This window comes from Leptospira barantonii (assembly GCF_002811925.1).
GTDB lineage: Bacteria > Spirochaetota > Leptospiria > Leptospirales > Leptospiraceae > Leptospira > Leptospira barantonii.
Genome location: NZ_NPDS01000006.1, coordinates 57,672 through 288,357, shown reverse-complemented (window position 1 = coordinate 288,357; position 230,686 = coordinate 57,672). Strand labels below are relative to the sequence as shown.

The 230,686-nt window shown below is 44.7% G+C and carries 204 protein-coding genes, 1 tRNA gene and 1 pseudogene (2 of these 206 only partly in view); 98 read left to right on the top strand and 108 right to left on the bottom strand.

The window, feature by feature from the left end:
* A protein-coding gene (locus tag CH367_RS14780; RefSeq protein ID WP_100763268.1) for a radical SAM protein crosses the window boundary here: on the top strand, positions 1-582 show its end. Its footprint begins 738 nt before the window's first position; 582 of the gene's 1,320 nt are visible here — the last part of the coding sequence; its start codon lies beyond the left edge, outside the window; its stop codon occupies positions 580-582.
* Positions 583-629: 47 nt separating this feature from the next.
* Here CH367_RS14780 and CH367_RS14775 read toward each other — a convergent pair whose 3' ends face one another.
* From CH367_RS14775 to CH367_RS14755, 5 genes are all read right to left on the bottom strand, one after another.
* A complete protein-coding gene (locus CH367_RS14775; protein ID WP_100763267.1) occupies positions 630-953 on the bottom strand; it encodes a hypothetical protein in 324 nt (107 codons plus the stop codon).
* A 113-nt stretch (positions 954-1,066) separates the two neighbouring features.
* The gene (locus tag CH367_RS14770; protein ID WP_100763266.1) at positions 1,067-3,211 is read right to left on the bottom strand and encodes an adenylate/guanylate cyclase domain-containing protein; all 2,145 of its coding nucleotides are present in this window, start codon (positions 3,209-3,211) and stop codon (positions 1,067-1,069) included.
* A gap of 106 nt (positions 3,212-3,317) precedes the next feature.
* Positions 3,318-4,001: a TIGR00266 family protein gene (locus CH367_RS14765; protein ID WP_100763265.1), complete on the bottom strand. Its 684-nt coding sequence runs from the start codon at positions 3,999-4,001 to the stop codon at positions 3,318-3,320.
* Positions 4,002-4,014: 13 nt separating this feature from the next.
* Entirely contained in the window at positions 4,015-4,689 is a 675-nt protein-coding gene (locus CH367_RS14760; protein ID WP_100763264.1) for a TIGR00266 family protein, read from the bottom strand.
* A 21-nt stretch (positions 4,690-4,710) separates the two neighbouring features.
* Complete coding sequence (locus tag CH367_RS14755) at positions 4,711-5,376, bottom strand: TIGR00266 family protein (protein WP_100763263.1); 666 nt, start codon at positions 5,374-5,376, stop codon at positions 4,711-4,713.
* A gap of 87 nt (positions 5,377-5,463) precedes the next feature.
* Between CH367_RS14755 and CH367_RS14750 the strand changes: the two genes are divergently transcribed.
* The 3 genes from CH367_RS14750 (at position 5,464) to ptsP (ending at position 9,223) form a co-directional block, all read left to right on the top strand.
* Complete coding sequence (locus CH367_RS14750; RefSeq protein ID WP_100763262.1) at positions 5,464-6,132, top strand: SDR family oxidoreductase; 669 nt, start codon at positions 5,464-5,466, stop codon at positions 6,130-6,132.
* Between the two features lie 296 nt (positions 6,133-6,428).
* Positions 6,429-7,334 (top strand): UDP-3-O-acyl-N-acetylglucosamine deacetylase, encoded by a 906-nt coding sequence (lpxC, locus tag CH367_RS14745; RefSeq protein ID WP_100763261.1) that lies wholly within the window; start codon positions 6,429-6,431, stop codon positions 7,332-7,334.
* Positions 7,335-7,480: 146 nt separating this feature from the next.
* A complete protein-coding gene (ptsP, locus tag CH367_RS14740; RefSeq protein ID WP_165783302.1) occupies positions 7,481-9,223 on the top strand; it encodes a phosphoenolpyruvate--protein phosphotransferase in 1,743 nt (580 codons plus the stop codon).
* Here ptsP and CH367_RS14735 read toward each other — a convergent pair.
* The 3 genes from CH367_RS14735 to CH367_RS14725 form a co-directional block, all read right to left on the bottom strand.
* The gene (locus CH367_RS14735; protein ID WP_100763259.1) at positions 9,220-9,903 is read right to left on the bottom strand and encodes an LIC11631 family protein; all 684 of its coding nucleotides are present in this window, start codon (positions 9,901-9,903) and stop codon (positions 9,220-9,222) included. The two genes, ptsP and CH367_RS14735, sit on opposite strands and share 4 nt — an antisense overlap.
* Before the next feature lie 96 nt (positions 9,904-9,999).
* Positions 10,000-12,045: an AMP-dependent synthetase/ligase gene (locus tag CH367_RS14730; RefSeq protein ID WP_100763258.1), complete on the bottom strand. Its 2,046-nt coding sequence runs from the start codon at positions 12,043-12,045 to the stop codon at positions 10,000-10,002.
* A 163-nt stretch (positions 12,046-12,208) separates the two neighbouring features.
* Positions 12,209-12,706 carry a TlpA family protein disulfide reductase gene (locus CH367_RS14725; protein ID WP_100763327.1) on the bottom strand — a complete coding sequence of 166 codons (498 nt, stop codon included), beginning with the start codon at positions 12,704-12,706 and terminating at the stop codon, positions 12,209-12,211.
* Between the two features lie 86 nt (positions 12,707-12,792).
* On the opposite strand from CH367_RS14725, the gene CH367_RS14720 reads away from it, so the two are divergent.
* The gene (locus CH367_RS14720; RefSeq protein ID WP_100763257.1) at positions 12,793-13,218 is read left to right on the top strand and encodes a hypothetical protein; all 426 of its coding nucleotides are present in this window, start codon (positions 12,793-12,795) and stop codon (positions 13,216-13,218) included.
* Here CH367_RS14720 and CH367_RS14715 read toward each other — a convergent pair.
* The 8 genes from CH367_RS14715 to recN form a co-directional block, all read right to left on the bottom strand.
* Positions 13,193-14,368, bottom strand: coding sequence for a glycosyltransferase family 4 protein (locus tag CH367_RS14715; protein WP_100763256.1), 1,176 nt, complete (start codon positions 14,366-14,368; stop codon positions 13,193-13,195). The genes CH367_RS14720 and CH367_RS14715 overlap by 26 nt on opposite strands.
* Before the next feature lie 21 nt (positions 14,369-14,389).
* Positions 14,390-15,235 carry a 3'(2'),5'-bisphosphate nucleotidase CysQ gene (locus CH367_RS14710; RefSeq protein WP_100763255.1) on the bottom strand — a complete coding sequence of 282 codons (846 nt, stop codon included), beginning with the start codon at positions 15,233-15,235 and terminating at the stop codon, positions 14,390-14,392.
* A gap of 24 nt (positions 15,236-15,259) precedes the next feature.
* Positions 15,260-15,697 carry an LIC11625 family surface-exposed protein gene (locus tag CH367_RS14705; protein ID WP_100763254.1) on the bottom strand — a complete coding sequence of 146 codons (438 nt, stop codon included), beginning with the start codon at positions 15,695-15,697 and terminating at the stop codon, positions 15,260-15,262.
* 59 nt (positions 15,698-15,756) lie between these two features.
* Complete coding sequence (locus tag CH367_RS14700) at positions 15,757-17,952, bottom strand: ATP-dependent helicase (protein WP_100763253.1); 2,196 nt, start codon at positions 17,950-17,952, stop codon at positions 15,757-15,759.
* Positions 17,953-17,954: 2 nt separating this feature from the next.
* Positions 17,955-20,843 (bottom strand): BamA/OMP85 family outer membrane protein, encoded by a 2,889-nt coding sequence (locus CH367_RS14695; RefSeq protein WP_476737514.1) that lies wholly within the window; start codon positions 20,841-20,843, stop codon positions 17,955-17,957.
* Positions 20,844-20,903: 60 nt separating this feature from the next.
* Positions 20,904-21,353, bottom strand: a complete 450-nt coding sequence (locus CH367_RS14690) for an ExbD/TolR family protein (protein ID WP_100763251.1) — start codon at positions 21,351-21,353, stop codon at positions 20,904-20,906.
* A 5-nt stretch (positions 21,354-21,358) separates the two neighbouring features.
* Positions 21,359-21,964 (bottom strand): MotA/TolQ/ExbB proton channel family protein, encoded by a 606-nt coding sequence (locus CH367_RS14685; protein WP_100763250.1) that lies wholly within the window; start codon positions 21,962-21,964, stop codon positions 21,359-21,361.
* Positions 21,965-22,077: 113 nt separating this feature from the next.
* On the bottom strand, positions 22,078-23,784 hold the full coding sequence (gene recN / locus CH367_RS14680; RefSeq protein ID WP_100763249.1) for a DNA repair protein RecN: 1,707 nt from the start codon (positions 23,782-23,784) through the stop codon (positions 22,078-22,080).
* A gap of 596 nt (positions 23,785-24,380) precedes the next feature.
* On the opposite strand from recN, the gene CH367_RS14675 reads away from it, so the two are divergent.
* The 3 genes from CH367_RS14675 to CH367_RS14665 all read left to right on the top strand — a co-directional run bounded on the left by CH367_RS14675 (position 24,381) and on the right by CH367_RS14665 (position 26,321).
* Positions 24,381-25,085: a histidine kinase gene (locus CH367_RS14675; protein ID WP_100763248.1), complete on the top strand. Its 705-nt coding sequence runs from the start codon at positions 24,381-24,383 to the stop codon at positions 25,083-25,085.
* On the top strand, positions 25,075-25,845 hold the full coding sequence (locus tag CH367_RS14670; protein WP_100763247.1) for an SDR family oxidoreductase: 771 nt from the start codon (positions 25,075-25,077) through the stop codon (positions 25,843-25,845). Before CH367_RS14675 ends, CH367_RS14670 begins: the two co-directional genes overlap by 11 nt.
* 176 nt (positions 25,846-26,021) lie before the next feature.
* Positions 26,022-26,321: an ArsR/SmtB family transcription factor gene (locus tag CH367_RS14665; RefSeq protein WP_000031888.1), complete on the top strand. Its 300-nt coding sequence runs from the start codon at positions 26,022-26,024 to the stop codon at positions 26,319-26,321.
* 29 nt (positions 26,322-26,350) lie between these two features.
* Here CH367_RS14665 and rfaD read toward each other — a convergent pair whose 3' ends face one another.
* From rfaD to queG, 7 genes are all read right to left on the bottom strand, one after another.
* On the bottom strand, positions 26,351-27,322 hold the full coding sequence (gene rfaD / locus CH367_RS14660) for an ADP-glyceromanno-heptose 6-epimerase (protein ID WP_100763246.1): 972 nt from the start codon (positions 27,320-27,322) through the stop codon (positions 26,351-26,353).
* A 14-nt stretch (positions 27,323-27,336) separates the two neighbouring features.
* On the bottom strand, positions 27,337-29,094 hold the full coding sequence (locus tag CH367_RS14655) for a UbiD family decarboxylase (protein WP_100763245.1): 1,758 nt from the start codon (positions 29,092-29,094) through the stop codon (positions 27,337-27,339).
* On the bottom strand, positions 29,091-30,218 hold the full coding sequence (gene mutY, locus CH367_RS14650) for an A/G-specific adenine glycosylase (protein ID WP_100763244.1): 1,128 nt from the start codon (positions 30,216-30,218) through the stop codon (positions 29,091-29,093). Before mutY ends, CH367_RS14655 begins: the two co-directional genes overlap by 4 nt.
* A 140-nt stretch (positions 30,219-30,358) precedes the next feature.
* The gene (locus tag CH367_RS14645; protein WP_100763243.1) at positions 30,359-31,345 is read right to left on the bottom strand and encodes an adenylate/guanylate cyclase domain-containing protein; all 987 of its coding nucleotides are present in this window, start codon (positions 31,343-31,345) and stop codon (positions 30,359-30,361) included.
* Positions 31,342-32,169, bottom strand: coding sequence for an oxygen-binding di-iron domain-containing protein (locus tag CH367_RS14640; RefSeq protein ID WP_100763242.1), 828 nt, complete (start codon positions 32,167-32,169; stop codon positions 31,342-31,344). Before CH367_RS14640 ends, CH367_RS14645 begins: the two co-directional genes overlap by 4 nt.
* A gap of 67 nt (positions 32,170-32,236) precedes the next feature.
* Entirely contained in the window at positions 32,237-32,605 is a 369-nt protein-coding gene (locus CH367_RS14635) for a response regulator (RefSeq protein ID WP_100763241.1), read from the bottom strand.
* Between the two features lie 352 nt (positions 32,606-32,957).
* Positions 32,958-33,911, bottom strand: a complete 954-nt coding sequence (queG, locus tag CH367_RS14630) for a tRNA epoxyqueuosine(34) reductase QueG (RefSeq protein ID WP_100763240.1) — start codon at positions 33,909-33,911, stop codon at positions 32,958-32,960.
* A 20-nt stretch (positions 33,912-33,931) separates the two neighbouring features.
* Here queG and CH367_RS14625 point away from each other — a divergent pair, with 20 nt between their 5' ends.
* Positions 33,932-34,327 (top strand): LIC_11502 family protein, encoded by a 396-nt coding sequence (locus tag CH367_RS14625; protein WP_100763239.1) that lies wholly within the window; start codon positions 33,932-33,934, stop codon positions 34,325-34,327.
* Positions 34,328-34,382: 55 nt separating this feature from the next.
* Here CH367_RS14625 and CH367_RS14620 read toward each other — a convergent pair whose 3' ends face one another.
* The 4 genes from CH367_RS14620 to CH367_RS14605 form a co-directional block, all read right to left on the bottom strand.
* Positions 34,383-35,300, bottom strand: a complete 918-nt coding sequence (locus CH367_RS14620; protein ID WP_100763238.1) for a DUF350 domain-containing protein — start codon at positions 35,298-35,300, stop codon at positions 34,383-34,385.
* A gap of 9 nt (positions 35,301-35,309) precedes the next feature.
* A complete protein-coding gene (gene map, locus CH367_RS14615) occupies positions 35,310-36,068 on the bottom strand; it encodes a type I methionyl aminopeptidase (protein ID WP_100763237.1) in 759 nt (252 codons plus the stop codon).
* A gap of 6 nt (positions 36,069-36,074) precedes the next feature.
* Positions 36,075-36,269, bottom strand: coding sequence for a hypothetical protein (locus tag CH367_RS14610; protein WP_003008197.1), 195 nt, complete (start codon positions 36,267-36,269; stop codon positions 36,075-36,077).
* Positions 36,270-36,513: 244 nt separating this feature from the next.
* The gene (locus CH367_RS14605) at positions 36,514-39,942 is read right to left on the bottom strand and encodes a SpiroCoCo family coiled-coil protein (RefSeq protein ID WP_100763236.1); all 3,429 of its coding nucleotides are present in this window, start codon (positions 39,940-39,942) and stop codon (positions 36,514-36,516) included.
* A gap of 105 nt (positions 39,943-40,047) precedes the next feature.
* Between CH367_RS14605 and CH367_RS14600 the strand changes: the two genes are divergently transcribed.
* From CH367_RS14600 to lmtA, 7 genes are all read left to right on the top strand, one after another.
* A complete protein-coding gene (locus tag CH367_RS14600; RefSeq protein WP_100763235.1) occupies positions 40,048-40,809 on the top strand; it encodes a class I SAM-dependent DNA methyltransferase in 762 nt (253 codons plus the stop codon).
* Between the two features lie 73 nt (positions 40,810-40,882).
* On the top strand, positions 40,883-41,179 hold the full coding sequence (locus CH367_RS14595; RefSeq protein WP_100763234.1) for an STAS domain-containing protein: 297 nt from the start codon (positions 40,883-40,885) through the stop codon (positions 41,177-41,179).
* Positions 41,180-41,243: 64 nt separating this feature from the next.
* Positions 41,244-42,167: an ABC transporter ATP-binding protein gene (locus tag CH367_RS14590; protein WP_100763233.1), complete on the top strand. Its 924-nt coding sequence runs from the start codon at positions 41,244-41,246 to the stop codon at positions 42,165-42,167.
* A 1-nt stretch (position 42,168) separates the two neighbouring features.
* A complete protein-coding gene (locus CH367_RS14585) occupies positions 42,169-42,924 on the top strand; it encodes an ABC transporter permease (protein ID WP_100763232.1) in 756 nt (251 codons plus the stop codon).
* Positions 42,921-44,636: a GldG family protein gene (locus CH367_RS14580; RefSeq protein WP_100763231.1), complete on the top strand. Its 1,716-nt coding sequence runs from the start codon at positions 42,921-42,923 to the stop codon at positions 44,634-44,636. The genes CH367_RS14585 and CH367_RS14580 overlap by 4 nt, the downstream gene beginning before the upstream one ends.
* Positions 44,633-45,652 (top strand): DUF4340 domain-containing protein, encoded by a 1,020-nt coding sequence (locus CH367_RS14575; RefSeq protein WP_100763230.1) that lies wholly within the window; start codon positions 44,633-44,635, stop codon positions 45,650-45,652. The genes CH367_RS14580 and CH367_RS14575 overlap by 4 nt, the downstream gene beginning before the upstream one ends.
* Positions 45,653-45,747: 95 nt before the next feature.
* Positions 45,748-46,500 carry a lipid A Kdo2 1-phosphate O-methyltransferase gene (gene lmtA / locus CH367_RS14570; protein ID WP_100763229.1) on the top strand — a complete coding sequence of 251 codons (753 nt, stop codon included), beginning with the start codon at positions 45,748-45,750 and terminating at the stop codon, positions 46,498-46,500.
* Between the two features lie 289 nt (positions 46,501-46,789).
* Here the strand turns inward: lmtA and CH367_RS14565 are convergent, their stop codons facing one another.
* Positions 46,790-47,614: an LIC_11490 family protein gene (locus CH367_RS14565; RefSeq protein ID WP_100763228.1), complete on the bottom strand. Its 825-nt coding sequence runs from the start codon at positions 47,612-47,614 to the stop codon at positions 46,790-46,792.
* Between the two features lie 103 nt (positions 47,615-47,717).
* Here CH367_RS14565 and CH367_RS14560 point away from each other — a divergent pair, with 103 nt between their 5' ends.
* Positions 47,718-48,953, top strand: coding sequence for a hypothetical protein (locus CH367_RS14560; RefSeq protein ID WP_100763326.1), 1,236 nt, complete (start codon positions 47,718-47,720; stop codon positions 48,951-48,953).
* The gene (locus CH367_RS14555) at positions 48,953-49,417 is read left to right on the top strand and encodes a chemotaxis protein CheX (RefSeq protein ID WP_100763227.1); all 465 of its coding nucleotides are present in this window, start codon (positions 48,953-48,955) and stop codon (positions 49,415-49,417) included. Before CH367_RS14560 ends, CH367_RS14555 begins: the two co-directional genes overlap by 1 nt.
* 202 nt (positions 49,418-49,619) lie before the next feature.
* Here CH367_RS14555 and CH367_RS14550 read toward each other — a convergent pair whose 3' ends face one another.
* Together CH367_RS14550 and CH367_RS14545 are read right to left on the bottom strand one after the other, a co-directional pair.
* Positions 49,620-50,669 carry a tetratricopeptide repeat protein gene (locus CH367_RS14550; RefSeq protein WP_100763226.1) on the bottom strand — a complete coding sequence of 350 codons (1,050 nt, stop codon included), beginning with the start codon at positions 50,667-50,669 and terminating at the stop codon, positions 49,620-49,622.
* On the bottom strand, positions 50,666-51,283 hold the full coding sequence (locus CH367_RS14545) for an LIC_11485 family protein (protein WP_100763325.1): 618 nt from the start codon (positions 51,281-51,283) through the stop codon (positions 50,666-50,668). The genes CH367_RS14550 and CH367_RS14545 overlap by 4 nt, the downstream gene beginning before the upstream one ends.
* Positions 51,284-51,738: 455 nt before the next feature.
* Here CH367_RS14545 and ccoN point away from each other — a divergent pair, with 455 nt between their 5' ends.
* The 10 genes from ccoN to CH367_RS14490 all read left to right on the top strand — a co-directional run bounded on the left by ccoN (position 51,739) and on the right by CH367_RS14490 (position 61,650).
* The gene (gene ccoN / locus CH367_RS14535; protein WP_100763224.1) at positions 51,739-53,175 is read left to right on the top strand and encodes a cytochrome-c oxidase, cbb3-type subunit I; all 1,437 of its coding nucleotides are present in this window, start codon (positions 51,739-51,741) and stop codon (positions 53,173-53,175) included.
* Positions 53,172-53,861 carry a cbb3-type cytochrome c oxidase subunit II gene (locus CH367_RS14530; RefSeq protein ID WP_100763223.1) on the top strand — a complete coding sequence of 230 codons (690 nt, stop codon included), beginning with the start codon at positions 53,172-53,174 and terminating at the stop codon, positions 53,859-53,861. The genes ccoN and CH367_RS14530 overlap by 4 nt, the downstream gene beginning before the upstream one ends.
* 7 nt (positions 53,862-53,868) lie before the next feature.
* Positions 53,869-54,015 (top strand): CcoQ/FixQ family Cbb3-type cytochrome c oxidase assembly chaperone, encoded by a 147-nt coding sequence (locus CH367_RS14525; RefSeq protein ID WP_100763222.1) that lies wholly within the window; start codon positions 53,869-53,871, stop codon positions 54,013-54,015.
* A gap of 3 nt (positions 54,016-54,018) precedes the next feature.
* A complete protein-coding gene (locus CH367_RS14520) occupies positions 54,019-54,552 on the top strand; it encodes a cbb3-type cytochrome c oxidase N-terminal domain-containing protein (RefSeq protein WP_100763221.1) in 534 nt (177 codons plus the stop codon).
* Positions 54,553-54,638: 86 nt separating this feature from the next.
* Positions 54,639-55,973: a cytochrome c oxidase accessory protein CcoG gene (gene ccoG, locus CH367_RS14515; RefSeq protein ID WP_100763220.1), complete on the top strand. Its 1,335-nt coding sequence runs from the start codon at positions 54,639-54,641 to the stop codon at positions 55,971-55,973.
* 12 nt (positions 55,974-55,985) lie between these two features.
* Positions 55,986-56,480 (top strand): FixH family protein, encoded by a 495-nt coding sequence (locus tag CH367_RS14510; protein ID WP_100763219.1) that lies wholly within the window; start codon positions 55,986-55,988, stop codon positions 56,478-56,480.
* 5 nt (positions 56,481-56,485) lie between these two features.
* Positions 56,486-58,927: a heavy metal translocating P-type ATPase gene (locus CH367_RS14505; RefSeq protein ID WP_100763218.1), complete on the top strand. Its 2,442-nt coding sequence runs from the start codon at positions 56,486-56,488 to the stop codon at positions 58,925-58,927.
* Positions 58,924-59,124, top strand: coding sequence for a cbb3-type cytochrome oxidase assembly protein CcoS (ccoS, locus tag CH367_RS14500; RefSeq protein WP_100763217.1), 201 nt, complete (start codon positions 58,924-58,926; stop codon positions 59,122-59,124). The genes CH367_RS14505 and ccoS overlap by 4 nt, the downstream gene beginning before the upstream one ends.
* Positions 59,114-59,869: a sulfite exporter TauE/SafE family protein gene (locus CH367_RS14495; RefSeq protein ID WP_100763216.1), complete on the top strand. Its 756-nt coding sequence runs from the start codon at positions 59,114-59,116 to the stop codon at positions 59,867-59,869. Before ccoS ends, CH367_RS14495 begins: the two co-directional genes overlap by 11 nt.
* 83 nt (positions 59,870-59,952) lie before the next feature.
* A complete protein-coding gene (locus CH367_RS14490) occupies positions 59,953-61,650 on the top strand; it encodes a FapA family protein (RefSeq protein ID WP_165783301.1) in 1,698 nt (565 codons plus the stop codon).
* Between the two features lie 14 nt (positions 61,651-61,664).
* Here the strand turns inward: CH367_RS14490 and CH367_RS14485 are convergent, their stop codons facing one another.
* Entirely contained in the window at positions 61,665-62,966 is a 1,302-nt protein-coding gene (locus tag CH367_RS14485; protein WP_100763214.1) for a citrate synthase family protein, read from the bottom strand.
* Between the two features lie 73 nt (positions 62,967-63,039).
* Here CH367_RS14485 and CH367_RS14480 point away from each other — a divergent pair, with 73 nt between their 5' ends.
* Together CH367_RS14480 and CH367_RS14475 are read left to right on the top strand one after the other, a co-directional pair.
* Complete coding sequence (locus CH367_RS14480; RefSeq protein WP_100763213.1) at positions 63,040-64,170, top strand: citrate synthase/methylcitrate synthase; 1,131 nt, start codon at positions 63,040-63,042, stop codon at positions 64,168-64,170.
* Positions 64,171-64,257: 87 nt separating this feature from the next.
* Positions 64,258-64,824, top strand: a complete 567-nt coding sequence (locus CH367_RS14475; protein ID WP_125226133.1) for a hypothetical protein — start codon at positions 64,258-64,260, stop codon at positions 64,822-64,824.
* Between the two features lie 21 nt (positions 64,825-64,845).
* Here CH367_RS14475 and CH367_RS14470 read toward each other — a convergent pair whose 3' ends face one another.
* From CH367_RS14470 to xerD, 4 genes are all read right to left on the bottom strand, one after another.
* Positions 64,846-65,046 carry a hypothetical protein gene (locus CH367_RS14470; protein WP_100763211.1) on the bottom strand — a complete coding sequence of 67 codons (201 nt, stop codon included), beginning with the start codon at positions 65,044-65,046 and terminating at the stop codon, positions 64,846-64,848.
* 38 nt (positions 65,047-65,084) lie between these two features.
* Positions 65,085-65,492 carry an LA_2478/LA_2722/LA_4182 family protein gene (locus CH367_RS14465; protein WP_100763210.1) on the bottom strand — a complete coding sequence of 136 codons (408 nt, stop codon included), beginning with the start codon at positions 65,490-65,492 and terminating at the stop codon, positions 65,085-65,087.
* Positions 65,489-65,917 carry an ATP-binding protein gene (locus CH367_RS14460; RefSeq protein WP_020986288.1) on the bottom strand — a complete coding sequence of 143 codons (429 nt, stop codon included), beginning with the start codon at positions 65,915-65,917 and terminating at the stop codon, positions 65,489-65,491. The genes CH367_RS14465 and CH367_RS14460 overlap by 4 nt, the downstream gene beginning before the upstream one ends.
* Before the next feature lie 160 nt (positions 65,918-66,077).
* Positions 66,078-66,974 (bottom strand): site-specific tyrosine recombinase XerD, encoded by an 897-nt coding sequence (gene xerD, locus CH367_RS14455; RefSeq protein ID WP_100763209.1) that lies wholly within the window; start codon positions 66,972-66,974, stop codon positions 66,078-66,080.
* Between the two features lie 157 nt (positions 66,975-67,131).
* Between xerD and CH367_RS14450 the strand changes: the two are divergent.
* Both CH367_RS14450 and CH367_RS14445 read left to right on the top strand, forming a co-directional pair.
* Positions 67,132-67,683: pseudogene (locus tag CH367_RS14450) on the top strand (tetratricopeptide repeat protein); the annotation flags it as partial.
* 11 nt (positions 67,684-67,694) lie between these two features.
* Positions 67,695-68,717 carry an LA_2486 family SGNH/GDSL-type esterase gene (locus tag CH367_RS14445; RefSeq protein ID WP_100763207.1) on the top strand — a complete coding sequence of 341 codons (1,023 nt, stop codon included), beginning with the start codon at positions 67,695-67,697 and terminating at the stop codon, positions 68,715-68,717.
* A gap of 218 nt (positions 68,718-68,935) precedes the next feature.
* Here the strand turns inward: CH367_RS14445 and CH367_RS14440 are convergent, their stop codons facing one another.
* Positions 68,936-70,372, bottom strand: a complete 1,437-nt coding sequence (locus tag CH367_RS14440) for an MBOAT family O-acyltransferase (protein ID WP_100763206.1) — start codon at positions 70,370-70,372, stop codon at positions 68,936-68,938.
* Positions 70,362-71,726, bottom strand: a complete 1,365-nt coding sequence (locus tag CH367_RS14435; RefSeq protein WP_100763205.1) for an LA_2490 family SGNH/GDSL-type esterase — start codon at positions 71,724-71,726, stop codon at positions 70,362-70,364. The genes CH367_RS14440 and CH367_RS14435 overlap by 11 nt, the downstream gene beginning before the upstream one ends.
* A 194-nt stretch (positions 71,727-71,920) precedes the next feature.
* On the opposite strand from CH367_RS14435, the gene trxB reads away from it, so the two are divergent.
* Positions 71,921-72,868 (top strand): thioredoxin-disulfide reductase, encoded by a 948-nt coding sequence (trxB, locus tag CH367_RS14430; RefSeq protein WP_100763204.1) that lies wholly within the window; start codon positions 71,921-71,923, stop codon positions 72,866-72,868.
* A 159-nt stretch (positions 72,869-73,027) separates the two neighbouring features.
* Here trxB and CH367_RS14425 read toward each other — a convergent pair whose 3' ends face one another.
* Positions 73,028-73,783: a hypothetical protein gene (locus CH367_RS14425; protein ID WP_100763203.1), complete on the bottom strand. Its 756-nt coding sequence runs from the start codon at positions 73,781-73,783 to the stop codon at positions 73,028-73,030.
* A 48-nt stretch (positions 73,784-73,831) separates the two neighbouring features.
* Positions 73,832-74,740, bottom strand: a complete 909-nt coding sequence (locus CH367_RS14420) for an early set domain-containing protein (RefSeq protein WP_100763324.1) — start codon at positions 74,738-74,740, stop codon at positions 73,832-73,834.
* 155 nt (positions 74,741-74,895) lie between these two features.
* Here CH367_RS14420 and CH367_RS14415 point away from each other — a divergent pair, with 155 nt between their 5' ends.
* The gene (locus tag CH367_RS14415; protein WP_100763202.1) at positions 74,896-78,618 is read left to right on the top strand and encodes a tetratricopeptide repeat protein; all 3,723 of its coding nucleotides are present in this window, start codon (positions 74,896-74,898) and stop codon (positions 78,616-78,618) included.
* 48 nt (positions 78,619-78,666) lie between these two features.
* Here the strand turns inward: CH367_RS14415 and CH367_RS14410 are convergent, their stop codons facing one another.
* Positions 78,667-79,203, bottom strand: coding sequence for a hypothetical protein (locus CH367_RS14410; RefSeq protein WP_165783300.1), 537 nt, complete (start codon positions 79,201-79,203; stop codon positions 78,667-78,669).
* A gap of 145 nt (positions 79,204-79,348) precedes the next feature.
* Between CH367_RS14410 and serA the strand changes: the two genes are divergently transcribed.
* From serA to CH367_RS14395, 3 genes are all read left to right on the top strand, one after another.
* Positions 79,349-80,572 (top strand): phosphoglycerate dehydrogenase, encoded by a 1,224-nt coding sequence (serA, locus tag CH367_RS14405; protein ID WP_100763200.1) that lies wholly within the window; start codon positions 79,349-79,351, stop codon positions 80,570-80,572.
* Between the two features lie 134 nt (positions 80,573-80,706).
* The gene (locus tag CH367_RS14400) at positions 80,707-81,012 is read left to right on the top strand and encodes a PilZ domain-containing protein (RefSeq protein WP_100763199.1); all 306 of its coding nucleotides are present in this window, start codon (positions 80,707-80,709) and stop codon (positions 81,010-81,012) included.
* Positions 81,013-81,335: 323 nt separating this feature from the next.
* Positions 81,336-81,764 carry a PaaI family thioesterase gene (locus CH367_RS14395; protein WP_165783306.1) on the top strand — a complete coding sequence of 143 codons (429 nt, stop codon included), beginning with the start codon at positions 81,336-81,338 and terminating at the stop codon, positions 81,762-81,764.
* A gap of 80 nt (positions 81,765-81,844) precedes the next feature.
* Here the strand turns inward: CH367_RS14395 and CH367_RS14390 are convergent, their stop codons facing one another.
* The 6 genes from CH367_RS14390 to CH367_RS14365 all read right to left on the bottom strand — a co-directional run bounded on the left by CH367_RS14390 (position 81,845) and on the right by CH367_RS14365 (position 87,436).
* Positions 81,845-82,060, bottom strand: a complete 216-nt coding sequence (locus CH367_RS14390) for a hypothetical protein (RefSeq protein ID WP_100763323.1) — start codon at positions 82,058-82,060, stop codon at positions 81,845-81,847.
* Between the two features lie 86 nt (positions 82,061-82,146).
* Positions 82,147-83,460, bottom strand: coding sequence for an LIC11996 family lipoprotein (locus CH367_RS14385; protein ID WP_165783299.1), 1,314 nt, complete (start codon positions 83,458-83,460; stop codon positions 82,147-82,149).
* A gap of 10 nt (positions 83,461-83,470) precedes the next feature.
* Entirely contained in the window at positions 83,471-84,331 is an 861-nt protein-coding gene (locus CH367_RS14380; RefSeq protein WP_100763197.1) for an LA_0442/LA_0875 N-terminal domain-containing protein, read from the bottom strand.
* Positions 84,332-84,563: 232 nt separating this feature from the next.
* Positions 84,564-85,445 carry an alpha/beta fold hydrolase gene (locus CH367_RS14375; protein WP_100763196.1) on the bottom strand — a complete coding sequence of 294 codons (882 nt, stop codon included), beginning with the start codon at positions 85,443-85,445 and terminating at the stop codon, positions 84,564-84,566.
* Position 85,446: 1 nt separating this feature from the next.
* On the bottom strand, positions 85,447-85,911 hold the full coding sequence (locus CH367_RS14370) for a DUF309 domain-containing protein (protein WP_100763195.1): 465 nt from the start codon (positions 85,909-85,911) through the stop codon (positions 85,447-85,449).
* Positions 85,901-87,436, bottom strand: a complete 1,536-nt coding sequence (locus CH367_RS14365) for an aldo/keto reductase (RefSeq protein WP_100763194.1) — start codon at positions 87,434-87,436, stop codon at positions 85,901-85,903. Before CH367_RS14365 ends, CH367_RS14370 begins: the two co-directional genes overlap by 11 nt.
* 273 nt (positions 87,437-87,709) lie before the next feature.
* On the opposite strand from CH367_RS14365, the gene CH367_RS14360 reads away from it, so the two are divergent.
* The 4 genes from CH367_RS14360 (at position 87,710) to CH367_RS14345 (ending at position 91,600) form a co-directional block, all read left to right on the top strand.
* On the top strand, positions 87,710-88,390 hold the full coding sequence (locus CH367_RS14360) for a succinate:quinone oxidoreductase (protein WP_100763193.1): 681 nt from the start codon (positions 87,710-87,712) through the stop codon (positions 88,388-88,390).
* A 21-nt stretch (positions 88,391-88,411) separates the two neighbouring features.
* Positions 88,412-90,325 (top strand): fumarate reductase/succinate dehydrogenase flavoprotein subunit, encoded by a 1,914-nt coding sequence (locus tag CH367_RS14355; RefSeq protein WP_100763192.1) that lies wholly within the window; start codon positions 88,412-88,414, stop codon positions 90,323-90,325.
* Entirely contained in the window at positions 90,325-91,056 is a 732-nt protein-coding gene (locus tag CH367_RS14350) for a succinate dehydrogenase/fumarate reductase iron-sulfur subunit (RefSeq protein ID WP_100763191.1), read from the top strand. The genes CH367_RS14355 and CH367_RS14350 overlap by 1 nt, the downstream gene beginning before the upstream one ends.
* Positions 91,057-91,198: 142 nt before the next feature.
* Positions 91,199-91,600 (top strand): nuclear transport factor 2 family protein, encoded by a 402-nt coding sequence (locus tag CH367_RS14345; RefSeq protein ID WP_100763190.1) that lies wholly within the window; start codon positions 91,199-91,201, stop codon positions 91,598-91,600.
* A gap of 59 nt (positions 91,601-91,659) precedes the next feature.
* On the opposite strand, the gene CH367_RS14340 is transcribed toward CH367_RS14345, so the two are convergent.
* The 3 genes from CH367_RS14340 to CH367_RS14330 form a co-directional block, all read right to left on the bottom strand.
* On the bottom strand, positions 91,660-92,631 hold the full coding sequence (locus CH367_RS14340; protein WP_100763321.1) for a 1-aminocyclopropane-1-carboxylate deaminase: 972 nt from the start codon (positions 92,629-92,631) through the stop codon (positions 91,660-91,662).
* Between the two features lie 120 nt (positions 92,632-92,751).
* A complete protein-coding gene (gene lepA / locus CH367_RS14335) occupies positions 92,752-94,557 on the bottom strand; it encodes a translation elongation factor 4 (protein ID WP_100763189.1) in 1,806 nt (601 codons plus the stop codon).
* A 205-nt stretch (positions 94,558-94,762) separates the two neighbouring features.
* Positions 94,763-95,458 (bottom strand): DUF6989 domain-containing protein, encoded by a 696-nt coding sequence (locus CH367_RS14330; RefSeq protein WP_100763188.1) that lies wholly within the window; start codon positions 95,456-95,458, stop codon positions 94,763-94,765.
* A gap of 208 nt (positions 95,459-95,666) precedes the next feature.
* Between CH367_RS14330 and eno the strand changes: the two genes are divergently transcribed.
* Genes eno through lcpA form a run of 7 tightly spaced genes read left to right on the top strand, consistent with a single transcriptional unit; the run spans position 95,667 to position 100,586 of the window.
* On the top strand, positions 95,667-96,965 hold the full coding sequence (gene eno, locus CH367_RS14325; RefSeq protein WP_100763187.1) for a phosphopyruvate hydratase: 1,299 nt from the start codon (positions 95,667-95,669) through the stop codon (positions 96,963-96,965).
* Between the two features lie 14 nt (positions 96,966-96,979).
* Positions 96,980-97,438 carry a septum formation initiator family protein gene (locus CH367_RS14320; protein ID WP_100763186.1) on the top strand — a complete coding sequence of 153 codons (459 nt, stop codon included), beginning with the start codon at positions 96,980-96,982 and terminating at the stop codon, positions 97,436-97,438.
* Between the two features lie 15 nt (positions 97,439-97,453).
* Positions 97,454-98,047: an ATP-dependent Clp protease proteolytic subunit gene (locus CH367_RS14315; protein WP_100763185.1), complete on the top strand. Its 594-nt coding sequence runs from the start codon at positions 97,454-97,456 to the stop codon at positions 98,045-98,047.
* 12 nt (positions 98,048-98,059) lie between these two features.
* Positions 98,060-98,413, top strand: a complete 354-nt coding sequence (locus tag CH367_RS14310; RefSeq protein ID WP_100763184.1) for a hypothetical protein — start codon at positions 98,060-98,062, stop codon at positions 98,411-98,413.
* Between the two features lie 31 nt (positions 98,414-98,444).
* On the top strand, positions 98,445-99,458 hold the full coding sequence (locus CH367_RS14305) for a YheT family hydrolase (protein ID WP_100763183.1): 1,014 nt from the start codon (positions 98,445-98,447) through the stop codon (positions 99,456-99,458).
* Between the two features lie 11 nt (positions 99,459-99,469).
* Complete coding sequence (locus CH367_RS14300; RefSeq protein ID WP_100763182.1) at positions 99,470-100,027, top strand: DUF4416 family protein; 558 nt, start codon at positions 99,470-99,472, stop codon at positions 100,025-100,027.
* Entirely contained in the window at positions 100,002-100,586 is a 585-nt protein-coding gene (gene lcpA, locus CH367_RS14295; protein ID WP_100763181.1) for a complement regulator-acquiring protein LcpA, read from the top strand. The genes CH367_RS14300 and lcpA overlap by 26 nt, the downstream gene beginning before the upstream one ends.
* Before the next feature lie 173 nt (positions 100,587-100,759).
* Here lcpA and CH367_RS14290 read toward each other — a convergent pair whose 3' ends face one another.
* Both CH367_RS14290 and CH367_RS14285 read right to left on the bottom strand, forming a co-directional pair.
* Positions 100,760-101,506 (bottom strand): diacylglycerol/polyprenol kinase family protein, encoded by a 747-nt coding sequence (locus CH367_RS14290; protein WP_100763180.1) that lies wholly within the window; start codon positions 101,504-101,506, stop codon positions 100,760-100,762.
* Positions 101,507-101,513: 7 nt separating this feature from the next.
* On the bottom strand, positions 101,514-101,867 hold the full coding sequence (locus CH367_RS14285; RefSeq protein ID WP_100763179.1) for an STAS domain-containing protein: 354 nt from the start codon (positions 101,865-101,867) through the stop codon (positions 101,514-101,516).
* 44 nt (positions 101,868-101,911) lie between these two features.
* Here CH367_RS14285 and CH367_RS14280 point away from each other — a divergent pair, with 44 nt between their 5' ends.
* The 4 genes from CH367_RS14280 to CH367_RS14265 all read left to right on the top strand — a co-directional run bounded on the left by CH367_RS14280 (position 101,912) and on the right by CH367_RS14265 (position 105,170).
* Positions 101,912-102,592, top strand: coding sequence for a hypothetical protein (locus tag CH367_RS14280; RefSeq protein ID WP_100763178.1), 681 nt, complete (start codon positions 101,912-101,914; stop codon positions 102,590-102,592).
* Entirely contained in the window at positions 102,555-102,908 is a 354-nt protein-coding gene (locus tag CH367_RS14275) for a hypothetical protein (protein ID WP_100763177.1), read from the top strand. Before CH367_RS14280 ends, CH367_RS14275 begins: the two co-directional genes overlap by 38 nt.
* Before the next feature lie 18 nt (positions 102,909-102,926).
* A complete protein-coding gene (locus CH367_RS14270; protein WP_100763176.1) occupies positions 102,927-104,405 on the top strand; it encodes an LIC12015 family putative lipoprotein in 1,479 nt (492 codons plus the stop codon).
* A 357-nt stretch (positions 104,406-104,762) separates the two neighbouring features.
* Positions 104,763-105,170 carry a helix-turn-helix domain-containing protein gene (locus tag CH367_RS14265; RefSeq protein WP_100763175.1) on the top strand — a complete coding sequence of 136 codons (408 nt, stop codon included), beginning with the start codon at positions 104,763-104,765 and terminating at the stop codon, positions 105,168-105,170.
* Between the two features lie 116 nt (positions 105,171-105,286).
* On the opposite strand, the gene CH367_RS14260 is transcribed toward CH367_RS14265, so the two are convergent.
* Together CH367_RS14260 and CH367_RS14255 are read right to left on the bottom strand one after the other, a co-directional pair.
* Positions 105,287-105,775: an Lcl C-terminal domain-containing protein gene (locus CH367_RS14260; protein WP_100763174.1), complete on the bottom strand. Its 489-nt coding sequence runs from the start codon at positions 105,773-105,775 to the stop codon at positions 105,287-105,289.
* A gap of 23 nt (positions 105,776-105,798) precedes the next feature.
* Positions 105,799-107,784, bottom strand: a complete 1,986-nt coding sequence (locus tag CH367_RS14255; protein WP_165783298.1) for an Lcl domain-containing protein — start codon at positions 107,782-107,784, stop codon at positions 105,799-105,801.
* 653 nt (positions 107,785-108,437) lie between these two features.
* Here CH367_RS14255 and CH367_RS14250 point away from each other — a divergent pair.
* Positions 108,438-109,604 carry a helix-turn-helix domain-containing protein gene (locus tag CH367_RS14250; RefSeq protein WP_100763172.1) on the top strand — a complete coding sequence of 389 codons (1,167 nt, stop codon included), beginning with the start codon at positions 108,438-108,440 and terminating at the stop codon, positions 109,602-109,604.
* Between the two features lie 15 nt (positions 109,605-109,619).
* On the opposite strand, the gene clpB is transcribed toward CH367_RS14250, so the two are convergent.
* Entirely contained in the window at positions 109,620-112,199 is a 2,580-nt protein-coding gene (clpB, locus tag CH367_RS14245; protein ID WP_100763171.1) for an ATP-dependent chaperone ClpB, read from the bottom strand.
* Positions 112,200-112,486: 287 nt separating this feature from the next.
* Between clpB and CH367_RS14240 the strand changes: the two genes are divergently transcribed.
* From CH367_RS14240 to CH367_RS14230, 4 genes are read left to right on the top strand one after another with little or no spacing between them, the layout of a single operon-like run.
* Complete coding sequence (locus CH367_RS14240) at positions 112,487-114,079, top strand: sodium:neurotransmitter symporter family protein (RefSeq protein WP_100763170.1); 1,593 nt, start codon at positions 112,487-112,489, stop codon at positions 114,077-114,079.
* Positions 114,076-114,201: a hypothetical protein gene (locus CH367_RS21070; protein WP_279627432.1), complete on the top strand. Its 126-nt coding sequence runs from the start codon at positions 114,076-114,078 to the stop codon at positions 114,199-114,201. Before CH367_RS14240 ends, CH367_RS21070 begins: the two co-directional genes overlap by 4 nt.
* Positions 114,198-116,174 (top strand): ATP-dependent DNA helicase, encoded by a 1,977-nt coding sequence (locus tag CH367_RS14235; RefSeq protein ID WP_100763169.1) that lies wholly within the window; start codon positions 114,198-114,200, stop codon positions 116,172-116,174. Before CH367_RS21070 ends, CH367_RS14235 begins: the two co-directional genes overlap by 4 nt.
* Before the next feature lie 36 nt (positions 116,175-116,210).
* On the top strand, positions 116,211-117,077 hold the full coding sequence (locus CH367_RS14230; protein ID WP_100763168.1) for a hypothetical protein: 867 nt from the start codon (positions 116,211-116,213) through the stop codon (positions 117,075-117,077).
* Positions 117,078-117,290: 213 nt separating this feature from the next.
* On the opposite strand, the gene CH367_RS14225 is transcribed toward CH367_RS14230, so the two are convergent.
* The 3 genes from CH367_RS14225 to asnS form a co-directional block, all read right to left on the bottom strand.
* Positions 117,291-118,136, bottom strand: a complete 846-nt coding sequence (locus CH367_RS14225) for a DUF1176 domain-containing protein (protein WP_100763167.1) — start codon at positions 118,134-118,136, stop codon at positions 117,291-117,293.
* A 69-nt stretch (positions 118,137-118,205) separates the two neighbouring features.
* Positions 118,206-118,997, bottom strand: coding sequence for a tetratricopeptide repeat protein (locus CH367_RS14220; protein WP_100763166.1), 792 nt, complete (start codon positions 118,995-118,997; stop codon positions 118,206-118,208).
* Between the two features lie 107 nt (positions 118,998-119,104).
* Complete coding sequence (gene asnS / locus CH367_RS14215) at positions 119,105-120,412, bottom strand: asparagine--tRNA ligase (RefSeq protein WP_100763165.1); 1,308 nt, start codon at positions 120,410-120,412, stop codon at positions 119,105-119,107.
* An 81-nt stretch (positions 120,413-120,493) separates the two neighbouring features.
* Between asnS and folD the strand changes: the two genes are divergently transcribed.
* From folD to CH367_RS14190, 5 genes are all read left to right on the top strand, one after another.
* Positions 120,494-121,348: a bifunctional methylenetetrahydrofolate dehydrogenase/methenyltetrahydrofolate cyclohydrolase FolD gene (gene folD, locus CH367_RS14210; RefSeq protein ID WP_100763164.1), complete on the top strand. Its 855-nt coding sequence runs from the start codon at positions 120,494-120,496 to the stop codon at positions 121,346-121,348.
* A gap of 15 nt (positions 121,349-121,363) precedes the next feature.
* On the top strand, positions 121,364-122,329 hold the full coding sequence (locus tag CH367_RS14205) for an acetylxylan esterase (protein WP_100763163.1): 966 nt from the start codon (positions 121,364-121,366) through the stop codon (positions 122,327-122,329).
* Positions 122,326-123,741 (top strand): cysteine--tRNA ligase, encoded by a 1,416-nt coding sequence (cysS, locus tag CH367_RS14200; RefSeq protein ID WP_100763162.1) that lies wholly within the window; start codon positions 122,326-122,328, stop codon positions 123,739-123,741. Before CH367_RS14205 ends, cysS begins: the two co-directional genes overlap by 4 nt.
* On the top strand, positions 123,726-124,487 hold the full coding sequence (gene rlmB, locus CH367_RS14195; RefSeq protein WP_100763161.1) for a 23S rRNA (guanosine(2251)-2'-O)-methyltransferase RlmB: 762 nt from the start codon (positions 123,726-123,728) through the stop codon (positions 124,485-124,487). The genes cysS and rlmB overlap by 16 nt, the downstream gene beginning before the upstream one ends.
* 125 nt (positions 124,488-124,612) lie before the next feature.
* Positions 124,613-125,758 carry an esterase/lipase family protein gene (locus CH367_RS14190; protein ID WP_100763320.1) on the top strand — a complete coding sequence of 382 codons (1,146 nt, stop codon included), beginning with the start codon at positions 124,613-124,615 and terminating at the stop codon, positions 125,756-125,758.
* A gap of 196 nt (positions 125,759-125,954) precedes the next feature.
* Here CH367_RS14190 and hisF read toward each other — a convergent pair whose 3' ends face one another.
* The 10 genes from hisF to hisD are packed head-to-tail and all read right to left on the bottom strand — an operon-like array spanning position 125,955 to position 140,264.
* Entirely contained in the window at positions 125,955-126,725 is a 771-nt protein-coding gene (gene hisF, locus CH367_RS14185; RefSeq protein ID WP_100763160.1) for an imidazole glycerol phosphate synthase subunit HisF, read from the bottom strand.
* Positions 126,722-128,185 (bottom strand): Asp-tRNA(Asn)/Glu-tRNA(Gln) amidotransferase subunit GatA, encoded by a 1,464-nt coding sequence (gatA, locus tag CH367_RS14180; protein ID WP_100763159.1) that lies wholly within the window; start codon positions 128,183-128,185, stop codon positions 126,722-126,724. The genes hisF and gatA overlap by 4 nt, the downstream gene beginning before the upstream one ends.
* Positions 128,182-128,472 carry an Asp-tRNA(Asn)/Glu-tRNA(Gln) amidotransferase subunit GatC gene (gene gatC / locus CH367_RS14175; protein ID WP_100763158.1) on the bottom strand — a complete coding sequence of 97 codons (291 nt, stop codon included), beginning with the start codon at positions 128,470-128,472 and terminating at the stop codon, positions 128,182-128,184. Before gatC ends, gatA begins: the two co-directional genes overlap by 4 nt.
* Positions 128,473-128,498: 26 nt before the next feature.
* The gene (locus tag CH367_RS14170; protein ID WP_100763157.1) at positions 128,499-129,914 is read right to left on the bottom strand and encodes an undecaprenyl-phosphate glucose phosphotransferase; all 1,416 of its coding nucleotides are present in this window, start codon (positions 129,912-129,914) and stop codon (positions 128,499-128,501) included.
* Between the two features lies 1 nt (position 129,915).
* Positions 129,916-132,906 (bottom strand): LPS-assembly protein LptD, encoded by a 2,991-nt coding sequence (locus CH367_RS14165; RefSeq protein WP_100763156.1) that lies wholly within the window; start codon positions 132,904-132,906, stop codon positions 129,916-129,918.
* 39 nt (positions 132,907-132,945) lie between these two features.
* Positions 132,946-133,794 (bottom strand): undecaprenyl-diphosphate phosphatase, encoded by an 849-nt coding sequence (locus CH367_RS14160; RefSeq protein ID WP_100763155.1) that lies wholly within the window; start codon positions 133,792-133,794, stop codon positions 132,946-132,948.
* Between the two features lie 6 nt (positions 133,795-133,800).
* Positions 133,801-134,538 (bottom strand): lipoprotein LipL31, encoded by a 738-nt coding sequence (locus tag CH367_RS14155; RefSeq protein ID WP_100763154.1) that lies wholly within the window; start codon positions 134,536-134,538, stop codon positions 133,801-133,803.
* Between the two features lie 48 nt (positions 134,539-134,586).
* Positions 134,587-138,114, bottom strand: coding sequence for a transcription-repair coupling factor (gene mfd, locus CH367_RS14150; protein WP_100763153.1), 3,528 nt, complete (start codon positions 138,112-138,114; stop codon positions 134,587-134,589).
* Entirely contained in the window at positions 138,111-138,968 is an 858-nt protein-coding gene (panC, locus tag CH367_RS14145; RefSeq protein ID WP_100763152.1) for a pantoate--beta-alanine ligase, read from the bottom strand. The genes mfd and panC overlap by 4 nt, the downstream gene beginning before the upstream one ends.
* 15 nt (positions 138,969-138,983) lie before the next feature.
* Positions 138,984-140,264, bottom strand: a complete 1,281-nt coding sequence (gene hisD, locus CH367_RS14140; RefSeq protein ID WP_100763151.1) for a histidinol dehydrogenase — start codon at positions 140,262-140,264, stop codon at positions 138,984-138,986.
* Positions 140,265-140,363: 99 nt separating this feature from the next.
* Here hisD and CH367_RS14135 point away from each other — a divergent pair, with 99 nt between their 5' ends.
* Positions 140,364-141,125 (top strand): exodeoxyribonuclease III, encoded by a 762-nt coding sequence (locus tag CH367_RS14135; protein ID WP_100763150.1) that lies wholly within the window; start codon positions 140,364-140,366, stop codon positions 141,123-141,125.
* 212 nt (positions 141,126-141,337) lie between these two features.
* Here the strand turns inward: CH367_RS14135 and CH367_RS14130 are convergent, their stop codons facing one another.
* The gene (locus CH367_RS14130; RefSeq protein ID WP_100763149.1) at positions 141,338-141,739 is read right to left on the bottom strand and encodes a hypothetical protein; all 402 of its coding nucleotides are present in this window, start codon (positions 141,737-141,739) and stop codon (positions 141,338-141,340) included.
* Between the two features lie 400 nt (positions 141,740-142,139).
* Here CH367_RS14130 and CH367_RS14120 point away from each other — a divergent pair, with 400 nt between their 5' ends.
* Both CH367_RS14120 and CH367_RS14115 read left to right on the top strand, forming a co-directional pair.
* Positions 142,140-143,321: an AraC family transcriptional regulator gene (locus tag CH367_RS14120; RefSeq protein ID WP_100763147.1), complete on the top strand. Its 1,182-nt coding sequence runs from the start codon at positions 142,140-142,142 to the stop codon at positions 143,319-143,321.
* 51 nt (positions 143,322-143,372) lie between these two features.
* Positions 143,373-144,230, top strand: coding sequence for a sterol desaturase family protein (locus CH367_RS14115; protein ID WP_100763146.1), 858 nt, complete (start codon positions 143,373-143,375; stop codon positions 144,228-144,230).
* A 191-nt stretch (positions 144,231-144,421) separates the two neighbouring features.
* Here the strand turns inward: CH367_RS14115 and CH367_RS14110 are convergent, their stop codons facing one another.
* Positions 144,422-145,315 carry an alpha/beta fold hydrolase gene (locus tag CH367_RS14110; RefSeq protein WP_100763145.1) on the bottom strand — a complete coding sequence of 298 codons (894 nt, stop codon included), beginning with the start codon at positions 145,313-145,315 and terminating at the stop codon, positions 144,422-144,424.
* Between the two features lie 144 nt (positions 145,316-145,459).
* Here CH367_RS14110 and CH367_RS14105 point away from each other — a divergent pair, with 144 nt between their 5' ends.
* Positions 145,460-146,758, top strand: coding sequence for a glycerate kinase type-2 family protein (locus CH367_RS14105; protein ID WP_100763144.1), 1,299 nt, complete (start codon positions 145,460-145,462; stop codon positions 146,756-146,758).
* 14 nt (positions 146,759-146,772) lie between these two features.
* Here the strand turns inward: CH367_RS14105 and CH367_RS14100 are convergent, their stop codons facing one another.
* The gene (locus tag CH367_RS14100) at positions 146,773-147,765 is read right to left on the bottom strand and encodes a GGDEF domain-containing response regulator (RefSeq protein ID WP_100763143.1); all 993 of its coding nucleotides are present in this window, start codon (positions 147,763-147,765) and stop codon (positions 146,773-146,775) included.
* Positions 147,766-147,905: 140 nt separating this feature from the next.
* On the opposite strand from CH367_RS14100, the gene CH367_RS14095 reads away from it, so the two are divergent.
* The 3 genes from CH367_RS14095 (at position 147,906) to CH367_RS14085 (ending at position 149,300) form a co-directional block, all read left to right on the top strand.
* Positions 147,906-148,310, top strand: a complete 405-nt coding sequence (locus CH367_RS14095; protein ID WP_100763142.1) for a hypothetical protein — start codon at positions 147,906-147,908, stop codon at positions 148,308-148,310.
* A 67-nt stretch (positions 148,311-148,377) separates the two neighbouring features.
* On the top strand, positions 148,378-148,854 hold the full coding sequence (locus CH367_RS14090; RefSeq protein ID WP_100763141.1) for a four-helix bundle copper-binding protein: 477 nt from the start codon (positions 148,378-148,380) through the stop codon (positions 148,852-148,854).
* Between the two features lie 14 nt (positions 148,855-148,868).
* The gene (locus CH367_RS14085) at positions 148,869-149,300 is read left to right on the top strand and encodes an LIC13259 family plasminogen/vitronectin/complement-binding protein (RefSeq protein WP_100763140.1); all 432 of its coding nucleotides are present in this window, start codon (positions 148,869-148,871) and stop codon (positions 149,298-149,300) included.
* Here the strand turns inward: CH367_RS14085 and CH367_RS14080 are convergent.
* The 3 genes from CH367_RS14080 to CH367_RS14070 all read right to left on the bottom strand — a co-directional run bounded on the left by CH367_RS14080 (position 149,297) and on the right by CH367_RS14070 (position 152,755).
* Positions 149,297-150,733, bottom strand: a complete 1,437-nt coding sequence (locus CH367_RS14080) for a sensor histidine kinase (protein WP_100763139.1) — start codon at positions 150,731-150,733, stop codon at positions 149,297-149,299. The genes CH367_RS14085 and CH367_RS14080 overlap by 4 nt on opposite strands.
* Before the next feature lie 23 nt (positions 150,734-150,756).
* The gene (locus tag CH367_RS14075; protein WP_100763138.1) at positions 150,757-151,809 is read right to left on the bottom strand and encodes a sensor histidine kinase; all 1,053 of its coding nucleotides are present in this window, start codon (positions 151,807-151,809) and stop codon (positions 150,757-150,759) included.
* 487 nt (positions 151,810-152,296) lie between these two features.
* Positions 152,297-152,755 (bottom strand): peptidylprolyl isomerase, encoded by a 459-nt coding sequence (locus CH367_RS14070; protein ID WP_100763137.1) that lies wholly within the window; start codon positions 152,753-152,755, stop codon positions 152,297-152,299.
* A 191-nt stretch (positions 152,756-152,946) separates the two neighbouring features.
* On the opposite strand from CH367_RS14070, the gene CH367_RS14065 reads away from it, so the two are divergent.
* From CH367_RS14065 to CH367_RS14050, 4 genes are read left to right on the top strand one after another with little or no spacing between them, the layout of a single operon-like run.
* A complete protein-coding gene (locus CH367_RS14065; RefSeq protein ID WP_100763136.1) occupies positions 152,947-155,838 on the top strand; it encodes an adenylate/guanylate cyclase domain-containing protein in 2,892 nt (963 codons plus the stop codon).
* The gene (locus CH367_RS14060; protein ID WP_100763135.1) at positions 155,822-157,939 is read left to right on the top strand and encodes a FecR family protein; all 2,118 of its coding nucleotides are present in this window, start codon (positions 155,822-155,824) and stop codon (positions 157,937-157,939) included. The genes CH367_RS14065 and CH367_RS14060 overlap by 17 nt, the downstream gene beginning before the upstream one ends.
* On the top strand, positions 157,929-159,068 hold the full coding sequence (locus tag CH367_RS14055; protein WP_100763134.1) for an LIC11435 family protein: 1,140 nt from the start codon (positions 157,929-157,931) through the stop codon (positions 159,066-159,068). The genes CH367_RS14060 and CH367_RS14055 overlap by 11 nt, the downstream gene beginning before the upstream one ends.
* 36 nt (positions 159,069-159,104) lie before the next feature.
* Positions 159,105-161,474 carry a hypothetical protein gene (locus tag CH367_RS14050; protein WP_125226132.1) on the top strand — a complete coding sequence of 790 codons (2,370 nt, stop codon included), beginning with the start codon at positions 159,105-159,107 and terminating at the stop codon, positions 161,472-161,474.
* A 15-nt stretch (positions 161,475-161,489) separates the two neighbouring features.
* On the opposite strand, the gene CH367_RS14045 is transcribed toward CH367_RS14050, so the two are convergent.
* Positions 161,490-163,361, bottom strand: coding sequence for an ABC-F family ATP-binding cassette domain-containing protein (locus CH367_RS14045; RefSeq protein WP_100763132.1), 1,872 nt, complete (start codon positions 163,359-163,361; stop codon positions 161,490-161,492).
* Between the two features lie 48 nt (positions 163,362-163,409).
* Complete coding sequence (locus CH367_RS14040) at positions 163,410-164,822, bottom strand: sensor histidine kinase (RefSeq protein ID WP_100763131.1); 1,413 nt, start codon at positions 164,820-164,822, stop codon at positions 163,410-163,412.
* Between the two features lie 351 nt (positions 164,823-165,173).
* Between CH367_RS14040 and CH367_RS14035 the strand changes: the two genes are divergently transcribed.
* Complete coding sequence (locus CH367_RS14035) at positions 165,174-168,245, top strand: response regulator (RefSeq protein ID WP_100763130.1); 3,072 nt, start codon at positions 165,174-165,176, stop codon at positions 168,243-168,245.
* A gap of 1 nt (position 168,246) precedes the next feature.
* On the opposite strand, the gene CH367_RS14030 is transcribed toward CH367_RS14035, so the two are convergent.
* The 3 genes from CH367_RS14030 to CH367_RS14020 form a co-directional block, all read right to left on the bottom strand.
* A complete protein-coding gene (locus tag CH367_RS14030) occupies positions 168,247-169,188 on the bottom strand; it encodes an alpha/beta fold hydrolase (protein ID WP_100763129.1) in 942 nt (313 codons plus the stop codon).
* A gap of 72 nt (positions 169,189-169,260) precedes the next feature.
* A complete protein-coding gene (locus CH367_RS14025) occupies positions 169,261-169,737 on the bottom strand; it encodes a cyclic nucleotide-binding domain-containing protein (protein WP_100763128.1) in 477 nt (158 codons plus the stop codon).
* 89 nt (positions 169,738-169,826) lie between these two features.
* Positions 169,827-171,128 carry a sensor histidine kinase gene (locus CH367_RS14020; protein WP_100763127.1) on the bottom strand — a complete coding sequence of 434 codons (1,302 nt, stop codon included), beginning with the start codon at positions 171,126-171,128 and terminating at the stop codon, positions 169,827-169,829.
* Positions 171,129-171,347: 219 nt separating this feature from the next.
* Here CH367_RS14020 and CH367_RS14015 point away from each other — a divergent pair, with 219 nt between their 5' ends.
* The 3 genes from CH367_RS14015 to CH367_RS14005 are packed head-to-tail and all read left to right on the top strand — an operon-like array spanning position 171,348 to position 173,905.
* Positions 171,348-172,574 (top strand): DUF445 domain-containing protein, encoded by a 1,227-nt coding sequence (locus CH367_RS14015; protein WP_100763126.1) that lies wholly within the window; start codon positions 171,348-171,350, stop codon positions 172,572-172,574.
* Positions 172,575-172,589: 15 nt separating this feature from the next.
* Positions 172,590-172,895 (top strand): hypothetical protein, encoded by a 306-nt coding sequence (locus tag CH367_RS14010; protein WP_100763125.1) that lies wholly within the window; start codon positions 172,590-172,592, stop codon positions 172,893-172,895.
* The gene (locus CH367_RS14005; protein WP_100763124.1) at positions 172,892-173,905 is read left to right on the top strand and encodes an alpha/beta fold hydrolase; all 1,014 of its coding nucleotides are present in this window, start codon (positions 172,892-172,894) and stop codon (positions 173,903-173,905) included. The genes CH367_RS14010 and CH367_RS14005 overlap by 4 nt, the downstream gene beginning before the upstream one ends.
* Here the strand turns inward: CH367_RS14005 and pgsW are convergent.
* From pgsW to CH367_RS13970, 7 genes are all read right to left on the bottom strand, one after another.
* A complete protein-coding gene (pgsW, locus tag CH367_RS14000; RefSeq protein ID WP_100763319.1) occupies positions 173,902-174,987 on the bottom strand; it encodes a poly-gamma-glutamate system protein in 1,086 nt (361 codons plus the stop codon). The two genes, CH367_RS14005 and pgsW, sit on opposite strands and share 4 nt — an antisense overlap.
* Before the next feature lie 32 nt (positions 174,988-175,019).
* The gene (pgsC, locus tag CH367_RS13995) at positions 175,020-175,478 is read right to left on the bottom strand and encodes a poly-gamma-glutamate biosynthesis protein PgsC (RefSeq protein WP_100763123.1); all 459 of its coding nucleotides are present in this window, start codon (positions 175,476-175,478) and stop codon (positions 175,020-175,022) included.
* 6 nt (positions 175,479-175,484) lie between these two features.
* The gene (gene pgsB / locus CH367_RS13990; protein WP_100763122.1) at positions 175,485-176,705 is read right to left on the bottom strand and encodes a poly-gamma-glutamate synthase PgsB; all 1,221 of its coding nucleotides are present in this window, start codon (positions 176,703-176,705) and stop codon (positions 175,485-175,487) included.
* Between the two features lies 1 nt (position 176,706).
* Positions 176,707-177,969, bottom strand: coding sequence for a SpoIIE family protein phosphatase (locus CH367_RS13985; RefSeq protein ID WP_100763121.1), 1,263 nt, complete (start codon positions 177,967-177,969; stop codon positions 176,707-176,709).
* Between the two features lie 59 nt (positions 177,970-178,028).
* Positions 178,029-179,150 (bottom strand): sensor histidine kinase, encoded by a 1,122-nt coding sequence (locus tag CH367_RS13980; RefSeq protein WP_100763120.1) that lies wholly within the window; start codon positions 179,148-179,150, stop codon positions 178,029-178,031.
* A gap of 119 nt (positions 179,151-179,269) precedes the next feature.
* Positions 179,270-179,659: an FKBP-type peptidyl-prolyl cis-trans isomerase gene (locus CH367_RS13975; protein WP_100763119.1), complete on the bottom strand. Its 390-nt coding sequence runs from the start codon at positions 179,657-179,659 to the stop codon at positions 179,270-179,272.
* Positions 179,656-180,051, bottom strand: coding sequence for an RNA recognition motif domain-containing protein (locus tag CH367_RS13970; protein ID WP_100763118.1), 396 nt, complete (start codon positions 180,049-180,051; stop codon positions 179,656-179,658). Before CH367_RS13970 ends, CH367_RS13975 begins: the two co-directional genes overlap by 4 nt.
* 115 nt (positions 180,052-180,166) lie before the next feature.
* Between CH367_RS13970 and CH367_RS13965 the strand changes: the two genes are divergently transcribed.
* Together CH367_RS13965 and CH367_RS13960 are read left to right on the top strand one after the other, a co-directional pair.
* Complete coding sequence (locus CH367_RS13965; RefSeq protein WP_100763117.1) at positions 180,167-181,213, top strand: serine/threonine protein kinase; 1,047 nt, start codon at positions 180,167-180,169, stop codon at positions 181,211-181,213.
* Positions 181,214-181,377: 164 nt separating this feature from the next.
* The gene (locus tag CH367_RS13960) at positions 181,378-183,672 is read left to right on the top strand and encodes an inorganic phosphate transporter (protein ID WP_100763116.1); all 2,295 of its coding nucleotides are present in this window, start codon (positions 181,378-181,380) and stop codon (positions 183,670-183,672) included.
* 269 nt (positions 183,673-183,941) lie between these two features.
* Here the strand turns inward: CH367_RS13960 and clpX are convergent, their stop codons facing one another.
* The 5 genes from clpX to CH367_RS13935 form a co-directional block, all read right to left on the bottom strand.
* Entirely contained in the window at positions 183,942-185,207 is a 1,266-nt protein-coding gene (clpX, locus tag CH367_RS13955; protein ID WP_100763115.1) for an ATP-dependent Clp protease ATP-binding subunit ClpX, read from the bottom strand.
* Between the two features lie 14 nt (positions 185,208-185,221).
* Entirely contained in the window at positions 185,222-185,815 is a 594-nt protein-coding gene (gene clpP, locus CH367_RS13950) for an ATP-dependent Clp endopeptidase proteolytic subunit ClpP (protein ID WP_100763114.1), read from the bottom strand.
* Positions 185,812-187,167, bottom strand: a complete 1,356-nt coding sequence (tig, locus tag CH367_RS13945; RefSeq protein WP_100763113.1) for a trigger factor — start codon at positions 187,165-187,167, stop codon at positions 185,812-185,814. Before tig ends, clpP begins: the two co-directional genes overlap by 4 nt.
* 39 nt (positions 187,168-187,206) lie before the next feature.
* Positions 187,207-187,278 (bottom strand) — tRNA-Gly (locus CH367_RS13940).
* Positions 187,279-187,341: 63 nt separating this feature from the next.
* Positions 187,342-187,980, bottom strand: coding sequence for an arylesterase (locus CH367_RS13935; RefSeq protein ID WP_100763112.1), 639 nt, complete (start codon positions 187,978-187,980; stop codon positions 187,342-187,344).
* 64 nt (positions 187,981-188,044) lie between these two features.
* Between CH367_RS13935 and CH367_RS13930 the strand changes: the two genes are divergently transcribed.
* The 3 genes from CH367_RS13930 (at position 188,045) to CH367_RS13920 (ending at position 192,026) form a co-directional block, all read left to right on the top strand.
* A complete protein-coding gene (locus CH367_RS13930; protein WP_425268846.1) occupies positions 188,045-189,793 on the top strand; it encodes a glycoside hydrolase family 3 protein in 1,749 nt (582 codons plus the stop codon).
* 284 nt (positions 189,794-190,077) lie between these two features.
* On the top strand, positions 190,078-191,256 hold the full coding sequence (gene hemW, locus CH367_RS13925; RefSeq protein ID WP_100763317.1) for a radical SAM family heme chaperone HemW: 1,179 nt from the start codon (positions 190,078-190,080) through the stop codon (positions 191,254-191,256).
* Between the two features lie 359 nt (positions 191,257-191,615).
* Positions 191,616-192,026 carry an acyl-CoA thioesterase gene (locus CH367_RS13920; RefSeq protein WP_100763111.1) on the top strand — a complete coding sequence of 137 codons (411 nt, stop codon included), beginning with the start codon at positions 191,616-191,618 and terminating at the stop codon, positions 192,024-192,026.
* A gap of 51 nt (positions 192,027-192,077) precedes the next feature.
* Here the strand turns inward: CH367_RS13920 and ilvN are convergent, their stop codons facing one another.
* Both ilvN and ilvB read right to left on the bottom strand, forming a co-directional pair.
* The gene (gene ilvN / locus CH367_RS13915; RefSeq protein WP_100763110.1) at positions 192,078-192,563 is read right to left on the bottom strand and encodes an acetolactate synthase small subunit; all 486 of its coding nucleotides are present in this window, start codon (positions 192,561-192,563) and stop codon (positions 192,078-192,080) included.
* Entirely contained in the window at positions 192,560-194,269 is a 1,710-nt protein-coding gene (gene ilvB, locus CH367_RS13910; RefSeq protein ID WP_100763109.1) for a biosynthetic-type acetolactate synthase large subunit, read from the bottom strand. Before ilvB ends, ilvN begins: the two co-directional genes overlap by 4 nt.
* A 459-nt stretch (positions 194,270-194,728) precedes the next feature.
* Here ilvB and CH367_RS13905 point away from each other — a divergent pair, with 459 nt between their 5' ends.
* The 3 genes from CH367_RS13905 to CH367_RS13895 all read left to right on the top strand — a co-directional run bounded on the left by CH367_RS13905 (position 194,729) and on the right by CH367_RS13895 (position 199,144).
* Positions 194,729-195,838 (top strand): tetratricopeptide repeat protein, encoded by a 1,110-nt coding sequence (locus CH367_RS13905; protein ID WP_100736815.1) that lies wholly within the window; start codon positions 194,729-194,731, stop codon positions 195,836-195,838.
* A gap of 421 nt (positions 195,839-196,259) precedes the next feature.
* Positions 196,260-198,794, top strand: coding sequence for a methyl-accepting chemotaxis protein (locus CH367_RS13900; protein WP_100763108.1), 2,535 nt, complete (start codon positions 196,260-196,262; stop codon positions 198,792-198,794).
* 80 nt (positions 198,795-198,874) lie between these two features.
* Positions 198,875-199,144, top strand: coding sequence for a hypothetical protein (locus tag CH367_RS13895; RefSeq protein WP_002993672.1), 270 nt, complete (start codon positions 198,875-198,877; stop codon positions 199,142-199,144).
* A gap of 149 nt (positions 199,145-199,293) precedes the next feature.
* On the opposite strand, the gene CH367_RS13890 is transcribed toward CH367_RS13895, so the two are convergent.
* A complete protein-coding gene (locus tag CH367_RS13890) occupies positions 199,294-201,297 on the bottom strand; it encodes a helicase (RefSeq protein ID WP_100763107.1) in 2,004 nt (667 codons plus the stop codon).
* 169 nt (positions 201,298-201,466) lie between these two features.
* Between CH367_RS13890 and CH367_RS13885 the strand changes: the two genes are divergently transcribed.
* From CH367_RS13885 to CH367_RS13820, 13 genes are all read left to right on the top strand, one after another.
* Complete coding sequence (locus CH367_RS13885) at positions 201,467-202,768, top strand: ABC1 kinase family protein (protein WP_100763106.1); 1,302 nt, start codon at positions 201,467-201,469, stop codon at positions 202,766-202,768.
* Complete coding sequence (locus CH367_RS13880) at positions 202,765-203,016, top strand: FeoA family protein (protein ID WP_100763105.1); 252 nt, start codon at positions 202,765-202,767, stop codon at positions 203,014-203,016. The genes CH367_RS13885 and CH367_RS13880 overlap by 4 nt, the downstream gene beginning before the upstream one ends.
* Positions 203,003-205,117 (top strand): ferrous iron transport protein B, encoded by a 2,115-nt coding sequence (gene feoB, locus CH367_RS13875; RefSeq protein ID WP_100763104.1) that lies wholly within the window; start codon positions 203,003-203,005, stop codon positions 205,115-205,117. Before CH367_RS13880 ends, feoB begins: the two co-directional genes overlap by 14 nt.
* Before the next feature lie 9 nt (positions 205,118-205,126).
* Positions 205,127-207,082, top strand: coding sequence for an LTA synthase family protein (locus tag CH367_RS13870; protein ID WP_100763103.1), 1,956 nt, complete (start codon positions 205,127-205,129; stop codon positions 207,080-207,082).
* Positions 207,083-207,097: 15 nt separating this feature from the next.
* The gene (locus CH367_RS13865) at positions 207,098-208,096 is read left to right on the top strand and encodes an N-acetylneuraminate synthase family protein (protein WP_100763102.1); all 999 of its coding nucleotides are present in this window, start codon (positions 207,098-207,100) and stop codon (positions 208,094-208,096) included.
* Positions 208,089-209,231, top strand: a complete 1,143-nt coding sequence (locus tag CH367_RS13860) for a M23 family metallopeptidase (protein ID WP_100763101.1) — start codon at positions 208,089-208,091, stop codon at positions 209,229-209,231. The genes CH367_RS13865 and CH367_RS13860 overlap by 8 nt, the downstream gene beginning before the upstream one ends.
* 358 nt (positions 209,232-209,589) lie before the next feature.
* Positions 209,590-211,290 (top strand): flagellar basal-body MS-ring/collar protein FliF, encoded by a 1,701-nt coding sequence (gene fliF / locus CH367_RS13855; protein ID WP_100763100.1) that lies wholly within the window; start codon positions 209,590-209,592, stop codon positions 211,288-211,290.
* Positions 211,290-212,258, top strand: a complete 969-nt coding sequence (locus tag CH367_RS13850) for a FliG C-terminal domain-containing protein (RefSeq protein WP_100763099.1) — start codon at positions 211,290-211,292, stop codon at positions 212,256-212,258. The genes fliF and CH367_RS13850 overlap by 1 nt, the downstream gene beginning before the upstream one ends.
* A 3-nt stretch (positions 212,259-212,261) precedes the next feature.
* Positions 212,262-213,185, top strand: a complete 924-nt coding sequence (gene fliH / locus CH367_RS13845) for a flagellar assembly protein FliH (protein WP_010574499.1) — start codon at positions 212,262-212,264, stop codon at positions 213,183-213,185.
* 257 nt (positions 213,186-213,442) lie between these two features.
* Entirely contained in the window at positions 213,443-214,807 is a 1,365-nt protein-coding gene (gene fliI, locus CH367_RS13835) for a flagellar protein export ATPase FliI (RefSeq protein ID WP_100763097.1), read from the top strand.
* 3 nt (positions 214,808-214,810) lie between these two features.
* Complete coding sequence (gene fliJ / locus CH367_RS13830) at positions 214,811-215,383, top strand: flagellar export protein FliJ (RefSeq protein ID WP_100763096.1); 573 nt, start codon at positions 214,811-214,813, stop codon at positions 215,381-215,383.
* Between the two features lie 158 nt (positions 215,384-215,541).
* Positions 215,542-216,189: a periplasmic-type flagellar collar protein FlbB gene (locus CH367_RS13825; RefSeq protein WP_100763095.1), complete on the top strand. Its 648-nt coding sequence runs from the start codon at positions 215,542-215,544 to the stop codon at positions 216,187-216,189.
* Between the two features lie 15 nt (positions 216,190-216,204).
* A complete protein-coding gene (locus tag CH367_RS13820; protein WP_100763094.1) occupies positions 216,205-216,603 on the top strand; it encodes a TOBE domain-containing protein in 399 nt (132 codons plus the stop codon).
* Positions 216,604-216,789: 186 nt separating this feature from the next.
* Here the strand turns inward: CH367_RS13820 and CH367_RS13815 are convergent, their stop codons facing one another.
* The 15 genes from CH367_RS13815 to fliP form a co-directional block, all read right to left on the bottom strand.
* The gene (locus tag CH367_RS13815) at positions 216,790-217,230 is read right to left on the bottom strand and encodes a GNAT family N-acetyltransferase (protein ID WP_165783296.1); all 441 of its coding nucleotides are present in this window, start codon (positions 217,228-217,230) and stop codon (positions 216,790-216,792) included.
* Positions 217,231-217,512: 282 nt separating this feature from the next.
* Positions 217,513-218,076: a guanylate kinase gene (locus CH367_RS13810; protein ID WP_100763092.1), complete on the bottom strand. Its 564-nt coding sequence runs from the start codon at positions 218,074-218,076 to the stop codon at positions 217,513-217,515.
* The gene (locus tag CH367_RS13805) at positions 218,073-218,354 is read right to left on the bottom strand and encodes a DUF370 domain-containing protein (RefSeq protein WP_100763091.1); all 282 of its coding nucleotides are present in this window, start codon (positions 218,352-218,354) and stop codon (positions 218,073-218,075) included. Before CH367_RS13805 ends, CH367_RS13810 begins: the two co-directional genes overlap by 4 nt.
* The gene (locus tag CH367_RS13800) at positions 218,354-219,490 is read right to left on the bottom strand and encodes a hypothetical protein (protein ID WP_100763090.1); all 1,137 of its coding nucleotides are present in this window, start codon (positions 219,488-219,490) and stop codon (positions 218,354-218,356) included. Before CH367_RS13800 ends, CH367_RS13805 begins: the two co-directional genes overlap by 1 nt.
* A 46-nt stretch (positions 219,491-219,536) precedes the next feature.
* On the bottom strand, positions 219,537-219,896 hold the full coding sequence (locus CH367_RS13795; RefSeq protein WP_100763089.1) for a hypothetical protein: 360 nt from the start codon (positions 219,894-219,896) through the stop codon (positions 219,537-219,539).
* Positions 219,897-219,904: 8 nt separating this feature from the next.
* Positions 219,905-221,890, bottom strand: coding sequence for a FapA family protein (locus CH367_RS13790; protein WP_100763088.1), 1,986 nt, complete (start codon positions 221,888-221,890; stop codon positions 219,905-219,907).
* Between the two features lie 29 nt (positions 221,891-221,919).
* Complete coding sequence (whiG, locus tag CH367_RS13785) at positions 221,920-222,720, bottom strand: RNA polymerase sigma factor WhiG (RefSeq protein WP_010574489.1); 801 nt, start codon at positions 222,718-222,720, stop codon at positions 221,920-221,922.
* A 156-nt stretch (positions 222,721-222,876) separates the two neighbouring features.
* Positions 222,877-223,356 (bottom strand): hypothetical protein, encoded by a 480-nt coding sequence (locus CH367_RS13780; RefSeq protein WP_100763087.1) that lies wholly within the window; start codon positions 223,354-223,356, stop codon positions 222,877-222,879.
* Positions 223,357-223,359: 3 nt separating this feature from the next.
* The gene (locus tag CH367_RS13775; protein WP_100763086.1) at positions 223,360-224,271 is read right to left on the bottom strand and encodes a MinD/ParA family protein; all 912 of its coding nucleotides are present in this window, start codon (positions 224,269-224,271) and stop codon (positions 223,360-223,362) included.
* 27 nt (positions 224,272-224,298) lie between these two features.
* Positions 224,299-225,603 (bottom strand): flagellar biosynthesis GTPase FlhF, encoded by a 1,305-nt coding sequence (flhF, locus tag CH367_RS13770; protein WP_100763085.1) that lies wholly within the window; start codon positions 225,601-225,603, stop codon positions 224,299-224,301.
* Positions 225,604-225,654: 51 nt separating this feature from the next.
* The gene (flhA, locus tag CH367_RS13765; protein WP_100763084.1) at positions 225,655-227,778 is read right to left on the bottom strand and encodes a flagellar biosynthesis protein FlhA; all 2,124 of its coding nucleotides are present in this window, start codon (positions 227,776-227,778) and stop codon (positions 225,655-225,657) included.
* A 9-nt stretch (positions 227,779-227,787) separates the two neighbouring features.
* Entirely contained in the window at positions 227,788-228,996 is a 1,209-nt protein-coding gene (locus CH367_RS13760) for an EscU/YscU/HrcU family type III secretion system export apparatus switch protein (protein ID WP_100763316.1), read from the bottom strand.
* A 95-nt stretch (positions 228,997-229,091) separates the two neighbouring features.
* Entirely contained in the window at positions 229,092-229,871 is a 780-nt protein-coding gene (gene fliR / locus CH367_RS13755; RefSeq protein ID WP_100763083.1) for a flagellar biosynthetic protein FliR, read from the bottom strand.
* Between the two features lie 6 nt (positions 229,872-229,877).
* Positions 229,878-230,141: a flagellar biosynthesis protein FliQ gene (fliQ, locus tag CH367_RS13750; protein ID WP_010574483.1), complete on the bottom strand. Its 264-nt coding sequence runs from the start codon at positions 230,139-230,141 to the stop codon at positions 229,878-229,880.
* On the bottom strand, positions 230,138-230,686 hold the 3' portion of the coding sequence (gene fliP / locus CH367_RS13745; RefSeq protein WP_208862003.1) for a flagellar type III secretion system pore protein FliP. 249 nt of this gene lie beyond the right edge of the window; only the last 549 of its 798 coding nucleotides appear in the window; its start codon lies beyond the right edge, outside the window — the gene reads right to left on this strand; its stop codon occupies positions 230,138-230,140. Before fliP ends, fliQ begins: the two co-directional genes overlap by 4 nt.

Below are 230,686 nucleotides of genomic sequence, written 5' to 3'. Positions count from 1 at the left end.
TACGCCCAAGCGATCGAATCCAAATTTCCGGGCAGATGGATGGGCAAGATCGTTTCCCAAGCCTGGGAGATCGAAGACTGCAAAAAATTCAAAGACGCGGGAATCCAAGTCTATCATCCGAACTACGAGGTCTGGGATAAGAATTTATTTCAAAAGATTTGTCCGGGGAAAGAAGCATATATCGGAAGAGACAATTGGATCCGAAGAGTCGTAGATTCCGCGGAAGTATTCGGACCTTCTTATGTGATTCCGAACTTTGTGGGCGGTGTGGAACTTTCCAAACCTTACGGTTTTGCAACCGTAGCCGAAGCGATTCAATCCACCGGAGAGGGTTTGGATTTCTTCATGTCGAAAGGAATTATGCCGAGATTTACGGCTTGGTGCCCCGAACCGTATACGACTCTCGGAACTCAGGCCGGACCTCCTTTGGAATATTTCTGCGAGCTTTTGACCGTGTGGAAGGCTACATTCGAAAAGTATAATCTACCCGTTCCTCCGGGTTACGGCGAACCCGGTCCGGGAAAAGCGGTATTTTCAGTTTCCGCTTTTATGGATGTGATCGGTTATCAGGGAAGAAATTAATTCGAAAGGACCGCATTCAAAGTTTCTAATATTGAATCGGTCCGTTCTCAGAGTTTCCACTTAGCCGGATGACCCGCGTTGTGAAATCTTCCGGAAGGAATGTGCAGAGGGTTGTGTCGATTGCCGCCACCGCCCCCATTTCCATAATAGTAAGGATTGTTTCGATAATAAGGATAATACCCTTGGTTGCGATATCCGTAACCGCCTCCGTATCCATAGTTTGAATATCTTCCGCAGTCTCTGGAATACGAAGGACCCATGGACTGACAATCGTCGTAGTATCGATACGGTCCGGTGTAACAGCCCGTTGATAAAAGAATGAAAAGCCCTACCGATCCTAAAAAGAAGAATAGTCTTGCGTTCGCCTTCATGGAACGCCTCCTTAACGATTAGACCCGAAGTCTATACGGAAATTGTAATCGTTTTTGGAGACTTGTCTATAGGGATTCTCCCTAATGCGGGAATCCCCCATAGAAAGAATCCCTTAAGAACCCTCTAAGATGTCTCCGACAACGCCGTTTTCGAGATAAAATTTGGCGCGTTTGAGATAAATCTGAGCCGGAGTGTCGTTCGGGTTGATTTCCAGAACCTTCTCCATATACGAAATCGTTTCGGCGAAATTCCTATTCTGATACTGATCGATTCCGCGTTCGAACGGTCCTTTGCTTTGGTTCATCAGATCCACGATGAAGTCCGGTTGTCCGTCGTGCACCTCGTAGATGACGATACTTTCGGATTTGCCCTTCACTTTTACGCGATCTATATAACGATAATTGTATGCGGTAGGGTCCTTCACTTTTTTAAGAATCGTATCGCTGATCAAAATCGCCGTATCATAGACCTTCGTAAGACCCTCGATCCGGGAAGCGACGTTCACCGAATCTGCGATCACCGTTCCTTCCATTCTTTCGTATGCGCCTATGATTCCGAGCATTAGATTTCCTGAATGGATTCCGATTCCCACCTTAATCGGATCGTAATTCAGTTTCAATCGATGTTGGTTGTAGGTTCGGATTTCCCTTTGCATCTCGACGGCGGCGTTGATCGAATCCTCTACCGATTCGGGAAACAACGCCATGATCGCGTCGCCGATATATTTATCGATAAAACCGCCGTTTTTTTGGATCACGGGGCTGACCCGTCTCAAGTAGGAATTTAGAAAGTTAAAATTCTCTTTCGGAGTTAACCGTTCGCTCAAGTCCGTGAAGGAACGTATGTCCGAAAATAGAATCGTCATCTCTTTTTGGATCTGATCGCCTAACTGAATGTCTACGATGCTTCGTTTGTCCAAAAATTTCAAAAACTCGGAAGGAACAAAACGACTGTATGCCTCGTTGGTAAGACTCAAATTCCTTGAGAGATTTTTGATCGATTGAAACGCGTTTGAAAAGATCTGGGAAAGAATCAAGGATTGAAAAAAGATAAAAATAAAAACTCCGAAAGGAAGAAGATTGGAAAATCCAGTCAGATAAAACTCGTTGTAATACAAAAGATCGTTCGCGATCGTAAGAATGAACGCAAAAAATCCGATCAACGCGGAGATCGCTCCCTGTTTTTTATGGATCGCGGCTTTGATAATCACGTATAAAAGATAAAGAGAATTCAGAACTACGATTCCCTGAAACGTGCTTAAACTCAGAGAAAAAAGAATCGGCTTCGTGGAAAATACGAAAACCGTTAAGGCGAAATAGATCGGAAACAAAACGTAGATTACTTTTTTATAAAATTCTTCCGTGAAAACAAAACGGACGAACGCGGTAAAAACCGGGGCGGACAAATACAAGGTCGCATATTCAAGTCGATACATCCAGCCCCAATCGATGTCCGGAAATACGGAAGTGATCCAAACCTCTCCCACAAACAAAAGACGGGAAGCGATCAAAAAACAAAAAATTCCGAAAACGAATGCGGCGACGTCCTCCTTTCTTAAGAAGAATAAACCGAAATGATAAATGGACATGATCACCAGACTTCCCATTAGAAAAAACGTATATGTGTTTCTTTGCGAATTGAGAGCCTGTATCTTTTCTTCGCTCCCGATATAGACGGAATCGAATCGAAGACCTCCTTTTCTATGATGAAAGTTGGAAACCTGTATCGTAAGAAGAACCTCTTCCTTTTCTACGAGAAAACTTTTGGTTCTATTCACGTATTTAGGATTCATAACCTCGGCCGTATCCGCTACGGTTCCACTCGACGCTATTTCTTGATTTTCGATCCAAGCTTTGTATGCGGTTCCTGCATGAGGAAATTTGAATGTAAGAAGTTTTCCTTTTAGAGAAGGATTCAATCGAATTCGAACGAAGTAAGTCGCAAAACCCGCACCACCGACTTTTTTGGATTCTCCGGAAGGAACCCATTCGTTCCAACTTCCGGGAACATCGATCGTTTGTGTATAACCTTGCAGTAGATCGACTCGGACCTCGTCCGGAGTATGCAACGTGGACCATTGAAAGTTCCATTCTCCATCCAACCGAACGGGATCGCTTGTTTCAAAGTCGACTCCGCTTAGGTCGGCAACCCCGGCCTGAACCGGTCTTAATGAAGATTCGGGATTTGAAAATTTTTTACAAGAGATTGCAAAAAGAATCGGAACACATAGAATCGAATGGGCCCAAAAACGCAACATTGCGTCAGCATAGAACCTCTAAATTTAAAATCGCTCAAAAAAAATCCGAGGCACGGACGATAACGACCGCAACCCCGGATTTTTTAAAGAGAAATGTTAAACGAAATCAGCTGGAGGAAGAGGAACGTTCCACCCTTCTCCACTGGTTTGCCCAACCCGCAAACGCGTTTTGGTTTCTGGACTGGATATACAATTTGCCGTTGCCCGAAAAAACCGCGACCAAACCTTCACCGCTTAAAAAGAGAGATTTAAGACCGCCTACTTTTTGAATCGTATAATTCAAGGTCCCTTCGAAACCCACGATATGACCCGTGTCCACGACGTATTCACCCTTGACGTCGATCGTATGAATCGCACCGAAGCTGGAAAAGAAAAGGTCTCCGCTCCCGCTTACTTTCAAAAAGAACAATCCTTCTCCGGAAAAGAATCCTTTGAATCCTCCCCACTTACTATCGATGGCGAGCGACTCCGATCCGGCTACGTACGCGCCTCGGCTTAGAATCAATTCTTCCCCGTTCATCTTGCGGTATTCGATATCACCTTGGGTAGCGCTTGTCAAAAAGAGGGTTCCCGTGCCGCCTTCCGCTTTGAATGTGTTTTGAAAAAAAGATTCCCCGCTGAGTAACGCGCGTTTGGCAGAAGCCCAGATTCCTCCTTCGGCCTTCGTAGCCATCTTCACAGTCGGACTCATGGCGACCATCGCGCCGGATTCGGCTCGGATCGCTTCTCCATTTTCCAATTGAACTTGAACGATTGGAAAATCAGGTTTTAATAATATTTCATGTTTCACGATTCATTCTCCCTTATCTTTTGATCGGAGGCAGTTGATCACGGAACCAACTTCCCAAAGAAGGAACGTTTCTGGATTGAATCCAAACTCTTCCTCTTCCCTTAAACCGCGCGACAAATCCTTCTCCGCCGAGAAAGAAGGACTTCCAACCGCCGAACTTGGTCATCTCATAGTTCAAACCTTCGTCGAACGCGACAATATGACCCGTGTCCACGATCATTTCTCCGTCGACGTTGAGTACGTCGATTCCGCCGTAACTCGAAATCAAAAGAGGACCACTGCCTGAAAGTTTTAGAAAGAACAACGATTCTCCGCTGATAAATCCTTTGAGTCCTTGGAACTTCGTATCCATTTCGATGTTAGGCGATGAAGCCAAGAAGGAACTGGATTGAACGTAGACGGTTCCGGATAAATCGATCCGATCCACGTCGCCCGGTAAGGTCGGAGCAAGTAGAACCTCTCCGTTACCCGAGGAAGCGGTGAATGTGTTCATCCAAAACGATTCTCCGCCGAGAAACGCGGCCTTTAAACTTTTTAAAAATCCGCCCTGTTGCGCCTTGTGAGTTTGAATCGTGATTCCGGAACTCATGGACATCATGGAACCGGATTCGGCCTTGATCGATTCTCCGCCGTTCAGAAGAACCTTCGCAAAACTATAGGACGGCTTGCTAAGAATTTCAATATTCATAATATTCAATATTCCTTATACTTATTGAGGAAGCAGTCCGGTAAGCCAGGACAAAAATCCGGACGGAACTCTCGTTTGGATCAATACTTTTCCGTGACCCGTGAATTCCATCACGAGCCCTTCTCCGCCGAACAGAGTGGACTTCCAACTTCCTCCGGCCTTTGCGATTCTATACTGAAGGGTTTTATCGAATGCGACCACGTGACCCGTGTCGATCGTATACGATCCTTGAACGTCTATGGGAAGAATTCCACCGTACGCGTTTAAAAAAAGTTTTCCCTTGCCGAGAATCTCCAGTAAGAAAACACCTTCTCCCCCGAAGAAAGAACGGATTCCACCAAACTTCGGTTTCATGGTGATCGTTTCGTCGGACGCGAGATACGCTCCCGCTTCTACGATCAAACCCGTGTCCGTAAGATCGACACCGACTACGTCACCGGGAAGTTCCGGCGCGAGTCCGATCTCCGCACCCGCAGAAGGCGCTTTGAAGATATTGAAGAAGAAGGATTCTCCTCCGAAAAATCTTCTGGAGACTGCGGAAAGAAATCCGCTTCCCATTTTGGTTTCGACGTCCACTCCCGGAGTCATATAAACCATCGCACCGGCTTCGGCTTTGATCGTTTGACCCGGAGATAGTTTTACTTTAAGAAAAGAATACGAAGGTTTGTGAATGATCTCGTAATTCATAGAACCAGCAATGTAAATAAATTGACCGGAACGTCAATCGAAAAGTGTTTCCAGAACCGATCCGTATTGTTAGTTTGGAAGATGAACATGACTCATAGAAACGTTTTTATTACGGGCTCCAACCGAGGAATCGGTTTGGAATTTACCAAACAATACATGGCCAAAGGCGATCAAGTTTTCGCATTGTGTAGAAAGTCTTCGAGCGAATTAACTCGATTGAAACCGACTCGGATTTTCGAGGGAGTGGATGTTTTGAATTCGAACTCGATCCAAGACTTATCCGCAAAACTTATGGATACGAAGATCGACATTCTCATCAACAACGCGGGGATTTTGATTCCGGACAATCTCCAAAGTTTGGACGAAGAAAACGTATTCACTCAATTCTTAGTAAACGCTTTGGGCCCGCTCAAAATGGTAAAGGCCTTGTTGCCTTCTTTGAACGCGAACGCAAAGTTGATCTTCTTAACCAGTAGAATGGGTTCGATCGGCGAGAATTCTTCCGGAGCTTATTACGGTTACAGAGCATCGAAGGCGGCCTTAAACGCGATCGCGGTCAGTTTGGCCTGGGACTTAAAACCCAAAGGAATCTCGGTTGGGATCTTTCATCCCGGAATGGTCGCGACTTCGATGACGGGAGGACAAGGAATTCCTACAACCGAAAGCGTTGAGGGTCTGATGGAAAGAATCGAATCCTTGAATCTAAACAACTCGGGTAAATTCTTTCATCAGAACGGGGAAGAATTGCCTTGGTAGGTCAATGGGACCATAACCTGTGTCCGCAGGGATACACAGTTGCAAAAAAGAGACAGTTATTCAGAAATTTATTTCGAATTATGTCGGATTGGACCTTAAACCCCGATTTCAAAGCTTGAAAAAACCGATTTTCCTAAACCTTTTGGCATAGAGTTTGCTTATTAGGTGCAGTGCGACAAAGACCGGAAACCGAAAGGAAATCGGATTTTGTCCCTTGGCAAATACCAAAGCGAACTTCGAATCCTTCTCGGCCGTCTTTTGAATATGGGCCGTCGGAAAATCGAAAATTCAAAACTATGAAAGAAACGATATATAGAAGATCCATACAGGATACAGTTAGAATCAAGGGCATCGGCCTTCACTCCGGAAAAGAAGTGAACCTGATCGCTCATCCGGCCCCTTCCGGAACGGGAATCGTCTTTGAATACCGAAAAGGTTTGGAAAAAGCTTCCATTTCGGCGGAACTCAGCAACGTAGTCGATACGAGCAACGCAACCACTTTGGGTGACGGTCTTCATCGAATCCAAACTGTGGAGCACCTTTTGGCCGCGGTTTATGCGCTCGGTTTGACCGATCTCATTCTGGAAATCGACGCGGTCGAAGTCCCGATTATGGACGGTTCCTCCCTACCTTTCCTACAAGCCCTCGAATCGGCGGGAATCGTAGAATTTCCCGAAATCGTAGAACCGATCTACATTCAAAACCCTCTTTGGGTCGTAGACGGGGACAAATACCTGGTTTTACTTCCCAGCGACGAACTCAAAGTCACCTACACAATCGACTTCAACCACCCGCTTCTCAAAGGACAAAACATCACGATCTCCCTCGACCGGGAAAGAATCAAACAGGAGATTCTCCCCGCGAGAACCTTCGGATTCTTAAAGGACGTGGAAGCGCTTCAAGCGAGAGGACTTGCGATGGGCGGTTCTTTGGACAACGCGATCGTATTGACTCAGGACGGATATTTGAACCAACAACTCCGTTTCGAAAACGAATGCGTACGTCACAAGATTTTGGACTTATTCGGTGATATTTCCATCGCCGGTCGTCCGATCATCGGTCATTATCTCGCATCCAAAGCGGGACATGCCCTGGATATCTCCATGGCAAAACTCGTAATGAGCAGTGTGACCGGGGACGAAATCAGCAAATACAAAAGCCGGAGAATTCCACTTTTCAAAAGAAAAGCGGCAGTCGTCTAAAATCCGCGTTCTAACGATCCCGACACGAGCCCCAAAACTCGATTGTCGGGATTTTCGTATCTCCATCCGATAAACCAGAAAAGAATTGTCAGATTCTTCTTTTCGAGAATTCTGTAGTCGAGTTTGAACTCGGAATCACTTCAAGAATGATCCCCTCCAAACGTACAGTTTTTCCAGGAATCACAGCCTTTCCGGGGAAACTATACGGTAAGGTCCTCAAAACCGGAAAAAAAAGGAACACAATCCTCACCGGAACCTACGTCCACGAAACCGAAAAAGAAGAGGAACTCGAAAAGTTCCACATCGCTCTCGAAGAAAGTCTTCATAGTTTAAGAATTCTGATCACGTCCGTAGAAGCCTCCGGTCCCGATCACAAAGAAGTCCAAGAAATTTTAGAAACCCAGGCCATGATCTGTTCCGATCCGAGTCTTGCGACTTCGGTTCGAAAAAGAATCTCCGAATTCGGAGAGAACGCAATTCTCGCGGTTCAAAACGTAACCCATGAAATTTCCGAAAAATTCAGAGCGATGGAGAATGAATTCTTCCGTGAAAGAGTGGATCATTTCCAAGACGTTTCCAATCGATTGATCGAGTTTCTCGCGGGTAAAAAGGAAGAAGATTCTTTTCTTTCCGGTTTGAAAGAGGATCTGATTCTCGTGGCCAGAGAACTAACTCCTTCTCAGATGATTCTTATGGATAAGACAAGAATCCGCGGAATCGCAACAGATCTCGGCGGTAAAACCGGACACATGGCGATCCTCGCGAGGAACTATGGAATTCCGACCATCGTGGGTCTGAAGGATTTTTCTTCGAACGTACGGGACAACGAGTTTATCTTTTTGGATGCCGAATCCGGAAGTGCGGTTCGTTTTCCCACTTTGGAAGAAGTGAAATACTACGGATTCTCCTCTTCCTATCCGGTCGATGAAGGCGAAACCAAAAAGGTAAGAGCCGTAAGCAAGGACGGGATTCGAGTAAGAATCAAATGCAATCTGGAAACGGAACTCGACTGCGAACAGGCGATCAAGTTCGGTGCGGAAGGGGTCGGTCTTTTTAGAAGCGAGTCCTTATTCTTAAAATACCAAGACAGCAACGTTTCCGGGGAAGAACAATTCCGGGCATACAAAGCAATCGCGGAAGGAATGGAAGACAAACAGGTAACGATCCGAACATTCGATATCGGCGCGGATAAATTCTCCACCGGAGAACCGGAGGAAAATCCATTCTTAGGAAACCGAGGAATCCGTTATTCGCTTTCCAATCCGGAATGGTTCTCCGAACAACTAACAGCGATTTTGCGAGCATCCGCTTACGGAAACGTTAGTATTCTTTTACCGATGATTACGGGTCCGGCTGAAATCGTAAAAACGCGCGCGCTTTTGGAAGAATGCAAACGTAAACTCAACGCCAAAAAGGAAAAATACAACAAGAAGATCAAAATCGGAGTGATGATAGAAACTCCGGCGGCGGTTTCTTCCTTGGATCTGATCGCAAGGGAAGCCGATTTTTTTTCTGTGGGAACCAACGACCTTTTACAATACATCATGGCCGTGGATCGAAACAACATTCACGTTTCTTCGCTTTACAATCCGTATCATATCGCGTTTCTACGAGCGTTGCTCCGAATCGTGGAAGTTTCCAGAGATTACGATAAACCTCTGAGCATCTGTGGAGAACTCGCGTCGGATACGAATTTTACGATATTCTTAATCGGAATCGGCATTCGGGAACTTTCGGTTTCGATTCCGTTTTTGAATCCGATCCGAAAGATCATCCGTTCGATTTCCTTACATCAGGCAGGAACCTTGGTCAAAAAAATTCTCGAACTTTCCGAAGAGGAAAACTACGAGAACATCGAAGCGTTTTTATTCAGCAAACACTTGAGTTAAGAATTTTCGACTTCCAAAATCAAGAACACGAAAGAATTCCAAACCTTCTCCTTTTCTTGAAAGAACACCGGACCTAAACTTTCCTTTTCTTTTTTCAAACAAAGATACGAATGTTTGTCCGTTCTGAGATAGAATTTTCCGGAAGTTCCCGAAAGAACCTGGATCAAATCCTTGAGAAGTTTCGGAAGATTCTTTTCGTCTTCGGGAAGCGCCGCGCCGGCGATCAGAATTTCCTTGTTCTCGAACTTTCCTTCGATGGAAATTCCTTTCGGGTTCCATTCCTCGAACAATTCCTTTTCGTAACTGGCAAGCGCGGGATTTAAAATTTCATGGATGTTAGAACTGAGTTTCATCGGAGATTCTTTCCCGATTACTTTCGGGATGAACCCTTTTGTTTGAAACAGATCCCAGTCCTCGAAACCTTCTATTTTGGAAAGTCCTCTTACGAATCCGTGTCCAAAACCTTGAACCGATATTTTACTTTCGTTCTGGTCCGCAAGAACGGATCTCATACAAAGAAATCCAAGGTTCTCCGGAGAAAACCGACTTACGTTTGAAAAATCCCAGATCTCGTTTTCTCTGAGCGGTGAAAGATAGAGATTGTCGAGAGCGTATAAATCTCCGTGTCCCGAAGGCGAAAATACGGAGGATTTTTGGATTTGTTTCTGAATGCCGGCCATACCAATCCTATCGGTACGTGCGCAAATTCTCCGAAGAAATAAAAAAGCCGACCTAAAGGCCGGCTTTTTCGAATTCGATGAAAGTTTTGGAAAATCTTAATCTTGGTTTGTAGAATAGATTTTCTTGATCTTGTCGATGTATTTTTCGGTGATCACGTGACGTTTCATCTTCATCATGTTGTTGAGTTCTTCACCCACTTCGAAAGGTTTCGCGATGAGAATGAAAGGTGTAACCTGCTCGAAGGATTTGAACCCGTTCTTGGTGTTGTTCAGAGCTTTGATCTCTTTTCTGAAAAGATCGTAGACCTTCGGATTTTCGATCAGCTTTTCATTGCTCGGTTCGTTGACCCCGTTTTCTTTCGCCCATTCTTGGAGTTTTTCGAAATCGGGAACCACGATCGCACCTAAATTCTTCTGATCCTGTCCAATCACCATACACTGGCTGATGTAAGCGGATTCTTGAAGTTTGTTTTCGATCGGGACCGGCTCCACGTTTTCCCCGCCGAGAAGAACTACGGTGTCCTTCGCACGACCGGTCAGAGTCAGAGTCTTTTTGAAGTTGATCATCCCCATATCACCGGTGTTCATCCAACCGTCGGTGATCGCTTTGGAAGTCGCTTCTTCGTTTTTGAAATAACCCTTCATGACCTGTGGGCCCTTGATAAAAACCACACCCTTAAGTCCGAGTTTCCCCTGAGTGATGTTTCCGGTTTCGTCGATCTCGGTCAATACGCCGTTGTTATCGTTACGAATCTGAAGTCTGGTTTTCGGAACGATCACACCCACGGAACCGATGATGAGTTTTTCAAAAGTTCTTACGGAGATAACCGGCGAAGTTTCGGTCATACCGTAACCTTCGAGAACGTTGATTCCGATGTTACCGAAAAATTCGTCAACGTGTCTAGGAAGAGCTCCTCCACCGGAGATGGATGCCTTCAACTGCCCGCCCGTTGCCGCTCTGATCTTCGCAAGAACGATCTTATCCAAAGTGAAGCTGTTCAAAAGAACCGCAAGACCGGAAATCGTATAAAGCGGAGAAGTCAGAAAATAAAGTTCGGTTCCAGCGAAATAAGCGCCTAACGCACCCGCAAGAACGGTCAATGTAAACGGACCGGTCAACAGAAGTTGAACGAACATTAGAATTCCATAAAATAAGGATCCGATCGGATTTCTTCCGGTATAGTCGACTTCGATTCCCTGTAAAAAACGAACCGCTTGGTTCTTCTTGCTGGAAAAGAAATACGCGAGTTTAAAAAGACCTCTACGAAGCGCCGGAGTTTGAGCCGGATCGTTGATTCTCGTATAAATACCGTTATAGATGTTTTCCCAAAGTCTTGGAGCGGAACCCATAAACGTAGGTTTTACGGTCGCCAAATCCTGACGAAGATCGCGAACGTTCGTGTAATACGTAGCCGCTCCGAGTCCGATACAAACGTATTCCACAACTCTTTCGAACACGTGCCAAATCGGAAGAATGGAAAGAAGACGAGCGTCCGCTTTGATCTTAAGCATCGGGCTTACGTTGTTTACCTGGTGCATCATGTTGGAATGTTTCAACATAACACCTTTTGGAAGTCCGGTAGTTCCGGAAGTGTAGATCAATGTGAAAAGATCTTCCGGTTGGATTGCGGCGATTCTTTCTTCCGCTTTTTTAGATCCGCCCGCACGAAGACTTTTTCCTTTTTCGATCAGGTCCTGCATTTTCAACACACCGGGTGCCGAACTTGTAGGATCCATCATGATCAATGTCTTTACGTTATTTAACTGCGATTTGTTTCTATTAAACTTTTCGAGCATCTTATCGTTTTCGATAAAAACGACTTCGACTTCCGAGTGATTGAGAATATAAACGATTTCAGAATCCGTAATATCGGTTCCGCGAGGAACGTCAGCCGCTCCCGTGAGAATCACGCCGTAATCCGCAACGATCCATTCGATTCGGTTATCAGCCAATAAACCTACTCTTTGTTTTTGCTGAACACCCAATTCAATCAAAGCTTCCGCAAGTTGAATCCCTTGCTCATACAATTGACCGTAAGTGGTCGGGTAATAATCCTTTTTAGAATCTTTGGAAAAGAAAGCCGGTAGGTCCCGAAATTTCTCCGCAGATTCGCGAAATAGCTGCGCTAAATTCTCCGCCATGAAACTCATTTAACTCCTGATATCTTTTGTTATAACAACTTAGGAATTCCGACAAAGATCCTTGTCGGCAAGGATTCAAAGGTAAATAGGGAACCTGAGAAATAAACCCTTTTTTTCCCGACAGGTTGCAGAAGGTCCTATTTATTTCCTTTGTTATGCAATACTATGGTGCACTGAACCAATTCGAAAAACTCGCCCTGAGTTTCGGATAATCTCGTTCTCGGATTCCATATTGAATTTTCAGAAGAGTTCCCGAAGGACTGAAGACGATCAATGCCGGTTGACCTTCCACCTTGTATTGATTCACGAATGAAAAATCCTGATCCACAAAAAATGGATACGTCATTCCGAATTCCCGAGCCGCTTTGAGATGTTCTTCCTTGGTGAGTTCCGGCTCGGTATTGATTCCGAGAAGAATTCCATTCTTCCCTTCGAGATCCTTCGAAAGTTTTTCAAGAACCGGAACCGCGTCCTTACAAGGTTCGCACCAAGAAGCCCAGACATCCATAAGCAAAACCTTTCCCTTATAGTCCTTGAGAGAAACCGCATGTCCCTCCAAATCGTATAGAGAAAGTTTATAGAGAACCGATTCTTCCTTGGAAAAATTACAGGCGAATAACGAGAAAAAAACGAACGGTAAAATCGAATAAAAACGAAACATCGATCTCATGTTAATAGAAAGCGCGGGATTGTAAAAGGAAAAAATCTTTTCAGTAAAGCGGGTACGTTCAAATTGGGATCACTCCAGTGAATCCGGTCTTTTACAATTATTTTTCGGGTCGTGATGAATTCTTAACGTATCTAAAGAACGATCGTTTTTCAGGTTCGGGAATGATTTCCACTCCCGCTCAGAAAGAACCTTATTTTTCAGAAACGATTCGAAAGGCAAGGCTAGAGTTTAAGGAAGATCGCATTCAGATTCTTCTCAAAGGAAAGGAAGATTCCAAATCCTTTTCGATTCCGTTGGAAGTTGTCTCCGATTCCAAAACAAAAAACAAAACCAAACTCGAGTTTCTGCCGGACTATTTAAGTTTTCAGGAAGGTTCCGAAGGTTTTTCCGTTCGTCTTCAACCTCTCGATCGGGAAAGAATTCATCTTCAGATCGATTCCAAAATCGGTTTGGAATTTTCGGGAACTCTTACGCGACTCAGCGGCTGGAAGAAGTGGTTTTAGATTTTAACACTTCTCGAATTTGACCCGCGATCGTTTTCGCCGCAACACTTCGATAGAATTTTCGGATATCCGCTTTTTTCCCAGGATAGGGCTTTTGGGAGAATTGTAAAAGCGCGTTCGTCCAAAGACTTTCTTCCAGTTTCAGATATTGAATCTTGTCCGCGCCGATTTCACGAAAAACGGAAAGGTCCGTAACGATCGCGGGTTTTTGCAGACTCAACGCTTCCAAAAGAGGAATTCCGAATCCTTCATACAAGGACGCGAACAAAAACAGGGAACATTTTTGATACATGTGCGCGAGTTCCACGTCGCTCGGACTTTCGATCCATACGATTCCTGCGGCCTTACTTTCTTCGCTTCGAAGAGTTTCGATAAATGCTGGATCTTCCCAACCGGCCTTTCCTCCGATCACCCAGGAATATCTTTGATTCGACTTTACGGATTTTGAATATTCCAGATATGCCCTATACAAAAACTGATAGTTCTTTCTGGGTTCCACGGTGGAAACGGATAGAAAATATTTTTTCGGCAGAGAATCTACGCGCTTTCCCGGTTTTTGTTTGAGCAATCCCTTGAATTCGGAAAGCTCTATTCCCGGATAAACAACCTGCATCTTTTCCGGAGGAATTCCGAAAAAAGAAGAAACTTCGTCCGCAGTCGATTGTGAAATCGGAAGCAGTTTATTCGCGCGTCGAATCGAACGAGAAAGATAAAATTTTTGCTGAATTCTCGCGAGAGTTCGCATCGTATCCGGAAAACGATAGGCTACCAGATCGTTGTAGGTCAGCACGGTCGCCGTTTTTTTGGAAAGAAAGGGTGGAAATACCTGCTGTGTTCCCCAGAAAAGATCCAGATCCAGTTTTCTCAACTGCAACGGCAGTGCGATCGCAAAGTAAAGTCCGCCTTTCTTAGAAAGAACCCCTTCTCCCTTGATAAAACGGATTCCGGGTAACTTCAAAAGATCCGCGTAACTCGGATGTAAGTCCCTGTGCGAAAAAAGATAAAATTCGAAACTGGGGTCGTTCCCCAAATCCAAAAGGGCGCTGTGAATCATCTTTCCCACGCCGGAGACGGGCGTTGAGAACGGCCTAGCGTCCATTCCGATTTTAATTTTTTGTATGTTATTTTTTGAATATTCTTTTTTCTTCATGGATTTTACGCGTAAAAAAGATCAGTCCCAATCTCGAAGAGCGCCCTGAAAATAAGATTTCGAATTTTCCCAAACCCCGTTCAAGGAAGAAGAATGACCGGCGATCAACCCCTCTCCTCTTCCGCTCACGGTTTGAAACTCGTAAGGTTTTCCGGATCGGATTTCCAAATCGGAACCGCCGGAAGCTTTTACGAGCGCGATTCCGGCGCAGATATCCCATTCGTTTTTGGGTTTTAAAGAAAGCGACAAAGCCGCTTTTCCGGCCGCCACCAAACCGAGTTTATACGCGATCGAACCGATCGCTTTAAATTCCCAGCCGGAAGGAAGCATGGAAGAACGAAACAATCCTTCCTTTTCTTCGGTTCTTGAAATCAAAGCCTTTTTGACCGGTTCGGAAGAATTCAAAACTTTCGTTAAATTCTCCGTCGAAATCGAAAACGAATCGGGAATACGATCGAACTTTTGATAAGCGACTCCGAAGTTTTCGACACCGTATATGAGTTCGTATGTGACCGGATTGAAGATAACGCCTAACGTGGCTCGTCCGGCAACGGACAAACCGAGACTGATCGCAAACTCGGGATTTTTATGCACGAATTCTCGGGTTCCGTCGATCGGATCCAAGATCCAAGCCGCGTGGAGATTGGATATGTCCTTTCTTTCCGAATCCTCTTCGGAAAGAATCGGAATATTCAAAAAGCTTAAACGATCGGCGATATGAAGACCGGCTTTCACGTCGGCCTCGGTTACGGGGTCGTTTTTCCCCTTATCCTTGACCTTGAAATCCGAATTATAGATTTCTAATACGATTTTGCCCGCCTCGAGAACAGAGTCTACGGCGGGCTGAAGATATTGAATCGAATCCAAAAAAGAAAATGCTCGAAACGAAAATTACTTTCCGGTTTTGTCCGCGGAAGGAGTGTTTTCCTTGTGCGGATCGTCCAAATTCTCGGGACGAATGTAAAAAACCTCGTTTTCCGGAGTTTGAAGATAAACTTCAGGATCCATTTTGAAGCTGTAGAAGAAAAGATACTTCTTATACTTTACGTAAACCGTATACGTTCCTTTTTGAGGTTCGTAGAGCATACTCTCCGCGTTCAGGTCCTTCGTAATTTCCTTATATTCCAAATATCTGTGGTGAAGCGTGTATTTAACGGCGGAGAGAAGATTCTTTTCCAGAGTCGCTTTTTTAGCCGAGTCCGAAAGTTTAACGTTCTTGTTGAATTCTTCCACCTTGTTGAATTCTTCCACGACACCTTGGGATTTTCCTGCCTGAAGCCCGGCAAAGGCAATGAGAAGTAAAAGAGAGATTGCGAGTAATTTCTTCATCTGGGTTTCCTGTTTCTGCTATTAATATCGGATTGTCGAGGGCTAAACTTACCCCTTCCTTATAATTTCTCAAGCGGGGTATAGGCAACAAAAAAGTTCTTCTCAACGTTTCCGAAACGGATCGCGACCTTCGTGTTTTTTTCTTTTCCGGAAACGCTTAGAATGGTCCCGATTCCGAATTGTTTGTGTTTTACGCGGTCCCCCGGTTTGAGAAACGCGTTATCGGGCGAAGGAGCGGGTGAAAATCCGGTGTCGAATTCTTCCTCGGTTTCGCGGATCTTGGAGGCCAAGGGCGGGCCTTGAGGTCTTCTTGCGGTTCGTTCTCTTGCGCCGTAACCCCGATCTCCAAAACATTCTCTCGGAACCTCGGATAAGAATCGGGAAGGAATCCGGTCTTCGACTTTGCCGAACTTTCTCGAGGTTCTACAATAACTCATATACAAATCTTCCCGAGCGCGGGTGAGAGCTACGTAAAAAAGTCTTCTTTCTTCCTCGTCTCCGAAATGAGAATCTTCCAAGCTCATGCTGTGGGGAAAGGTTCCCTCTTCGAGCCCCGAAAGAAAAACAATTTTGAATTCGAGTCCTTTCGCGTTATGCACCGTCATTAGGTTCACGTAATCCGTGAGTTCCTTCGTGTCCTCTTCGCTCGTGAGAAGACTGATCTGATTTAGATATTCTTCCAAAGAGGGAGAATCCGAATTCTTTTCGTATTCTTCGATGGAGTTTACGAGCTCCTGTAAGTTTTCCAGACGGGCGACGGATTCTTCCGTACCTTCTTCTTTGAGATAGGACATGAGACCGGATCGATTCAAAAGTTCTAATGCGATTTCGGACGGGGAAGAACCCTTCTCCGATTTTTCGATCAGATCGCTGAAAAGATTATAGAGTTCCTTTCCCTTGGACTTCGCCGCTTTTTTCAGGGGCATTTCGTCTTGTCCGAGAGTTTCCAAAAGTGAAATTCCCTTATCGAGGGAGAATTCACGGATCTTTTCGATCCCCGAATCTCCGATTCCTCTCGGCGGATAATTTACGATCCTAAGGAGAGAAACGCTGTCGAGCGGATTGGAAACCACGTTCAAATACGCGATAAAATCCTTGATCTCCGCGCGATCGAAAAATCGAAAACCTCCGAAGATCTTATACGGAATCCCCGCGTTACGAAGCGCCTCTTCGAAGTATCTAGACTGAGAATTCGTTCTGTAGAATATTGCAATATTCTTATATTCAGTTCCTGAAGAATACGCCGAGCGAATTCTTGTGATCGTTCCGTGCGCCTCTTCCGATTCGTTTTCAAATTCGTTCAAGACAACGGGAGAACCGGAAGGGTTGTTCGTAAAAATTTCTTTTTGTTTTCGTTGTGTGTTGTTCGAAATAACCTTGGAGGCCGCGAGAATGATATTCGACGAAGAACGATAATTCTCCTCGAGTTTGATTACCGTCGAATCAGGAAAATCCTTTTCAAAGTTGAGAATGTTCCCGATGTCCGCCCCTCTCCAAGAATAAATGGACTGATCGTCGTCTCCTACCACACAAAGATTCTTTCTTTCTCCGGCGAGAAGCAGAACGAGTTCGTATTGGACCTTGTTCGTGTCCTGATACTCGTCCACCATAACGTATTCCCATTTGTGACGATACTTTGCGATCGCATCGGGCGACTTCTGAAAGAGTTGAACCGTTTTCCAAATGAGATCTCCGAAGTCGAAAGCTCGGCTTGTGTCCTTTCTTTTTTCGTATTCTTTGTAAATCGCGGAAACGGTTTTGGAAAAATCGGTCCGTCCTTCCTTTTCCAGATACGCCTCGGGGGATAACATCTTATCTTTGAGTCCGCTGATGTAATTTCCGAGCATGGAAGGTTTGTAAAATTTCGGATCGAGTGAAAGATCCTTTACGACTTGTTTGAGAAGCGATTCCTGCAAGGTCGTATCGTATACGGTGAATCCGCTGGCGAATCCGAAGAAGGAAGCTTCTCTTCTCAGAATATAAAGACAAAGGGAGTGAAAGGTTTTGATCTGAAGATTGAAAGGGATAAAAGGAACCAGACCTTTTACACGTTCCAACATTTCCGCGGCGGCCTTGTTCGTAAAAGTCACCGCGCAAATACGATCGATCCCGTGATTGACGAGAAGGTTCGCGATTCTATGTGTGATGACTCTGGTTTTACCCGAACCGGCGCCCGCAAGAATCAGCACCGGACCTGCAACTTGGAGAACCGCTTTTTTTTGTTCTTCGTTCAGACCGACAAGGAGAGGATCCACGGTTAAAACCTATAGTCTCCGATCCCGAATACAAACTGAAATGCGTTGTCCGAATCGAATTTTGTAAACGGATGATCCGCAACCCCGGAGTATTTCAACTTTTGAGCGAAGTAAATCCGAAGAGGAAGAACCGGGATCTGAATTCTAAGACCGATCCCCCAAGAGAATCGAAACTTATCCAAGGCGATGTTGTTTCCGGAAAGAATAAGGTTCGCGGGGTTGTTCAATTCCTCATAGGTATAATCCGCTTTGCGAAGCGCGCTTAAATTATAACTGTTCGTAAGAGCGTATCCGACCGGATCCTTGAGTTGCGCTTCCCTCACCCTTTGATCGTATGTCGTAAAAAGATCCCTTCGAACCCCGGTCGCACGGTTGACTTCTTCATAAAGAGCTCCCGCGTCGAAAAAGGCGACTAACCAGAGTAAGGTGGGTTCGATCGGAAACCTAAGTTCGGAACCGAAGATCATCCTGCTCGCCGCCCCGTCCCTCCATTCGGTCGGGTACTTTGCGTCGTTGTAAAACCAACCGCGCAAGGATTCGTAACCGCCTAAGAACTGTAAGTCCTGCAACTGTATATACGGGTTTTGAATCGGGTCCTGTTTACCGTAGGAAGGAACCCGTTGGAACGTAAACAAGGAAGAACTTCTAAATTCCTGAACGACCCTCCAACGTCTGAGTGCGTTGTTTCTGAAAAGACCGAAGAAACTATAGTCGAACCAAGTATGATAGTATTCCGCGAGAATTCTATACTGATCGAAGTGGGACTGACCGCCTAACAACTGGCCTACGTTGTCCATCTGAAAGAGTAAATCGTATCCTTGTGTCGGATTGAATACGTTATCCCGAATATCATACGCGATCCCGTTCGAAACTTGAGAACGGAATTGCCAACCTCTCCGCACCTCCGCAAGAACCTGATCCGATACGAGGGAAGAAGGATTTGTGGACGCATAGATACTCGGAGAATACCTATGAAAGTGAGTCCAGTTGATGAAGATTCTATGACCGATACCCACCGTAAACCCGACCCCGTCTCTGGAATAGATCGCCTGTTCCTTGATGGAAGACTGGTTGTTGTTCTCCGTAATCGAAACCGCACCGACGTTGTAAATTCTCGAGGAATAAAAAAGAGAAAGAGAAAGGGACCAAGGTTTATTGTAAAGCCAAGGTTCCGTCCAGGTGATCTGAAAGAGTCTTCGATACGGACCGAATTCAAGACGTCCCGAAATTTTTTGACCGGTTCCGTTTAAGTTGTTTTCCCCGACCTCGGTAAAGATCGAAAAACCGGTGATCGTTCCGTAACCACCCCCCATGGAAACCGTTCCGGTGGGTTGTTCGAGAACTTCGATGATCAGGTTCATCTTCGTTTGATCCGAACCCGGTCTCATGTTGAAGTTCACCTCTTTGAAGTAACCTAAGTTATAAATCCTTTCCCGAGAACGGTTTACGAGAGTGGAATTGAACAAGTCTCCTTGTTTAAAAAGTAATTCTCTTCGGATCACACGATCCTGAGTCTTCTTGTTTCCTTTGATGACCACGTTTTCGACGTAAGCCAAATTGTTTTCGCGGATGTTAAAATCCACGTGAACGAATTTTTTACCGTGTAACTCGGGTTTGGTGTTATAGAGCTGTCGAAGGCGTTTAACGTGAAGTTGTGTATATTCCGTTTCGCAGATTTTTCTTTCTTCTTCGGACTTACGACTGTAGCAATTTTCGTAATATTCTATATTCTCCCGATCGAGGGAGATCACCTTTCTACGAGGAATCACCTGAGCAAAAAGATAACCTCTCGAACTGTAGAGTTCGTTCATCGATCCGCGATCCCGCATAAAGCGGGTTTCATCGAAGATTACACCGACGTCCCCGTCGCTGTAATCCAAACTTTTTTCGATTTCCTTCGGAGCGAAAAGAGGTTTGAGTTCGTCCTTTGCGGTTTCGGGAGGATTCTTCTCCTTGTTTAAAAAGAGAGGGCGACCTTCTCCGTCTAAGGACATATCGTGATTTAAAGTATAACCGTTGAAGAAGTAAACCTGACCTTCGGAAATCTTAACGTTGACGATGATTACCCTTCGGTCTTTTTTTTCGGGATTTTCCCAATGGATTTCCCAGTTCGTTCCTTCGCGAATCAATTCGGCGTCGAGATAACCCTTACTTTTCAGATAAGCGACGATCGTGTCCTTGTCTTTTTCGAATGAGGATTCCTTAAAGTTTCCTCCTTCGAAGACGCCTTCTTCCTTCATCTCCATAACGGAAAGAATTTCGGAAGTTTCAATGGATTCGTTTCCGTATACGTTGATTTTCGAAACGGGAATTTCCTCGCCCTCGTCTATGATAAAACGAACACGCACTAAGTTTGTTTTCGGGTCGGGTTTACCCAACTCCACTTTTACGTATGCGAGGAAGAATCCTTCGTCTCTGTATTTTTGGAGAATCAAATCCCTGGACTTGGTGATCTTTTGAGGAGTGATGACTTCGTTGTCTTTGAGAGGAAGCTTATCTCTTAAGTCCGCGGGAAAAACCTCGTCGGCTCCGACGAATTCCACGTCTCGTACGCGAGGTCTTTCCTTGAGGTCGACGATAACACGAACGCCGTCTTGTAAGTCTTCCGCTTGGATATCTACGAAATAGAAAAAGCCTGAGTTAAAAAGTGTCTTAAGATCTTTATCGAGAATTTTTTTCGTGAGGGTTTTACCGACCTTCATCTCGATCATGGATTCGAGATCGCCGTCCGGTGTATTTTTATTTCCCTTGAATTTGACTTCTTTGATTACCTTTCCCAAAAAGTCGGAACGTTTGGAAAGGAGTTGAGTCAGTTCTCCTGAGTTAAATAAAAGTCCTAAAAGAATCGCGACTACGGATCCTTTCAGAGTTAGGGAGAATATTCGTTTCAACGTAAAGTCTAAAGCCACCCGATATTTGCAACCAGAACCAAAACCTTCTCAACCGGATTTCTATTTTTCCCCGGAACCTGTTTGTCGCACCATGGCTAAGTTAAATTTACTAACTCCCGCCTCGTTTACCTTATCGATGACCTTGATCACGGTTTGGTAACTCGCTGTGCCGTCGCCTCGAATGATAACTCTGTTTTTACCCGGCTCTCTTTTGTCCGCAGGTCCGAGGAAAACGTTTATCTTTTCCGTAAGTTTTTCCAATGGAATCGGATCCGTATCCTTGTCCAAGAACACCTTACCGTCCTTATTGACCGTGATCACAAGCTCGTCTTTTTTCTTTTCTTGTGCGGTCGACGACGAACGCGGAAGTTCGATCTTCATCACCGTCGATTTTTCCAAAGTCGCGTTCATCAAAAAATAAATAACGATAAAAGAAATAACGTCGATGAGGGGAGCCAATTCGATTTGGCCTCCTCTACTTGCGGAAGATCGGAACTTTCTGAATTTCATAATGATTATTTCAGATATTTGAGAGCCTGACCGGAAAGATTTTCCATTTCGGCTATCGTATCTTCCTTTTTCTTTTGAAAGTAATTGTAAGCAACGTAAGCCGGAATCGCGATCGCAAGTCCCATCGCGGTGGTGATCAAGGCCTCGCTGATACCCACTTCCGCTCCTCTCGTACCGGAACCTTCTTCAAAGGAACGAATGATTCCCAAAACCGTTCCAAGAACTCCGAGTAAGGGAGAAATCGTCGCGATCGTTCCGAGTCCGGAAAGAAATCTTTCCATTTTTAAAATCTGAGCAAAACCTGCGGAGAGCATTTCCTCTTCCGCGCCATCTGCGTTTCTCCGACTGGATTCGATACCCGCGTGAAGAACCTGCGCGGAAGGACCGTTGCTCAAACCCTTGAGATAATCGGTCGCTGTGTCCCAATTTTTTTGACGGAATAAGTCTTTGAGAGAACGCCAATCCTCTGGAGTAATCGGTTTCCACTTTGAAAAGTAGATCAATCTTTCGATGATGATTGTAAAACCGATGATGGAAACTAAAACGATAACGATCGGTACGGATTCCGGAGGAATCGCGGAAATCAGAGAATCGGATTTGGCTAAAAACATTTGAGTAAAATTCTCCCCTGAGTAGAGTTTAAAACTCTCTTGTAGTTGCCAAACAGTTTTCTAATCCGCGTACCTCCTTTTTACAGAGATTCCAAATCGGGAAATCTGCACCGTTAGACCGCCTGTTTTTTCAGCAGTTCTTTAGCGTGTTCAAGAGCGCCTTTCGATACCCTCTGACCCGAAATCATTCTCGCAAGTTCCAAAGTTCGTTCTTCTAAACTCAAGAATTCCGCCTTGGAAAAAGTGCGCCCACCTTCCACCGATTTCGAAATTTTCAGATGATCGTTTGCCGCCGACGCAATCTGCTGCAAATGTGTGATCAAAATCAACTGATGATTTCCCGCCAGATTTCTGAGTTTGCGGGCCACATCCATTGCGATCTCTCCGCCCAAGCCGGAATCGATCTCGTCGAAAATCAACACTCTCAGATTGGATTGTCCGCCTAATATCGAACGGATGGCAAGCATCACTCTGGAAACTTCTCCGCCGGAAGCGATCTTACGAAGAGGTCTCGGTTTTTCACCCGGGTTCGGACTGAAATAAAACTCGAGTTGGTCCAAACCGGATTCGTTTACGATATAACTTTTACCGGAAGCCGAAATTTCTCCTTCGGGACTCGGTTCCCAACGAAGAACCACCTGAACCGCGGCACCCGGCATTCCGAGTTGATCCAATTCCGATTTCAAAGAAGATTCGAAACGAATCAAAGATTCCCGTCTCGCCTTGGAAAGTTGAATCGAAAGAGAACCGAGTCTGGAAGTGACCTTCTCGATTTCGATCTCCATGGATTCCTTGTTCTTGGAATTTTTTTCCATCGCCTCGAGTTCTTGTTCCGCCTTGTTTTTGCAATCCAGAACTTCGCTCAAACTGGAACCGTATTTCTTTTTCATTTTAGAAATCAGATCCAAACGGGATTGAACAAACTGAAGACGATCGGGAGAAAAGAAAATTTCCTCCTTTTCATCCAACACTGAAGAATTGATTTCCTTTAATTGAATGTAAATCTCCTGTAAAGAATCCAAGGTCTTACCGAAATCGGGTTGAATCGATTTGATCTTTTCCGCCGCGCTGAGAAGTCTCGGAAACGAAGGAAGAATCGCGGATTCGCTGTCCGCCAGATGTGCGGAAAGAATTTCATAATTCTCCGCAAGAAGTTCTCCGTGAGCCAGAAGATGTTCCTCTTGCACCAAACCTTCCTCTTCTCCGTCTTTTAGATCCGCCTCTTTGATCTCCTTGATTTGAAACGTAAGAAATTCGATCCGTTTGGATTTCTCCTCTTCGTTCTTGCGAAGTTCCTCCAGACGTTTTTTCATACTTCTGTACGTGAGAAAACATTCCTTCACCTCGTTTCGAAGAGGAATCAAACCGGCGTGCAAATCGATGATGTCGAGTTGTTCGCTTCGATCCAAAAGAAGAATCTGATCGTTTTGATTGTGTACTTCCGCGAGCAATTCTCCTAAGCCGCGTAACGTGGTCGAAGAAGCCAGGGACTGATTGATTAGAATTCTGGATTTTCCATCCCGACTGCATTCTCTGTGTAAGGTCAGTTCCTTGGAATCAAACGGGAATCCTTTCTCCTTAAGCCATTCCATCGCGACCGGATTTTTGGAAAGATCGAATACTCCCTCTAACACATAACGCGGCGCTCCGGTTCGGATTTCCATAGGACTGCTCTTTCCGCCTAACAACGACGATATGGCGTCCAGGATCAGGGATTTTCCGGCCCCGGTCTCCCCAGTGATCACCGTCATTCCTTTTTGGAAGTCGATACAAGCGTCTTCAATCAGAGCAAAATCTCTTATATTCAGGGTCTTCAGCATATATACCTCGAAATACTAAACAAATTATACCCTTCATATAATTGCTATACATATGATTGCAATCACTTTTTCTTGGGACCGATTTTTTTTCTAATTCAAAGCCCAAACAAATTGGGGTCGGATGGGAGCCTGAAACCGGATTAGATTTCCTTTTAACATTAGGGAAGTGAAATGTCCTGATCGTGTTCGTTTGACACAAAATCAAATCGGATTAGAACCTAAGAATGTTATCGATTCCTTAAGAACCACAACGAAAGAACCACAACTTGCTAATTTAAGAAATTAGAAGTTCCCTTCTTATAATTATGAATCTGAGAATTTTTTCAAATTCAAATATGAAGAATTGAGAATACATTCTTTTGTGAATCTCTGAGAAAAATTTGCCGACGATAGGTTATAAAAACGACGATGCATAGAACCTTAAAAAATGAATCTTCGAATCTCCATTCTCGGGTGAGAAAGGCCTTTCGGAATTTAGAGGATTTAATCCATTTTTAGAATATCGTAATTCTGGAATTTGATTGATTCCCTCTCTTTGTGATCGAAACTGACAGGGAAATTTGTAGCGTCCGGTATAAACGGGGATTTAAAAAAATATGGCAAAAAGTTTTCAAGACCTAGATCAGAAACTGTCCGAACTCATCGAAACTCGTTCCCGAATTACAGTTCAATCCTCTCGGATGAACTCAAAACTTGAAAAATACGTCCTTAGAATCATTACGGAAATCTTAACTAAGGTCGGACAAACTCGTTATATCGAAATGTTATATACGATCACCAAAGAAATGTCCATCAACGGAGTGAAGGCCAATCAGAAAAGGGTCTTTTTCGAAGACGAAGGTTTGGACATTCGAAATCCTGAAGATTACGAAAAAGGAATCACCGCGTTTAAAGCGAAGTTCTCCGAAAAGATGGCGGATGAATATGGCAAACGATGTCTTGCTCGTGGAATTTCTGTAAAATTAAACATTACGTATACAAATGAAGGTGTCGTCGTCGAAGTCACAAACAATACTCCCGTCATAGAGGAAGAAGAAGAAAGGATGCGGGAGAAGATGAAAAAGGCGATGGGTTACAACGACATCGCCGAATTCTATATGGACAATATGGATAATACGGAAGGTGCGGGACTTGGGATCGCACTCATTATGATTCTATTAAAAAGTGAGAATATAGATCCTCACCTCTTTAGAATCATGACGAAAGAACACGAGACCATCGCACGCGTGGAGATTCCGTTCTCCGAAGAATACATCAGCATTAGAAGTAAAGAATTAAAGGAAAACAATCTTGGACATTAAAGGTAAAACAGTACTCGTTACCGGTTCCGCAGGCGGACTCGGTAAAGCCATGGCGGAGCATTTCGCCAAAAAAGGGGCAAAAATTGTTCTTTCAGACATATCTGAAGAAAAGCTGAAAGAAGCGGAAAAGGATATCAAAGCTTTAGGCGCGGAAGTTTTTTCTTTCAAAGCGGACGTATCCAAAGAAGAAGATGCAGAAAAGCTTATGCAGTCTGCGGTGAAACAATTCGGAAGTTTGGACGTTGTCGTTTTAAACGCGGGAATTTTAAGAGACGGTTTATTAGTAAAAACAGATAAAGAAACCGGTAAAGTAGTTTCGAAGATGTCACTCTCAAATTGGCAATCGGTAATAGACGTCAACTTAACCGGAGTATTCTTAACCGCAAGAGAAGCCGCTATTCAAATGATAGAAAGCAAAAGTAAAGGTGTTATCATTCCAATTGCATCCGTTGCTATGCATGGAAACCCGGGACAAACAAACTATTCCGCCGCAAAAGCCGGAGTCGCCGCAATGACAAAACTGTGGGCAAAAGAGTTAAGTAGATACGGCATTCGTGTGGCAGGTATTGCGCCCGGATTTATAAAAACAGAAATGGTTATGAAGGATATGAATCCTGAAGCATTAAAAAAATGGGAAGCGTTGATACCGATCGGTAGATTAGGAGAACCGCATGAGATTGCTCTCACTGCTGAGTTCATTGCTAACAACGATTTAGTGTCCGGAGTTATATTAGAAATTTCAGGTGGAGTAAAAATTTAATCGGAAATCGTTTTTTTAAGAAAATAACTTTACACTAAGATAAAATTATAATATAATAGACCGTAATTTACCGAATTTTGATTTACTAGATTACTAAAATTGAATAAACTAAATTTGGTATTTTGGTCTAAAAAGAAAAAGCATCTTCTTTTAGAAATATAAATAAGAGTAAAACAATGTCTAAAGAAAAATCAGCATTAAAGAAAAACCAGTTAGAATCCGCAATTCGTGGGATCAAGGGGATAGCTCACCCTGACCGTTTGCAGATTCTTTTCTTCCTATCTCAGAAAGAACACAGCGTAGGTGAACTCGTGGATTTACTGGGAATCAGCCAATCTGCGGCTTCTCAGCACCTCAGCAAAATGAAGATCAACGGAATTCTTTCCAGCAGAAAAGAATCCAACCAAGTCTTTTACTATCTGAAAGACGGAAAATACAAGGATCTGATTCGTACGATCGTTAAAATCTACGGTTAATTATCCTTAAAAATCACTTTAAAGATTAGTTATGTACCCTCTTCCTCATCGAGGAGGGTTACATACTCCCTCACCGCCTCACTCAATCGAGTAAATCCTTCTCCATAACCGGTTTTCAAGAGTTTCGCCGTATCGGCGCAGGTATAATACTGGTATTTCGCCTTTAAACTTTCCGGCATTTCAGTATACTCGATGTTTTTCGGAAGTTTCAAAGTATCGAAGATTGCGGAAACAAGATCGTTCCAAGTTTCGGCGATTCCTCTTCCAAGATTGTAAAGCCCGCCGTGTCCGCCAAACGCGAGATAGGCGGTGATCTTTGCCGCGTCTTTCGCGTATAAGAAGTCTCGTTTTTGTTCCCCGTCCTTATATTCGGGTTTATAGGATTTAAAAAGACGGATCTTTCCCTCTTTTTTGATCTGCTCGTATCCTTTTAGTACGACGCTTCTCATATCTCCCTTATGTCCTTCCCCGTATCCGAACACGTTGAAATATTTGATTCCTGTAATCCGGTTTAAAAATCCGTGTTTTTGCGCATATAGATCGAACATATGTTTCGAATATCCGTACATATTGAGAGGTTTTAAAGAATCGATCGACGCCTTATCGTCGTATCCGTGAGCCCCGTCCCCGTAGGTTGCGGCCGAGGAAGCATACACGAAACGAATTCCGTTTTTTAGGGATTCGTTCGCAAGTAATTTCGTATATTCGAAGTTGTTCTCGATCAGATACGAAGCGTCCGTTTCGGTCGTAGAGGAACAAGCCCCCAAGTGAAACAGAATATCATAATCTTTTAATAAATTAGTACGAACGGCCGCGTCCAAAAAACGGTCCTTTTCGAGATAATCGGAATATTTTTTTCCGAGTAGATTCTTCCATTTGGAAGAGGTTCCCAAATGATCCACGACCAAAATATCGTCGATCCCTTGTCGATTGAGTTCCTGAATGAGATTGGATCCGATCAGCCCGGCTCCGCCGGTAACGATACATCTTTTTTTTGTCATAGAATTCAAATTTCCTAAAGAGAGTCTATCAGTCTACCAAATCTATCGTCGACTTTACGGATGGTTTTTGCGTCCGCTTCCGTCAAAGAAGGATACCAGGTTTTCATTCTGCAATCGATCACGACGGGAGGATACAACGCCGGATGATTTCGGATTAATTTCGTGTCCGCGTAGATATCTCCGGCGGGTTCAAAACGAGTAAAGATCGACCAGATAAAATCGTGATCGCTTTTGGTTGCGTCTTCGGAGTCGTCCACGATAAATACGAACAAAAAGTCCCGGATCGATTTTTCTTTGAGAAGTTTTGCGGGAACCCCGTCCTTGATTTTATACTTCGGACCCGATACTACCAAAACTCCCGGATATGGAACCTTCGGATCTTTAAAGGAAGAATTCGTAAGTTTCCCCTGAAAACGGGTCTTGAGATCGTTTTTCTTTTTGCCCGATCCTAGGAAAACTGCCTTACTACCCTTGTTCACTTCCGGTCCAGTGTAGTCTAACGTGTCCTGGGAAATATTGGCGAAAATATGAAGATCCGTAACCGGATTCATTCTTTCCAAAACACTAATAAACGTTTCTCTAAAGTTCTTGAGTTCCACGTTTTGATCCGTAACAAGAAGAACCTTTGTGAGGGAAAGTTGTCCTTCACCCAATATACGGAGCGCTCCCGTAAACGCTTCTCCCTGATATCGTTCCTTCACCACCGCGGCGGCGAGAGAATGGACTCCCGATTCTTCGTAAGCCCAAACGCCTTTGACCGCGGGCATAACTACCGGGAACATCGGCGATAAAAGGTCCTGTAAATATTCCGCAATCCAATGATCCTCTTGCGGAGGACGACCTACCACGGTGGCGGGCCAGATCGCATCCTTACGATGATAGATGTTGTTTACTTGTACGACCGGATAGTCGTGTTTCAATGCATAATAGCCGTAATGATCTCCGAACGGCCCTTCCGGTTTTCGAATTTTGGGAGGAATGATTCCTTGTATGAGAAAGTCCGCGTCGGCTACGATCGGAAGAAAAGAAATATTTTTATCCCTTTTGACTCCGAGCTTCTCACCTAACAATAAAGAGGCGAGAATCAGTTCGCTGATCTCTTCGGGCAAAGGTGCGACCGCCGCGATCGTAAGCCCGGGAGGACCTCCGGCATAGATATGAACCGGAAGAGAATTTCCTTCCTTTTCGGCTTCGTAATAATGGTTTCCGCCACCTCTGTGGATTTGAATATGCATCCCGGTTTCCATCGGTCCGTGGATCTGAATCCGATACATTCCCAGGTTTCCCTTTCCGGTTTTAGGACTTTCCGTATATACCAAGGGTAAGGTTACGAAATTTCCTCCGTCCTTGGGCCAGGATTTGATCGTTGGAAGTTCATGCAAAGATTCTAATGTATGTTCGAGAACCGGAGCGGTTTTGACTTTTTTCAGTCCTACCCTGAGAGCCTGAAACGCGATCGTTCTTAAGTCCCAAATTTTGGACGGGGTCGGAGGAAGAAAGTGTTGGATCGTATATGCGATTTTTTGCACGAACCGAATCGGGTCTTCCCCGAAAGCGATTTTCATTCTTCTTTCGGAACCGTAGAGGTTCGTCGCGACCGAAAAACGAGAACCCTTTACGTTTTTAAAAAGAACGGCCGGTCCGCGTTTCGCGACTACCCGTCTTTGAATTTCGGCGAGTTCCAAAACCGGATCGACTTCCTCTTCGATTACGAGTAATTCTTTTTGTATTTGTAATTCTTTTACGAATTCGGAGGTGGACCTGATTTTCATTGCTTTCCTACCGGAAGTTCCGGTTGTTTTTTATTTTTATTCTTCAGTTGGATCAGTTTGCCCGAAATGGACGACGGAAATTCTTCCTTGAGATCGGATTCTTCGACCCACTTGAATTCGACATCCTTTCTTTTTTGAAGAATTTTTTCGATCCTGTTTGCGTTCGTCGTTTCCAGTTCGCTGTATTTCAATTGAATCTTATGGTTCGTGATCGAATGTCTGGTTCGCAAAGAATTCTCCCTAAGCAAAGGATCTTCGAACAATTCTTCCACCCATTCGTCCTTTTCATACGGATGTTTTCCTTCCAGTCGAAACGGCAAAGAATAGATGGTTTTAAAAAATCTTCGGCTCGGATACTTTACCACCAATACACCGTTAGGCGATTTCAAAAATAAAAAGTTGAGATCGAGCGCGACCCAATTCTCCACCGACTTTGGCGCCGGAATTTCTTTTTCCTTTCCTGCGATACGCGCCTCGCAGTGATTGGAAAGCGGACAAGAAGAACAATTCGGAACGGGAACACAAACCAAGGCTCCGAGTTCCATCATGGCTTCGTTGTGATCTCCGGGTGAATCCGGCGTTAAGAATTCTTGCGCCAAGTTTCCGAGGACTTGATTGGTCGAACTTGCAAGAGGGTCGGATGTAATTAAAAACAATCGGGATAAAACGCGCTTAACGTTTCCGTCCAAGACCGCGTGTTGTCTTCCGTATGCGATCGATAAAACCGCCGAAGCCGTATAACTTCCCACACCCGGAATCGACAAAGCGTCTTCGTATTCTTTCGGAAAAAGTCCCTTGTGTTTGTCTACGATCACCGCCGCGCCTTTTCTTAAGTTGCGCGCCCTCGAATAATAACCGAGCCCCTTCCAATATTTCATCACCTCTTCTTCCGAAGCTTCTTGTAAGGTTTGAGGATCGGGAAATCGTTTTAAGAATGTTTCATAGATCGGAAGCATGGCCGCAACCCGAGTTTGTTGAAGCATGATTTCGCTCACCCAAATTCGATACGCGTTTTTGTTGATTCGAAACGGAAGTTCTCTTTTGTTTTTATGAAACCAGGAAAGAAGATTCTTTCTGAGTTCCACAATGAGTTTTGTGTCGATGGAGTTTGTTTTGGATTCCACAGTCGTAAAGAAATGCGATTTCTTTACATGGAATGACACAGGCAAGGAAGGTAAATCCTGTTTTGTCCGCGGATCTCAATTTTCACTCGAAATCCGCGCGGCTCCAGACGGCAAAAGCCGCGTTCATCCTTAGAAACGAATCATTCTCTCGTAAGAACGGCGCGTTCGTTTCCGGATTTTGCAGGATTGGAAATATGATATTTCCCATCGGAGAACATGATATGTTTCCCCTGCTCCAAAGCCTTATACAGTTTTCTAAAATTCTCACCCGGAATTTGTGAAGACACAGGATTTCCCAAATTCTTTTTGATGGAATCGATCGTATAAAGATCGTGACTCCCCACACCTTTGAGTTCCTTCATTCCGATATACGCGCAGTCGAAGTAATCTCGAACGTCGTTGTAAACGGACTTGGACACGGTGATCTTTCCGGGTTCGCTTATGTTTTCAATCCGAGAAGCGAGGTTCACGGTATGTCCCCAGATGTCGAATGCAATCTTAGTGTGACCGACAACTCCGGCGATCAAAGTGCCCGAATGAATCGCGATTCTGAGTCCCCAAGCGTCGTCTCCTTCTTGGATCTTTTCTTTCTTTTTTCTTTCCGTGTATTCCATCATTTCCAAAGAAGCAAGAATGGAATCGAGTTTGGCCGTTCTTTTGTAACCTCCAAGTCCGCCCACGGCGAGGAACGCATCCCCGATCGTCTTTACTTTTTCGATTCTATGTTTGGTGCAGATCCTTTCAAACTCGTCGAAGTAAATCGAAAGTTCCTTAAGAAGTTCGTTCGGACTCATATAACGACTGATATCCGAGAAACCTACGAAGTCGGTAAGAATCACGACCGCGTTCTCGTGTTGGATCGGTCTTACCTTCCCTTTGAGTTTCAATTCTTCGATCATGTATTCGGGAAGAATATTTTGTAAAAGAACGTCGGCCTTCTTTTTCTCTTCGAGAATCCGGTTTCGATCGCTGTTGACCAAGTGATTCATCATCTCTCTCGTTAACGTTTCCTTGTTGCGGTAACGGACGATTCGACTCAAAGCGCGATAGTAATCCTCTTCTCTTCGGATTATATCCTCGGGGCTTCCGATCGCGATACTCTTTGCAAATTCAGCCAGCTCGTTCAACGCAGATCTCCTTTACGAGCCTTCTGAATCATATCGTCTTTGATCAGATCCAAACCGCAGGGAAGATTCCAAAGTTCGTCTATGATCGCGGGAAGTTGCTCCTTACGGATGATCTGTCCGTGTTGGGGTGCGATAACCTCCGCGTCAAAACTCTGGATACGAAGGAGCGCATAACGCAACGCAAGATTGGACGGAATGTAGGCTTGCATAAACGCCTTCATATTGTCTAAAGCCCTCGCGTCGTGATAGAGGGACCATTCATTCCCCAATCCCCCGAGAATGTCGCTGGTAAATAAAACCTTGGACTTAACGTCGTATGTAATCATCGCTCCGGGAGAATGTGCGAACGGAGTACTGATAAACTGAAGTTTTCTTCCGCTCGGAGTTTCAAAATCGGTGAGGCTATCGCCGATACGAACCACACTTCCTTTCACTCCGTAGTGTTTGATGAGATATACGGTTCTGGTTTCCGCGATCAACTGCACTTGAGTATCACCTCGCAGGTCCTCGAAGATGGGAACGTTGGCGCAAAGATCCGGATCCTGGTGTTGTAAGATGATCGTTTCGATGGAATCCGGCGCTACAAGTGAGAATATCTTTCTTGCGACGACCGGGAAGTCCGGAATCGATCCCGGATCGATCAGAATGGTGCTTTCTCCGTTTTTGATCATATACGGATTGCAGTGAAGGGATTCTCTCTCGTCATAGAAACCGATCCAGTAAACGTCTTCCGCGATTTCTACCGCGTAGTTCGTATCGATTTCCAACGTGAGTTCACGTTGAACGTTCTTGTGATTGTTGGCTTGAGCTAATTCTGCTGACAAATACCGACTCCTATTCTATTCGATCCATTGATCGTAACGTATACTAATCCGTCGGTTTACAAATATTCTATTTTTCGAATGTAAGAAGCAGTTTTCTTACATGATCCACGCTCACCGGTTTGATAAAAATTTCATTCGCACCCGCGTTGCGCGCCGCTTCTATAATTTCAGGTTCTGAGAAAGCGGTCATTGCGGCAATCGGAATATTCAAATTTTGTTCCCTAATTTTTTTTATGAGTTCAATTCCGTTTAACACGGGCATCTTGATATCCGTAATGATTACGTCCGGTTGATACTCAAGGAACATGTCCCAAGCGACTTTTCCGTTTTCTGCGGAACAGACGAACGCGGTAAAACGTTTTAAAAAACGAACCATAGTTACACGAATCAACTCTTCGTCTTCCACATACAAAAGTTTAAAAGGGATTCGTCTCATGGATTTTTTATAACCGTCACCAAACCTTATTTAAAATTAAATACGAATATTCTTTATTTGAATATGGATACACAATAAACTAAAGTAAATCTTAATATTTTAATTTTTTAAACTTTAATATTCTAATAAAAATAAATCAAACGCGCCCAGTTAAATAAAGATTCTTCCTTTGTTCTATTCGGACGAAATAAATTTCCAAAATCGTCTTCACATTCAGGCTTCGATTCTGCAAATTCTTGATTTTATCCGTAGATTGTTAGCGGTAATTTTCGTCCGCGGCCGCGCCCTCAATCCTTTGGTGAGAAACCGGGCTCAATCCTTCTTGGATTCAAAATCCGGGAGCGACGCGGGCTTAAACTTTAGGATTTTTGAAAGTATCTTTGATGTGGTTCGCGTTTCTCTGAAACATCTCGAAACTCATTCGGGATATAGCGGAATCAGAAAAATAGGTTTTGAATTCTTCCTTGTTGAAATCCAAGATAGAATCGGGATTCTCCTTAAAATAAAAGCGGGTTTTAAATTCTTCCCTTTTTGTTTGAATCCCTTTTTTACGCGCCTTTACGTGATTCCACGGACAAACATCCTGACAAACGTCGCAACCCGCGAGCCATCCTTGAGTATCCGAAATCGTTTCGGAAGAATCTTCCAATGTATGATGCGATATACATTTGCCAGCGTCGATCTTATAAGGTTCCAAGGCTCCGGTCGGACAGGAATCGATACAGGCGGTACAGGTTCCACATCGATCCTTGACGTCGATTTGTACCGTATGAACGGGCAAATCGGTTAAGATCACTGTGATAAAAAAGAACGAACCGAAGTCGGGATGAATGAGATTCGTATTCTTCGCCTTCCATCCGAGTCCGGCCATTCTCGCTAAAACCTTCTCGGGAACCGGCAGAGAATCCACACCCTGACGAAACTTATGATTCGGATATTTTGTTTTCAAAGCCTGTATTAGAGGTTTTGCAAGTCTTCGCAGAACACGATGATAGTCTTCACCGATCGCGTATCTTGAAAATCGATACGACATTTTTCGGGAGAACTCGTCGTATTCGGGATCGTTGTAAAGAGTTCCCAGAGCGATTGCGGAAACGGGATCAAAACCGAGATTCTTAAAATCCAACCGAAGATCCATGTTCTTCGGATACCATTCCATCTTTCCGTGTTTTCCTTCCTTTACCCAAGAAAGAATGTTATCTCTGTCTTCTTGTGGAATTTTTGCGTCACAAATTCCATAAAGATCAAAGCCGGAGCTTTCGATCAGAGATTTGAATTCGGAAATTATTTCTTTACTTTCGATCATAAATTTGATACAAATCGAGTATGCAAAAACAATTATCCGAAAAGAATAAATTTCCCCGCACTGAAGTTGCCTTGCTTCCGAATCATTCCGGTTTTATTTCTTATTCGGATGTTGTTTCCGCGATTCGTCTCGCCGTTTTGCCTAAGGATAAACTTTCCAAACAGATCGTGTTCGCAGCCGTAGTCGGTGCGTTGAAGGGTTTTCAGGAAAGGGATTTGAGACCGTTTCATACGAATCATAAGTACGTTTTTGCAGAACTCGGTTCTGAAGTTTTAAAAACCGTAGAAGTTTCCGGTTCGATCGAAGATTTTTCCGAAGAAGATCGAATCAAACTCCTCAAAGATTCTTTCGAATACGGAATTCGCAAAGTTTATCATCTGGAATGGAAACTTTATACTTCTAGAGAAATCTATTAATACGACTTCAGAAACTGCGAAGTCGCAACCTCTCTTAAAAGAATTCCTCTAAACCTTAAACCGCGTAAAAAAGAATTCCCGCAAAGCTGACGAGTACGGCGGCTTCCAAGATTCCCACTCCCACGTTTTGATCTCGACTGATTTCTTCCTTGAGAGTACTTCCGGGTAGAATTACGGCGTCCGTCAAAAGTCGAACCGCCGGAATTACGATCAACCCAAGTACAAAATCCAAAAAGATTTGAAATAGAGTGTGTTCCATCGAAACCGGATCTTTGTGAAGAGCTCTTGCGATGATGATTCCAAGAGCGACTAACGCACCGCTGTAGGAAATTCCGGAGGCAAGATTCTCCTTTTCCTTCAATTCCACATCCAAAGAATACGGAACGATCTTACGATACGCGAGCGTAAACAAAACCAAAGCGAATTGTCCGATCGAAAAAAACAAAACCCCGAGAATGGTTCCGTCCAAAAGTTTTTGAACCGGTTCCAAAAGACCCAAGTCCTTCCAAATCGAAAACGCAAGTCCAGAGTTATCTCCGCTTAAGGAAGCCGCGATAATGATGGAGGAAGCGATGCTACTTCCGAAAACGACCGCACCGACCGCTACGTTCTTCCCCGAATATACAAGTTCGTTAAAATCCAAACTTCTAAAGATCACCTTATCGTTGATATAGTAGGAAAGATTCAAAAGGAGAATCCCGAGAATGCCGTAGTATAAAACTTGAAAACAATCCGAGATAAAATCGGTTCCGGGTGAGGAAAGGATTACGAGCAGAATCAACGTAAGCCCGAGATAATAACCTGCTAACCCCGAAGAGACCGCGGTGTTGTTATTGACTACGATTTCGTGATCGAGATCGCCGGGTTCGATCCAATCCTTGATTTTTTTACCGATGTAAAAGAGAACAAAACTGATTAAAAAAAATACTGCGTCTCTACCTAAAGCGCTCAGATAACCAAGTACCGTTTCCATGACACCAGATTAACCCGATACGGTTAAAATTTCATAGCCTTTTTCGGTGACGAGAATCGTGTGTTCGAATTGAGCGGACCACTTGCCGTCTTTTGTAGTTACGGTCCAATGATCTTCTTTGGAGAAGTTGACTTGCCAGGTTCCGAGGTTGACCATCGGTTCGATCGTAAAGATCATACCGGGTTCGAGCTTTGCAAGTTTTCGATTCTGACGAAAGTGGGGGATCTGAGGATCTTCGTGAAAGCCTCTGCCGATTCCGTGTCCCATCAGATCGCGAACGATTCCGTATCCTTTCGGAGTCAGAAAATCGTCGATCGCATTCGCGATATCGTGCACTCGGTTGCCGGGTTTGACTTGTTCGATGCCGATATACATCGCTCTTTCCGTATCCGCGACGAGGGTTTCCACTTCCGGAATCGTCTTACCGCCTACGATGAACGTACGGGAAGAATCTCCGTGATAGCCGTCCAAAAGAGGAGTCACATCGATGTTGATGATATCCCCTTCCTTTAGAACATCCGTCGCTTTTGGAATTCCGTGACATACAACTTGATTCACGGAAGTACAGATCGATTTAGGAAATCCTTTATAACCGAGCGGAGCGGATTTTGCTCCGTGCTTCTTGGTAAATTCCTCGCAAAGATCGTTCAACTGCAATGTGGAAGCACCGGGTAGAACGTAAGCGGAAATATAATCCAAAAGTTTAGCGGCCAGTTTCCCAGCCGCTCTCATTTTTTCGATTTCGCTCTTGTTTTTGATGAAGATCAAATCGAATTAGAAATCAGTCGGGCGAACCGTACTTCTTTTGTTGGATTCAGTACGTTTCACAGCGTCATCGATCAGTTGGTGAATCTTCTCGTTCAATCCGTCAATCGCATCTCCGGAAGTCATAAATCCTTTAGACTTAATGTAAGCCTTTACTTTGCTCGTTACGATCAGGGTTTCCTTTTCGACATTCTTTCCAGCCATTGAGTTCTTCCTCTCTGTCTTAGTTTTCTTCTTTTGTGCCATCTTCAATATTGCTCCGGTTCACGGCCGTCCAGTTTGTTTTTGTTCCGTTTCGGTTTCAGTTTGCATTTTTTTCAGAAACCCGGAAAAAGAACAACCTTTTAGAACTTTCCCCTTTGCGACCTTACCTTTGTTTTAAAAAAAATGATACCATAACTTAGAAAATGAGACATAGAGCTCAAGTTAAGCGTCGTCAAGAAATATTTCATTTCTTCTTAACGGATTCGCTTTGTAGAATCGTATTCACAAGTCCCGTTTCTAAGTTTAATTTTTCGGCGATGGTTTCGGCCGGCCATTGAAAGTTATGATACAGATTCAATACCGTAGCTTTCTTTCTTTGAATCAGATGATCCTTGGAAGAATCCTTCGACTTACTCGAAGAGGGACTTCCTTCCGTAACCGCACCGACCGCGTCTAAGAAACCGGAAAGTTTTTCGAACTTATCGTCCGCTTCGCCTAAAAGACCTTCGAGGTCTTCCTTCACGACGATCGCACCGGCTTTTAAATCTTCCATACGATGTTGTAATGTGGAAATTTGTTTGTGTCTTTCGGAAAGATCGACCATAAGGTCTTCGATCTTTTCAAACTTCGCTTCCACGGAACGGATCTCTTCTTTTTTACGGAATAAGGATTCGATTCGATCGTCGGTTTTGCGAACGGTCTCGGCGATTTCCTTTTCTCTCGCTTCCAAAATTTCAACGTCGTTTTGAAGAGAATATAATTTATTCGTAAGTCCTTTGGCCGCTTCCTTATGAGCGTCCGTTTCTTCGAAAAGACCTTTGACTTCTCCGCGAACCGATTCCAGACTTTCGAGTCTTTCGGTAAGATCTCCGAAAGTTTCTTCCATCTCCAGGGCTTTTTCACCCGCTTCGAGAAGTCTAGTGAACGTATCTTCCCAATCGGAAGATCTTCTTTGCAGTTCTTCGAATTCGTTGCGAAGAGAATCCGAGGAATCCTTAATGGAAGCAAGGGAATCCAATCTGAGTTTTAAGTCTTCCGTTTCGTTCACGAGAGAATGTTTTAAGTTTTGTAGCTCGTCCAGTTTTTGTTCGAGTTCGTTTAACAAAGGAGTTCTTTCGTCGGCTCTGGACAAAAGTTCTTCCATCGTTTGGATATAAGAATCGGTTTTATCGACGACCTCGCTCGCTTTGTGGAAGAGTTCAGCCTTCTCACCGAGTTCTTCCATCTTATCCGTGATTTCTTCCACGGAAGAACGCAAGTTCTCCGATTCCTCTTGGATTTCAGCGATGAGATTTTTCTTAGCGTTCGCGATCTCTTCCAAGTCTCGTTTGAGATCGAGTTGAAGTTCTCTGTATTCTTCCATCGAACCTTTGAATTCTTCCTTACCGGAACGCAGGAATTCTTCGGAAGCGGCTTCCATCTCGCGCAATTGATTCTGAAGTTGTTTTTGAAAACCCTTCATCTGATCGTCGCTGTCCTTGCGGGAAGCTTTGAGAGAATCTTCGAGATTCTTTTTCACGTCGAGAATGTATTTGCTGATTCTTTCCTCGAGCTGACCCAACTGCAACTGTCCCTTGTCCATAAGAGAAGTAAGTTGTTTGGAAATCTTCGCGTCGATCGTTCCGTTTAAGCGGCTGATCTTCTCTTCTTGTTTTTCAAAGAAATCTTCCGCGGAATCGCGTAGACGGTCTAACACGCGTTCGGCGTCTTTGCCCGCGTTTTCCAGATTGGATTCCACGCTGTTACGGATTTTTTCCGCGTGGATTTCGAGAACCTTTTCGTTCTTTTTAACGATCTGTTCCATCTTGTCGATGGTTCCGGAAAATTCTTCCCGAAGAGTCTGGAGAATTTCGTTTCCATCCTCTTTGATATTACGAAGAGAATCGCCGAGTCTTTCGGAAACGGAATCCCCTTCTTTTTGAAAATTGGTTTTATAGCGGGAAACGAATTCTTCGATCTTGTCTTTTTGAACCGCGTATTCGTTTTTGAATTCTTCGAGAAGACCCTTGCCTTCCACATGAACGTCTCCGAGTTTTTCCTGAAGACGGCCCATCTGATCCTGAGCGTTCAAACGGATATTGCCAAGTTCTTCTTCCCAATAACGGGAAAGATTTTCGAATCTCTGATCGATCTTACGAACTTCTTCGTCCACGGTTCCGGAAAGAAGATCGATCTTCTCTTCGACCTGAGACATCAGATCGCCCGCGCTGGATTCCATCGCGGATTGAAGATCTCCGAGATAAGAATCCACGTCCTTGATGCGGCTTGAAATCTGTTTATCCAGAGTGACGATGGATTGACGAACCGCTTCCAGATCCTGTTGAATGAGAGTCGATCTTTCCGAATGAAGTTTAGAAAGTTCTAAATCGAATTCTTCTTTGAGATTGGAAATACCATGGATCGTTTTTTCTTTTGCGTCTTCTCTCGCGGAATCCAAAGCTGAATGGAATTCCCTGAGACCCATGGAAATATCTTTTTTCAGACCATCCGCGTCCGTGCGAAGATTGCTACTGATTCGGTTGAATTCTTCTTCAAAAGTGTCGATCTGACGCAGAAGTTCGGACTTACGCGCGTCTGCTTGGCGGAGAAGTTTGTTTTCCGCTTCCAGATATTTTTCCTGGAAGAACTGAATCGATTCGTTGATCGATTCCGCCTGACGTCTTGTTTCGTTCAAAATTTCGTCGCGACGGGTCATGGTTTCCAAACTCATACCTTCGATTTCTCTGCGAATCGAATCGACTTCGAGTTTGACTCCGTTGATAAAAGCTTCTTTGGAATGAGTGACCTGTTCGAGAATCCGATCCAGTTTTTCCTGAGCGGATTTTTCCGCGAGTCTCGCCATCTCTTCGAGTTTGCGATCTGCGGCTTCCGCTTTTTCTTCCACACGGGAATCCAAACGTTCGAGTTTATCGCTTATGGTTAAGAATACTGTCTGCAACTTTTCGGATCTTAGATCCAAATCTTCTTCTTTGTTACGGATGGTTTCGAATAAGGAAGAAATTTCGGAACGAAGTTGTTCGATTCTTCCCACGGAATCACGCATTAGAGAATTGGAATGTGCGTCCAAACTGTCTCTGTAGTTTGCGGCGATCGAATTCAGACCTTGATCGATCTTATCGTTTTTGATTTCTAAAAGTTCTTCCAGCTCCACGATTTTGGAAGCGAGAGATTGTAAAAGTTCGTCCGAACGAAGATTGACCTTATCGGTAAAAACTTCGAGGATCGCTTCCGCTTCGGATCTCAAGTCGAGAATCTTCTGATCCAGAAGTTGAATTTCCTTTTTACCGGACTCCATACGCAGAAGTCCCTGTTGAATCGCGTTGGATTCTTCCCGAATATCGGAGGAAAGTTGAACGACTTCCTTTAGATCACGCGCAACCGAATCTAAAAAATCGCGGTTGGTTTTGATGGAATCCAGAAGTTGTCTGGATTCTTCGTTGAGAGCGTGAACGTCGTTTGCAAGTTTGCGGGTCTGCTTGAGGCTGATCTCTAAATCGATTCCTGCGTCTTTTACGAATTGAATTTTTTCAAGAGCGATGTCGTTTAACTCGTCTTGAACTTTTCCCGTAAAACGTTTGATTTGACTGAGTTTATAGTTGGATTTGTCCAGCCTTCGAAGAAGGATTGTAATTCCTACGCTGGCTATAAACGGCAGGAGTAATTCTATTCCCATTGAATTTTGTTTACCATAGACACAATTTTTCCGGAAACATTATGTCTCATCAAATTACGATTGACTATTGGAAAGATCGTAAAAAGAGCAAGAAAAAATTAAATTATGTTTAAAAAAAAGCCCTATTCCGGCTTTTCGTCGGTTTATGATGCAGTTATGAAGGACGTCCAGTACGAACGCTGGTCGGAATTTATTCTCTCTTCCTACGCCGGTCAAGGCGGAAATATTCTCCCGGAAACCGTTTTGGATTTGGGTTGCGGCACTTGCAAACTCTGGGAAGAATTTCCCAAAAACGTTCAACTTACCGGAATCGATTCAAGTTCGGAAATGCTTGAAATCGCGAGAAAAAAGCCGATTTCAGGAGAATTGATTTATGCCGATTTTCTGGATTTCGATTTAGAAAATCGTAAATTCGATCTCATTCTTTCCACACACGATTCTTTGAATTACCTAAACGATGAGAAAGAACTGAAAAAAGTTTTTTCCAAAATTCGAACACACTTAGGCCCGGACGGACTCTTCTTTTTCGACCTAAGCAGTCTTTACAATTTTAAGAATCATTTCGACGGTCATACCTTCATCGAAAGAGTCGGAGACTATAAAATCCGATGGATCAATCGTTTCCTGGAAGAATCGAACACACTCGAGTCGACGCTCACCTTCTCTCATCGAAGATCCGAGGAAGAATTTTCGGAGGTCCACAGACACAGATACTTCCCAAGGAATACGATTCGAATTCTTTTAGAAGAATGCGGTTTGATTCTTTTGGAAGAAGGTTCCGATTATGAAGAATGGAATTTAAGAGAAGATGCGTCTCTTATAAATTATCTTTGTAGAAGTACGGAAATTAATTTACGAAATCGATGATATTTATCACCTTCTTCAGATCGTAATATATTTCGTCTACAGCGTAAGAACGCGTAATTAAGGAAAAAATCATATGTCAAAATTCAAAATAGAAGGTAAGTTCGGTAAGGTTTCGATCGATACTCCGGTAATCGACGGTTACGATAAAATTTTCGACGAGGTGACAAGGACCGCTTCCTCAGGTTCTATGTCCGAAGTGGAATTTACGGTCGAATCGGTGAAGAAAATCACTTCGAGCGGAATCGCAAAACTCTTAACCGTTAAGAACATGATGGATAACTACGGAGTGAAGATGAGAATTAAAAATCTAAGCGCCGATCTTTTAGAAGTCTTAAAAAAATTCAAAGTGGACGGTAAACTCGGTCTTTAATCTTTCCGTTTCGAAAAACGATTGCCGCTCTCGACGAGAATCGGGAACTCTGTGATTAATCCCAATGGGAACGATTTCCGTCAGTCAACTCTCCAAGTTTTATCCGGGAAAGATCGCGATTTCCGGTCTTAGTTTTGAAATTCCTCAAGGGAGAATCACGGGCCTACTCGGCCCGAACGGCGCCGGTAAAACGACAACCCTCAAACTTCTCACCGGCTCCTTACATCCGAACGAAGGAAGAATTCTCTACGACGGTCTTGATTTTTTCGAAAACAAAATCGAGATTCAAAAAAAAATCGGTTATCTTCCGGAATCCTCACCGATCTATTTCGATCTTACCGTTTACGAATATCTTTCTTTTTTAGGAAAAGCAAAGGGCGCGTCGAAGGATCTTAAGGAAAGAATCGATTTCGTATTAACATCGTTAAAGTTGGAGTCCGTCGTCTTTAGCCCCATTCATTTTCTTTCGAAAGGTTTTAAACAAAGGGTTTCCTTGGCGGGAACTCTCATTCAAGATCCTGAATATATCATCTTGGACGAACCCAGCTCCGGTCTGGATCCGCTCCAAACCGCCGAACTCAAGGATTTAATTCGTACATTAGGAAAACGGAAAACGATTCTGCTTTCTTCCCACGTTTTAAAGGAAGTAGAGGACATCTGCGATCACATTCTCGTGTTATCCGAGGGAAAATTGATCGCGGATTCGTCCATAGAATCCTTATCGAAAGGACGGGGTTGTTTGATTCTCGCGGAAACCGATTTGAATTCTTTGCAAACGTTCTTTGCGAATCGTAATCTTGAAATTCTGGAAATCACACAAAGCGGAAAGTCCGAAGATTCCTTTCTCGAATTTAGAATTCATACATCCAATACGCGCCCCGAGGAAATCTTTCAGATTCTAAGAACGGCTCCGTTTCAAATCAGATCCTTAACTCCGGAAAAGAATTCCTTGGAATCCGTTTTCGAATCCTTAACCTTACAACGATAAGATGAAACTTTCCGAATCGATCCGAAACTTTCTTTTCAACGTCCGAACGGTGTATTCGAAAGAAATTTCCGTTTATTTCAATTCTCCCGTGGGAACGATCTTCGCTTCGTTCTTCTTATTCTTAACCTCGTTTTTGTTTTTTTTCGGTTTGGGAGAAGGTTCTTTTTGGGATTTTAAATCCGCGAGTATGGAGGAATACTTTCTCTACGTTCCGGTTTTGTATGTGATCTTTATTCCGGCTCTTTCCATGCGGCTTTGGTCCGAGGAAGAACGTTCCGGAACCTTGGAAATTCTTTTCTCTCTTCCGTTGCGCGATTCGGAATTGGTTCTCGGAAAATTTTTTGCGGCTTGGAGTTTTCTAGGATTCGTTCTTTCCTTTACGTTTTTGATTCCGTGCACGATTTTTTATCTGGGCGATTTGGATTTTGGAACCGTCGTCGTAGGTTATCTTGGAATTTTTCTTTTGGGTGGAGCCAATCTCGCGGTCGGAAGTTTTGTTTCCTCTTTCACGAGAGATCAAATCGTTTCGTATCTGCTCGGTTTGATTTTCTGTCTCTTGTTTTTTCTGATCGGTTATAGACCGGTCCTTCAGTTTTTAGGAACGGGTTTAGGGAATGCCCTCGCCTTTCTTTCTCTTTCCAACCACTTCGAGCCGTTTCGATTGGGAATTCTGGACGGAAGAGAAGTTTTCTTTTACCTGAGCTTCATTCTATTTATGGTATATTCCAATGTCCTCATGTTGAGGTCAAAACGATGATTTTTCAAGCGAGAACGTTTTTAATTCGATTTAATAAAAATCCTTGGTTTTTGTTTTCCCAGGCTTTTCCCCTGTTTTTGCTTTTGAACGGAATCGTATCGAGGTTCGACTGCAAAAAAGATATCTCCGAATCGGGTCGATTTGAAATATCCCAAAGTACAAAGAACGTTTTCCAAAACCTCCATTCTCCCCTTTATATTGACGCCTATTATTCCTCTCAAATCCCGAGCGAATACAAAATCCGTTTGGATCTTACGAAAGAATTGTTAAGCGAAATGGCTTCCGTCGGAGGTTCGAACATCGTATTACGTTTTCATGATCCGGATTCCTCGGCTCAAGAACAAAAAAAGGCGAGCGAGGCGGGAATTCAACCTCAGATTTTGGAAAAGACGGAACGAGGTTCTTCTCAGATCAAACAGGTTTTTCTCGGACTCACTTTGACCCTGGGAACTCAAAAAGAAACACTCCCGGTCGCTTTTTACGCGGAAGAAATCGAATATCAAATCCTAACAACACTTCGAAAGATGATTCGAAAACCGGGCGACGCGGAAGTCGCCATTCTTTCCGTTCCCGGAAGTTTATCGCCCGTTTCTTCGGGACCGGCAATCGGAAAGGATACGATCGGAATTTTTACGAATCAGATTCTAAAAGAAGAATATGGAATTCTTCCCGAGATAAAACTCGAAGAGGAGGAAATTCCCGATTCGATTCGAACTCTGATCTGGATCGGAAGCGGGTTTCTTTCCGAAAGCACATCGTATCGGCTCGATCAGTTTTTGATGAAGGGCGGAAACCTAATTCTTCTTTATAAATCCATGGACTTTCGATTGGAATCCCCGAATCGGGAAGAAGGGCTCGGAATGGACGCGATCGGAGCCGGAATCGCCAAACCCGCTCCCGGCGTCGAGGAACAAAACAGTTTTTTTGAATATTATGGTTTTAGAATCAACACGGATCTTACATTCGACTTAAACCATTCCCTTTCGATCGGCTCCTTGATGGAAGTGGAGCCCGGAGTGATCGGAAGATACGCCTATCCTCCTTGGATCGTAGCTACGAATTCAGAAAAAATGTTAAGCGAAACGAATCCTTTTACAAAATCCTTCAAAGGTTTACTTCTTCCTTGGGTTTCAAGCGTGGATCTTTTCCCGGAAAAACAACCCAAGGTGAGAATGGAACCGATATTATTTTCTTCCGAGGAAGCGGAGATTCGTTCTTCGATCGTTGCATTAGGAGAAAAACAAATTTTTGCGACTCCGTTTCAAACAGGAACAAAAAGAATCGTTTTAGGCGCGGTTCTGGAAGGAAAATTCAAGAGCGCGTTTCCATCTGCGCCAAATCTCCCCAAAACATTCCAAAAAACGAATTTGTTTTTGAACGAAACGCCGGACGGAAAAACTTCCAGAATTCTCGCGATCGGATCCCCGTATCTCGTTTCCGATCTTTTGGTTTACCCGGAGACGAGGGAAATGTATCAGGAATCGAATATTCCGTTTTTATTAAACGCAATCGACATAAACAACGGAGATACGGACCTTATTCAGGTTCGAAGCAAAAAGTCGGCCTTTTTAAAACTAAAGCCGTTCACTCAAACGGAGAAAATCACATTCAGCTTTCTGAATCTTTTTGGAATTCCGCTTCTGATCGGATTATATACCTTTTTCAGAATCCGCCGTAGAAATTCTCCGCAAGGGGAAAGGAAAAAATCGTGAAAATTTTCGAGAGATTCTATGGCTTCTTACTCGGACTTTTTCGAGAAGAAACGGCCTTATTTTTGATTCTTTGCAATTTATTCTTAGGTGCGATTTACGTTTCCGTTTCCAATCCGTTCGGTTTTTTTCAAAAAAACTATCAAAACGCGGATCCATTCTTCCCTTTCAAAACCGAAGAAGTGGAAAGAATTCAAATCGGCAGAAAGGGACACGAAACCGTTTTACAAAGAACTGGTGAAACGTGGTCCGTTCGAATCCGAGAAACCCAAGCAAGACCGGACGTAAAAAAGATCGTGCCGTTTTTAAATTCCATATTAAGAATCCGTAAATTCACAAAAATTTCCGCTTCGTCCGACTCGTCCGATTTCGGTTTAAACGGAGAAGAATTAAAACTCGAAATCCAAAGTTCATCCGGGGAAATCGGCAGGTTGGATATCGGAGTCGGCGATCGTTCCTCAAGCGGAACCTTTGTCCGAATTCCGGAGACCGGAGAGGTTTGGCTCGTAGAAGAGGATCTCAATTTATTATCCGGAAGGGGCAACGAAAACTTTTTCTTTTCCGGCTTTCTCTTACCCGAAGAAACGAGTATTCAAGAAATTCATACTATTCTAATACAATCGACCGGCGAAAAAAACGTTCGTCTTGAAATCGAACAAGATTCACAGGGAAGATGGAGACCGATCGTAGTAAATCCTATTCTTTGTCCCGGGGAGGATTGTTCCGAAATCGTATCCAAAATTCTTTCTCTCAAAGCGGAACGAATCTTAAAAAAACCGTTTCAGGAAAAATCTATTCCGCTTTCACACAAAGATCGATTTCAAATCGAAATCCGTTTTGCCTCCGGCCGCGACGAGTCCTTGCATCTGGAATGGATCGGAAACACGAGCGGGAAGGAACCGATTTTTCGAGTCGATTCCGAACCAATCTTGTATGTGATCGATCCTAATTTTTTAAAGGATTTCGGAGACACAAGGCATCTCAGGGAATTCTTCCGCGAATCAAGCGATCCATTTTGACAAAAATCGGCTCCGAGAACCCTTTCGAATCTCTATTGACAGTTCAAGGGCCTCCAATTTCACTTCATAAGAAATCTAAAACGTAGGACGAAAGCATGGCTTTGATCGAAGAATTTGAATCTCAGGGGAATTTTCTATTTCGTTGGAGATCTTATATCCCCGGAACCATCTTGATTCTCTGCATCGGACTTTTGCCCTTCTATCAATTTCCAGGCAATTCTTATACCTATCATCTTTACTATCAGTCGATTTGTTTAGCGATCAGTCTTTTGGGACTTTTTGTTCGTTGTTTCGTGATCGGCTACGCGCCGGCGAGAACCTCGGGAAGAAATACCAAAGAACAAGTCGCGGACTTGGTGAACCAAGAAGGAATTTATTCTTTGATTCGCCATCCTCTGTATCTGGGAAATTTTCTGATGTATCTCGGAGCGGTTCTTTTCCTAAAGAACTTTTTAATCGCATCCGTTTTCATTCTTTTCTTCTGGGTATATTACGAAAGAATTATGTTCGCGGAAGAACAATTCTTGCGTAAAAAATTCGGAGAAGCTTATCTTTCCTGGGCAAACACGGTTCCCGCTTTTCTTCCGAAATTCAGCGGTTACAAAAAACCGGCTCTCGGATTTTCCATTCGCAATATCATCAAAAGAGAATATCCGAGTCTTTTCGGAATTTTAGTGATCTTCAGCGTTTTCGATCTGATCGCGGTTTATTTTAACGAGCCTGTGAGCAATCTTCTGGAAGCGATTCGTCTTCCACAGATCGTTTTGTTCGGTGGGGGTTTGGTTTTTTACGTTCTCGTGAGAATCATCGTTAAAACGACAAAACTTTTACATGTAGAGGGTCGCTAAACCTTAACTCAGTGAATGCCTCTCTACGAATCGGCATTCAGGGAGTGAAGCGGCTGAGTTTAACTGAACGACAGAAGTAGTTCGCGTTTGACTCAAAACGATCTTTAAAAGTCAAAACGAAAACGATCCATCTTGTCGGAACATTTCCGTCGAGATGGGTTTGACCTCATGCAGTTTTTCTGATATACGGAAAATGCGCGGAAAGGTTCCCACAAGGCCCACCTCCTCCACCCTAACTCGGGTGGGGGCCAGCAAGCGTTTCACTAAAAATCGTCGGTGAAAACTCTCCTCACCCCGAAAACGTCTGAGAAGAATTTTCCAAATACGATTTGAGATGATTCGTTTCTTTCGTAAAAAAAACGGGAACCGGATAGTTCGCCTTGGAAGGAATCAAAACGATCCCCTCGTCGAAAAAAAGTATCTTTTCGATTTCAGAAAAAGAATATTTATAACTGCTGTTCAACGCTTCGAAACAAAGAGAATCCCTACTCTCATTCAACTTGCCAGGCCCGACTCGTTTTAAACCCTTCAACTTGTCCGGACCCAATTCTTCTTTTTTGTTCGCGAGTCTTTCATAAGGAAGTTCTCGTCCTTGATCCAAATAAAGAATGCCTTCGATTTCAAATCGAATTTCTCTCACTTCTTCGGGACGCTTTTGTTCTCCGGCAAAGGAGAATTTAGGAGATTCTTCCAAAACCTCGATGCCAGACCCAGACTGCGATGAATGAGAGGAAATTTCCGTCTCCGAATATTCTTCCTCGATCGAAGAAACGTCTTCGTATTCGGGCGCCATAGAAAAAGACGAACTCGGTTCCGAAGAATGATTCTGTTTCGGAATTCTTCTGCCTTCCACAAAAAGACTTTCCAGATGTTTTTGTTTTTCGATTTGTTCCAGGCTCGGCGCGCGTTTGGAAGAGGCCAAAATTTCCGCACCTTTTCGGGCGTTGGGTCTTGAAATCAGATGTTCGTTTTCCGAGCCTGCGTTTCGAGGACCTCTGGAACCCGACTTAAATCCAAATCGGTCTCCGCCCGAAGAAGGATTCGGGTTCAGAGAGACATAGATAAAACAAAGAAGTCCCACGAGAATCAGTGCGATTGCGATAAAGAGCATCATTTTATGTATCTGTCGTTTGGGCGGGTTTCTGAAGCGTTTTTCTCACTTTTCTCCTTTACAGAAATATTCCTTCACAAACCCTTTCAAGTTTACAGATACAATCATGGAATTAGAAAACGTTTCTCTCAAAGACAAGATCATTCGCGCAGTCGTCGCATTCTTTCTTTTTATCCTTGTCGGTGGTTTGATCATCACCTTTCTTCCGGGAGACGCCGAAAAAAGCTTTTTCGACGTGATCTCCGGTCGTTCCAATCTCAACGCCGGACGAATCGGCGAATTCTCCATTCCGATGGACTATTATCAGGCGGCTCGAAGAGATTGTTTCTTTCAATACAGAAATATCGCCCCTTCTCTCGCGGAAGATCCTTCTACGCTTCAATCCTGTGCGTTTCAGACGATTCGCAGTTTGGTAGTAACACAGCAGATCGCGTCGGCGACCGGATTCTCCGTTTCCGAAACCGGAATTAGGGAAGAACTTTCCGACGAAGCCCGTAGAATTTACAGAGAATCCGTAAATGGCGCGGGATATTCCGACGAGGATGTTCGTAAACCGGAAGCGATTTATAAGCAGATCTTAAACTCGGCTCCGATGCAGTACAGAATCGATCGTAAGAATGCGAGCGGTTTGTATGATTCTCTTTTAAACTCGGATCTTAAAAAGACCGATGGGGAAATCGCACTTCAAAAAGAATCCACTTCTGCCCGGGTTCAGCTAAGAATCGTCACTTATACCGACGACCAACTTTCTAAACTCGCGGAAAAAGAAGCTCCGATTTCCGACGAAGTTCTTCGTGCCAAATACGAAAACGAAAAGAAAGACGGGAAACTTCCTAAAAATAAGGACGGAAAGGAAGTCAGCTTCGAGGAAAGAAAAAATTTCCTAAAAAGCAAACTCCTTTTGGAAACCCGTTCCAAATCTCAGGATGAATGGAAGGGAAAACTCCAAAACCTTCAGCAGGAGCCGGATGGACTTCAAAAGATCGCTACCCTGTTAGGTGTAACCGTTCAGGATTTCAAGGACCAATCCCTGTTGAACCTCTGGGAACTGAAGTCCGGAAACCAGAACATTCGACTCGGAAACAATACCCAGTTCCTTAAAGATTTGACAACCGTAGCATTTGGGTCTAAAAAAGTCGGCGGCCCTTACAGAGAATCCGAAAAAAATGTTTTTGTAGAATTCGCTTCCTTGGAAATCGATTCGTCTAAAATCAATAAATCCCAGGGACCCGATTTGAGAGACAATCCGAACCTGATGAATGGGTTCGTTATGGAAATCAGTCAGGCGCTTCAGGAAAAATACCCGATTGAACGAAGGATCGGTCAAAAGGCAGAAGAATAATGCAAATCCGGGCTGAACTGGTAAATCCCTTTCTCGAAGCCGCAACGATCGTTTTTAGAGACGTTTTGAAAACGGATTTAATCCGTGGGAAGATCGGAATCAAGGACAGCGCAGAAACCAATCTCGAACTTTCGATTGTGATCGGCGTGATCGGAACCTTCAACGGAGAAGTCGTGTATGGACTCAATTACGACGCGGCTTATAAGATTGCTGGGGTTCTAATGCCCGGAATGAGCGAACAGGATATCAAAAACGAGTACAAGGATATCCTGGGTGAGATCGCGAATATGACCACTGGGAATGCGATGAATATCTTCGCAAGCTCGGGTCAGTCGATCGAAATTACCGCACCGAACATCATCGATTCCAAAAACGAAACATTAAAGATTGCTAAAAAACCTTCCTTGGGAATCAGCTTGTTTTCCAGATTTGGAAAATTGGACGTAAACGTTTCTCTTACTTGAGTGAACTTGATCTTGGAACGTGACCCATAGGGGCGTTCCCTGAGTTTAGAGAGCATTCTGCTAGGTTAAGGCGATCTGCCAAATTACCCTCAACAAAAAAAGACCGGACATCTAAGTCCGGTTTTTTTATTCCATAAGAATTCTTGAATATTCCCCTTATGCAAGCGATCGCATCTTTGAAAATTTTAGAATTTAGAAATCCTCAATAATATCTGCGCTTTAAAATCCGACGAAGTTCTTTTACAAAGGGAGAATCTTCGGAAGCTTCCGGATTCATTCGATTGAGATATGCTTTCGCCCAATTTTCAGCCTCTTCGTATTTACCTTGATCTCCGTAGATTCTTGCGATCATAGTAACCGCCTTTTCAAGCTGATCCTTTTTAGGATCGAGTTCGGGTTTTTTCTGAAGCAGTTTAACCAGTTGTAAAAGATATCTTCTTCCCGAATCCTTTCGATCGGTGGAGGACAACATTTCACCCAAGGAAAGAAGAGAGATGCTCTGAAAATTCTCGGGCGCTTCGGTGATGATTTTTAGATATTGAGTTTCCGCTTCGGGAATTTTTCCGTTTCCTCGAAGAGCTCTTGCTACCTCGAAGATGGCCTTCCACTTTTCATCCTCGGAATCGATCTGTTCCGTGATCGCGTTTGAATCGTTTGAACTTTCCGCGGTCAACCTTGCGTCTTCCAATCTGGACGCGTTCGCCGACTTTCCTTGCCCGCCCGATTGATTGAATTCGGTCTTCGCATTGTTTCTCTGATTTTCTCTCAGACGTAAAAGCCCTTTTTTGTAGCCGCTTTCGGAAGGATCTTCCTTCTTTTTATCTTTTTTCTTTTTCAGACTCGACTTTTCCGAATTGGGAAGAGTGGTCTTTGTCGCGGGTTTTGCGGATTCTTGCTCCGATATTTCGGAGTTCCCCGAAGACGCAACTTCCACGGAAGAATCGGCCCCGGATTTCTCCGTAGAACCGGACTCCGCGGAACCCGAAGCAGAAACGTTAGTCGCCTTTGTTTCCGATTGGGAATTTGAATTCGGATTTGTTCCCGAGCCTTCGTTCTTTTCCGATGGAATCGAAGCGGAAGGATTTCCGCTCGCGGTTTCTTTTGTTTTCTCGTCTGCGGAAGCGCTTTCACCAAGGGGAGTTCCCAATTCTTCCGGGAACGGAAGGGGCATATCCGCAAATAAACCATTCGTAAAAACGAATGTAGAAAGAATCAAAACAAAGAAACGTTTCGAAGAATGGATCGACTTCATCTAGGTTCGAGAGTTCCTTTATTGGAATTGTTTTTCGGGGGTCGCATCAAACTAGGGCGATCCTGGTTGGACGAATTGTGATTGCCTCGATCGGGTGAAATTGTTCCCGGATCTTCCAGGTTTCGATTCGAATCGGGCGTTCTTCCTCTGTCTTCCGTCGGAAGAGCGTCGGATTCCGTAGGAAGTTTCGGCGTTCCCACCCCTTCTCTACGTCCATCTCTCAACGGATCTTTTCCTTCCGATCGATCGGATTCCGGTAGAAGTCCGCTTTTCGGTTTTTCCCTTTCATACCGATCGATTTCGAGACCGGAAGATTCTCCCGTAATGGAAAGATCCGGATCGCTGTAACGGATGGATCTGCGTTTACGATTATAATTTCTTTCTATATCTTCCAAGAACAACGCCTTACGATCCAATTCCTTCGCTTGATCGTCGAAGGCCGCGCCTTCTTTTCCTCTTTGAATTCCGATCAAAACCGCGAGTGAAACTCCCAAGACCGCCAGCGAAAGTCCCGTATACAAAAGCGTTTTTTGAACTTGAGGAGGAAGATTCCGAGACAGACTGTCTATCGACGAAAATCCGGACTGAAGTTTATCTTTAAAATTGAGATCCATCGTTTTAAGTTTCGGTCGTTTTCCCAATTCTACCGATAAAGAGAAAATTCTCGATCGGTTTTTTTGATCCTAAATTTTTTACGACTTCGGTTCTCAGGCGCCAAAATACGCATTTTAAGGGCTGGAACAAATCATAAAACGGGAAAGACACGGTATCCATTCGCTGGTTCTCATTCTGAGAAGGAATCTCAGATTGTATCGGCATCGGAGCGACCATACTCCGATCTTCCTTTTTTAACTCAACTCCAAGCGAATTCCCAAAACTTGATTTTTATCATGCTCTTGAAACGCGGAATGCCGTTCGGATTTGTTCCATTCTCAAGTCGGTTTAAATATAAGGTTAAACCGTAGACCCGATCAATATCTTATATTCAATTTTATTAAATTATAATTGGGTAATGATCCGAATCGCGGTTTAATTCAGAAGGAAAAATCGAATCAGGAGACAAAATCTCATGAGCCAAACGAACGCCAAATACAACGATTCCATCGTAAAAGGGTTCATCATATCGGCTATGGTTTGGGGAGTCGCTTCCATGTTAGTGGGAGTTCTCGCCGCTTTTCAAATGGTTTTTCCGGAGTTGAACTTCACACAGTATTTCACCTTCGGTAGAATCAGACCCTTACACACCAACGCGGCGATTTTCGGTTTCGCGTTGAGCATTATATTCGCGACAGCCTATCATCTTATCCAAAGACTTTGCCGGGTAAGAATCTGGAGCGATTCCTTAGCAAAGATCCACTTTGTTCTCTACAATTTAACGATCATTCTCGCGGCGATCACTCTTCCTCTGGGTCTCAATCAATCCAAGGAGTATGCGGAGTTGGAATGGCCTCTCGATCTTTTGATCGTGGTTTGGTTCGTGATCTTCATCGTGAACTTCTTCGCGACCATCTTTACGAGAGAGGAAAAACAACTCTACGCGGCGATCTGGTTTTATATCGCTTCCTTCGTTACGGTTCCGATTCTTTTTATCGTGAACAACCTTTCGGTTCCCGTGGGACTCGGTAAATCCTACTCGGTCTTCTCGGGAGTTTACGACGCGAACATCCAGTGGTGGTACGGTCACAACGCGGTGGCGTTCGTGTTAACGACTCCGTTTCTGGGACTGATGTATTACTACTTTCCGAAACATATCAAACAACCCATCTACAGTCATAGATTGTCGATCATCCACTTCTGGTCTTTGATCTTCATCTATATTTGGGCGGGTCCTCACCACTTGCTCAACACTCCTCTTCCGGAATGGCTTCAAACCACGGGGATGGCTTTCTCCATCATGTTGTGGATGCCTTCTTGGGGCGGAATGCTCAACGGATTCCTAACGTTGACTCAAGCGAAGGAGAAAATCAAAACCGACGCTCTTCTCAAGATGATGCTCGTGGGAATCACATTCTACGGTATGTCGACCTTCGAAGGTCCTCTTCTTTCCATTCGTTCCATCAGCGCCCTAGGTCACAACACGGATTGGATCGTGGGTCACGTTCATTCCGGAACCTTAGGTTGGGTGGGAATGATGTCCTTCGCCGCGATCTATTATCTGGTTCCGAGACTTTGGAACGCGAATTTATATTCCGAAAGATTGGCGAACGTTCACTTCTGGCTCGCGACCTTGGGAATTCTTCTTTATATCGTTTCGATGTGGGTTTCGGGAATCACCGAAGGTTCCATGTGGAGAGCGATCGATTCCAAAGGATTTCTTCAATATCCGAACTGGGTTCAGATCACCGAGGTTCTTAAACCGTTCCGTTTTGCAAGAGGGGTTGCGGGAGCGATTTATCTGAGCGGAGTTTTCGTGATGATCTATAACGTAGTGAAGACGATCCAATCCTCCGGTTCCGGATTTCAGGAAACGGATTTAAGAGTGAAAGAACAAGGAGGAAACGTATGAAATTATTCGACATTCTTCTCACTTGGTTTTCGGGCTTTACCGAAAAATGGGAAAAACAAGGAGTTAAGTTCACCGTTTATACAACGATCGCGGTTTTGATCGGAGGTATCTTCGAACTCATTCCTCCGTTTTTTATTTCGAGAACCGCGGTTCCGATTCAAGGTGTTACACCATTCTCCCCTTTGGAACTCGCAGGAAGAGACATCTATCAAAAGGAAGGTTGCAACAACTGTCATACTCAGATGATTCGCCCGTTCAAATGGGAAGTGGATCGTTTTGATCCTTCCAAATCTTTCGGAAGAGACGGTTATTCGAAAGCGGGAGAATTCGTTTACGATCATCCGTTTCTCTGGGGCTCCAAAAGAACCGGTCCGGATCTCGCTCACGAATCTCAGATTCAACCTTCGTATGCTTGGCATAAGACTCACTTAATCAATCCGAGAGACACTTCTCCCGGTTCGGTGATGCCCGCCTATCCGTGGTTATTCGACGAAGGTTCCAAGCTGAACGCGGAAGAGATCGTAAATCACATGAAAGGTCTTTCCAAAGTCGGCGTTCCTTATACGGACGCGGATTATCTTTCCGTTCCCAAGGAACTGGAAGGTAAGTCGGAAGGAGACGCACTCATCGCGTATCTTCTCAAACTCGGAAAGGACACCGCGGCTCTTTCCAAATCCATTCAGTGAGGTTCATATGGAATTAGAACTGATTCAAATCTACAAGTTCGCAAGACTTCCGATTCTTGTGATGGCGATCGCGCTCATCACCGCTTACGTCTACAATCGTAAACGAAAACAAGAGATGGAAGAACCCAAGTTTAGAATGCTCGAGGAGGACTGATCGATGACTCATGATTCAAATAAGGATTTCGACGGAATCAGACAAGAGGATAATCCCCTACCGGCATGGTGGCAATGGATCTTCGTAATCTGTATCGTCGTGGCCGTAGGGTATTCCGTTTATTTTCATAAATATTCGAATTGGCCTCAGGACCTTGCCTACGAATTGGAAGTAAAGGAACACGAAGCGAAGTTTCCAAAGGAAGTTGCGGTGACTTCGAACGACGGAAGCAATCCGTTTCGTGGAAACTCTAACGCGATTGCGGAAGGAGAAAAAACCTTCAAAACGATCTGCGCCGCGTGCCACGGACCGACCGGACAAGGTTTAGTCGGACCGAGTCTGATGGACAAAGAATGGATTCACGGTTCCAGCGATTTACAAGTTTATGAAAACATAATGAAGGGAATCGCAGTGGACAAAACGAAACTGGGAAGAGGTCCTATGCCTCCGCATGAGAATTCTCTCGGTTCAGAAAAAGTGTATCAAGTGATGGCTTGGCTTGCTTCTCAAAACGCAAGTCTCAAGGCGTCTCGTTAATCAATGATTTCGCTCCGGAAAAAATACGAGAAAAGAATCGAAAGAACTTTCCGTTTTTTTCCGGAGACCACACAAGGAGGACTTTTGTGGTCATCTCCAGACACATTTCAGGTAAGATTCGCTCCGCAAGATACCTGGTAGAAGCGGTCTTAGTTCCGTTTTATCTTTTCCTTCCCTGGTTGCGCTGGGGAGAACATCCTCTGATCCGGCTCGACATACCCGGAAGAAAATTTTATCTACTCGGCAACATATTCACGCCTCAAGAAGGTCTTTATCTACATCTTTTTTTAATCGGAATGGGTTTGTCCCTATTCTTCTTTACCACATTGATCGGAAGGGTTTGGTGCGGTTGGGCCTGTCCTCAGACGGTGTTCACCGATCTTTTCGATCTCATCGGAAGAACCGTTCTCGGATCCAAATACGGAAAAAAAGACGCTCCTCTTTGGCGTAAGATATTGGTTCATAAACTTTGGATCCTGATCAGCGTGATCGGTTCTCTCGCCTGGGTTTCCTACTTCGCGGATCCATACGAAATGATAAGCGACATTCGGTCGGCTTCGTTTTTTATATCTCCTCCGGTTTGGATCTATTTCACTCTCTTTTTTACGATGACCTTATACCTGGACATGGCATTTGTACGGGAACAATTCTGTAAATACGCCTGTCCTTACGCGAGATTTCAAACCGTGATGATGGACGGCGATTCCGTCAACGTAACCTACGACTATCAAAGAGGAGAACCCAGAAGAAAAGCCGGAACACAAGTCGGCGACTGCACGGCGTGTAATCTGTGTTTGGTGGTATGCCCGACCGGAATCGATATCCGAGAAGGTGTGAACGTGGGTTGTATCGCCTGCGGTAAGTGTGTGGACGCTTGCACAAAAACGATGGGGAAAGAAGGTAAAAAAACCTTGATCGGATATATGTCCGAGAATCAGGCGAAACAACACGGAGTTAAGGTGCGTTGGATACGTTCCAGAAGTGTAATATACGGTTTTCTGCTTTTTTGTGTGCTCGTGACTTCGACGGTCCTTCTTTACAACCGGGTTCCATTGTATGCGAACATTCTTCCCGATCGGATCATACAACCGATGGAAATCCCGGGCGGATTGGTCCGAAACTTCTACAACGCTCAACTTCTGAATCTGACATTCGAAAACAAATCCTTAAACGTCGCCGTCGAGAAGAGCACTCTCCATTCTCCGGTTCATATTCTTTTGGGAGGAACGGAAATTCCTTCCTTCTCCGTGGAAGCGAACAGCACCGAGGATTTTAGAATCATCTTGGAAACGAACGCTCAAACGGAGGATCGCACAAAAACCTCGCACCAGATCACTCTGAAAATTACGGATTCCAAAAATCCGAAATACATGATTACGAAAACGATACCGTTTCGGATTCCGATAACGGATTCGAATTAAAGGAAGAATCTTATGGCGCTACACAAAAGTATGAAACTCGCGTTCGCTTGGATTTGGATCGCGTTTATAGCTCTGATCGCGGCGACCGTCGTCACGATCCGATACGCGAACACCGGTTATACGGGACCGATCGAAAAAGAATATTACGAAAAAGGATTGAACTACGAAAAGTCGATTCTCGAACAAAGAAAAATGCTCGCGGAAGGATATTCTTACGAAAGTATTTTGTTCTCGCCAAACGACGGTTTAAAGATAGGAAAAAATCCGATTCTCATCCGGTTTCAGAAATCTGGAGTTCCGGTTTCGAACGCAAAACTGATCGTTCAAATCGAAAGATCCGCGACGGATCAATACAATCAAACCGTAACATTGGTAGAAGACCCGAAGAACCGGGGAACATACTCGGGGCTTCTTGAATTTCCGGAAAGCGGACGTTGGATTCTCAGTTTGAAAGGGGAAACGTCCGGAAGAATTCTCGAAAAAACACAGGATTTGAATATTCAATAATCTGCATGGAAACTTTGACGAAAATCGAGGCTCGTTGTTATCACTGCAACACCCCCATTCGCTCCGAAAAGGAAACGATCTACGGAGAATTGAAGGGAAATCGGGAGGCGTTTTGTTGTTCCGGTTGCAGATCGCTCGCAACCTTGCTCGTGGAAAACGGTCTGACTCGTTTTTACGATCTAAGAGGCTCCGAAACCTTGGAGCCGGTGTCCGGAAGCAAACTCGAAAGAGAGGATCTCGAAACGGAATCCGTCTATGAGGAATATGTAATCCAAAAAGAAAATGGAAATTACGAAACCTCGATCACCATCGGCAAAATTCATTGTTCCGCCTGTGTATGGTTAAACGAAAAGGTTCTTTCCGACCAGGAAGGGGTTCTGGAAACGAGAATCAACTTCGCGACGGGAAGAATGAAACTCGTCTATGACAAAAATCGAATCGATCTGAATCGGATCTTTGCGATCATCCGTCAAATCGGTTACGAACCTTCTCTATATTCTCCTTTAAAAGCGGAAAACAAGGTCAGTCTTTTTTCCAAAGACCTTTTTTTGAGAATGGCCCTCGCGGGTTTTTCTTGGGGAAACATCATGCTTTTCAGCATCGGTTTGTATGCGGGATACTTCACGGGAATCGAAATCGAATTCAAACGTTTGTTTCATTACGTTTCTTGGATATTCGCTACGCCGGTCTATCTCTATTCGGGGTATCCGTTTTACAAAGGAGCGATCGAGTCCGTCAAAAGAAGAATCTTGTCGATGGACACTCTTCTTTTTTCGGGAGTATCCCTCGCCTACTTCTACAGCGTCTACGTAACGTTAAGCGACAAGGGAGAAGTTTACTTCGACTCGGTCTGTACGATTTACTTTTTCATTCTGATCGGAAAATTTTTAGAATCCGCGATCCGCTTGAAAGCCGGAAGAAAGATCGGAGAACTTTTATCCACTCTTCCCGAAGAATATACGATCCTCCAAAACGGAACGGAAGTTTCTTTGTCTCCGAGTAAAATTAGAAAAGAAGATTCCATTCTTTTAAAAAGCGGAAACAGGGTTCCCGTAGACGGAATCTTAGAATCGGAAATTGCGTATTTCGATGAATCCTTTCTCACGGGAGAATCCAAACCGGTCACACACAAATCCGGAGATACGATCTTATCCGGTTCTCTTTGTTTGAGTTCGAACGTCCTCCTCACGGCGACCACAACCGCAAAAGAAAGTACGTTGTCGCGGATTTCCTCATTGATCGAAACGTCCTTACAAGCGAAACCGGGAATCCAAAGAACCACGGACAAATTCTCCACGTATTTTATACAAGCGGTTCTTCTCATTGCACTTTCCACTTTTTGTATATACGGTTTTTATTATGGTGATTGGGAAAAGGCAGTTCTCAATACGATCAGCGTGTTGATCGTTGCCTGCCCTTGCGCGCTCGGGCTTGCCGTTCCCGCCGCGTATGTGGTCAGCAATCTCCTCCACGGTTCCAAAGGAATTCTTGTCAAGAACCCGGATTCTCTGGAAATCCTGAGCCGTGCGGATCGTATCTATTTCGACAAAACCGGAACCTTGACCCATGGAAAATTATCGATCCAAGAAGAATGGTTCTTAAACCCGGAAGACAGATTCAAACTCTATTCGATTTTGATTTCTATGGAATCGAAATCAACACATCCGCTCGCGATCAGCCTTAAAAAAGAAATCGAAAGAAGAATGGATTCCTCGGGAGAACAAGCGACTCCGATCGTCTGGAAAGAATTGAAGGAAATCCCCGGAAACGGAATCGAGGCGACCGCGTTAGACGAAACAACAACGTATCGAATCGGAAACCGAAATTTCGTCACAAAAGGACAAAATCCCCAGGATGGAAAGATCCATCTTGGAAAAGAAGGACGGATTCTCGCGAGTTTTTCACTGGAAGATACGGTTCGACCCGAAGCCGAATCCACGATCCAAAAACTCAAAACGGCGATCCGATTTTTAGGAATTCTTTCCGGAGATTCCAAATCCAACGTGGAAAATCTCGCGCATAAAATAGACATTCAACATTCTTTATATGAATTGAAACCCGAAGAAAAGCTGAGAGTGATCCAAAAGGCGCAATCCCATGGCGAAACCGTCGTGATGGTCGGGGACGGGATCAACGATTCCGCTTGTTTGGCCGCCGCCAACCTGGGAGTTTCCATGGGAATCGCATCCGATCTCTCCATAGACAAATCGGATCTCGTATTACTTTCCAATCGTCTGGATTCTCTCGTATCGGCGGTGCAGATCTCCAAAAAAACGAGAAGGATCATATTTCAGAACATTCTAATATCCTTAACTTACAATTCCGTAATGCTCCCCTTGGCCGCGTTCGGATTTATGCTTCCGGTGATCTGCGCCGGGTTTATGACCTTGAGTTCGCTTTCCGTCGTCCTAAATTCCATCTCTTTACAATGGAGAACCAAACTATGAACGCTTTGTATCTAACGATTCCGATGGCGATGTTGATCGCACTCGGCGCACTTGTGGTATTTTTCTGGTCTTTGAAGTCCGGCCAATACGAGGATATCGAAGGACCGAAATACAGAATGTTGTTCGATGACGACGACGAGGAAAAAACTCCGCACGTTCGAGGCATTCAAGCCAAAGGAGATTCTCATGCAAACTGAACTGATATTCACGACGATTTCGGTCGCGTTCATCCACGGGATCACGAGTTCCCTGCATTGTCTCGGAATGTGCGGCCCCTTTGCGGGAACGCTCAACCTAGCGGGCGAGGATCGAAAATTCAGACTGAACCTTTTCTACAACCTAGGAAGATTCCTTTCCTATTCCGCGTTAGGCGCCATCTTCGGGTTTATCGGATCGGGTCTCAATCTCGCGGGAAGTCTTGTTTCTCTTCACGAGTTTGCCGCGGTCGTTTCCGGAATTTTTATCGTAATCTTCGGCTTAAGTCTTTTTCAAAACGCAAGCCCCGAACGATCCGGACTTTATCAAAAAATTCTTAACAAATTTGCGGGATCGCTCGTAACCTCCCTCAAACAAGGGAAAAATCTTTCCGGAGCATCTCTTGCATTCGGAATGGTCACCGGACTTTTGCCCTGCGCCGTATTGTATCCCGCGTTCAGTTTGGCGCTTGCGACCGGAAACGTTGGAACCGGTTCGCTCGTGATGTCTTCTTTCTTTTTGGGAACTTTTCCCGCGTTGTTTCTTTTCGGAATCGGGTTTAGAAAACTCGTTTTAAAACTTCCCTCGAGTTCGATCCGATTCGGGGGAATCGCGGTGATCCTGATCGGCATTTCGATGATCTTCTTTCGAATGAACCACAATCACGGAGATCACGAACATTCCTCGAATCCGGAAAAAATCGAATGGAATTCTTCCCAAAGCGGGGAACATTCTCACCATCACTGACGAAAAATCTTTCCAAACATTCAAGTTTTTCCGGGAGATTTCGATTGTAAAAAGGGACAATGATTTCTACACTGAAACCCCGGATGAGCGACTCTCTCAAGAATTTCACGGATTCCCTTTTAAAGGATCTGGAAGAAAACGAGAACGGATTCTTCAAAATCGAAAATGAAGACGGCCTCGCTTATCTTTCCGTTTTTCCCGCGGGCAAAAAAGGAAAGGCGGTCGATCCCAAAGAAATTCTAAGAAGAATCGAACTCTTTCAAATCACCGAAGCCTCTCCCACAGTCGTCAAAGAACTCGTTTCAAAATCGGACGGGCTCTCTCATCTCATCGGAAAGTGGCCGGGTAAACCCGAAAGTTCGAGAATCGAAATCGAAATTCCCGAAGATCGGATGAAAGCATTTCTGATCTTTCATCCTCCCAAATACGGAGGAAGAATTCTAAATACGGAACAGATTCAGGAATCGATTCATCTGAGAGGAATTCAATTCGGCATTCATAAGGAAGTTATAGATCGTATTTCGGAAGAGCCGGAGTACGGAAAAAAAATTCTCATCGCGGAAGGCGCTCCTCCGATTCCGGGTAAGAATGGCGACATTCGAATCTTATTCATTCATCCAGCGACTCCCCAACTCGAAGAAGACGAATACGGAAGAGTAGATTTTAAGAATATTCAAATTATTCAAAGTGTTGCGAAAGATCAAAAACTCGCCGAAAAAATTTCACCCGTACCCGGCAAGGAAGGAAAAAACGTAATGGGAGAAATTCTTCCCTACGATCCGGGCAAGGAAGCGGAATGGAAACTCGGAGCCAACGTTAGACTCTCTACGGACGGAAGTACGGTTCATTCTTTGATCAGCGGAAGACCGATTCTGGATCGTCAAGGAACGATCCGAGTCGACGAGGTTTGTCATCTCGAGAACGTGGATTTTTCCACGGGCAACGTTAGTTTTCCGGGAACCATCATCGTGGAAGGTTCGATCGCGGACGGTTTCACCTTGGAAACGGAAGGATCCATCATTGTAAAAAAATCCGTGGGAAAAGTTTTTCTCAAAGCGGGCGGCGACGTAGTTTTGTCCGGCGGTTTTATGGGAAGAAACGGAGGTCTCATCGAATCCGGCGCGGATATATACACAAGATTCGTCGAACAAGGAAGATTGATTTCCAAAAACACGATCTTTATCGAAGAAGCATCCATGCATTCCGAACTCGTCGCGGGCGAATCTGTGGTCATTCGCGGAGGAAGGGGAGAATTGATTGGAGGCAGTTGTGTCGCCGGCAAGTCCGTCATCTGCACCAAGTTAGGCGCCATCGCCGAAACAAAAACTTCGGTTTCGGTGGGAATCCGTCCCGAACTTTTGGAAGACTTGGAAAAACTCAGAGCCGAGGTCCAAAAGAATCAGGACATTCTTAAAAAGGTGGAACTCAGTCTCGTAAAACTGAACGAGGATTCCCAAAGAAGACAACTCACAACCGAAGAAAAAGAAAGCCTTCCCAAACTCTCCGCGATCAAACAGAAATATTCAGGAATTCTAAACAACCTTCTCGGTCAAGAACAGTCGATGATTATGGGATTCGAACCCGACAAAGATTCTTACGTGGAAGTGGAACAGGAGATTTTTCCCGGTGTGGATATCTATCCCGGAAAGGGAAAAAACTTCAAGGTTCGTTTGAAGGAAATCCCCGGACCTTCCTTCGTATTTTTAGGAAACGACGGTAATCCGCAGATCACAAAGGTTCGACCAAAACGTCTCGGACTTTTACAAGAAGACAACGGATAAAAAGATTCTATATTTTAATCCGACTTGGAATCGCGTTCGGACGGAAGCCCCACATAACGCGCCCTAGGACGTATCAATTGATCGGAACCGTATTGTTCCATGGAATGTGCGATCCATCCCGCGCTTCTACCGATGGCGAATAACGCAAGCCCCGCTCCTTTCGGCAATTTTAAAGTTCTGCAAACGACCGCAAGACCCGTATCGACGGTCGGATAGTCTTCCAAAAGAAGAATCGCCTCTTCCACCAGATTTTTTGCGGAAAGAAACTCCTTATTCTTTGGAAAAAAGTTTTCGCACAGCTCCATCAATTTTTTTCCTCTCGGGTCCCCGCTTTTGTAAAACGGATGACCAAAGCCCGGAATACGTTCCCCTCTTCTCAAACGATCGGTGAGAATTTCACGAGCTTCTTTCTTTTTCGAAGAAGCGCTCTCCAAAAGTTCAATCGTCTTTTCGGTGAGAAGCCCGTGTCTACTTCCCGAAAGAGCCGCCATACCCGCGATCACCGCCTGATACAAACTCGCGTCGCTCGATGCCACACAACGTACCGTGAACGACGAAACGTTCAACTCGTGGTCCGCCGAAAGGATCAAACAAGCTTCGATGAGTCGAATCGCTTTTTTATCCTCGGAAGTATGATTGGAATTTTTCTTAGGATCGATGAGAACTTTTTCGTTTCTTTTCGTATTGAAATATCCTTTCCAAGCAAACCATAACGTTTCCGCGATCGATTCTCTTCCGCGTTTCGATCTGGAAGAAAACAGGGTCAACAATCGAACGATTCTCGTTGCGGTTTTTTGCAGAGCCTCTTGAGTTTTTAAAAGAGAACCCGCGTCCTCGTATTCCGTGATTCCCAAAAGAATCCGACTCAGATCGATCAGGGGACGATCGTATAGATGAGGATAGGATTTTACACACGCGTCGTTCCAACTCGGCCATGGAGAATCGAACGCGGACGTGGATTCCCAGAGAAGATCGCAGACCGATTCGAACTTGGAACGTTCCGCCAATTCGAGAATATTCTTTCCTCTATAATACAATCGTTCGTCTTCGATGAGAGTGATCGAAGATTCAAGAACGGGTTGTCCGAAGGTCAACGCCGCGCGTGCGGTTTTACCCGGATGTAATTTTTCGTCTCTTTGCAGAAGAAGCCTTTCCACTTCTTCTCTTCTGTATCGTTTGCTTCTGTCCTTTCCGCCTCCGGGTTCCGAATGAAGAATTCCTCGGCTGACATAGGCATAGATCGTTTCGACCTCCACGCTCAATTCTCGGGCGGCCTCCAACGCGGATAAAAACGGTTTTTTTGAAGAGGATTCCATACATTGACTATGAAATCAATATTGATTCATTCTTGTCAATCCTGTAAACTCATTCTTGAAAAAGGAAATCAATATGAACACGATCAACGTATTTGAGGAAACAAAATACAGCCCGGGTCTGGAAGGAATTCCGGCGGTCAAAACGAGAATCTCAAAAGTGGACGGTCGAAACGGAAAACTTACCGTCGCCGGTTATCCGATCGAAGAATTCGCAAACCGAATCAGCTTCGAGGAAACGTTCTTTCTACTTTTACAGGATAAACTTCCGAACTCGGATGAAAAAGCGGAGATGGAACAAAATCTAATCAAGGCTCGTCGTTTTTCAAAAACACAAATCGAAATCCTGGAAGCGGCGGTTCGAGAAGGAGCTTCCATCATAGAATGTCTTCGGATCGGGGCATCCGCTATTTCTCTCGGAGATAAATTTCATTCTCCCGAAGAAGAAAGTTATGCGGTCGTTGCAAGTTTTCCATTGATCGTTGCCTGGGTTCATAGACTCAAACAAGGTTTACGTCCGATTCTTCCCCGAACCGATCTCAATCAAGCGGCGAACTTTTTATTCATGCTCGGAATCGATCCGGATCCAAAAAAAGAAAAAGCGTTAAACGCTTACTGGAACACCGTAGCCGATCACGGACTCAACGCATCGACGTTCACCGCGAGAGTGATCGTATCCACACAATCCGATTTGATCTCCGCCGCAACGGGAGCCGTGGGCGCGCTCAAAGGCCCTTTACACGGAGGCGCACCCGGACCTGCATTGGATATGGTTTTTGAAATCGGAAAAAAAGAAAACGCGGAAGAATATCTAAGAAACAAACTCGAACGCGGTGAAAGACTGATGGGATTCGGACATAGAATCTACAAGGTTCGCGATCCAAGAGCCGATGTGTTGGCCTTAGCCTCAAAAAATCTATACGAACTTCCCGATCTGAAAGAATTTTACGAACTCGCAATGGTCGTCGAAAAAACGGCGCTTCGTTTATTAAAAGAATTCAAACCGGATCGTGTTCTGCATACGAACGTAGAATTTTATACGGCTTTGCTTCTTCACGGACTTCAAATGCCGACGGAACTTTTCACTCCCGTGTTTGCGATCGGCCGTACGGCGGGATGGATGGCTCATTGTTTGGAACAAAAAAAGGAAAGAATCCTAAGACCGGACGCGATCTACATCGGACCGGAGGACAGACACTGGATCTGAGAATGAAGTCCAAAATTTTTTACGAAACGTTTGAGATCTTCGAAAAAACGTCTTTCAAAAAATGAAAATAGGATTTTGTTAAGCGAAATGAATCTGTCAAAAGCGTTGGTTTATATCTTACTGATCGAAACGGGAATCGCGATCGTTTCCTTTTCGTGGTTCGGATTTACGGAAGAAGGTCTTCAGATCCTCACCCGTACGTCCGGACGGTATTCCCTACTGACTTTTTTGACTTGGATGGTTTTTTCCAACGAGAAAGGAATCGGAAAAATTCTTTCTAAACGTCCGTTTTTCGCGTTTGCAATCGTTCACGGAATCCATCTAATATTCGTTTTTTGTTATCTACATGTTTCGGGAAAAACTCCCGTTTTTTCCCGCCTCATTATGGGAATGATTACCTATGCGATCATCTTCATCGCCCCGTTCTTCGAATCCTTTCTTATATCCGACAAAACGAAACGGGAACGTTTCGTCGGCCGAGCCTATTTTCTCTATCTCTGGGCTTTCTTTTTGATGTTTCTGATAACAAGGATCACTCGCACGGAACCGGCGCTGAGAGCGTCCATGTACGACGTATTTTTCTTCATAACGTTGATTTTGATCGCACTTCCGTTTTGGATCTTGAAAGAGCGTAAAAAAACAAGAGCGGCTTAACGGATAGTTTTAGCGAAGGAATTATTTCGAAATTTCGGAATCAAGCTGAACGATCGCTTCCGAAATTTTCAAACACGCCTCGTAAAACTTTTCGGAAACGGAAACGTCTTCCACGTCCGTCCGCATGGAATCGATCGTATCCTGTATCAATGAAAGAATCGCATACGGTTTTCTTTTTTCCTGGATCAGTTGCCCGAGCAGTTCTACGTTTGTTTCGTACATAAAGGCCTCAGAGGGTACATTCGTACATTAAAATATTCTCACTCGTCTTTGGAAGACTGGAACAATTCCTGACAGGAAGGAATACCGCCGCCTTCCATTTCCTCGCAGGGAACTTTCAGAAGATCTTCCATACAAACCTTGACCTTGGCGATCTGAGCGTCCGTCACCTTTTCGTATTCGTCTGGAAGAATGTTTTGATCCTTTTGTTCTTCCATACACTGATCCACGGAATACGCCGCGTTTTCGGAAGGTTTTTCGGATGCGGGTAAGGTTTCGAGATAACGGCTTGCACACTCCGCGGTCTTCGTACAGAGACGCGTGAAATAATCTTTACTCAGTTTTTGGACCTCTTCCCTGGATACGGAAGGGCCTTTTCTGCAAGTGAGAATGGAAAACAAGATCGAACTAAAAATTAAAAATCCTAAAAAACGACGAGATTGGTTCATTTCAATTTCGTGAGAATCAGCCTATTCCCTTCCGGCAGGGATTGATCGAGATAAAAATGATCCGTGAGTTTTTTCACGAGATAAAGACCGATTCCTTCCTCCCGATAATCATTGGGTTCATATCCTCTGATTTCGGAAAGATTTTTCTGACTTCCGAAATCGCGAATCCTAATTTCCATTCGATTGTCGAAAAGGTTGATTTCCACGAAAATCGGTAAATTTTTTTTACCGCCGTAGGAATGTTTGATGACGTTTAGCAGGCATTCGCCGACCGCGAGTTTGAGATCCGCGGAATCGCTCGTAGTGAATCCGTTTTCAAAGGCTAAATTATAAACAAGACTTCGTATGATGGAAAGATAACGGGGATGGGAAGGAATCTGCAGTCGAAACAGATTTTCGAAGTTTTTCTTTTTACCGGAATCCATTTCGAGTTTGATTCAATTTTTTGAATTCGTTTGCAGTACTGCGATCACAAAAAGAAAAAATTCTCCTGAAATTTCTTTCCATTCGAATGTTCAAACGTAAGTTCGTTCGGATTCTTTGAAAATAAATTTCGGGAGAATTCTCCTTTTACGAACGAAAAGATCATCCTCTTGGATGAAATTTCTTATGAACTTCCTTCAGAGTTTTATTGGCCATGTGCGTATAAATCTGAGTCGTAGAAATATCGATGTGACCCAAAAGTTCCTGAACCGATTTGAGGTCCGCGTGGTTTTCCAACAAGTGCGTCGCAAAGGAATGTCTCAAAGTGTGCGGAGTCACTTTTTTCGCGATATTCGTTCTTTTGATGTAATGATTGAGAAGTCTCCAAACGGATTTGCGGTTGATGTAAGAACCTTTTTTGGAAACGAAAAGGTATTCGCAATTTCTCGCCTTGAGAATGAACGGGCGACTTTGTTTGAGATAACGATTGAGAATGTCCAAGGATTTTTCGCCGAAAGGAACCAGTCTTTGACGTCCGCCCTTTCCTTCCACGGTAAGAGTCATTCCTTCAAGATCCATGTCGCTCAATCTTAGATTGCAGGCTTCCGAGATACGAAGACCGGAAGAATATAACAATTCGAAAATGCACTTGTCTCTGAGTTCGTAGAGATTGTCCTCTTTGATGCTTGCGAACAATTCTTCGATTTCCTCCTGAGTCAGATAATCCGGAATACTCCGCATCACCTCGGGGGTTTCGATTTTTTCGGTCGGGTTGGTATCGAGTTTTTTCTCGTCCTTTAAAAACTTGTAAAACTGGCGGATGGCGACGACTTCTCTGGCGATCGTCTTGGAACTGATCTTTCGATCCTTTTCCTCGTTCAAAAAACGCATGATATCGTTGGCCTGAACTTCAAGAAAATCTATGTGTTCCTTTTCCAGGAAGTTCTTAAACTTGTTCAAATCGTATCCGTAGGAGTAAATCGAATTGTCGCTTAATCCCTTTTCTACGGAGAGATATTCCTGGAAATTTTGAAGTAGGTTGTTATGTGAAGATGTCACTGTTTTTAGTCCCGTCTGAAATGTTTAACAAGTACTAAATCCTTCGGACGTTTCCCCTCAGGAGATTTAAACTTTTTTATGTTGCCTAAAGGGTTTACCGGAAAATTCTAATCGAAACCCCGGACAAAAAAGGTCTAAGCTTTCTTTTTTTCTAACGATGAGTGTAAAAACTTCTGTATTTATGAGACTAAATATCCGATACGTTTCCGCCTCTTTTTTGCTTCTTCTTTTTATCTTTTCTTGCTCCTCCAACGAGGAAATGATCTGGGAGGCGAGAGATTCTCTTTCCAGAGGAAATACCGCGGAGGCGATGCGTCTCTACGAAATGGTTCTCAAAAAGAATCCGACACATTTGGAAGCGAATCGCACTTTGGGAATGATTCTCGCGGACAGTAGCCTCGCGCTCAACTCCGCCGCGTTTTATCTCGAACGCGCGGAACTCGCGGCCCCCGGGGATCCGTTCCTTTTACTCTATCTGCTTGAAATTCATTTACAAGAAAAAGACAGGGATAAAACAAAACGAATCCTGGAAAAATTCTCCAAATCGAAAGAGAAGGAAATGGAAAGTTATGCGCTTTTTCTAAAGGATTGTCTTTTGGATAAAAAGAAAAACACTCCCGAGTTCAATCGAATCAAAGCGAGTCCGATTCCGGCCCTTCTACCTCCGGCAAGGCGTATGTTTTTGAAATGTGAACTTTCGGTTTATACTTCGCCCGCTTCATGAAATCGATTCCTTATCTTAAAATCGTCATTGTAATGATCACCTTGCTTCTGTTAGGTGAAATCGGCTTGAGAATTTTTCCTCCCGTAGGTTTGATCTATAGACTGAAAGACAAACAGGTTCACTGCATCGAAGAAAGGGAAATCCCCGAGATCATGCTTTGTCCCGATTCCGATACCATTCTTCCCCACCCGGCGGGATTCACGTTTCGAGTAAGAGTGGACGAACGCGCGGAACGAATCGTCTCCGAAGAAAAAGTGATTCCGGGTTCCAAACCGGAGGTTTGGTTGATGGGGGATTCGATCGCATACGGCTTTGGACAGAACGACGGAGACACGATCGCGTGGAAACTCCAGGAAGCTCTGAAATCTAACGGATTTCAGGTTCGAAATTTGGGAGTGGATTCACTCGGTACCGGAGGAATCCAAAGAAGAATGGAGAGAGCTTTGATTTGTAAAGATTCTTTGCAAAAAGATTGTATTTTACCAAAGGCCGTTTTTTGGATCTATCATCCTTCCGATTTACAAGACGTTCATCGGGAATACTACTTAAGAAATTCATTAAGCGGTAGATGGTTGTTTCGAGGTTCCGTGTTCTTATCCAGATATAGCGCGATCTATAACTATTCCAAAATCAGAAGTGAAAACAGAAGGCTCGAAAAACTCAGAGAAAACGGTCCCGAAGTGATCCCGGAAACGTTAGACGATCATCCAAACGATCATCCTTCTTTTAAGGAAATGAAGGTCTTCTTCGAAACTTGCAAAAAATTGAATATTCCTTTGACGGTCGTTTTATATCCGAACGGGACCCATTCTTTGACCCCTCTTCCTTCTACGCCTCTTTTGGATAAGGTGGCTGTGATCGCAAAACAAAATGGAATTCCCGTTTTGGATACGAGATCCGATTTTCTGGAAGAATACAATCGCAACAAAACCGATCTTTATCTTCAAAACGACGGACATCCGAACGCGATCTCGGCCAAGATCATCGCGAATCGAATTTTGGAAAGAGTTCCGAGATAGTTGGTGTTGAATGTTGTCGGAATTCCGACAATTTTTCAGTGAAACTAAGCGAGCCCCACCCGCGTTTAGGGTGGTGGGGAGTGGAGGCGGGAAAAAATTACGGCAAAATCCTCTTTACCGGAAAAATCCCAAAACTTCAACCCAAATTCTCAAATCCTGTCGGAACACAATAAATTATAATCCATCTTCCCTAATTTAGAATTTTCTAAAATTCTAAATTAGAACTGAAAGTAAAGAAACGGCTGACTGACCGTCACGCTGTAAAGAATAAATCCGACCAACACCATCATCGCGGCCAAGGGATAAACGACCCAAGGTTTGTTCTGGAGATTCTCCATCAAAGTTTGTTTTTTTTCCTGAAGAAAATCGGCGCCGAACAAAACGATCACGGCGAATAAAACCGCAAACGGAACCTGCAAGGTCTGACCACTTTCAAAAGAGAAACTTCGCTTAACAATCGCAAACGCGAGTTCCAAACTCGTATCGTAACCGTATTCCGGCGAAGGTTTTGCCCGAAAGAAAAACATGGAAAACGAAAATACAAAAAAAGGATAAACGTATTTGATCCATTCCGGAATTTTATCCCATCCCCGCTTTAAGATGGAGAATGAAAAGATGAATCTTTCAAATACCATCACGGACGCGTGACAAGCTCCCCAGATGATGAAGTTCCAATCGGCTCCGTGCCAAAGACCACTCACAAAGGTCGTGATAAACACGTTAAAGTAAGCGCGAAAAATGCTGACCCGATTCCCGCCTAACGAGATGTAGATGTAATCCCGAAGCCAAGAAGAGAAAGAGATATGCCATCTTCTCCAGAACTCGGTAACGGTCTGAGATAAAAACGGCCTTGTAAAGTTCTCAGGAATGGAATAACCCATAATCCTTCCCGTTCCGATCGCTACGTCCGAATAACCCGAAAAGTCGCAATAGATCTGAAAGGAAAATAAAAACGAAGTAACGAGCAAGGAAAGAGAATCATAAGCTCCGGGATTGGCAAATACCGGATCGACCGTCAATGAAATCGGATCGGCTACGAATGTCTTTTTAAAAAGTCCCCAAGCGAGTTGTCTGATTCCGGGAAGAAGATTCTCTTTTTTATAAGTATAATTCTCCAGAAACTGATGGAGCATGTCCTGCGCGCGGATGATCGGACCCGCGACCAGCTGTGGAAAAAAGGACAAGAACAATCCGAACTGAAATAGGCTCTTCGCTTGAGGAACGGTTCCCCGATAAACGTCGACCGCGTAGGAAATCGCCTGCAAGGTAAAAAACGAAATTCCCATCGGAAGCAATGCGCCCGTCAACGAAACGTAAGCCGGATCACAGGGTTGCGAATCGGTAAAAACATTCCAAGCATGGATCGAAAAGTCCATGTATTTGAACACATAAAGAAGAAGTAAATTTCCCCAGACAGCTACATTCAAAAAGAATAATTTTATAAATTTCGAATGTGCCGCTTCCATTCCCTTGACCGCGTAATATGTCAAGACGATCGAATAGATCAAAAGAAGAATGAAAGGAATCTTAAAGATTGCGTAAAAGTATAAACTCGCGACGAGAAGCCAGAGTCTTTGAAATCGAGCGGGAATCCAAAAATAAATCAGGATGACTACGGGGGCGAATATGAGATATTGAACCGAATTAAAGAGCATTCTTCGTTTCCAATTCCTTGAGCTGTTTTTCCACGGAACGTTTTGCCCAACGGTTTCCCGGTACGGTCAAATGTCCGTCTTCGGGAATGAAATAATCCCGAATCCCCGAAAACTTTTTACCCTTCGGGGTTTCCAAAACTTCACCGCACATTTCGGAGGTTTCTTTTCTAAGTCTTAGAACGGGAACACCCTTCTTTTCAAAGTAAGCGCCGGCGCGGAGCGCGTAATTCTCCAGAGGATGATAAAGCCCTCGGTTTCTACAAAAGATTTCTTCGACTTGGATCGGCATCAAAACGACAACCAAACGGATTCCGTTTGCCTTGGAGTATTCCACCATTTCATTGTATGCAGTTTGTGTAATCTGTGGAAGAGGTTCGAGAGAAGAAAGGCTCGGCTCCTTGTCCACGCAGGAAAAATAATCAGGAATCGCTTCGGGACAAAAATTCTTTTTATATTCCGACTGGGACATAAAATCGGGATTCGGAGTTAAAACTACATTCTTCTTTTCGAATGGAGTTGCGGAACCCGAATCGGAGGTCGCGGCGGCAGGATCACATTTCAATTCCGGTTTTCTAAAAAAGGAATCCTTCATATACTTTGCGGGGGTTTGATCCGCGCTTGAACTCGCGGAAAGTCCGGTGGAATTCCATTCCGATTTCAATTTGAATGCGGTGAACGCGTATTGAACCTTGAGTTGTTCGAATGCGAGTTTCAAAGCCTGAAGCGTATAAGACGCTCTGGAAAGTTCGAATTGAATTCTAAAGTTACGATTGAAGTTCGGATCTTGACTGCGAATCTCGTCGACCTCGTCGTCCGAAAGCATTCCCTTCGCTCTGAGTTCGTCGGGAATCGTAAAGTCGTTCCCCGAAACGAAAAAGAGAACCTCTTTCAGATTTTTGAGCTTGGGAGCCATGTCCTTCAGTCTTCGAACGGCGCCTAACGAGCCGTAGGCGTCCACCGCGAGATTCATCGCTTGTCGTTTTCCACCCTTGAGTTCGATTCCGTTCAACTGATGACAGAACGTGTCTTCGTCCGAAACTCCGAAACCCATCACAAGGCTGTCTCCTAAACACGCGATTTTCGGTTTTTCGGGATCGGCTTCTTCGAGTCCTCTCATCCCGAGAGAATTCGTTCTAAATCTTCCTTCCCATTTTCCCGCAAAATGACGGATATAAATGTCTTCGTTGGGCGCCAAGTCCACGTAGTAGATCGGGTTGTATCTATGGAGAATCTTCTGATCCCTATAAAATTGAAGAGAAGGAGCTTTCAGGACGTTGAGAAGAATTTCCGTTCCGATAAAAACGAGAATGAAAAATGCGAGGGTGAGCCCTGCCCGAGAGAAGAATCCTTTCATGGATACAGGAAAGGTTGGAATACAAGCCCTGTCTGGCAAGCGAATTCTCCCTACAAACCGAAGGCGTTGGAGCGTTTAAATCCGGGCGTTTCAAGAAAAACTTTCAAAATTCATTCGCAAAAAAAAGGATCTACTTTACAACCTGAGAGTCTAAAAATAGATCAAGTTTAGAATCATTCTAATTCGAGGAAACAATGGCCCACAAAATTGTCATCATAGGATCCGGCCCCGCAGGACATACCGCCGCGATCTACGCCGCAAGAGCAAACTTAAACCCGGTGATGTACGAAGGTTTTATGGCGGGCGGTATCGCCGCAGGCGGCCAGCTCACTACAACTACGGAAGTCGAAAACTTTCCCGGTTTTCCGGAAGGAATCGACGGAACCAAGTTGACCCAACTCTTCCGTGAACAGTCCGTGAAATACGGAACGACCATCCACACACAAACGATCACCAAAGTGGACTTTACCTCCAGACCGTTTAAACTTTGGTCCGACGACGAACTCATCGAAGCGGAAGCGGTGATCATCGCAACCGGAGCTACCGCAAAAAGAATGCACGTAAACGGCGAAGATACGTATTGGCAGAGAGGAATTTCGGCTTGTGCGGTTTGCGACGGAGCCTTACCGATTTATAGAAACAAAGAACTCGTAGTCGTTGGCGGAGGAGATTCCGCGGTGGAGGAAGCCTCTCACCTGACTAAGTTCGCGTCCAAGGTTTATCTCGTTCACAGAAGAGATTCGTTACGCGCATCCAAGATCATGCAAAAACGCGCGACCACACATCCTAAGATCGAAATCATCTGGAATTCTCAAGTAGAGGAAGCGAAAGGTGACGGAAAAAATCTCACCGCGTTGACCTTACAAGATACCGTGAACGGACAAAAGAAAGAACTCGCCGTGGGCGGACTTTTTTACGCGATCGGGCACAAACCGAATACGGATATCTTTGAAGGAATTTTGGATCTGGATGAAAGCGGTTATATCAAAACCGTTCCGGGTTCCACGCGCACGAGCATCGATGGTGTTTTTGCGGCGGGAGACGTTCAGGATAAGATCTATCGTCAAGCGGTTTCGGCCGCGGGCTCCGGTTGTATGGCCGCGCTCGATGCGGAACGTTGGCTTGAGTCCAGAGAAGAATAAGAATTTTAGAATATTCTAAGTTTATAAAAAAAGGGAACCTTTACGGTTCCCTTTTTTGTAGGTTCGTTCGGGATATTGAAATTGCCAACAAAACTGCAACGAAACTGAGAAAATAATTCGAAGTTCTAAGCGCCGAACAACAAATCCTGAGATCCATCGTCAAGGACGTTCGACGAGCATCCCTCTTCCGTTTCGAATATCATAAATATAGAATGTGATTTCCGGAAGTTTCGGAGCGGTCGCGACCGGCTTTTTCTTTTTCGGTTCTTCCTTTTCTTCTTCCAAAGAAACGATCATCACAAGCCTTTCTTTACCGGAAGAAGGAAGAATTTTTTCCAAAGAATACTTTCTCGGAAGGACTCCGACAAGAGACGCGCCCGTAGGATTGTAAACAAAAACCTGTTTGCGGTCCCTTTGGTTTAAGAATCCGTCCTTGTTCGTATCCTCGGTCATTCCGATCAGGATTAGATTTTTCCCGGTGGAAATCCCCGAAGATAAAACGGAATCCAATTCGGATTCTTCCGTTCCTTCCGTAGCGGAAACTTCCTTTTCCCGATCGGTACCGGTGAAATAATCCCAGATATAGACGTTTCGATTGAATAGTTTGCGAGGACTTCCGGATTCCAAATCGATGACGGTAAGATTTCTCGCGTGGTTCAAAGTTTTACGGTGACCCGCGACGGTTTCTCTGGAAAGTTCAAACGGATAAAAGAGATAACGTTCCCACAAAACAACGGAATGATTGAGCAGATCCCCGCTTCGATCGGCGGGGGTCAAAGGTTCTTCCTTAGAAGAACCGGGTTCCACGAGTTCCACACCTCGATCTAAAATGAACCAACTTTTGGAAAGTGTAAAGACGAGAATCCCGACGACGATGATCCCGAACGCGTAGACTCCCAACCGAATTTTTTCCATGAGTAGACAAAAGCCCGGGAAAAGACCAGGTCAATGAAAAAAAGGTTCTTATTTCGTTTCTAATGCGTAAGAACGTTCGGGAACCGTAAGATAAGAAGAAATCTCCCCCGTATCTTCCCGAAGTCTTGTGTTCTGATTGAACGTATCCAAGATGATCTTTCCGTCTCGAACGAAATTATAGAGATAGGTTCCGGGTTTCATCTTTTTGATGAGAGTGAATCCTTCCTTCTCCTTTTTCAAAACGTCCTCTTCCGGGTCCCAGTGATTGAAATCTCCGACAAGAGTGATCATCTCCGCATCGGGTGCGTAGATTCTAAATTCCACGGTTCTATATTCCAATTCTTCGTAAGGAGAATCTTCCAAGATGCGAGTTGTTACGAGTTTATCGGAACCGGAAGGAATCGCGATCAATCTCGAAACCAAGGAACCGTCCCCGTCTTCCACCGAATCGGGGTTAGACGGATCGTGCGTAAAAAGTCCGTCGACTCGAAACTTATATTCGAGGATTTTCAATTCTTCGCGGATCGTGTCTCTGCTTTCCGGATTGTAGACCGCGTAAAAAACTCCGTGATCGTTTTTCTTCAACGGAATACATCTCCAAAGAGAAAAGTTTCCGCAAACGGAAACTTCTTCGTTTTCGATTCCTTCAAAGCTGAAAAGAATTCCTCGGTTCAAAAGTCTTCCGGTTTCCAAGGACAAGGAAGAATCTATATAACGGATATATCTCGGAGCGACCGCACGTTTTAGTTTTTCCATCTGCCAGTAGTAGTAGATCTTTTCCTTCTCCACCGGCTCTAAAAAATCCTCGTAATCTTCGGATGAAAAGGACCCGATCCAATTGCCTGCGTCGTCGGCTCCGATGGCGACGGTGATCGTTAAAAGAAGTGCTAATAAAACTTTGGTCGTAGGGATCGATTTCATTCTGAATAAAAGTTCGATCAGTTTTCGAAAAAGCATAAGGCAAATACGGAAATTCGCTTCCAAAGAAATCAAGTGGCCCCCGATATAGGACATAAGATTTTTTTTCGGTTCCATAGCGGTTTCGTCGGTTTTCGGAAGAGTTTTTTCCTTGGAGAATCTCAAAGGATTCCGATATAATTTAGCAGGATATCATGGCAGAGGCGAATTCTACCCCACTTAGCGAAACGGAATTAGAACAGGTTCGTTCTATTCTCCAGCCTCTATCCAAGAACCCGGATATTTCGGAAGAATTGAATCCGATGCTTTCCGTTTTCCGTCAGAAGATGGGTTACGGATCGCAAATGCCTTCTCTCGACGACGAGGAAGAAACCCCATCCGACGAGCCGACCGCAGAAGCGGGTGATGACGATGGAGATTTCGATGACGAAACTCCGGAACCGACAAGGCCTCAAAAACCTCCTACAAAGGTCTTTGAAGACGACGATATCGACCTAGACGAACTCTTATCAGAACCGGGACAAACCGCGGAAGCTCCGCCTTCCGATGATTTTTCATTCGATGAAGAATCTCCCGCACCAAGCGCCGAAGCCGATCCGTTTGGCGATTTCGGAATGGATGCGGAACCGGCTCCAACTGCGTCGGATGATTCCGACCCGTTCGGAGATTTTGGACTTCCCGAAGAAACTCCGGCGCCGACCTCTTCTTCCGACGATTTCTCCTTTGACGAAGGTCCTTCCCCAGGCGCGGATGCGTCCGATCCGTTCGCGGGTTTAGACGAGATGACCGGTGGAACTCCTTCCGCCGAAGCAGATCCGTTTGCGGGAATGGGTGATACAACTTCCGACGCGGACCCGTTTGGCGGGAGCGATTTCGGAAGCGAATCAATGGACGATTTCGCGACAACTCCTTCCGCACCTTCCGGCGATTCAGATCCGTTTGCGGATATGGATTCTTTTACTTCCACTCCCGAAGCCTCGTCCGATGATTCCGATCCGTTTGCGGGGATGGGAGGAATGGAAACTTCCAGCGGCGGGGACGACTTTGGTATGTCCGCGGAACCTGCGGGCGGTGGAGATTCTTTTGACGACTTCATGTCCTCCGAACCGAGTCCATCCGGCGGTGGAGACGACGATTTTTTCAGCCAACCTATGGACTCCGGTCCTTCTTCCGCACAAACCGATCCGTTTTCGGATTTCGGCGATTTAGGTTCTCCTGCGGGACAAGATCCGTTTTCGGATCTTGCTTCTTCGGCGACCGTTTCGGAAGATCCTTTCGCGGACTTTGTTCCTTCCACGGAAGAAGACACGTTATCCGACATCCCGGCCGGAGGAGATTCTTCCTTTGATTCTTTTAGCCCGGATTTAGATTCCGATAGCGGCGGAGATTTCGATTCCGGAAGTTCCTTCGGTCTCGAAGCGGACTTACAAGGTCTTGCGAGCGAAGAAAAACAAGAAATCGACAAGGGACTCAAAGACGAAGAACTCGCAATCATTCAAAAAGAAATTCTCAGATACCCGCCTCCTCTGCGTCGCGCGGTTATCGACGCGATCGTTCAAGATCGCCTAACGCCGAGAGATCAAAAAGGTCTTTTAGAACTGATCAAGATCGAAAGTTCTCCGGAAGAAATCGCGGACTTTCTTTCGGGCGCTCTTGGTGAAACGATTTCGATTTCACAAAGAACGAGCGGATTCTCCAAAGACGGGGTTCCGATCATTTCCACCGATCCTCTTTATACAAAAGAAGGATTACAAAGACAAAAGAAAGCGATCCGAAGAACGATCATCGGAATCGCCGCGACGATCTTTCTTGTGGTCGGCGGAACCTTATTTTACAGAAACTTCATTATTCCGAATCAAGCGGCTCAGTATTACGATCAAGGTTTGACCCTGATCCGAGAAGCCGGAGCTTATCCGAAAAACAGCGAGGCTCGGAAGAAAAAATTCTTCGAAGCGGAAGAATCTTTTGCAAAGGGAGAAAACATTCTTCCGAATCATCTGAAGTATTTGAATCTCTACGGTGTGGAATACACCCGCATCGAAGAATACGATCGCGCCTTTGAAAAACTTTTCGGCAAAGTAAGCCCCGATTTCGGAGCCGGTGGAGAAGAACCCTCTTCCAACGCTTGGGACAAACGAGAAAAAGTCCCCATCATCACTCTTGCGAAAGGTCAGGTCTGGGACAACGCCAAACTTCCGTTAGCCGGTAAGGTCGGAAACGAAAACAGAATGATTCTTCTCGCCCAAGACGGGATTCAAAGAAGAATCATGAAAGCGGGCGCCTATATCGTGATGCGTTTGGAAAAACAAATCCACGACAATCCGACATACAGAAACCTGGGAAGATTTCATTCTTCCATCATGCCTTCGTTCACCGAATCCTCGTTAGGCGGCGGAAAGTATAAAAACGATCAACTCGCGATCAACTTTTACAAACAGGTTTATACGGACGGAAACGAACCTTACGACGAGGAATCCACCGCGGGAATCGCGAAGGTTTATTACAATCGAAGAGAATTCGGAAAAGCCGCGTCCTTTTACAACAAGATCGTAGAGATCGATCCTTCCAGCCCGGTCGGTCAAGGTGGACTTCTTTCCACTTATATCGAAATGTGGAAAGAGGACGGAAATCCTCAGTTCGTCATCAACCATCACAGACAGATCAAAAACGGTCTGGATATAGAAAAGAAACTTTCACTGCACGTTCTTACAAAACTCGCTTCGTTCTACACGGATCTGAATAAAAAAGAATTGAGAATTCGTTATAATATCAACCCGGTCGATCAGGTTTCCGGAATGGAAGTGAACGACAACGCGCTCGAAATTTTGGATCTGATCTATCATAAAACCGAAGAAGATCCGGTTACCGGAGTCGAAATCGACGGCGCGGATTATGCGGAAGGTTATTATCAAAGAGGAAGATACTTCGCTTCGATCAAAGAATCGATTCAGGCCAGAAGATTTTTCGAAAAGGCCGCGACCTTGGATCCGGCTCATTATCTCGCTTCCACGGAACTCGCGGAAAACGCGATTCGTCTCGCGAACTTCGGAGAAGCGGACAAATTGTTAAACGAATCCCTCAAACGTTTCGAGAACTACAAACAAAGTTACGGAGCCAGAGAAGAAGACGAAACTCTGATCCAGGGAAACGTCGGTCGTATTTATTTCGATAAGGCGAGAATTCAATATTTATCCGCGGCCGGAATTCATGAAAAGGATAAGATCACCGAATTTCCGGGACGTAAGATTTATCCGTTCCGCGCGAGAACCGCGATGGACGCAGTTGCAAAAACAAGATCCATGGAACTCAAAAATTCTTTGGACGGTTTTTCAAAAGCGGAATCGGTTCAATCCGACGAAAACGAATTTACTCTGATCCGCAGATGGAGAACCCCTCTTCCTTCCGGAATTCAAAGGGAACTTCGTTACTTCAAAGGTTGGGTGGATTATATGAGCGGAGACTTTGCCGCATCGCTCAACGAATGGTCCGGTTTCGAAGACGAGGACGAATACAATCATCCGACTCTTCTTATGGGAAAAGCGAACTCGTTTTTTTATACGGGTCAGTATAAGGCAAGTCTCGGAAATTATCTGAAGGTCCAAGACGACATGGAAGAAAAACTTCTGAACATGGGCCTGCCGAAACCCGATGATCCGTATCACCAAGAAGTCTATCAGACGTTAGTCGCCGCTTACAACAACATCGGCGCCGTTTACGAAAAACAGGGAAACACCGCAGAGGCTCTGAAACACTATTGGAAGGCGATCGAGACCGCAAGAAAGATCAACGAGGTTTCGGAAATAGCGATGTCCAACAAGGATTTGATGTTTAAGAAAGAAGCCATCGGCCAGGATCCGCTGCTCGAAGACTGGCTTTCTCCCACCTTGGACAGCGTAAAGAAGTTGGCGAGAGAATAGAATTCTCCCTCGCCAACGCCGCGACCGTCGACTTTCCGAATCAAAACATTAAAGATTCAGAATATTCAATTTTGATTGAGAATCCACTTTTTCGCGCATGGATTTTAGAAGAGCTTGAAATTTGGCGGTTTCACCCGAGGAAAAAGTCTGGTTCGTAGTTTTTTCCCGAGAAGAAAAGCTGAACGTAATTTCCTTCGCGTTCGCAATTTTGTCCGCAACGTCCGGCGGAACCAGGGAAGAAATTCTCATGGAATCTGAATAATCCGTTCCCACTTTCCGTAGATTGAACCAGGTTCCGTCCAGTTTTAAGGAAACTCCGATCGGGAAACTGACCTCGAAGGAACTCAAAAAATAATCCAAATAGAGAGTCTTTTCGGAACTCGGATTTTTGAATACTCCGCGAAAGCTCAGGGACTTCGTATCCCCGGTCGAGCAGAAAAGATGAAATCCAGGACATAAGGGATCGGAATGGAATAATACCTGTTCGAGAGCCGGTTCCGGGGTTTGTCGGATTGAATCGCCAGAACACCCGATTCCCATAAACGAAACGACACAAAGAAGAAGGGATAAAAATAAAATCTTCAAAGGCTCCCCCGAGAGAGTTTTCCCCCAGTTTTTCCAGCCTACCTTGGTTTTGAAAGAAAATTCCTTCGGATTCTTCCGCGAAGAACCGTGGAGGAAAAATTCAATTTTCAGAGAATCGCACTCTTGAAACCTTGGTTAGGTACCTATGATTTCATTTCCAAAAGATAAGATCAACGTCCTCCTTCTCGAAAACGTCCACCAAGACGCGTTCAACATGTTCAAGAAAGACGGTTTTAACGTCCGTCTTCTTCCTGCGGCTTTTTCGGAAAAAGAGCTCTTGAGTGAAATTGAAAACGTTCACGTTTTGGGAATCCGAAGCAAAACCAATATAACCGCGCCGGTTTTGGAAAAAGCGAAACGACTTCTAACCATCGGTTGTTTTTGTATCGGGACCAACCAAGTGAATCTTTTCGAATCCGAAAAAAAAGGAATTCCGGTTTTCAACGCACCTTACTCCAATACCCGTTCCGTTGCGGAACTTGTGATCTCGGAAGTCATCATGCTCGCAAGAAGGGTTCCCGATCACATTCGAAATACACATTCCGGAATCTGGAATAAAATTTCCAAAAACTGTTTCGAGGTTCGAGGAAAGACGATCGGAATCGTAGGTTACGGTCATATCGGAAGTCAGGTTTCCGTTCTTGCGGAAGCGATGGGAATGAAGGTCATCTACTTCGACGTTCAGACAGTTCTTCCTCTTGGAAACGCCACCCCCGTGGAAAGTTATCAGGAACTTTTAAGAAACTCGGACTTTATCTCGTTTCACGTTCCCGAAACTCCGCAGACTACGAATCTCTACGGAAAAAAGGAAATCGAAGTCACAAAAAAAGGCGCTTATATGATCAATCTTTCCCGAGGAAAGGTTGTCGATCTGGAAGCGCTGGCCGAGGCGATCAAGTCCGGTCATATCGCGGGCGCGGGAATCGACGTGTTTCCGGAAGAACCCGAATCCAACAACGATCCGTTCTTAACGCCGATGCAAAACCTGCCTAACGTGATCTTAACTCCGCATATCGGAGGAAGTACCGAAGAAGCTCAAAAGAATATCGGTTCCGAAGTAGCGAGCAAACTGCTCAAGTTTGTAAACAACGGTTCGACAACGTTCTCCGTAAATTTTCCGAATTTGGAAATCACACCTTTGCCATCCGGTCAGTATAGAATTTTGAACGTTCATAAAAACCAACCCGGGTTTTTGAAGGACATCAACTCCATGGTTTCCGAAATCGGAGCGAATATCAGCTCTCAGCACTTAGGTACCAGCGCGGAGATCGGTTATCTTTCGATGGTGATCGATAAATCCGTGGGAGACGAGTTGAAGGAAAAAATCGAAAAACACCCGTTTTCGATCAAAACCCGGATTCTTTACTGAACAATCTGCCCTAACGTAAAGCGATTTGCCAAAATGCAAATATAATGGAAATGTAATATAAAAAACATTGTCCTAAGAAAGAAATTTTTGAATTTTGCTTGATCGTATCGAATGGGATTCTCTATCATTGTGCCATGCACTATAGCAGAATCCCAAACACAATCACCGTCTATCTGAGCGAATTGGCCGATCAGAGTCTTCGGCTGGCTGAGAATATTCTGAAAGGTCTACTCCATAGAACGGATTCTCCCGTAGAACCGGGAACCGTTTTGGAGTTGAAACTCGGAACGATCAGTCTATCCGGAGCGATCCAGATCCCGGTCAAAGTAATCCGTTGTGAAAAAATCTCCGGCTCCGAATACGATCTCTATTTGAACTATACCGAAAGAGATTTCAACAAGGTTCAAGAGATAGAAGATTTGATCCGAGACCTTTCCTAAAAAATATAAAAAAGAACGCATAACGTTCTTCCGTAAGTGTTCCGCGGTTTCTTTCCTTGTTTCAAAAACTCGGAAAGAAACTACAACTCACAATCGAATTTTAAAAAATCAGAATCTTTTATAAGAACCGAACGTTTTGACGTGTTTCCATCTTCTTCATCCATGTTTTAAAATTTTGATGTCAAACTAATAATTTGCAGTTTGTTGCAATCCAAGTATCGTATATTCCCTTCTAAGAAGAGCTTGCTACCATTTTGAAAACCTAGGATTGACAGAAAATTCTTCGATAAAAAACTTTATCGTATATGAACCCATTCTCATCTATGCCGGAAGCGAACACGAAAGAGTTCACCGAGTATTTTCAAGCAGAAGACAGATTCTCCAGTAAGATCGGATACAAAATCATCTCCGCAAGCGGAGGGAAAAGCGAGTATGAACTTACGGTAGACGATTCCTTTTTCAATCCGGTCAAGATCGTTCACGGTGGCGCGCTTTTTGCGGCTATGGACAGTTCCGCGGGCGCGGCGATGGCTTCTTGGATTCGCGCGTCGGATTTGCAGTATAAGTTTATGGCGACCGCCGCGGCTGAAATCAAATACCTAAAAAAAGTATTGGGCGGCAGTTTGAAGGTAACCAGCGAGATTACGGATCAAAAACGTTCCGTCGTAAAGCTCGTTTCCAAGGCCTACGATGAAGAAGGCGACTTGGTGGCGGAACTTTACTCGACCTGGGTCGTTAAATTAGAGAATTAGAACATTCTAATTCTCTAATTTTTAGGAACCGTCCGTGTTTCGAAACGAAACGGTTCCTAATCGACTTCTTTGGTCGCTTTTTACGCTACGAAAAATTCCGCGCGGCTGATACTTGTGAGTTCGACCGCGCTAGAAAGGTTCTTAGAAGGGAAATAGACGATCTGTTCGCCTACCATTTTACGATTACGATCCAATTCCACACGAGAACCGTCTTTGAGATGCAGGACAATATCGATCCCGCGGTAGTTAATGTATCTTTCTAACTGACTCTTAAACTTTGCACCCTGTTCTTGCATGGAAACATCCTTAAAATTGTTGAAAGGATGTTCTAGGAGTACGTGGGAAAGTACAAGCTTTTTTTTCTTGATGAGACAAAAAAAAATTATTCGGAAGTGAGCGGAATCGATTCCTGCAGGGTCCAAGTTGCTCCGTTGTCTACGGACGCGTAACGTTTCAAACCGTCGCCTTCGATATTCACGAAGTTATGCAGTTTATCCCCGCCCGTACTCGTCGCAAAAAAACCAAGCGCGGATGTCAAACTCGGGACGGGATCCATCGGATACCCGGGCGCCGGTAAAGGAAGAAGCGTCTGACTGAGTTGGGTCCATGTGGCTCCCAAGTCGTTACTCTTAAACGCATACGGGGTACTACTTCCACCGATTCCGTTTGCGATAAACGTTAGATACGAAAAGCTTCCGTTTACAAAACCGCGAACTGGATAGATACTATCGGTGCTAGCGATCGCGGACATCGGGATCACTTGTTGATACGAGTTTCCGGGAGAATTCAAAGCTCCTAACGAAGTCAAATCTCCGAATGTGGAAGTGATTCTCAAGGTTCCGGTTCCGTGTTCGACGTAATGCGATTCGGTTCCGATCGGAGAAATAAAAAAACTGCTCAGACCCGAATTCGAATACGCACCCGATCTAAAGTTGGAAACAAGAGTAATGGAAGCTGGTCCGGCGAATGCCGCGACTCCACCGTTCGTAGAATAAAACGGATAACTGCTTCCTACGATCGCATCCAAACACCAACCCACGGAACCGTTGTTGTACACGGTCGTACAAGAGGTCGGAACCGGACCAGTGACAGTTTGTAAGTTCGTAAAATCGCTGTTCGTGTTATAACAGGTCGGAGTGCTCGCTCCCAACTTTTGACAGAAGGCAAGTTTTTCCACGGCGCCTACGTTAAACGGTCCGAAACCTACGATTGGTACACCTGCAACCGGCGCCGTAAACTTTGTAAAAGTCATAGTACTTCCTGCCGATGGAAGTGTCGAGCCGACCCAATAGTAATACTGATACACGCCCAAATCGTTCACTTCAAAAAGAATCGCGAACTTGTTGGTTGCGTTACCCGCAGTATAACCGTATCCGACCATACTGGTGATCTGTGATCCGGTCATAGGCACGTTAGTCGGAATCATCTTCGTGGCCTGTCCGTCAGCGATGATCAGATCGATTCGATTGTTGGGACTGTCCGCGCCGAAGTTTCTTTTTACGTATGAAATGTAGATATCCAATCCCGCGCCTTTAAACGAAGAATATTGATTCATCATAAAATTCGTGTAGCCGGTCGTCCCGGAAAAAAGGGTGCGAAGAATGCTGAAAGTTCCGGTCGGATCGAGAGCGCTCTCTTGAAACTTATAACAGTTCAAAAGAAGAAGTAACATTAGAATAGAATAATATCGTTTCATAAGCAATTCCTTAAAAAAACCAGTTGTAACGCGCTTCCGCTCTCCATCCCAAGGAGTTGGTCGAGTTCGGATTCATCAGGTTCGATTCCCTCATGGAATCCAGTTGAACCCCTTTCCTGAGAACGGAACCTTCCGGCGTTAAAGCGACTTCCTCCTGTTCCCAAGAGATTCCGGTAAAATAAGAATGAGTCAGTTGAATCAGATAGATCAACGCGGTTCCCGCGGCGATATTCTGATAGTCTTGGATTGATTTTTTATACTCCGTACGTTTTCCGCTTACGTAGAATTCTCCGAAGGCCAAGTTACCGGAAGCCTGAGCGATCAGAGTTGAACTTTCGTATTCGGATTTTTTTTGTCCGATCTGTTGCGAAGCAAATGCGGTGGCGACTACCCCGCCCCAAAATAAGGTCCCATACACTATAGCCGTTTTCTTTCGTTCGGCTTTGTAATGTCCCCAGCCGGGAAGAACCGCGGATCTCCAAACAAGACTCCATCGACTTCTCGTTCCGGAAATTTTCGAATCTGGTTTTTGGACGATCGCTTCCTCTTCGATTTTCTTTTTTTCTTCGGCCGATTTCGCTTCTCGAATTTTAGTCTCTTCCTCTTGACGAATTCTCTTTGCTTCCTCTTCGTTTACGTCTTTGTAGATCACCTTAAGAATACTTCTTTTTGAAATCGTCTGCACCCCGTCCGCCGTCCGAACGGTGAGAGTCTTTTCGTTTTGTCCGGTGACGTCCCCTTTGATGGAAGATCCGTTCTTCAAAAGAATGGTCTGAGCGCTCCAAAGAGGAACGGAGAAGAAAACGAGTAAGATGAGAATCGATCGAAATGAGGAAGCGGTTTTGTTCTTCAAAAAAAACTCCGTCGGAATTTTTGAAAAAAGAATCCTCGATTTTCGCGTAGAAACTTCGGGAAATTCTTTTCAACAGGATCATAACGCAATTCGATCGCCGTTATCAATAACTTTTTGTTCTCGGAGACGAATTGTAATTGAATCGACGAATGGATACGGCTAAATCCCCGTTTTTTTCGAGGTGAACCGCGTAAATACTAAGCGAACTGTTAAACGAAACCGACCGAGTTTGGAATCGGTCCGATCGGGTTTATGCTTTGGAAAGAAATCCGTGTCGTCCGTAGAATTCGCTTAACAATTCTTTTAATTTTTCGGGTTGATCGTGGTGCATATTGTGACCCGCGTTTTCCATCTCAACGTATTCCAAAAATTTAAAATGGGAAAGAATCTCCTCTCGATTCTCCGGCATCAGATGTGTTTCTTTTCCGTAGACGATCATGGTGGGAGACACGATGGATTCCCAAAGATTTCTCGTAAGATACGGAGAAAATACGAAAGGAAAACCCCTCTTGTAAAGAGGATCGTTTTTCCATTGAAAACCGGAATCGGTTTTTTTGGAAAGATATGCGGCCAAGTCGCGAACTTTCTCGAGATCCAATCTTGGATAAATCGGTTTTAGACGAAGAGTCAGTTCGTCGAGACTCGAAAAACTTTTATTCTTCCGATCCTTGGTTCCGACTTCGTTGTTCTCCAACGTATCAAGCCAAGCTTTCAGACGTTTTTTTTCAAACTCGGGAGACTGGATCGACATAAAACCTTCCAGACAAACGACGGTCTTGATTCTTTCCGGATAAATTCCGGCGAAACGAGCTCCGATTCCTCCTCCCATAGAATGACCCAGGATATGAAACTTTTCCGGTAGAAATTTCGAGATAAAGGTTTTTACGTCGACGAGAGTTTGGATGAAATGATAATTCCCTTCCCGAAGCCAATCGGAATCTCCGTGACCTCTATAATCAAATCGATATATATCGAAATGTTCCGATAGAAACGGAAACTGATAGAGAAACGTATCCGAAGCGTCCTGAAATCCGTGAAAAAGAAGAATCGCTTCCTTTTTGTCGTTCCTGTGAATCTTATAGGAAAGATTGTATCCGCCGGATTGAAAAAAACCGTTTTCGATTTCGCCCATGTCAGCCCCTGAATAATTCCCGCCAGTCTTTCGGAATCCTCGGAATTCTGAAAGCAGAAACTCTTTCGGGATGAAGTTCGTCTCCGTCGAAGAGAGTCAAAATTTCTTCCAAATCGGTAATGAGGTCTAACGTTACTTTTTTGCCGAGTCCGTTCAATGCGGACGAATGAAGAACGGTTTCCAGTTTTTCCTTCGCTTTTTCGGCCTGCATTCTCGAACCTCGTCCGTTCGGTTTAACGTAGATTTTATGAAGCGAAACCGAAAGTTGTATGAGTCCCTGCAAAAAAGTTTTTCTCGGTCCAAAATCCTTTTTCCACTGAAACTCCAAAACCTCGTGCGCTTCGAAATATTTTCCCTCGTGAAATAATCGTTCCGCGTTTTGATAAGCGAAGTCGATCGTAAGTTCGGGATCGTTCGTAGCGGATATGTGTTCGAAAAGTTCTACGATTTCCGGGTCAAACTTCAAAACGTTTCCAATCCTTCGGTTGAATCTCACTCGCCGGAGCCGCAAAGGAACGAATCGCGTCTTGAACGTATTCGATTCTTCTCATACCAAGCAGAACAACACCTTCTCCCAAGGAAGAATGGAGCAAATGCAAAGCGATCGCAGAAAGATTCCATCCCTTATACTGAGGATAGTACATTATGATTTTCTCATAGAGTTCGCTTTTGTCCTGGATGTTTTTCTGAAAGACATACTGTTCCAAAATCGGAAGGGCGCGATTCAAAACTTCTATGTATTCGGTTTGAGATTCCAAACCGCCGACTTTTTCGACCTGAGAAACGAGTTCCTGCACGATCGGAATCACGGTCCTTTCCAAAAATTGATTGAGGTGATCCTGATTTTGAAACTGATCCAAATACGGTTCGGTTACGCTTCGAAACGTATATTTGTAAGAACCTTGCGCTAAGATCGAAAGCAACGTTCGTTCCCGTTCGTAGATGGAGTTCAATTCTTCCTTGAGATGTTTGAGAACGTCCTCGCTTTTTTTCGTAGGGTCATACGCAAGCCTGCGAATACTTCCGACACCGGAGATCGCGTTTAACGGACGATTGACGAGAGGTAAAAGTCCGTTCTCTCGAATGATGGAGATCAGATTTTTTCCGTCGAACTTCGGGTCCAAAAAACCGCTCTCCAAAAGATTACCGGGAAACTGAACGACCGCAAAACCGGATTCCTTTAAACCCAATTCGTCTTGGATTTCCTTTGCGATTTTCAGAATTTTGTTAAGCGAAGTGGCGGTATATTTTTCCGGATCTTCCGGAAACGTATTGGAGGAAATTCCGTAGTAAACGATTTTACCTTCCTTTCTTTTTTGTTCCAGAAAACGAAACGCGTTCTTGATCCTTTCGTAATATTGTTCCGCGGCTTTTTCCTTAGGAACGTTATGCTTCTCACGGTCCATCAGAAAGTATTCCGGGTTGTGGAGCAGAAACACATCCACGGTTTCCAAACCCATCCGTTTGAGAGAACGTTCGAGTTGATCCTCTAAAAAAGAAGGATGAATACAATGATAACAACCTTCGGAATAGTACGTGATCTCCGGAAATTCACGGTTCTCTTTTTCGAGATCGTTTACGATCTGCATGTTTCTTCCCTGGATATAACCGGCCTTTGTAACGATAAAAACGTTTTCGCGTTTCCATTCTCCCTTACCGATTTTTTTTCGAAGAACCTTGCCGACTAAACTTTCGCTTTCTCCGTTTCCGTAATTCGAAGAAGTATCGATTACGTTGAATCCTTCGGTAAACGAAAATTCCATCGCGTTTTCGTGTTCGGGTGATTCGAGTCCGACTCTGTAACAACCGAACGCGATTCGAGAAAGTATTCTTCCTCTAAATTCGAAATACGGATTCAAATTCTTATCTTTGTCCGCGACATTTCTGCTTAAGGGAGAATTTTCCGAATATTCTTTCGTAGCTCGGACATCGGATGTTCCTTTCAGTATGTCTTTCTGATAAAGAACTTGGAATGGATCGGATTGAGTCATGATTTTATCCTTTGGATCTTACAAAAAACGCCCGTTACGCGACGCACAAAATTCTCAAGCGAGCGGGTTTTCACTTCTTGATTTTCTAATTGAGAAAGAATCTTAATAACATTCAAGTTCCGGCATCAATTTTTTCCCTACCGAATAAAAATGCTTTTCGTCCCAACTCGCTTTTTTACCCTAATTTATAGAAAGTGGGCTTTAACCCATCTTTTTCGAATCATTCTAATTTTTCGATGAATTCTTTCCACCAAACAAACAGGAGAAAATGTAATGGATTTTAAGGCTGGATATCTCCGGTCTTCCATCGGGAGAAAAACTCTCGTGGCAGGGACAGGACTCGTTTATTTCGGCTTTGTGGTTGTTCATATGTTGGGAAATCTTCAGATCTTCCTAGGACAAGAAAAAATCAACGCATACGGCCAATCACTTAGGGATATTGAACCTCTTCTCTGGGTTGCCAGAATCATTCTGATCGTAAGCTTTATCATACACGTTTACTATGCGATAAAACTCACAATCGAAAACAAACAGGCTCGCCCGGTTGCTTACGCGAAGAAGAACACGGTTCAGGCGACTCTCGCTTCCAGAACCATGGCACTAACGGGACTTTTAATTTTTTCCTTTATTGTCTATCACCTTCTCCACTTTACGTTAGGCGTCACCAATCCGGATCATTTTGCGATGACGGATTCCAAAGGTAGACACGACGTTTTTACGATGGTGATTCTCGGTTTTCAAAATCCGATTGTAGCGGGTTCTTACATCTTCGCGATGTTATTGCTTGCTTCTCATATCAGCCACGGTGTTGCCAGTGTGTTTCAAACACTCGGACTCAGCACCCCGGAACTGAGCGGAAAGATCAAAGCCGGAGCGATTTTTTTCGCCCTGATCATTTTTATCGGCAACACTTCCATCCCGCTTTCAATTTGGCTGGGATACGTTCATCCGTAATTTTTTGGAGAAACAACTTTCATGAGTTTAGATTCTAAAATTCCAAGCGGCTCGATTGAACAAAAATGGTCCAATCACAAGGCCGACATCAAGTTGGTCAACCCCGCTAACAAAAGAAAATTCAACATCATCGTAGTCGGTTCCGGTCTTGCAGGAGCTTCTGCTTCCGCGACTCTCGCAGAACTCGGTTACAATGTTAAAACATTCTGTTTTCAAGACAGCCCTCGTAGAGCGCACAGTATCGCGGCTCAAGGGGGAATCAACGCGGCTAAGAATTATCAAAACGACGGCGACTCCGTTCATAGATTGTTCTACGACACCGTTAAGGGTGGAGACTTCCGCGCAAGAGAAGCGAACGTTCATCGTCTCGCAGAAGTTTCGGTGAACATCATCGATCAGTGTGTGGCTCAAGGAGTTCCATTCGCAAGAGAATACGGCGGACATCTTTCCAACCGTTCCTTCGGCGGCGCTCAGGTTTCCAGAACTTTCTACGCAAAAGGTCAAACCGGACAACAGCTTTTACTCGGAGCGTATTCTGCTCTTTCCCGTCAGATAGGTCTCGGCGCAGTGAAGATGTATCCTAGAACGGAGATGGTGGAACTGATCGTTGTGGACGGTCACGCAAAAGGAATCGTGGTTCGCGATCTCGTAACCGGAAAACTTTCGACTCACATGGCCGATGCGGTCGTGCTCGGAACCGGCGGATACGGAAACGTATTCTTCCTTTCCACAAACGCGAAAGGTTGTAACGTAACCGCAACTTGGAAGGCCCACAAAAAAGGCGCGTTCTTCGCAAACCCATGTTATACGCAGATTCACCCGACCTGTATTCCAGTATCGGGAGATCATCAATCCAAACTCACTCTGATGTCCGAGTCTCTTCGAAACGACGGAAGAATCTGGGTTCCGAAAAAGAAAGGCGACACTCGCGGTCCTGCGGACATCCCGGAATCGGAAAGAGATTATTATCTCGAAAGAAAGTATCCGAGTTACGGAAACCTTTCTCCACGTGATATCGCATCTCGTGCGGCTAAAGAAGCCTGTGATGCGGGACTGGGCGTGGGAGAATCCGGCCAGGGTGTGTATCTAGACTTCGCGGATTCCATCAAACGTCTCGGCGAACCGAAAATCCGCGACCGTTACGAAAACCTCTTTCAGATGTACGAACAAATCACCGGTGAGAATCCTTACAAACAACCGATGAGAATTTATCCTGCGGTTCACTATACGATGGGCGGTCTTTGGGTGGATTACAACCTGATGAGCAACCTGCCCGGTCTTTTCGTAATCGGTGAAGCGAACTTCTCCGATCACGGTGCGAACCGTCTTGGAGCTTCTGCGTTGATGCAAGGACTCGCGGACGGATATTTCATTCTTCCTTATACGATCGGCAACTATCTTGCGGGTGCAGGATTCGGTTCCCGTCCGAGCGACGATCATCCGGAAGCAAAGAAGGCGCTTTCCGACGCGGAAGAAACTACGAAAAAATTTCTTTCCATCAAAGGAAAAAGAACCGTGGATTCTTTTCATAGACAACTCGGAAAACTGATGTGGGACAAATGCGGAATGGCGCGTAACGACAAGGGTCTGAAAGAAGCGTTAGCCGAAATTCCTAAGATCAGAGAAGAATTCTGGCAGAACGTAAACGTTCCCGGTAGCGGAAACGATCTCAATCAATCCCTGGAAAAAGCGGGAAGAGTCGCCGACTTCTTGGAATTCGGAGAACTTCTTTGCCTCGATGCACTCACAAGAGAAGAATCCTGCGGAGGTCACTTCCGTGAAGAATACCAAGAAGAAGGCGAAGCAAAACGGAACGACGACAAGTTCTGTCACGCGACCGCTTGGGAATTCAACGGAGTCGACAAAAAACCTACCGAACACAGAGAAAAACTCGAGTTCGAAAACGTTCACCTCGCAACAAGGAGTTATAAATAATGGATCTGAAACTCAAAGTCTGGAGACAAAAGAGCGGCGAAGACAAGGGAAAGATGGTCGATTACGACGCGAAAGACGTTTCCCCGAACATGTCATTCCTGGAAATGTTGGACGTAGTCAACGAAGAGATCATCACAAAGGGAGAAGAGCCGATCGCGTTTGAACACGATTGCCGCGAAGGAATTTGCGGATCTTGCAACCTGATGATCAACGGACAGGCTCATGGACCGCACCAAGGTGTTACTACTTGCCAACTTCACATGCGTTCCTTCAAAGACGGAGATACCGTTTATGTGGAACCGTGGAGAGCGAAAGCGTTCCCTGTTCTCAAGGACCTTGTCGTTGACAGAAGCGCGTTTGATAGAATCATCCAATCCGGAGGATTCATCAGCATCAATACCGGAGGAGCGCCGGACGCAAACGCATTACCGATTCCTAAAGTAGACGCGGACGTTTCCATGGACGCGGCGACTTGTATCGGATGCGGGGCCTGTGTTGCATCTTGTAAAAACGCGAGTGCGATGTTGTTCGTTTCCGCGAAAATCACTCACCTCGGTCTTTTACCACAAGGAAAAGTGGAACAAAAAGACCGCGTGAAAAAGATGATCAACGCGATGGACAAGGAAGGATTCGGGAATTGCACAAATCAATACGAGTGCGAGGCCGTTTGCCCTAAGTCGATCAAGAGAGATTTTATCCGTACGATGAACAAGGATTATATTCTTTCTTAAAAACTCTTCTTACTTCAAAGAAGAATCAAAAGCCGCCCCTAAAAAGGTGGCTTTTTTTATTTCCGCATTTCAATTTTATATTTCCGAAGAAGTTCAATCCGAGAAGAAGTTGCGAAATCCGGCATATTCATGACTCTAAGACATGAGCGCTTATAAACAAATCATAGAAACTTATTTGAACCTACTTTCCGATTTCGTAATCGAGCGGGAAAAATTCGAAACGATCCTTCATCCGGAAATCGAACAGACCGAATATCCGAACGCGTTGACTAAGGCGGTTACGGTAAGCGATTTCGAAAAGCTGATGCTTCGAATGCCGGCGGGAAAGAATCTTCTCAAAAAACAATCTTTCCGTGTCACGGGTTATATAGAAAAGGAAAACACCGCGATCGTGGAAGCGGACTGGGAGGCGATCGTAAAGTCGGACTTAGGGCCTTTCAAAGCCGATCAGTTTCTCAAAGCGTATTTTTGTATGATTTTTGAATTTAAGGAAAACAAAATATTCAGACAAAAAAACTACGATTGTTTTGAACCTTTTGCTTAAAGAGATAAGATCAGTTTTGGATCGATTGCGTTGACCATTCCATCGAGGCGGTTCCGCGATCAAATCCTGAAATTCAAAAGTCCACCTTGATGGATGTAGAGAATTCTTCCATTCCAGCTTCCGTCCGCGATCAACGCTTCGATCGTTTTGAGAGTTCGACCGGAATAAATCGGTTCGATTGGAATTGTATGTTTCTTTTCAAACGTTTTACAATATTCTAATATTTCCGGGTTTAGAGATCCGAATCCGGAATCATCTTCCGGCTCGTAGATACAATCCGGATCGATTTGGAGCGTTTCCAATCCGAGAATGGATTTTTCATCGTTTAACCAAGGGATCATCTTCTTTTTTGAAAGTCCGATGGAAATTCCGGAAATTAAAATGCGATTTTGGAAAAAATTCAAAGCGGATAACCAAGTTAAGCCGGAGCCGAGATCGAGCACAAGACGATCATACTTCTCAATTGGAATCTGTTTCCAAAGAGAATCCAAACCGAAAGCGGCCGCATGACAAAATCCGAATTCGGGAACGATTCCCCAAGTTTCGTCATTCTTAAATTCAAACTCCTGAATATTAGAGTTTTGAATTATATTAGAATTTCTAAAACTCAGAGCGTCCGCTTCTTGGACCGCACGTTTCCAATCGAAACGGGAAGAATACGTAGTCAAAGAATGCGAATTCTCCCGGACAAGAACGGCATTGGGTGTAGTTCGGCTCTTATCTCTGGCATAGGCAATGGATCGAACCTGATATCCGAAACGGTGAAACAAAAACGCAAATGCCGCAAGGGCGTTGCTGTGCAGTTCCCCTTGAAGAATCACGTTGTCGATCCCTCTTCTTTCCAACTCGGAATGAATGCCTAAAAATTTTCGAGATTTGGTTCCGATCCCCGTTGCAAGTCGATCGTCTCGGAGAATGGACAAAGTTGTCTGGGAACTTGTAAAAATATTCCGAATTTGGGTCGGAATGGAAAGCTGTAAAAGGAAATGATTTGCGAACTCGTTTGGAACCGAGGGTTGTCGATCGTTCATTTTGAAAAATGTGGGAACTCCTGCAAAAACCTCTTCGCCAGTGCGTCGGCCCATCCGGAAATTCGTATGAGTTCCTACAAAGATTTGTGATCTAAAGTAAAGCGAGCGTCCAGAAACGGATCAATTGCTCGTTTTCAAAACCGCCAAGAATGCTTCTTGCGGAATTTCCACGTTCCCGATTTGTTTCATTCGTTTTTTCCCTTCTTTCTGTTTCTCAAGAAGTTTTTTCTTACGAGTGATATCCCCGCCGTAACATTTTGCGGTTACGTTTTTGCGAAGCGCGGAAATACTTTCTCTCGCGAGAATTTTTCCGCCGACTGCGGCTTGGATCGGGATCATAAACTGATGTCTCGGAATCAGATCCTTCAGCTTTTCGATGATTTCGCGTCCCCTTTGTTCCGCCTTGGTTCTATGAACGATCATAGAAAGCGCGTCCACGGGTTCTCCGTTTACGAGAATGTCCATCTTTACGAGTTGGGACGCTTTGTATCCGGAAGGTTCGTAGTCCAGAGAAGCGTATCCTCTCGTAAAAGACTTTAGTTTATCGTAAAATTCGAATATAAGTTCCGCGAGAGGAAGTTCATAGGTCAACTGAACTTTGTCCTGAGTCAGATAAACCGTATCGAGTTGGATTCCTCGTTTGTCCATGGCTAAAGCCATAATGTTTCCGACGTATTCGTTCGGAGTGATGACGGTGGCTTTGACGTAAGGTTCTTCCGTGGAATCGATCGTGATAGGATCCGGGAAGCGGGACGGGTTGTCGATTTCTTCGACTTCTCCATTCTTACTACGGATGATGTATTTCACCGACGGCGCGGTCGTAATCAAATCGAGATTGAATTCTCTCTCCAATCTTTCCTGAACGATCTCCATGTGAAGAAGTCCGAGATACCCGACTCGGAAACCGAATCCGAGCGCAATCGAACTTTCCTTTTCGAAAACGAGAGCCGCGTCGTTTAACTTTAGTTTTTCGATCGCGTCCACGAGTTCGTCGAATTGTTCTCCGTTGATCGGATACAATCCGGAAAAAACCATCGGCTTTGCTTCCTTATAACCGGGAACGGATTCTTTGGTAGGATTGGAAAATAACGTAACGGTGTCCCCGGTCTTCGCGTCCGAGACTTTTTTGATTCCGGCGATGATGTAACCGACTTCTCCCGCGCCTAAACTATCCTTAGGAGTTAAACCGATTCGATTGATCCCGACCTCGTTGACGGTAAAATCCTTTTCGGTACTCATCATCAGGATTCGATCTCCCTTTCGGATCGAACCGTCGAAAACACGAATCTTAATCACAACTCCCATATAAGGATCGAAGTAAGAATCATAGATCAACGCTTTGAGAGGTCCGCTCGCGTTTCCTTTCGGACAAGGAATTTCTTTCGTGATCGCTTCTAAAACCGCTTTCACGTTGAGTCCGGTCTTCGCGGAAATAGCAACCGCTTTTTCCGAGTCGAGTCCCAAGCTCTCTTCGATTTGAACTTTCGTTTTTTCAACGTCGGCCGCGGGAAGATCGATCTTATTCATCACGGGAAGAATTTCGAGATCTTGTTCCATCGCGAGATAAAGGTTCGCAAGAGTTTGCGCTTCCACTCCTTGGCTTGCGTCCACGATCAGAAGAACACCTTCACAGGCTTTCAAAGAACGAGAAACTTCGTAAGTGAAATCCACGTGTCCCGGTGTATCGAGAAGATTCATGATATATGTATTGCCGTCATCGGCGAGATAATCAAAGGTCGCGTTGTTGGCTTTGATCGTAATCCCTCTTTCTCTTTCGATGTCCATCGAATCCAAAATCTGATCCTTTTTGGTTCGGTCGTTTGTAACTTGACCGATCTCCAAAAGTCTGTCCGCCAAGGTGGACTTACCGTGGTCGATATGGGCGATGATGGAAAAGTTACGGATGAATTGCTGTTTATCAGTCATGAGGGTACATTCCGATGATTTTCGGCGCAGGCCTACACTGGAAAGCAAAATACTATCGTTCTTTGGATGGGGAGAATGGGTTTTTCTCCTTTTAGGTGAGAATTTGTCGTGCTTGAAGAAATTTGTGGGAACTCACACAACCGCCGTCCACGAAGGAATGTATGAGATCCTACATTCTTTCCTCAGGTCGTATGAGATCCTACATTTACCCGCCGACCGGAAACTTCGCCCGACCTTCGATGAGCAAAAAGAAAAACCCGAGCGCGCCCAAATAAACGAGCATCGTAACAAAGGCCCAAAGAACTTTTTCGGAAAGGGAAGAATATTCCGAAACATGATACGCGTAACACGCAAAAACCGCCAAAATGAATTCCGGAACCAGAACATAAACCGCGACGTGACCGATGGTCCAAACGTTTTTCGCAAACCAAACCGGAATCAGATAAGAACCTTCTTCCGAACCTAAAAAAATCAGAAACGCAGCCAATCCACCGACAAGATAACTTTGAAGCGCGGGAGCATCCGGACGACGTTTTCTATAACGAACCGAAACGAACGTGGAAATGAACAATGGAATCACCCAAAGCCCGGCCATATAACCCGAAACGCCACCGATTTTTGGAAACCCATCTTCGGGGAACTCCACGGTGTTCAAAACCTGAGAAAGAAACCAATCCGGAAAAACCTGAAAAAAACTCAACGGAAGAAGAAAGAGCCAAAGATCCATCCAACGTTCATGAGTCCAAAATCTGGCGAATGTGGGAACTCCCACATTGTAAATCAAAACCAGCGAGAACATTCTCCAACCCGTAGATAAATTTCCGGGAAGAAACAAAATCAAAATCGCCACAACGGCAAAACAAATATGAAAACCGAACACGTGTTTTTCTGAAACTTTCATTTTTTATCGAGCGATCCTTAGAGAGCGAGATCATCGAAAATCGTGACAACCGAAACAAACTTAAACGGGCCGAAGAAACACGAGCAATCCATTTTTTCGTTTCCCGCTTGATTTCTTGGATATGGACCGTTTAATAACCCTGACTCCGATCGAAATCGCAAAATGCGAATATTCAACGGACAACATATAGAGAATCTCAGGAAATAAAATGTCTCATAACTCTCAAATTCAGAAAATTCACGCCCGGGAAATCATCGACTCCCGAGGAAATCCCACGGTGGAGGTTGACGTAACACTCGCGGACGGATCTTTCGGAAGAGCCGCAGTTCCATCCGGAGCTTCCACAGGAGAATACGAAGCCGTAGAACTCAGAGACGGCGACAAACACCGTTATCTCGGAAAAGGTGTACTCAAAGCGGTAGAACACGTAAACGTAAAAATCCAAGAAGTTCTCAAAGGAGAAGACGGGCTCGATCAAAACCGAATCGATCAACTCATGCTCGACGCGGACGGAACCAAGAACAAAGGAAAACTGGGAGCCAACGCGATTCTCGGAACTTCTCTCGCAGTCGCAAAAGCCGCGGCGGCATATTCCAAACTTCCACTCTACCGTTATATTGGCGGGAACTTTGCCCGTGAACTTCCGGTTCCTATGATGAACATCATCAACGGCGGAGCGCACGCGGACAACAACGTAGACTTTCAGGAATTTATGATTCTCCCCGTAGGAGCGAAAAGTTTCCGCGAAGGACTCAGAATGGGCGCGGAAGTATTCCATTCTTTGAAAGCGGTTCTTAAAAGTAAGAATTTGAACACGGCAGTCGGTGACGAAGGCGGTTTTGCGCCGGATCTAACGAGCAACGTGGAAGCGATCGAAGTCATTCTCCAGGCGATCGAAAAGGCCGGATATAAGCCCGAAAAGGACGTTTTATTGGGACTCGACGCGGCTTCTTCCGAGTTTTACGACAAAAGCAAAAAGAAATACGTACTCGGTGCCGAAAATAATAAGGAATTCTCCAGCGCCGAACTCGTGGATTATTATGCGAACTTGGTTTCCAAGTATCCGATCATAACCATCGAAGACGGATTGGATGAAAACGACTGGGACGGTTGGAAACTTCTTTCCGATAAGATCGGTAAGAAAGTTCAGCTGGTAGGAGACGATCTTTTTGTGACGAACATCGAGAAACTCTCCAAAGGAATCGCTTCCGGAGTCGGAAACTCGATTTTGATCAAAGTAAATCAGATCGGTTCCCTTTCGGAAACGTTGGCTTCGATAGAAATGGCGAAAAAAGCGAAATACACAAACGTTGTAAGCCATAGAAGCGGCGAAACCGAAGACGTTACGATCTCTCACATCGCGGTTGCGACTAACGCGGGTCAGATCAAAACGGGTTCGCTTTCCAGAACGGATCGAATCGCGAAATACAACGAGCTTCTCAGAATCGAAGAGGAACTCGGAAAATCCGCGGTTTATAAAGGTAGGGAGACTTTTTACAACCTGTAATCGGTTAAAAAATTATGACTTCTCTTTCGACTAAAGTCTTTTGGTTCTCATGTTTTCTCGCGGGACTCTTTTATTTTATCGTCCTGGGAGAATCGGGAATCGTCGTACGTTCTCAGTTGGAAGAATCGCTCGCATCCCTGAAATTGGACGTGGAAAGACTTGCCTATGAAAATAGACAGTTGGAAGAGAAGCAAAAGATTTTAAAAAACGATCAAGTGGCCCTCGAAAGAGAGGCCAGAAGATTCTATCTATTGAGCGAGAACGCTCAGATCGTCAAATTTAGGGAAACGGAGAATTCTTCCGAACTCAAACCGGTTCTCGCATCGAGACTGAATGCGTTTCGTCCCGGTAAACAATTTCCGGTTCCTCCGATTCATTTTATTCGTATTTTCTACGCAATCTTCGCTAGTTTTACCTGTATTGGAGTTTTCATAAAAATGAGGAAGAAGAAACTGGACTTTACCAACTACTAAAGGAAAGGTTCAGGAATGCCAGAAACAGAAAAAATCGCGGAAGTATTCGAAGAACTCACAGGAAGTAAAATTTCCAAAAATTTCCTCGACCACAGAAAGATTTTTCTCTGGGGTCCGGTAACCGACGAATCGTCTAAGGACCTTGTCGGAAAACTCCTCTACCTGGAAATGAAAGATCCGGGAAAACCGATCACGTTTTTTATCAATAGTCCCGGTGGTGTTGTCACTTCCGGAATGACCGTATTCGATACGATCAAGATGATTTCTTCTCCGGTTCACACGGTTTGTATGGGAATGGCCGCATCCATGGGTTCGGTTCTTCTTGCCGCAGGAAAAAAGGGAGAACGTTCCATTTGGCCGAACGGAAAAGTGATGATTCACCAACCGAGCATCGGCGGTCAGATCGTTGCACCGGCGACAGACTTGAAAATTCACGCGGAAGAAATCCTCAAAACGAAAGCGAAGTTGAATCAGATTCTCGCGGACGCTTGCGGACATCCGGTTTCCAAACTCGAAGAGGACACCGACCGCGACTACTATATGGACGCTGAAGAAGCGATCAAGTACGGAATCGTAGACAAACTCGCGACTAAAATCGAATTCAACTGATCGGATAAAGTCTTGTCCAAACCAGTTTCCTTAGAAGAATTCTTAAAAGAATTTTTAGCCTCTCCCGGACAAAAACGAAATCCGGAAGAGGATCAAAACTTAAACGAACTTTTTCTTGAATTCTCCTCTCTTCTCTTTTTAGAAGGAGAAGAAGAAACTCAAGAAGAAGTTCTTTTGAAGGACATCGGTTCCTTCGAGCTCGACGAGTTCGTGAACTTTTATCTTTCCGATATGCATCCGGACGATTCGGCGATCGTAAAAAGGGGCATAGACTTTCTAAGAAGACTTCATAAGTTCGCAAAAAAAAGTCCTCATATCGGAAAGGAACAACTGGAAGATTGGGACGAATTCTTTAAGGAACTCTGAGATTCACGTTAGTCGCCCTTAAGCCACCTTTATGAGTTCAGAAGCCTTCAAACCGAAACGATTCGTCAAAGGCAAACACCTCCAAACAGTCTATAGCACTTTTTTTCCACCGGAAAATCTATTGAGATCCTCGTTCTACTACGAGGACATTCTATTGCAACTCTCGGACGGCTCGGGAGACTCTCTTTGGTTGGAACACAATCCACCGATCTCGCATTATTCGTCCTCGGGTCCGAAGTGGAACGGAATTTATCTCGTGATGATTCACGGAATGGAAGGAACCTCGGACAGTTCCTATCTCGTAACTCTTGCGCAGAGCGCGCTTAAAAAAGGGTACGGATGTATTCGTATGAATCTACGAAACTGCGGTCGCGGCCAGGGATTTTCCAAAGGAACGTATAACATCGGTCAGACGAAGGACGTTCAGGACGTGATGGATTTCGTTTGGGAAAAACTTTCCCATAGAATTTTCTTATCTGGATTCTCCCTTTCCGCGAGTTTGGTTTTGAAATATTTCGGAGAAAGAAGAAATCACAAGGTGGAAGCGTTCTCCTCCACAAACCCTCCTCTGGATCTTTTCAAAGGTTGCGAGTTCATCGATTCGAGCGAGGGAAGATTCTACAGAGATCGATTCGTATCCGAGTTTCGCAAAAAGATCAAAAATAAATTCATTCAACTTCCACCCGAGTTGGAAAAGAACGCATTTAAAACAAAAACCTTTTTCGAGTTCGACGATCAGGTGACCGCGCCGTTCTTCGGATACAAAGACGCTCGGGAATACTACGAGGATTGTTCGAGCATTCGATATATTCCGGGGATTCGTCATCCGGGAATCGTAATTCATTCGGAAGACGACCCAGTCGTTCCGCCGTTCGATTGGGAAACGATCGAATGGAATAAACTCCCTCATATACGTACGATCCTAAGTCCGAAGGGCGGACACGTCGGATTCTTAACCGATCCTACTCCCGAAATTCCGGATGGAAGATGGTTGAATAAAATTATTCTGGATTATTTCGATTCGAAAGTAAACCCTGGAAGCTGATTTTTCAACCGATGAATTCCGCCAAAAAAAATTCTCCCACAAAGGAAAAACTCGAGCGTCCGCCAGGAGCTTCCTTTTTTATCGTAGTCGCGTACGAAGACGCGGAGATGTTTTATTCCATCAAAACGAAAACGGAAAAAAAGTTCTCCGCTACTCTTTACGAAAGTAATCCCATGCCGACTTGGAAAGACCCGGACGCGGGTCTTTGGAATCAGTTTCCGGGAAGACATACGAAAATCCTTTCCTTCAAAAGAAGAATCCACAGGGAAGAACTTCCTTCGATTCAAAAAGAATGTCTGGCGATTCAAAATTCCGCGATTGAAAAGGATCACGGGGTGAGAATTTTTCCGGGTTATCTCTGCAGTCATTCGGTTGTCATTTCGAACATCCGAGACGACTTTCATAGAATCTATCTATTCAACGGAGTTTATGCGGAAACCATCTATAATTATCAAAAACAAAAAATGGTTTTCAGGGAAACTGCCCCGCCCTTTTTCAAAACGCCCGAGTCCGTCTATTTTTTTACAAGCCTGAGAGAATCCTATGTTCAAAACATCAATAAAACCTAATATTCTTATATTCTTATGTGTGTTTGCGTTATCCGTCGTTTCGTCGACTTCCTGCGCGCCTACTCCGCTTTCAATTGCGTCAATTTCTCTCTGCGATCATTTCACACGGACCGGCGAATGTTTGGAGCCGATCGAAAAAAATCATCACTACAAGGTGGAAATTCCCAACAATCGAAAGCCGGATACTTGGGAAAAGTTCGCAAACTATCTTTACTTTCATGCACGGGAAACGCCGGGGTTCCTCGTTCGATTCAATCGAAAATTGACGCCTTCCGAATCCAAGGCAATCAAGGATTCTTATTACGCGACGATGAATCTTTCGGGAACCGTCGAAAGAATGGAAGGTTTTGAAATGGGAGAAGACTGGGTCGGTTCGTTTCAGTATCTCGGTTCGATGATCAAAGATAAACTGAAAAAAGAGAATCGCCTCGGTTCGTTTCCTTATACGAATACGATCTTTCCTGCGGAAGTGGAATTCAAATTCAATTCTTCACTTTTTGAAGGTGGAGAAAAAACAAAAATCAATTTGAGTTTTACGGTTCTTCCGCCCGAGAAGTAGTCAGGAGATTTGTCGGAGTTCCGACAAAACGAACGCGTAAATTCTCCTTGAAAGAATTATGATTTTCTGATATAGAAGATCTGCACGAAATTCTTCCCACCACCTCACCCCCCACCCAAACTAGGGTGGGGCCGACAACTTTCACGAAAAAGCCGTCGGAACTCCTACAAATCTCAAATCGTCAAAAACAACTCAGCCGGATTTAAGAAAATCGTAGAAGGTTCCACACCCAAAACGAGCCACGCGGTCAAACCGAGAACAACCGCAGAAACCGTAGGAATCAAAAGATTATCGTCGATCAAACCGTTCCAATACGTTCCACAATAAAGTTCCGTTACGGCGGAAATCAAAATCGCAGGAACCAAGAAAATTAGATTATTATAAAATACGAAACCTTCCGCTTTCAGAAAGTTCTGTTTTCCGTATGTATCGGACAAAAACATAAAAACGAAACCTACGATCGCACAAGCTACGATAAAGGCCACGATTCCTTCCACGGATTTCCCGTTGGAAAACCTACGTCTTCCGTAAAACGTACCGACCCAAGCCGCGGTAGGATCGCCGATCACCAAAAACAACATGGAAAGAATGGAAATCTCGGGCGGAAATAAAAAGACCACGAACGTGCAGGAAAGAAAATAGGGAAGAGTTCCGTTGAGTCTTGATTTTTCCTCTTCCTTCATCAGAAATCCGGCGATCGACAAAAAGAATTTTTGAAAACCCGGAAATCTAAAACGAAGATATTCCAAAAGAAGAATGATCCCCAAACAAAGAACCAGCGAAATCGAAACCACGGCGCGGGTTGCATTCAAAAGTCCGAATGCGCCTTGAAAGACGTCCAGATAATAACAGACAGGAACAATCAATCCGAGAAGATGCCATAGTTTGCGAGCGTAATTGAATCGAACCGAATTTGTCACTTGTATCCTACCTATTTTTCATCGTCATCTTCAGGGCGGACTCTTCGTCCGGAGCGATCAAAAAAAGACCGTTGAGCGCAGCCATTTTGATCGCATTCTTCACCGAATCGGTGGGATGAATCAGTACCAATTTGTTACGCGAAGTGAAGCTCAATTGATTCATCTCTTTCAAGGATTGAATCCCACGCGAAGAAATCAGACTGACCTCTTCCAGATCCAAAATCACCGGACCGGAACGGATCGAAACAGAAAGTTGATCTCTGAATTTTTTTTCCGTAAATGAGTTGATGGAACCCTGAAGTTTCATAACCTGAACGTTGTCGATTTTTTCCGTAGAAATGATGATTTCGTTCAGAATCATGATGCTTGGAAAGTCAGTCTATAAGCGTTTCTTCCGTAAGACAAATGGTTTTTCTATTCTTATCCGTTCTATTTTTGATTTTAAGATCTTATTCCTTCCTATCACCGGGCGCGGTCGTCTTGAGTCTTTCCGTTTTATTCTTTCGTAAAAAAGGAACGGCGCTCCCAGGCGAAAACCGCGCGCTTCCGATTTCCATTCTCACCCTAATCTTTCTCGCAATCGGAGGATTAGACGGTTCCACGGCAGGAGATCTACTCGATCTCATCTGCATCCACTGTTCCGGAATTCTTCTTTTAAAGGGAGAATGGAGACAGAAAAGTCCTTCCGAGGAAACGATATACGGCTTTGGAAAAAGATTTTTGGCCGATGGACAACTCTTTAAGGAAACCGTTTTGCTCTTATTCTTTCTGATCGCCGGATTTCGAATTTGGTATCAATGGAACTCGAATTTCTGGGAGGAAATCGGGTTTCTTTATCTTTTGAAGTCCTCGATTTTAACCTGTATTTTAGGGTTTTTGTATCTACGTTCGGGAGAATCGGGTCTCAAGACGTTGTTCTTCCTCTTTTTAGTCCTATGCACCTTGTTCGTACATCCTTCCCAGGGAATTTTGAATTTTTCCTATTTCTATTTATTTTCATTCTTGCAAACCGACGTAGAATCGAAAAAGATCAACGTCGGGACTGAGTATGAAAGTAAAGGTAGCACATCTTTTTCGAAAGATTGAAGAAGTGGACCGAGATATACTCGAATTGGGAAAGATTCAGGAAAGAATTTCCTCGGACCGAGACTATTCGGGAATTCTAAAGGATTCCATCCGAAAGGAAATGGAAAATTTGGAATCCGGAAAGGCCGAAATCCTCTCTTTGAAAATCAAAGAGGAACCGGGTAAGGTAGGTCTGCTGAAAAATTCCGGAAAATCTTCTCCCGCAGAGATGAAGAATTTATACAGCTCCCGAGAAAAAAATCTCACTCGGGAAATCTCCGTGGAAATCCCGGATCCCAAACCTCAGACAACTCGAAAGACAATTCACAAATACTAAGATTCAAGACACAATTTCATGAAACAAAAGACTCTATCTCTAACCATTCTTTCCCTACTCGTACTGTTTGCGATCGGCTGTAGCAGGGACTCGGACGTTCTCGCTTCCTTTAAATCGGGAACAGTAACCCGTGAAGAACTCAGGGCTTATTACAAACTCCGCGGAGTGGAACCCGATGCGAACAACGCTTCGATCGCAACCCAAGCAAAGATCGTGGAAGAACTCGGAATCCAAAAAATCGCCGAAGTAAATAACAACAGCACAAACGTCGTTACAAAAGAGGAATATGCGAAAATCATGGGATTCGTAGAACCTCAGGTTTTATTCAACGACTATAGAAAACAGTTCTCCGAAAAACTTCTCACATCCGGGATGCTTGAATTCGCTTTCGGAAGAATTCTTTTCGTAAAAGCGGCTCCGGACGCGGCCGTTAAATCGAACTCTCTTCTCGGACAAATCCAAGCGATCAAATCCGATAAGGAAGTCGCAGAATTCATCTCCAAAAACACGGACGAAACCCAAAGAAAGTCCATCGGCGGAAGATTAGAACCTCATTGTATCAATTGTGGAGACGATCCTTTTACCGCGATTTTAAAGGAAGCCGCGGACAAAAAAGGAAACTTCATTCTCAAAGAAGCACAAGGAAATTATTATATTCTCAGAGTGGAAAGAATCGAAAAGATCTATCCTAAGAAGATTGATAAGTTTTTCCAAAGCGAATTGGATAAACTCAAAAATCTCGCTCTAAAATTTCTTTCTAAAGAAGGAATCACCGAAGACGAAAAGAACGCCGCGAAATTTTATTCCGACTTAACCGTAAACGAAAGAGCGAATCAAACCGCGGAACACTATGGAAATCGTTTTCTTAAGGAAGCTTGGAAAAAGGAAATGGATTCTTTGAGAGAAAAAAGCGGACTGAAGATCGTAGATCTTACTCCCGAGTTTATCAAAGGATTAAGACCGGAAACCGTTCTTTTCGAAGATAGAAACGGAACAAAGTTTTCTTTCAAGGATCTTCTCGTCGAGTTTAACAAGATCGCTCCGATTCTTCAAAAGCGCAAAGCGAATCCTGAAGAAGAGAAAAACGATCAGTTGTCTTTTTACACTCAGATCTATCTTCCGATTCGAATCTCCGCCGAATCCAAAGAGGTTCAATCTTTAAAGGACACGAAAGAATTTAAGAAAACCCTTCCTTTACTCGGAAGATCCGTTCTTTTTATGTTAATCCGAAATCGTTCCACCGATTCAAACGTGGACGTTTCCGAAAAAGAAATCAGAGATACGTATGAGGCGGGAAAACTCTACGCGTATTCAAAACCTGCGCCAGGAAATCCAAACGAAAGAGTTCCCGAGGATTTCGGTAAGGTCAGAGACCGTATCAAACAAGAGTTAGTCGAAGCCAGAAAACAATCGGTTTTTCAAGACTATTTGTCAAAACTCAAGACTGAAAACGAATTCAAAATCTCTTCCGAGAGTTTGAAAGCGGGACAGATCTAAAGAATACAAAGCCTCGGACTTAAAAATCCGGGGCTTTTTTATAGTTTTAACACTCGCTTCGTTTGAAAAACTAACGGTCATTAGGGGAAACACCCGAATCACTTGCAAAATTTCTAATGCAATAATTTGTTTTTACTTCTTCTTTCGCTCAAATTCGAAAGAATTTATTTCTAATCGCTATTTTAAGTCTTCTTAATTTCTTCAATCCTTCGATTTATTCCTCATAACCCTTTCGGATTACTAAATAATGATTTCATAATCTTGTTTTGAGCGTATTGGAAATTTTTTCTTGAATTTCCGTCCTACACAAATAGCCTGGTAGATTGAGAGGGGAATTGAATGAAAAACCACATCTACATGCTTCGTAAAAAACGGGGTATTAAACAATACGATATGGCGAGAGCGCTGGGAGTATCTCCAAGTTATCTTTCCAAGATCGAAACGGGAAGCCAGGACCCTACAGAAAAATTCAAACAATCCTGTGCAAAATATTTGAAAACCACTCTTGAAAAATTGTTTAACGAGCAAGTCGTCGAGGATGTATATCCCGAGTTTACCGAAGGGCTCACCAACAGACTTTGGGCAAAACGCAGAGAGTTGGGAATTAAACAATACGACATGGCTAAAAAACTAAAAGTGTCCACTCCTTTTCTTTCTAAGGTGGAGCTCGGACTTTTAGAGCCGCCTGAAGATTTTAAAAACATGGCTTCCAAAGCCTTAAAGATGAAAAAAGAAGAACTCTTCCTTCAAAAAGTCGAATATTAAAAAAGGGTTAAACTCCTAAAAAGAAAGGGAAGCATGGGCTTCCCTTTTTTGTGTACAACTCCACACTCGATTCTAAAACGAATCGTTTTGATTTGTATCTTTCTTTCCGAACTTTCCTATTTCACGCATCTCACACGAACCAATAAGGTCGCCTTATCTCCCGTATCATAGGTTGCTCCGGTAAATTGCACGTAATAAGCCTGATTCTTATACGTACTGGAAGGATGGGTTGTGGAAGCCCAATAGTTCGCTCCGGCATTCGGAAAAAAAGTGGAATTGATAAAGGGAGAAGCGGCTCGATTGTAATCGATCAAAGAAATCAACTCCTTCATCGAAGGAAGTCTCCAACCGCCCATTCCCGCCAAGTTTAGAGAATTACAATATGCTAATGCACTCGTCCAATCCATATTTGCCGCGGTTCCCACCGTACAATCCGTGTAAGAATCGCCCGCGCTCCCCTGCCCGTTCGCGCATTTTTGCCAGATAAGTCCGCTCTTTTGATCGAGAATGGTTCCGTTTCCCGAATCCGTAAAAGGTCCCGTATAAGCATAAGAAGAATGCGATAATAAACTAAGAATGAAGATGAATAGAATTTTAGATTTCATGTTTGTCTCCTGATACGATGGTCTTAAGGATTTCCGGTCACACAAAGAGTCAGATATGGAAAACCGTCGTTGGCGCTGTTTTTGGAATGTGTAAATGCTCTGGCTCCGAAATTCCGAATCACGAATGCGTTTAGATTGCTCGGACGATACGTGGTAGAACTCCAAAATCTTTGGTTGAGCGCGCTACTCGGAAATCCGGGAAAACTCGCCGAAGCAACGATCAAATAACCGGAGGTTGCGGAAGGAAACGTAATCAAAGTATGAATGTCTTCCATACTCGCGAGTCTCCAATTCTTAAGTCCAGCGTATCCTGACCCTGAATTTTTTTCGTTCAAACTTGCACAACTGGATAAGGCATCCGGCCAGATCAGCTCCGTAGGAGTTCCGGAACAGTTCCCGCTTGCCCAGGTCATTCCTTGTGTGCATGTTTTCCAAGTAAGACCGCTCGTAGAATCGACGGTGACCGCGTCGTTTGTATAACCTCCCAAGGTCGTCGGAGTTCCGATCACCTGTGCCGTCGGAGTCGCAGTATATGCCCCGTCCTGTCCCGTTCCCGTGCATGAAATTGCCGAGCCTACGGAGTCAAAACAACCGGGTTGATTCGTATCGATGATCGTCTTCAAAGAGACCGCGCCGCCCGTAGTATAAGAAAGATTCAAATTTCCGGAACCGTCTCCAGTAATCGAATTCCCCGCTATGTCCTTTAAACCTGAAACGGGAAACTTGACTTGGATCGAAGTGTATTCGGGAAGAATCATATCCAGATCGTATTTAAGAACGGTAGACGATGCCCAATTCGCAGTCGCGCTTGCGGGTAACGTGATCTCTAGAGTAGTCAAGGTTCCGCCCGAACCGTATGTGATCCAAACATGAGGACTCAAACTCGTATTCGGTTGCATGTTTTCGTTAAAGGTAAGAATCAATTCTCTGTTGAAAACGTCTATGTCCACTGCGGCGCTCGCAGGAGAAGTCGAAACTAAAGTAGGAATTCCCGTGTCGATCGTAACGTTAAATCCGAAGGAGCCGGACTGACTGGAAGAATCTAAAAGACAAAGTTTCAAAGAATTCGCGCCTTCCGAAAAACTTCCCGTAGGAATCGTAAGATCCTGCGTTCCTGCGACGCCAAGAGTCCCCGACACGATCGTAACTCCGGGAGTGATGCTCGAACAACTCGTAGTGTTCGGAACCACGAAGTAATTCCCGGCCGTATCCGACGTCCAGTTCACCGAGGTCGCCGATCCCGAGCCGTTTGTGGTTCCATTCGTAATCGAATTCAAGGAAACCGTAGGCGCGGAACTCGGAGGTATGGTAATCGTATAGGTCGCGGAAATCGGAGCGGAAATATTCCCCGCACGATCCGATGCGATCACTTGAACGGTCGTAGTTCCGCTTCCAACGTTCAAAGTCGACGGAAAGATATATCCTGTAACGATGTTCAACGGATCGAAGTCGCTTAACAAAGAAAGACCAGGCGTCTGACCGTCGATCGTATAAATCAGATCCATACATCCCGAAACGGCATCGAGACAAGTCATAGAAAGATCTTGTTGAATCGTAAAACTCCCCGAGGAAATCGAAAAGCTAAGAGTGGGCGCGGTCGAATCGTAAATCAAAGAAGCCGACCTTTGGCTCACAACCTGTCCGTCCTTATACAAAGCAAAATTGAGAGTATTCCCGCCTACACTGACCGGATATGTATTCGGAATTGTAACGTTTAGATTCAAATTCGCGATTCCCGTGGAAAGAATCGAATCATACAACAATACCTGAACCCCACAACCGGGATCGTTCAGACAAATGCGCAGAGAAGTTCCCGAAGGGATGTTTGAAAAAGATAGAATTACGTTAAACCCGAAGTCTCCCGACGCGACCTTGGACGCGTAAAAACTGCCGCTGTAAAGGCTTTTTCCCCCGGCAACGGAAAGCGCACTCTGGGCCGGAGTTGCATTTCCCAAACCGAAAATATCGGACGGACTTTGGATCGAGCTGGGGAAGAATAAAAACCTCATCTTTACCCCGTCTCCAAAGCTGTCGTTTAAGCAGGAAACGCTAAACAGAAACGAGAAACCAACGATCAAGAAAGATTTGGATACTAAATTAATTGCAGAATGCTTCGCGTTTAGATTCATCGTTCGTCTCCGTTTCGATCAGATGATATATCAAATTCTAAGTTGCGTCTTCCTGATCTATAAAAAGCTCATCAAGAATTCAAAAAGTGCGCAAATGCACATTTTCAAAGTTTGGCAAAATTATAAATTTTTAAACGGACAAAGCAAAACTAAGTCATAATAAAATTCATATTCCGTATACAATGAAAATTGAATAGAGCGATCAATCCATTCTCCTTCAAAATTAAAAGCATGTCGCTTTAAAATATTTATCGTTCATGCACAACCAAAGAATCGCTAACTTTGGACACCAAACAAATTATAATTGTATAAATATTTTATAGAGAGCTGTTATCGTTTTATACAAAGTTTGTTGTCAAATCAAGCCCAGGCCAAAGAACGGAACTCATATGAAAAATAATTTTCGTAAATTAGTTTTTAACCAGCTTTTCTTAGAAAAGGAAGAACGAATTTCGGAACAACAAAAAGGAATATGCAATATTTTGAATATTTAAAATTCAAAGTTTAAAAAACAAGGTACATCAGGAAAAAACATGACATTCGCAATAGAACCCATCATTCACCATCTACAACTTATAGGAATTTATTTAGGTTTTTCCCTGGGAATTCTCCGGTTATTTCGGTATAAAAAGAACCGTTATAACGTCGTATACGGAATCAATTTCATTTGTATCAGTTTCTTTTTATATCTCGGTTCGGACGAGGATTTCTATCGGAGACAAGCGGTTTCTTCGAGCACATACAATCAATCCTTGATATTCTTCACCTTAGTCATTTACGCTTGTACGATTACAAGATCTTTGATGAGACGCGCAATCGGATTGGAAGTAAAAAAGAACGATTTAGGAATCAATCTCCTTTTTACTCTTACGGTAATCTCAATTCTTAGCGTCGTTCTTAAGGAGGAAATTCCCCTAAACATAGCCGGAAATGCGATCAGCCTTCTGATCACCACGTTCATTCTTGTTGAAATTACGAGTTCGATACAAACAAGAGGACTTCCGTCGCTTTACTACAATCTGAGTATCATGTCCGCATTTATGTGCGTCGCTCTTTTGTTGGATCTCATAGGAATTTTTAGAAACGATATTCAATTTCGTGTTCTTTCGAATATGACCGCGAGCGTTTTGATCGTATATTTTCATCTTTTGGAAATTTACTTTCCGATCATTACGGATAAAAAAACGATCACTTCACTTTCGGTCGCTCATAGAATTCATAAAAGAAAGGAGACGGTCATTCAGATTCGGGCAAAAACCGCGAGAAAACGGAGCGAACTTCAAGAGAGTAAGGTGATTCTGAAAGAGGGCGAGGTGATCCGCATCGAAGAGAAACTTAGATTGTTCTTAGAAGAAAAACGTTTTTTAGACGAGGAACTCAGACTTCCGGATCTTTCCGCTTATCTCGGAATTTCGGTTCATCAGGCTTCCTTATATCTCAATCAGTATAAGAATTTGAGTTTTGCGGATTTTATAAACCAGCACAGAATCGAAGAAGCCAAAAGACTGATTTTATTGGATATGAATAAGAACCTAATCGATATCGGTTTGGAATGCGGATTCAATTCCTATTCTCCGTTTCACAGATCTTGCATTCGGTTTACGGGTTATTCTCCCAAGGATCTTAAAAGTTTGATTCTTCAAAAAGAGGACCCGAAGGTGATTCTTCTTTCGGATATAAGCGAAAAAAGAACCACCTAATCGGATTTTGAAAACTTATTTGACTACGACCTTTTCATGTTCGTAGTCCACGGTTACTCTTTGTCCGTCCGTGAATTTTCCGTTTAGGATGTAGCGGCTGAGTGCGTTGCCGACTTCCTTTTGGATCAAACGTTTTAAGGGTCGCGCACCGTATTCCGCGTCGAATCCGACTCTGGATACGTAATCCTTTAGTTCTTTTGTGAATTCTACGTTCAGACCGTTCTCCTTAGCCTTTTGTTTCAGTACTTCCAACTGAATGTCGGCGATCTTATGGATTACCGAATCCGTAATGGAATGAAACAAAATCACTTCGTCGATTCGGTTTAGAAACTCCGGCTTGAAATGTTTTTTCAACCGTTGTTCCACCAATCTTTCCTTTTCTTCGACGCTGTAATCCGAAGATCCCAAAACGTCCGATCCGATATTGGAAGTGAGAATGATAACCGTGTTTTTAAAATCCACGTTACGCCCCTTTCCATCGGTCAACCTTCCCTCGTCCAAAATTTGGAGAAAGATATTGAACACGTCCGGGTTCGCCTTTTCGATTTCGTCGAATAGGATCAACGAATACGGTCTTCTTCGTACCGCTTCCGTGAGTTGTCCGCCTTCATCGTAACCAACATAACCCGGCGGCGCTCCGATCAATCTTGCTACGGAATGCGCTTCCATGTATTCGCTCATGTCGATTCGATGCATCGCATTTACGTCGTCGAAAAGAAACTCGGCGAGAGCCTTTGCGGTTTCCGTTTTCCCCACACCGGTAGGTCCGAGAAATAAGAACGTGCCGATCGGTCGATTCGGATCGGAGATTCCCGCACGAGATCTTTGCACCGCTTCGGATACAAGTCTCAACGCGTGATCCTGACCGATGACCTTCGTCTTCAAAGCGTCTTCCATCAATAGAAGTTTCGCCCTTTCCCCCTGCAACATTTTGGATACCGGAATTCCGGTCCAACGAGATACGATATTGGCGATGTCCTCTTCGGTTACCTCTTCCTTCAAAAGTCTGGAGGCGCCTTCCTGTTTTTTCAACTGCTCGTTTGCGGTTTCAAATTCCTTCTGAAGATCGACTAACTTTCCGTAGCGGATTTCAGCAACTCGGTTGATTTCGCCTCTTCTTTCGGCCTCCGCTTCCAGATTTTTATACTTTTCGATCTCTTCCTTGATTTGTTTCAAACGGGAGATCTTGGATTTTTCCAAATCCCATCTCGCTTTTAAGGTTTGAAAATTCTGTTCCTGTTCGGCGAGATCCTTTTCGAGAATCTTCAATCTTTCCTTCGAAGCCGGATCCTGTTCTTTTTTCAAAGCCTCTCTTTCGATCTTTAAGGATTGAATCCGCTTGCTCGCACGATCGAGTTCTTCCGGCATAGAATCGATTTCGATCCTCATTTTGGAAGAAGCCTCGTCGATCAGATCCACCGCCTTATCCGGTAGAAAACGATCCGCTATATAACGATTCGATAATGTAGCCGCGGCGATCAAAGCCGAATCCAAAATTCGAATTCCGTGATGAAGTTCGTATCTTCCTTTGAGTCCTCTGAGAATCGTTACGGTTTCTTCCACCGAAGGTTCTTTTACGTAAACCTGCTGGAATCTTCTTTCAAGAGCCGCATCCTTTTCGATATACTTTTGATATTCCTTAAGAGTGGTCGCTCCGATACAACGAAGTTCTCCCCGCGCAAGCATAGGTTTGAGCATATTAGAAGCATCTAATGCACCTTCGGTCGCGCCCGCGCCCACTAAGGTATGAATCTCGTCGATAAAAAGAATCACTTCTCCGTCCGACCCTTTTACCTCGTCGAGAAGAGCCTTGAGTCTATCCTCGAATTCTCCCCTGTATTTGGCCCCTGCGATCATCGAACCGAGATCCAAGGTGTATAACGTTTTGTTTCTGATTCCTTCGGGAACCTCTCCTTGTACGATTTTGTTCGCGAGCCCTTCCACAATCGCGGTTTTTCCCACGCCGGGTTCTCCGATCAACACGGGATTGTTTTTGGTTCTTCTGGAAAGAACTTGGATCGTTCTTCGGATTTCCTCGTCTCTTCCGATGACCGGGTCCAGTTTTCCCTGTTTGGCCAACTCGTTTAGATTTTTTGCATATTTGGCAAGTGCGTCCGTTTTTCCTTCCGGTGAATCGTCCATGATCGTTTTTCCCTTTCTATTTTCCAGAGTGGTTTTGAGTAATTTAGAATATTCTAATCCTAACTTTCGAAATTCTTCCTTAAGCGGTCCGTGTCCGTTTTTCATCAATCCGAGAAGAATGTGGTCGGTGGATAAATATTCGTCCTTGAGTTCCTTTCGGATTTCGTCGGATGCTTTTAGAAGAGCGACCGCCGATCTTGAAAACCCAACGTCTGTGGAAACGTTTCCTCCGACCCTCGGAAGTTTTTGAAGCGCGTCGTCGGTTCTTCCCAAGAATGATTTCGGATTCAGATTGAGTTTTGAAATCAAAAGAGGCGCAAGCCCGTCCTCTTGGGAAAGAATTTCTCGGACAATATGTTCTTCGCTGATTTCCGGATTGCCGGTTCGCTCCGCAAAACTTTGCGCGTTATGCAGAGCTTCATTCAATTTTGCGGTGAGTTTGTCTAGTTTCATTGTCTGATTCTCCAGTCGGGAGATCCCTTTCTTGATTTAGAATTTAGACTGAGTTGTCGTTTAAAATTCTTAAATTTTCTGCCATATTGACATTTATCAATATTTTGATTCGGACGGCCGATCCGAGTACGTTTACGAAAATGTAGGAACTCATACAACCTTCCGAAAACTGCCGGACCCTGGAAAAGTGTAGGAACTACCACATTTTATGTCCCCTTTTTTACCGTTTCACCCGCTTTTCTTTTGACAGTTGGGGGTTTGGCGTACGTTTTGCAAGAACCAACATCATGAGTAAGGAACCCCCTAAAGAAAGCTGGAAATCCAGAACCGGACTGATTCTGACCGTCGCGAGCGGAGCCATCGGCCTTGGAAACTTTATCCGATTCCCCGGACAAGCGGTCGCAAACGGAGGCGGAGCCTTTATGGTCCCCTACATCATCAGCTTCATCCTTGTCGGAATTCCGGTTTGTATCACCGAATGGATCATGGGGAGAATGGGCGGTCGAACCGGTCACAGCGCCCCCTTCTTGTTCAAAAGTTTTTTATCGGGTTTCCCGCTAAGAATCGTCGGAGCAATCGGTGTCACAGTTCCGATTCTCATTTACGTATATTACGTTTTCATTGAGGCTTGGTGCCTCGCCTATTCTTTCGAATTCTTAACCGGACAAATCCGTTTGAACCCGGATGGAAACGTTCCACAAAGTCAAATCATCCAAGCCGCCGGAAATTATTACTTGGATCTGACGGGCGCAAGACAAAACGGGGACGCGATTTCGGGTAAGATTTTTTACGCAACCTTAACTTGTTTCGTTCTAAACTTCGCACTCGTATATCGAGGAATTTCAAAAGGAATCGAAACATTCGCAAAGATCGCGGTTCCTTTAATGCTTGCGTCTTCGGCGGTAATTCTGATTCGAGTTCTTACGTTAGACAACATCGAGATCGGCTTGGGAAGAATGTGGAACCCCGATTGGTCCGCGCTTCTAAAATCGGAAGTGTGGATCGCGGCCGCGGGTCAGATCTTTTTTACTTTGTCCGCAGGATTTGGAATCGCCCTCGTATTTTCAAGTTATCTCAAACGGGAGAATGACGTGGTTCTTTCTTCCCTTTCCGCGGCTTCTTTGAACGAATTCGTAGAAGTTGCGATCGGAGGAATGGTGACGATCCCGGTTGCGTTCTTATTCTTAGGCGCTTCCATCAACGACTTCGGAATGTTCGGAATGGGGTTTATCGCGCTTCCTTCGGTTTTTTCCATGATGCCCGGCGGGGAATTGTTCGGAGCGATTTGGTTCTTCGTTCTTTTTCTCGCGGCGATCACGTCATCGGTTACGATGTTACAACCCGGGATTATTTTCTTGGAAGAATCCTTCGGGATGAGAAGGCAAACCTCAAGTTTGATTTTGTTTTTATTCACTGCGAGTCTTTGTTTTCCGATTCTTTACTTCAACCAAAACTTCCAAGCGTTGGAACTCGCGGATTTTTGGATCGGAACGATTTTGATTTTTATACTCGCGAGTATTCAAATTTTCTTATTCGGTTGGAAGGTCGGCGCGAAAAAAGGTCTCGAAGACGGAAACGAGGGTTCTCATCTGGAACTTCCGAAATTCTTTTGGTTCGTGATTCAATACATAACGCCCGCGTTTTTGATCGTGGTATTCATCGCATTTTTGATCCAGAATCTTCCGGGTCACTTTGAGAGAATGAGCGTGGACTCCATGGTCACTCAGGCGATCGCAAAAGGAACTTCGGTGGAAGCCGCAAGGATGGGAGCCCTCATCTCCAGATCCGTTTTTTTTGGAATTCTGATCGTTTTCAGTCTTATCGTGCTTCTCGTTCACTACGCTTTGAAGTATAAAGAAAAGAGAGGACAAACGGAATGATGTTCTTAGCTCAGGAAGGTTTGAATTGGCAGGGAACCTCGATCATGACCCTTTCCCTACTTTTGGTGACTGGACTTTCGATTTTTTGTATATTCAAACTCTTTAAAACTCGCAACCATTGAACCGTTCGACACAATACTTCGATAAACTTTCGACCATCTGGGACGATTTCGAACCCAGAAAGGGACAGATTCAACTTTCTCAGAAGATAGAAGAATCCCTTTTCAACGGAACGCATCTGATCGCAGAAGCGGGAACCGGGGTCGGTAAGTCCCTCGCCTATTTGATTCCGGCCGCGCTTTCTTCTATGGAGCGAGAAGAACCCGTAGTCATATCGACGGAAACGAAATCGCTTCAACAACAGCTTCTTCTAAAAGACATTCCCATGGTTTCCAAAATTTTAGGAACCGATCTAAGAGCGGAAGTCGCGATGGGGGCTTCGAACTACGTTTGTAAACGAAAACTGAACCACGTTATGCGCGATGGAACCTTCGGTCCGGAAATGATTCCTCATATCGATTCGTTCAATCGTTGGATCCGAACCACAGAGTCGGGAAGAAAACAGGAATATACGGGAACCGCTTCTTATGATTTTTGGAATAAGATCACCCGCGAAGCGGACAATTGTTTGGGAAGGAATTGCCCGAACTTTTCTCATTCTTATTATTTTTTAGAAAGGGAAAAATGGAAACGTTGTAATATCTTGATCGTCAATCATCATCTATTGGCGGCGCATATCGCGAGTGATTTCAACATTCTTCCCGAATTCAGCCGAGCCATCTTGGACGAGGCGCATAACTTTCCGGGAATCATAGGTTCTTCCTTTCGTCAGGAAATCCGTTCTCAGGAAATTCAAAAACTTCTGCAACAGATCTGGCTTCCGAATAAGAATACCGGAGTTGCAGTTTCCATTTCTTCAAACGAGCTAAAAGATTTGGTCACAAAAGCCGGGGACTCGTTGACTTCTTTTTTTAACGCACTTTCGGGCGAGGTTCCTTTAAACTTTTACAGTCCTCAAAGAATCAAAAGACCTTTGAAGTTGGATAAAGGCGCGTTCGCGGCCGTTCTTGCGGGGATCACGGAAATTCTCCAGAAACATCTTTCCAAATTATCCAAGGACAGCGACGACATTACCGAAAAGGAATCCGTTCTCGTCTTAGAGATGTTAAGCGGGAGAATGGAGGAAATCGCGGTCGGATTGGAAACCTTTCGTTTAGTCGACGACCCGAGCCTTGTCTATTGGATAGAACCTCCCGATCAGAGTTCCAAAGAAATATATTATAAAATCTGCATGGAACCTTTGAGCCCGGACGAAATCATTCGGGATCTGTTCGCATCCAGAATGCAATCCGTGATTTTTACTTCCGCGACCTTGTCCACTTCCGGTAGCGATTTTAAGTATTTCAAAAAGAAGATCGGGGATTTACCCGCGTCCAGCCTTACCGTTCCTTCTCCGTTCCCGTATCAAAAGAACGCACTTCTGTATGTGCCAAAAGAAATCCGGGACCCTGTCGCAGACCCGGACGGTTATCACGCGGATCTTGCAAAACAGATTCTCTGGTTGATCGAGATGACTCAGGGAAACACATTCGTACTTTTTACTTCTTTTAAATCTTTGAAACTCGTTTACGAAGCGATTCGTCCTCATACGGATCTTCCTTTGTTTTCACAATCCGATCTCGGACCCGACGGCGCGAAACAAATGTATTTGGAAACCCCCAACAGCGTTCTCTTCGGTGTTTCCACGTTTTGGCAAGGAATCGACATTCGAGGTGATAAACTCAAATCCGTGATCATAGCCAAACTCCCGTTTCAAGTTCCAAACGATCCGGTTCTGGAAACCAAAAGTGAAAAGCTCAAGGAATCCGGTGGAAACCCATTCGCAGAACTTCAGCTTCCGTATGCGTGTACGGTTTTGAAACAGGGATTTGGTCGTCTGATTCGGTCCGGAACCGACACGGGGGTCGTTTCGATTTTGGACCCGAGAATGTTCACAAAGACATACGGAAAGGATCTTTTGAAGTCCCTTCCTCCCGCTAAACTGATCCAGAATCGAGAAGATTTAAGAAGAGAATTCGACAATCTGCCGAAATAAATAGAAGACGCATTTCTATTGATCGAGTAACGCAAGATGTATTGGAAAACCCGAATTCTTTTATTCATCCTTCTTTTTTGGATTCCGTTCGAGACGTCCTTTTCCTTTGAAAGCAGGGATTTTACCGATACGGTGGTCAACTGGAAGAAAGGCGAAATTCAGAAGATTCTTACATTCAAACTTCCTAAACTGACTTATTCAGTTGAAGACCCGGATTGGGGTGCGGAGAATACCGCGAGAAATCTTACCGAGGCGAGAAAAAAAGTTTCGTCCAACGCGGAAGAGGAACTCAAAAAATTTCTTTTTAGAAAGATCGATACTTTGAAACTCGATTCCGAATTTACGCTTCGTGAAAAGATCAAAGAAGATTCCATGTTTCGGGAAATCTTCAATCAGATTTACGAAATAGAACCGATCTTTACGACCGTTAACTTCGTGGAAAACCAAGCGATCGCAAAAGGTCTGATTCAGTTTAAAGGGAAACGAGGAATTCTCAATTACGTTTTTCTTTCCTACGATACGGAAAGTTTTCCGGAATATCCCGCTCCGACCTTGGCCGCTGAGTTCACGTCTTTGATCGTGGATGCAAGACATCTGAAGTTGGAAACTGCTTTGTTTCCGGAGGTTCTTTCCGAGGAAGGAAACAGTCTTTATTCTCCTTATTTCGTTTCTAAGGAAAGCACGGTGAAGAACGGTTATGTGAGTTATATGAAAACTCCGGAAGAAGCGTTTCGTTCACCGATCGCCGGAATCAAACCCTATTTCGTAACCGCGTTAGGCGTCACCGGTCATTATCCGGTCAATCCCGTGATCGCGGCGGAAGACGCGAGAAAATTGCTCGCTTCTCCGAAAACCAAGTCGGCTTTGAAAAACTGTCGGGTCATTATCTTAAAGGATAAGTGAGTCGTCGAAGATCCGATTTTAAAATTTGCGAGTAATTTTTCATGGGTTCGTGGGAGTTCCTACAATGATCTGTCCAAGAATCCTTCTTGCAAATAGTATGATTTTCTGATATAGGAAAGTTGTCGCAATATTCCCACAAAGCCCGCCTCCACCACCCAATTTCGGGCGGGGGCGATCGTTTTACAAAAAATCGTCGGAACTCCTACAAATTCCTCAAAAACCGAAGAAGTCCGATGGAATCTCGTATCTCGTCCAAGAAACCGGAACCTCATCGGCGGAATAAACCTCCGTTCCGTCGCAATTCAACTTGGCCCGCATTTCGACAAGAATCGGTTGATCGGATTCGGAAAGAGAATAACGAAAAAATTCTCCGCAATCTCCCATCCCTCTGTATTTGTTGAAGGCAACGAAATCCTTTGTTTCCGGTTTGTAAAAACGAACCAAACGATCACTTTCGAAACTACTTTTGGAAACCGTTCCGTTTGATTCCTCGAAACGAAACGCCTTAAATCTTAGAATTCTCGTTTTTGCGGGAACGATTCTTTCATCATAGATAAAATATACGTTGTAACGATTGTAAGCGCCCGATGTGCACAACAATTCTCCTATAAATGTCCTTTCCGACAAAGGGAAAAAACGAACCGGCGCGTACTTAAGAAAATCCGCATATAAATGATAATCGATCTTCCCGCCCGCTCCCGATCTTGTAGAATCATAATCACAATTTTTCGGAAGTTGATCTTTTACGAATTCCAACGCGTTCGCACAGACCTCTTCGGGAGATGAAAAATTTCCTTCGCGAGAATTCTCATACGAAGAATGCGCGTAAAAGTCGCAATCTTTGGGCCATTCGATGGAAGTTCTTTTGGGGTTTACGTTGATTGAAGAAGTTTTGGAGGATTGAAATTCTCGGATGAGAGAAGAAACGAAATTCTTTTCGGATCGCGGATCGATCCATTCTTTGCCGAAGAAAAAGACGACGACTAAAATCCCAAAAGCGGTGAAAACCAGGAGCAGAAAAAGAAAAAGCCGAGCTTTTATAAAACCAATTCGTTTCATAAAACCCGGCTTTGTTGCCTTCTACTTTAAAAGAAAAACGTTTCTGGATCGAGTCGTTTTAGTCGGCTCTCAACCGTGCACTGCGACGAGTTCGCTGAACACCTCTTCCGCTTTTTTAAAATTTTCGGAAAAGAGATACGCAAAACCTAAGTCGATCAATTCTTTCATAGAAAGAGATTTTCTTTTGGCTTCCATCTTTGGAATGCTCGCGATCTTTTCGGAGAATTGTTTTTTCTTTTCGTCAAAGGTAGGAAGTTCCTCGTAACCGGGAATTTTTTCGAGAACCGATTTCGCTTCTTCGAATTTTCCGGTGTGAACCAAGGCAAGCCCCAATGCACCCATAACGTCTCTTTCTTCGGAAAGACGTTTTGCATTCTCCGCAAAAACCTGAAGTGCTTCCTTATAATTTCTAAGATGATAGTTGGAAAAGAATTCCGCCTTGCAGAAATAATCGTTGGAAAAGCGGGCTTTGTAGATCGGGATCAAATCCAGAACCACTTTAAAATCCACCGCGTCTTCACTGACTAAAATCGCGGTTCTCAAAATGGAATACGCGACCGGAACCGAAGCCGTTTTAAAGTATCCGTGAAACTTCTTAGCGGCTTCTCTGAATTTTCCGGCTTCTTTTAAAAGATAAGCATCGAGAAGCGGGGTCAATACAGAAGAACCCTTTAAGAAATAATTGATCCCATGATCCGAACCGGATTCAAACCCGGCAATCCCACTCAAATGATTTAAAAAAACATGATTCGGATTTTCTTTCGCGATCGAAATCACTTCTTCGTAAGAACCCGTCTCGAATAATTCCCACGCGGACTCTTCAATGGAAGACGGATTGGATACTGCTAAATTCTGACCCATAGGATACCTCTATTTTTCTTATCGGATGGATCAGGCGAATTCAGCTTAAAAAAAAGTGAATCACGTTATCGCGTTAACTCAGCGAAACGCTCTCTACGGATCGCGTTTCATGGATAAAGTCGTTCCATCATCCTCGGAAACGGAATACATTCTCGGACGTGCTGGAGTCCGCAGATCCAAGCGATCATTCTTTCCGAACCGAGTCCGAAACCGGAATGAGGAACCGATCCGTATTTTCTCAAATCCAAATACCAATCGTAGGATTCCACGGGAAGTTTTTCCTCTTCGAGACGGTGAATGATATTCTCATAATTCTCCTCTCTTTCCGAACCTCCGATGATCTCACCCACTCCGTCCGGCGCGATCAGATCCGCGTTCAAAACCGTTTTCGGATCATCCGGGTTGACCTTCATATAAAACGCTTTGGCTTCTCTCGGATATTTTTGGATAAAAACGGGACCGCCGAATTCGGTGGTGAGCATCTGTTCTCTTTCGGAATTGATGTCGTCTCCCCAAACGATGTCTTCTCCTTTCGACTGGAGAATTTCGAGAGCCTTTGTGTAATCAATGATCGGAAAATCTTTTTCAAGATACGCAAGAAGCGGAGTCGGATCCCTTTCCAAAACCTTTAGGTCTTGCAAAGAATTTTGAACGGTTTCTTTGATGATCGTTTTTACGAAATCCTCTTGGAGTTTTAAATTGTCCGAATGACTTGCAAATGCGACTTCGGCTTCCACCATCCAGAACTCCGTGAGATGTCGTCTTGTTTTGCTCTTCTCCGCGCGGAAGGTCGGTCCGTAACAAAAGACCTTGTTGTGCGCAAAGATCGCGGTTTCCAAATACAGTTGCCCCGTTTGCGCGAGATATGCGTTTCCAAGATCAAAGTATTCGGTGGAGAATAAGGTTCCCGCGCTTTCTCCCACCGAACCGGTGAGAATCGGCGTATCGATCAAAAGAAATTCACGCTCGTGAAAGTATTTGCGGATCGCAAAAGAAAGATTGTCCCTAATCTTAAGAATAGCGAGTTGTTTGGAAGAACGCAACCAGAGATGACGCTGTGAAATGAGAAAGTCGATCCCGTGCTCCTTGGGAGTGATCGGATAATTTTCGGATTCTCCCACGATCTTGAGCGATTCCATCACGAGTTCGAATCCGAGCGGAGACTTTTCGTTTCGAACGAGTTTGCCCGTAACCGATACGGACGTTTCTTGACGGAGATGTTTTACGGTTTGAAAAACTTCTTCCCCGAGAATTTCTTTTTCGGCGAGAACCTGTAAAATTCTTCCGCTGTTTCGGAGAGAAAGAAACTGTCTCGCGTTGCTTCCCCGGATTCCATGAACCCAACCTTGGATGAGAACTTTTTGATCTACGTGTTTTTCTAAATCATGATTGCTTACGATCGGAGTTTCAGACATGGACCCATTTTACCCTTTCGGTTTCATCGGAAAGGATATTTTTTACCTGACAGAGAAGATAGGCCCTAAATCCTGAGAAGTATGAATCCGGTTCTTTTAGATGGAAAAAAACTCTCCGAAAAAATCAGGGACGGAATCCGTTCCGATATAGAGGAACGAAAAGCGAAGAATCTTAGAATTCCAAAACTCGCTACGATCTTAGTCGGCAACAACCCGGCTTCCGAAACCTACGTCGCCATGAAGGTCAAGGCCTGTCACAGCGTGGGAATGGGTTCGGAGATGATTCGTCTCGGAGAAGAAACGACTACGGAAGAATTATTGGCCGTAATCGACAAGTTGAACGCGGACCCGAATACCGACGGAATTTTACTCCAACATCCTTCTCCGCCGCAAATCGACGAACGAGCGGCATTTGATCGGATCGCTCTTCACAAGGACGTCGACGGAGTCACTACGCTTTCCTTCGGAAAACTTTCCATGGGTGTGGAAACCTATCTTCCTTGTACTCCCTACGGAATGGTACTCCTACTCAAAGAATACGGAATCGACGTTGCCGGCAAGAATGCGGTTGTGGTGGGTCGTTCTCCCATTCTCGGGAAACCGATGGCGATGCTTCTCACCGAAATGAACGCAACCGTCACTCTCTGTCATTCTAAAACTCAAAATTTACCCGAGGTCGTTCGCAAGGCCGATATCATCGTGGGCGCGGTTGGTAAACCGGAATTCATCAAAGCGGATTGGATTTCCAAGGGCGCGGTTCTTTTGGACGCGGGTTACAATCCGGGCAACGTAGGAGATATAGAAATTTCAAAGGCGAAGGACGTTTCTTCGTATTACACTCCGGTTCCGGGCGGGGTCGGTCCTATGACGATCGCCGTACTTCTCTTACAGACGCTCTATTCGGCAAAAGAACACTTTACACCACCGGTAAAGTGAAAACGATGTTTCAAGATGGCGATCAGTTTTGACGAATGTTTTCAAACCTATCCGGAGCTTCACAGCCCAAGCGACCTCGACGAATTTTGGTCCGAGGCGATTCGGGATTTAAAAAACTTTCCGATTAAAAAACAATCTAAGGCCCTTCTCAAAGGATCGATTATCAAGGAAACCATCTACGATATTTCCTTTCAATCCTGGCAAAACGCAAACCTCACGGGGACTCTCGTCATTCCCCGAAAAAGAGGAGATCTTCCCGTGGTCGTTTACTTTCACGACTATGGAAAAGACAGACCCGCAATCATCAAAGGACTTACGGAAACCGGAGTCGCTCAACTCATCATCGATCTGAGAGGTCACGGTTCTCAGCTGGTTCGCCCCCAACTCAAAGAGGGAGAAGTCGCCGATCCCGATTGGACCCCCGGATATTTTTCCAAAGGTCTGGACGGAAAGGATTCTTTCTATATGAAAGGGCTTTATCTCGACGTGATCCGTGCGGTGGAATTTTTAAGACTGACCGACGGAATCGACGGGGACAAAATCATTCTCGCCGGAAAATCCATGGGGGCTTCTCTTGCGGCCTTCGGTGCGGCTTATACGAATCGAATCAAAGGATTAATCCTCGAAACTCCAAACTTCTGTCATATAGACGACAACCAGCTCAAACTCGAAAAAAGCTGGATGAAGGAAATCAACGCGCAGTTAAACAGTTCCAAAACGAAAAAGACCGCGATGAAAAAGAGTTTAGCATATTATGATAGTATAAACTTCTCCAAGAAGATCAAGATCCCTACTCTTGTTTCGGTGGGAATGGACGACAATATCTCTCATCCAAAATCCATATTCGCATTTTTCAATCATCTCAATAACGACAAAAGAATGCAGGTCTATCCGACCGAAGGAAACGAAGCGGGTCTCAAAGGCGAAAAGCAGAACGGGGCCAATCTAGAATTCGTGAGGGAAATTTTCTTTCCCGAATGATGGAAGTTTACTTTCACAATTCCCTTTCGGGTAAAAAGGAAAAATTCTCTCCTGCAGATCCTCAACGGGTCACCGTTTATTCCTGCGGTCCTACGGTTTACAACTTTGCTCATATCGGAAATCTTCGCGCGTTTCTTTTTGTGGATATTCTTCGCAGATCCCTGAAACTTTTGGGTTACGGCGTGGATATGACGATGAACATCACGGACATTGACGACAAGATCATCCGTGATTCGATCGCGACAAAAAAGAGCATTCAAGAATTCACCGCACCTTGGACGGAAGCATTCTTCGAAGATTTAAAAACGGTTTCGGCGGAAACCTTGGAACACTATCCGAAAGCGACCGAATCGATTCCGGAGATGATCGAAATCATTCAAAAATTAAAGAGCAAGGGCCTCGTCTATGAGAAGGACGAAAGCCTTTACTTCTCGATCCAAAAGTTCAACGGCTACGGTAAACTCAGTAAGATAGACGTTTCCGGTATGAAAACCGGAACCCGTTACGACACGGACGAATACGAAAAAGAAGACGTGCGCGATTTCGTTCTTTGGAAAAGTCCTAAGGTCGAAGGGGAAACTTCCTGGGAAACCGAACTCGGAACCGGAAGACCGGGCTGGCATTTGGAATGTTCCGCGATGATCCGCAAAGTTTATAAAAGCGGAGTGGACATTCATACCGGCGGCGTGGATCTTTTATTTCCCCATCATGAAAACGAAGTCGCTCAATCTGAAGGCGCCTTTCCGGAAGAAACCTTTGTCGGAACTTGGCTTCACAGCGAACACCTGTTAGTCGACGGACAGAAGATGTCCAAGAGTAAGGGAAACTTTTACACGTTACGCGATCTGATTGCACAAGGTCTCGATCCGAAAGCGATCCGTTTTCTTTTGATCTCTTCCCACTATCGTTCCAAATTGAATTTTTCCACGGATCGAATCGCGGAAGCATCTTCGAATATTCGAAAAATTCAAAATTGTTTGGATCGTCTTCTGGACCTCGAGCCGGACGTAAAACCGGTTTCCTCTTTCGTTTTTTCCTCCGAATCGGTTCTTCAATGGAAAAAGGATTTTGAAGAATCCTTGGCCGACGACCTAAACGTTTCCAAAGCCTTGGCGGTCGTTTTCGAATCGATCAAACAGATCAATTCGATGATGGACGCGGACAAGGCCGATTCCAAACAAAGAATCGAATACATTCAAATTCTTGCATATTATGACCTTTTATTCGGCGTTGTCGATTTTTCTTCCGAAAAAAATCTGATCGATTCCGAAATCGATTCTTTGATCGAAGAAAGACAAACCGCGAGAAAGAATAAAGACTTCGCGCGTTCCGACTCGATTCGAGATCAGCTCTTGGCACAAGGGATTTTGATCGAGGACACAAAAGACGGAATCCGCTGGAGGCGAAAATAGCTCGGCCGGAATACATTTTCGGTAAGAGAACTCTGATAGAGCTTACCGAAGCGCATCAAGGGACGGAACATTCCTTTCCTTTTACCGAGTTGTTTGTTAAGGAAAATCCGGGAACGGACATCGTCGAAAAGATATTAAACCGACTTCCCTCTTTTGTAAAAGTCCACAAGGTTTCCGGAGCGAAACTGGATTCTCTCGTTCCCGGTAGAAATCACCAAGGGCTAGTGGCTCTCAAAAGTCCTTCGAGACAACAAACCGCCGATAAGAAAAATTTAGAGGAATATCTCGCCGAAAAACCCGGTGCCTTTTTGATCCTGGATCGGATTCAAGATCCCGGTAACCTCGGAAACATCTTGAGAACCGCAGAATGTTTCGGTGTGAAGAACATCATTCTTCCCGAAAGAGAATCCGCGGGAATCACCCCGGTTGTGGAGAAAGTTTCTTCGGGTGCCCTCTCCTTCTTAAAAATTTTCACCGTGAAAAATCTTGCCAACACTCTCGAACTTCTAAAGGAAAACGGGTATTGGATCGTCTCCACGAGCGATAGAGGCGAAGAGGATTGGTCCAAACTTCCCGATCTTCACGAACTTGCCATTCTGATGGGAAACGAGGGGGAAGGTGTTAAAAGAATTCTGATGGAAAAATCGGATTTCGTTCTAAGAATTCCGATGCGCGGAAATCTTTCCTCCCTGAACGTCACGGTTGCGACCGGCGTCGTTTTGGACCGGATCGTAAACCGTAAATAACATTCAATTTTTCTAAAGTCCTTCCCGTTTTCCGCTTTGTTACGATCGTTTTACGAGTGTTATACTCGATTAAATTTCGGATTTATCTCTTGCTTTTTCCGCGTTTTCGGTTTCACTTGAAATTGATGAAATCATATAAAATTTTTATACGCATTTTAGCGTTCGCGTTTATTCTAAGTTTTGCATCTTCCTGCGCGGATCTTTCCATCGAAAAGATCAAAGAAAAACTCAATCTTGCTAAGAAAAAAAGTATGGCCGAGGAGATTCTCGAGACGTTAACCGTCGCTTTCTGGGGAGAATTCAATCACGAACTCTATAAGTTCGTTCCGGTTCCGATCATTCTTACCAAAACTCAAATCAACGCGGATCAATTTGCGGTCGCCACACCCGAACTCAAGGACAGTCGGCCGAAGATCGTTTTGATTCACGGCTGGGATTTTAAGGAAAAGAATATAAGTCCTCCCACGGACAAGTTCACAAAGGTCACGAATCTGAGAGGAACCTGGGACGACGCTCTGGAAATTTATTCCCAGAATCTTTCCGGCGTTCAGACTTCGTACGAACTTTACGCGTTCACATACAGAAGTTCCGATTACGTGGACAACAACGGCAGAAGACTGATCGATAAGCTCAATACGATATTCTCACCGAGCGACAAGGTGATTCTTCTCGCACATTCCATGGGCGGACTTGTGAGCAGAGCGGCCTTGTACCATTCTCACAATACCAACGACGTGATCGACTTCGTGGTAACGTTAGGCACTCCTTATCTGGGATCTCCGTTCGCTTCCTCCAGTTATCAGGGAAATTTCGGAACGTTAGGCGATCTCATAGGGTTTATGACCGGGACCGAAGGCGGGAAGGATCTCGCATATACGAACGCGTTAGGCACATCGTATCAGGTTCCGATTCCCGCCGAATATATAAACGGGGCGATCAATCCGTATTTGGAGAGACTCCTTACGGAGTCTTCTAAGGATTCAAGGGTCACCGCGTTCTACGGAGAAATGACCGTTTGTACCAATCACCCCGGTTCGGATGCGATTTACGTGATCGGTTGTAATTTTCTTTCCGGCGGAAGTCCGAGTTTTGCGAACAAAAGCGATGGGATAGTAACTTCCACCAGCGGCAAAATGTCTTCCAAGCTCGCGGGTGCAAAACAGATCTTAAAGGATTTGGATCACGCTCAACTTTCGTTTCGCAATCACGTGGACAACACTTCGAGAAATACGTATTTCAACCAGGTTTTGACCGTAATCAACGCGTTGTAGGAGTTCCTACAAAAGCAGTCTAAGATTTTGTGGTGGACGATATTCCGTTTTTCTGATACGGAGAAAACTCGGAAATTTTCCCACCACCTCACCCCACCACCCTAAGTGCGGGTGGGGCGCACGTTGATTCACGGACTTTGTCGGAACTACGACAAAACTAAAACTACCAAAAACACCGACAACAGAATCGCTTTCTTCAGTCCAGTCGGACGGCAATTCCCATTTCCTGCATTGCGCTTTTGGTTTCACGAATGGAATATTCCCCGAAATGAAAGATGGACGCCGCAAGAACCGCATCTGCCTTACCGCGTAAGATCGCCTCGACCATGTGCTCCGGATTCCCCGCCCCGCCCGACGCGATGATCGGAATTTCAAGCGCGGATGAAAACGACTTCAACAAGTTGATATCGAATCCGTTTCGAGTTCCGTCCCGATCCATGGATGTAAGAAGAATTTCTCCCGCACCTTTTTCCGCGGCTTCCTGCGCCCAATCAAGCGCCTCTCTACCGGTTTCCGTTCTTCCGCCGTGTAGAAAAATTTCGTAACGATCTCTTTCTTTGTGAAACTTAACGTCGATTGCGCAAACGATACACTGAGATCCGTAGATCTCGGAGGATTGTCTTATGAGTTCGGGATTTTGAAACGCGGCCGTGTTCATGGAAACCTTATCGGCCCCTTTCTCCAAAACGGCGCGCACGTCTGCTACGGTTCGGATTCCTCCACCCACCGTAAAAGGAATAAAAATTTTCTCCGCGATTCTTTCCACGAGGTGTAAAAGAATTTCTCTTCGATCGGAAGACGCGGTGATATCTAAAAAACAAAGTTCGTCCGCTAAATTCTCCTCATAGATCGCGGCGGATTCCACGGGATCTCCCGCGTCTACGAGATTGACAAAGTTCACTCCCTTAACTACTCGTCCGTCCTTGATGTCCAGACAGGGAATGACTCTTGCCGTCAAATTGCTCATCCGATCTTTTCCGGAAATTGAATATTCAAACCTTCTAATGTAGAAAACGCCTTTGCGGCTCCGAAAAGTTTACCTTCTTCGAAGTGCGGCGCCGTAACCTGCAACCCGATCGGAAGACCTTTGTCGTCCGTTCCCATCGGTAAGCTGATCGCCGGAAGACCCGCGAGGTTTACGCTCGTGGTCCAAATGTCCGCTTTGTACATCTGAACGGGATCCTTCGTTTTTTCTCCGATCTTAAACGCGGTAGTCGGAGACGTAGGCTGGAGAATAAAGTCCACTTTGGAAAAGAAAGATTCGTATTCTTTGCGGATGAGAACCCTCGCCTTCTGCGCGGTTCCGTAATAAGCGTCGTAATAACCGGCGGAAAGGGAGAATGTTCCCAAAAGAATTCTTCGTTTCACTTCGGGACCGAATCCCTCGGTTCTTGAATCCACAAAAAGATCTTCGAGTTTTCCCGTTTTGTCTTTTCTGGAACCGAAACGGATTCCGTCGAAGCGGGAAAGATTGGAGGAACATTCCGCGGTAGCGATGATATAATAGATCGGAATTGCAAAACCGAATTTGGAAAAGTCGAGTTCTACAAGAGTCGCTCCCTTTTCCTTCAATTGGTTGAGAACGTTTTCGTAAGCCTTCGAAACTTCCGGTTGAATGTCGGGAGTCATCTTAATCACTCCCACTTTCAATCCTTTGAAGTCCGGAACCTTGACTGAGTCCGCAGAAAAACCCGGTCGGTTTACCGAGGTAGAATCACGAACGTCCTTCCCGGAAATCACAGAATAAAGATCGATACAACCTTGTACGTCCTTGGACAAAGGTCCGATCTGATCCAGACTGGATGCGTAAGCAACAAGACCGTAACGGGAAACGGTTCCATACGTGGGTTTCAATCCGAACAAACCGCAAAGAGACGCCGGTTGACGCACCGATCCTCCCGTGTCAGAACCCAAGGCCAAAGGAACCATGGAAGCCGCAACCGCCGCCGCAGATCCTCCGCTGGAACCGCCCGGAATTCTTTCCAAGTCGAAAGGATTGCGAGTGGTCTGAAAGGCGGAGTTCTCGGTGGAACTTCCCATCGCAAACTCGTCCATGTTCGCGCGCGGAAACAGAACGAATCCCTTTTCGAGAAGTTTTTCCACCGCATTCGCGTTGAATGGAGATTTATAATTTTCTAATATTCTTGAGGAACAGGAAGTGATCGAATCCTGGATGCAGATATTGTCCTTGATCGCAACCGGCATTCCGTCGAATTCCGAAAGAGGTTTCCCCACTTTTCTGCGAGCATCGCTTTCCGCGGCGGCGTCCAAAATTCTTTTTTCGTCCAAGGAAAGAAACGCCTTAACGGAGCCGTCGACTTCCTTGATCCGATCGATACAAGCCTGTGCGAGTTCTGTCGCGGAGATTTTTCCCGAGTTCAGGGAGCTTTTGAGTTCAGTATAAGATTTTTTTAATATTTCGTTCATGTTTCGATCACCTTAGGAACGACGAAATATCCGTTCTGAAACGAAGGAGCGAACTTTTCGATATCTTCTCTGGAAAGATGTTTTCCCATAAGGTCGGGGCGAATCGCATTCTCGTGCTGAAAATAAATTTCATCGTCTCCGATGGAACTTACGTCCAGACCTTTGACTTGATCCACGTATTCCAAAATCTTGTTGAAGTCCGTCAGAGCGGCTTCTTTTTCTTCCGGGCGGATTTTCAAACGCGAGAGTTCGGCGATTTTCTGCAAAGAATCTTCGTTCAGGTTCATGATTCTCCCCTTGCGGTCAGAGTGTTTTAGTATGCGTTTTTGTCCATGATTCCTTTAAAAGGAGTCAGTAGAATAATCTTGAGATCGAGCCAAAGCGACCAGTTTTCGATGTAGTAGATATCCGCGGCGATCCGATCGTCGATCGAAGTGTCCCCCCGAAGTCCTTTGACCTGGGCCAGTCCGGTGATTCCCGCTTTGACCGCGTGTCTTCTCATATAATGTCTGTGATCGTTCTTGAACTTTTCCACAAAATGAGGACGTTCCGGTCTCGGCCCGACGACGGACATATCGCCAAACAAGACGTTGAAAAACTGAGGGGTTTCGTCTAAGGAAAGTTTGCGGAGAATTTTCCCCACGGTCGTCACCCTCGGATCGTTTTGAATCGTCCAAGTCGTTTCGGATTGGCTTTTCGCCTGAACGACCATGGTTCTAAACTTGATCATGTTGAATTTCTTATTATCCAACCCCACTCTTTCCTGATAATAGAACACCGGACCTCGGGAAGTGAGTTTCACAAGCAAGGCCATCATCAAATAAAACGGTGAGAAGAAGAAAATAAAAAGAACGGAAAACGCAAGATCGAACATTCTTTTGATGAATTTATTATAACCGAGTCGGATCGGAATGTTTCGGATCGAGATCACGGGAAGACCTTCCATCTCCTCCACTCTTCCTCGAGCCTTGATGAATTCTTGAAAACCGGGAACGATCTTGAGATCGATTCCTTCGTGATCGCAGGCGTCGAGAACCTCTTTCAAATAATCGCCTTCGGAAGGTTCCAAAGTATAAACCACCAAGTCCGGTCTTTCCTTTTCCAAAACCTGCGCGATCTTTTCGATCTTACCGATTACCTTCATATCCTTCCGAACCGGCTTCGCGGTTTTTGTCTGAACAAAACCTAAAATCTTGTAACCGTAGATTCCATGTTTGATGACCGCGTCGTTAAAACGTTTGGAAGTTTCGGAAACGCCGACCACAAGAACACTTCTGAGGTTATAACCTTTTTTGCGAAGAGCTTGTAAAACGAGTCTCGCCGTATAATGAAGAACGCTCGAAGTGAACGTGTTGATCGTCGCAAACGCGAGAATCACGTATCTCGAAAACCGTTCGCTTCCGAGATCGCCTCTAAAAAAGAATAGAACCGCAAGAACCAAAACTAGATTTAAAAAAACGCCGCTTACGATGGTTAAGAATTCGTCGATAAAGGAAAGACCTCTTCTCGGATGATAGAGGTCGATCGCGATGAACACGATCACTTGAAAAAAAGCCAAAAGAAAGAACAGAAAGATATAACTTTCCAAATCCACATAACGACGATCGGCTCCGTTCTCGTCCAAAAAATAAAAACGAAAAACGAACGCGAGAGAACCGCTCAATAAAGCATTCACGAAATCTAATACGGTAAAGATGAGTTTGAACGTTTGACTTCTTTCCTTCAGCATATCAAGGGTTCTCCGAAGAAATTCCCGTGCGGTCTCCCGCTTGGAAAGGACGTTTTCTGAAACGGAAAAGACGAACTCTTGTGAGTTCCGAAGAATCCTGTTGACCCAAAGTAAAGTCGCTGATCGAAATCGAAAAGAATACGGATTGATCGTAAAAGGAAACAAGACCGTCCGTTCTTCCCCCCGGAACCGCGCGAAGATCCATACTGTATCCGAGCCTGAAGTTCGCGGTATGAAGATTGTATTTGATCGTTCCCATAAAGCGGTTGATGTTCAAAGCGGTGTTTTGTCTCGCTCCGTTTCCGTTCACCCCAGTTCCGTCGACTAAGTCCCTCTGTAGATTGGTTCTATCCAAGTTAAGATTGGCGACGGAAGTTGTTGGATCGTTTCCATAATAGAACGTATCGTATGTATTTCCAACCTGATTCGTATATCTCCAGGGTTGACTTACCCGAGAATCGAGTTCCGCTTCGATTCCCAAATGTCTTGTGAAATCCACGTTCGCCTTAACGAACACACGATAGCCGTCCAAAATCGGACTGTTGTAGACGTGATACCAGGTTCCGCCTAACTCGAGTTCGCGGATCAAACGGATAAACGGAAGCGTAAATCCACCCATCTTATACGAAGCGGTAAAACTGTTGGAAAGAGGTTTTGCCTTCGGGTTGTGATGTACGTAGTCGTTGTTGATGAAAAGACCGGAGTAAAAACTTCTCTTCTTTTCCAATAAGGAAGCTCGTTTCGGACGAAATCCGTCCAAAAAGTCGAAGTAACCCGAAAATCTTGCGACCGTAAAATACCATCGTTCCGCGTCCGTAGGTTGCGGTTTGTATTCGGGGGAGAAGTTTCTCAAATCCCGAATGGTACGAACCGAAATCTCGAAGTTCTCAAGCGCGTAACTTTCCAAGGAAAGTTCAAGTTCGTGTTGTCTCGTTTTGGCGAGAATCGGATCCTGTAGTTCCGGTTTATACGCTTCGAGTTTTCTGTATGTCGCATTAAAAAATAACAATGGAACGCCGAATCTTAAGTTCGAGGAAGTTCTCACGTATTCGTAGGATTCTCTCGCAAGAAAACGTTCGAGAGAAGTAAACGCGTTATCCGTAACACCGGTGACAGCGGCGTTGTTTCTCACGGTAGCGGATTGTTTTTTAGCTCCAAAAAAAGCGTTCGGAGTAAAGGTAAGATAACTTCCTAAATTCAAACTCGTTCTTAAACCGGATTCACCCTGGGTAAAATATTGAGTTCTCAAAACGTTCTCGTTGTAATTTCCCCAAGGATCCTGATACGAACCGTCCAGAGTAGGGATGCTCAAATTCTGCCTTGTAGGAACGCCGTAATAACGGAGAATCATGTTCGTAAGATATACGTCCCAGTACACGGGCGCGTTGAAGTAAGGAAGCCTACCGACCTCTGAGGAATTTCGAATCGTAGTCGTCGGAAGAACGTCCACCGTAGGAAAGTATCCAGACTTATCCGTTGGATTCAGGATATAGTAGAGCATGTTCCGTTTCATTCCCACATTGATGGAAAGATCGCCTCGGTTTTCGGTGTAATCGAACTTCCATTCCAGTGTGTTTCTGATAAAACCGAGACGAACGTTTCTCGCGGTGTAAAGAGATTGAAGAGTGTTCGCGGGTTCGTAACGGTTTCCGTACTCGTAGTCAAAAAGTCTGTTGGAGTAGTTTTCGTATTGAAGACTGATGTTTCGCGTAACGTCTTTTTCGGTGTTGTGGAATTTCGAGTTCAACATGATTCTCCCCTTCCACCAAGGTTCCGTGTCTTCTCCGATTCTTCTGAGTGGCGCGTTCGGATCCGCGGAGTAGTAAGCCCCTCTGTCCACCTGATTGGTGACAGCGGTGGTTCCGATTCCGAAGTTATGAAAACGATCCTCATACGCGCCGGAGATCTGATAGTTTTTATGATTCGCGTAACCGATATCGATCAAGTAGTTTAAGAAAGGACTTTGTTTCCACATCTCCAAATGAAAAGCCTGACCGGTCTTTTCGTAAAAGTCGGCACGGACCTTATAACCCATCGGAGCGAACGCGTAGTTAGGCATCACGGACCACTGATACGAGTTCTGCATAAACAGACCCTGCGTGTTGTTCTTACCCGCTTGGGTGATCCATCCGTTTCCTAAATTGCTGTTGTATAAAAACGGAAGCCAGAGAACTGTCGTGCCTCCGACCTGATAACGAACGTTAGTCGCCATTACAGTCTTATCGTCGTAGATATAAAGTCGATTCACCTTAAAGGAATAATGCGGTTTTTCGGCGTTACAAATCGTGAAGTAACCCATCTCGAGCGCATAACGTTTGTCGTCGAGTTTCTTGAGTTTTTCCCCGATAAAATGAGCGGGCGCAAAGGTTCCTTTCGTTTTGTAGACGACCCCTTTTTCCAAACGGAAATCGTAGATGAACTTATCGCCTTCCACGATCGCACGTCCGTCCTTATAGACGATTCCACCTTCCGCGTAGATCTCTTGTCTTTCGCTGTCGACCGTGATCGTTTCGGCTTCGATGGAACCGGAACGGAGTTTCAAACGAACCCTGCCTCGAAGAACAAGAACTCCCGATTTATTCTTATCCACTTGAAGGAGTTCTCCTTCGGAAGCGTTTTCGATGGAAATCGGAAGAGCCTTTTTTTGCTGAGGGATTTGTGCAAACGGATCGGCCGCGACCGGAACCGCTTCTTCCAAAGCCGCGCGAAGGCGTTTTCTTCTGCTGAACAAGGAACCGTCCCGAGTCAAACCGAGGGACAGTAAAAGATCGTCCACTTCTCTGTCCGGAAGAGTATCGATGGATTTTCCAAGAAGACGGTTTTTGGCTCTGAGAATGGCGAGTTTCTTATCGTCTCCCGGAGAGGAAGAAGGAGTTTGATCCGCAGATCCCGCTCCGCCCGTGATAAAACGAAGCATCTGTTCTTCCGTCTGGGCAAAAATAGGAAGGCCCAGTAGCATAAAAAATAGAATCAGAATCAGACGGAGATGCATTCCGGTACCGGTGTCAGATTATTCTCGTGAATTAGATTTTCATCTAATAAATTTAGTGAAAACGAGAACGCCGACCCCCAATAAGATTCTGTAAACCCCGAAGACCGAAAACGAATGTCTCTGAAGATATCGTAAAAACCAACGAATCACCAAGGTGCAAAGAAGAAAGGAAACCAAAAATCCGAAGGCTAAAACGGGAATCGTGTCTCCGTTCAAAATGGAACGATATTTATAAAGTTTGTATATACCCGCCGCGAGTAAAACGGGTACCGCAAGAAAGAACGAAAACTCGGCGCTACTCTTCGTGTCCTTTCCTAAAAAACGAGCGGTGATGATCGTCGCCGCGGATCTGGACATACCGGGAACAAGAGCCATACACTGAAAGATTCCGATGAGAATGGAATCCTTAAAACCGATCGGTTCGCGTTCTCCGTTTCCTTGTTTTTTATGAAAGAACCATTCCGCGATGAGAATGAGAATTCCTCCGAAGATCCAAGCGCCCGCGAGGATCACAAGAAGATCCGGCCTTGCTTTGATCGTATCCAGAAAGTTCTTCGCGATAAAACCCGCCGCTAAAATCGGAAACGCACCGATCGCAATCTGAATCACAAAGTAAAAACCCTGAGGATCCGAGTTTTGTTTGGTTACGTATTGAAAGGAAGAAACGATCTGCGATCTGAATTTTTCCCGATACAAATACAAAACGGAAAGAATGGCTCCGCTCTGAATGAATATATCGAAGAGGTCGTCGAATTCAATTCCGAAATTTTCCCCGTTAAAGGGAAAGAAGGAACTGAATAAGAACAGGTGTCCCGTAGAGGACACCGGTAGAAATTCTGTGATCGCCTCAATGATGCTTCTCAGAAAGGCGTTCAGATAATGGTTCAAATGGATTTACTGTCCGGGAGTTTTCGGAGTTTCCGTTGTTGTAGGCGCTGTAGTTCCGGTGGTCGGCGGGTTTTCTTTTTTCTCTTCGGTTGCAGACGCTCCGACTTTTCTCTTTAAGAATGCTTCGAGGTCGAACTTATCGTTGTGTTTGATAGAGACTTGTTCTTTGATTCTTTCCAGAACCTTAGGAAGAATTTCCTGAGACTTGTCCTTTTTCAACTTCGCTCTTGCGAAAAGGATACAACGATCGATCGGAAGAGAACCGATTTGAGGTTCTTTCGCGCGGAGTTTCTGACATTCTTCCATCGCTTCTTCTTCGGAGATCTTGATCTTACTTTCCACAAGGTGCATTACGTAAAGTTGAGAAACGATCTGCATCTCTTGAAACTTAAGAATCTTTTTGATGTCGTCGCGTTTTGTAAAACCGTCTTTTTCGGCCGCGATAGTCGTGATCATCATGTCTCTGTACTGATCGTAAAAATTCTTCTTTTGGAACTGATAGTTCAAAGCTCTCATCTGCTCGGGAACTTCCGAGATGTCCTTTTGGATGAACTCGAGAAGATTTTCCTTCTCGATATTTTGAACTCGGCTCATCGCGTCGATGGCCACGTGATAGGTATCATCAAAACTGTTTACAGTGATCTTGTTTCCATCAAGAGTTTCGATCACTTCGGAGTTGTCTCCGCAACCCGCAAAAAAAGCGGCAGAAAGAGCAATAAAAATTAGAATAATATTTTTTTTCATCGGACTTAGGGTTCCTGGTGCAAAGGATAGGATTCGGGGTTTAGTCGTCTATACTTTTTTGGAAGGCAACATTTCGGAAAGAAGAAAGATCAAAGTATCTAGCTTTTCCTTTTCGGATTTTTTACCTGTCTGAAAAATCAACACATTCGGTTCCCTTGGATTGAGAGTCAGCCCGGTTCTCGCCGAAATCAGTTGAATGATTTTTACGTTATCACCTCGAAAGTAAGAACCGGATTTCATTTTGATTTCATCATTCATTTCTGCGACGGATTCGAAACCTAAATTGGATGCGAGAGTTCTAATCTTCTCCAAAAGAATAAAGGTTTTTGCATCTTCCGGCGGTTCGCCGAAACGATCCACCATCTCGGTGTAAACCTCGTCGATCTCTTCCAGATCCCTTGTGCCTTCGAACTTTTTGTAGAACTCGATCTTCTGTCTTGTGTCCGCGATATAGGTTTCCGGAATGAAGAAGTTCGTGTTCAAGGTCACGGAGGTTCTTACTTCCACGGCGACCTCTTCTCCCTTGATTCTTGCGATCGCCTCTTCGAGCATTCTCACGTAAAGATCGAAACCTACTTCCATGATATCGCCGGATTGTTCCTTACCGAGAAGATTTCCCGCTCCTCTGATTTCAAGATCCCGCATCGCTACCTTAAAACCGGAACCTAACTCCTGATATTCGTAGATCGTATTCAATCTTTTTTCGGCTTGTTCCGAAACGACCCGATCCTTTGGCAGAAGCATGTATGCGAACGCCTTTCGATCGCTTCGACCCACTCTCCCCCGAATTTGATACAATTGGGAAAGACCGAATAGATCCGCTCGTTTTACGAACAACGTATTTACGTTCGGCATGTCTATACCCGATTCGATGATCGTCGTTGTAACCAAAATGTCGTATTTACGATTGTAAAAATCGAGAAGGGTTTCTTCGATTTCATCCTCGGTCATTTGTCCGTGAAGAACTCCGATCGAAACTTCGGGAACGATTTCGTTTAGATATTTCGTTTCTTGTTCGATGGTTTCCACTCGATTGTAGAGATAAAAAACCTGACCGTCTCTTTGAATTTCGTTTCGAATCGCGTCCGCAATCAGATCTTCGTCCTCTTCGAGAACATAGGTTTCGACCGACTGACGATTCTTAGGTGGAGTCGCGATGATGGAAAGCTCTCGGATTCCGGTCAAGGCCATGTGAAGCGTTCTCGGAATCGGGGTCGCGGTTAAGGTGAGAACGTCCACAAGATTTTTAAACTTCTTGATCGCTTCCTTGTGATTGACCCCGAATCTTTGTTCTTCGTCGATGATAAGAAGACCCAGATTTTTCGGTTTCAATTTCGGGGAAAGAATGGCGTGGGTTCCGATGACCATATCGATTTTTCCGAGACTGAAATCGGAAAGAATATCCCTCGTTTCGGCGGCGGTTTTAAAACGGGAAACGAGTTCCACACGAAGCGGATAGTTTTCGAAACGGTTCTTAAACGTATTATAATGTTGTAATGCTAAAATCGTGGTAGGCGCGAGCATCATGATCTGACGACCCGCCATCGCGACCTTAAACGCCGCGCGGATCGCAACCTCGGTTTTTCCGTAACCCACGTCCCCGCAAACAAGACGATCCATAGGACGGGAAGATTCCAAATCCTTTTTGACCGCTTCGATCGCGTCGATCTGATCGGGGGTTTCCTCGTATTCAAACTCGGCTTCGAATTCTTCCTGATAAATCGTATCCGGTGGAAACGCGTAACCCTGAAGTTTCAAACGATTGGAATACATCTGAACCAAATCTTCGGCGAGGGCCTCGACCGCCTTTTGAACACGGTCCTTGGTTTTTTTCCAAGTGCTCTTACCAAGACTGTCCAAACGAGGAGATTCGGTTCCTCCGATATATCTCTGCACCAGAGAAATCTGATCCAAGGGAACAAAGAGAGAATCTCCTCCCGCGTATTCGAGTTTGAGAAAGTCCCTTTCTTTTCCGCCCGCGTTCGTTCTTTCGATTTTTAAAAACTTACCGACCCCGTGGTGGATATGAACGACGTAATCCCCTTCTTTGAGATCGATAAAACTCTGAAGGGCCTTGCTGTTTTGTTTTTTAAAACGGGTTTTGCGTTTGTATTCCCGACCGAAAATATCGTTTTCGGATAATATTAGAATTTTTTGATTTTCGAATATAAATCCGTTTCTGAGTTCGGACAACACGAGAAATGCGTCCTTTTTGTGTTTGCCCAAATGAAACGGAACCGGCTCGGCGGAGTCTTCGTTTAACAAAACGATTCCTTCCTTTTCGAAAAGCCCTTGGAGTCTTTTGGTCTGAGCCTCGAAAGAAGAAGTTAAGACGATCTTCCAACCGCCTTCGTTTCTGAGTTCGGCGATCTTTTCGCGGACTTCCCGGATTTTTCCCTTAAAGGCGGGCGCTTCTTTCAAAGAAGAAACAAGATCGTTTCCGTTTCGGGGAGGAAGTCCGATCAAAGATAGACCGATCGAATCCGTGAGAACCCTATGTTCTTCCCCGAAGGATAAAAGTTTTTCGGGCGGTGCGCACAGAATTTCCTGAGAACGTTTTTCAAACAAGGAAACGTATTCTCTCTCCAAGTGGAGAATTCTTTCCTTCACCGTATTCGGAGAAGGAAACAAAAGAACCGGGGGTTCCGGAAAATAAGAAAGAACCCCGTGATTCTCCCGTACCATCGGAACCAGTTCTTCGTAATAAATTCCGTAGTTTGCTTCGGGGATTTCGGGAAGGTGTAGGGAAGAATCCGCAGACTTTAGAAGATTCTGATATTCTAATTTTTGTTCGTCGGAAAGAATGTATTCGTCGGCGGGAAGAAGAACGGCTTTGTTCAGATCCGCCATCGACCTTTGGCTATCCGGATCGAAGGTTCGAATCGATTCGATTTCCTCTCCGAAAAGATCGATCCGCACCGGCTCGGTCGAATATGAAGAATAAATATCCAGAATCCCGCCTTTTAAACTGAATTCGCCGAAGGTTTCGCAAACATCCGTACGTTTGTAACCGAGATCGATCAAACGAATGAGAAGACCTTCCAGATCGATTTCTTTTCCTTTTTCCAAAACGATCGCCCGTCCCTGCATCGTTCGAATCGGAGGAAGGGTTTTTAAAAAACCGGCGACGGACGTAAAGATCAAAGCGGGTTCGCCGGAAATGATCTTTGCGATCGCCTTGATTCTTTCCCGTTTCATCTCGGTCGGATAACGCAGATATTCGTAAGGAAGAACTTCCTGACCCGGAAAATAAACGAGATCGCTCGCGGGAAGAAAACTCAAAGCCTCTCTGTATAAAAACTCGGCCGCAGTATTGTTTTCCGAAACGACCACGATCGTTTGATTCAATTTTTGGAATAAAGAAGAAGCTAATATGGAATGACTTCCCGCCGTCACGGAATACACGTTACCCGAAACGTCTTCGTTTACGGAAGACGAGGATTCGAAGGTTGTCTTAGCGGAAGCGACGGAAGTTTTCTTTTTGGAAGCCGCACTTGAAGCCGAGTTCTTTTTTTTGGGTGAAGAATCGAATTGGGAAAACAATTCCTCCCCGATGATCCGAAGAAGATCTTTCATGAAGGATTCACGCTCAATGTGATGTTGTCGATCAAACGCACCGGTCCGATAAAAACGGCGACCGCAAGAAGAATGTTCCCTTCAAAACTTTCCAATGGTTCGAGAGTATCCGCGTTCAAAACTTCGAGATAGTCCAAACGAATTTTCGAGGAAGAATCCAAAACGTCCTTCATGATGTCGCGCACGAGAACGGGATCTTTCATCCCGGAAAGAATCTGAGTTTCGCCGAGACGAAGCGCTCTGGAAACCAATAAGGATTCTTCCCTTTCCTCTTCGCTGAGTCTTGCGTTTCTGGAACTCAAAGCAAGTCCCTTACCCGAACGGATCGTATCACAACCGATGACTTCAACCGAGAATGCGAGTGTTTTGCAAAACTCACGGATCAAAAGATATTGTTGATAATCCTTCTTACCAAAAAACGCGAAGTTCGGTTCCACAAAATGAAACAACCTGGAGATCACGAGAAGAACTCCCTCGAAATGTCCGGGCCTCGAAACCGCGCAGAGATTTTTCATCAAATGAGGAATTTGTAAGATTACGTTCGGAATCCCGCCGGGATACATGGCCTCTTTGTCCGGCAAAAATACGAGATCCACTTTTTTGGATTCGCAGAGTTTCAGATCCCCTTCCGTGTTGACCGGATATTTCGCGTAGTCTTCCGGATCGTTGAACTGAGCCGGGTTCACGAAAATAGAAACCACGGTTTTATCCGCTTTGGAAACGGATTCGTCGAACAAGGTCGCATGACCCTCGTGAAGATAACCCATCGTGGGAACAAAACCCACTTTTTTACCTTCCGCCTTCCACTTGCGGACTTGAGCGCCAACTTCTTCTGGAGTTTTACAGATAATCATAGTATTTGAATATTCTTAAGTTCTAATTTTAACGGAGGTTCCGTGTTCCTCGTCCAGACCTTCGAATTCGGAAAGAACCTTTACGTGCGGATAAAGATCCGCCAAAGATTCTTTGGAAACTTCCTGCCAGGTAACACGTTTTAAAAACGTGGAAACGCCCAAGGAAGAATAGATTCTCGCGGCGCCCGCCGTGGGAAGAATATGATTGGTTCCACTGATATAATCCCCCATTGCTACGGGAGAATAATTCCCCAAAAACACCGAACCCGCGTGACGGATTTTTTTCAGATCCTCTTTGAAATTTCGAGTCTGGATCTCCAGGTGTTCGGGGGCGAAAAGATCGGAAAACGCAAAACATTCTTCTAAATTAGGAAAAACGAATATTCTTCCGTGATCCTCGACGGACTTGCGTTTCATTTCTCCTCGTTTGGGTCTTTCGATCAAAGCCTTTTCGACTTCGGCCTGAACCTTTTTGGCGAGATCGATCGAATCCGTACAAAGGATCGCAACCGAATCTTCTCCGTGTTCGGCTTGGGATAAAAGATCCGCGGCAACCCACATAGGATTTGCGGAATCGTCCGCGATCACAAGCACTTCGCTCGGACCCGCAGGGCTGTCGATTCCGATCACACCTTGACCGCTGAGATAAACTTTTGCGGCTGTCACAAACTTACTACCCGGGCCGATCACGAATTCGGAAGAAGGAATACTTTCGGTTCCATAAGAAACCGCCGCGATCCCTTGAGCTCCTCCCGCGAGAATGATCCGATCCGCGCCCGCAATCTTCGCCGCGGCGACAAGACCGTCGGGTAAGGCTCCTTGTTGCGGAGGTGTTACGATCTGAATGTTTTTCACTCCCGCGAGTTTAGCGGGAATCGCTCCCATCAAAATTGTGGATGGATAAAGAGCCTTTCCACCGGGCGCATAAACCGAAACCGATTCCACGGGAGTATGGCGAATCCCGAGTCGGTTTCCATGTACAATGATTTCCTTATCTTCCGGAATTTGAATCCGGTGAAACGCTTCGATATTTTCGGCGGCTTTTTTGAGAGCGGTTTCGAGTTCCGAATCGATCTTCGGTTTTAAATTGGAAAGATCGAGAACGAAAGAATCCGGAACCATTCCGTCGAACTTGCGCGTATATTCTCGGAGCGCCGAATCCCCGTTTTTTTGAACGTCCTCGATGATCGGTTTTACGATCGATAAGGTGGAACTTAAGTCCTCTCTGGCACGTTTCAGAACCGGATCCAAAACGGACCGATCTTTCAGACCGACTTGCAGAATTTGTATCGCCATTTTAAGAACCAGAATTTCCGAAAGAACTGTTCCTGCATCTGAAATTTACACAAAAAACAATTGCCCGGAAGAAGAATTCGTTCATTTTACACCTTGCCTATGAAACTCATATCTCTCAACTGCAACGGAATCAGATCGTCATTGGAAAAAGGACTCGCCGATTACATTCGGGATACGAAACCAGATTTCGTTTCCTTTCAGGAAACCAAGGCCATGCAGGAACAGGTGACTCCTTTTTGGGAAGAACTCGGTTACACCCCCGTCTTCAACAGCGCCGAAAAAAAAGGATACAGCGGAGTCGCGATTCTATATAAAAAAGCGCCTCAAAAAATCACGATCGGACTCGGAGATCCTTTTTTCGACAAGGAAGGAAGAAGTATCTATCTGGAATATCCGGGCTTTGCACTTTGGAACTTATACTTTCCCTCCGGAACGACGGGTGACGTGCGCCAAACCGCGAAGATGAAATTCTTGGATCTGTTTCAAAAAGAAGCCGCCAAACGAAGAAAAAAACAACCCAACATCATCGTATGCGGTGACGTAAACATCGCGCATACTCCGCAGGACATTCACGATCCGAAAGGAAATGCGAAGAGTAGCGGATTCTTACCCGAAGAAAGAGAATGGCTCAGTGGATTTTTAAACCAAGGTTGGGTGGATACGTTTCGTTATCTGTATCCGGAAAAACAGGAATATTCTTGGTGGACCTTTCGTGCGGGGGCTCGCGCCAAAAACAAGGGATGGAGAATCGATTATTTTTTTGTAACGGAAGAACTTAAGAAAAACGTAAAGTCTCATTCTATTTACAGAGAAAAACCGCTTTCCGATCACGCGCCTTTGGAGTTCGATATCAAACTTTGAAAGAACTTTTTAGAAATGTGGGAACTCTTACAAAACCGAAAGTTTTCGAGTAAGTCCCAAAAAATGTAGGATCTACCACAATCGGAAACGTCTTCGAGTAAATCCTGAAAATGTGGGAACTCCCACGGACAATAAAAAAGGACGCGTTATAAGCGTCCTTTTTTAATCTTTTTAGAACTTCCGATTTCCGGAAGAACGAACCGATCTTTCGATCAGCTCGCTTTTTTCGGAAATTCAGGAATTTTCCAATCCTTCAGGTCCACCGGAAGTTTTGGTAAGAATTTTTTAACCAACCCGATCGCATCCGATTCGAACAAAAGTACGTTATCCGTAATTCTATCCTGTGACTTGGAACGAACGATTTTCTTTTCTGTAATCGTACCGTGCAGTAGGATCGGATCTTTCCAGAAAGGAATTCTCACTTCTAAGGTAGCCGATTCGCCCACCGAGTCCGTGTTAAAACGTCCGAGATTCAAACTCATGGACGTACCTTCCCAGCCGCCGATTTCAGCGGAATAATTTCCTGTTTTACTGTGAACTTCCAAGGGAATGCGAACGGATTTTACGGATTCCTTCACGGAATCTTTTAAATCTTCGATCATTTTTTCGAGCATTTGGCGCCTCCCTTCTAAGGAGAAGAGAACATTATTTTGTCCCATTATCTTTGTCCTATTAGACGTTGTGCAACGCAACAACAAAACAAATTTCCCAAACTATTGGGCTTTGTAACGAATCTGTTTCTTGTAAAAACATCTGAATTCTTTGTTTTTTTCATTCTTTCGTTGATTTTTAATTTTTCCGGCTTTTGAACTGAAACCCCAAAGAAAATGGCTTCAATCTCAGAGTTTTTCAATTCACTCCGGCCGACTTTCAGGAAAGAATTTAAGGAATTCGAACCTTCTTCCTGTCCGTTCGTTCCATTTTCGGCAAAAGAGAACGTTCTTTTTATACCCCGAAACCTATAAGTTTTGCTTTCCAATGGAATGAACTCGGTTATCCTACGAAAAAAGTTCCATGTTTGCGTTTAGCCTCGGAAATTTAGAAATTCATTCCATCGTATCCGGATTCGTAGGTTTTACATCCGCGCTTTCCCTTCTTTTTATTTTGGGAGAAATCCCTCTCGCACTCAGGAACAGAAGAAATACGATTCTTCTCATTTTGTTCGTGGCCGTTTTTATCTTTCAGATCCACGCGTATCTTTTGGTGAGTAAGAATATTCGATTCTTCCCTCATCTTTATGCGATCCATCTTCCTTTGGCGGTTTTGTTCGGACCGTTACTGCGGTCTTACATTTCCAATCTTTGGGAAGAAGAAAGTAAGATTCCGCTCTTCCGTCTCTGGGATCTAATTCCGTTGATCGTCATTCTTTTTATCATGTTCCCCTTTTATCTTTCTTCGGAAGAGAACAAACTGGAATGTCTGAGACAATCCGCCGAAGGAAATTTCTCAACCGATCTGAGACTCGGAATCGCAGTGATGTCTTTGACGTTACTCGGTTATCTCATCGATATCATTCTCAACCTGGTTCATAGAATTCGCTGGATCGTGATTTATACTCGGCCCGAAATCCGTTTGATTCTGTTCATTCTCTCGGTCGCGGTTTCTTCTTCCCTTTTGGGTTTATCCACGAGCATCCAACAAACCGGCGTCGTTCGTTTGGAAATTTCTTCCGTTCTCATCGGAGTTCTTCTTTGTGGGATCTACATCATCCGTCAGAGCCATCCCGAAATTTTCAGCGCGGTTCAAAAGATCGTAGAAGAGGAAAGAAAATACAAAACGACCCAGCTCAAATCCGTAGATCTGGAATCCTTGGAAAAAAATCTGAATTCTCTCATGAAAGAGAAAAAGATTTACAAAGAGGAGAATCTAGGGCTCGGAAGATTGGCGGAGGAACTCGGAATTTCTTCGCATCAACTTTCGGAATATCTGAATCTTCACGTAAAAAGAAGTTTTTTCCAACTCGTCAACGGGTATAGAATCTCCGAGGCGAAACATCTGCTTCGCCATTCTCCCAAGGACACGGTTTTATCGATCGCCTACGAGGTGGGTTTTCAATCCAAATCCTCGTTCAACGACGCATTTCGAAAGGAAGTGGGTTTAAGTCCGACCGAATTTAGAAAAAAAGGAGAATCCAAGGACCTGATTGATAAGTCAGGTCAATTTTTTTCGACCGTCTCGACCAAGTCGGACGATTGATTTCCGAAAGGAAAGTAAACTCTTCTCAAGTAAACAGAGGAGATTCTTTCCATGAATCCAATTCAGTGTGAGTTAGTTCTAGACTGCGTTCAAAAAATCGGACTGTTTCAGTTCACGATGAACATCATTCGTTATTACCCGATTGCGGGTTTGGCCTTTTTGATTTTTTACGTTTGGAAAAAGGAAAGTTTCCATCGTTTCAGAATCCAATCCGTTTATCCTAAGATCGAAAAAATCAAAAACGAAATCAGACAATCGGCTGTTACACTTTTCGTTTTTACGATCATCGCGACTACCAATATCGTTTCCGCGAGAATGGGTTTGATTCCGAATAACGTCTACTTCGGCGACTATTCCTCACACGGCGGAATCCCTTATATGATTCTTTCCTTTCTTTTGATCACCGTATGGCACGAGACCTGGTTTTATTGGGCACATCGTCTGATGCATCACAAGAAAGTATATTCCAGAGTGCATTCCGTACATCATCAATCTGTGAATCCATCTCCGATCGCGGCGTATCACTTTCACTTTCTGGAAGCTTTTTTGGAAGGAATCTACATCGTATTCTTCGTTCTATTCATTCCGATCCACTTTCATGTTCTTTTGTTTCACACGTTTTATGCGATGATCATGAACATCTGGTGGCATTTGGGATATGAGTTTTTACCGAAATCCTGGACGAGACATCCGATTCTAAAATGGATCAACACGTCGACTCACCATAACCTGCATCACCAAAAGTTCCACGGCAACTACAGCCTCTATTTCAACTTTTGGGATCGGATCATGGGAACGAACTTTCCATACTACGAAGACTATTTCGAATCTCTTGCGGATAAACGTTCCGCGAAAGGAAGCGATTCCAATCCTAAGATTCAGTGGTCGGAATCACCCGCGGAAGGTTAAGAGGAAAACGGACTTTTTTCAACCCAAACTTACGAAACACATCTGGCCGCGTTTTGGTGAAAACCAAACGCGGTTTTTTTATTTTAAATCGGTTAGAACCTCGAAACCGTCGGCCGTTACGGAATGACGTCGTGAGTGCAAAACCTAGCCGTGGGCGCGAAAACTCGGAGTCATAACGCTTAAATATGCAGTTATTCTAATTTTAAAAAATTGAATATTTCTTTCCCGACCTGAGCGGGCGATTCCAAGGGCAAAAAATGCCCGGCCTTCGCGATCACCTTAAACGAAACCCTGGAATAAAACTCGGATTCCAATCCCTTATAAACCGAAGTGGAAATACATTCGTCGTTTTCCCCGGCCAGAACCAAGGTGGGAACGGAAATTTTCTGGAACACAAGTTCTCTGCTCGAATTCCAAAGAGCGAAATTTCCCGGGGTCAACAAACCTCTGTAATATCCGAGCGCGGCGGTCAGATGTTCGGGAACTTTCAGATTTTCGGAAACTTCTCGGAAACGATCTTCCGGAATTTTCCAACCGGGGCTCCAATCCTCCCAGAGTCTGCGTAGAAGTTCGTTTTTGAGAAGAGCCGATTCCGGAATTCCCGCTCTCAACTGAAAGAATAGAATGTACCAACTTCTGATGATCTGCGACGGATAAATAAAAAGATTTTTGATATAGGTTGGAAGCGGAGGAACGGAAAGAGCGACTAACGCGTCGATCGATCCCGGCGAAAGATTCGCAACTGCGTAGGAAGCGATCGCCCCCCAATCGTGACCGACCAAAATCGTGTTCTCCGATTTGAATTTTGTCTTTAAGGATTCTATGATAAACTTCAGATCACCCGCGAGTTCCGCGATGCTCACGGTCGTCGAAAAAGGAATGTTGGAACCGGGAGAATATCCCCTCATATACGGCGCGATACAGGTAAAATCCTTCTTGGAAAAAATTTCCATGAGTTCCTTCATCGAACCCGCGTCGTCCGGAAATCCGTGAAAGAAAAAAGCGAGATTTTTCCCCTTACCGAGACTTAGGTATTTGTATTCCCTATCTCCGTTTTTTAAGGTTGAGGTTTTGATTTCGGACATGAATTCTCCTGATTGCGATCGCGATTCGAATGCGGCGTCTAACGTTTCCGCAATTCCCGCGCGGAACTACATTGGTTTTTCGAAATCAAATGTCAAAGGAAATAAAGACTTCTTTTTTCCGGCGAAGAATCGAATTATGATTTCGTGCCTCGGCTCGATTTTCACCAAAATCCAATCCCGGAACTCCGTTCTCCCCGATCCGTTTTGTCTTATCTGGGCTCGTTTGCGATTCGCAAATCTCTTCCGGGTCCGGCAGTTCACAACTTTCTGACAAACTCGAAACCTTCGGGAAGAATCCTACTTCTTTCGATCGGAAAAGCCGCCGAGGAAATGGCATCGTCCGCGTATGAAATTTTAAAAGATCAAATTTTTGCGGGAATCATTCTTACCAAATACGGACATACGTCTGGAAATAAATTTCCGCCTTTGGAAATTCTGGAAGCGGGTCATCCGATTCCGGACGAGAACAGCATTCTCGGCGGAAAAAGAATCTTGGAACTTTGTTCTCTTCTACAACCGGAGGATACGGTTTTGATTCTTCTTTCGGGCGGAGGTTCGGCGCTGATGGAAGTTCCAGCAAACGGTTTCGACTTGGAAGATTTGATTTTTTGGAATTCTAAACTTTTAGAAAGCGGGGCTAAGATTCAAGACGTCAATGAAGTTCGAATTTTTTTGTCCTCGATCAAGGGAGGCGGACTTTTAACGAAGATTCTTCCTTCAAGATCGATCACTTTGATTCTATCGGACGTGATCGGAGACGATCTATCGAAAGTGGCATCGGGTCCTACGATCCCTTCCCGGATCACAAAGGATTCTATTTTAAGAATATTCAAAGATTACAATTTACAAATGGACTCAAAATTCGAGTCCGCGCTCAACTACCGAGCCCAAGAAACCATACAGACGTCAAAAAACGAAGTTCATTGTATCGGAAACATCGGACAAACCCTCGAATCCATCCAAAAAGAATGCAAGGATCTGAATATTCCCGTTTTATTACTTACCTCTTCCCTAACCGGAGAAGCAAAAGAGGTCGGGTATTCTCTCGCATCCATCGCTTTGGAAAAAATCAAAGAAACAACGAGCTCCTTATTGATTCTTTGCGGAGGAGAAACGACCGTAACCCACGACGGAAGCGGAAAAGGCGGTAGAAATCAGGAACTGGCTCTGGCATTTGCCGAAAAAATCTCGGAACAAAACGGAATCACGTTATTCTCCCTTGCAACGGACGGAAGCGACGGACCGACCGACGCGGCGGGAGCGATCGTAAACGGAACAACTTGGAAAAAAATCGCGGGATATACGGATCCAAAGAACGCGCTCCGGACGCACAATTCTTACGAGGCTTTGAAGGTTGTGGATGCCCTCGTGTTTACGGGAGCGACCGGAACCAACGTAAACGACATTCAATTTTTATGGATTGATCCGAATAACGAACGTTAGACGATCTTGATCTCTCAATCCCCTTGTGGATAAAAACGAAGACAGTTTCTTCCTTCATCCTTGGCTAAGTAGAGGGCCTTGTCCGCTCTTTCGATCAATTCCGCGATTGAGTTTTCGGGACTCGGACTCAAAGTAGCCATTCCGATGCTGATCGTAACGATCGAAGCCGTTTTGGAGGCGGAGTGTGCAATCGCAAGTTTTTCCACTTTTTCCAAAATGTTTCGACTTACGATGACCGCGTTAGACTCGCTTGTCTCCGGAAGGATCACCGAAAATTCTTCACCGCCGTACCGCGCGGCCACGTCACCGGCTCTTCTGGCGCAGTCTCGAATTGCGGCGGCGACTTGTTTCAAACACTGATCCCCGCCTTGATGACCGTACGTATCGTTGTAGAGTTTGAAATGATCGATATCCAACATCAAAAGTGCGACGCTGGTTCCGGTTCTCCAACAACGTTTCCATTCCGTCGCAAGAACCTCGTCGAAATATCTTCGATTGTAAAGACCGGTTAACGCGTCCGTTCTTGCGATCGCAACAAGATACGCGTTCACTTCTTGGAGTTGATCCGTAAGTGTTTCGAGTTCCTTCTCCCTTTCCTTTCTTCGAGTCATCTCTTCGAAAAGACGAAGTGCGGAACGAACCCGTGCCAAAAGTTCGTTTGCGTCGAACGGTTTTACGACGTAGTCGATCGCTCCGGTATCAAACGCTTCTTGAAGAACGTTCGATTCTTTGAGGGCCGTAATCATGATGACCGGGATGTCTTTTAATTCTTCCTTTTCACGGATCATCTTAAGAATTTCAAGACCCGTGATTCCGGGTAAAAGAATGTCCAAAAGAATCAGTGAAAATTCTTTTTGAGGTGGTTCCGAACTTTTTAAACTCAGCCAACCGATGACTTCATCCGGAGATTGACTCGCCTGTGTGTCCTTGTATCCCGATTTTCTCAGAATACCCTGCATCAACATGCAATTCTCCTGTGCGTCGTCTAAAATAAGAATGGAATTCATTGCGGATATTCTCCTCGGTGTTTCAAAGTTGCGCCGAGCCTCGGAAGGATACTAAGCTCCACCGAATTATAAATGAAATCAAACGAATTTTTTAAAAACTTCTTGCTTGATCCTTTGATTCCCAAAGTCTAAGGGTCAGGATGAGCAAAAAAACGAAACGTTGGGCCGCTTTTTTAGGCATGACCGGTTTGGTAGTTGCCCTCCTTTGTTTTACCGTAATGCTTTCGGGAAACCAATGCCCGGCCTTTGGATTTTCCGAACAAACCGCGGCCAACGATCTTCCGCCCTGTCATCGAACCGAAAAGGCAAAAGATTCCGTTCCGACCTGCTCCTCTTGCGATTTACTCGTTTCTCCCGAATCCGTTTCTTCCAAAAATCCCGATCTTGAAAGAAGTTATTTCTCAATTCTATCCGTTCTTCAAAATCCTTTTGATTTGGGATGGGGAATTCTTACCGATCGAAACGGTTTGTATGAACGAAATTCGAACTTCAACGCGCAAAAATTCACGTTTCAATCGATCTCCTCGGTCCGACTTTTGATCTGATCCATTCTTCCCTTCTTTGTATTTCCCTTTAAACACGTTTTTTGAATTTTAGAATTAAGGAATATATATGTTAACTAGAAAAGATTTAATCACTCAATCCGCGGCGCTACTTGCGTTTGCATCCGCCGGTTCCCTTTTAGCAAAAGAATCCGGACACAAACACCACGAATCCTCTAAAAAATCGGAGAAACCGGCCTCTTCCGGATCTCTGAAAAAAGTGGATCGCAAAACTCTCGAAGCCGCTTCCAAATGTATTTTAAACGCCGAAATCTGTCTTTCTCATTGTGAGGAGAATCTTTCCACCGGTGATACGATGCTCGCCGATTGTTTAAAAACCGTAAAGGATACTCTGGCCTTATGCAAGGCGTTCGTAAGTTTAGGAGCCGCCAATTCTCCTCTTACAAAAGAAATCGCCGCGACCTGCATCAAGGCCTGCGAAGCCTGCGAGAAAGAATGTAGAGTTCACGAATCCCATCACGACATCTGCAAGAATTGCGCGGACAGTTGCAAAGAATGTATCGCCGAACTTAAGAAAGTAGCGTAACCGGGAGCAAAAGAATGAAAAAGAAGATTATAATATTCTTATTTGTAGTTTTTGTTGCGCTCGGCGCCGCCGAATCGAAGTCGATTCTTCCCACACGACCGACCGTCCTTGCGGAACTCGGCCAGATCCATCATTCCTTTTTGGAAGGAAAGGAAGTGAACGCGGATAGACTGATCGCGGTTTTACAACAGGAAGTGGCCCGGGACAAATCCCTTTCTCCGGCGTTAAAGGCGGCGGAAAAACTCAAGGCTGGAACCGACGAAAAAACGAAACTCGAAGCGTATAACGAACTTTCGGAAAGCCTGAAAGAGTATATTCAAAAAGATGAATCTACTGGGTTCCACGTTTTCTACTGTCCAATGGTAAAAAAGAAATGGATCGCCTCGGGCGATAAGGTTCAAAATCCGTATGATCCTTCCATGAAGGGTTGCGGAAAAAAGATCTAAGTAAGTTCTTTTTCCGGGAATTGGATTTGAAATCTGGTTCCCGGATTTAAGGTTTCTAACTTCAACTTTCCCTGGATCTGCTTTGTCAAAATCGTTACGAGTTGCAGACCGAGCGTTTCATGATCCACGTTTAAAAATTCTTCCGGAATTCCTTTTCCGTTATCTTCGATCGTAACGGTAACAATACCGTCCCGAGAACTCGCGACAATTTTCAAAGCCCCTTGCATCCCTTCCGAAAAAGCGTGTTTGATCGCGTTGGTAACGAGTTCGCATACGATCAATCCGAGAGAAATCGCGATGTTCATACCGAGTATCAAACCCTTTGCTTCGATCGTTTGACGGATTTTAGGATCCACACCGTAGAGGTTCCAAAGATTTTGAAGAAGCATATTCAAATAACTGTCAAAGTCGACGTGCGACAAATCCCTGGACTTATACAATTCGTTGTGAACGAGAGACATGGAGAATACCCTGCTTTCCGTATCCTTTAGCAAACCGTAAAGTTCCTTTGCGGTGAGCTCTCTCGACATGGCGTTATCCGCTTGCAGATTCAAAAGAGAAACCATGATCTGCATGTTGTTTTTGACCCTGTGATGAATCTCCTGAATCAAAGTGTCCTTTTCGGCTAAGGACGCGAGGATAGATTCTCGGTTGCGAACCATTTCAGTAACGTCCGTAATCACGGCTAAATCCAAAACCTGATTTCGATAACGGAACTTATAGACGGTCGTGTCCGCGATCAATTCTTCCCCGTTCTTTTTTTTGTGAACGACCGATGTGGCGCGATTGACTCCGAACTTAAAGGAAAGAATTTCCTTTCTCACCATATCGAAATCGACAGGTTCGAAAATCTTCAGTATATTCTTACCGATCAAATCCCTTTCTTCGTAACCGTATTTTTCAAGAACGGCCTGGTTCACTTCCAAAATCTCAAACGTATCGTGTTCGAATAAGAACGCTGGATGCGGATTGTATTGAAAAAACAAACGATATCTTTCTTCGCTTTCCTGTTCGAATACGTTTTTCTTTTCCAGTTCCAAAGCGAGACGGTTCCGCTCATAGGCAAAGACCAAAGAACGACTCAAAGAATAAGAATCGAACTTCCCTTTGTAAACGTAATCCTGTGCGCCGATCTGAAGTGCGTTCACCGTAATCTCCTTATCTTCGGCTCCGCTACAGATGATCACCGGAATCTGCGGAAACTTTTCCTTGATTTCGGATAACGCTTCCAGTCCCGCTCGATCCGGAAGAGAAAGATCCAGAAGCACGAGGTCCGGATTTTCGTGAGTGATTCTACTGAGGCCCGCGGTAAAATCTTCGCTTCGACTGATCCGAAACGAAGGGCTCTGCGACTCGCCCAGATATTCTTGGATCAATCTATAATCCGCGTTCGAGTCTTCGATCAAAAGGACTGAAAAAGAATCTTTAAACATAAAGGGAAAACTCTCTTCTCTATCTATAATTGTTCTAACTTAAATTCCAAAGGAAAACTTACGATCACTTCGAACCCGGAGATACCATCGGTGCGTATTTCCAAACCGCCTCTGTGAAGTTCCGCTATCCTTTTACAAAAAAACAACCCGGTTCCGGGTCCGGAAAATTCCTCCGCAATATGATACTTTTTGAATAGATCTATGAAATTATTTTTTTCTATCAGATCGATTCCAATTCCGTTGTCTTTTACGCGAACGACGTGACGATCTTCTTCTCGTATATAAGAAAAAGAAAGAATACGATCCGCATCCGCTTTCTTAAATTGAATCGAGTTCGAAATTAGATTTCCGAAAAGTTCCTTTAAAAGAGGAAGGTTTCCCACAAACTCCGGAAATTCTCCGTTGAAACTCAACATCATTCCGGCGTTGTCCAAACTCTCACGAAAGGGAAGAATCGATTCTTCCAAAACTTCCTTTAAAGAAAGAGTTTTAAAAACGTTTCTTTCCTTTTCGATTCTTAAGAATAAAAGTAAACCGTTGATCCGATTCCAGAGACGGTTCGCACCTTCCACGCTGAGTTGTAGAAATTCTTTTCCCTTTCCGTCAAGTTCGCTCGAATATTTTTCGGAAACGAATTTCAAAAAGGTTGTATGATTTCGAATCGGTTCTTGAAGATCGTGATACATCCTGGAAACGATCGTCGCGATTTCTTTTTCTTGGATATTCCGAGTTCGTTCCGAAGTAGAATCCGAAATTTCCAAAAACAAAACCTCATCCGCACCGGATCTTTGTCTGGTTAAGGTTCCTTTGAAATCGAATTCCTCGGCGGATTCGTTTTTAAAATGTTCCTTAAAATAAATCGTTTTTTCTAATTTAGAATTTTTGAATTCTTCCCAAATGGAAATATTTTGAAACGGTAGGATGCGAGTTAGGTCTTGGCTTTTCAATTCTTCCGGATTCTTGCGAGAACATCGATTTGCAAAAGAAGAATTGCATATTATAATATGTAAATCTTTGTCCAAAACTCCGATCGGGGTTTTTAAATGGGACAAAATCTGAAAATCGGATTCAGTCAACGGAAATCACTCCTGAATTTTTCCGGGTCTTAAAAAGAATCCAATGCGTGTTCAAAGTTCGAATCCTCGATCACCGAAACAACCTAGAAAATTCGAATCAATTTCCCCAGGTTGTTCTTATTGACGTTAAAAAGTAAAGATTTCGATAAAAATGTCAATCCTGGTTTTTGGTTTTCCTTCTTTTTTACGCATTTCAGAATATTCTTTTTTTCGAAATTAGAATCCTCTAAAGCGTCCGTACTAGTACGAAAGAGTTAGAAATCGATTTTTAATGAAAAGACTTGACCCTGTTCAAAATGAAAAGTTGAAGCGCAAAAAGAAAACGATCTTAGGAGGAAACTTCGATTTTGATTCGGTTTATAGTTCGGCTTTGCGGGAAAAAAGGAAAATAGAGGCCTGGAAATTACTTATTCATAAGAACGGAGCATGAAACGCCGCCCTATCTTGACTTTCGGGCGGCTTCTCAATCGTCTTTTAGAAAAATTGTTTATTCAGAAAATGTGATAGACTCGATGACAACGGGCTGAGTCGGTTTGTCTTGAAAACCAGTTTCGGTTTCGGAAATCTTTTCCACGATATCCGATCCTTCGGTAACCTTTCCAAACACCGCGTGACGGTTGTCCAAATAGAAATTGTCTCTTACGTTGATAAAAAATTGAGATCCACCCGTATTTGGTCCCGCGTTTGCCATAGAGAGCGTGAATTTCTCATTCTTAAGATCCTTGTGAAACTCGTCTTGAATCTTATATCCGGGACCGCCCGTTCCGTTTCCCGTGGGACAACCCCCTTGGATCATAAAATTTTTGATAACCCGGTGAAATGTAAGACCGTTGTAAAATCCGTCCTTCGCTAATTTGATAAAATTGCCCGCAGTGATCGGAGCCTTTTCCTCGTCCAGAAAGACCGAAAAATTTCCGTAATTTGTCTTAAATACCGCAGTTGCCATATCCGTTTTCCTCTATTTTAAGAATTCAACTCCATTTTCCGAAACTATAGAATAGCAGGAAGCGATTTCTTGCGAAAAACAAACAAAAACGCGGAATTGAGCGATTATATTATAAAGAGGAGAATCTAGGATTAAAATAGAATATTCCTCACAGTGGAAATATTTTTTTCTGGATAAGAGAGTCTTCATACATGTTAGAAATCAATCATCGTTATCTTCCATTCGGTACCTCGGGCGCTCTGATTTTTATTTCCGGCGCACATTCGAATTCGAGAACCGACCATTCTATTCTTTCGGAAGAAATCGCCAAAAAAGAAATCGGGACCGTATGTGTCGTGTCGAGCGATCATTCGATAGACGCGGAAACGTTAGACTCCATCGATCCATCCGTAACGGTTCTTTCCATTCTCATTCCACCCGGACCCGAAACGAACGATTCGGTCTTCGGAACCTATTTGAAAATTCGAAAATTCTTAAAAAGAGGAAACCTTCTTTTTTTAATCGCACCCGATTGCGAATCCAGATTCCCGCTTTTTCTCTCCAAACTTTTACTCGCAGGCGATCCGTCCATCACGGACTCCGATCTTCAGGATAGAATTTCCCGTTTTGGATATTCTTATCCGGAAGCGGATCAAGAGATCTTTCGAAAATTTCTTTCCAGACACAAGGAAGGTCATACGTTTCACGAAGTTCCTCCGGGAGAATTTTCGGTTTCTTCACATCTCGCCCGAGAAGGAAAAAGACCATCCGCGCTGAAATACAAAATTCAATACGAACCCGGCGTAGAAAATCTAACTAAGATCAAAGCGGTTCCTTATTCCGAAGAGGAACGGAAAATTTCCAAACCCGGTTTTCAATCCTCTCCGATCCACGCGATCGAAATCGATCACATGGACGAGACTCAAAGGCCGAAAGAAATTCCGGTAAAACTCCCCGAGTCTACCAATGGAAACGGTAACAAAAGCGCGGAAGTTCAAAACGTTTCTGTTCCGGCCGCAACAACTTCGGTTCCTGCTTCACAACCGACTTCGGCGACGGAGAATTCAGCGACGACAAACACAGCACCGCCCTCTTCTCAAACTTCCGATTCGAGTTCGTCACAAAATGCGACTCAACCGGTTTCGGATTCTTCCGATGAAAATAAAACATTAAAGAAATCGAATACTTCTTCCACTTCGAAAGAATCTGCGGCTTCCAAAACGGAACCTGAAAAAACGGAAAACGCGTCTTCCACATCCATAAAAACGAAACTTCCGTTGCAGATCAAGTTGATGGCGGTGATTTCCCTTTTGATGACCTTGACGGTTTCGACGATCATCTTCTTTGCTTCTTCCGCGTTTCGCGGGGATTCCGAGGTTCGGGTTCTCCAGAACAATTTAAATTTAGTGAATATTCTCGGTTTAAAAATCAAAACCGATATCAACGAAATTCTCGGGAATGGAAAACAGATCGTGGGCGCCTTGGCTCAAGGTAAGGAAGGAATTTCCTTCGCGGATATTTTCTTTCAAAACGATCCCGACTTTATCTACGCCGGTCTTTATCAAATCGAAGGAAACGCGCCGACCGCGATCAACGAATTCTTCAACGAACCGTATTTGAGCGAAGTGAAAGTTTCTCAGAAAGAAGTTTCGGATCTTATCGCGGGAAGACCGGGACTGATTCAAAAATCGGTTCTTACCGGCGGGAGAATGGAGAATCTAAGCGCCGAGTTTAAGGAACCGATCTTCGCCATCGCGGTTCCTTCTTCCAGTTCCAATCCAAAAGTTCTAGTTTTGATTCTTCGTTTGGAAAAATTCTTAAACGCATTCCAAAAACAAGATATATCCGAAGTCTTTTTAGTAAACGGCGAAGGCGATCTGATCGCGCACTCCGACGCGAAACTTCTCCAATCCAATACGAACTTTATGAATCTTCCGATCGTGGAGTCCATGGTCAACAGTTCGGAAAACACGAAACAAACCGAGTATAAGGACAAGGAAGGAAAGTCTTGGTTCGGTTCGTATCAAAAACTCGGCTTCGGGGGCGGCGCGGTCATCTCCATCGTTCCGGAAGACAAGGCCTTCGAAGCGGTTTATAGAATCCAAAGAACTAATCTTCTCATCATGGGAATCGCACTTTGTTTGGCACTCATCATCGTATTCTTCTTCGCTAAAACGATCACCAAACCTCTGTTAAACCTTCTCCAAGCGACCACCGAAATCGCAAGAGGAAACTTTAAGATCGGAATCAGTTCCACCACAAGGGACGAGGTCGGACTTCTCACCGACTACTTCGTGGACATGGGTAAGGGTTTGGAAGAACGCGAAAAAGTAAAGGACGCGCTCGGAAGATTCGTAAACAAGGAAATCGCCGAAATGGTTCTGAAACAGGAACTTACCCTCGGCGGGGAAAGAAAGATGTGCGCGATTTTCTTTTCCGATATCCGCAGTTTTACGGCGATTTCCGAAAAACTTCAACCGGAAGAAGTCGTCGAATTCTTAAACGAGTACATGACCGAGATGGTTCATTGCGTAAATGAAACACACGGAATCGTGGATAAGTTTATCGGAGACGCGATCATGGCAACCTGGGGAGCCGCAAAAACTTCGGATCAGGACGCGGTCAATTCGGTCAACGGAGCTCTTATGATGAGAGAAGCTTTGATTCGATTCAACCAAGGCCGAGGCGGAGATAAAAAACCGATCATCAAAATCGGTTGTGGTCTGAACTACGGCCCCGTCATTGCCGGACAAATCGGTTCCGAACAAAGATTGGAATACACGGTAATCGGAGACGCGGTAAACCTCGCGTCCAGAGTGGAAGCGCTCAATAAACCTTTCGGAACGGACATTCTCATTACTCAGGATCTTTTGGATCATGTTCCAGGCATCTTCAACGTGGAAAAGATGCAATCCATCAAGGTGAAAGGAAAGGAAGAACCGCAGGTCATCTACGCCGTTTTGGGAAGAATGGACGATCCGAACTGTCCGAAAAACGTCGACGAACTCAGAACAAAAATCGGAATCGTCTGGGAACCGCCTAAGAAGGACAAGGCGAAGGATTCCGAACCGGGAGAAGAAGTTAAGTATGAGATACTTGACTGAAGGAAAATACGTAGTAACGTTTTTGACGGGGCTCATAGTCCTCTTCAGTATATTACTGTATCTTCATATAACTTCCGGTCACAAAAAGGGAAGCAATCCCGAAATCGGAAAAATCATATTCAAAAACCGTAAAGCTCAGAGAAAGTTCGATTCCGAAGTTGTCTGGGAGGAAATCGAAACCGAAATGAAGGTTCGAAACCGCGACACGGTCCGCACCGACGACGGAGCGGAAGCCGTTCTCGTTTTGAACGACGGAACCGAAATCAAACTCGATCAAAAGAGTATGATCTTTCTCGACTTTTCGGATAAAAATCTTTCGATCGACTTCGCTTACGGATCGGTTTCCGCGAACAAAGACAGCGGAACGGAGATGAAGATCAAAAGTGGTGAAACCACCGTCGAGGTCAACAAGGGCGATCTGAAACTTTCCAAATCCGAAGATCAGGCTTTGAACCTAGAAGTTTCCAAAGGGAACGCAAAGGTAAAATCGGGAAACCAAGAATCGAACGTCGCCAACAACCAAGCGATCGAACTCAAAAACGGAAAATCCGAAATTCGTTCCTTATCGATCGCTCTCAATTCTCCCCCGGAAAGAAAATTTTTCCAAACCTCCGGAGGCTCCTATCCGGTTTCGTTCGGTTGGAATAAGATCGAATCCGTAAAAGATTATACATTAGAAATTTCGAATCATCCTAGCTTTTCCAAAAACGTGATCCGAACAAAATCGAACTCGATTTCCTTGAACAAATCCTTGGACAAGGGAACCTACTTCTGGAGGGTCACCGCGGTCAATCCCGGAAACGGAACCCCGGAATATAGCGAAACCCGTTCTTTAACTATATTAGGAGAATTGAAACCTTCTCTTTTCGCTCCGTCCAAATCGGAAGAATTCAAATTCACATCCAATCCGCCGAACGTCGTCTTTCAGTGGACGCCTTCGGACTTTACAAAGAATTACACCTTCGAACTTGCAAAGGATAAAACCTTTAAGGAAACCGTAGTAAGTCAGGAAATCCAGGGAACTCTTTATCGTTGGGATAAAACGAAGGAAGGAACGTATTACGCAAGAGTCACGCCGAAACCTTTGATGAACGACTTGAAAACATCCGTATCGGAAACGATTTCGTTTAACGTAAGAAAACTCGAAAAACCGGAACCTCCCGTATTGAAAAAACCTTCCGATCAGGAAGAGATTTCCTTACGCAAAATTTCGAAAGAAGGAAACCTATTCGTTTGGACCGGCTCGACCGACTTAGCGGAATACAATCTTGAAATCGCGAACGATTCCGATTTTAAGAACGTTCTATTCTCCAAAAAAACGAATTCATCCTCCGTTACTTCTTCCCCGATCGCAAACGCGGGCGTTTACTTTTGGAGGGTCAAAGCGAACCCGAAAGAAGGAGAACCGATCTCTTCTTCCGCAAGAAAATTTACGGTTCAGTCTCAGGAGAATTTGGATCTTCTGTTCCCCGCAAACCAGCAGGAACTCGGACATCCGACCAATCAAAAACTTACGTTTCGTTGGCAAAGACCCGAACCTTCCGGAGTATATAAATTGGAAGTCTCTAGGAATTCCGAGTTTAGCGAGAACGTGATCCGTGAGAATTTCCGCGCGTCTTCCGGAACGATTTCTCTTCCTTCCGTGGGAGAATACTACTGGAAGGTTTCTCTGCTCGGTTCCAATGGGGAGAATTTATTGACCAGTAAAACCCAGAACTTCAAAACCTCGGACAGCGCTCCTTTCCTAAGCCAGAACAGCCCGGCGACCGAGGAAAGTATCGATATCACCAATCGCGAAAGTATAGACTTCCGATGGGAAACCGAGGGAAACACGGAATCGATCACCTTGGAGATTTTCGAAGTTCGGGCAAAAGGAAATAAAACGATCTGGAAACGCGAACTCAAAGGTGATTCCTATTCGTTTAAGGATTTTGGAATATTAGAAGAAGGTAAATTTCAGTGGAGAATCTCCGCGAAATACAAGGACAAAGCGGGAGTTCAGAAGTTCACGATCCCCGTTTCCAGAAATTTTGAAATTAAGTTGAGCAAAACGATCCGACCTCCGGAAATACTTTCGCCGAAGGAAATTTATGTGGAATAAAATTCTTTTATACTCCGTTCTCGCGTTTTTTGTTTCTCTTTCGGTTTTTGCCGAAGAGGAAAATCAATATTTGGAATGGAAACCCGTCCCCGAGGCCGGGTCATACATGGTCGAAATCAAGGATTCGAACGGAAGAATCACAAGGGAAAAAACGAAATCAACCCGATTCGAAGTCAATCTTCCTCCTGGAATTTACGAACATAGGATCGGCGTTTTGAATAAGTTCGGAAGGGTTTCCGTTTTTTCGGAATGGATTTCCTTTGAGGTCATTCTTTCCCGAGCTCCCGTAGTCGATCCGGAATCGAACGTAAAATTGTTAAAGGAAAAACTCGGTCCAACCCTCGTTGTAAAGGGAGATAACTTCACCGAAGCGATGAACGTTACTCTCCTTTTACCTTCCGGTGAAACGATCAAACCCGAATTCGAATACATCAACTCGAAAGAAATAAAGATCAAAATCGAAGGTCTGAATCTGAAAAACGGAAGTTATACTCTTTCTTTGGAAAACCCGAGAAACAAAAAGACCGCAAAGAAAGGATTTTTGGTCCTTGCGGATTCCGAGCAAGAACTTGCAGAAATCGTAAAGCAGAACGAACGGGAGAATCGGGTCGCGACACCCGGAATCAACTGGGGTCCCGCTTTGCAATCGTCGGTTCTTCCGGGTTGGGGACAATCCAATCAGGATAAAACGTATCGATCTTGGATTTTTCCGATTCTGATCGCGGGTGCGATCGCCTATTCGGCGCAACAGTATACGGAATATAACGCGAGTTTGGCGACCTTGGATCAAAGTAAGAATCTAAATTCGAGTCTTCTTCTGCTCGATAACCCTACGTTCATTCCGTTTGCGACCTACAACTACATGCAGGTCCAGTCGGACTATTCAAACGCGGTTTCGCATTACAATTCGTTTAACGTTTCTCTGGGAATTGTGGCCTTGCTTTACCTTTTAAATGTGTCAGATGCGGCATTTGTAGGCCCGTCTTCGACGAAAACAACGGTTTCAGAATCCGATCGAAAGTTTGTTCCTTACTTTAAAACCGGGACAATCGATGCTCGAAATGGAGGGAATGGTTCAGGCAATTTTTTTCCAAATTCATTTGAATTTGGGATGAAAATTTTTCTATAGATCCGTGTTGTTATTTATAGAAAAGGATATTTTCCCGTGGAAAAATCGACACTACAATCTAGGACCGTACTCACCCTTCTATTTTTCCTCCTTTTCGGCTCGCTCCAAAATTGTTTTCCAAAACCTTCGGGAACCTCGTTTTTAGATACATTTACCTTTGCCAATTTTGCGTCCCTGGCACAAACTCCGATTCCACTCAAAGTAAAACTTTCCGGGTTGACCGGTGGAACCTTAGTTCTTTCAAACCAAGACAACGAAACTCTTTCTCTGAGTTCAAACGGGGACTACAGTTTTTCTGAGTTTAAACCTAAGTATTCTTCTTATACGGTGAACGTCAAAACCCAACCGACGGTAACGCCGGCGATCGATTGTGCGATCACCAATCCGAGTGGAATTCTCACTCCCTTTTTTGAATACGTAGAAGTGGTTTGTGCGACCAAGACCTATCCGCTTTCCGTTCAAGTATACGGAATATCTTCTTCCGTAAGCGGAACCCTGCAAATCCGAAGCGGCAACGTGGATCTATTGAATCTCAGCGCGGACGGAACCAATACGTTCGCCGCTCAGATTCCGGACCAAGCGACGTATAACCTTCTAATCGTAGCAAGTCCTCAGAATCATGTCTGTCAATTCGAGGTTCCGGCTAACGCAACGGGAACGATGACCGGAGCGAATACGGTTTTGGTAAACTGTTTGAGCGTTACGAACTCCAGTCCCGCGAATCAAACGGTTCTAAAACCTTCGGACAACATCGATCTTACATTCTCCAAAAACGTTTCGGGTTGCGTTTTGGATCCGGTCAATACTCCGGCGGGAAATTTAAAATCCAGTCACCCCGGTTCCAGCTTTAGTTATCCTACCTCCAACGCGGTTCGAATTATTTCGGGTGGAGCTTGGACGACGGGTGTGAATCAGTATGTACGCCTAACAGGGTGTATTGATCCCGGCACCGGAAAAGCGTACAACAACGGAACTCCATTAACGTTTACTTATACGGTTGCGAACGAAGTGAAATACGCAAGACCGGGCGGCGCGGGAGCCGGACTTTGTGATACCGTTGCGACCGCTTGCGCTTCGATCCGTTATGCGATCACGCAATGCGCCGCGGTCCCTTGTTTTGTTTTGGTTTCGGAAGGAACGTTTTCGATTGCGGATAACGCAACTCAAAGAATCGACCTCAAGGACGGAGTCAATCTTATGGGAGGTTTCGATACCACGTTTACCCAAAGAAACGGAACCACTCATACCACCATTATCGAAGACATATCCCCGCCCGGAAACTGCGGAGCTTCCGAAGGTGTAACCTGTACTCCGATCTTTGCGGGACCTCCGTTTACGACGATGACGAGTAACCTGGTGGTCAACCTATTCACCATCAAAACGAATCCGAACAACCCATGGGCGACCGGAATTTTCTTAAACGGATTGGCTACGGGAGCTTCCCAGCTGATCATCGGCGGAAACGTGATCCAAGGAATGGATTCTTCCAGCGCTTATACGGCGACGACAATTCGATCCGGAATCGCCGCATACAACGTAACACCGAACTTAAACATTTCCTATAACTACATCTTAGGCGGAAGCGGTAATAGTATTTCCGCGGGAATTTACAACAACGGAAGTTGGGGGGTGATTTATTCCAATTGGCTGAACGGAAATTCTCACGCAGGATCTACGGCGGCCGATTTTTCAACGGCGCTTCTCGTACGAAATTTAACGGCCGCACAACCTCTGATCGTATCGAACAACGTGGTCAATTCTTTTCAACAAATAGGAACCCCTGCGGTTACGGCGGCGAGCACATCGGGACTTAGATTTCAAAACGTAACTTCGACGAACTTACATCTGATCCACAATACGGTTTTTGGCGGAGTCGGAACCTCGGAATCGATCGGAATTTATTCTCTCGGAACCGCGGTGGAAACCAAAATCGCGAACAATCAGATCTTTACGAACTCGACCGCTCCGAGCAGAATCTGTATCAGTTACGGGGTCGCACCGGGCGCGAGCGCGGAAGTCAAAGGAAATAACTTATTCAACTGTTCAACCTTGGCGCAAACCCCGTTATTCGGTTTTAGCCTTTGTGCGGGAAACCCCGGACCTCTACGGAACAACGTGCTTTGTCTTACGAACCTCGTGACGGGAGCCAACACTCAAAACTTCAGTCACAATCCGGGATTCTTACCGCCTACAAGTCCTCTTACCTATTATCTGATCGGCGCGGGTTCTAAATGTGATACCGTATACGGCGGGGTGGATCCGAATTACGGCGGATTTATCACTCTGTATCAAAACGACTTTTTTGGAACCGCAAGAACGACAAACTCGGCCCCTGCTCCCGTTCCGGTTGGATCGTTCGGGTATACCATCGGAGTTAAGGAACACGACGGAACCTGTTCCCCTTAATCACATTCGATTTTCTTAAAGTAGATTCTGAAGTTCTTCCCAACGTTCCATCTTTAAGGGAAGAATGGAGTGAATCTCGGTAAGTCTGTTCCCGGAAGAAACGAGCTCTTCGGGTTTTCCAGCGCCCGACTGTAAAATTTTGGTGAGTTCCTTTTCCTCGGCTTCGAGTTCGGCGATTGTCGCCTCCAAGGTTTCGAGTTCCTTTTTCTGATTGAAACTCAAACCCTTTTTGACTTTGGAAGAATCGTTCTCCTTGACTCTTACCTCGGGTTCCTTTTTATCTTTTTGTTTGTTTAGATAATTCTTATATTCCAAATATTCGGAATAGTTTCCCGGAAATTTTTCGACAACACCGTCCCCTTCGAAGACGAAAAGATAATCCACCGTCCGGTCCATAAAGTAACGATCGTGGGAAACCGCGAGAATACAACCGCCGAATTCAGCTAGAAACTCCTCCAAAACCGATAGGGTTTTGATGTCCAGGTCGTTCGTAGGTTCGTCCAAAATCAAAAAATTCGGATTGGTCATCAGGATCGAAACGAGATACAACCTTCTTCTTTCACCGCCGGAAAGATTTTTGATATAACCCGCCTGCAATCTTCCGTCGAAAAGAAAAAGTTCGAGCATATCCGCCGCACTCAAAACTCGGTCGTCGCTCATCTTTACGGAAACGCCACATTCCTTTTTGATATATTCGATAACCCGCATATCGCCGGAGAGTTCTTTGGAAATCTGATCGAAGTAACCGAAGTTCGTGTTCATCCCGACGCTTACGTCGCCAGAATCGGGTTTTTCCCTTCCGGCGATCATATTCAGAAGGGTCGACTTTCCGGCTCCATTCGGTCCAACAACACCGATCCGTTCTCCGTTTTTAAACGTATAAGAAAAATTAGATATTAGAGGTTTCTGATACGATTTGTTCAGATTTTTGAGCTCGAGAACTTTTTTACCGAGCCTTCTACCCGAAACCGAAAAATCCAAAATGATTTCTTTCCCGGTTTTTTTCCGGTTCAAAACCTCGAGCGCACGATCCGTTCTTCCTTTTTGTTTCGTTCCTCGGGCCTTAGGTTGTCTCCTAAGCCATTCCAATTCCTTTTTGAGAAATTGTTTTTCCTTTTGTTCGGTTTTTTCCCGAACGATCTCGGCTTCCGCTTTTTTTTCGAGATAAAATCCGAAGTTTCCCGGAAAGGATAATAAATTTCCATTCTCCAGTTCGATGATTCGATCGCAGACCTCTTCCAAAAAGTAACGATCGTGTGTTACGAGCAGAACCGATTTTTTGGTTTCGATCAGATAATCCTGCAACCACAGAATCGCGTCCACGTCCAAGTGGTTGGTCGGTTCGTCGAGAATGATGAGATTGGATTCTTCGATTAACGTTTGTGCTAATGCGACTTTCTTGAGCATTCCACCGGAAAGAGAACCCATCTTCATGGAGAGATCGGGAATGGCCAATTCCTTCAGAAGGGATCGAAACCAGGACTCGAGTTCCCAAGCGCCGAGACGATCCATCTCCTGCATCAATCGATTGTATTCTTCCTCAACGTCGGAGTCGCCGGATTCCAAACGTTCACAAACTGCTTCGTAAGAACGAACCGTTTTCAGGATGGGGCTCGGGCTGGAAAAGATATGTTCTAAGATGGAATGGTTCGGATCAAAAGAAGGAGACTGGGATAAAACCGCGGTCTGGAGAATCTTATTCTTCAGAATCTGCCCGCTATCCGGAACGTCCAAACCCGCGAGCATTTTTAAAAGAGTCGTTTTACCGGAACCGTTGATTCCGAGGATTCCGATTTTTTCTCCCTCGTTGATTCCGAAACTGATTTGATCGAGTAAAACTTTGGCGCCGATCTCCTTAGAGATCTTGTCGACGGATATTAAATTCATAGGAGATACCAGCAGGGTCCGAATCGGAACGTCTTAGGACAAGTGTTTTTAAATCTTAAAACGAACCTGAAACTTCGTGCCCTTTTCTTCGTTGCCCGGAATAAGAGAGGACTTTCCTCTCAATTGTCTGGAAAGAATTTCGACGAGCTTGAGACCCAAGGATTCGGAGTTCGCAAGATCGAATTTTTCGGGCATTCCGATTCCGTTGTCTTCCACTTCCAAAACGGATTCGTTCATATCCGATCTGAGTCTGACCGAGATAAGACCCGAGTTCTCCTTTGGGAACGCGTATTTTAAGGAATTGGTCACGAGCTCGTTTACGATCAACCCCAAAGGAATCGCGGTTTCTATGGAAACGAAATTCGGTTTTGAGGAAATTCTAAATTCTATCTTCTTTTCCTTTCCGAAAGAATGAAGAAGGCTGACAAGAAGGGTGTTTAGATAATCATAAAAATCAATTTTTGTAATATTCTCGGATTGATAGAGTTCCTTATGGATGAGGGCCATGGATTGGATTCTTCGTTCGCATTCCTTTAAGATCTGGGAGATCTTTTCGTTTTCGGAATGTTCCGCTTGTAAACCCAAAAGACTCGCGACCACTTGAAGATTATTCTTCACTCGGTGATGAATCTCCTTCAACATCACTTCCTTTTCTTCCAGGGTTTTTTTGAGTTTTTCCTCTCCGCGTTTTCTTTCGGTGATGTCTCGGATGATCTGCGTCGCTCCGATCAGATTGTGGGAAGAATCCCTTATGGAACTATAACTGATTTCTAATATTGCAACGTCCTGAACGAAACCGCGCATCGTTCTTTCGGTGGTATAAACCTCTCCTCTCAGAGCGCGGCTCCAGTTTTCGATGACAACACTTCTTTCCAGAGGATCCAAGATGAGTTCGGGTAAAAGATTTCCCTCTTCGATTTTTTTACCGTAGAGTTTCCAGAAGTTCAACTCGAAGGAAGAATTGAAAGCGATCACACGAAAGTTAATGTCGACCGCGCAGATGGAATCCTTGGTTCCTTCGATCACTCCGATCAATCGATCCCTTGTGGTCTTGAGTTTGGAACGAAGTCTTTCCAATTCCAATTCGGCTCTTCTTCGGGTATTGATGTCCCTTACGATCACTTGAACGTATTGGCGATCGTTTTCAAAAAACGCGGTAGCGACAACTTCCACGAATAGGGTGGAACCGTCTTTGCGGACGAATTCTTCCTCGAGAACCCCGACGCCCACGCCTTCCTGGTTCATTTTTTGAATTCTTTGTTTTACTACGTTTTGGGATCTGTGGTGTACGAACTGAAGAACCGGTTTTCCGATCACTTCGTCAATGGAATCGTAACCGAGCATCTGAATGAGTGCGTCATTCGCCCTTAAAATCTTTCCCTCGGAATGAATCGCCAAACCGTCTCGGGAGAGATCAAAAAGTAGCTGATAACGTTCTTCTGTGATTGGAATCGGTTCCATGATTCTTTTTATAAACGGGCAATAGAGGCATCCTAAAGAGGAGGAACGGGAAGTCAATCAAACCCGATTTACGGTCCAATACCGATTTATCAAAAAGAAAGAACGATTCACGCCCGGAAATTACCGGGGAAATAAATGCCCAATTCCGAAGTCCGCTCAAGATTCAATTTTTTAATTCGCTATTCAAATCCTAAAAAGTATACGAGGATTTGACAAAAATTGAATCTAAGAAAGGATTCTCCCGTCTCATGGAAAATGAGTGGTTCTGAGGGCATTTTGATTTATTATTTTGCTTGTTTGCGTTTTCCTCACGAGAAATTATAATACCCTTTGTCCCAGTTATAGAAAGCAATGTCCATCTTACGATCCGATTCAGACTTTCTCATCCTTGATTCCGCCGGAGAGGTGGTAACCTGGCATTTCTCCGAGCCGCTTCGGGAATTTGCGGAGAATTTAGACAATCAAATTCATCCTTCTCAGTGGAATTGGTCGGAAAGCGATTCCTGGGATTCCCTTTGGAAAAAAGCGCAAACGGTAAAACAAGATTCTCCCTTTTTTAAAGTCGCGTATCGAAACAAAAACCGTACGTTTTTGGATTTGGACGTTCGGATTTTACCCTCGGGTAAAAATCACATTCTGCTTTTATTTTTTACGGATTCCGAATCCTCTTCGATCGAAACCCCGAATATCTTTTTGAAGGACTCCGAACTTCGTTCGATGATCTTTCAAAAATCGGCGAACGCAATTCTTTTGTTGAACCCCGAAGACGATCGGATTTTGGAAATCAATCATACTTCGAGTCAGTATTTTGAAACCCAGGGTCCATCCGAAATTTTGAATATTCCATTTTCAGATTTATTGGCCGAAGGATTCTCCCCTTCCGAATACGAATCCAGAAAAAAAAAGGTCCTTTCGGGAGAAGGAGTTTCCTGGGACGTGGAATTCAAAACGTTCCGTGATAGAAAATTCTGGGGGAACGCTTCCTTCCGAATTCTTACCTCGAACCTAAACCGGATCGTTCTCGTTCAAATCAAGGACATCACCGAAAAAATCAATTCTCGAAGATCCCTTTTACAACAGTCCAAAACGATCGCGGAACACGAGGCGAATCTGAACGCGATCATAGAAAATTCGGACTCGATGATTTGGTCCATCGACAAGAATTATGAATTGCTAATATTCAATTCTCAATTTCAGAAGATGATGCAAGATTTCTATCATTCTGAAATCTCCACCGGTTTTAACGTATTTCAAAAGGAACTTCCTCCGGATATCATACAGTATTGGAAAGAATTCTACGATCGGGCGCTTTCGGGAGAACGATTCAGCGTTACTCGAACCAGACCGAATCAGGACGGAAGTTTCGTCTTCAGCGAACTTTCGTTTTATCCGATCCGCGACACGGAGGAAAATATCTCCGGAGTCAGCGCGGTTTCCGTGGACATCACGGATAAAAAATTGGCCGAAGAAAAGTTCAGACTTCTGTTCGAACGTTCCAGCGAACCGCACGTGCTCTACGACGAATCCGGAATTTTCGAATGTAACCCGGCGACTTTGAAGATGCTTCGTTGCCCCGATAAAAAGATGGTTCTTGGTAAACATCCGGCTCATTTTTCCGCGGAAATGCAAACGGACGGAAGAAAAAACGAGGAGATCAGCTCCGAAATCGAATCGATCGCCCTTAAAAAAGGTTCTTATACGTTCGAATGGATTTACAAACGTTTTAACGGAGAGGAATTCCAAACCGAAATCACGTTAACTCCGATGTTGATCAATCAGAAGCGAGTGTTTCTCGCGGTTTGGCACGAGATCACGGAACGCAAAGTATATGAGGATTCTCTAAAGCGTGCCAAAGAGATCGCGGAAGCGGCGTCGAAAGCCAAAACGGACTTCCTCGCGATGATGAGTCACGAGATTCGAACCCCTTTGAACGGCGTCATCGGCACGGTCAGTCTTCTGGAAGGAACCTCGCTCAACTTGGAACAGAAGGAATATCTGGATATCATCAAGTCGAGCGGACAAAATCTTCTCATTTTGTTAAACGACATTCTCGATCTTTCTAGAATCGAATCGGGTCAGCTCAAACTCGAAATGCAACCCGTTTCTCCCGAAAAACTCACGAAAGACGTGGTCAACCTATTCCGTTCCATGGCCGAAGAGAAAGGTCTCGTGATCGAATCGAGAATTTCATCCCAGGTTCCGAACTGGATCATCTCAGATCCGTATAGACTCAGACAAATTCTCATGAACCTACTCGGTAACTCCGTAAAGTTCACCGAAAAAGGAAAAATTCTCGTGGATGTCGAAGCCGAAAGATTTCCGAACGAAAAGTTAAGATTGATCTTTCACGTTCAGGACACCGGGATCGGAATCGCGGAGGACAAATTGGAACTTCTTTTCAAAGCGTTCAATCAGGTTGATTCTTCCACGACTCGGAAATACGGAGGTTCGGGTCTCGGTCTTACCATCAGTAAAAAATTAGCGGAGCTGATGAAGGGAGAAATCATCGTAAAAAGTCAAGTGGGGCAAGGTTCCGAATTTTCCCTTTCACTCATCACGGAAAGATTGGAATATAGAATTCCGGTCGGAGTGCAGGAACTTCATTCCAAAAACTTAGCGACCACCGCCATTCTTTCCATTCAAGAATTCTCTCTCAGAGATCAGATCAAAAAATTCTGCGAACGAAACGGATTCTCCGTTAAGATCGTAAGAACCGCAAAGGAAGCGATCCGCGCACTCGGAGAAGAAGATCGAATCGGAATCTTTCTTACCGATCTCAACTTTCCGGACATGACCTTGCCCGAGGTTCTGGACGAACTCAAAAATCAAAACCCGACCTTAAAACTTACGATCATTCTTTTTATGGAAAAGGAACTCAAGGAATCGTATTATCTCGTCACGGAAGGTTTGTTCAATCGTCCTGGATTTAAGATTTTTATGATGTTTAAGCCGATTCTCTTGGATGAACTCAGTAAAAATTTCGAGAAGGCGTTTCCTACGAAGATCTTAAAGGAAGAAAAACAGGGAGATTCGAAAAAACTTCTTTCGGAGAGAATTCCTCTAAAGATTCTTTTGGTGGAAGACAACGTAATCAATCAGAAGATCGCACTCAGACTTCTTTCCAAACTCGGTTATTCCGCTGATACCGCGTTAAACGGAGTCGAGGCGATCGCAAATCTTCAAAACAAACAATACGATTTGATCTTTATGGACATTCAGATGCCCGAGATGGACGGATTCGAAACTACGTTTCACATAAGAAAGGATTTCGCAAAACAAAAACCAACGATCGTTGCGATGACGGCTAACGCGATGGAAGGCGATAAGGAAAAATGTCTGGAAGCCGGAATGGACGCGTATATCTCCAAACCGATCCAGACTCAGGATATAGAATCCGCGATCGTACTTCTGTTTCAGTCTTAGGTCATTGACCCTTTAGAAAACCTGCATATACTTCCGAAACTTCCTCCGGGCGTTCGAGTTGGGGACTATGTCCGCATTCTTTCAAAATAACCCTTCTGGAATTTTTGATACCTTTTAACATCACGTCAGACGCGCTGATATGAATCACACGATCCGTATCTCCCCAAAGGATCAAGGTTCTCGCCTGAATTTTTCCGAGCCTTTCCTCAAGAGCGGTGGATTGAGATCGAATTTCGCCGTAAATTTTGGCGTTGAAGTCCTTGTTTGCGATCGCCTTGTTCGAAAAGTATTCCTTCAAAAAAGTAGGAATGTAAGGGGGTTTTACGAAGATAAAGTTCATAAGAAAATCGAATTCTTCCACGTTAGCCGCAACCAACGGATTTTTTCCCTGTTCGAGATAACCGAGAAGTTCGCTCTTGATCGGAGACTTTACACCCGCCGAATCGAAAAGACCCAGGGTAAGAATTTGTTCCGGGTAGGTCGCCGAATAAACCCCCGAGATCGAACCTCCCATCGAGTTTCCGGCTATATGAAACTTTTCTAATCCAAGACTTTTACGAAATTCGTTCAGACGACTTACCTGAGTCAGAATGGAATATTCGTCCTCTTGTTTGCGGTCGTTTTCTCCGAAGCCGGGAAGATCGGGAATCACCACATGATAGTTAGGCGTTAACGTTCTTACGAATCTCGTCCAATTGTCCTTATCTCCTCCGAAGCCGTGTATGAGAAGAATCGTTTCACCCTTCCCGCCTTCCAAATATTTCCAGTGATACGAACCGACTTGGATTTCTTTTTTTTCGAGATCGGATTTGGATCGTTCGTAGTAGAGTCCGCCGCCGACTAAAACCTTCGTACACGAAGAGAAAACGAACAGAATTAAGAGGGAAAGAAAAACGGATCGAACGAAGGGAAGAATAGAAAGAGGAGAAGATTTAGATTTCATTTCAAATTCCTTGGAGAGAGAGAAAGACCGGAATCGGACGGATCAAACCGTTTCCGAAACCGGCCAAAGAAATCAGATGGTGTATCTTTTTCTGAGTTCTCTCGCGTAAGTTAAATCGTGTGTAAGCATTCTCAAACGTTTCGCTAAGAAATGGGAAATCGCTTGGTAGAATTTTAAGGAAGCGTTCTTGTCCTTTTCGAAAATCGCTTTGAGATGATCGTAAGGAATTCTTAAGAGTTCGGATCTTTCCATCGCTTCGACGGATGCGGAACGTTTACCCGGATCGAGATAAGGAAGTTCTCCGAAATGATCTCCGGTGGCGATCGTGGTTACGTTTACGTCGTCCCCTTTTTCGGTGGAGGTAAGCACTTTTAAGGTTCCGTAGATGACTACGAAGAATGCCTTCGCTTCATTGCCTTCGTGAAAAATCGCGTCGCCTTGCTCGTAGACTTTGTATTCGGTCTTCTCTGCGATGGCTCCTAATTCGTCTTCCGTAAAATTGGAGAAAAGATATATCTGTTTGAGAATTTCTTCTTTTGTATGTTGCATAATATTTCCCGAAATGCGACTGTAAATCGCAGTTTAAATAATGCAAGCAGGTTCCGAAATCGGACAAGCCCTCTTCTTTCGAAAATGTCCTAATCCTTCCAACCCGCGAAGTGCATTCTCAGATAAAATCCGTTTTTGGTTTCGAAGGAAAGTTTTGCGTGGAGTTGCGTGGAAAGCATATCGATCAATTTCAATCCGAGTCCGCTTTGTTCGTTCCGAGCTTCGTCTAGATGGAAGCCCACTCCGGTGTCCCTGTATTCGAGTTCCACGTTGCCTCCGATATGTTTCAGGATCAGAAAAATTTCTCCCTTGTCCTGATCGGCAAACGCGTATTTTAAGGAGTTGGTAAGAAGTTCGTTCAGGATCAATCCGATCGGAATGGCTCGGTCGATCGAAATGAAAAAAGAATTTTCCAAATTGTGAAAACGGATTTTACCGGCTTGGCCGTAGATCGAAAGAAGATTCGAGGAAAGCGAAAAACAATAATTCTTCAGATCGACTTTTGCAAGATTATCGGAACGGTATAATTCCTCGTGAACCAAGGCCATCGATTTGACTCTGAGTTCGCATTCCCGAAGAACCTTTTGTAAATAAGGATCTTCCTTGTATTCCGCGTGAAGACTCAAAAGACTCGAAACGATCTGCAGATTATTTTTCACCCTATGATGAATTTCCTGTAGCATCAGTTCCTTTTCCTTCAACGAAGTTTCGAGCTTCTTCTGGATAAGATTGCGTTCGGTCACGTCATGGACGATCGAATAGAGATGAATTCTTCCGTTAATGGAAATCGGACCCGAAAAAACTTCCACGTCCCTGAGTTCTCCCGATTTCAAACGATGAATGAAGTTGAAGTAAAGACGGTTTTCGGAACTCGCTTTGAGCATCTCGGTTTTCACCTCTTCGGGCCCGAGCATATTCACGTCGCTGATTTTGAGATTTAAAAATTCTTCCCGAGTATATCCGTAAAATTCGAGGGCGGAGTCGCTGACGTTGACGAGCATTCCGGTTTCGACGTCGATGACAAGTTTGATCGCGAGGTTTTTATGAAAGATCTGAAAGAACTGTTCCTCGAGACGGAAACCCGCTTTCAAATTTCGAAAACGGATCAGGAAAAGTTCTTCGTTTAACAATTCTATTAAAACGTCAAAAGGAATCTTTACTCCTTTCGAGTCGATCAGATGCAGAGTTCCGTTCCAGGGAGAATGGAGATCCCTGATCTTTGTCCAATCCTCGAAAAGATTCTCCGCAAACGAAGGAGGATCGGTTTCATAACCGAGATGTTTTATAATTCCGGAATCGATCGAAAGAATCTCACCGTTCTTTTTGAGCAGAACGGAGGTTCGAGGTTCAAAATCGGAATTATTTTGAGGATTCATACCGGATGATCTCATAGAATCGCTCCAATCGCCAAAACTGCAAAGAAAAATTTATTTCCAAACTCTTTGAAAAAAGCGTCTCCGCATGAAATTTTAAGACGGAGGAACGTTATCGGTCTTGTCAAATTCGAGTATTTTATTCTAACCGTTCAAAAAAAATGATTTGCCCTACGCCAACGAGGAACCGAACTTGCTAGTAGTTGAAAAATTATAGCGATTGCTACAGGAAATTGTATGGAATTTTTAAATGAAAACAAGGAATTGATCGGGATTCTCATGATGCCCGTCACGTACGGATTCGTGGGTTGGTTCACCAACGTGGTCGCTCTCAAAATGACCTTTTATCCGTTGGAGTTCGTCGGAATTCCACCGTACTTAGGTTGGCAGGGAATCGTCCCCAAAAAATCCCAAAAGCTCGCGTTGAAATCGGTCAATATCATGACCGAAAGATTGATCAAGGTGGAAGACTTCTTTTCGAAGGTGGACCCGGATCAATTGGAAAAAGAATTCCAACCCGTTTTGGACGAACTCGTTCCCGAAGCGACCCGCGAAATCGTACATCATATCAATCCGGCTCTTCGGGCCAAACTCGAAGGGGAAGAAGAAGCGAGAATCATCTCCGGTGTTCAGAAAAAAAGCGAACATACGGTTAAGAATATTATGATACAGGTAAAGGAGAACGTATCAAGCGTATTCAATTTTCGTTCCTTAGTTCTTCGTAAACTCACGGGACCGAACGTAAAAAGAATCGTGGATATCTTTCAAGAAGTCGGTTCGAAAGAATTCAAGTTCATAGAACATTGCGGTTGGTATTTGGGCGGAGCGATGGGAATTCTACAAGCGCTCGCTTGGAATTTATTTCCGTATTGGTGGACTCTTCCCATCCAAGGTGTGGTAGTCGGTTATATCACGAACTGGGTCGCGCTTACGATGATCTTTCGTCCTCTTTATGAAAAGAAAGTCGGACCGATTCGTTACCAAGGTCTTTTTTTAAAAAGACAAGAGGACGTTTCCAAAAAATATTCGAACGTGTTCGCAACTCAAGTGTTGACCGCAAGAAACGTTCTCGAGGAAATTTTATACAAACGCGCCGCACGTTCTCTTGTGGAAACGATTCAAAGCGAAACCGAAGAAGCCGCAAAACGTCTTCACCTGAACGGAGGTTTGGATTCGGAGACGAGCAACGAAAATTCCGAGTTTGAAACGACTAAGAAGGAAGTGATCGGAAGAGTTTCCGAATCTCTCGCAAACAGCTCGAACAAACTTGAAACGTATATGGGACGCGCTATGTCCATCGAGAACAATATGTTCAAAAGAATGAAGGATCTTCCTCCGGAGGAATTCGAACCGATTCTTCGTTCCGCGTTTCAAGAAGACGAATACGTTTTGATTCTGATCGGTTCGGTCCTTGGCGCCATCGTTGGTCTTTTCCAAGGCATCTACATGCTTTACGTTTCCTAACAAGGGAGAATTTAGATGAAAACGATACGATTGTCTGAAGATTCTCCGGATATCTTTTTGAAAAAAATTCAAAAGGCTCTCAACGGTAAGGAACTCGGGAAAATCGTCAGCTTTCTTTTAGAAGGAGAAAAGTTGACGATTCGTTTTGCGGGTCTGGGAGAATCCAAAATCTGGTACAACGTTTCCAAATCACAATCCGGTTACGAGGCGATCAAACAAAAAGAAAAGATCGCTTTTATACATCTTCCGTTTCGTTCCGAGATCGAATCCGAGTTAAGAAGCTTGATGGAAAGATTCGGAGCTGAAATAACGGACGAATGAAGAATTCAACTTCCGCTTCGGACTCGAAAACGATTTCAAAATCATTACAAATTCCGATCGGAGGTTCCGAACATTTAGCGGCGGAAGTGTACGGCAAGTTTCCGCTTTCTAAAAATTCTCCCTCGCCTGTGATCTGCATCCACGGTCTTACGGGAAATCTAAAAAACTTCGCACCTCTCGCGAGGGATCTCGTCAAACAAGGCCTAACCGTAATCGCATACGATCTGAAAGGAAGAGGAAACTCTTCGAAACCGAATACACAATATTCCCACGAATCACATGCAAAAGATCTAAAGTTTATGCTCGATTTTTTAAAAATCGACAAGGCGAATTTACTCGCACATTCCCTCGGTTGTTGGATTTCTCTCGCCTTTGGTAAGAATTATCCGGAACGAACAGGCAAACTTTGCCTCATCGACGGAGGCGGACAACTTTCCGTCAAAAGAAAACTTTCCAATCTGATCATGATTCAACAATCCTTGGAACGTCTTGGAAAAATTTTTCCTTCCAGAGAAGCGTATCTCAAACTCGCCAAAGAATCTCCCATCCTCAGTTCTTGGAACAAGGATGTTGAGAATTTTTTAAACTATGAGTTGGAGGAGGTTACGGAGAACGGATCGGGCAAAACCGGATTCAGATGTAGCATTCCGGAATCCATCATCGACTCGGAACTGAACAGTATGGGTGGAGCGAGATCTCCTTGGCGGATCCCGTTGCGTTTTTTAAAAAATCCGATCGCAAGCGTTCAAACATTAAAAAAGGGTAAAATACTTCCCTACTCTAAAATTTTTTCTCCCGTGCTCGTGATCCGCGCCGGGAAATCAAACTTCAAAAAGGGGGACGAATTGCTTCCCGATTCCGCGATTCAAGTCTTTCAAAAAGAACTCAAGACCTCCGTTTATTTGACCTTACCGGATAAAAATCATTACGAAGCGATTCTTCTTCCGGATCTAAAACGGGACGAAACCATCGCCTGGTTTTTTTCCAAATTCAAAGGCCAAAGAATTTAAAGATAAAAAGAATCTTCTCGTTTCGTTTCGGACAACGAGATCCAAGGCGAAAGTATCCAGATCATTGCGCTTAACAAAATCAAAAGAAAACCCGCGAGCCAACGATTCTTTTCTTTTTTGAAAATCAGATCGGAACTTCCCGGATTCGGAAGACCTTCGGTTTCGTATTTCATACCGGATTCTTTTGCGATCGTTTCGATACCGCTCACGTGCAATACGGGAATTTTTTGCGTTAAGTAGTTTTTTAGAATCGAATCCGGTAGATCGGAAAGTTCGACATCCCCTTCCGCAATCACGGTTCCTTTCGGAATTTTCTTTTTTCCAAGACTGGTTCCCGAAGAAATCGTTCCGCCTCCGATGTTGACATACAAAAAAATCGGTTTTCGATCATAGATTTTTTTTCGTTGTATCAGAGAATCCTCAAACGATTCCGAAGGAAGAAATTCATAACCGTTTTTTCGGATCGAAGCCAAGATCTTATTCCGGCCGTCTTTTCCGATGCCGATTCCAAGATCGGAAATTCCTCCGATAGACATAAAAATAGATTTTTGGAATATACTCTTTTCTTGATACAGATAATTTTCAAGATCCGCCCAGAGAAGATCCGGATGATTGGCCCCGTATTGAGAGGAAGCTACGCTCGCGATCGAGATTACATTCAGCTTCATCGTATCGACCGCGATCCAAAAACAAACATTCAAAGCCGGAAAGGAACCGGACATTCCCACTGCGATCGTATCGCCGGGCTTCAAACCCGCTTTTTGAAATCGATCCACGAACCAAGCCGCAAAGTCCGGGTGGATCGACGCTTGTTTGGAGGAAAGTTTTCCGGAAGAACTCGTAACCGAAGAACTTTCGAGCCCGATCATGCCCGTTCCCGACGGATCGATCTTAGAATCGATCGGAATATTTTTGGAAAGTCTCCATTCTTTGATCTTTAGAAACGCGTTATGCGCTCCTTCGCTTGTTCTCAATTTGATTTCGGCTTCATCGTTCCGGATTACGATCGGAACCGTTTCGATCCAAACTGCAAAACAGAATGAGGCGAAACACAATAAGACAATTGCAAACGTCGAATTCATTCGAAACAAATTGGATTTCAAAAAGGGAATTTTCACGAAAGCAAAACGTCTCCGAGAACCAAGATCAAAAACAAACGAACCAAAACGGAACAGATCAAAATCGAGGAAAAGGTTTTCGGAATTCCTTGCTTCTCAAAAGTTAACGCGATCAACCCCGGAACGATATGAGAGATCGTTTTAGATTCGATATCTCTCATAGATCCGAAATGATTTTCTGTAAAAAAATCCACGAGCATAGAAACAAAAATAGAAAGAAGCAAAATCAAAGCCGTCTTTCTTTGACCAAAGCTCAGAAAATGAGATTCTGAAATTTTATAAATAGTAAAGGTCAAAATGGAACTCAAGACCAAGGTTCCTAAGACCCAAGGTTGGAATAAAAAAAGTGCGACGTATCCCGGAACCACCCAACCTCCCGGATAAAGACCGGTTCTTTCCCAGAGCAAAAAGCCGAAAAGAATTCCCACTCCGATCGATAAGGTTACGATTTCCATTCTTTCCTATCCATGAGAGATTTGTAATCGTTCCGCAAGTTCCAACAAACGAGTTCTACCGGGCCCTTGATAATTGCCGGCGCCGATCCAAAGATGAGAACCGAGCGTCGGCTTCCGCAAATCAAATCGGAAATCATTCTTACAAACGATCAACTCCGCATTTCCCTTATAAAAGGATCGAAATAATTTTTCCCAAGCTCCGAAGAAATAAATTTTGGAGAACTCATCGCTGTTGCCTAAGAATTTTGCGAACTCTATCGTTCGAATCGGCCTTTCTCGTTTTGAATTGAAAACCACGATCGCGGAATCGAATCCTTGTTTTTTCTCGTCTTCGATCGTTATATTTTCTTTCAAGATACAATCCCAAGAAACCGTATCGTTTGCGGCAAATGCAAACACGAACCTTTGCCGTTTTCCGTCGAGGTTCGTTTCGGTGATCGTAAGCGCACCCGGATCGGGGACCGCCCTTTGAATACCGGACAATATCGATGTTTCAGTTACGCCTAACGTTTTACAAATACGAATGGCGATTTCTACATTCTCCCTATGTTCCGGATAACGTATCGAACGTAAAGCCGCGTCGATAAAATCCGAAGAAGTTTTTGTTTCCCCGCTCGGCATTGCCGCGTTATAAGATTCGGTGTTTATGATTTTCGTTTTTCTTCGCCGGGCCACTTCTTCGAAATACGTACCTGCACTTGAATTCACAATCGATTTTCCGAGGAACAACGTCCCTTCTTTCGGAACGGTTCCCGAAAATCCTTCCAGGATTTCTTCTTCCGACTTGGTCCATTCGCCGTGATCGGGTCGAACGTTTGTAAGAATCGTATGTGTGGCGGAAATCAAAATGTCTTCGGAATCTTTTTGATAACGAGGTTGAACCGCCATACATTCTACAATAACCGCCTGCGCGTTGTGATTCGAAGCGAAACGTAAAAAGGAACGTTGTTCTCCGATGGAAATCTTATTTCGAAAAATTCTTCGTTCGCTTCGATCCGGAAACAAAAGACTTGGGGCCGATCCGGTCGTTTTTGCGAAAACATTCCAACCTTCTTCCGTCAAGATGGAATGAATCAAACGGGTTACGGAGGACTTTCCTCTGGTTCCGTTTACATGGATTCGAATCGGAATTTTTTGGAATGCGAGTTCGTGTTTTCGTTTTTCGTTTTTTAAAAAAAGAAAAAAGAGAAGAATTAAAAATCCGAAAACAAAAATCGAAACGGGCATATCAAAGATCGGGAGAGCCCAACGCTATCAAAATGGCTGTTATATCGTCTTGTATTTTTTGCGGTCCAAGATGGTCCATAAGACTTTGCAAAATCGCAGGAATCGTTTCTTCCATCGGTTCCGAGAATTTTTTCGCGAGAATATTCTGCACCGCAAGTTCACCAAACTGTTGTTTGTCGGAGTTGAATTCTTCGTAGATCCCATCCGTGAGTAAAAACAAACGATCCCCGTATTGATAGTTCAGTTTAAAAATTCCGTAACCGTTGTTCGGATCGAGCCCCAAAAGGGAACCGGTTCTATCCAAACCCATAACCAAGTCGTGGGAAAGAAAAAATTGAGGAGGATGACCACCCGAAGAATATACGATCGTCTTGGAAATCGTATCTATGTCCGCGAGGAAACAGGAAAAGAACATTCCTATATTTCCGAAGTTCCTGCAATATTCTCCGTTGAATTCCGTGAGAATACGGCCCGGATCCATGTCCTTCTTTTTGATCGATTCCAAAATTCCTTTCAGAGTCATCGTAAGAAGCGCGGCCTGAACGCCGTGCCCCGTCGCATCCGCAAGAAACACACGCAAAACACCGGGACGAATTTCGAAAATATCATACAGATCCCCACCCACTTCCATCATCGGAAGATATGCGGAATGAATCTGCACACCCGCAATCGAAGGGATATCCGGAAGAATTTCGGTCTGTAGTTTTTTGGCGAGACTCAGTTCTTCCTTCATTCCCTTGTAGTAGTTCGCGAGAAGTCTGGATCTTTGTCTTACCTTTTCTTCGAGTTTTTCGAGGAGTTCCTCCTTTTCCCGATCCATCTTTTTCAGGGTCTGGTTGGCTCGTTTCAACTCTATTAGAATTCTATGTTTTTCTGATATATCTCGGATGATGATATGATATTGATAATCGTCGGCGGGTCCCGTTACCGAAACCGAAACCTCCGAGATCAAGATGCTTTTGTCCTTTCGGATCAAACGAATCGGACCGAAAGGTTTCTGTCTTTTTTTATCCGGAAGTTTGGCTACGTTTTTTAGAATTCTATAAAATCGATTTCGAATTCTCAGAGGAAACTGTTGTTCGATGGAATTTCCGATCAGCTCCGAAGCGAGAAAGCCCGACATTTTTTCGGCGGCTGGGTTGATTAGAAATACTCGAAAATTCTTATCCAAGGAAACGATCGCGTCGATCGCGGAATGAAATAAAATGGAATAACGTTCCTCGGGATCGTAACTTTTGTGTTCTGAACGCGTGGAACCGGTCATGAGGGGTTTGAAAGAGAGTCTATTAGAATCCGATAATTCTCCTCAAAGTCAAGGATCTTTCAGAAAGATTCGGGAAGATCCACGTAAAAGCGGGTCGTTCCGTTTCCACATTCGAAGGAAAGATCCCCGCCCATTTCACGGACTAAATTGTAAGAAACGGTAAGACCAAGCCCGGTGCCCTTACCGATTTCCTTGGTCGTATAAAAAGGATCGAAAAGTTTATGTCTGTTTTCCTCGGAAATCCCCGGTCCGGTATCCTCGACGATGGTACGAACATAGTTGCGATTTCCCTTTTTGATCTTTTCCCAATATACGGTGAGAATCTTTTCACGATTCGGATCGGGATGACTTTCGATCGCGTCTTTCGCGTTTGTCAGAAGATTGAGATAAACCTGTCTGAGTCTTCCCGCGGAACAAACCGCGTAGATCGGAATGTCCAAGGCCGGAGCCACGGTCTCGATCTCCGCTTTTCGAAAACCGCTTTTTAAAAGACCGAACGTGGAACAAAAAACGGTGGTGAGGTCGTGGATCTTCGCTTCTTCCCTTTCCAAACGAGTGAACGTAAGCATGTCCTTCACGATCTCGGAGATACGATTGCTTTCCTGAAGAATGATTCCCGCGTATTTGCGAAGAGGATTTCCGGTTTCGATTCCGTTAAACACCATCTCCGCGTAGTTGATCACACCCATCAGAGGATTGTTGATTTCATGCGCGACGCCCGCGGAAAGAGTTCCGATCGCTTCCAGTTTTTGTTTCTGAACCCAGGAATCGCTTGGTCTTTCCAAATCGGCGTTTCCCGCGAGAATTTTGGCGGATTCATAACGGATCGGAGGTGCGTCGGCAAATGGAGAAGATTCTAAATAGGCGAAGATCTGAAATTCTTCCGAATCGAATGCAAAGGAAACCGAATATTCTTTTCTGATTCCTTCTTTGGTAAGAATGGAAACTGCATAGGATGGATTTTCATCCAGAACGTTTGTAGAAGGCCAAAGAGAAGGATCGGAAAGATTGGGTTTGGAGTTTCTAAACTCAAAAATATGATTCCAATTTTGGATTCCTTCGAGTTCGGATTTGGAAAAGCCGAAAGCGCGGCAAAACGCGGTATTGACTCTTAGGAGCAAAAGGGACGGCTCTAAAATACAGGCCGGAACCGGGGAATGTTCGAAAAAGTTGTAAGACATCCGGTTTAAGCTATCACGGTGGAAGTAAGCCCCTCCTTTTCCATGATAGATTAGAACCGGAAACTGCTCAGAATCTAACGTCAGAATCCGGTAAATTCTGTTTCAAAAGAATTGAATCTTCAGTACACTTTTAGCAATTCCACTTCGAAGACCAGTGTGGAATTGGGAGGAATCGCGGCACCTGCGCCTCTGGAACCGTAACCGAGTTCGGGAGGAATGGTAAGTTTCCGAATCCCGCCTTCTTTCATCCCACGAACGCCTCTGTCCCAACCTTTGATGACTTCGCCCGCTCCGAGATTGAACGTAAACGGAGTTCTTCTGTCTCTGGAACTGTCGAACTTCTTACCGTTTGTAAGAGTTCCCACATAGTGGACGGTCACGTTGGAACCCGAAAACGCTTCTTTACCGGTTCCGATACGAATGTCCTTGATGACCAAGTCTTCCGCAAATGCGGGAGCGATAAAAACAAAAAGAACGACTAAGATCAATGTCAAACGGATTGATTTCATTTTCCTCTTCCTCCGGTTCTTCTTACGGTTGCGCCGCCGGAAAATCCGCCTTTCGCTTGATTTCCGTGGATCTTACCGGCACCGGTTCCACCTTTTAAAGATTGTTTTTTCTCGAATTCTTTTTTCAGTTCTTCAGAATCTACAACTGCGATCTGTTTGCCTTGGATTTCTTTTTTGTTCAAAGCCGCGACCGCTTTCGCGCCCGCAGAATCTTCCATCTCGACGGATCCATAGGATAAAGAACGACCTGTGGTTTTATCTTTTTTAATATGCGCTTCCTGAACCGTACCGAATTCCGAAAATATCTTTTTTAATTCGTCTTCGGTAAGCTCCTGGGGCAGATTTCCTACTGATATCTTCATGATTTTTCCTTCTCGGGAATCAATTTGCAAAATCCAATTCTATTGAAAACCAAATTCTAAATCGGTCGGAACAAAACGATCAAGTCGGAAGACCGTCCCAATAAAAAAATTTCCAAGGAAACCGGAAGCGGGAATCCTGGAGTCAATGGCCGATTTTTTTCAACTCAATCCCGGAGAAATTCTCACCCTAGTCGAAAAGGCGGGTTACGAACCTTCCGGTCATTGTATGGCTTTGAACAGTTTGGAGAATCGGGTTTTCGACCTTAGGCTCGAAGACGGTTCGCATATCATCTCCAAATTCTACCGTCCGGGACGATGGAACCGAGAACAGATTCTGGAAGAACACCGTTTCTTAGAAGATTTGAAAGAGGAAGAAATTCCGGTTTGTGTTCCCTATCGTTTTCAAGACGGAAACAGCCTTGCCTCGTTTCAGGATGAAATCCATTATTCTTTTTGGCCGAGGGTCGGAGGAAGATCTCCCGACGAACTGAGTCCCGAGAATCTGAAAATCTTAGGAAGATTTCTTGCGAGAATTCACAACGTAGGCAAAGCGAAGAATTTCGACCACAGGATCACACTCGATTCCAAAACATACGGAACCGATCCTTTGGAAACCTTGCTCCAAGGAGAATGGATTCCTTCGAGTTGCAGAAATCAATATTTAGAAACCGCAAACGCCATCCTGGATTTGTTCCGGGAAAAAATCGAATCGGTTCCACTGCATCGCATTCACGGAGACTGTCATAAGGGAAATCTTCTCTTCGGAACAGAAGGTTGGTTCTTTGTGGACTTCGACGATTGTTTGAAAGGCCCGGCCGTCCAGGATTTCTGGATGCTTCTATCCCGGGGAAAAGAAGGACTCGAAGAAAGGGAACACCTTCTTTCCGGTTACAGAGAATTTAGGGATTTCGAAGATCGTTGGTTTGATCTGATCGAAATTCTCAGGGCGATGCGGTTCGTTCACTACTCCGCGTGGATTTCCACTCGGTTTCAAACCGATCCTTCTTTCCCGACCGCGTTTCCACACTTTGCCGGGAACGAATACTGGGAAAAAGAAACCCTGGAACTCAAGGAACAATTCAAGTTGATTTTGGATTCGTTGGGGGGAAAAAATTTCTTTTCCGTTACAGATTCCAAGCCCCCGGAAGAAGAACTGACCAATAAAGATTTTTTTTGGGATTTGGAAGATTAACCGGTTGCTTTTGTAACAGAAAAGTAATAATCACAAGCGGGTCGTCGGCAAAATTTCAGTTGTCCGGCTCCCTGGATCAAAAACACTCAATCGAACTCGAAATTGACGAGTGAATGCGAAAAGTAAAACTGTAGATTCTACAAAACAATAAACGGAAGCGTTTCATGGACTTTTTTTTAATCATCGTTGTACTCATGGCGATTCTTGGAGTCGGCGACCTCTTAGTCGGGGTTTCAAACGACGCCGTAAACTTCACCAACTCCGCCGTCGGTTCCAAAGCCTCCTCTAAAAGAATCATTCTGGTCGTGGCCGGAATCGGGATCATTCTCGGCGCTCTTTCTTCCACAGGAATGATGGAAGTCGCGAGAAAAGGAATCTTTCATCCGAGCGGTTTTGCGCTTCAGGATCTGATGTTCTTATTCTTAGCGGTGATGCTTACGGACATCGTTCTTCTGGATCTTTACAACACTCTCGGGCTTCCGACCTCTACTACGGTTTCCCTGGTCTTCGAACTTTTGGGAGCGGCGCTTGCGATCGCATTCTTAAAAACCGGAACCTTAAACGGAGCGTTTCAGATCATCAACTCCGAAAGCGCGTTGAAAATCATCTTCGGTATCATCACGAGCGTGATCGTAGCGTTCTTCTCGGGAATGATCTTGCAGTTCGTTTTCAGATTCATCTTCTCGTTCAATCTTAAGAATTCGATGAAATACTTCGGAGGATTGTTCGGCGGTCTTTCCATGACGACGGTTGCGTTTTTTACGCTTTTGTCCGCGATGAAAGGTTCCACCGTAATTCCACCCGAAATCGTAAAATACATCAACGAAAACTTTACGAACATCCTTTTGATTACGTTCGCAAGTTTCGCGGTCGTTTTCCAATTCTTAGTATTATTAGAATGGAATATTCTAAAATTCTTAGTTTTAGTCGGAACAGGTTCTCTTGCGATGGCGTTCGCGAGCAACGACTTAGTGAACTTCATCGGGGTTCCACTCGCGAGTTTCGCGACTTGGACCTTGATCCAAGCGGGCGGCGGAGACGCAAGCGCCCTTGCGACCGGTCTTGCAGGAAACGTTCCCACTCCGAACTTCATCCTTTTGGGCGCGGCCTGTGTGATGCTCTTCCCTCTTTGGTTTTCCAAAAAAGCGGAAACGGTCACTCAAACCGAAGTCACCTTGGGTTCTCAGGGTGAAACATTAGAAAACTTTAATTCAAGTTTGGTAGCGCGCGTTTTCGTTCAGATCGCTCTCGGAATTTACACGCCGATCAAGGCGATTCTTCCCGCGGGCGTTCGTAACTTTATCGGAAAACGTTTCGAACAAAGGAACGGGTTTGCGGAAATCGTAAAGGTTCACGAAACCGAAGCGTTCGACTTGCTCAGAGCTTCCGTGAACATTCAGATTTCCAGCGCTTTGATTCTGGTCGGAACTCTTTACAAACTTCCTCTTTCCACTACGTTCGTTACCTTTATGGTGGCGATGGGAACATCCCTGACTGACGGAGCTTGGAACAAGGACAACGCGGTCAACAGAGTGAGCGGGGTTCTTACCGTCGTGGGCGGTTGGTTCTTCACCGCGATCATCGCATCCGCAACAGCGGGAATCATCGGATCCATTCTTTATCTTTTCGGATTTTCTTCGGTCGTAATCCTCGTATTGGTCGCGGCGCTTTTGATCTTCCTCTTCGGAAGAATCCACAAAAAACGTCAGGAAGCATACGATGAGAATCTGGAAAAACTGATCACTCTCAAAAAACATCCTGAAAGAGCTCTTTCCAGAACCATTTCCTCCATGCTTGCAAGTTTGAGCGTTGCGAGAAAAGCTCTGAACAACGCGTGTGCGGGTTATGTGAACGGTAAAAAGAAGAATTTCAGACAGACACAAAAACTTCTGAAAGACTTAAAGAAGATGAGAGAAAATTCCCTCTCCAGCTTCTTGTCGATCGCCAACAAACATTTGGAAGAAGACGATCTTTCCTCCATTCACCCGATCACGGAATCCATCAATCATCTGGATAGAATCACCGAAAGTATTTGGAACATTCTGAGAACTTCCTCGAACGGAATCAGTTCTTTCCACGAAGTCTCCAAGGACGAAAAAGAAGAAGTGAAGGAACTTAGAAAGTCCGCCACCAATCTGATGGAACTCCTTGCGGATTCGGATAAGTTCCCGGATCTTTTGGAAAAAGCCAGATCGGAAAAGAAAACCAAAAATCTGGAAAAGATCAAACAGAACATCTACAAAAGCCAGATGAAACGAATCAAAAAGGGAGACAGTAAACTGAAATCCAGCGTTTCCTACTTCGTAATCATCGACGAGCTCGTGGACATCAACGAAAACCTTCTTTCTCTCGCGGAAGAATTGAGCGTTGCGATTCCTTGGACTGAAAAGAAAAAGTTAGAATTGCAGAGTAAATCGATTCTCGCTTTGAAAGCGGAAGATAAGAAAAAGAAGAAGTAATCAAACAAGACGACCGGTAAAGCCGGTCGACTCAACTTCTTGGTGTTGAATGCCCCGTGATTTCCAAAAGAATCGCGGGGTTTTTTATTTTTAATGGGGAGAATGGAACGTTATGCGTGGATTCGTTGTTCTTCGGGTGCGTTGCGCGCCATCACACCATTGCTTATTATATTACACGAAACCCTGTCGACATGTCTATATGACGATATGCTAATAACTCAGTAACGTTGCTTGTCACGTTTGAATTTGAAGCTTGAAACTAAAATCGATTAAGCGATCTTGGATTCTTTTTTCAGAACTAAAGTAGGAGTCACTCGATCCGTAATCACTTCCGCAGTGATGATCACCTCTTCGATATCCTTGCGCGAAGGAATATCGAACATCAAATCCAACATGATGTTCTCGACGATGGCTCTGAGCCCGCGAGCGCCGGATTCTCTTTTGATCGCAAGTTCCGCAATTTTGTCGATTGCGTCTTCTCGGAAAGTCAGCTTTACGTTTTCGAGTTCTAAAAGACGGGTATATTGTTTGAGAACTGAGTTCTTCGGTTCGCGGAAGATCTGTTTGAGCATTTCCACGTCCAACTCTTGCAGAGTGGCAACGATCGGAAGTCTTCCGATAAATTCCGGAATCAATCCGAACTTGATCAAATCTTCCGGAATCACTTGTCCCATCAGAGCGTCCTTGCTATCGCCTTGGATTCTCTGTTCTTCAGTGCCGAAACCGATCGTTTTTACGCCGGTTCTGGACTTGATGATGTTCGGAAGATCCACAAAGGCTCCTCCGAGGATAAAAAGAATGTTCTTCGTATCTACTTGTAAGTATTCCTGGTGCGGATGTTTTCTTCCGCCTTGAGGAGGAACGTTAGCCACCGTTCCCTCGATGATTTTCAGAAGCGCTTGTTGCACTCCCTCTCCGCTCACGTCTCTTGTAATGGAAGCGCTGTCGGATTTACGGGCGATCTTATCCACCTCGTCGATATAGATGATTCCTACTTCGGCTCTTTTGATGTCGTTGTCCGCGTTTTGGATCAACTTGAGAATGATATTCTCAACGTCTTCCCCAACGTAACCAGCTTCGGTCAGCGCGGTCGCGTCCACGATCGCAAAAGGAACCTTGATGATTCTTGCAAGAGTTTGTGCGAGAAGAGTTTTACCGCTTCCAGTCGGCCCGATCAAAAGAATATTCGATTTTTCGATTTCGATATCGGACTTTTTCTCTTTGAGATTCACCCGTTTGTAGTGGTTGTAAACCGCTACGGAAAGAGCTTTCTTGGCGTGATCTTGACCGATCACATACTGATCCAAAATCGTTTTGATGTCCGCGGGGCTCGGAACCTCGCTGAATACTTCGGATTTTTCGTGAGCGTTGTGATCGTGATCTTCGGCGATGATTTCGTTACAAAGAGAGATACACTCGTCACAGATATAAACACCAGGTCCGGCGACTAAACGTTTTACTGCATCCTGTTCCTTTCCGCAGAAAGAGCAGAATAGTTTTTGTTTACCGTTGGTTCCCGGTGTTTTCTTAGCCAAGAGAGCGCTCCTTATTAAGCTTGTTTGCGATCGATCTGGATTACGGTGTCGATGATCCCGTAATTCTTCGCTTCTTCCGCAGTCATATAGAAGTTTCTTTCGGTATCCTTCTGAATCTGCTCAACAGTTTTTCCAGTGTGTTTATGATAGATGGAGTTGAGAATTTCTTTCAGCTTGAGAACCTCTCTCGCTTGAATCTCGATATCACTCGCCTGTCCGGTCGCCCCGCCCATTGGTTGGTGCATCATAATTCTTGAATTCGGAAGCGCGGAACGTTTTCCCGCCGCTCCACCCGCAAGAAGCAATGCCGCCATAGAGGAAGCCTGTCCCAGACAAAGAGTTCTCACATCCGGTTTAATATACTGCATCGTGTCGTAAATTGCAAGACCGGAAGATACGTAACCTCCCGGAGAATTGAGATAAAGATAAATGTCTCTTTCCGGATTTTCCGCCTCGAGAAATAACAACTGCGCCGTAATGACGTTCGCGTAATCGTCGTTGATTGCATTTCCGAGAAAGATGATTCTATCTTTTAAAAGTCGGGAAAAAATATCGTAAGATCTTTCCCCTCTGCTCGTTTGCTCGATCACATACGGAATTACACTCATGCTTTCTGTTCTTCCTTTTGGTTCAGATAGTCTTTTACCTGGCCAATACTCAATTTGTCAGTGTATTTCTTTTCTACAAGATCAAAGAGGGTATCATCCACCTTTTTTGCGAAAAAATTCTCTCGATAATTATCCATGAGTTTTCCCTTTTCCAGCTCTTTTTTAAGATCGGACAGGGAAATTTGGTAACTTGACGCAAGTTTTTCTAAATCAGCATCAAAATCCGTATCGGAATACGTAATATTCTCGGTTTGAGCGATTTTTTGACGGGTAAAGAAGTGTTTGAGACGAGTTTCCGCCAAATTCTTAAAGGATTCTTGAACTTCTTTCAGATCCTTTTTGATCATCTCGGCGTATTTTTCCATCGTGATATGAGGAAGTCTGAATTCGTGAATCATGTTGTGGAACACATGTTCCGATTCTTCCTTCACATAAGAATCCGGGAAGATATACTTGGAATCTTCAATGATTTCTTTATAGATCTCTTCCATCTTCTTGTTGCGGATTCCTTCCTCAAAACGTTCCTTCAAATTCTTGCGAATCTTGTCTTTCAGAGCGTTTAGGGATTCGGAACCGTCGAACTCGGAAGCGAGATCGTCGTCCAAAGCCGGGAGAATGTTTGCATAAAGCGCTTTTACGGTAACCGCGTATTCGAACGTCTTGCCAGCGACCTCGTTTTGGGAATAATCTTCCGGGAAAGTATGGGAGAATTCCTTTTTGTCTCCGGATTTCAAGCCGTAGAGGTGATCGTCGAAACCTTTCAGGTTGCTTTCATGACCCAGGTGATAGTCGTTCGAAGTGTTGCTCGCGTTTTTCGGTTCCTGATCTTTTTCGTGAACCGTATATTCCATATCGATAATATCTCCGGAAGCCGCGGTTTGACCTTCTTCTTTGAGTTGTTTACGAGCGAGTTGTTTGCGGATGGTTTCGAGTTCTTCCGCAACGTCGGAATCGGTCACGTTTACTTCTGGAAGTTTTACTTTTACTTTTTTATACTTTCCGAGGGTGATTTCCGGATTGGTTTCATAAACCGCGGTTGCAACAAGAGTTTTACCCGGTTGATAATCCTGAATTTCGAATTTCGGAAAACGCACCATCGGATATTCTAATTTGGTGAGAATGGAAGTCATCCCGTCTAAGATGAGATTGTTGATCGCGTCACTCGCCACCGCATCACCGAGTTGTTTCTTAACCAAGTGAAGTGGAGCCTTTCCTTGACGGAAGCCGGGAATTTTTACGTCTTTTTGTTTTTCTGCGTAGGTTTTATCAAAAGCTTTTTCGATATCGGAAGCTTCGAATGTAAGTTTAATATCAACGGTAGCGTTGGAATTTTTTTTTGTTTTATGATCCATGATGTAAATCGACCTGGGGAAGGGTGATATAAAAGAAAAAGCGGGAAACGGGATTCGAACCCGCGACCCCCTCCTTGGCAAGGAGGTGCTCTACCACTGAGCTATTCCCGCGATTATTTCAGGTAGATCCATACTTTTCTCCAAAAGTCCGGTGTAAACACACTTTTTGGAGAATCATCCTTTCTTCAGAATTTTTTGAACAAAGGGCAAAAGATTTTTGGAGAGAATCTTATGACCTTCCGCAGTCGGATGAATTCCGTCCTTCTGATTGAGTTTTTTGATTCCCGCTACTCCATCCATGAAGAATGGAACGAGGGGAAGATTCTCTTCCTTGGAAAGTTTCGGAAAGATCGCTTCGAATTTTTTTCGATATTCTTTTCCGAGGTTCGGAAACGTTTTCATCCCCACGAGAAGGATCTTCGCCTTCGGATTTTTCTTTCTTACTCTTGCGACGATTTCCTTCAGATTCTTTTCGGTTTGATCGGGAGAAATTCCTCTCATGGAATCATTCGCTCCGAGTTCCAGCACGAACAGATCGAAACCGGTGCTCATAGCCCACTCCAAACGAGCAAGCCCGCCCGAGGTCGTATCCCCGCTCATTCCCGCGTTCACCGCTTGGGAAGAAATTCCGTTTTGGTTCAGAGACTTTTCGATCAAGGCAGGAAACGCCTCATCGGGAGAATTCAGTCCGAGCCCCGCGGTCAAACTGTCTCCGAAAAAAAGAATTCGAATTTTGGAATCGTTGGATTGCGCAGACAAGGAAAGCGAACACAAAGAACACAGAATTATAATTAAGAGTTTGGATCGAATCATAACGAGAGGCTCTCCTAAGGAATTTGTTTTTACAGAATTTCCGGTTTTGATATTCTGTCAAACTATGATCCGACGTTTTTCCTTTGCGTTCCTACTTCTTTTGGGTTTCCTTACCGTGTTCTACTATGTCAGCTCTTATCAACAAGAACTGCAAGCCGACAGCTGGGATGGATATTTAGAATCCCAAGCCAAATCCATCGTTGATAAAATGAGTCCGGAGGAATTGACCGGACAAGTGATTCACGTGGCGATTCCGGGCAAGGCCCTGGATCAAACCGCGGAAAAAGAAATCGAGGAGATTCTTCCCGGTGGAATCATTCTGTTTGGAATGAATCTCGGAACCAAACAAGAAATCTTAAAGCTCAACTTCGAATTGCAGAAGAAAAGTATGGAGTTTTCCAAACTTCCACTTTTGATTTCGGTCGATCAGGAAGGCGGAAGAGTTCTTCGTGTGAAAGACGGGGTCACTCAGTTTCCCGGCGCTATGGCGCTTGGGCAATCTAAGAATGCGGACTACGCGTATAAGGTCGGCTTTGTAACTTCTTACCAACTTCGTAAACTCGGACTCAATTTTGTTTTCGCTCCCGATTTAGACATCAACAACAATCCGGACAATCCGGTCATCAACACTCGTTCCATGGGAAGTACTCCCGAGATGGTTTCCACTGCGGGAATCGGTTACGAAAAGGGAGCGAGAGTCGGCGGTGCGATTCCGACGATCAAACATTTTCCGGGACACGGAGATACGAACGTGGACAGTCATCTCGGACTTCCTAAGATCGATAAGACCTTGGAAGAATTGGAAAGAATGGAACTCATTCCGTTTCAAGAATCCATCAAACAAGGCGCGGAAGTTGTGATGAGCGCGCATATCGTGTATCCTAAATTGGATCCGAATTTTCCGGCGACGCTCTCTTCCAAAATTCTTACCGGGATCTTAAGAGAAAAGATGGGATTTCAAGGTGTCATCATCACCGACGCGATGGAGATGGACGCGATCGACGTTCATTACAAGGACAGCGATCCGGGAGTTCTCGCTATATTAGCGGGTGCTGATATTCTTCTGATGACAAGCTGGGGAAAAACCACACGCGATATGAAGGATCAAATCCTAAACGCGTATAAAAAAGGAACCTTCCAAAAAGGGGAAAGAGATCTTTTGAAAGAAGCCGCGTATAGACAGATTCTTTTAAAACTCAAACACGGAATCGTCTACGAATTCTCCCCCAAAAAATCCGTCGCAAAAGAAAAACTTTCCGATATCGAACAAAAGGAAGTCGCATTCTTTCAGGACCAACTCGCACAAAGAGAAAAAAGTTTCTTGGAAATTTTTTCCCCGACGTTGAACGCGGAAATCTCAAGAGCGACCATCGTATCTTTTCCTTCTTCCTTTAATCCCGCCTCGGTGAAAACGGAAGAAACGATCTTTGCGGCGCGCGGAAAAGAATTCGAAACCGCTCTTGCCGAAAAGAATATCCAAAACTCAAACGCGGGTAAAATTCCGAATCTTGTTAAGGAAAATAAATTCAAAAGAATCGTGGTCACAACCTTCAGCCAAGTGGAATTGGATCTCGCGGCTGGACTTGCAAAACGTTATACCGACTTGGAAATCGTCGCGCTTCACTACGGAACTCCATTCTTAAAATTGAATACACTTCCGAATCTGAAAATTCTATTTTCCTTTTCTCCGACCTTGGAATCCAAAAAGGCTTTGATGCATTCCGTCTTGGAAAGAACCTCTCCGATCCCGGTCGTGGATCTAATCCTAAAAGGTCAAAACGGAAATTCCGGCGAAAAATCCGCGTCGAAATAAAGGATATATAGTATTTTTTGAGAATTCGACTTTGTATGGAGTAAGTCAAACTGAGTAGGAGTTCCTACAATCCACCGTGAAATTCTCGCGCCCCACCCTAATCTTGGGTGGTGGGTTGAGGAGCGATCCGTAGAGAGCGAGTCATTGAGTTTTGAGGAGGTGGGAAAAATTCCGAAATTTTCTCATATCACAAATTTATACTTTGATCGAGCATTTTTTAATCCTTTTCGATTGTAGGAGTTCCTACAATTATTTAAGATCACAGCGGCAGAATGGACGAAGCCATGACGGTATCTAAAGAAGAATTCCCACCTTCGAATCCTGTTTCAAAAACGGGAATTCCGGGAATCTATGTCCACTACCCCTACTGCATTCAAAAATGCGAATATTGTGATTTTTATTCGGTAGGAAACGGTCAGAATCCGATCCCGGACGAGGACGCACTTTTTCAAAGATACAAAGAGGAAATCGAACAAAGGATTTCCGACAATCCTTCGGTCACCGACCTCGAATTCGATACGATCTTTTTCGGCGGAGGAACCCCTTCCCGCGCGAACGTCTCGAAAATCGCCGATCTGATCGGTTTTCTAAAAAGAAACATCAAGGTTTCCGAATATTCTGAAATTACGATGGAATGCAATCCGGAAGACATCACTCCGGATTTTTTAAAATCCATAGAACAGGCCGGAATCAACCGAATCTCCGTGGGAATCCAAAGTTTTCATCCGGAAAAGCTGAAATTTCTGGGAAGACACTACGATCCGGAACGGTACGGAACCATTTTGGAAACGGTGAAGAATTCGGGAATCTCCAACTTTTCGGCGGATCTGATTTACGGAATTCCGGGACAAACCATCGAGGAAATTCTACGGGATATCGTACAGGTTTTGTCGGCCGGAGGAAAACATATCAGCCTCTACGCGCTTACGGTCGAAAAAGGAACCGAATATTCAAGAAAGGTAATGGACCGAATCGTATCGGCGCCCGAAGAGGAAATCCAAGAAGAGATTTTAAAACTTCTGCCCGATCTTCTTTCTCCTCACGACCTTCATCAATACGAGGTAAGCAATTACTCAAAACCGGGATTTCATTCCAGGCACAATCTCAAGTATTGGACCATGGAACAATATTTTGGAATCGGACCGGGGGCACACGGATATCTTCCCTCGGGAAGATATTCAAACCCGAGAAACGTGGAAACATACAAACGAAAAAATCTTTCGAAAGAATACATGAAACCCGATCTTTACGAAGAATTGATCCTTTCCCTATTCCGTCTTTTTGGACCGATCTCGATGGAAAGTTTTTATTCCCTAATCCCGGATAAGAAACAAGTTTTAGACGAATCTTTAAAACGACTGAAAGAAACGGAGCTCTGCGAATTTTCAAACGGGATCTTTCAGTGGAAACCGGAAGCGGTTTTATTCTTAGATTCCAAGATTCTCGAACTCGCCTCCTTATAACCTTGCAAGAATTTATTCCCTAACTTATAAGCGTCGCTCAATCGCGACTTATAAAGAGTTCGACAAATCATAAATACGAGCTTTCGTCCTCGAAAAAATTCCTTTCTCCCTTAAAATCAATCCAACCTATTGGAACGAGACCTTCGAATAAATATTCAAAAATAATTGTATACAATTTTTAATATATATTAGATCCATAATTCATGTTAAAGATAACTCGATAGGAAGAAATTACCGTTTTGTATTCAAACGATTAACATTTCACAAAAACATTTCAAAGAAATAAATTGAATGATTTCTGAAGCAAATTTTGGAGGCACTCTTTTTATTCCAAGCAGTTAGACAGAAGAGATAAACAAATGATTTCCAACACAAAAACACATAACTTTGAGATTTCCATTGCGAGTCAACAATGCGATCAGGATGGAAGTTTGATGATAGAAAACGCTCAATTCGTTTTGAACGAAGCGAGGAAACGCGCGCTTCAAGAAGTTCAACTCGAATCTCCGAACCTGAATCACATAGAACCGATCGTTCTTTGGTCCGAAAGCGATTATAGAGGAAAGATTAAATTTCCGGATTCGATTCTCGTCCAAACGGAGTTTAGGACGATTTCAAGCGCGCGGTATCGGATTCTTCAGAGATTGATCCGCAAATCGGATCGTAAGGTGGTCTGTACTTCGAATTCATTCTGCATCTTATTCGATTACGATCGAAAAAGACCCTGGAAACAATCCGCTTCCGTTCCGTTGCGAATCAGAGCCGTTTGAAACCGGCAATTCTTGCACCTAACGAAACTTAGGCGGGCACGACGGAAACGATCAGGATCCGATACTTCTGTATCGGATCGCGATTTGTCCGGTGCGAACGATCTCTTCGATTCCGTATTTGGACAAGATCTCCACGATCGCGTTCACCTTACGCGAGTTACCCGAATATTCGATCGTAAGGGAAGAATGGGTTAAGTCCGCCACTTTCGCCTCGAACACGTCGCAGACGGAAAGAATTTCGGTTCTTGTGGCTTCCGAAAGTTTTACGACGATCAACACCAATTCTCTACTTACACAATCGTGATACGCGAGGTCTTCCACTTCGAGAACGTCCGGTAGTTTTAAAAGTTGTCTTTTGACCTGATCTACGGTGGATTCGTCCCCTTTGACCACGATTACCATACTCGAAACTTCCGGATTCACGGTCACACCGACCGCGATCGAATCTATATTATAACTTCTGCGAGTGAATAAACCCGAAACATGGCTCATGACTCCGGGATGATTGTTAACCAGAATTTTTAGAATGTGTTTCATGCTTTTTTAAGTCCGGCCAAATCCTTGAATTCGATCATGTCTTTTTGGGATTTCCCTGCGGGAATCATCGGAAACACCTTCTCCTCGGCGGGAATCATCACTTCCAAGAAAGCCGCTCCGTCGTCCTTCGTAAAAAATTCGATGGCCTTGTCGATCTCGGACTTATCGGAGATCTTCATCGCGGGAATCGAATAGGCTTCCGCGAGTTTGACGAAATCAGGATTGAAGTTCCATTCCGATTGGGAGAATCTTTCCTCGTAAAAAAGTTCCTGCCACTGACGGACCATTCCGAGAAAGTTATTGTTGAACACAAGAACCTTCACTCCGAGTTTGTTCGCCGCGATAGTTGCAAGTTCTTGAATATTCATTTGGATGGATCCGTCGCCGGAAACGCAGATCACCATCTTATCCGGTCTTCCGAATTTGGCTCCGATCGCCGCCGGCAATCCGTAACCCATCGTTCCGAGTCCGCCGGAAGTAAGCCAGTTGTTCGGTTCGTCCAAAAGATAATACTGTGCCGCCCACATCTGATGTTGTCCCACATCCGTGGATACGATCGCCTTACCTTGGGTTTTTTTATAAAGACGATCCAGAAAGTCCTGAGGTTTGATCGTTTTTCCGGAGTTATCAAAATCGAGAGGATGGTCTTTTTTCAATCCTTGTAGATATTGAACCCAGGAAGTTTTCTCCCCTTTTTTCACGAATGGAAGAATGGCGTTTAACGCGTCCTTCAGATCCCCGTGCAGAAGGTGATCCACTTGAATTCGTTTATTAAATTCGGCCGTGTCGATGTCGATATGCGCCTTTACCGCTTTTTCGGCAAATTCTCCGATTTTCGCCACACGGTCGTCGAATCTTGCACCGAGGTTGAGAATATAATCACATTCTAATACTGCTTTGTTTGCCGCGGCGGTTCCGTGCATACCGAGCATTCCCACGCTCAAAGGATGAGTTCCCGGAAACGCACCGAGTCCCATCAAGGTCGTGGTCACGGGAATTCCGGCTTTGGTCGCAAGTTCGAAAATTTCTTTGGAAGCGCCCGCGTTGATCGCTCCTCCGCCGACATACAACAGAGGTCTTTCGGCGCGGTTGATCGCTTCCGCAAATTCTTCCACGTTGCCGCGGACTTCGGGTTTTTTATAGTGATGTGCGGCGATTTTAAGACGACTCGCCTTTCTTACGTTAGTCAGCTCGGTTTGAACGTCCTTCGGAAAATCTAAAAGAACCGGACCCGGTCGACCGCCTAACGCGATCAAGGTGGCCTCTTCGAAATGTCTCGCGATATCGTCCGCGGACTTCATGAGTGCGTTGTATTTGGTGATCGGGATCGTGATACCGAAAATGTCGGCTTCTTGAAACGCGTCGGTTCCGATCGTGTTGGTCGCGACCTGACCCGTGATCGCAAGTACCGGAACCGAATCCATCTTCGCGTCGGTAAGTCCGGTCACTAAGTTCGTGGCTCCCGGTCCCGATGTTGCAATGCACACACCAAGTTTACCGGTCGCTCTCGCATATCCTTCCGCCATATGAACAGCGCCTTGTTCGTGTCTTACGAGGATATGTTTGATCTTTTTGCTTTTATAAATTTCATCGTAAAAGGGAAGAATGGCTCCGCCCGGATAACCGAAAACGACATCCACCCCGTATTCTTCCAGAAGTTCCACCATCAGTCTGGCGCCTGTAATTCTCACTGATTCTGCGGACATGATTCCACCCCTTCCTTACGTCCATAAAGATACCGGAAAGGCTACTGTCAAGAGGAACCGCATTCTCAGATCGTCGCTCCTCTCCCGAGAATTCGCTTTTTCGGGCGTTCATGGAACTCAAAAAATTAATGAGCAAAGTCGCATCGGTTGGATGGTTTTTTATTCGGAGACAAACATAGATCTTCCCACTCGAATTCATCGGATGAAAATCATGGTTGCTATTTAATTGAACATTTTTATAAAAAAGAGAAACGGAAATTTTTTTCCAAAATCTAATAGATAGAAAGGACTAATTTCCGGTTCAAATTACTTTTTGTTTTGAGAATGTAGCTATCTGTTCTTATTTTCTTTACAGAATATTTGAGCCTCAAAAGAATATTCAATGAATCTTACGCGTCAAAAAATAATAATGCGAATTCTAAAATTGGAAGAGAGCAAACTTTAAAAAGAGAGAATCAAATGGAAAATCCTAATATTGAAAAAGAAGAAGAGGACAAACAATTCGCGGTCATCAAAAGTCTCGCGAAAGAAGCCTATAAACTTTTAGATTCTCATCAGTTCCCGAAGGCGGAAGCCAAACTCAAGGAACTTCTGGAAAAAGATCCGCATAACACATACGGACTGGTCGGTATGGGCGACCTTTACTTTAAGAAAAAAGACTATAAGAACGCGATCGAATATTATCATAAATGTATACAAGAAGATCCCTCGAATAAGTTCTCTTTGATGGGTCTTATGAACTGCTACCGCGAGATGAATCTTCTTTCCAGAGTCATCGAAGTAGCGGAAGATTACAGACATATCACCATCACCGACGCGTCTATTCTCAGCCGAGTCGCGGACGCTCACCGAAAACTGAAGAACTTTAAAGAATCAGAAATTTATTATATGCAGGCTTTGCAGATCAATCCCAAGGATCAGTATGTGATCGTGGGTTTGGGTCATCTCTACTTCGCGTGTCAGAAATACAAGGACGCGATTCACTGGTGGGAAAAACTGCTTTTGATCCAACCGGACAATATCAAAATTCTTACCGAAATTGGGAATTCTTACCGAAAAATCAAGGATTACGACGAAGCGATTCAGTATTATCACAGGGCCGCGGAACTCGATCGTAAAAACTTTTTCGCGTTATACGGTCTTGCGGAGAGTTATCGAGGTAAGAAGGATTTTCACAAAGCCAATCAGTATTGGGAAAGAATTTTGGAATTCGATCCGGACAACAAACTCATCATCAACCGTTATGCGGATAGCTTACGCGGAATGGGAGAATTCGACAAAGCGCTCGAGTGTTTTAACCGAATTCTCGCGGAAGGTGAGGACTACTTCGCGCTTTTGGGTAAGGCTTCTTCGCTCAAACTCATCGGCAAAAGAGACAAGGCTGAGGAAATCTATCTGGATCTTCACAAAAAGTTTCCGATGGACCCGAGACCCCTTCTCGAACTTTCGGATCTTTACGTGGAAGTGGACAAACCGACCGAAGCGGTTCGTTTGCTCGAGGATTTCCAAAAAAAACAACCTCTCAACGAAGAGATCAAACACAAACTCGAAAGCATTCGAGGCGAATAACCGTTCTTCCATTCGGGAGGAAATTTATTTCCTCCCCTGCTCGTCCTTTCCGTTCTTGTTCCGCTTCCAATTTTGACTTTCAAATCCGATTTCGATTTCCGTTTTGATTTCAGTTTCGAGTGAAACATCGCTTAGGAAATAAACACCGATTCGAGTGATGTCGTATTAAAATTCAGAACTACTCGAGTAGAAAATTCGACACAAATTGAGTCAACGGTCCTTCTTTTAAGTCAAGTTAGACGAAATCAACCCCGACTTCGTCGCTTAAGTCGTACACATTTTTGTTTTTTCAGGAGGAGAATTTCTTCCCTGCGTTTACTTTATCCTTGTGTTCACGGACCCTAATCCGGAAATTTACCCAGGAAATAAAAACTAAATCAAAAACGCGTAACGTGCGTCTGGATTTCGGAACCGACAACTCATGGATGATATTACAAAATCGATACGTAGATTCACTCTTCAGTTTATTTTGATTACTGAGGTGGTGGGTTTCGCTCTTACGATCGGCGCCGCCGTCCTATTTTATAAAACGTTTCTGGAAATGGATCCAGATCAGCTTTCGATCGCGATTCGTATCACTTTAGCGACTTCCGTTTTTACGTTGGTCTTAACGGTTTTTTCGGACATCAGAAGACTGAAACCTATCCGCAAATATTTGAATACTGTGGAACAAGGGATCATAGACAAGGAAACCGCGCTCGACGCGCAGAAGTCGATTCTTCGTTTGCCTTTGTTTCATTCGATCGAAATCGCCGTTCGAATTTTGATCACCGCATCGATCATCGTTGCGGTATTGAGTCGTTTCGCGGCCTTGGACATGGCGGATTATTACAATCTTTTTGCGATCGCACTTCTCATGTCTCTTTCGGTGGGCGTGTATACTTTTTTAGTCTGCGAAAAGTTGACTTCAAGCCTGATCGAATCGGGCGCATTCAGTAACATTGATATATCTTCTTTGGTAAAGATCCGTTTGACCCGTTCTCTTACGATGACCTTTATCTTTATCGTTTTGATTTTAGCGATCGGAGTTTCCAGTCTCGTTTTTAAACTCAATTACAACGCGATTAGAAAGTCCTATTTCAATCAGATGTTGAACGTAAACGAGACCCTGCACATTCTCACCGAATCCATCTTCGAAGAAGTACAATCGGACGCGGACAAACTCAAAAACGACGTGTTCTTTCTTTCTCTTACGAAGAATTATAAAATCGCGGAAACGCAAAAACTTTTAGAAACTCTTTTGGCCCGTTCTCCCAAATACGAATCGATTTCGCTTATCAAATCGGAAGGCGGATCTTGGAAACTTCTCGCGGCGACCGGAACTCTCGCAAAGGAAGAAACCTCGTTCCGCGGTTTCGATCTTCCTTCCGAAGAAACGGTCCTCGACACGATCGATAAGAAGAAAATGTTTTTGAGCAAACCTCTTCCTTCTCCGGTTTCGGGAACTCCCGTTCTTTTGGTTTTGGAAACGATTCCGGAAAACCCGAATCTTTATATCGTGTATTCGCTCCGAATCGCGGATCTTACGAGCAAGTTGATCGGCTCGATTCAAATCGGAAAATCGGGTTACCCGGGACTTTTGGATCGTTACGAAACGGTGATCAATCACGTGAACCCCGCGTTGAATTTGAAAAAGCTGACTGACTTTCCGTTTTACGATCAAGTGAAGGATTATAAGGACAACGTTCCGGTACGTTATCTGTTCGGCGGAAAGTATAAGTATATGATTCTAAGAAGAAATCTGAAATACGATTTTCTTACGTTTGCTTCCATCGAAAACGAGGAGATCACCGGAGAAGCGATCGTTTCCGTTTATGCGATGGCCGGAATTTCGTTCGTCGGTTTGTTCTTCGTCGGACTTTTGATTTATATCATTCTTAGCAAAAGACTTTTTCCTCTCGAAGAAAGTAAGAACGTTCTCGAAGCGATGGCGGAAGGAGATCTGAGCAAGGGTCTCAAGGTTCTTTCCATGGACGAGATCGGCGAGATGGCAATCTCGATCAATTCGTTTAACAAAAAGGTGAAAACGATTCTCGGCAAGATCGTGAACGCTTCCACGAATCTCGCTTCTTCCTCGGACGAAATGTCCGGGGCGCTCAACTTCATTTCGGATAACGCACAAAACCAAGCCGCGTCTTCGGAGGAAATTTCCGCATCGATCGAGGAGATTTCCGCCGGAATGGACGGAGTGGAAACTCAGACCAAGGAACAGGTCAGCCTCTTAAACAAACTCGCGTCGGATATGAATCAATTCTCCGCTTCCATCCATGAAACTTCGAGCAACTTGGAAAACACGATGTCCGATGTGGAACGAATCACCTTGGACGCAAAAAAAGGCGGAAGCTCTTTGGAGCTGACCAACCTTTCGATCACGAAGATCAGCCAAAGCTCGGAAGACATCGTCGGAGTCATCGAAATCATCAACACGATTTCGGAACAGATTCATCTTCTCGCGCTCAACGCGGCGATCGAAGCCGCAAGAGCGGGAGTCGCCGGAAGAGGTTTCGCAGTGGTCGCCGACGAAATTTCAAAACTCGCGGATAAAACCACGAACAGCATCAAGGACATAGAACAGATCATCCAAAGCAACGAAGCCGAGATCGGAATCGGAATTCAAAACATCACGGACACGGTGAAGGTCATCTCGGGAATCATCAGCGGAATCTCGGAGATCAACGCCCAAATGAAAGTCGTGAATCAGTTTATGGAAAGTCAACTTTCCAAAAACGATCAGATGAATCTAACGGCCAAGGAAGTCAAAGGAAGATCGGACGTGATTCAAGTCGCGGTGAGAGAACAAAAAATCGCGATCGAAGAAATTTCAAGAACGATCACGACCATCAACGAACTCAACCAATCCTCGGCGGCGTCTTCGGAAGAACTCAGCTCTAGTTCGATCGGGTTAGCGAAATTAGCCGAAGACCTAAAACGCGAAGTGGAATTTTTTAAACTTTAGGAAATCGGAGACTTGTTTCCCCCATCCGAACGATCGCAAAAACCCTTGATTTTTCCCCCCTTCCTTTTAGTTTGCACTTTATGGAATGGGAAAAGATACTCCGGGACTCCGTTAAAGACAATAAGATCAAGGAATTGCATCTTAGAAAAGTCCCCACTCTCAAAACCTGCGACGATTGGAGCAAGGTTCGAGAGATCGGTCTGATCGATCATAAGACCAAATACGCGCATTATAAAGGAGGACTCGTTAAATACGGCGAAGCCCTCTTTTTCGTAACCGACGAGAGACTGCAAGCGATCGCTCCGTATCGCAAATGGGAATTCAAAACCAAAATCAAAGTGGAAGAATAATTCTCACCGAACCCGGGCCGTGATCCAACGGCTCGGAATTCTCCTCAAATCCGCCCTTCTTTTCAAGAATCCATCCAAAAGAATTGAACACGACTCTTTCCGATCCGGAAAGAATTTAGAATTTTTTAGAAATTAAAATCAGACTCGGTTTAACGAGTCAGATTGACGATGAGATTGAGTTTTTCGGAAACCGTGATCACGTCTTGAACCCGGTTTTTATCCACGAGAACCGCAGTCGGACCGATTTCATCCAGAACAATCTTCTTACCTTTGATCTGACCGAGCAGAAGTTCCATCGTATTCTGATCCTTCGTGCGAACTAAAACGCAATCTTCGGTAATATCGACGACCGGAAGATTTCCACCCCAGTCTTCCAATAAGAAGAGAAGGTTTTGCGCAAGATCGGCCTTGCTCGAATTCTTTAAGAAGTCGATGAACTCGGAAGGTTTATAACCGAGAAGAATTCCCAACTGAAACGCTTCTTTGGTAAGAACGAACGTATAAACACGATCGTAGTCCTTGAGTTCCGTAAATGCCTTGAGGATATGAAGACCGTGAATCGAAACACGATCCGGAAACGCGATGATCGTAAAGTCCGGGTTGATCGTGATCCCGCCCTTCTCCGTTTTGTGTGAAAGTTCTCCGGTTTGGAAAAAGTATTCACCCAATTTGGAAAGACCGAGGAAACGATTCGGATATTCCACTTCCAAAAGTCCGAACAGATGCAGATAAAAAATGGCGCTCATGATTTCCTTACGGAGTTCCGCAAGGTCGGACTGAAAATTCTTGGTCCTGAATCCGGGAGAAAGAATCATGTGTTCCCGAATGATATTGGAAAAGATCACGGATAGATGAATTCGTTTCGCCTTGATGATGAGGCTCACACACTTATCCAGTATCGGTTTATCGTAAAAAGGCATTTCGGTCGCCGTAAAAACTTCCGCAGGAACGACACGTTTCATACGCGCTTCGTTCACCTCGTGTACGACGAGTTTCATGATCTCGAATATATCTTTTTCGTTAAACCCGTTTACATCCCCTTTCAGAACGATGTTTTCACCCTTGATGTCGACAAGATTCAAAAGTTTTAATACGGGTAGAATCAGTTCCATTTGATAGATCTGACTTTTTTCCGGGAAAATTCCGATATCCGGGTTCAAAAGTTCCTGTTCGGTTCTTTTGTGATCCGCTTGTTTCACCTTTCCGGATTTTGCAAGGACCAACCCTTTACGGCTGATATAGGAAATCAGTTTTTTGGTGTTGAGAAAGAAATCGAGATCGTTGGCCGCGAGTTTTTCCGTTCTTTGTTTCGTTCCCTTTTTTACGGAAGGAAGAATCGGATGAGTCTGAACGTATTTTAAGATTTCATCGGGGATCGCGAACACGCGTACGAACTTCTCGTCGACGAAACAAACGTCCATGACAAGTCCCTTTGCGATCAAAGCCGGAACGATTTGCTCGTATTTGCCTCTGCTGGTAACGACAAAACTACGGATGTCTTCCGCTTCGGAAACCCCGCCGCTCAAATAAATACGAACCACGGTATCTCTTTCCAAATCGGCGAGAGATTGAAGATTGAGATCGATCCCCTCTTCGGAAGACGCGAGAGTATAAAACTTCTTAATGGAATCGATTTGTTTCGGAGACTTAACGGCCACCTTCCACTCGTCCGATATCTCGGTCGTCTTTTTGCGATCGAGATATTTTTCCAAAGAGATCTTATACTTGTCGCCTTTGAGATTCTGATCCAGCGGAACCAGATCCGCGATCTCCTCAAACGCATGATATTTATCTAAATTATTGGTAAGACGTTCGCGGTTCTTTCTCTGATAAACGAGTTGGTATTTTCTAAGAAGGTTCAACTCCATCTCGACGTTGATCGGAGGAATGTTCACCTTTCTCGAAATTTCTCCGAGAGTCAGAACGTTTTTATTCTTAAGAATGCTGGTATAAATCGTAACCTGAAGTTGAGTGAGTTTTTCAAGAACACCTTTGAGATAGAATTCGTCCTGAAAGGTTTCGTAAAGATAGGCTACGTTCTTATTCTTTTCTTTATAAGGAAGTTTTGCAAGATTCCAAAGAGTCGCTACTTTCTTCAGGTCGTTGAGTTCAAGTTTATCGAGTTCTTGAAGTAATACTGAATCGCTACTCATAAGGGAAGATACGCCGGACGGAGTATTTTATGTAGCCATAATCAGAATTTGAGTTCGTTCGTAAACAAAAAAGCTGTTTTGACCCGCAGGCAAACCCGGGAATTCTACGGTTTTTTAAGGCCCCGTTCTGTAGTTGTCATTTGAATCGAAGTGCAAAATCTTTGTGAATATGGCCGGTTTTTTTGATTCCCTGAAAATGGGTTTTGGCGGTGCCTCCCGAATCCTGAACAGCGGTTTTGTATTTTCCACCAAGACCATTCTTCTCTTAAAAGATCTCGCTCTTGGCGGAGATTCGATGGAAACCTTTCCGATCCGTCTTCGGGAAGCGTTCGAAGAGTTAGGCGCCACCTACATCAAGTTAGGTCAATTCATCGCATCCGCTCCTTCCTTATTCCCGGACGAGTTCGTAACCGAAATGCAAAAATGTTTGGATTCGATTCGACCGATTCCGTTTACAACGGTCGAGAAGATCGTTCAAAAAGAACTCGGCGGTAAACTCAGCGATCATTTTTACAGCGTGGAACCGGTTCCGATCGCTTCGGCTTCCATCGCACAAGTCCATTCCGCCGTGACCAAGGACGGACTCGACGTGGTCATCAAGGTTCAAAGACCCGATATAGAATCCACGTTATCCGCGGATCTAAATCTGATCTACTTTACTTCCGTTTTATTCGAGAGATTCGCGCCGGGTCTTAGCAAGTCTGGGATCTCCGATATGGTGGAACAGTTCCAAACATCCATATTAGAAGAAATTGATTTTTATAAGGAAGCCGACAACATCGAAGAGTTCGAAAAGGAACTTCTTGCGATGGGAGAAACAAGAGCTCGTGTTCCCAAGGTTTATAGAGAATTATCCACGAAAAAAATTCTTACCATGGAACGTTTTTACGGGGCTCCGATCACGGATGAGAATTCCATCCGCAAGTATTCCTCGGATCCGCAGAAAACTTTGACCGAAGCTCTTGAGATTTGGTTTTCGACTCTTGCAAGAAACGGATTCTTTCACGCGGATGTACATGCAGGAAATCTAATGATTCTTCGGGACGGAACAGTGGGCTTTATAGACTTCGGTATTGTCGGAAGAATTTCTCCCCGAGTCTGGGACGGTTTGATGATTTTTTTGGAAGGTTTGAGTTTAAACAGAACCGAAAAGATCGCAAAGGGTTTGATCCAGATGGATTCCACGGCAAAGGGCGTGGACGAAAAGAAACTTTCCAAGGATTTGGAAGCCGTTTTTACAAGAATGACCGAGATGGTTATGAAGGTTCAGATGGGCGATTTAGAATCTTTGGACGATAAGAAGTTAAACGCGATTCTTTTCGAGTTCCGTGAAATCGCGCAGAGAAACGGCCTGAAAATTCCGAAAGAATTCGGACTTCTGATCAAACAGATTCTCTACTTCGATCGTTACGTAAAAACCATGGCCCCGGACATCGATCTCATTCGGGATCGTGATAAATTTCTAATATGATGAAATTGTTAAATGAATTGGAAAAAGGTCAGGAAGCCTCCATTCTTTCCTTAGTTTCTCAACCCGGTAAAGAGGATCTTTTCAGAAACATCTTGGACATAGGTCTTCTTCCCGGAACGAGAGTTTTGATCCTCGAAAAATATTCTTCCCAAAAAAAAATCGTGCTCCGCGCGGGTGAAGTGGAAATCGCGATCCGAGAAGGTGAAGCCGAATTGATTCAAATAGGAGATATTCGTGGGTCACTCTAACGTCCAAACGCATTCCAAAACCTCCCGGATTTTGATGGCCGGAAATCCGAACTGCGGAAAATCCACCCTATTCAATCGCCTAACAGGGCTTAGACAAAAAACCGGAAACTATCACGGGGTCACCGTGGAAAAAGCGGAAGGCCTTTTGTCACACGCGGATCATTCTCTCAAGGTACTCGATCTTCCGGGCGCGTTCAGTCTGGGTGGAAACGCGGAAGACAAACAAGTCACAAGCAGAGTTTTGATCGGTCACGAAGAAGGAGATCGGATTCTTTTCGTGATGGACGCTTCTCTTGCGGAAAGAAGTCTTCAGTTCTTATTACAGATTCTGGAACTAGACGTTCCAGTATTGGTCGCCGTGACGATGAAGGACGTTCTTGAAAAAAAAAGAATCTCCTTGGACTTGGATTCTCTTTCGAGGGAATTCGGAATTCAGTTTCAATACGTAAATCCTAAATCCGGAGACGGGATCTCCGAACTCAAGGACCTGATCGTTTCACCGGGTGCCTTTCGTCTTCCGATCAAATCCTTTCAATGGGATGGCGATCGTGAAAAACTCCTGAACGGTCTTTTGAAATCCCTCTCCTCAGAACATTCAAATTCTTTAAAGTTCGTTTTGATCAATTCCTTAAAGGAACTTTCGGGTGAAACCTTGCAGAAAGGTCTTCCCGGAATTTCTCTTTTTCCCGAAAATTCTCGGGAACACATTCGGAAAGAATTTTCTCGTTTCGGAAAAACCTTCACCTATCTCGAAGAGCTTACGCAGAAGTCGATGTATATCAAAAAGGTTTTGGGAAATGCGCTCTTAGGAAGCGCGAGTGAAAACGAAAGAGTTCTTTCGAAAGCGGATAAAATTCTTCTACATCCGTTCTGGGGTCTTGTTTCTTTTTTGGGAATTATGGCCTTGGTCTTTCAGGCGCTTTTTACTTGGTCCGAAACTCCGATGGATTGGATCGAATCCACCGTTCAGAACCTCGGAAGTTTTGTGGGAAGTTTTATGGAAGAAGGCCCTCTTCGTTCCTTGATTCAAGAAGGAATCATAGGCGGGGTCGGCGCGGTTTTGGTTTTTGTTCCTCAGATCAGTCTGTTGTTTTTATTCATAGGAATTTTGGAAGAGACCGGTTATATCGCAAGGGCTTCTTTTGTGATGGATCGGTTTATGGGAAAGTTCGGTCTTTCCGGTAAATCGTTTATTCCACTTTTATCTTCGGCGGCCTGCGCGGTTCCCGCGATTATGGGAACAAGAACGATCGAAAACAAATCGGATCGTCTTACCACGATCTTAGTCGCGCCCCTCATCACTTGTTCCGCTCGGTATCCGGTTTATGTTTTAGTGATCGGCGCCATTTTTCCCGCGGGAAAAATTTTCGGAATTTTCAGTATCCAAGCGCTTACGATGCTCGGACTTTTCCTTTTAGGAATGATCGCATCCATGGTTGTCGCGCTCGTTTTTAAAAAGACTTTTTTCAAATCGGACGCCTCTTATTTTTTGATGGAACTCCCGGCATACAACACACCTTCGATCAAAAGTCTCGGGATCACCGTATTCAAAAAATTGAAAGCGTTTCTGGCGTCCGCGGGTCAGATTATTCTTTTTATCTCCGTTCTACTTTGGTTTTTGGCGAACTATCCGAGAATCGATTCGGGTCTTCATCCGAACGCGAGCGACGCCGAACTGAAAAAAATTCAGATCCGAGAATCGTATGCGGGTTCCGCCGGAAAATTTATGGAGCCGGTTTTAAAACCGATCGGTTTTGATTGGAAGATGGGAATCGGAATCATCACTTCGTTCGCCGCAAGAGAAATCATGGTTTCCACACTTTCCATCATCTACGGGGTGGGCGGGGAAGAATCGGACGACGATTTGAAAGAGGCGATCCGCAAGGACAGGGACGAAAACGGAAAACCCGTCTGGGGAATGAGAAACTCGGTCAGTCTTCTTTTGTTTTTCGCCTTTGCTTGTCAGTGTATGTCCACTCTCGCGGTCGTTAAGAAGGAAACCAATTCGATCGTATGGCCTTTGTTTATGTTCGGATACATGACGGTTTTGGCATATTCGGCTTCTTTTATAGTCTTTCAGATCTGGAACCTTTTCTCATAAACGACTCGGATGTTGAAACGAATTCCTTCCAACCTCCGAATCGTTGCGGGTTTTACGATCGGTTATCTGATTTTATTTCTCGTCTATAGGATCTGTTTTCTTTTTGTTTTTTCTTCCAAATTCGGATCTTCTTCCGTCTTGGATGTGTCGCTCGCCTTCTTAGCGGGAATCCGTTTCGATCTTTCGGTTTGTGCGATTCTTTTAGGACCGTTTTGGATTTTATCGGCGATCCATCCTTTGAATCGATTTCGTTCGTATTCGATCTTCTGGGGAATTGTACCGATTCTTCTTTTCTTTTGGGCGGGCGCCCATCTGATCGGTGACGTTTTGTATTTCGGTGAAACAAACAAACACTTAGGTTACGAGGGGTTCGTATTTTTAGGTTCGGAGTTTTGGATCATTCTCAGATCCTTTTTCGTAGGACATACGACCTTGGCGATCGTATCATGTCTTACAATTCTGATCCTTCTACCTTTTTCAATTTTCAAATACATTCAAAAAGAATTATACGTTTTCGACCCTTCTCGAAAAAAATCCGAACTTCTGCAGTTATTGATCCTTCCTCCGGTCTTATTTCTTCTCGTCCGAGGCGGAGTTCAATCCAGACCTCTGCGCGCGAGCGACGCGATGATATCGGAAACGTATATAGTCAATCAGCTCGTTTTGAACGGGATCTTTACGTCCGTCATGGACATTAAGAATCAGTCGATCCCTCGAAATCTTTTTGTTCCTTACGAGAATTCGATCGTTTCCGTGCGTAAGGAAATCGACTACAAAAACGCAAAATTCGTTTCGGAAGAATATCCGATCCTGCGTGAAACCGAGGAAACAAATCATGAAACTCCACCTAACATCGTTTTGGTGCTTCTCGAAAGTTGGACCGGGAAATACGCGTATACGAACGGAACGATTCTCCCTCAAGGAAAAAAGATAGCCCCTCATTTCGAAAATTTAATCCGACAAGGGACTTACTTTCCTTCCTTTTTCGCGAGCGGTGGAAGAACGACCAACGGACTTCTTTCTACGTTAACCGGAATCCCGGACGGTCCCGGCTTGACCGTGGTTCGAACTCCCCGGATCTTAAGCAATTTCGGCGGACTCGGTACGATCCTAAAATCGGTCGGATATGAAACGTTCTTTCTACACGGAGGGGACGTAAACTTCGACAACATGAATTTTCTTTTTTCTCATTGGGGCTTCGATACCATTCTTGGTCAGGAACATTTCGATTCTCTCGGCAAATACAAACCGGGCCCTTGGGGTTATTACGACGGGGATTTGTTAAGCGAATTACACGAAATCCTAATGCGTAAAAAATCTCCGTTTCTTGCGGTGACCTTGACGTTAACCACTCATTATCCGTATAAAACTCCGGAACGCGAAGACGAGGTTTTTTCGTCTCCGCTCGAAGAAGCGGACTACTTCAACGTATATCGTTATGCGGACAAATCGATTCATAACTTTTTGGAAAAAGCGAAGAAGGCTCCCTACTTTAAAAACACCGTGTTTATCTTCGTGGGCGATCACACACATCATAGAAACCTCGACTATTTCGAAGATCGCAACATTCCGTTTTTAGTATATTCTCCCGGAAGAATTCCCGCGAAGATCGATCCGCGTATATCCTCCCAACTCGACGTGATTCCGACAATTCTCGGAATCGTGGGAAAGAAGGTTCGATTCTCCGCTATGGGAAGAGATTTGTTAAGCGAAGACGTTTCCGGCGGGGTCGCCTACTTCGCTTTCGGAAATTTCATCGGTTGGATCGAAGGGAATTGGATTTTTTATAGCCTGACCGACAAGGTCCGGATTTCCCCCTTTTCCATTCAACCTCGGATCGGTGAAACGGAAGAATGTAAAACAACACCGGCGAAATGCGACGCCTATCATCTCAAAGCGAAATCTTTTTGGAACTTAAGTTATGAGCTGATGAACTCCAATCTTATATATCCTCCCAAAAAATAAAAACGAAGTAGAACCATGACATTTAAAAAAGAATTCTCACTTTCCTCGGATCTGCGAGTCGGTTCCGAACATCCTCCGATCGTAGTCGCGGAAATCGGCCTCAATCACAACAACGACGAAGAGGTCGGCAAACGCACCATCGCCGCCGCAAAAAAAGCCGGGGCGCAAGCCGTTAAGTTTCAATCCTACGTAACGGAAGAATTTATAGACGTTCACAATCCGGACGCCAAGATCCTCGTGGATATATTCAAAAAATATGAACTATCCGAAACGACCCATAAAAAGTTTCAGAAAGCCGCACAAGACGAAGGGCTTGTCTTTTTTTCGACTCCGTTGTGTGTAAGTTCTTTACATCTTCTTGCAAATCTGAAAGTTCCCGCGATCAAAATCGCGAGCGGAGACGTGACGAACAAAACCCTTTTGGAAGAAACGGCTCGGACAAAACTTCCCGTAATTCTTTCCTCCGGAGCCGCGGACTTTTTCGAACTCAGCCGTGCGATTTCTTTTTTGGAACAGGAAGGAACCGATAAACTCTGCCTATTACACTGCGTTTCGTTGTATCCGACTCCTCCTGAAAAAGCGAATCTCAAAGTAGTCGAAACATTCAAAAATCTTTATACGTTCCCCGTGGGATTTTCGGATCATACCGCGGGAAGTATCGCCGCAAGCGTCGCGGTTTCCTTAGGCGCGTCCATGATCGAAAAACATTTCACGTTGGATAAGAATCTGGACGGACCCGATCACGGAATTTCGGCGAACCCGGAAGAACTCAAAGCGGTTTGTGAGAACGCTCTGATCGCCTGGAAGATGAAAGGAAACGGAGAAAAAAAACCTTGGCCCGATGAAGTAAACGGAAGATTTTTCGGAAGAAGAGCCCTTTACGCGGACGCAAAAGGTGCGCCGATCGCCCTTAGACCCGATCTCACACAAAAGGATAAACAATATCTGGATTCCTGGGAAACCGAAAAAACGAATCGATTGAAGGCGGAACCGGGCAAACCCTTTCATGTATAATTCATTCGATTTTTCTAAATTAAAAAATTGGAAGGTAAAGGTCGTATTAACGGCCCTACTCGTTTCCGTTTCCGCGATCGCCGCCCCTTCCGCGTACGGGAACCTGGGTTCCGAAGTGGACTTTATCGATTTTGGACGATGGACCACGGCTCCGTTCAGCTATTCGGTTTCGTCTTCCTTTTCCACGGAGTACGGCGGTTTTAATCTTTTCGATTCCGATCCGAATTCTCATTGGTATTCCTCCAATCGACCGGGAAGCGAATGGATCATCGTGGACTTCGGTTCCAAACGACTCATCAACGGTTTGGAAATCACGGTTCCGTTGTTTCGTAAGGAAAGGGCCGTAAAAAAATACGAAATCCAGGTTTTGATCCGGGACGACTGGAGAACCATATTCACAAATCAGAATGTGGATTTGATCAATTTTCATAAGCTGGAGAATTTGGACGCTTCCGTTTTGAGAATCTACTTTCCCGATACGACCGAACGTGGTGTCGTCATCAGCGATCTGAAACTTTTTCTCAATCAAAGACTTTTGAACGGAATCGAACCCAGACTCAGAGGTTATACATTTCCAGTTCCGGGCGGACTCATTCCGAGTTTCGACTTTCAACTTCCGAACGCACCCCGAGTCTATCGCAACGGGGTTCATAAGGGAATCGATATATACAAAAAGAAAGATGCGGACGGTCAGATCCGAAACCTAAACTTTCAGGATGAAGCGGTCGCTCCTGCGGACGGAATCATAGTTCGTGCGGATCAATCCTATTCTCCCATGACGCTTGCCGACTACGAATATCATACCGCTCAATCCCAAAAAGGAACCGTAACCTACGTGGAAAAGGATTTCGGCGGAAGACAGGTTTGGATCGATCACGGACACGGTGTTATGACGAGCTTCAATCATTTGTCTTCGATTCGAAAGAACGTCAAACTCGGAGACAAGGTGAAACAGGGAGAAGTCATCGGTAACGTCGGAAACTCGGGTTTGATCGAAGAAGCGAAAGGTTCTGCGGATAACGTTCATCTCCATTTCGAAATCTGGGTCGACGGTGAATTTTTCGGAAACGGAGTCGCACCGGCTCAAGTACGGAAACTGCTTCAATTCTTTTTCAAAAGAAGCGGCATAGACTAACGCGTAAGCGATCGATATAAACTCAACAGAACGACTTTCTATGGATCTCCGTTTTGGAGTCAAGAAATCGGAATTCGTACATTATAATATTCTTACGATGGCTTCGATTTCTTGACTCAAGCCGAGAGCGCGGTTTTTCTCAGCGAGAGCGGAGAAAAATTCGCCCCGTTTCACTACACAAAAATTCAGTACACGAACCCTCTCCCCTAAACACATTCAAAATAACGAATACTCGCAATCCACTGCGCTTAACATTTGTGTACTGAAATAAATTTTTGTAAAAAAATTTGAAAAGGGATTGTACTTTCTTTCCGATATTTGATTATGTCCCGTATTGTAAATTCGGTGGAGATTCGTTATGCCTGAGCAGTTACAGAAAATCTTAAACAACGTCCGGGAATTTTTTACTACCCTGGATACGACCAAAAAGCTTATACTCGGTGGAGTGGGCTTAACCGTTTTGATCGCGATCGGAATTCTTTCCACGATCTCGCTTCAAAAGAACCGTGTGGTTCTGTTTAAGGACTTAACGAGCAAGGACTTCGCCGAGGTGACCAAAAAATTGGATTCCCTCGGTTATGAATACGGCTCATCCGATACGAGCGTCGTCACGGTCGATCCGGAACAAAGACAGGAGATCGTAACCAAACTCGCACAGGAGAATTTAATTCCTGCGGGAGTTCAAGGTTGGGAACTTTTCAACGTGGATAAATTCACCGAGACACAGTTCGACAAGGACATCAAAAAGTATCGCGCATTAAAAGGTGCGATCGAACAATCCTTGATGACTCTTCGCTCCGTGGATAAAGCCTACGTCAACATCGCATTTCCCGAAGACGAACTTTTCACATCGAACGCGTCTCCCGTTAAGGCTTCCGTTATCCTCCACTACATTCCCGGAGTAGAATCTCTTTCCAGAAAAGAAGTCAAAGGGATCGTAAACTTGGTTTCCAGAGCGGTTCCTAAGTTAAAACCCGAAAACGTAAGCGTCGCCGACGCGGACGGTAAAATCGTCAGCGACTTCGAAGAGGATTTGGAAAAGGAAAGACTCGAACTCAGAATCGTTCAGGAAAAACTGAGAATCGGAGAAGAACAAAGAATCCAAAGATTAATCGACATGAGAAACACACTTCGTTGGTTGCTCGGCGGCGAAGAAAGAGTCGATATTACACGTTTTGAATATAACTTAAATTGGGACAAAGAATCCTACAAAGACAACTCCGTTTCACCGGTTGTCGCGATTCCCGATAACCCAAACACTCCTTATTCCGAATTGAAACTTGTGGACGGATATTCTTTGAAAGTTTCCTCCAAAGAAACCAAAGAAGACTTCAAAGGTAGAGGATTTACTCCGGACGGACCTGCGGGAACCGAGCCGAACATTCCTCCGGGATACAAGGACACCGACTATCAAAAATCGGAATATAGCAAATCCGAAAACATCAACAACTACGAATTCAACAGAAGAGTTTCCGAAGTTCAAAAACAACCTTGGAAAGTGGAGAAGGTAAATCTCTCCGTTGTCATCGACGGTATGTGGGAAAAGAAAGAAAGAGAGGACGGAACCGGTTACGACCGCAAATACGTTCCGGTTTCCGACGATGAACTCAGACAGATTCGTAAAAACCTCGAAGCCGCAGTCGGTATCGACAAGGCGAGAGGGGATCAAATTTCCGTAATCACGATTCCAAAAGACAGATCGGCTCAGTTCGCGGCGGAAGACGAAGAACTCCGCAAGCAGAAAGCGATTCGTCAGATGATCATCGCATCCTTAATCATCATTCTTCTGTTGATCGTAAGCATCCTGGTTTACAGAGCGGTTAAGAAAGAAATCGCAAGAAGAAGAAGACTCAGAGAAGAAGAACTTGCGGCTCAACAACAGATGATGAGAGAAGCGGCTCTCCGAGTCATGGACGAAGGCGGAGCCGAAGTCGAACTTTCTCTGGACGAAAAATACAGAAGAGAACTTCTCGAAAACGCGATCAACCTCGCAAGGGAAAAACCGGAAGAAGTCGCACAACTTCTCAGAACATGGCTCTCTGAAGAGGAAGCGAGCTGATGAATTCCCTGTCCTCCAGACAAAACAGAGCGGGAAGTCTTCTCCGGATCTTGGGAGAACATCTCCCTCCGGAAGTCTACCAGCACTTAGGTCCGGAAGCGACGGGGAAACTTCTCGAGACGTTTCACAAAACCGGGAAACCGGATTCGAAAGAAGAGAGAGCGGTTCTCTCTTCTTTCTTAAACTCTCTCTCCAAAATTCAAAAAGAAGAAAGTATCGATCCGGAGAGTATGAATCTCATCCGAGAACTCGAAGCGCTTCTTCGAGAAGAAAAGGAAGAAAGAGACCTTCTTCAAGAATTAAAGTCAAAAACCCCGGTTGAGATTTCAAGAATCGTTTCCGGCGAAAAACCGGGCATGATCGCCTTGGTTCTTTGTTTTGCAAATCCGGACTCTGCCGCCGCGGTGTTAAACGACTTCCCGGAAGCGATGAAAGAGGAAATTCTCATCCAGATCCACGATCTGGACCTTTCGAGCGAATACGAAAAGAATCGCTTGGAACGTTTTTTGAAGTTCAAACTCGAGGCTTTGGCCTTAGAAGACAAAAGTCTTCCGATTCATAACCCGATGGGCAAGAAGGCCGCGGATCTTTTGGGGCGATTGCAACCCGGAGATTCTCAAAAAATCTTCGATCGGATCCGCGAGAAGCGCCCCGGTTTTGCCGAAAATATAATTGAACACTTCTTTCGGATGGAAGATCTGTTATTCTTGGAAAGAGAACCGTTGAATCGGTTCTTTTCTTCCTTCCATCCGATCGTCCTCGCGTGCGCGCTGAAAGGTACGGAAACGGAAGTTCAGGTCGCCATTCTTGAAAAACTGGAACCGGCGCTCTCTTCTTCCATCCGTCTGGAATCCGATTCCATGGGTCCTATCAGTCTCGCCGAAATGGAAACGGCTCAGAACGGAATCTTAGAAAGACTCCGGGACGAAATCGAGGAAGGAAGTATCAAATTTTGGAGAGCGACTTAACTCATGGCCAAACTCGTCTTTAAACCGATTCAAATCGCCGATATCAAGGACCAAGTAGAATTAGCGATTCCTGATAAATACAAAAAATTCCACAGAGATGAGGACGCCGAAGAGTTCGAGGTAGACCAAGAAGGAAATATCATCGAACAATACCAAGGCCCGTCGATCGAAGAGATCGAAGCCGAGCTGAGTCGTTACCGCGAAGAGAACGAGGAACAGGTTCGTAAACTTCTCGAAGACGCAAGAAGAAAGGCGGAAGAGATCGAAGAAGAAGGACGCAAACGCGCCTTCCAGATGATCCAAGACTCCAAAGAAAAAGTTAAATTAGAGGAAGACACCGGTAAGGCCAAAGCCGAACAGATTCTCGATCGCGCGAAGATGGAAGTCGAGAGAATGATCAAAGAAGCCGAGATGAAGGTCGCGGAGATCGAACACGAGGCATACTTAAAAGGTTATGACGCGGGCCGAGAAGTCGGTTTTAAAAAAGGTCAGGGAGAAGTAAGACGTCTCATCGACCGTCTCGGAACCATCGTCGGTAAGGCGATCGACATCCGTGAGGAAATCATTCAAGCTTCCGAGAAACAGATGGTAGAGATGATTCTCATCATCGCTCGTAAAGTCATCAAGGACGAGATCATCGAAAGAAAGGAAATCGTTCTCAACAATATTAGAGAAGCCTTAAAAAGAATCAAAGACCGCGACCGCGTGGACATTCGAGTCAACTTCGCGGACTTGGAACTTACGACCGCACACAAGGACGAACTTATCAAACTTATGGAATCTCTTCGCAAGGTCAATATCTACGAAGATTCTCGGGTGGATCGGGGCGGTGTTATCATCGAAACCGACGTGGGGGCGATCGACGCGAGAATTTCCACTCAGCTCAAAGAAATCGAGGAAGCGATTCGGAATGCGGAGCCGATCTAAACAGGATCGCCTCTTCTCTTCGGATCGAGTTCCGGTTTTCAAACCGAGCTCGAGTCGGATTTCGTTTTTACATCAAGACATTCTTCTCCCTTCTTATCGATCTCCCGGGAAAACCGGGAGATCTTTTCTTTTTTGTATGAGTTCCCACATCGGGGCTTTTTCGAAGTCGCAGGTAAGCGACATAATTCTTTTATTTTCGCATAGATACTTGACTTTCCCGCAAATTCTGGATACCAAGAGATAATTCCGGCAGTTCTATGATTGAAAAGAAGTTTCATGAGAAAGTGGACGTAATGTCCAAATACTTCCTGATAATGGATCGAACCGAAACGATCCGAAAATCGGGGAAGGTCATTCGAGTTTCCGGAAACGTAATCTATTCCGAAGGTCCACCCGATTCGAAAATCGGCGAACTCATGGACGTTCAAAAAAGCGGGAAAGAAGGTTATCTCCAATGTGAGATCGTGGGCTTTGAAGGTCACGTTTATACGCTCATGCCCCTCGGTCCCGTGGAAGGAATTTATCCGGAAGCATTCGTATTTTCCTCGGGACGCAAATTGGCGATCCCCGTCGGAAAAGAATTGCTCGGTCGGGTCTTAAACGGCGTCGGAAGACCGATCGATAAAAAAGGTCATATCATCACAAAGGAAGAACGCCCACCCGACAACGAGGTTCCGAATCCTTTGGATCGTCCGATCATTCGGGACATTCTCATGACCGGGGTTCGGGCCATCGATGGGATCCTCACGATCGGAAGAGGACAACGCGTCGGGATTTTTTCCGGCTCTGGCGTCGGTAAGTCGAGCTTACTCGGAATGATCGCGCGTTATACCGACGCGGACGTAAACGTGATCGCGCTCGTCGGAGAACGCGGACGAGAAGTAAACGAATTCATAGAACTCGATCTTGGTAAAGAAGGTCTTCAAAAATCCATCGTTCTCGCGGCAACCTCGGACGCGCCTAAGATGGAACAGGTCAACTGCGCCCTACTCGCCACTTCCATCGCCGAATACTTCCGCGATCAAGGAAAACACGTGAACCTCATGATGGATTCTTTGACAAGGTTCGCACAGGCCAACCGGGAAATTTCGGCGTCCAATCACGAGCCTCCGATCACGAGAGGATTCAGTTCATCCGTTTTTTCTAAATTAGCAAAACTTGTTGAACGTTCGGGAACATCCAAATCCGGCGGAACGATCACCGGTTTTTATACGGTTCTTACCGAGGCGGACGAGATGGAAGATCCGATCGCGGACGCGGTGCGCGGTTATATAGACGGTCATATCATTCTCAGCAGAAAACTCGCGGAAAGAAATCATTATCCCGCAGTCGACGTTCCCGCTTCTTTGTCCAGGGTTATGGCGAGAATCGCTCCCGAAGATCAGAACCTAAGGGCGGGAATGATCCGAGAACTGATCAGCGTTTATAATTCCGCGGAAGAATTGATCCGCTTGAACGCGTATGTTTCCGGTTCCGATCCGAGAGTGGATCTTGCGATCCGCAAGAAGGATCAGATCGATCGTTATCTGAAACAAAAGATTCAGGAACGGAGTACGTATTCTCAGGCGTTGAAAGGATTGAAAGACGTTTTAGACGACGAACAGGAAGAAGAGGAATTCTAATCCTTGAAACGTTTTCAATTCAATCTAGAACCCGTCTTGAATCTTCGTAAGAAAAAAGAAGACGAAAAATTAAAGGCGTTCTCTCTTGTTGCCGGAGAAATCAATCAGATCCGCAATTCCATTCTGGAAAACGAAAAACAAATCGATTTTCTCACGGGAGAATCCGTTTCTCTTCACGGAGCTTCCTTAAGAGATTATCAACTCCATCAGGGTTATATCCGTTCCCTCATCACTCAAAACGAAAATCTGGAATCGGACATCGAAACCAGAAAGCCGGAACTCGACGCGAAAAGAGCGGAGTTGATTCTCGCTCAAAAAGACCGCAAGATTCTGGAGATTCTCAAAGAGAATCAGTACAAAACATACAGAAAGTTATACTTCAAAAAAGAAAAGTTCGAACTCGAAGAACATTACAATCAGCTAAAATCGATCCAATGGAGAGAAATACGTGAATCTTCCAAACCTGAACCGGCTCCGAGAGTCTTTACATACGATACGGGATCAAGCGTCGAATCCGCAAACGACGACTCAGGGGCTTCAGAGCTTAAAAAACTCTACGACCGATTCAAAAAGTGAAACCCTGTTTCAGAAAATTCTAAACGTCGCAACGGGAAATTCTCCGCAAAACGCGGATTCTATCGTAAGCCTCCAGAGAAAAATTACCGATTTTCAAGAAAAGGCCGAGCAGTTGGAAAATAAGATCAACAGAAATCGGATCGATCTAAAGGTTTAATATGGCATCGTTAAGCGACAAGGCAAGAGCTACTTATCTCGTTCTACTCATTCTATTCTTATTGGGAATCGGATTCTTCGTTTTCGATTATTTTCAAATCATCAACGCGACCGAAATTTTTCCGTTTCTTCGCAAGGAACCGGCGCTCGTAAACCAAGACAACGAATCTCCCACGGAACTTCAGAAGCTCGAGTTCTCCAAAGCTCAGGATCGATTCGCGGAAGAATTGGACGAGCTCGAAAAAAGAAAGGCCGAACTTTTGACGGAAAAGGGAAGACTCGAAGCCGAAATGGAAAAACTCGAGGAAATGCGCAAGGGTCTGATCGCAAAGGAAAAGGAAATGAAGTCCTCCGATGCGGAAAAGAACAGCCGTCAAAAACTCGTAAAGGTTCTTGCAGACAAAGTGGGAAACATGCCTCCGGATTCCGCGGTAGGAATGCTCGTGAACTGGCCTGACGGAGATATCATAGACGTATTCATTCAAATGGATAAGGACGCGGAAGACGACGGTAGACCGACGATCACAACATATCTCTTAACCCTTTTTCCTGCGGATCGTAGAGCCATGATTACGAATAAGTGGCTGAGCAGATCCGGCGGAATCAAAACCCCCGGCATACCAGACGACGCGGTCGAAGCCAATCCTTAACTCGGAGTAAATATTATGAAATTTGAATTTAGATTTTTTGCAATTTTAATCGCCTTATTGTCGTTCGGCGCGAGCGCGCCTTCTTTGTTCGCCAAGAAAAAAACGAATTCCGCTCCGCCAAAGGTAAGCGGTTACGAACTCGTCTCCAATCCTTCCGCGGCTTTCGGCAAAACGATTCAAATCTCGGGGACTGTTTCCGAAATTCTTTATAAGGGAAATTCCATCCGATTCGTCGTTTATTTTTCCGGAAAACCGGTGGCTCTCGATTCGGATTCTCCTTCCTTGATCTCCAATGTTCAAATCGGAAGTAGCGTTTCCGTCTGCGGTTTTTATTTAAAGGACCGAGAATTGAAAGCGAACGGAGTTCCGACCACGATGCCGTTCATTCTGGTGGATTCTCCGGATTGCAGATAACGTAAGATCGAACAATCGATTCCAAGGGAAGATTTTGTAGGAATTCCCACAATTCGTAGAACGAAAATTGCACTTGCAAAAAGTAGAATTTTCTGATATGGAAAATTCGCCCGTTCGTTCCCACCACCTCACCCCCCACCCAAATCAGGGTGGGGCGCTCGTATCACAAAAAAATCGTAGGAATTCCTACAAGGCCCCTGAATCGAACTCGGTCTTAGAAATTCCAAAGATCCATATTTTTCCAAGCTCGTCGTTCGGTTCTTCGGATAAGAATTTCATACCACATTTTTTTAAAACGGAGTTCGAAGCGTTTTCTTCACACAAGGTCGTCGCCTTTACTTGAAAAACATTCGGTTGTTTGAATGCGAATTCGATCAACTGATTCACCGCAAGAGTCGCGTATCCTTGATTCCAAAATTCGGGAGCGATCTCATAGCCGATTTCCACCGAATTTGTGGAATTCGGAGCTCCCGTATAACCGCCGTTTCCAATCAAACTTTTGGCGGTCGAGTTTACAAAAAAATATCCGCCCCAAGGATTCTCTTTCTCTGATTCATCCGTTCTTGAATCTAAATCGGAAATTTGAAAGGCCTCCGGAAATGTCGGCCACGCTTCTGGAATCTTCACATCTAAATAAGAGCCGAGCCGGTCTTTCCCTTCTGAAAATTTTAATTTATGAATTTTAAGGACGGGGATCAACGTTAGATTCATTTTTGAATTCACTCTACTCTTACTTTTATTTTTGAAACTGTTGAGAACGATCCGTCGTAGTTCCGACATTTCGTCGAACGAAAATTACACTTGCAAAAAGTAGAATTTTCTGATAAGGAAAATTCTTCCGTTCCTTCCCACCACCTCACCCCCCGCCCAAATCAGGGTGGGGCACCCTGTTTGTTTTACTCGGAACTCCTACCTCGAACCGCCCAAGATGATTCTTTCCAGATCTTCCAGGGCGTTGTCCAAACGGTCGTTTACGATTTTATAATCGAATTCATTCTGACGTTCGAGCTCGGTCTTACCGTTTCGGATTCTTTTGAGAATATTCTCCTCCGAATCGGTTCCTCTTCCACGAAGACGTTTTTCCCATTCTACTTCGCTTGGAGGAAGAATAAAAATCGTAACGATCTTATCGGGAAGTTTTTCTTTGATGATCTTCGCACCTTGAACGTCTATGTCCATGATCACGGAAGAACCTTTCGCAAATGCCTCGTCGATAAACTTCAGAGGGGTTCCGTAGTATTGATCGTGAACCAAAGCCCATTCCAAAAACGCCGAATCGGAAATTCCCTTTTCGAATTCCTCTTTGGAAAGAAAAAAATACGTTACGCCCTCTTTGTCGCCCGGACGCGGCGCGCGGGTCGTACACGAAATCGAAAAAAGAATTTCGGGATGTTTTTCCCTGAGTTTTTGAATGAGAGTCGACTTCCCTCCTCCGGCAACGGAGGAAAGAACGAAAAGTTTCGGAGAATTCAGTCTAAGTCTTCCTCTTCGGAAGCGATCGAGTTGTCGCTGGATTCGATTCTTTTAGTGAGAGATTCCACTCTCAAGTTGGAAAGAATGAGATGATTGCTGTCGGTCACGATGATCGAACGGGTTTTTTTACCCTGAGTGGCGTCGATCAAACTGTTGTTGCTCTTAGCTTCGTTGCGGATTCTTTTCGCCGATGCGGAATCCGAATGAATGATGCCGACGATCTTAGAAACCAGAACGATATTCCCGAATCCTACGTTCAATACGCTAAACTGGGACATCAGAGCCTCCTATTTCTGTCCAACCTGAATCTTTCGATGATGTCGACCTCGCCCAAGGCCAGGTCGAGAACTTCCGAAATTTCTTCATGGGTATATTTTCTTTTTAAAAGGAAAACAACTTTCTCGATTTTTGTTGAATCTTCTCCGATTTCCAGAAGCGCCGCCTCCGCGGAAATCCGGGTGGAATCCGGTCGATTCGGTTTGTAACCGTTCACGTTATCCTGGAGAATTCTTCCGAAATCCGCTTCCTTCGGTCTACGATTGTCCTTAAAGGCCGACGTTTCGCTTAACGTGGAACTTATATCCGGCTCGGGCGCGAACGGATCCTCGTCCAAGGAAATATCCAAGGTGGAATTTCGAGTTCCCGGAAAATAATCGTTTCCGGAAGTTGTGTCTTCCTCGTCCCTAACCGCTTTGATTTCCTGAATTCCGAAAAACTTACGAACGCCCTTCCCGATCGTTTCCAAAACCAGATTGGATGTGGAACCTTGTCCCGCCTGCGTTTCGATCGGATTGCGGGATTGTGTTTGTGCGGTCTGATTTTGAACTTTTGCTTTCTGGCCGCCGGAAGTAGTTTTCGGTTTTTGAATATAAGAATTCTCTGATGCAAGCATACGTTCGTTGCCTGCGCCTGAGAAATCGTTCGAAGAGAGGTTCGCGGTCAACGGGTTTTGAAGCGGACTCGACTGCGGTTGCGAACGGACTTCTCCTTCTTCTTTTACGAGATCCAGATTCTCCTTATAAATATGACCGATCCCTTGTTGAACCGATCCGGGAACCTTCGCGTAAGAAGAATCCTGAAATCTGCTCGGAGCCATACCTTCTTCGTTTCGATTTTCGAAAAGGGGTTGGTCCACTCGAATCTTGTTTAGAATATCCGGGGTTGTAGCTTGTTCGATTCTTTTGACGAGTTCTTCCACTTTGGCCGTCATTTCCTTGAAGGTAAGAATTCTCGAACCGATCAGATCGACCTGTCTCAAAGATTCCGTTTCCAACTCGTCCACGAAATCCCGGATTTCCTCGTTGATCTTTCCCAGCATATGAGTACGAATTCGTTCCGTTACTTTCGATGTGATCGTATAATATAAAACCACGGAAATAACCGCGTTGATCGCTAATACTGCAAATAACTCCATACCTTTCCCCCCGGGCCGTCTCCAACAACATTCCTTCGGAAAAAGATTAAGCGAAAAATTCGATTCTACCCCGATTGGCGGGTGCGTTAGACGTCTTTTGACCAACGGCGGAATAAGTCACAGACTCGGTCCTGCCTTCCACGGCCGGCTTATATGTTTTTAGCTGGTCCTTGATCTGGTCGATTTTTTGATTTCTGGCGGAAGCCATTCTTTCCCTGGATTCCGGGGAAAGTGAAAAAACGTCCGTATACAATTCAACCGCATACTTGCGTGTATCGTTGTATTCTTTGACCATCCGAGCGGTTTCGGAGATCATATGAGGCATGGTGAATGGATTTTCCACCTGTTGCTTCCGAATCATATCGGGAGCTTGACCGTAACCAAGAAAAGTATCGCTCAGCCTCATCCTATGGTTTAATTACCACGGTTCCGTTTTTTTCTCCAGTCTTTTTTGTCCGGTTCCGGATCTTCGTAGGGCACCTGACGAATCATTCCGTTCTCTTCGACAAAGGTCTTGTTCTTGATTTCGTTCCGAGTTTTGTAATCCGAGTTTCGGATTTTCATCGTCACGCCGCCATAGAGAACCTTTTCGATGCTGATCTTACCGTGGGAAGATTTTTCTTCCATGTAGTTCTTGAGGTTGTTGATTTCGGTTTCGAATTCCTTGATCCGAGAATCCAATTTTTCAACCGCCTTTTGCATCTTACCGAGTTGATTCTCGTGATCTTCCGTAAACGAAGCCGGGTCGGATTCTTTTCTGGCCTGAAGGGTCTTAAGACTTTTAAAAACCTGTTCGTGTTTGGTCTGACTCTCGTGCATCTTCGCTTCGTAATCCGCGATCTGCTTGAGAACCTTCGGATCGATCCCGACCACGAGTTCGGTCGCCGGGTTCGCGGAAGAACCGATGCTTCTCGCACCGATGAGTTCGGAAGCGCGCACCGTTCCACCCACGATCTGACCTCGTTTTCCGTTGCAGAGAATTTTACCGCCCGCACTTACGAAAGAATGTAGAATACCTTCCTGAACCAGAACGTCTTTTTCGGTGATGACAGTCGCGCTCTGGATAAACTTTGCAATTACGTTTCCGCCCGTGGATTCGATATGAGCTTCTTCCCTTCCTGAAATTCCCTGACGAATGATGATGTCTCCGTCGGCTTCCACTCTCGCCTTTTGAACCGTTCCGTAGATTTCGATGTTTCCCGCGGCCTTCACGGAATAATTGTCTTCCACGTTACCCGTAATTACGATCGAACCGAGAAAGGTGACGTTCCCGGTTTTGATACCGACGTCTCCGTTGACTCGATATACGGTTTCCACAGAAAGTCTTCCCGTCGCAAACACAACCTGACCGTTGACTTCTGCGGTGAGTTTGCTTCTGTCTTCGGAAAGAATGGTTCCCTTACCTTGTTTCAGATCCGTATCGATTCCGTCTTTCGCGGGAAGAAGTTCGTTAAAAAGAGTACGACCGTATTTTCCTTTTTCCGCCGGAATTTTTTCGGCGAGCAACTGACCGACCACGACGTTTTCGATGAGATCCAAATCCTTGAAGTCCACTCTTCCGGTTTCGTCCTCACGGAAAGAAACGTTTTTGGAAGTACGAACGTGATAGATGATCTGTGCGTTTTTACCGTTGATCGGAAAGTCCCCTTCCGCGGCGAGGAAGGGTTGATTGTAAAACTCGTCTTCGAGTTTTTTTTGGATCTCGTCTTCTTTGAATCCGTATTTGACTCCGGCGTTTTTGAGATGATTGACGATGTCTCGTACGTCCAAATCTCTTCCGCCCGGTCTTGGGGGAAGAATGGTGACTTTCGCCTTCATCTTGTCCGAGGTGATGTCGAGAATGAGTTTTGCTTCCATACCCTGTCTCGGTTTTTGTTCCGAGATGAGAATGGGTTCGCCCTTTGCGTCCTTTACGATCTTACGGACGAGTTTATCGTCTTCACCGGAAATTCCACGAAGAACGATTTTCTTGGAAACCTCGTCCATCTCCACCGAGCGACCCTCGCCTAACGGTGGGAAGACGGTGAGATAAACTCCGTTGCGAAGAATTTGAACCAAAGATCTTCCGTCTTTGTCCTTGGGCTGGATGAATTCCTTGAGATCCTTGGAAACGAGTTTGCCCGAACCGCCCGTAAGTTTTTGATCGAGTTCTGTAAGTTCGTCGAGGAAGTTGTCTTCGGGAAGAATAGAAACTCGGATATGCCAGGGTTCATGACCGAAAAGTTTTTTCTTTCCGCGTTTTAAAACTACGTAGTCCAGTTCGTGGATTTGTTTTTTGAGATGTTTGGCCGCGAGACGGAGAGAATTTTCAAGCGTATCTCCGTACACTTCTACTTGTTCTTTCTGGATTCGATCCAGTTCCCGGCCTTGGTCTTCTAAGAATGGTAGTAGGGAACCCATAGTCTCCGTCCTAGTAGATCAATGATCGTTTACTTGCGAGAAATGACGGACTTTACTTTACCGAGTTTACTTCTCAGTCTGGAAACCGCTCTTGTATGAAGCTGAGAGATTCTGGATTCTGTTACTTCCAAAACTTCTCCGATTTCCTTTAACGTTAGATCTTCATAATAATACAATACGATTACTTTCTTTTCCTTTTCGGGAAGGGTTTTGATCGCTTCCACGATCACGTTCTTGATCTCTTCCTTCTCGATGATCGTATCCGGATTCATATTCATCGGAGATTCGAGAGTTTCCATAAAGGACACTTCGTCGTTTTCGTCTCCGAGAAACCAGATGTCGTTCAACGATACGAGAGAGGTTCCGCTGATTTTGGTAAGAAGAGAATTGTACTCTTCCATAGAGATTCCGAGTTCTTTTGCGATCGCGTCGTCGTCGACTTGCTGGCCTTCTTTGTTCTCCAACATTCCGATAATCTGTTCGAGTTGTTTCGCTTTTTGACGGATCGATCTTGGAATCCAGTCGATCGAGCGAAGTTCGTCGAAGATACTTCCTCGGATTCGAGTCATAGCGTATGTTTTGAATTTAATAAGTCTTTCAGGATCGAATTTTTCGATCGCGTCTAACAGTCCGAAGACTCCGTAAGATACAAGATCGTCGAATTCCACATTCTGCGGCATTCCGATCGCGATTCTACCGGCGACGTGTTTGACTAACGGAGAATATTTCTCCACAAGGTAGGATCGGATGTCCTGATCTTTGGTATCCCGATAGGATTTCCATAGTTCCGTCTCATCCTGCTGGTTATATTTCTCATATTTTTTGGACATAAGCTCGGATCTGGAAAAACCTTGACCTTCATTCTAAAGTGTCGAGCTTCTCAGAAAATTGCAATAGCATTTTTTGGGGCAAAAACAGGGAAATCAAGCAGTTTTTTGTCTCATTAACTTTCTAGAGCTAAACGGAAAGAATTTGGAAAGAAATTCTTACTTTTCGCCCATGTCGTCGCGAGCCAACATAGTGCGGATCGCTTCCGCCATGAGTTTGGGTTCGTTTTTGATCGCTATATTTTCGACCATGATATGATCCCCAAAGTTTCCGCTTTTCTGACGTTTCGGAGTTGCGGATGCGAAGACTTCCGAGTTGGAAGGACCGTCCCCCGAAGAGAATTCCGAGTCGCTTGCATGACTTGAATAGTCGTGCGCCCCCGAACCCGCCCCATCCGCGTCGGATGCGGTTGCCGGAATGTATTCTCCGGCGGCGTTTGCTAAGAAATCCAAAAACTCCGGAACCTTCATTTCCAAAATCGCGTGAACTCCGAATCCGAGAACCGCAAACGCGACCACGGAAAGAACCGTGACGAGAAGGACATGTCCGATGGAATTTCCCGTCACGAATCCGCAGACGGGACTCACGACCAACGCGATAACGGCAAAAACGCCGATGAATGCGACCTGAAGGTTCAAGGATTATTCTTCGTCGCTCTTATCGAGCTCTTTGTCCCGGACGTCCATAAAGTTGAAAAACTTTTTGAAGAATCCGCTGATACCGGCGTCTTCCAACGGTTCCATTTCCTGATTTAAAAGAGAATACGTTATGCGGTTCAGACAAGCCGCGGCCTTGCTTTTGGGAGAATTGATGATGTAAGGCTTTTGTTCCCGGATACTTTTCTCGACTTCTTCGTCTTGAAAGATGAATCCTAGGTTTTCCACCTTTACTTCGAGGAATTGTCCGCTGATGTCGATGACTCGGTCCGCGACCTTCTTCCCTTCGATCGCGCTTCGAACCCGGTTCACAACCATCTTGAGATTCTTATCTCGGCTTTGGGAAACGATCGCTTTGATGAGTCCGTACGAATCCGTGATCGCGGTCGGCTCGGGCGTGGTGATGACGATGACGTCGTCCGCAGGAAGGGTCAAACCGATGACGTTGGAGCTGATTCCGGCGCCGGTATCGATGATCATAATATCATAATTGTCTAATTCGGAAAAACCCTTGATGAGGGAATTTCTCTGCGTGTCGTTTAGGTTCGCAAGCTGAGAATATCCCGAAGCCCCCGCGATGATGTCCACACCTTCCGGAGTCTGGATGATGATGTCTTTGAGGCTCTTGTGGCCTTTGACCACGTGATAGAGATTGTATTTGGGAATGATCCCGAGAATGACGTTAACGTTGGCAAGCCCCAAGTCCCCGTCGAACACGAGGACTTTTTGACCGGCGCGAGCCATAGAGATAGCGAGGTTCACGGAGATGGTACTCTTTCCAACTCCTCCCTTCCCGGACGCGATCGCGATGATCTTTGTCGTGGGCTTTCTGGATGACAGAACTTTTAGACTCGTGTTCCCCTCGGTGAGTTTCCGTAAATGAGTCGCCTGGTCCATTCTTTACCTCTTCGAAAGCCGATCGGATCAGCCACCTGCGACGGTGAATACTTCTCCTCTCAGCTCTGCAATTTTCTCCGGAGTCACCACACATTCGGCCATCAGGTTTTTATCGGCAGGAAGAATATCGAAAGGAACCTCCTGACCCACGCTGTAGTATGTGAAACTCTTAGAGTATGTATCGGCCAGTTCGAGAAAACCACCTAAAAAATCTGCCTCGTCGAGTTTCGTGAGGAGAATTCTTCGGTAGTTTAAAGACTCATAGGCTTTCAATACCGTACTTGTATGATGGTAGGAAGAAGTGGCGGAAAGGACAAGAAGATTTTCCACCGAGTCTTTTTCTCCGAAACAAGACAGCAAAGAATTCATCCTTTCGAGTTGTTCGAGGTTACGATGACTGTAACCCGCAGTGTCGATGAGGATCAGTTCCGACCCGTCTCGGGCAAGAGTTTCCTTGAATTTTTTTATGTCTTTAACCGGGTAAAACGGCATTCCCATTGTGTCTGCGTAACGTTTGAGTTGTTCGATCGCCGCGATTCTATAGTTGTCTGTCGTATAAAGCGACACGGATCTTCCCATGTGTAGGAAGTACTTCGCCGCAAGTTTTGCGACGCTTGTCGTTTTACCGGAACCGGTAGGTCCGACAAGAAAGACAACCTTCCTCTGATTTTTCCCCGTTCCTCGGAAAAGATCGGAATCTACGCTCACTCTTTCTTTCAGAATTTCGATCGCTCTTTCGGACACTGCGTGGTTACGACCTTGATCGATCGGGGAAAGTCTTTCTTCCACCTTGGAAAGAATCTCATCCACATACGCTTGGCTCATTCCTTCCCGAACCCATTTTTCACCCAGACGGGTTAAGGGAGAATCCTTCCTCCCGCGAACGGGGGAATTTTCCCTGCGACCGGAAACGTTTTTGTCAAAAAGTTCTTTCTCGAAGGAAAGACCGACTCCTCTTTCGGGTTCGGTGGTAATGTCTTCGATCTCCCAAGAATCCTCCGCAAGCGCGGTCGCGGATTCTTTTTCTTCCAAGGTTCTGGAAAGAGGTTTTAAGGTATGAAGAGTTTTCTTTCTTTCCGGAGCCGCGTAAGACTTTTGTTTTAAAAGATCTTTTAGATCCTGAAGTTTACGTTCTATCTTTTCTCGGGAGGCTTGTTTTTCCGGAATTCCGATCTGGATTTCGATCATCTTCTTAGCGAGAAGACCGGTTCCCATCACACCACCTTCGGTCACGACGGTTTGAGAAATCACGGTCGCTTCCGATCCGTATTTCATCTTCATTTCCATCAAACAGTCTTGGTAACTTTTACCGCGAATTTTAGCGAATTCCATTTTCAACTCCCTGATCTTTCCATTGTAGAAAAATCGAATATTCTAAATATTTCATGCTTCTTCCCCGACTCCCGCAGTCGCGGTCTGTGTCTGAGGAAGTTTGAGTTCGGCTTCGATCACCGAATCTACGGAAGAATGAATCTCCTCGTAAGCGAGAACCCCGAAGTTACGCGGAGGAAATTCTTTTGCGAGAAGATACGAGAACGGCAGACGCACTTCCCGGTTCACGACAAAGATAGGAAACTTTCCTTCCGTTCTAAAATTGCGATAGAGTTCGGCCACGCTGTCGATGAGCCTTCTGTAAAAATCGGGCGGTAAAGAAAGAACGTCCCGATTTTCGATTCGATCCTGAGCGATCGACTTGTTGAGTCGGTCGAGAATTCTACTTTCGAGCGTTATGACTCGGAGCTTACCGTCCATGGAAAGATAATCGCGAACGACGGTTCTGGAGATCGACTGACGCACAAGTTCCGTGAGAATGTACGGGTTCTGATACTTTTGAAGATTGTTCGCGATCGATTCCAAAATAGGAACGAGGTTTCTAATTCCCAAACCTTCTCGTAGAAGATTTTGAAGAACCTGTTGAATGATTCCCAAGTTGCCGGGTTTGTCCGCGTCGAGTTCTCCGATAAGAGTCGGATAACTCGCCTTGTAATGATCCAGAAGTTTTTTAACTTCTTCCCTTCCGAGCAAGGTGGACGCGTGTGTGGCGAGAAGTTCTTTCAAGTGTGTGACGACGACCGTGGAAGCGTCGACGACCGTATAACCTTTCGCTTCCGCTTCGGACTTGTCCTCGGAAGAAATCCACTTCGCCTTTTGACCGAAGGAAGGTTCGAGGAAATCCTCTCCTTGAATCGCTTCCGCAGTTCCCGGGCTCGTGTTGAGCGCCATGAGCTTATCCGGCTTCACGGTAGAGGCCCCGACTTCGGTTCCGTTGATCTTGATCGAATACGTATCCGGATTTAGATCAAGATTGTCTAATATTCTCACTGGAGGAATGACAACCCCGTTGTCCTGAGCAAACTTCTTACGCAGGTTGCTGATCTGATCCAGAAGCGCCCCACCTTGGGAAGCGTCGACTAACGGAATGAGATGATAACCGACTTCGATTTCGATCGGATCAGTTCTGAGTTCTTCGTAAAAATCCTTGGGCTTGCGATCTTGACCGGATTCTTTTTCCTTTTTCTCGATCGACTCGAGTTGTTCTTTGACGGTCTGTTCCAGAGAATATCCGAGATAAGCGATTCCCGCGGAAAGAAGAACGAGTGGAATAAACGGAAGCCCCGGAATGAAAGCGGCAAAACCCAAACTTCCCGCAACGACATAGAGCACCTTAGAATTGCTGAAGAGTTGGCTCTTGAACTGAGTCGCGAGATCCGATTCGGAACCGGAACGTGTAACGATGATACCCGTTGCAACCGTAGTCAAAAGCGCCGGGATTTGCGAAACGAGTCCGTCCCCGATGGTGAACTTACCGTAGGTTTCAATGGCCTGAGAAAAAGATTCTCCCCGAATCGAAGCACCGATCACGATCCCGCCTAACAGGTTTATGGCGGTGATGATGAGCCCCGCTCGAACGTCCCCTTGAACGAACTTACTCGCTCCATCCATGGAACCGTAAAAGTCGACTTCGGCTTCGATCTTCTTTCTTCTTTTTTTGGCTTCTTCCTCGTTGATGTTTCCGGAGGAAAGTTCCATATCAATGGCCATCTGCTTGCCGGGTAAGGCATCCAATGTGAATCGAGCCGCAACTTCCGAGATCCGAGTCGCACCCTTTGTGATCACCAAGACCTGCACCAAAACGAGGATGATGAAGATGATAAATCCGACCACATACTTGGAAAGACCGGACTCGCTTCCGATGATAAACGAACCGAAAGCATCGATGACGTGGCTATTGATCGCGGGGCCCTTGGAAAGAATTTGTCTCGTGGTCGAAACGTTGAGTGCGAGTCGATACAAAGTAGTGATCAACAACAAACTCGGAAAGATCGAAAAGTCGGCGGGTTCGTTGACCGAAAGAGCGGTTAAAAGAACGAGAAGCCCGATCGCCAAACTTACAATAATCAAAATATCTAATATAAATCCGGGTAAAGGAATGACGAGCATAGCGACGATCGCCACGGCCCCGACTCCCAAAATAATGTCTGACTGATTCCACCACTTCTTTTCCATAGTTTCCTCTTACACGGCTCTCCGGAAAGATTCCAAACGAGAGAGAATCGTCGCGATCGCGCGATAGAATTGTTGAGGAACTTCCGCGCCGAGTTCCACTTCCTCGTAAAGGCCTCTCGCTTGAAGACGGTCTTCCACTGTGGGAACCCCGTTCTCTCTTGCGATTCTGATAATCAATAATGCGAAATCGTCCACACCCTTTGCGATCACGATCGGAGCCTTGTGAATTCCGGGTTTGTATTCGAGTGCGACCGCGAAGTGCGTCGGGTTTGTGATCACCACGTCGGCTTCGGGAACCTTCGCGAGCATCTTGCGTTTGTTCATCATGTCGCGCGCGAGTTGCCTTCTCCTTGCTTGGAGAGAACGGTCCCCGTCGGATTCCTTCGCTTCTCTCTTCGCTTCGGAAGGAGTCATTTTTAAGGATTCTTCATATTCGTATCTTTGATACAGATAATCCACGATGCTGATCGCGAGAAGAATGATTCCCACGAACAAAAAGATTTTGAACGAACTGCTCATCACAAGAGCGACCGCTTGTTCGAGTCCCATTTCTCCCGAAAGAAGAATCGGAAAAAAATCCTTACTGATGATGATGTAGGAAACCCAACCGATAAGAGCCACCTTCGCGAGAGACTTACCGAGGTTAAAGAGCGTCTGACGTGTCGGCAGGACCTTCTTGAAGTTGGGCTGAATTCTACTGAAATTAAAACTGAGCGCCCTCGGTGCAAAGATAAATCCAACTTGAGCTACGTTTCCGATCACCGCGCCGACGAGTGTGATTCCGAGCAAGGGCCACAAAAGAGTGAAAAGATCCGTGGACGCCGTTTTCAAAAGTTCGGTCACAGATTCGGGACTGATATCGGTTCTTTGTCCCACGCCGTGGATGTATTTGCGAAGAATGTAAAACGTTCTCATGAAAAAATATTCTCCCATGAGATACACGAGAATCACTCCCGCGAGCAAGACGACTGCGGCCGGAAGTTCCGGAGATTTAGGAACGTTTCCTTTTTCTCTTTCTTCCCTTCTTCTTCGTTCGGACCCTGGTTCGGTTCGGCCTTCGTCTTCCGCCGCGAAAAGTTGGAGATCGATCCTGAAATCGACCGCGTTAGACGCAATCGCAAGCTCATTTGTCGGAGGTACGACAAGTTGAGGGGGAAAAAATTCGAGTTGCTGAAAGAAGCCCTTTGTGATAGTGAAAAATTTCCCGATCCTTCCCACCACCTCACCCCACCACCCTAAGTGTGGGTGGGGCACGCTTTGATTCACGGAGTTCGTCGGAACTACTACAATTTTTTCGGACCGATTCTTCCCTTTCATTTCGGCCACTCCTGAAGCATGAGATTGACCTTATCAAAAGAAAGATCAAAGGCCGCTCCCATCTGAGAAATCAAATACGGAGTGATAAAGATCATCACGATCAAGCCGATGCTCACCTTGATCGGAAAGGATAACTGCAAAATATTGAGCTGTGGCGCGGCCTTCCCCATAAGCGCCTCGGAGACCGTGACAAGAAGAATGATTCCGAGAACGGGAAGAGACAACTTGAACGCGACGAGAAACATCGCACCCACCGCATCTTCCATCGCCTTATAGATTCCGTTTTGAATTTCCGGCGTAAAACGAAGAACCTGAATCTTTTCAAAAGAATACGCAAGACTTTCGAACATGATTCGATAGGCGCCTAACGTAAGAAAAAGCAACATACCCAAAAGATTTTTAAGAGTGCTGATTACGGGTAAACTGGTCTGAGTCACAGGATCCAAAATTTCCGCATAACCGAAACCGAGCTGGACGTTGAAAAATTCTCCGGCCATCTGAAAGGAGGCAAAGATCAAACTGATCAAAAAACCGAGAAGCATTCCGATCAAGGCTTCGGCAATCACGACAAGTCCGTAACTCCCCATATCTCCAGGAACGGGAGGCAAAAAGCCCGCAGTGACCGGAAAGAGAATCACCGCAACCAAAAAGGAAAAAATCATTTTTTGGGGAACGCTGATCGAAGGATACGAAAAGATGGGCGCAACGGACAAAAGTCCCATCAATCTCGAAAGGATCAGCAGAAACACTTGAAAATGATTGATAAAGTATTCCATAATATTCTAAAACTTCTCGATCATCAAAAACAGATTCCGCGTATAATCCGTCATCGTTTGGATCATCCACGAGGAAAAGATCACGATCACGATAAAAATCGCGACCAACTTGGGAACAAACGCGATCGTAGGCTCCTGAATCGAAGTTGTGGTTTGCAAAATTCCTATGATAAGCCCCACGACAAGAGCCGTTAAAAGAATCGGTGACGAAATTTTCAAAGTGATATAAAGAGCGTCCCGGATCAAAGTCATCGCGTCGAGTTCCGTCATTTATAACTCCTTACGAGTTCGTAAACGATCAGATTCCATCCGTCCACGAGAACAAATAGAATCAACTTAAACGGCAAACTGACCATAACCGGAGGCAACATCATAAGACCCATGGAAAGAAGAGCGGAAGCGACCACGAGATCGATGACGATAAAAGGAATGAAGATGATGATCCCTATCCAAAAGGCCTTTTTGATTTCGCTTAACATAAACGCGGGAATCAAAACATAGGAAGGAACGTCGTCGAAGGATTCCACCTTTTCGACCTTTCCGATTTTTAAAAATAATGCGACGTCCTTTGCGCCCGAGGTTCCGATCTGACGCATCATAAATTCTCGGATGGGAACCATTCCCTTTTCGAAAAACGCGTTCGTATCGATCTTACCTTCGAGATACGGAGTTAAGGCCCGTTCGTTCACGGTGTTCAATGTCGGCGCCATGATAAAGAAGGTCATAAAAAGCGCGAGTCCCATCATCACCTGGTTCGGTGGAAGGTTTTGAATCGAAAGAGCCCTTCTCACAAAGTCCAAAACGATTACGATCTT

Bases quoted from the DNA above. Each gene is read 5' to 3' on its own strand.
- CH367_RS14775 (WP_100763267.1), bottom strand. From the start codon at position 953: ATGAAGGCGAACGCAAGACTATTCTTCTTTTTAGGATCGGTAGGGCTT.
- CH367_RS14770 (WP_100763266.1), bottom strand. From the start codon at position 3,211: ATGTTGCGTTTTTGGGCCCATTCGATTCTATGTGTTCCGATTCTTTTT.
- CH367_RS14760 (WP_100763264.1), bottom strand. From the start codon at position 4,689: ATGAATATTGAAATTCTTAGCAAGCCGTCCTATAGTTTTGCGAAGGTT.
- CH367_RS14755 (WP_100763263.1), bottom strand. From the start codon at position 5,376: ATGAATTACGAGATCATTCACAAACCTTCGTATTCTTTTCTTAAAGTA.
- CH367_RS14750 (WP_100763262.1), top strand. From the start codon at position 5,464: ATGACTCATAGAAACGTTTTTATTACGGGCTCCAACCGAGGAATCGGT.
- lpxC (WP_100763261.1), top strand. From the start codon at position 6,429: ATGAAAGAAACGATATATAGAAGATCCATACAGGATACAGTTAGAATC.
- ptsP (WP_165783302.1), top strand. From the start codon at position 7,481: ATGATCCCCTCCAAACGTACAGTTTTTCCAGGAATCACAGCCTTTCCG.
- CH367_RS14735 (WP_100763259.1), bottom strand. From the start codon at position 9,903: ATGGCCGGCATTCAGAAACAAATCCAAAAATCCTCCGTATTTTCGCCT.
- CH367_RS14730 (WP_100763258.1), bottom strand. From the start codon at position 12,045: ATGGCGGAGAATTTAGCGCAGCTATTTCGCGAATCTGCGGAGAAATTT.
- CH367_RS14725 (WP_100763327.1), bottom strand. From the start codon at position 12,706: ATGTTTCGTTTTTATTCGATTTTACCGTTCGTTTTTTTCTCGTTATTC.
- CH367_RS14715 (WP_100763256.1), bottom strand. From the start codon at position 14,368: ATGAAGAAAAAAGAATATTCAAAAAATAACATACAAAAAATTAAAATC.
- CH367_RS14705 (WP_100763254.1), bottom strand. From the start codon at position 15,697: ATGAAGAAATTACTCGCAATCTCTCTTTTACTTCTCATTGCCTTTGCC.
- CH367_RS14690 (WP_100763251.1), bottom strand. From the start codon at position 21,353: ATGAAATTCAGAAAGTTCCGATCTTCCGCAAGTAGAGGAGGCCAAATC.
- CH367_RS14685 (WP_100763250.1), bottom strand. From the start codon at position 21,964: ATGTTTTTAGCCAAATCCGATTCTCTGATTTCCGCGATTCCTCCGGAA.
- recN (WP_100763249.1), bottom strand. From the start codon at position 23,784: ATGCTGAAGACCCTGAATATAAGAGATTTTGCTCTGATTGAAGACGCT.
- CH367_RS14675 (WP_100763248.1), top strand. From the start codon at position 24,381: ATGGCAAAAAGTTTTCAAGACCTAGATCAGAAACTGTCCGAACTCATC.
- CH367_RS14665 (WP_000031888.1), top strand. From the start codon at position 26,022: ATGTCTAAAGAAAAATCAGCATTAAAGAAAAACCAGTTAGAATCCGCA.
- rfaD (WP_100763246.1), bottom strand. From the start codon at position 27,322: ATGACAAAAAAAAGATGTATCGTTACCGGCGGAGCCGGGCTGATCGGA.
- CH367_RS14655 (WP_100763245.1), bottom strand. From the start codon at position 29,094: ATGAAAATCAGGTCCACCTCCGAATTCGTAAAAGAATTACAAATACAA.
- CH367_RS14635 (WP_100763241.1), bottom strand. From the start codon at position 32,605: ATGAGACGAATCCCTTTTAAACTTTTGTATGTGGAAGACGAAGAGTTG.
- queG (WP_100763240.1), bottom strand. From the start codon at position 33,911: ATGATCGAAAGTAAAGAAATAATTTCCGAATTCAAATCTCTGATCGAA.
- CH367_RS14625 (WP_100763239.1), top strand. From the start codon at position 33,932: ATGCAAAAACAATTATCCGAAAAGAATAAATTTCCCCGCACTGAAGTT.
- CH367_RS14620 (WP_100763238.1), bottom strand. From the start codon at position 35,300: ATGGAAACGGTACTTGGTTATCTGAGCGCTTTAGGTAGAGACGCAGTA.
- CH367_RS14610 (WP_003008197.1), bottom strand. From the start codon at position 36,269: ATGGCTGGAAAGAATGTCGAAAAGGAAACCCTGATCGTAACGAGCAAA.
- CH367_RS14605 (WP_100763236.1), bottom strand. From the start codon at position 39,942: ATGGGAATAGAATTACTCCTGCCGTTTATAGCCAGCGTAGGAATTACA.
- CH367_RS14600 (WP_100763235.1), top strand. From the start codon at position 40,048: ATGTTTAAAAAAAAGCCCTATTCCGGCTTTTCGTCGGTTTATGATGCA.
- CH367_RS14595 (WP_100763234.1), top strand. From the start codon at position 40,883: ATGTCAAAATTCAAAATAGAAGGTAAGTTCGGTAAGGTTTCGATCGAT.
- CH367_RS14590 (WP_100763233.1), top strand. From the start codon at position 41,244: ATGGGAACGATTTCCGTCAGTCAACTCTCCAAGTTTTATCCGGGAAAG.
- CH367_RS14585 (WP_100763232.1), top strand. From the start codon at position 42,169: ATGAAACTTTCCGAATCGATCCGAAACTTTCTTTTCAACGTCCGAACG.
- CH367_RS14580 (WP_100763231.1), top strand. From the start codon at position 42,921: ATGATTTTTCAAGCGAGAACGTTTTTAATTCGATTTAATAAAAATCCT.
- lmtA (WP_100763229.1), top strand. From the start codon at position 45,748: ATGGCTTTGATCGAAGAATTTGAATCTCAGGGGAATTTTCTATTTCGT.
- CH367_RS14565 (WP_100763228.1), bottom strand. From the start codon at position 47,614: ATGATGCTCTTTATCGCAATCGCACTGATTCTCGTGGGACTTCTTTGT.
- CH367_RS14560 (WP_100763326.1), top strand. From the start codon at position 47,718: ATGGAATTAGAAAACGTTTCTCTCAAAGACAAGATCATTCGCGCAGTC.
- CH367_RS14555 (WP_100763227.1), top strand. From the start codon at position 48,953: ATGCAAATCCGGGCTGAACTGGTAAATCCCTTTCTCGAAGCCGCAACG.
- CH367_RS14550 (WP_100763226.1), bottom strand. From the start codon at position 50,669: ATGAAGTCGATCCATTCTTCGAAACGTTTCTTTGTTTTGATTCTTTCT.
- CH367_RS14545 (WP_100763325.1), bottom strand. From the start codon at position 51,283: ATGGATCTCAATTTTAAAGATAAACTTCAGTCCGGATTTTCGTCGATA.
- ccoN (WP_100763224.1), top strand. From the start codon at position 51,739: ATGAGCCAAACGAACGCCAAATACAACGATTCCATCGTAAAAGGGTTC.
- CH367_RS14530 (WP_100763223.1), top strand. From the start codon at position 53,172: ATGAAATTATTCGACATTCTTCTCACTTGGTTTTCGGGCTTTACCGAA.
- CH367_RS14525 (WP_100763222.1), top strand. From the start codon at position 53,869: ATGGAATTAGAACTGATTCAAATCTACAAGTTCGCAAGACTTCCGATT.
- CH367_RS14520 (WP_100763221.1), top strand. From the start codon at position 54,019: ATGACTCATGATTCAAATAAGGATTTCGACGGAATCAGACAAGAGGAT.
- CH367_RS14510 (WP_100763219.1), top strand. From the start codon at position 55,986: ATGGCGCTACACAAAAGTATGAAACTCGCGTTCGCTTGGATTTGGATC.
- CH367_RS14505 (WP_100763218.1), top strand. From the start codon at position 56,486: ATGGAAACTTTGACGAAAATCGAGGCTCGTTGTTATCACTGCAACACC.
- ccoS (WP_100763217.1), top strand. From the start codon at position 58,924: ATGAACGCTTTGTATCTAACGATTCCGATGGCGATGTTGATCGCACTC.
- CH367_RS14495 (WP_100763216.1), top strand. From the start codon at position 59,114: ATGCAAACTGAACTGATATTCACGACGATTTCGGTCGCGTTCATCCAC.
- CH367_RS14490 (WP_165783301.1), top strand. From the start codon at position 59,953: ATGAGCGACTCTCTCAAGAATTTCACGGATTCCCTTTTAAAGGATCTG.
- CH367_RS14485 (WP_100763214.1), bottom strand. From the start codon at position 62,966: ATGGAATCCTCTTCAAAAAAACCGTTTTTATCCGCGTTGGAGGCCGCC.
- CH367_RS14480 (WP_100763213.1), top strand. From the start codon at position 63,040: ATGAACACGATCAACGTATTTGAGGAAACAAAATACAGCCCGGGTCTG.
- CH367_RS14475 (WP_125226133.1), top strand. From the start codon at position 64,258: ATGAATCTGTCAAAAGCGTTGGTTTATATCTTACTGATCGAAACGGGA.
- CH367_RS14470 (WP_100763211.1), bottom strand. From the start codon at position 65,046: ATGTACGAAACAAACGTAGAACTGCTCGGGCAACTGATCCAGGAAAAA.
- CH367_RS14465 (WP_100763210.1), bottom strand. From the start codon at position 65,492: ATGAACCAATCTCGTCGTTTTTTAGGATTTTTAATTTTTAGTTCGATC.
- CH367_RS14460 (WP_020986288.1), bottom strand. From the start codon at position 65,917: ATGGATTCCGGTAAAAAGAAAAACTTCGAAAATCTGTTTCGACTGCAG.
- CH367_RS14445 (WP_100763207.1), top strand. From the start codon at position 67,695: ATGAAATCGATTCCTTATCTTAAAATCGTCATTGTAATGATCACCTTG.
- CH367_RS14440 (WP_100763206.1), bottom strand. From the start codon at position 70,372: ATGCTCTTTAATTCGGTTCAATATCTCATATTCGCCCCCGTAGTCATC.
- CH367_RS14435 (WP_100763205.1), bottom strand. From the start codon at position 71,726: ATGAAAGGATTCTTCTCTCGGGCAGGGCTCACCCTCGCATTTTTCATT.
- trxB (WP_100763204.1), top strand. From the start codon at position 71,921: ATGGCCCACAAAATTGTCATCATAGGATCCGGCCCCGCAGGACATACC.
- CH367_RS14425 (WP_100763203.1), bottom strand. From the start codon at position 73,783: ATGGAAAAAATTCGGTTGGGAGTCTACGCGTTCGGGATCATCGTCGTC.
- CH367_RS14420 (WP_100763324.1), bottom strand. From the start codon at position 74,740: ATGCTTTTTCGAAAACTGATCGAACTTTTATTCAGAATGAAATCGATC.
- CH367_RS14415 (WP_100763202.1), top strand. From the start codon at position 74,896: ATGGCAGAGGCGAATTCTACCCCACTTAGCGAAACGGAATTAGAACAG.
- serA (WP_100763200.1), top strand. From the start codon at position 79,349: ATGATTTCATTTCCAAAAGATAAGATCAACGTCCTCCTTCTCGAAAAC.
- CH367_RS14400 (WP_100763199.1), top strand. From the start codon at position 80,707: ATGCACTATAGCAGAATCCCAAACACAATCACCGTCTATCTGAGCGAA.
- CH367_RS14395 (WP_165783306.1), top strand. From the start codon at position 81,336: ATGCCGGAAGCGAACACGAAAGAGTTCACCGAGTATTTTCAAGCAGAA.
- CH367_RS14390 (WP_100763323.1), bottom strand. From the start codon at position 82,060: ATGCAAGAACAGGGTGCAAAGTTTAAGAGTCAGTTAGAAAGATACATT.
- CH367_RS14385 (WP_165783299.1), bottom strand. From the start codon at position 83,460: ATGAAACGATATTATTCTATTCTAATGTTACTTCTTCTTTTGAACTGT.
- CH367_RS14375 (WP_100763196.1), bottom strand. From the start codon at position 85,445: ATGGGCGAAATCGAAAACGGTTTTTTTCAATCCGGCGGATACAATCTT.
- CH367_RS14365 (WP_100763194.1), bottom strand. From the start codon at position 87,436: ATGACTCAATCCGATCCATTCCAAGTTCTTTATCAGAAAGACATACTG.
- CH367_RS14360 (WP_100763193.1), top strand. From the start codon at position 87,710: ATGGATTTTAAGGCTGGATATCTCCGGTCTTCCATCGGGAGAAAAACT.
- CH367_RS14355 (WP_100763192.1), top strand. From the start codon at position 88,412: ATGAGTTTAGATTCTAAAATTCCAAGCGGCTCGATTGAACAAAAATGG.
- CH367_RS14350 (WP_100763191.1), top strand. From the start codon at position 90,325: ATGGATCTGAAACTCAAAGTCTGGAGACAAAAGAGCGGCGAAGACAAG.
- CH367_RS14345 (WP_100763190.1), top strand. From the start codon at position 91,199: ATGAGCGCTTATAAACAAATCATAGAAACTTATTTGAACCTACTTTCC.
- CH367_RS14340 (WP_100763321.1), bottom strand. From the start codon at position 92,631: ATGAACGATCGACAACCCTCGGTTCCAAACGAGTTCGCAAATCATTTC.
- lepA (WP_100763189.1), bottom strand. From the start codon at position 94,557: ATGACTGATAAACAGCAATTCATCCGTAACTTTTCCATCATCGCCCAT.
- CH367_RS14330 (WP_100763188.1), bottom strand. From the start codon at position 95,458: ATGAAAGTTTCAGAAAAACACGTGTTCGGTTTTCATATTTGTTTTGCC.
- eno (WP_100763187.1), top strand. From the start codon at position 95,667: ATGTCTCATAACTCTCAAATTCAGAAAATTCACGCCCGGGAAATCATC.
- CH367_RS14320 (WP_100763186.1), top strand. From the start codon at position 96,980: ATGACTTCTCTTTCGACTAAAGTCTTTTGGTTCTCATGTTTTCTCGCG.
- CH367_RS14315 (WP_100763185.1), top strand. From the start codon at position 97,454: ATGCCAGAAACAGAAAAAATCGCGGAAGTATTCGAAGAACTCACAGGA.
- CH367_RS14305 (WP_100763183.1), top strand. From the start codon at position 98,445: ATGAGTTCAGAAGCCTTCAAACCGAAACGATTCGTCAAAGGCAAACAC.
- CH367_RS14300 (WP_100763182.1), top strand. From the start codon at position 99,470: ATGAATTCCGCCAAAAAAAATTCTCCCACAAAGGAAAAACTCGAGCGT.
- lcpA (WP_100763181.1), top strand. From the start codon at position 100,002: ATGTTCAAAACATCAATAAAACCTAATATTCTTATATTCTTATGTGTG.
- CH367_RS14285 (WP_100763179.1), bottom strand. From the start codon at position 101,867: ATGATTCTGAACGAAATCATCATTTCTACGGAAAAAATCGACAACGTT.
- CH367_RS14280 (WP_100763178.1), top strand. From the start codon at position 101,912: ATGGTTTTTCTATTCTTATCCGTTCTATTTTTGATTTTAAGATCTTAT.
- CH367_RS14275 (WP_100763177.1), top strand. From the start codon at position 102,555: ATGAAAGTAAAGGTAGCACATCTTTTTCGAAAGATTGAAGAAGTGGAC.
- CH367_RS14270 (WP_100763176.1), top strand. From the start codon at position 102,927: ATGAAACAAAAGACTCTATCTCTAACCATTCTTTCCCTACTCGTACTG.
- CH367_RS14265 (WP_100763175.1), top strand. From the start codon at position 104,763: ATGCTTCGTAAAAAACGGGGTATTAAACAATACGATATGGCGAGAGCG.
- CH367_RS14260 (WP_100763174.1), bottom strand. From the start codon at position 105,775: ATGAAATCTAAAATTCTATTCATCTTCATTCTTAGTTTATTATCGCAT.
- CH367_RS14255 (WP_165783298.1), bottom strand. From the start codon at position 107,784: ATGAGGTTTTTATTCTTCCCCAGCTCGATCCAAAGTCCGTCCGATATT.
- CH367_RS14250 (WP_100763172.1), top strand. From the start codon at position 108,438: ATGACATTCGCAATAGAACCCATCATTCACCATCTACAACTTATAGGA.
- clpB (WP_100763171.1), bottom strand. From the start codon at position 112,199: ATGAAACTAGACAAACTCACCGCAAAATTGAATGAAGCTCTGCATAAC.
- CH367_RS14240 (WP_100763170.1), top strand. From the start codon at position 112,487: ATGAGTAAGGAACCCCCTAAAGAAAGCTGGAAATCCAGAACCGGACTG.
- CH367_RS21070 (WP_279627432.1), top strand. From the start codon at position 114,076: ATGATGTTCTTAGCTCAGGAAGGTTTGAATTGGCAGGGAACCTCGATC.
- CH367_RS14230 (WP_100763168.1), top strand. From the start codon at position 116,211: ATGTATTGGAAAACCCGAATTCTTTTATTCATCCTTCTTTTTTGGATT.
- CH367_RS14225 (WP_100763167.1), bottom strand. From the start codon at position 118,136: ATGAAACGAATTGGTTTTATAAAAGCTCGGCTTTTTCTTTTTCTGCTC.
- CH367_RS14220 (WP_100763166.1), bottom strand. From the start codon at position 118,997: ATGGGTCAGAATTTAGCAGTATCCAATCCGTCTTCCATTGAAGAGTCC.
- asnS (WP_100763165.1), bottom strand. From the start codon at position 120,412: ATGTCTGAAACTCCGATCGTAAGCAATCATGATTTAGAAAAACACGTA.
- folD (WP_100763164.1), top strand. From the start codon at position 120,494: ATGAATCCGGTTCTTTTAGATGGAAAAAAACTCTCCGAAAAAATCAGG.
- CH367_RS14205 (WP_100763163.1), top strand. From the start codon at position 121,364: ATGGCGATCAGTTTTGACGAATGTTTTCAAACCTATCCGGAGCTTCAC.
- cysS (WP_100763162.1), top strand. From the start codon at position 122,326: ATGATGGAAGTTTACTTTCACAATTCCCTTTCGGGTAAAAAGGAAAAA.
- CH367_RS14190 (WP_100763320.1), top strand. From the start codon at position 124,613: ATGAAATCATATAAAATTTTTATACGCATTTTAGCGTTCGCGTTTATT.
- hisF (WP_100763160.1), bottom strand. From the start codon at position 126,725: ATGAGCAATTTGACGGCAAGAGTCATTCCCTGTCTGGACATCAAGGAC.
- gatA (WP_100763159.1), bottom strand. From the start codon at position 128,185: ATGAACGAAATATTAAAAAAATCTTATACTGAACTCAAAAGCTCCCTG.
- gatC (WP_100763158.1), bottom strand. From the start codon at position 128,472: ATGAACCTGAACGAAGATTCTTTGCAGAAAATCGCCGAACTCTCGCGT.
- CH367_RS14170 (WP_100763157.1), bottom strand. From the start codon at position 129,914: ATGCTGAAGGAAAGAAGTCAAACGTTCAAACTCATCTTTACCGTATTA.
- CH367_RS14165 (WP_100763156.1), bottom strand. From the start codon at position 132,906: ATGCATCTCCGTCTGATTCTGATTCTATTTTTTATGCTACTGGGCCTT.
- CH367_RS14155 (WP_100763154.1), bottom strand. From the start codon at position 134,538: ATGAAAAAAAATATTATTCTAATTTTTATTGCTCTTTCTGCCGCTTTT.
- mfd (WP_100763153.1), bottom strand. From the start codon at position 138,114: ATGAAAGATCTTCTTCGGATCATCGGGGAGGAATTGTTTTCCCAATTC.
- panC (WP_100763152.1), bottom strand. From the start codon at position 138,968: ATGATTATCTGTAAAACTCCAGAAGAAGTTGGCGCTCAAGTCCGCAAG.
- hisD (WP_100763151.1), bottom strand. From the start codon at position 140,264: ATGGCGATACAAATTCTGCAAGTCGGTCTGAAAGATCGGTCCGTTTTG.
- CH367_RS14135 (WP_100763150.1), top strand. From the start codon at position 140,364: ATGAAACTCATATCTCTCAACTGCAACGGAATCAGATCGTCATTGGAA.
- CH367_RS14130 (WP_100763149.1), bottom strand. From the start codon at position 141,739: ATGCTCGAAAAAATGATCGAAGATTTAAAAGATTCCGTGAAGGAATCC.
- CH367_RS14120 (WP_100763147.1), top strand. From the start codon at position 142,140: ATGTTTGCGTTTAGCCTCGGAAATTTAGAAATTCATTCCATCGTATCC.
- CH367_RS14115 (WP_100763146.1), top strand. From the start codon at position 143,373: ATGAATCCAATTCAGTGTGAGTTAGTTCTAGACTGCGTTCAAAAAATC.
- CH367_RS14110 (WP_100763145.1), bottom strand. From the start codon at position 145,315: ATGTCCGAAATCAAAACCTCAACCTTAAAAAACGGAGATAGGGAATAC.
- CH367_RS14100 (WP_100763143.1), bottom strand. From the start codon at position 147,765: ATGAATTCCATTCTTATTTTAGACGACGCACAGGAGAATTGCATGTTG.
- CH367_RS14095 (WP_100763142.1), top strand. From the start codon at position 147,906: ATGAGCAAAAAAACGAAACGTTGGGCCGCTTTTTTAGGCATGACCGGT.
- CH367_RS14090 (WP_100763141.1), top strand. From the start codon at position 148,378: ATGTTAACTAGAAAAGATTTAATCACTCAATCCGCGGCGCTACTTGCG.
- CH367_RS14085 (WP_100763140.1), top strand. From the start codon at position 148,869: ATGAAAAAGAAGATTATAATATTCTTATTTGTAGTTTTTGTTGCGCTC.
- CH367_RS14080 (WP_100763139.1), bottom strand. From the start codon at position 150,733: ATGTTTAAAGATTCTTTTTCAGTCCTTTTGATCGAAGACTCGAACGCG.
- CH367_RS14070 (WP_100763137.1), bottom strand. From the start codon at position 152,755: ATGGCAACTGCGGTATTTAAGACAAATTACGGAAATTTTTCGGTCTTT.
- CH367_RS14065 (WP_100763136.1), top strand. From the start codon at position 152,947: ATGTTAGAAATCAATCATCGTTATCTTCCATTCGGTACCTCGGGCGCT.
- CH367_RS14060 (WP_100763135.1), top strand. From the start codon at position 155,822: ATGAGATACTTGACTGAAGGAAAATACGTAGTAACGTTTTTGACGGGG.
- CH367_RS14055 (WP_100763134.1), top strand. From the start codon at position 157,929: ATGTGGAATAAAATTCTTTTATACTCCGTTCTCGCGTTTTTTGTTTCT.
- CH367_RS14045 (WP_100763132.1), bottom strand. From the start codon at position 163,361: ATGAATTTAATATCCGTCGACAAGATCTCTAAGGAGATCGGCGCCAAA.
- CH367_RS14040 (WP_100763131.1), bottom strand. From the start codon at position 164,822: ATGGAACCGATTCCAATCACAGAAGAACGTTATCAGCTACTTTTTGAT.
- CH367_RS14035 (WP_100763130.1), top strand. From the start codon at position 165,174: ATGTCCATCTTACGATCCGATTCAGACTTTCTCATCCTTGATTCCGCC.
- CH367_RS14030 (WP_100763129.1), bottom strand. From the start codon at position 169,188: ATGAAATCTAAATCTTCTCCTCTTTCTATTCTTCCCTTCGTTCGATCC.
- CH367_RS14025 (WP_100763128.1), bottom strand. From the start codon at position 169,737: ATGCAACATACAAAAGAAGAAATTCTCAAACAGATATATCTTTTCTCC.
- CH367_RS14020 (WP_100763127.1), bottom strand. From the start codon at position 171,128: ATGAGATCATCCGGTATGAATCCTCAAAATAATTCCGATTTTGAACCT.
- CH367_RS14015 (WP_100763126.1), top strand. From the start codon at position 171,348: ATGGAATTTTTAAATGAAAACAAGGAATTGATCGGGATTCTCATGATG.
- CH367_RS14010 (WP_100763125.1), top strand. From the start codon at position 172,590: ATGAAAACGATACGATTGTCTGAAGATTCTCCGGATATCTTTTTGAAA.
- CH367_RS14005 (WP_100763124.1), top strand. From the start codon at position 172,892: ATGAAGAATTCAACTTCCGCTTCGGACTCGAAAACGATTTCAAAATCA.
- pgsW (WP_100763319.1), bottom strand. From the start codon at position 174,987: ATGAATTCGACGTTTGCAATTGTCTTATTGTGTTTCGCCTCATTCTGT.
- pgsC (WP_100763123.1), bottom strand. From the start codon at position 175,478: ATGGAAATCGTAACCTTATCGATCGGAGTGGGAATTCTTTTCGGCTTT.
- pgsB (WP_100763122.1), bottom strand. From the start codon at position 176,705: ATGCCCGTTTCGATTTTTGTTTTCGGATTTTTAATTCTTCTCTTTTTT.
- CH367_RS13985 (WP_100763121.1), bottom strand. From the start codon at position 177,969: ATGACCGGTTCCACGCGTTCAGAACACAAAAGTTACGATCCCGAGGAA.
- CH367_RS13980 (WP_100763120.1), bottom strand. From the start codon at position 179,150: ATGTCTTACAACTTTTTCGAACATTCCCCGGTTCCGGCCTGTATTTTA.
- CH367_RS13975 (WP_100763119.1), bottom strand. From the start codon at position 179,659: ATGAAATCAATCCGTTTGACATTGATCTTAGTCGTTCTTTTTGTTTTT.
- CH367_RS13965 (WP_100763117.1), top strand. From the start codon at position 180,167: ATGGCCGATTTTTTTCAACTCAATCCCGGAGAAATTCTCACCCTAGTC.
- CH367_RS13960 (WP_100763116.1), top strand. From the start codon at position 181,378: ATGGACTTTTTTTTAATCATCGTTGTACTCATGGCGATTCTTGGAGTC.
- clpP (WP_100763114.1), bottom strand. From the start codon at position 185,815: ATGAGTGTAATTCCGTATGTGATCGAGCAAACGAGCAGAGGGGAAAGA.
- tig (WP_100763113.1), bottom strand. From the start codon at position 187,167: ATGGATCATAAAACAAAAAAAAATTCCAACGCTACCGTTGATATTAAA.
- CH367_RS13935 (WP_100763112.1), bottom strand. From the start codon at position 187,980: ATGATTCGATCCAAACTCTTAATTATAATTCTGTGTTCTTTGTGTTCG.
- CH367_RS13930 (WP_425268846.1), top strand. From the start codon at position 188,045: ATGATCCGACGTTTTTCCTTTGCGTTCCTACTTCTTTTGGGTTTCCTT.
- hemW (WP_100763317.1), top strand. From the start codon at position 190,078: ATGACGGTATCTAAAGAAGAATTCCCACCTTCGAATCCTGTTTCAAAA.
- CH367_RS13920 (WP_100763111.1), top strand. From the start codon at position 191,616: ATGATTTCCAACACAAAAACACATAACTTTGAGATTTCCATTGCGAGT.
- ilvN (WP_100763110.1), bottom strand. From the start codon at position 192,563: ATGAAACACATTCTAAAAATTCTGGTTAACAATCATCCCGGAGTCATG.
- ilvB (WP_100763109.1), bottom strand. From the start codon at position 194,269: ATGTCCGCAGAATCAGTGAGAATTACAGGCGCCAGACTGATGGTGGAA.
- CH367_RS13905 (WP_100736815.1), top strand. From the start codon at position 194,729: ATGGAAAATCCTAATATTGAAAAAGAAGAAGAGGACAAACAATTCGCG.
- CH367_RS13900 (WP_100763108.1), top strand. From the start codon at position 196,260: ATGGATGATATTACAAAATCGATACGTAGATTCACTCTTCAGTTTATT.
- CH367_RS13895 (WP_002993672.1), top strand. From the start codon at position 198,875: ATGGAATGGGAAAAGATACTCCGGGACTCCGTTAAAGACAATAAGATC.
- CH367_RS13890 (WP_100763107.1), bottom strand. From the start codon at position 201,297: ATGAGTAGCGATTCAGTATTACTTCAAGAACTCGATAAACTTGAACTC.
- CH367_RS13885 (WP_100763106.1), top strand. From the start codon at position 201,467: ATGGCCGGTTTTTTTGATTCCCTGAAAATGGGTTTTGGCGGTGCCTCC.
- CH367_RS13880 (WP_100763105.1), top strand. From the start codon at position 202,765: ATGATGAAATTGTTAAATGAATTGGAAAAAGGTCAGGAAGCCTCCATT.
- CH367_RS13870 (WP_100763103.1), top strand. From the start codon at position 205,127: ATGTTGAAACGAATTCCTTCCAACCTCCGAATCGTTGCGGGTTTTACG.
- CH367_RS13865 (WP_100763102.1), top strand. From the start codon at position 207,098: ATGACATTTAAAAAAGAATTCTCACTTTCCTCGGATCTGCGAGTCGGT.
- CH367_RS13860 (WP_100763101.1), top strand. From the start codon at position 208,089: ATGTATAATTCATTCGATTTTTCTAAATTAAAAAATTGGAAGGTAAAG.
- fliF (WP_100763100.1), top strand. From the start codon at position 209,590: ATGCCTGAGCAGTTACAGAAAATCTTAAACAACGTCCGGGAATTTTTT.
- CH367_RS13850 (WP_100763099.1), top strand. From the start codon at position 211,290: ATGAATTCCCTGTCCTCCAGACAAAACAGAGCGGGAAGTCTTCTCCGG.
- fliH (WP_010574499.1), top strand. From the start codon at position 212,262: ATGGCCAAACTCGTCTTTAAACCGATTCAAATCGCCGATATCAAGGAC.
- fliI (WP_100763097.1), top strand. From the start codon at position 213,443: ATGATTGAAAAGAAGTTTCATGAGAAAGTGGACGTAATGTCCAAATAC.
- CH367_RS13825 (WP_100763095.1), top strand. From the start codon at position 215,542: ATGGCATCGTTAAGCGACAAGGCAAGAGCTACTTATCTCGTTCTACTC.
- CH367_RS13820 (WP_100763094.1), top strand. From the start codon at position 216,205: ATGAAATTTGAATTTAGATTTTTTGCAATTTTAATCGCCTTATTGTCG.
- CH367_RS13805 (WP_100763091.1), bottom strand. From the start codon at position 218,354: ATGTCCCAGTTTAGCGTATTGAACGTAGGATTCGGGAATATCGTTCTG.
- CH367_RS13800 (WP_100763090.1), bottom strand. From the start codon at position 219,490: ATGGAGTTATTTGCAGTATTAGCGATCAACGCGGTTATTTCCGTGGTT.
- CH367_RS13795 (WP_100763089.1), bottom strand. From the start codon at position 219,896: ATGAGGCTGAGCGATACTTTTCTTGGTTACGGTCAAGCTCCCGATATG.
- CH367_RS13790 (WP_100763088.1), bottom strand. From the start codon at position 221,890: ATGGGTTCCCTACTACCATTCTTAGAAGACCAAGGCCGGGAACTGGAT.
- whiG (WP_010574489.1), bottom strand. From the start codon at position 222,720: ATGTCCAAAAAATATGAGAAATATAACCAGCAGGATGAGACGGAACTA.
- CH367_RS13775 (WP_100763086.1), bottom strand. From the start codon at position 224,271: ATGGACCAGGCGACTCATTTACGGAAACTCACCGAGGGGAACACGAGT.
- flhF (WP_100763085.1), bottom strand. From the start codon at position 225,603: ATGGAATTCGCTAAAATTCGCGGTAAAAGTTACCAAGACTGTTTGATG.
- flhA (WP_100763084.1), bottom strand. From the start codon at position 227,778: ATGGAAAAGAAGTGGTGGAATCAGTCAGACATTATTTTGGGAGTCGGG.
- fliR (WP_100763083.1), bottom strand. From the start codon at position 229,871: ATGGAATACTTTATCAATCATTTTCAAGTGTTTCTGCTGATCCTTTCG.
- fliQ (WP_010574483.1), bottom strand. From the start codon at position 230,141: ATGACGGAACTCGACGCGATGACTTTGATCCGGGACGCTCTTTATATC.